Here is a 215,358-nt window from a genome sequence, read left to right on the forward strand (position 1 = left end):
CGCGCCAGAGACACTCCGGGCAGTGATAGACGTGCCCGAGCGCGTCCACCGCGTCGTTCGCGGCGCTCGCCGAGTGCGTGAGGTCGACGTACGTGCGGACGTAGTGACGCGTCGCGTGCGTCAAGAGGGGCGTGACGCCGACGTCGAAGCGCGCGGCGGAGCGAGCCATCGCGGAGAGGAGGACGCGGACGCCCATCTCGGCGTGGTACTCGGTGTTCCGCGGGACGGTGGCGTACTTGCGGACGCCGGAGTCGAAGTGCGCGCCGCAGAGCGGGGCGGTGTCCGTCGCCGTGACGCAGACCATGTCGCGGGCGTTGGCGAACGTCGCGTCGAGGAACGGCGCGGGCGTGCCGAACGGGTCGAGGTCGACGACGTCGTAGGCGTCCTCGGGGTCCCAGAGGACCGCGTTCGCGTCGTCGTGGCGGACGTCGCCCGCGACGCCGTTGCGCGCGAGGTTCTCGCGGGCGAGGTCGACGGCCGCGGGGTCGCGGTCGACGAGCGTCGCGTCCCAGCCGTCGGTGGCGGCGCGGACGCCCCGGACCCCCGAGGCGCACGTCGCGTCGAGATACGTCTCCGCGCGGGGTTCGCGCTCGCGGTACGCGCGCAGCGCCGCCACCGTCAGATCGCGGTTCAGTTCCTGCTCGGTGTTGAAGAACACCGCGCCCTCGACGCCCTCGCCGGACTGCTCGGGCACCTCGACCGTCACCGCGCCCTCCGTGACCTCCATGGCGTCCCGTGAGAGCGGTGCGGCCCTAAAGGACACGACACGAGGCGAGCGCCGCACCGACACCGATGCGACGACGACACCCGCGAACCGCACGCCCTTTAGTCGGCCCGGGACTATCGGCGGTCGTGACGGCCGACGCCCGCGACGACGGCGAGGACTGGCGCGACGCCCTCGGAGCCGCGGGCGAACTCACACCCGAAATCGTCGCGCGGGTCCTCGACGCGCACGGCGACCGCGGGCGGCGCGCCATCGACGCCGTCGGCGAGGGGCGCGTGAAGCAGTACGCGGACTTCACGGTCGTCGTCGGCCACGAGGACGAGTACGTCGTCGAGGACGGCGGCTGCACCTGCCGGGACAGCCAGTACAACCTCGACCCCGACGACCCCGACCAGCGCTGCTGGCACGTCCTCGCCGTCGAGATCGCCGAGCGCGTCGGCGCGGTCGACCACCACGACATGTACTACTCCGAGGTCCGGGACTTCCTCTAGAGACCTGCTTCGCGGGTGCTTTTTGCCGTCGGGCACGTACCGGTCCGCGATGACCGCTTTCGCGGACGCGACGGAGGCCGACGTGCGCGCGGCCTTCGACGAGCAGGACTACGTCGCCGGCGACGACGTCGTGACGACGGCGCTCTTGGCGCTCCGACTCGGCAAACCCCTGCTCGTCGAGGGCGCGCCGGGCGCGGGCAAGACCGAACTCGCCAAGACGCTCGCGCGCGGCTTCGACACCGACCTCGTCCGCCTCCAGTGTTACGAGGGATTGGCGGCCGAGAACGCCCTCTACGAGTGGAACTACACGAAACAGCTCCTCGCCGTCGAGGGCGATGACGCGAGCGTCGACGGCGAGCGCTCCGTCTTCGACGAGGAGTACCTCCTCGAACGCCCGCTGCTGCGCGCGCTCGCCGAGGCCGACGACGGCGAGAACCCGCCCGTGTTGCTCGTCGACGAGGTCGACCGCGCGGACGAGGCCTTCGAGGCCCTCCTCCTCGAGGTGCTCTCGGACTTCCAGGTGAGCGTCCCCGAACTCGGCACGATATCGGCCGAGCGCCCACCGATAGTCGTCCTCACGTCGAACCGGACGCGCGGGCTCTCGGACGCGCTCAAGCGCCGCTGTCTCTACCTCCACGTCGAACCGCCCACCTTCGAGCGCGAGCTCGAAATCGTCGAACGCAAATCCGCCCTCGACGCCGACGTCGCCGCGGAGGTCTGTGGCGTCGTGCAGGCGCTGCGCGAGCGCGCGCTCCGCAAACAGCCCGGCGTCGCGGAGACCCTCGACTGGGCGGACGCGCTCGCCGCGCTCGACGTCGAGGGCCTCGACGCGGCGACGGTCGAGCGGACCATCGGCTGTCTCCTGAAGGACGCGACGGACGTCGCCGAAATCGACGCCGAGGCCATCGAGGCGGCGCTCGACGAGGCGCGCGCCGGCACGCGGGCGGCGTGATGGACGACTACCTCCGGGCGGAGCTCGTCCGCTTCGCCGCCGCGCTCCGCGAGGGCGGCGTCGCGGTCCCGGGGGACGGCGCGCTCGCGGCCGCCGACGCCCTCGACGCGCTCGACGACCGGAGCCGGGAGTCGGTCCGCGCGGCGCTGCGCGCGACGCTCTGCACCCGCCCCGCCGACGAGGGCACCTTCGCGTCGCGCTTCGAGACGTTCTGGACGCGCGTCCGGGGCGGCGAGGCGTCCTACGGCGGCGACGACGGCGTCGCCACGCTCGACACGAGCGCCGAGGGGGTGGCGGACGCCCCCGGCCAGATGGTCGTCGACGAGAGCGCCGCGATGCCGGGTGGCGCGGGCGGCGAACGCAGCGGCGGCGTCGGCCCGAGCCAGAGCGAGCGCGCCGGCAGCCAGTACAGCGCCGACGGCGCGAGCGAGCAGGTGTCGCTCGACGGCATCCACGGCAACGACGACATCGACGACGCCGTCGCGGCGTTCACCGAGGCGGTCGCGTCGCTCCCCGGCCGCCGGTGGGGCCGGGGCGAGGGGACGCCCGACGTCCGGCGCGCGCTCCGCCGCGGGGCCGCGACCGGCGGCGTCCCCCTCCCCCTCCCGGAGCGCGAACGCGAGCGAACCGCCGCGCGCGGCCTCGTCTTCGTCGACGTCAGCGGCTCCGTCCTCGACCACCTCGACCGGGACGTCCTCGTCGGCTTCTGCCACGCGGTCCGCACGCGGTGGCGGCGGACGCCGATCTACTTCTTCGACACCGCGCTGCGCGACGTCAGCGGGGCGTTCGACGTCTCGACGCCCGCGGCCGCCGCCGACGTCCTCGAATCGACGCGCGTCGAGTGGGGCGGCGGCACTCGAATCGGTGACGCGCTCGCCGCGCTCCGCCGCGACCGCCCGGAGCGCGTCGGCCGCCGCGACACCGTCGTCGTCGTCAGCGACGGCATCGAGCGCGGCGGCACCGACGTCCTCCGCGAGCAGGCCGCGTGGCTCTCGCGGCGCGCCGGTCACGTCCTCTGGCTGAACCCGCTCGCCGCCGACGAGCGCTGGACGCCGAGCGCGCCCGGCATGCGCGCCGTCCTCCCCTACCTCGACGGCCTGTACGCCTTCGCCGACACCGACGACCTCGCCGCACTCGCCGACGACCTGCGGCGGAACGGCCCGACGCGCCGCGCCGCCGACGGGAAACGGAGCGTCTGAAGAACAGGGAGCCGACGAGCGGACAGCGGGAGCGTCGCGGGGGGAGGGTCGCGGTTACGACTCCGCCGCGCAGAGGTCGACGTAGTTCCGCAGAATACGGAGGCCGGTCTCGCCGGATTTCTCCGGGTGGAACTGCGTGCCGAAGACGGTGCCGTCGTCGTTCGCCACGACGGACGCGAAGTCCGCGCCGTACTCCGTCGTCGTCACGACGTGGTTCGGGTCCTCGGGTTCCGCGTAGTAGGAGTGGACGAAGTAGGCGTACTCCCCATCGACGCCCGCGACGAGCGGGTGGTCGCGCTCGACGCGCAGTTCGTTCCACCCCATGTGCGGGACCTTCAGGTCGGGGTCCTCGAAGCGGACGTTCGTCCCCGGAATCAGCCCGAGGCCCTCGACGTCGCCCTGCCCCTCGCGGTCCGCCTCCTCGCTCGTGTCGAGGAGCATCTGCATCCCCAGACAGATACCGAACAGCGGCGTGTCCGAGTCCGCGACGTCGCGCAGGGCCTCGCGGAAGGGGCCCGCGTTCTCCATCCCGTCGCCGAACGCGCCGACGCCCGGGAGGACGACGCCGTCCGCCTCGTCGAGCGCGTCGGGGTCGTCCGAGACCTCGACGGCCGCGCCCGCGCGTTCGAGACCGCGCGTCACGCTCCGGAGGTTCCCCAGGCCGTAGTCCACGACGACGACGTCCGCCGTCGTCTCGCGGGTCGCGTGCGTGCTCATACTGGAAAGTGGGGGAGGCCGGGGCAAGACAGTTTCCCCTCCATCTGTTTCCAGCGAGGGGTCGCCGTAGGCGACCCCCGCGCTGCAAAAACACGGTCCACGCGAGTGAAACGAGTGTGGGACCAGCGAGGCCCGACGGGTCTCGCAGGGGTGAAAAAGGCCGACGGCTTCGCCGTCGGTGAAACTCGTGCCAGCGGCGCGAGTACGCTGGACCGCACCGCGACCGACGCGGACGTCAGAGACAGCCGTCTACCAAACGAACCACGAAGAGGATTCCGCGAGCCGAGTGGTTCGAAGAACCCGGTAGGTCCACGGTTCCCTCGCCGGAGGCTCGCAGACGTTTGGCCGAGCGTGTGCCGGGGCGCGAAGCGCCCGCGGCAAAAGGCCGTATCAGAAGTCCCCGAGGCTCGACTGTCCGCCCTCGGCGCCGACGATGGTGGCGACCTTCTCGATGGCGGATGCGAAGGTGTCCTCCTGCGAGCGGTCGTAGAGCGTGGCGGCGGGGTGGACGCAGACGAGGACGTCGAGGCGCGCGTCGCCGACGGCGACGGTCTCGACGGTCCCGGCCTCCGTCGTGACAGCGACGGAGCGTTCGAGGAGGTGTTGGGCGGGGACCTTCCCGAGCGCGACGACGACCTCGGGGTCGACGAGTTCGAGTTCGCGTTCGAGGTAGGGCCGACAGTTGGCGAGTTCGGTCTCACTGGGATCGCGGTTCTCGGGTGGGCGACAGCGCACGCAGTTCGTGATGCGGACGTCGCGTCGGCGGAGCCCGTGGGTGTCGAGGGCGTCGTCGAGGACGTCGCCGCTGCGGCCGACGAAGGGTTCGCCCTGCTCGTCCTCGTTCGCGCCGGGGCCCTCGCCGACGAAGACGACGTCGGCGTCGTCGGGGCCGACGCCGTTGACGATGCGGCTGCGGGAGTCGACGAGGTCCGCGCACCGCTCGCAGGCCGTGACGCGGAGGCCGTCCATCCCCTCGGAATCGCTCATACTCGCGGGTCGGCGCGGAGGGCGTTAAGCCCCGGGGTTCGGCGGTGGCGGGGCGTCAGCGGTCGGTGGGGCACCGGTAGCGGTCGGCGGCGCGCGCGGCCTCGCGGGCGACGCGGAGGGGTTCGGGCCGGCCGCCCTCGGGGGTGTGCGCGCGGACGACGCGCGCAGGGTCGTCGCAGCCGACGCTCCGGACGTAGACGGTGTCGTCGTTCACGGCCACGGGGCGGCGCTCGGGGAGCGCGCGGTAGGCGGCGAGGCGTTCGTCGGCCGCGTCGCCGTCGAACTCGCGGCGGATGGCCTCGTCGAGGCCCGCGCTCGCCTCGAAGGAGACGGCGAGGACGGGGCGGTCGGTCGCGTCGTGGAGCCGCTGGAGGTCGAGGACGTTGTACCACGCGAGCGCGACGCCGGCGACGAGGACGTGGCGGACGTCGGGCCGGTCGAGGCCCCTCCAGAGCTCGACGATGGCGTCGGTGGCGTCGTTCCCACCGACGGTACAAGCGGAGAAACGGAAGTCGTCGACGACGCGGTCGGCGCGAACGACGGCACCCGCGAGCGTGCTCCGGCCGGCTTCGCCGACGTAGGATTCGGCGAGCCCGAGCGCGCGGGTGCCGCCCTTCACTTACTCGCCCTTGATGTCCTGCAGTTTATCCAGAAGCTCGTCGTTGCTGGCGTCGATTTCGTACTCGACTTGGCCCTCGTGGGCGTTCTGCTCGGTTTCGACTCCCTCGCCCTCGGCGTCGTCCGAATCGAGTTGCTGACGCTCTTGCTCTGACTCGTCGTAGCTTCCGAATCCCATACCCATCTGTTCTGGATTCAGGCACTAAAAAGAACCGGATATTTAAAACTAGGGTGTTTAGGCGTGGACGTGCGCGTCGAACACGTCACCGCGGCGGCGGAATCGTTCACCTGTAACGCCTACCTCGCGCTCGGCGACCGTGACGTCCTCGTCGACGCGGGCGCGATGGACGGCGTCGCGGACGTCGTCGCCGACCACACCGACACCCTCGACGCGGTCGTGCTCACGCACCAGCACGGCGACCACGTCGAGGCGCTCGACGAGGTAGTGACAGCGTTCGACCCGGCGGTGTACGCCTACGCCGCACATCCCCACCGGACGGACGCGCTCGACGACGGCGAGGCGGTCGAAATCGGCGACGAGACCTTCGAGGCCGTCTACACGCCGGGCCACGCGGACGACCACCTCGCGTTCGTCTCGGACGCGACGCTCTTCTCGGGCGACGTCGTCGTCCACGACGACGGCGCGTTCGACTACGGGAGTTTCGGCCGGACGGACATGGCCGGACAGAGCAGGGAGACGCTCATCGAGAGCATCGAGCGCCTGCTCGACCGCATGCCGGCGGGCGTCGAGCACATGTACGCGGGCCACGGCGGCACCTACCACGGCGACGTCCGTGACGTCGTCGAGACGGCGCTCGAACGCGCGGAGAAGCGCGAGCCGAAGTACCCCGACGAGTAACCAGACCTACCGCTTCTCGCGATTCGTGGTCCATCGCGACGCCGACGCCCCCACCAACGACGGCACCACGGTATGCGCCAACACAAAGAAATAAGATTAGACGTATCTAATCCTCGGCTACCTAATGTCGAATCGCGCGTTCTCGGTCCGCGAACTGCTGCGGTACCTCGGGCCGGGCTTTCTCATCTCCGTCGCGTACATGGACCCGGGGAACTGGGCGACGAACATCTCCGGGGGCGCGCGCTACGGCACCGCGCTCCTCTGGGTGATCGTCCTCGCCTCCCTCGTGGCGATGGGCATCCAGATCGTCGCCGCGAAACTCGGCATCGCCACCGGGAAGGGAATCGCCACCCTCTGCCGGGAGCGACTCCCCCAGCCCGTCGTCTACGTGCTCTGGGCGGCCGCCGAACTCGCCATGATCGCCACCGACATGGCCGAGATCATCGGCGCGGCCATCGGGTTCAGCCTCGTCTTCGGCCTCCCCCTCTGGGCGGGCGCGGTCCTCGCCGGAATCTCCAGTTTCGCCCTCCTGGGCGTTCGCTCGGCGCACCGCCGGGGCTTTCGCGCCATCGAGTTCGCCATCATGGCGCTCGTCGGCGTCATCGCGCTCGCGTTCGTCTTCGAGGTCGTCCTGGCGAGACCCGACCCGGCGAACGTCGCGCTCGGCCTCGCGCCCTCGATCCCGAGCGCCGACGCGCTCTACGTCGCCATCGGCATCCTCGGCGCGACCGTGATGCCCCACTCCGTCTACCTCCACCCCTACATCGTCCAGGACCGCCGCGCGGACCTCGTCGCCACGGCCGGCGACACCGAGGACGTCCACCGGCGACACTTCCGCTACGAGTCCATCGACACCGTCCTCGCGCTCTTCGGGGCGATGTTCGTCAACGCCGCGATGCTCGTCGTCGCCGCCGCCGCGCTCACCGGCACCGGAATCGAGACGCTCAACGAGGCCTACGTCACGCTCGCGGGCGTCTTCGGTCCGAACGCCAGCCTCGCCTTCGGCGTCGCGCTCATCGCCGCCGGCCTCTCCTCCTCGCTCGTCGCCACAATGGCCGGCCAGACCGTCATGGACGGCTTCCTCGACTGGAACGTCAACGTCTGGATACGGCGCTCCGTTACGCTCGTCCCGAGCCTCGCCGTCGTCGTCGCCGGCTTCGAGCCCACGAGCGTCCTCGTCGCCTCGCAGGTCGCCCTCTCCTTCGAGCTGCCGTTCGTCCTCATCCCTCTCGTCTACTTCACGCGCGAGGAGGGGCTCATGGGGTCGTTCGTCAACCGCACGAGCACCACGGGCGTCCTCGGCGTCGTGGTCGCCGTCATCGTCGCGCTCAACGGGTGGCTGCTCTACACGACGCTCCTCGGGTGACGGCGCGCGAGCGAGGGCCGCGATTCTAAAACCTTAACCGCCTCCGCGCCGATTTCGTCCGTATGGCCGAGCAAACCATCGAGGACCGCCTCCTCGGAAAGCAGATCTGCATGCGCTGTAACGCGCGCAACGCGAAGGAAGCGACGCAGTGCCGCAAGTGTGGCTACGGGAAGCTCCGCCCGAAGGCCCGCGAGCGCCGCGCGACGTAACGCCTTCTTCTTTCGTTCGCTGTTCTCGCACCCGGGAGCGACGGCGAACGCCGGTAATTCCGCTACTCGTCCGCGCCCGCGTCGAGGTACTCCTGTTGCACCGCGACCACCTCGGCCGAGTCGTCGCACGCGGCGTACCGCCGCAGGGGCTCCTCGTTCAGTTCGAGGAAGGTGTGCCCCCACCGGAACTTCGAGAGCACGTCCTCGGCGTGCTCGCGCTCCCCGAGGATGCAGAGCGCGCCCGCGAAGGCCTCCGCGGTGTTGAGCTGGAAGGGCTTGCCGTAGTTCACGGGGTTTGCGGCGACGAGGAACGGGAGCGCGCGGTGTTCGCCGGCCATCTCGAACATCGCGCGCTCGGCCGTCTCCCACGAGCAGTCGAGCGCGACGAGCGTCGAGTGGTCGGCGTCCGCGGGCGAGAGCGCGGTGTCCGCGTGGGGGTTGAGGACGAGCCCGTACGGCGTCGCCCGATTCGTCCGGTGGAGCTCGGCCATGTCGAAGCGCGCGAGCTTGCGCGCCGTGCACTTCTCGGGGTCGTCGTCGCCCTCGTAGCGGACGTGGAGGTCCACTACGCCTCGTCGCCCTCGCCGGCACCGAGCGCGCTCTCCCCGACCTTCTCGTGGCCCTCGATGACTTCCTGACCGCCCATGTAGGACTGGAGGGCTCCGGGGACGTCGACGGTGCCGTCCTCGTTCTGGTAGTATTCGAGGATGGCGACGACGACGCGCGGGACGGCGAGGCCGCTGCCGTTCAGCGTGTGAAGGTACTCCGCGGACTCGTGGGGCTCGGGCCGATAGCGGATGCCCGCACGCCGCGCCTGGAAGTCCTCGAAGTTCGAGACGGAGGAGACCTCGAGCCACCGCCCGCCTTCTGCGGGGCCCTCGTCCATGTCGTCGCCGGGCGCCCACACCTCGATGTCGTACTTCTTCGCCTGCGTGAAGCCCAGGTCGCCCGTACACATCTCGAGGATACGGTAGGGGAGCCCGAGGCGGCGGAGGACCTCCTCCGCCTCGTCGACGAGGCCCGCGAAGCGCTCGTCGCTCTCCTCGGGGCGGACGAAGTTCACCATCTCGACCTTGTTGAACTGGTGAACGCGGACGATGCCCCGGGTCTCGGTCCCGTGCTCGCCGGCCTCGCGGCGGAAGTTCGGCGAGTATGCCTGGTGTTTCAGCGGGAGGTCGTCGCCGAGCAGTATCTCGTCGCGGTACATGTTCGTGACGGGGACCTCGGCGGTCGGGAGGAGCCAGAGGTCGTCGTCGTCGTAGTCGGCCTCGTTGACGTCGCCGACGCGGTAGGCGTCCTCGACGAACTTCGGGAACTGACCGGTGCCCTCCATCGACGCCGAGTTGACCGGAATCGGCGGGAAGACGTCCGTGTACCCCTGCTCGCGGTGGACGTCGAGCATGAACTGGACGAGGGCGTGTTCGAGGCGCGCGCCCGCGCCCTTGGCGAAGTAGAAGCCCCCGCCGGAGACCTTCGCGCCGCGCTCGAAGTCGAGGATGTCGAGCTCCTCGCCGAGGTCGTAGTGTGGCACCACCTCGTCGGGCAGCTCGCGCAGGTCGTCGAAGCCCTCGCGGCGGCGCTCGACGTTCTCGGACTCGTCCGCGCCGACGGGCACGTCGTCCTGCGGGACCTGCGGGAGCGTCAGCAGGAGGCGTTCGAGCTCGGTTTCGAGTTCGTCCGCGCGCTCCTCGACGTCCGCGAGTTCGTCCTTGAGCGACTGGGAGCGCTCGATGGCCTCCTGGGCGGCCTCCTCCTTTCCCGCCTGTTTCAGCTGGCCGATCTCCGAGGAGACCTCGTTGCGCTCGTGTCTGAGGTCGTCGCCCCGTCGTTTGCGGTCGCGCCACTCCTCGTCGATCTCCAGTATCCGATCCAGGTCCGCGTCGACCCCCTTCTTCTCCAGGGCGTCGCGCACGACGTCCGGGTTCTCCCGAACGAACTGCCGGCTGAGCATACGTACGTGTTCCCGTCGGCGGGCAAAACGGTGACGGGACGCGGCCACCCCGCGCGCCGATGCGGCGGCGCTTTTTTCGCGCTCCCGACCGCAGGTGGCGGTATGCCACCGACCGACACGTCCCCCGGCGACGTCGCGCGCGTCGACGCCTGCACGGACGTCCACTACGTCGACACGGGGATGTACGACACGCCCGGCTACGGCGCGGTGTACGTCCTCGACGGCGAACGCCCCGCGGTGCTCGATACGGGTATCGGCACGCACCACGACCGCGTCCTCGACGCCCTCGACGCGGTCGGAATCGCCCGCGAGGACCTCGCCGCCATCGTCGTCTCGCACGTCCACCTCGACCACGCGGGCGGCGCGGGCTTCCTCGCCGCGGCCTGCCCGAACGCCGACGTCTACGTCCACGAGGTCGGCGCGCCCCACCTCGTCGATCCCGCGGACCTCGTCGCGGGCACGAAGCGCGCCGTCGGCGACCAGTGGCGCTACTACGTGGAGCCCGAACCCGTCCCCGAGGACCGGGTCGTCGAACTCGTCGACGGCGACGCCATCGACCTCGGCGACCGGACGCTCACCGCACACCACGCGCCCGGCCACGCGCCCCACCAGGTCGTCCTCGAGGACGACCGCGACGGCTTCGTCCACACCGCGGACGCCGCGGGCATCTGGGTGCCCGCGCTCGGCGAGGTCCACGAGACGAGCCCGCCGCCGAACTTCGACCTGGAGACCTGCCTCGACGACGTCGAGACGATCCGCGGGTGCGACCCCGACGTCCTGCTCTACCCGCACTTCGGGCCGGTCGCGGAGGACGTCGACGGGGTTCTCGACGACTACGCGGACACCCTCACGGAGTGGGTGGCGCGCGTCCGCGAGAAGCGCGCGGAACTCGACGACGACGAGGCCGTCGAGCGCTATTTCGCGGAGCGGACGGCGCTCGACGGCGTCTGGCCGGCGCACAAGGCCGCGGAGGAGGTGGCGATGAACGTCCGCGGGGTTCTAGTCGCACTCGATAGAGGACTGGCATAAACACCGCCGGACGGTCGTGGAATTCCGCGCCGCGACCACCCCCATTTATTGCATATCCCCCAAAAGTACCAACTGGTACCGTGTCCGGATCGTCACTCATCTCACTCGTCGCGCTCATCCTCGTGCTGGGCGTCCTCGCTCAGCTCGTCGCCGCGCGACTCCGCGTTCCGAGCGTGTTGTTCCTCATCCTCGCGGGCGTCTTCGTCGGGCCGGTGTTCGGTCTCATCGGCCGCGATACGTTCGGGGGCGCGCTCTCCGGAATCGTCGGGGTGAGCGTCGCCATCATCGTCTTCGAGGGCGCGTTCCACCTCAAACTAGAGAAGTTACGCGAAGCGCCCCGTGAGACGCTGCGGCTCGTGACGCTCGGGGCGGCGGTGGCGTTGCTCGGGACGGCGATCCTCGTCCGAGTGCTCCTCGGCCAGCCGTGGGACGTCGCGTTCCTCATCGGGGCGCTCCTCGTCGCCACGGGGCCGACCGTCATCACGCCGATCCTCGAAGTCGTGCCGGTGCGCGACCGGGTCGGCGCGTCGCTCGAAACCGAGGGCGTCGTGAACGACGTCACGGCGGCCGTCATCGCCGTCGTCGCCTTCGAGGTCGTCACCGCCGAAGCCGCGACGACGAGCGAAGTCATCACCGCGTTCTCCGCGCGCATCGGCGTCGGCGTCGTCGCCGGCCTCGTCGTCGCGACCATCGCGTGGGTTGTCCTCCGACAGATCGACCTCTCGCCCGGCAACGCCGTGCAGAATGCCCGGCTCGTCACGCTCGCCAGCGCGCTCGCCGCCTACGGGCTCGCGGAGCTCAGCGGCCTCGGCGAGGCCGGCCTCCCGGCGGTGGCGACCGCGGGCATCATCCTCGGGAACGCCGACCTCCCCTACGAGGAGGAGATAGAGACGTTCAAGGGCGACATCACGCTCGTCGTCCTCTCCTTCGTCTTCATCGCCCTCGCCTCGCTGCTCTCGCTGAGCGACCTCCTGCGGTTCGGAATCGCGGGCGTCGCGGTCGCCGCCGGGGCGGCCCTCGTCGTCCGGCCGCTCGGCGTCTTCGTCTCCACGTTCGGTGATCGCTTCACGATGGCCGAGCGGACGTTCATCAGTTTCGTCGGCCCGCGCGGGATCATCCCCGCGTCCGTGGCGACGCTCTTCGCGGTCCAGTTGCGCTCCGCCGGGATGGAGGGCGCAGCGAACGCGCTCGTCAGCGTCGTCTTCCTCACCATCCTCCTCACGGTCGTGTTCGAGGGCGGCCTCGCGAGGCACATCGCGGAATACCTCGACGTCATACCCATGCGTGTCATCATCGTCGGCGGCGGCACCGTCGGTCGCGCGCTCGCAGAGCGCCTCGAAGACCGCGGTGAGAACGTCGTCATCGTCGAAATGGACGAATCGACCATCGAACTCACGCGCGAACGCGGCTTCACGGTCCACGCCGGCGACGGCACGGACATGGACGTGTTGCGCGCCGCGGGCATCGAGAACGCGAAGATCGTCGTCACCGCGACCGGCGACGACGACGCGAACCTCCTCGTCAGCCAGCTCGTCGACTCGAAGTTCGACCCCGAGACCATCATCGCGCGGGTCAACAACCCCGACAACGTCGACGCGTTCAGCGAGCTCGGCGTCCGCGCCGTCTCCTCCTCGCTCGCCACGGCGTGGAGCATCGACAACCTCATCGAGCGCCCCGCGCTCTCCAACTGGATGACCGAGATCGGCCGCTCGGGCGACGTCCAGGAGATCGAGGTCACGGCGGACGACCTCGTCGGGCGCACCATCGGCGAACTCGACGAGCACCTCCCGAACGGCTGCATCATCGCGCTCGTCGGCCGCGACGGCGAGAACTCCGTGCCGAGCGAGGACTTCACCCTGCAGGCGGGCGACCACCTCACCTTCCTCGGGCGCAAGGAGGCGGTCCGGGAGGCCATCGAGCGCTGTCACCCCTCGTCGGCCGCCGGCAAGGAGTGAGCGCGTGAGCCGCCCGAACCGGACACGCGGAGGCGTCGCGCTCGCGGCCACGGTCGCGGCCGCCGCCCGTCGTCGCCGTTCGCGGGTGGCGTGAGCGACGCGACGCTCCGCCTCGCTCGTCCCGACGACGCGGCCGCGGTCCGCCGTATCTACGCGCCGTACGTCGAGGGAACGTCGATAACCTTCGAGACGTCGCCGCCGAGCGTCGCGGCCTGCCGCGAGCGCATCGCGGACACCCTCCCCGACTACCCGTGGCTCGTCTGCGAGCGCGACGGCGAGGTCGTCGGCTACGCGAGCGCCGGCCCGGTCCGCGCGTACGACGCCTTCGAGTGGGCCGTCGAGAGCTCCGTCTACGTCGCCGAGTCCGCGCAGGGCGAGGGAATCGGGCGCGCGCTCTACGAGGCGTTGCTCGCGCTCCTCGACGAGCAGGGGTACGCCGTCGTCTACGGCGTCGTGACGCTCCCGAACGAGGCGAGCGTCGCGCTCCACGAGTCCCTCGGCTTCGAGCGCGAGGCGACGTTCGCGGGGATGGGGTACAAGCACGGCGCGTGGCACGACGTCGGGTGGTGGTCGCGCGCCCTCGGCGAACGCCCCGCGGACCCCGACCCGCCGCGGGCGCTCACGGCCGTCCGGAGCCGCGCGGCGTGGAACGATGCCCTCGGGTCGCTCGCCCCGGACGACGCGTGAGACCGTGCCGGCGGCCCGGCGCGTCTCCTAAAGCGTTTTAGGAGCCACCACCCACGTATCGCTATGGACCAGCGTCTCCGCCGGTTCAGCCGCCCGCTCCCCGTCCTCCTCGTCGTCAGCGCGCTCGCGCTCCTCGCCCGCGTCGTCGCGCTCGGCGCGCGCGTCGCCCACCAGGACGAGGGGCGCGTGGCCGACTGGGTCCTCCACTACATGACGGTCGGGCAGTGGCAGTACCGCCCGATAATCCACGGCCCCTTCCTCCCGCACGTCAACGGCGTCGTCTTCTCGTTGTTCGGCGCGAGCGACGTCACGATGCGCCTCGTCGCCGCCGTCTTCGGCGGTCTCCTCCCGCTCTGCGCCTACCTCTACCGCGACCGGTTGCGCGACGACGAGGTCGTCGCCTTCGGGCTGTTGCTCGCCGCGAGCCCCGCGCTCCTCTACTACTCGCGGTTCATGCGCAACGACCTGCTCGTCGCCGCCTGCATGATGGCCGCGCTCGGCTTCTGGTCGCGGGCGCACGCGACCCGCCGAGTGCGCTACGTCCTCGCGGGGACGCTCCCGTTCGCCCTCGCGTTCACGATGAAGGAGAACGCCCTCCTCTACCCGGTCGCGTGGCTCGGCGCTGGCGTCCTCGTCCTCGACAGACACCTGCTCGCCGCCGCGCTGAGCGAACGCGGCCTCGTCGAATCCGTCGTCGGGACCGGCCGCGAGTGGGTGCGCGCGGCGCGCGGCGAAGGTCGCACCGTCGCCGCGTTCTGCCTCTCGGTGCCCGCGGCGCTCCTCGTCTTCTTCGCCGTCGTCGTCGCGTTCTACGCGCCGATACCCGACGTGTACGGGATGTTCGACGGTGTCGGGGCGTTCGTGCACGTCGTCGAGACCGCGACGCTCGACACGTGGCACGCGTTCGTCGACACGTGGGCGCACGAGGGGATGAGCAGTCACTCCACCGTCGACTTCCTCGGTCGCCTCCTGAAGATCGTCGGCCTCACCGCGACCGTCACCTGCGCGTTCGCGCTCGTCGGCTTCGCGCGCGAGCGCTACGGGCGCGGCCGGACGCGGAACCTCGTCGAGTTCTGCTTCTACTGGGGGGCGGCGAGCATCTTCGGCTACGCGGTCGTGACGGACATCCTCGCGGGTTGGCTCGCCACGCACGTCGTCGCGCCGCTCGCGCTCCCCGCCGCGGTCGGCCTCGCGTGGGTGTACCGCGTCGCCAAGCGCGGCTACGCCGCCGGGGAGCCGATAACGTTCCGCCTCGCCGCCGCGGTCCTGCTCGTGAGCGCGGCGACCCTCGGCGGCACCGCGGCGTACACGAGCTACGCCGCACCCCAAGAGAGCGAGACGAACCCGCTCGTCCAGTACGCCCAGCCCGCGGGCGACATGAAACCGACGCTCGCCGAAATCGAGACGGTCGCCGCGACGCACGAGGGCATCGACGTGATGTTCTACGGCGAGGAGTTCTACAACCCGAACGACCTCGACGAACCGCCGTCGCTGGACATCGAGAGCGGCGGCTATCCGGGTTGGTTCGAGCGCCTCCCGCTCCCGTGGTACTTCGACCGGTACGACGCGCGCGTCGGGAGCACGACCGAGCGAAGCGTCCTCGGCGAGCGCCAGCCGCCGGTCGTAATCGCCCTCGAATCCCAGGCGGACGACGTCCGGAGCGCGCTCGACGCCGACGCCTACACCGAACGCACCCACCAGGGCTACCAGTCCGACCGGCCGCTCGTCTTCTTCGTGCGCGACGACGCGGCGGACGACGAGCGCGACGCGTCGTGAGCGGCACGGCATGAACGGTGAAGGCACGGCGAGAGGCGACCGGCACGGCGAGAGCCGCGGCGGTCGGTCGTCCGACGGTCTTATGCGGCGGGGGCGTCAATTCCGGGGGTAATGACCGACCGGGCGCTCGACGTCGTGGAATTCCTCCTGACCGCACGCGTCTACGAGCGCGACACCGACCTCGACGAGAACGACCTCCCGCCGGCCGTCCGGAGCGCGCTCTGGGACGGCGACGGCGTCCCCCGACCCCCGCAAGCGACCGCCGAGGCCGTCGCGGAGGCGACCGACGTCGCCGACCCGTGGGACGAGGTGGCGAGCCTGATGTTCACGGAACAGGACTCCTTCTCGGGGCGCATCCGCCTCGTGGACGACGACATGGCGAAGGAGTGGTACGCGAACCGCGCGGAGGCCCCGCGCATCCAGGCGAACCCCGCGCTCGCCGCGACCTACGAGGACGACTTCGACGACGTCGACTACGCGGCCGCCCGCGAGGCCAACCGGCCCGTGCAGGCCGACCCGCAGTGGATCGACGGCCTCCTCGAGGACATGTTCGACGAGGACGACGAGGAGATGCTCGACCTCGTGGAGGTCCAGGCCCCCGCGGAGATCGAGACGACGCTCGACGACCTCGTGTTGACGGACGAACAGCAGACCGAGACGCAGAAGGTCTCGAAGGCCATCGAACACCGCGACTACCTCGCGCAGGTGGGCCTCGTCGAGGTGGGCAAACTCCTCTTCGTCGGCCCGCCGGGCACCGGGAAGACCTCGACGGCGCGGGGGCTCGCCCACCGCCTCGACCTGCCGTTCGTCGAGGTGAAGCTGTCGATGATAACGAGTCAGTACCTCGGGGAAACCGCGAAGAACGTCGAGAAGGTCTTCGAGGTCGCAAAGCGCCTCGCGCCCTGCGTGCTCTTCATCGACGAGTTCGATTTCGTGGCGAAGACCCGGACGAGTGACGAGCACGCGGCTATCAAGCGCGCCGTCAACACCCTGCTGAAGGCCATCGACGAGATGAGCCTCGTGAAGGACGACGTGCTGCTCGTGGGGGCGACGAACCACCCGGACGAGCTCGACGCCGCGGTGTGGCGGCGCTTCGACGAAATCCTGAGCTTCCCGAAGCCCACGAAGCCGATGCGCGCCGACATCCTGCGAATCGTCACGCGCGGCATCGAGGTGGAGGACTTCGACCCCGAGGCGCTCGCCGCGAACACCGAGGGGCTGACCGGGAGCGACCTGCGGCTCGTCCTCCGCGAGGCCGTCCTGGACGCGCTCGTCGAGGACCGCACCACGCTCTCGCAGGCCGACCTCCTCGACGCCGTCGAGTCCTTCGAGGAGCGCGACCACCTCCGGAACCTCGACAGCCTGGAGGAGGCGGTGGAGACGGACGACGAGGGGGCGCACGACCACGGGCACGACCACGACCACGAGCACGCGCCCGCCGACGCGGACGACTAGGGATGCGCGTGACGCTGCTCGGGACGGGCGACACCGCGGGGACGCCGCGACCCGGCTGCGACTGCGACACCTGCCTCGCGGCGCGCGAGCGCGGCGTCGAGCGCACCCGCTCGTCCGTCCACGTCGTCAACGAGTCGACGGGCGACGTCCTCCTCCTCGACGCGAGCCCGGACTTCCGCCAGCAGTTCCTCCGCGAGGGGGTGTCGCTTCCCGACGCCGCCGTCATCACGCACATCCACTTCGATCACTTGGACGGCTTGGGCAACGTCTATCGCCTCCTCGACCACCTCCCGGTGTACGCCGCGGACGAGACGGACCCGAAGACGGGCGAGAGCGTCGCCGAGACGGTGCGACGCAAGTACGACTACCTCGACACCGTGAGCGTCCAACCGCGGACGCCCCACGAGTCCTTCCGGGTCTGTGGCTTCGACGTCACGCTCGTCCCCGTCGACCATCCCCCGTTGCTCACGTACGGCCTCGTCGTCGAGGAACCCGAGACGGGCGCGACACTCGCGCTCTCCGGGGACACGAGCTACCGGGTACCCGAGAGCTCCCGGGACGCCCTGCGCGACGCCGACCTCCTGCTCGCGGACGGCATCGTCCCCGCGAGCCTCTGCGACTACCACCCGCTCGGCGGCCGCGACGAGGACGCCGACGGCGTCCCGCGGACGTTCGGCACGAAGCACATGACGAAGGAGGGCGCGGTGGCGCTCGCGGACGACCTGAACGCCGAGGAGTTGCGCGTCGTCCACGTCGCGCACCGCTACCCGCCCGAGGAGGCCTTCGCGGAGCCGCTGGCGGTGGACGGCGAGACGTTCTCACTCTGAGCGGGCGTGCGCGACGCCGGCCGCGAAGCCGAGCCACGCGAGCGCGAGGCCGAGGAGCGCCGGCGCGTACGCGAACCCGCCGTCGGAACCGACCGCGAGGGCGAACGCGCCGAGCGTCGAGACGGCCGTGAACGCCGCGGCGACGGCGCTCCCGCGCTCGCGGAGGACCGGTGCGGGGTTCGCGGCGACGAGCGTCGCCGCCGCGGTCGCCGTGACGAGGAGGCCGCCGAGGAGCAGCGGGTCGCGGGTGTCCGTCGCCCCGAGACCGGTCACGAGGAGGCCGACGACGACGCCGACGAGCGCGTGGCGAACGCGGCGGGCGGGAGAAGGCATAGAGGAGCGTGGAGCCGCACGGTGTTAGTCGTTCGCCGCGCTCACTCTGACGTCCACCGACCGAGGCCGGCCTGCGTGCGCGCGCTCGCCGCGTCGGGGTCCCACGCCTGTCGGGCGGCGCGTTCGCCTTCCGGGTCGACGGCGGGCGGGTCGGCCGGGTCGTGGCCGGGACAGTCGGGGCCGCACTCGGCGGCGGGGTCGACGAGGCGGCCCTCGTAGGCGCAGAAGGGGAGCGTCGTCGCGCCGGCCTCGCGGCCGCGCTCGGCGTTCGCGCACGCCGGGAGGTCGTAGGTCCGCCACCCCTTCCCGTAGGCGCGCTCGGCGACGCGGCGGCGCTGCGTCGCCTTCGCCGCGGGCGAGACCGACGCTATCTCGCGCCGGCCGGGGTGGGCGTCGCCGGGTTCGAGCCCCCAGCCGTCGGCGTCGAGGCGCGTCGGTTCGCGCACCACCGTAATCGGCTCCGCGGCGTCGACGTCGACGCGCCAGACGCCGACCGCGGGCGGGAGGCGGTTGAGGTGCGCGCGCGTCACGTACGACTCGGTGGCGAGTATCGAGAAATCGAGGACGCCGAGCGAGACGTCGTGGCGGAGTTGCGCGGCGAGGTTCCCGGGTTCCCCGAGGTCGGGTTTGTTCTCGATGCCGACGAGGTCGCCGACCCAGTCGGGATAGCGCGCGGTCCGGCGGACGACCGCGTGGCCGTCGCGCCGGTCGAGTTCGAAGAAGCCCGCGTCGCGGCCGCGCTCCGCGATGTCGCGGGCCCGGGCGGGCGGCGCGTCGACGGCGTCGGTGACGCGTCGCCACCGGCCGACGCCGACGTCGGCCTTGATGGCGGCGGCGGGTATCGCGTCCGGGGTGAGCCGCGTTCGAGCGTCGAACTCGGGGCCGCGGGTGAGACAGACGACGTCGACGATGCGTCCGGCGGCGGCGCGGACGCTCGTCCCGAGTTGGCGCGCCACCACGGGGTACTCCCGTTCGAGGCGGGCGCAGAGCCGGAGTTCGAACGCGAACTCGCGCATGAAGGGCGGGACGGGCGGCGCGCGGTTAAGCGCCGCGCCGACGCGGCGTGTCGTGGGGGTCGGTCCGACGCCGCGGCGCGGGTCGGCGGGGGTCGCGGTGAATGGGTGTGGGCGCGTCTCGCGAGTCGAGACGCCAGCGTCCTCAGGCGGCGAGCGCGACGTCGAGGGTGAGCATCACCATCAGGCCGGCCATCGTGCCGAGGGTGGCGGTGCGCTCGTAGCCCCGAGCGTGGCTCTCCGGGATTATCTCGTCGGAGATGACGTAGAGCATCGCGCCGGCGGCGAACCCCATCGCGTAGGGGAGAATCGGGGTGGCGACGAGGACGGCCCACGCGCCGAAGACGGCGACGGGCACCTCGACGAGGCCGGCGCGCAGGCCCGTCACCATCGCGTAGAAGCGCGTGCCGAGGCCGGCGTTCCGCGCGGCGATGGCGACCGCGAGCCCCTCCGGGATGTTCTGGATGCCGATGGCGAGCATCAGCGGGAGCGCCTCGCCGAGGTCGCCGGTGCCGAAGCCGACGCCGACCGCGAGGCCCTCGGGCATGTTGTGGAGCGTGATGGCGACGATGAAGAGGAGGACGGAGGCGAGGCGGCCGTCGACGTCGGGGCCGCGGTCGTCGCCCGACGCCGCGGGAGCCGTCTGGTCGTCCGCGTCGGCGTCGCCGGCGTCGCCGTCGCTCGCGGCGTCCGTCCCGCGCTTCGCGGCGTCCGGTCGCTTGCGGCCCGTGACGAGCACGTGGACGTGGGGCACCCAGCGGTCCGCGCGGTCGAGGGCGAGGACGCCGAGCGCGAGGCCGACGAGGACGGGGAGGAGACCGCCGGCGTCGATTCCCGGGAGGATGAGGCTCGTGAAGCTCGCGGCGAGCATCACGCCCGCGGCGAAGCCGAGCGCGCCGTCGAGCGCGCGCTCCGAGGGATCGCGCCAGACGACGATACCGAGCGCTCCCACGAGGTTGAGCGCGGCGATGACGACGCCGCCGACGAACGCCTGCACGATGGGGTCGGTGCCGGTGAAACCGACGAACGCGTCCGCGAGCGCGCTCATCCGGCCCGTTCGGCGGCGGCGGTCGGTCGGCGCGCGGTCGTGGATGGGGGTCGCTGCATGGCGGCCGTAGGCGGAGAGAGGAGTTAGTTCCCCGTGCCGGCGAACGGCGCGGTCGTGTGAGGGAGCGACACGGCCTGAGAACCGCCGCGACGCCGCCGAATCGGGGGCTTTATCATTTCCGCAGGGCGAAGTGCCCGCAAGATTACTGCATGGCAGGAACTCATCGCCAACCGGAGGTGAACATCGGTCTCGTCGGGCACGTCGACCACGGCAAGACGACGCTCGTCCGTGCGCTGTCCGGCGAATGGACCGATCAGCACTCCGAGGAGATGAAACGCGGCATCTCCATCCGGCTGGGCTACGCGGACGCGACGTTCCGGCGCTGCCCGGAGGAGGAGCCCCCCGAGTGTTACACGGTCGAGGAGCGCTGTTCCGAGCACGACGTCGACACCGACGTCCTACGGACGGTGTCGTTCGTCGACGCGCCCGGGCACGAGACGCTGATGGCGACGATGCTCTCCGGGGCGTCCCTCATGGACGGCGCGGTACTCGTCGTCGGCGCGAACGAGGAGGTGCCCCAGCCCCAGACCGAGGAGCACCTGATGGCGCTCGACATCATCGGCATCGAGAACGTCGTCATCGCGCAGAACAAGGTCGACCTCGTCGACGGCGAGCAGGCCCGCGAGAACTACGAGCAGATACAGGAGTTCGTCGAGGGCACCGTCGCCGAGGACGCCCCCGTCGTTCCCGTGTCCGCCGAACAGGAGATCAACCTCGACGTCCTCATCGAGACCATCGAGGAGGAGATTCCGACGCCCGAGCGCGACCCCGACGCCGACCCCCGGATGTACGTCGCGCGCTCCTTCGACATCAACCGCCCCGGCACCACGTGGGAGGGGCTCACCGGCGGCGTTCTCGGGGGGAGCCTCGTCGCGGGCGAACTCGACGTCGACGACGACCTCGAACTCCGGCCGGGCCGCGAGGTCGAGGAGGGCGGCCAATCCGAGTGGCAGTCCATCACGACGACCGTCCGCTCGCTCCAGGCTGGCGGCGAGGACGTCGACACCGTCACGCCCGGCGGCTTGCTGGGCGTGGGGACCGGCCTCGACCCGAGCATGACGAAGGGCGACGCGCTCGCCGGGCAGGTCGCCGGCCACCCCGAGGCGCTCCCGCCGACGTGGGAGTCCTTCGAGATGGAGGTCGACCTCCTCGAACGGCTCGTCGGCGCGGAGGAGGGCGAGACCATCGACGACATCAACACCGGCGAACCGCTGATGCTCACCGTCGGCACCGCCACCACCGTCGGCGCGGTCACGTCCGCGCGCGAGGGCGAGTGCGAGGTGAACCTCAAGCGCCCGGTCTGCGCCGAGGAGGGCGACGTCATCGCCATCAACCGCCGCGTCGGCGCGCGCTGGCGCCTCATCGGCATCGGCCGCCTACAGGGGTAACAGATGACGGAACGGGTCGCACTCGACGCGAACGCGCTGATGATGCCGGTCGAGGTCGGCGTTCGCGTCTTCGAGGAACTGGATCGGGTCTGCGGCGACTACGACCCGGTCGTCCCGGACGTCGTCGCCGACGAACTCGCGTCGCTCGCCGACGGTAACGGCGAGGAGGCGACGGCGGCGGCGGTCGGCACGGACCTCGCGGCCCGCTGTAGCGACCAGGAGACGGACGGACAGTACGCGGACGACGAGATCGTCGCGCTCGCAGACGCGGGCGCGGTCGACGTCGTCTGCACGAACGACGGCCCCCTCCGCGAGCGCGTGCTCGCGGCCGGTACCCCGGTGGTCCACCTCCGGGGCCGGAACCGACTCACACGCACGCACCCATAGATGTACAAGCGCGCACGCCTGAAGGACACGGTAGAAGTACCCCCGGAGCACCTGGCGGACGTCTCGCCGGACCTGGTGAAACGCTTACTCCAGGACAAACTCGAGGGGCGCATGGACGAGGACCTCGGTAGCGTCGTCACGGTGACGGAGGTCCACGAGATCGGCGACGGTGCGGTCCTCCCGAACCGCCCCGGCGTCTACTACGAGGCGGAGTTCGACGCCGTCACGTTCGACCCCGAGATGCAGGAGGTCATCGACGGCGAGGTCGTCGAGGTCGTGAACTTCGGGGCGTTCGTCGGCATCGGTCCCGTCGACGGCCTGCTCCACGTCAGTCAGATTTCCGACGAGTACCTCGCGTACGACGAGCAGAACCAGCAGCTCGCGAGCCGCGAGTCCGGCGACGTGCTCAGCGTCGACGACGCGGTCCGCGCGCGGATCGTCACGAAGAGCATCGACGAGCGCAACCCGCGCGAGTCGAAGATCGGCCTCACCGCCAAACAGCCCGGCCTCGGCAAACACGAGTGGCTCCGCAAGGCCGACGAGAACCCGGAGGCCGAGTAGGATGGCGTCGAACCGCCTCGCCTGCCACGACTGCCACCGGATCGTCGAGCCCGACGAGGACGTCTGTCCCTACTGCGGGTCGAACGACCTCACGGAGGACTGGGCGGGCTACGTCGTCATCACGCACCCCGGCTCCTCCGAGATCGCGGAGAAGATGGAGGTCACGGAAGCGGGCGAGTACGCGCTGAAAGTCAGGTAGATGGGGACCGTCGCGTCGCTGCCGAAGAGCGCGCGCGCGTCCTTCAAGGAGCCCCTCGGGCCCGTCTTCACGGACGCCCACGAGCTGCTCGCGGACGCGGGCGACCCCATCATCGCCGTCGGCGACGTCGTAAACTCCCACCTCGGACGCGCGGGCGTCACGCCGCACGTCGCGGTCGTCGACGGGAAGACCGAGCGCGAGCGCGTCGCCGACGCGGTGCTCGACGACATCCCCGAGACGCCGCGAAGCGTCGCGGTCGCCTCGGAGCCGGGGACGCTCTCCGCGGAGCTCATCGAGGCGCTGCGCGACGCCATCGCCGCCGCGGAGCCGACGCGGATCGACGTGACGGGCGAGGAGGACCTCGCGACCGTACCGGCGGTCCTGCTCGCGCCCGCGGACGCCTCGATAGTGTATGGCCAACCCGGCGAGGGGATGGTGCGCGCGAACGTCACTACGGGCCTCCGCGAGCGCGTGCGGGAGCTCGCCGAGGAGTTGGAGACGGAAGCGGCGTTCTGGGACCTCGTCGAGCGTCAGTAGTCGGCGAGCCACGCGCCGACGACGAACGCGGCCGCGAGAAACCCGAGGAGGAGCCCCAGCGCCGCGAAGACGCCCGTCGACGCCGAGTTGAGGAACCACCCGAACAGCAACAGCGCGAGCCCGGCGCGCTGCGCCGACGCCGTGCTCATCGGACCACCGGGGTGGGCATACGCGCCGGGAGGGGCGTGACGAGCAAAAACGTTCGGCCGACCCGACGGACCACGGTCGCCCGTGTTCGCGCGACGAGCGGTCCGTCAGGACCCGAACGGTCGCCGGTTCGCTCGCCGTCAGGCGAGGCGCAAACGACCCCGTAGGGGTCGTGCAGCGCTTTTGGCCGAGCTTTTGCCAGCGCAGAGCGCGCCTCCGGCGCGCTCAAGCGCGGCAAAAGGTCGTTCGTAATGCTTTTACTCGGTTCGGCGCCTTAGTGAATGACAACTGACCATGGAAATCGAAATCCTGAGCGAGGAGGGCAATCCGCTCCTCCACAGAGACGAGGTCCAGTTCGAGATTACGCACGACGAGGCGACGCCGTCGCGGCTCTCCGTCCGCGACTCGCTGGCGGCGACGCTGGACAAGGACAGCGACGAGGTCGTCGTCCGCAGCCTCGACACGAAGTTCGGGATGCGCAAGACCGTGGGCTACGCGAAGGTCTACGAGTCCCCCGACGCCGCCATCGACGTCGAGCAGGGCCACATGCTCGAGCGCAACAAGATCGAGGCCGAGGCCGAGGAAGCGGAGGCTGAGGAGTAATGCCCCGCTCCGACTACTACAACGACGACGGCACGACGTCGAAGGAGCAGTGTCCGCGCTGCGGCGACACCTTCCTCGCGGAGCACTCGGACCGCGAGCACTGCGGGAAGTGCGGCTACACCGAGTGGAAGTAACGCGCTAACGTTTTTTCATGCGCGTCGTCGGGATCGAAGGGACGGCGTGGTGTGCGAGCGCCGCGGTGTTCGACACGGAGCGTGATCGCGTCCGAATCGAGTCCGACGCGTACGAACCGGAGAGCGGCGGCATTCACCCGCGCGAGGCCGCAGAGCACATGCGGGAGGCGATTCCGTCGGTCATCGAGGCGACGCTGGCGAACGCCGACGGTCCCATCGACGCGGTGGCGTTCGCGCGCGGACCGGGCATCGGGCCGTGTCTCCGCATCGTCGGGTCGGCGGCGCGCGCGCTCGCCCAGGGCCTCGACGTCCCGCTCGTCGGCGTGAACCACATGGTGGCGCACCTGGAGATCGGTCGTCATCGCTCGGGGTTCGACTCGCCGGTGTGTCTGAACGCCTCGGGGGCGAACGCGCACGTCCTCGGCTACCACAACGGCCGCTATCGCGTGCTCGGCGAGACGATGGACACGGGCGTCGGGAACGCCCTCGATAAGTTCACGCGCCACGTCGGCTGGTCGCATCCGGGCGGCCCGAAGGTCGAGGAGCACGCGAAGCGCGGCGAGTACGTCCCGCTCCCGTACGTCGTGAAGGGGATGGACTTCTCGTTCTCGGGAATCATGAGCGCCGCGAAGGACGCCTACGACGACGGGACGCCGGTCGAGGACGTCTGTCGGGGGTTGGAGGAGACGGTGTTCGGGATGCTGACGGAGGTCGCCGAACGCGCCCTCTCGTTGACGGGGCGCGACGAGCTCGTCCTGGGCGGCGGCGTCGGGCAGAACGCCCGCCTCCGCGGGATGCTGGAGGCGATGTGCGAGCAGCGCGGCGCGGAGTTCTACGCGCCCGAGGGTCGATTCCTCCGGGACAACGCGGGGATGGTCGCGGTGCTCGGCGCGAAGATGTACGCGGCGGGCGACACGCTCGCCGTCGCGGACTCCGCGGTGGACCCGGACTACCGGCCGGACGAGGTGCCGGTGACGTGGCGCGGCGACGCGGAGGACGTGTTGCTCGGCGGCACTGGTACCGACGCGGGCGGCGACCTCCGCGGCGCGGAGGCCATCGTCGACGTGCGCGGGGACGAAGTGTCGAAGACCCGCCGGCCGAAGGGGTATCGCCACGACGCGCTGGACGCGCGCCTCCGACGGGAGCGGACGACGAGCGAGGCGCGCCTGCTCTCGGAGGCGCGCCGGGTCGGCGTCCCGACGCCCGTGCTCTCGGACGTCGACGTCCCGGAGAGCACGCTGACGATGGCGCGCGTCGGCGACACCGACCTGCGCGACGCGCTGAGCGAGGAGCGCGTCGCGGCGGTCGCCGAGCACCTCGCGGCGATACACGAGGCGGGGTTCGTCCACGGCGACCCGACGACGCGGAACGCACGCGTCGCGCACGACGTGGCGCGGGACGAGCGGGCGGGAGCGGACGCGACACGCGCTTCGGCGTACGACTCGCCAGGGGGCGAGTGGGGCAAGCGCGTCCACCTCATCGACTTCGGACTCGGCTACTACACGGACGACGTCGAGGATTACGCGATGGACCTCCGGGTCTTCGAGGGGTCTATCAGGGGGACGGCGGACGACCCCGACCCGCTGGTCGCGGCGGCGGAGGCGGCGTACCGCGAGGCGGGCGATTCCGACGTCGTCGCGCGCCTGCGCGAGGTCGAGGAGCGCGGGCGCTACCGATAGCGAAAAGCTTCTTGCCGCGGCCGGTCGTAGCCCGAGACATGCCCGAGAAGCCCACGTCCGGCGAGCTGTTCGGCGTCCCGTACAACTTCGAGCGCCCGTCGCTCTCGAACATGCTGAAGGCCTACTGGCAGCCCGGCGAGGGGATGCTCGTCGAGAAGCCGTTCGGCGTCGGCTACACGCTGAACCTCGCGAACTGGCGGTCGTGGATCGTCCTCGCCGTCGCGGGCGTCCTCCTCTGGCAGCAACAGCAGGGCGAGGGCGAGGACGGCGCGGTCGACGAGGCCGTCGAAGTCGTCGTCGACGAGTAACGGTACCGGCCACCGCGTCGAATCCCCGATTCCTTTTGGCGGTGCGGTGCTCGCTACGCGTATGAGTCTCCTGTTCGTGACGACGAACGCGGGGAAGGTGCGCGAGGCGCGTGACTACCTCGACGCCGACGTGACACAGTTCGACTACGACTACGCGGAGGTCCAGAGCGACGACCTCGGGGAAATCGCGGCGCGCGGCGCGCGCGAGGCCTACGAGGCCGCGGGCGGTGACGACCCGGTTATCGTCGACGACTCGGGGCTGTTCGTCGGCGGCCTCGATGGGTTCCCGGGGCCGTACTCCTCGTACGTGGAGGACACGCTCGGCATCGAGCGCGTCTGGGAGCTCGCCGCGGACCTCGACGACCGGGCGGCGGCGTTCCGCTCCGTCGTCGCGTACGCGGACGGCGAGACGGTCGAGACCTTCACGGGAGAGGTGCCGGGGCGAATCGTCGCGCCGCGCGGGACCGGCGGCTTCGGCTTCGACCCGATCTTCGAACACGACGGCGAGACGTTCGCGGAGATGGACACCGAGGCGAAGAACGTCGTCTCGCACCGCGGGCGCGCGCTTGCGTCGCTCGCGGAGTGGCTCGCGGAGCGCTGAGAGGGCGCTCAGGCGCGCGGGTCGCGGTCCGGGCCGGGGTAGTCGCCGCCGACGACCACGGGGTAGAGCCGCTCGGGGTCGAAGAGACGCGCGAAACCGTCCGGCGGCGAGAAGCTCACGGTGACGTACTTCTTCACGGTCGCGTTCGTCTGTGCGCTCCGCAGCGACTCGTCGAAGGTGAGGACGCGCGCGGCGTCGCCGTGCGCGGCCGAGGCGAGCGCGGGATGGTCGCCATCGGGGTGCTCGACGAGCGTCGCCCGCGCTGCGACCTTCTCGCGCCAGTCGGCGGCGAGGGCGTCGTCGGCGAGGTCGGCGAGCACTGCTTCCGCGTCGTCGAGCAGCGCCTCGCTCGCCACGAGCGTCATCCACGAGTGCGCGCGCACGACGTCGAGGGCGTCGCGGGCGGCCCCGCCGACGAGGAGGTCCGCGGCGAGGACGTCGGCGTCGGCGACGACCCGCGAGACGTCCGGTTCGTCCGGGTCGTGACTACGCATCGTCCCCCCGACGCTCGGTGAGGGCCTCGCGGACGTCGTCGAGGGCGACGTCGTACTCCGCACCACGCTCGAAGAGGGCGTCCCAGCGTTCCATACGCGACGGCGAGGGCCGGCGCGCGGATAAAGTCACGCGTCGGCGTCGCGTCCCCCGTCCGGGATGGCGTGCCAGCGCTCGGACGGGACGGCGACGGTCGTCTCTTCCGGGGGGTCGTTCGGCGCGTACGCGACGAGTTCGGCGTCGCCGACGGCGAGCGTGACGCGGTGGGCGGCGTCCTCGCGGACGGCGCGAGTGACACGCGCGGGGACCCCGTCGGGCGCGTCGACGCCGATGCGGACGTGTTCGGGGCGGACGGCGAGCGTGCCGGCGGGCGCGTCGAGTCCCGCGGGGAGGGCGGCGCTCTCGACGACGGTCGCGCCGGTGAAGGCGGCGACGAAGCGGGTCGCGGGGCGCTCGAAGACGTCCGCAACGGGGCCGACCTGTGCGACGCGGCCGTCGCGGAGGACGGCGACGCGGTCGGCGACGGCGCGCGCGGTCGTCCGGTCGTGGGTGACGTACACCGCCGTCTCGTCGGCGAGGACGTCGACGAGGTCGTCGCGGAGGCGCTCGCGCGTGGGCGCGTCGAGCGCGGAGAGCGGTTCGTCGAGGAGAAAGACGTCGGGGCGGACGCAGAGCGCGCGCGCGAGCGCGACGCGCTGTTTCTCGCCGCCGGAGAGCGTCCCGGGGAAGCGTTCGGCGAGGTCGGCGACGCCGAGGCGGGCGAGGAGGGCGTCGGGGTCGCGGGCGTCCTCGTGGTACTTCGCGCCGAAGGCGACGTTCTCGCGGACGCTGCGGTGCTCGAAGAGCGCGTACTGCTGGAAGACGAAACCGAAGCCGCGTTCCTCGGGCGGGACGCCGTCGAGCGAGCGGCCGTCGAGTTCGAGACGGCCCGCGTGGTCGTGGAAGCCCGCGAGGAGTTCGAGGAGGAGCGTCTTGCCGCTCCCCGAGGGGCCGAGGAGACAAAGCGTCTCGCCGTCGCGGACGGCGAGGTCGGCGGCGACGTCGAAGGTCGTGGCGTCGTCGCGGAAGGCGGCGCGGACGTCGAAGCGAAGCACTAGCGCCACCCCCCTGTCTCGCGGGTGAGCGCGCGGACGACGAGGAAGACGACGACGCAGACGGCGAGGAGGCAGACGGCGACGGCGACGGCGGCATCGAAGTTCACGTCGAGTTCACGGACGACGAAGACGGAGCCGAACATCGCCTGCACGCGCTCGCCGGCGGGCGGGTAGAAGACGGTGACGTTGTAGGCGACGACGGCGACGGCACCGTACTCGGAGACGGCGCGCGCCCACGAGAGGACGGCCCCGGAGAGGACGCCGCGAACGGCGAGCGGCGCGGTGACGCGGCGGAAGGTCTCGAAGCGCGACGCGCCGAGCGAGCGCGCGGCACGTTCGGCGTCGCGGTCGACCGTCTCGAACCCCTCGCGCGCGCCGTTGACGGCGTAGGGCGCGCTGACGAACGTGAGCGCGAGTACGAGGCCGGGGACGGCACCGAGGACGGGGAGCGACGGGAGCGCACCGCCCTCACCGAACGCGAGGAGGACGGCGAGGCCGGCGACGCTGTGCGGGACGACGAGCGGGAGGTCGACGAGCGCCTCGACGACCGGGCGGCCCGCGAAGTCGCGGCGCAACAGGAGCGCGAGCGGGACGCCGAGGAGACAGGCGAGCAGCGTGGCGAGCAGCGGGCCGTAGACGGAGAGGTAGAGCGTCCGCCGGACGTCGGGGCGCGCGAGCGCGGCGAGCACGCTCTCGGGCGACGCGACAGTGACGAGCGTAACGAGCGGGTAGACGAGTGCGACGAGGAGCGCGCCGCCGAGGCAGGCGGCGACGACGCCGAACGCGCCGCGGTCGGCGAGCGCGCCGAGACAGGCGGCGCTGACGACGGCGAAGACGACGTACAGGGTGGGACGACCGAGGGCGTCGGCGACGAGGAACGCCGCGACCTGTACGGCGGCGACGGCGAGCACGAGCACGCGGCGACCGACGGACGACGCGGCCGGACGGACGGCGACCACGGGTCAGAGCGAGAGCGGGCCGAGCGAGTCGCGCGCCTCGGCCGCGGCCATCACGGCGTCGGGGACGGCGTCGGCGTGGCGCGCCGGGACGACCGCGGGGTCAAGCGTCTCGAAGCCATCCACGGCGAGCGTCGCCGCGCCCTCACCGAGGGTGTAGGCGACCCACGACGCGCCCGCGTCGGGGTGCTCGGCGGTGGTCGGCACCGTGACGCCGTAGGCGATGGGCGCGCCGACGTAGGTCGTCCCGCCGGCCTCGACCGTGGCCTGTGCGTAGTGGTCGGCGTCCGCCTCGGTGGCCCCGGAGAGGTCGACGGCGGTCTGGAGGTCCACCGTCTCGACGTCGTGGGTCGCCCCGAAGGAGCGATACGACCACGCGTAGTCGAGTTTCCCCGTCCGGAGCTGGCCGATCAGGTCGACTTCGTCGCTCGCGGGGACCGTCGCGTTCGCCCGGAGCGCCGCCGCCGTGGCGTCGTCGTAGAGCCGTTCGCCCTCGTAGGGAATCGCGCCGAGCTGCATCGACATCAGCGCGCGATAGCCGTTCGGGTCGACCGCGGGGTCGGAGTGACCGACCGCCACATCGTCGCGCGCGAGGACGTCCCACCACGTCTCGGGGCCGAACTCGTCGCTGTACGTCGAGTCCTCGGTGTACGCGACCGTCATCGCGTTCGTGGCGAACACCGCGTACCAGTCGCCGTAGTCGGGGAGGAGGTCGTCGCGGAGCAGCCGGAAGTCCGCGACCGCGAGGACGTCCGCGGCGCGGTGGGGCGGCTGCGTCACCTTCTTCGTCGAGCGCACGGAGCCCGCGGACTCCTGGGCGACCGTGACGTCGCGCTCCGCGGTGTACCCCGCCTCGACGTCGGCGTACGCCGCGGTGAGGCTCCCGGCGTGGAAGACCGTGAGTGCGTCGGCACTCGTCGTCGACGCGCCTGACGCACCCGATTCGTCCGACGCGGACGTGCCGGTGGCCCCCGCGCCCTCCACCCCCCTGTCGTCGGTCCCGCCGACGCACCCGGCGAGACCGCCGAGGCCCGCCGCGCCGAGCGCGCCGAGGACGTCGCGACGCGACCGTTGTTTCGTCATAGATACAACGCCCGCGGCCGGCGACATAACGGTTTTGCTCGGGGCTCGGGTAGAGTGGGTATGGACGCCGACGCCGGCTTCGACGCCAGCCTCCGCGCCGACGATGTCCCGTTCGACGCGCGCGACGCCGCCCTCCTCCGCGCCATCGACGACGCCGGCTCGCTGAACGCCGCGAGCGACCGCCTCGGGCGCTCCTACTCCCGCGCCCACGAACGACTCGACGCGCTGGAGGACGCCTTCGGGCCGCTCGTCGAGCGCACGCGCGGCGGCCCCAGCGGCGGCGGCACGACGCTCACCGACGGCGGCCACGCGCTCGTCGCCCGCTTCGAGCGCCTGCGCGACGGCTACGCTGCCATCGCCGAGACGAGCGCCGCCGTCCTCGTCGGCACCGTGGCGGAGCGGACGGGCGAGCTCGGCGTCGTCGACACCGACGCGGGCGCGATACGCGCGCTCGTCCCCCCGGACGCCGAGCGCGTCGACGTGAGCGTCCGCGCCGACGCCGTCACCCTCCACGACCCCGCCGAGACGCCGGCCGCCGACGCCACGAGCGCGCGCAACCGCTTCGCGGGCGTCGTCACCGCCGTCGAACGCGGTGACGCCGTCGCCCGCATCGCCGTCGACGTCGGCGCGGAGACGCCGCTCGACGCGTTGCTCACGACGGACAGCGTCGAGCGACTCGGCGTCGCGGAGGGAAAGCGAGTCGTCGCGTCGTTCAAGGCCACCGCGACGCGCGCGACGCCGCGGGAGACGTGAGTCAGGCGAGAGAAACTGAAGAAGCCTAGGCCGGGATTTGAACAGCGTCAGACGGTCGCTCCCTTCGGTCGCGCTGCGACTGACTGGCTCAACTCCCGGCTACGGCTACTGCTCGTCACGTGGTTCCTCGAAGGAAGCCTAGGCCGGGATTTGAACCCGGGGTCTCGTCCTTACCAAGGACGCGCTTTACCGCTAAGCTACCCAGGCAGGCACTCTTCCGTAGCCCGGTTTCGACTTTAGGGGTTTCGATTCGCGGTGGCGACGAGGGCCCTAGTGGTCGGTCGCGGAGGGGCGGACGGCGTCGTCGCCGTCGGGGGCGGACGGGCCGGCGACGCGCGCCATCACGTCCGCGGGGCGTTCCGGGAGGACCTCCGCGGGGGAGCCGAGCGGGCGTTCGCCCCACGAGTCCGCGAGGCCGACGGCGTACTGGCGGAGGCCGCGGGGGACGTCCGTGCCGACCGCGCTCGCGCCCGCGACGGCAGCGAGGTCGAAGACGGAGGCCTCGAGGGAGCGCGTCGTCGACTCGCGGCCGGCTTGGGCGTCCGTGCGCTCACGGCCGAACTCCCGGACGGTCCGGACGGCGGCGTCGGCGGCCTCGGTGCGCGCGAGCAGGCGAAAGCCCTTGGCGACGAGCACGTCGGCGGCGAGCACGTCGAGGTCGGCGGGCGTGTCCGCGTCGGCGTCGGCGCTCGTCCACGGCACCGTCTCCACGAGGTCGCGGGTGAGCACGAGACCCTCGTAGACGAGCTGGACGCCGGCGGCGCGCTCCGCGAGCCCGTCGTCGGCGCGGCCGGGCGTCGCGTCCGCCGCGAGAAAGACGAGCGCGCCCGGGACGACCGAACACTGAGCGAGGCGGTCGTCCATCGCGCGCCGGAGGTCGGACGGTTCGACGTCCCGAACCGCGTCGCGTGCGGCGGCCCGGGCCTGCTCGGCCTCTTCCATCGGTTCGACGTAGCCCGGCGAACGGCAAAGGCCTTTGGAAAGCACGGACACCCGTCGCACGTCGCGTTTCGGCCGCTCAGAAGAGCGCGTCGGGCGCGGGCGGAACGTGGCGCTTGTGTTCGCTCGCCGCGTGGAGCTCCCGGACGTGCTCGACGTTCTCCGTCGTCGTTTCGGCTATCTCCGCCGTGGCCGCGGGCGGAACGCCGCCGTCTATCGTCAACGCGATGACGGCGTCGAGCGTGTCGTAGTCCATCCCGATCTCCGCCTCGTCAGTCTGACCCGCCCAGAGGCCCGCCGTCGGCGTCTTCTCCACGAGGTCCGTCGCCGCGCCGAGGTCCGCGGCGAGCTGTCGGACCTGCTGTTTGTACAGCGTGCCGAGCGGGTGGCAGTCGACCGCACCGTCGCCGTACTTCGTGAAGTAGCCGATTGCGGCCTCCGTGCGGTTCCCCGTCCCGAGGACGAGCGCGCCCTCGTGGTTGGCGACGAGGTAGAGCAACACCGCCCGCGAGCGCGCGCGGGCGTTCCCGACCGCGACCTTGTCGCCCTCCGCCTCCGGGACGGCGTCGAGGAACTCGTTCACGATGGGGTTTATCTCGAGGACGTCGTACTCGATGCCGAGTTCCTCGGCGACGCGCTCGGCGTCGCTCATGTTGTCCGCGTCGCTCACCTCGCCCGGCATCACGAGGCCGTGGACGTTCGCCGCACCGAGGGCCTCCACCGCGAGGTAGGCCGTCGTCGTCGAGTCGACGCCACCCGAGAGCCCGACGACGGCGCGCTCCGCGCCCGCGTCCGCCAGTCGCCCCTCGATGAACGTCTCGATGTGCGCGCGCTGTGCGTCGAGTTCCTTCTCCGAGAACCGCAGGTCGAGCGGCTCGATGTCGGCCATACGCGGGGCTACACCCGGCGACGACTAAAACCCACTCGCCGGCGCGAAACGCTGGACGCACGTCCAGTGGCGAAACGCTACGTTCAAGTGGGAGAGCGGACTACGACGTGACGCACGAGCACCGGTGGTCTAGTGGTAGGACATGAGCTTCCCAAGCTCATAGCCCGGGTTCAATTCCCGGCCGGTGCATTTCCATCTTTTTCCGAGTCGGGTGCGCGGGGGCGCACCCGTCCCCGCAAAAGCATGGTCCACGCGAGCGAAGCGAGTGTGGGGCCAGCGAGGCCCCACGGGTCTCGCAGGGGTGAAAAACCCCCGAGCGACGAAGTCGCTCGGTGAAACTCGCGCTTCGCGCGAGTACAGTATAGCGACCGCGCGCCTCATAGTCGCGTGACACGCGTCGTCAACGGCGAACACCGGCCACCGTACGGTTCGTGTTCGCAGTTACGGTCAGTTCCTCCGGGCGGAGCGAGCAGCGAACTCGACGAGCGGAGAAACAGACAGTCCGCCTCAGACGGCGGTCTGGAGGATGCCGCTGGTGCGGACGAAGAAGTAGACGAGGAAGGCGAGGGCGAGGAGCCACTGACCGATGCGGACCTCGTCGTAGTCGCCGACGGCTGTCTTGACGACGGGGTAGGCGATGATGCCGGCGGCGATGCCGTAAGCGATGGAGTACGTGAAGGGCATCACGAGAATCGTGAGGCCGGCGGGTATCGCGTGCGTGAGGTCGTCCCAGTCGATGGCGGTGACGTTCGAGAGCATCAGGATGGCGACGACGACGAGCGCGATGTGGCTCGCGTACTGGGGAATCGCGGCGGCGAGCGGGACGACGGCGAGCGAGAGGAGGAAGAGGACGGCGACGACGAGCGCGACCATGCCCGTCCGCCCGCCCTCCTCGACGCCGGTCGCGGACTCGACGTAGGTGGTGACGGTGGAGGTGCCGAGCATCCCGCCGACGGTGGTGCCGACCGCGTCCGCCATCAGCGGCCGGTCGGCGTCCGGGAGGTCGCCGTCGTCGTCGAGGAAGCCGCCGGCCTGCCCGACGCCGACGAGCGTCCCCGCGGTGTCGAAGAAGTCGACGAAGAAGAACGTAAAGACGATGAGCGCGAAGCTGAAGGCCTCGACGTCCGCGAAGCCGCGGAGGAACGCGCCGACGAGCGGGCCGATGTCGTACTGGGCCTGCGGGAGTTCGCTCGCGGCGATGCCGCCGCGCTGGACGAACTCGCCGATGAGGACGCCGGGGCTGACGACGCCGGCGAGCGTGAGGACGGCCCCCGCGGCGGAGGTGGCGAGGATGCCGACGATGATGCTGCCCGTGACGCCGCGGGCGTAGAGCGCGAGCGTGAAGAAGAGCCCGACGAGCGCGAGGACGGCGACGGGATTCTGCGCGAGGTTCCCGAGCGTGAGGAGCGTCGCGGGGTCGTCGGCGACGACGCCCATCGCCTGCAAGCCGATGATGGCGAGGAAGAGCCCGATACCGGTGCCGACGGCGAACTTCACGGGCTCGGGGAAGAGGTTGATGACGTACTCGCGCGCGCCGACGGCGGTGAGGAGGATGAAGACGACGCCCTCGACGACGACGGCGGCGAGCGCCGTCTCCCACGGCACGCCGAGCGTGCCGACGACGGTGAACGCGAAGAAGGCGTTGAGCCCGAGGCCGGGCGCGAGGCCGAACGGCCGGTTCGCGTAGAACGCCATGACGAGCATCGCTATCGCCGACGCGAGGAGCGTGACGACGGCGAGCATCTGGACGGTCTGGTCGTGGCTGTAGCCGGCGAGCGCGACGCCGGGTTTGACGACCTCGCCGTCGGCCGTGACCTGCGTCATAATGGACGGGTTGACGACGACGATGTACGACATCGCCAGGAAGGTCGTGATGCCGGCGACCACCTCCGTGCGCAGGTCGGTGTTGTGCTCCTCGAAACCGAAGTACGCCGCGAGTGTATCGGTGAACCCCATGCGGTACGTCCGTGGATACCCCGTCGTGCGGACTTAACTGTTACCACCTGGGTTGCACGACACTGTGGGTATCGGGAACTTCGGTCGTCGCGTTCGACACGAACGTGCCGAAAAATAAGGCAGGCAGCGGGCGGGCGAGCGGAGCGTTCAGTCGAGCTCGGCGAGCGCGCCCGTCGGCGCGTCGGTGCGGGTCCGAGCGCGTTCGATGCCCTCGTCGCCGGCCGCGATGAGCGCGAAGACGCCCGCGACGTCGGCCTCGGCGGCCGCGACGATGTCGAGGAGGAGTTCTTGGGTCTCACCCGAGCGGATGAGGTCGTCGACGACGAGCACCGACTCGCCGGCGTCGACGGCGGACGCCGGGAGGTAGTAGGTGAGTTCGATGCCGGACTGGAGACGCTGGCGGGCCTCGATGAACTCATCGACCGCGGTCTCCTTCGACTTCTTCGCGTACGCACAGCGCGCGTCGTAGTAGGACGCGAGCGCGGCGGCGAGCGTGATGCCGTCCGTCGCGGCGGTGAGGACGACGTCCGGGCGCTCGAAGTCGAACGACTCGGCGGCGACGGGCGCAACGAGGTCGAGGAACGCCTGATCGAAGACGACGTCGGAGTTGTCGACGTACCCCTCGTCGTCGAGGCGGACGCGCTCCGCGAGTTCGTCGCGGAGGACGCGCTCGCCGACCTCGGAGACGACGGCGCGCGCGCGGTCGGCGCTCGGGAGGACGTGCCCGTTCACGTAGCGGTTCAGGTCGCCCGCCGGGAGGCCGGTCTCCTCGGCGAGTTCGTCGTACGTGCGCGTCTCCTTCAGCGTGCGCAGGACGGAGACGGCCTGCAACTGGAGGGCGGCCTTCTCTGCGCGGTTCATACGTCTATTCACGATTGCGGAGGTATGAATATCTCGAATCACACGCGGCACAAAAGTGCCAGTGTTGCGCAAACGTGTATGGAACGCACGCGGACGTCGGCGAGGTGGAAGGTGGCGACGCGGTCCCGTTCCTGCGTCTTATCGCTCGTCGGCGAGCAGGTCGCTCGCGGTGACGAGCGCCTCCATCTCGACGCCGTGGTCGGCGAGCAGTTCCTCGCCGCCCTCCTCGCGGTCCACGACGAGGAGCGCGCGGTTCACTTCCGCGCCGGCGTCGCGCAGCGCCTCGACGGCGTCGACGGCCGACTGGCCGGTGGTGGCGATGTCCTCGACGACGACGACCTCCTCGCCCTCCGCGAGGCGACCCTCGATTCGGTTCGCGGTGCCGTACTCCTTGGCCTTCTTGCGCGCGATGACGTAGGGGACGTCCGCGGTGACGGCCGTCGCGGCGGCCAGCGGGACGCCGCCGAGGGCGACGCCACCGAGTTTCGCGTCCGCGTCCACGCGCTCCGCGAACGCCTCCGCGATGAGGCGCAGACAGCGCGGGTCGGTCTCGAAGAGGTACTTATCGACGTAGTACTCGGAGGTACCGCCGTGCGACAGTTCGAACTCGCCGTACTGGACCGCGTCGGCGTCCTGTAGGGCCGCGATGAGCGCGTCGTCCGTCATTAGTCGAAGAGGGGGTGGCGAGGCCGATAAACGACGCGATTGTTCACGGGTGCGCCGACGCCCGCACGCGACGCCCGCAGGCGGCGTCACGGGTCGGCCCTCACCAGGGTTCGTCCTTCAGGCCGAGGAGGTACGCGACGCCGTTCGTGAGCACGTGGAGGACGGGCGTGAGCACGAGCACGACGACGACGACGGTGAGCGTGAAGGTGTCGCGGAACCACCCGGGGGCGGCGACGGCCGTGAGCGCGAGGGCGACGACGACGAAGTCGAGTTGGTCGAGGAGGGGGAAGGCCGCGCCGCGCTCGCGCCCCGAGCGGCGCTTGAGGAAGGACGCGAGGATGTCGCCGAGCATCGCGCCGAGGGAGAGGGAGAGGGCGACGACCGGCGGGAATCCCGGGAGGGTGACGCCGACGACGTCGGCGACGGCCGGCGCGACGGCGTCGAGGGCGAGCGCGAGCGCCGCGCCCGCGAACGTCCCGAAGAGGGTGCCGCGCCAGGTCTTCCCGTCGCCGAGGAGTCGATTTCCGTCGCGCCACGTCCGCCCGCCGTCGATGGGACGGCCGCCGCCGGCGAGGACGGCCGCGTTGTTCGGGACGTACGCGGGCAGCATCGTCCAGAACGCGACGACGACGGCCTCGACTGCGTGCATGGCTCCTCGGTGCGTCGCCGGATGCTTAACGGCTTAGGTCTCGGGGTCGCGGGCGGGGTGTGGCGTGGCGAGCGCGGACGCCGGCCGTCGCCGACGCTAGACGTTTATCCCGGTCCTCGCGTATTCGTTCGACAATGAGTTCGTGGAAGCGGGACGCGGCGAGTGGGCTCGTCGTCATCATCCCCGTCCTCGTCACGCTCTACATCATCTACTGGGTGTTCGGGTCGCTGGCGAGCGTCGCGCTCGTGGCGACGCAGATTCGGAACCCGTACCTCGCGGTGCTGTTGACGCTCGTCGTCTTCGTCCTCGTGGTGTTCGCCGTCGGCTACCTGATGCGGACGGCGCTCGGGCGGTTCCTCGAGGACCGCCTCGACGACGTGATGAACCGCCTCCCGGGGTTGCGCATCGTCTACAACGCCTCGAAGATGGCCGTCGAGACGGCGTTGAACGGCACCGAGGAGTTCCAGAAGCCCGTGAAGGTCGAGCCCTGGGACGGGATGCGGATGACCGCCTTCCGCACCGGCCAGCGCGCCCCCGACGGCCGCGAGATCGTCTTCATCCCGACGTCGCCGAACATCACCTCGGGCTACGTCGTCGAGGTCGCACCCGAGGACATCATCGAGACCGGCGAGACGGCGGAGGACGCGCTCACGCGCGTCCTCTCCGCGGGGTTCGGCAACAGCACTACCGGGGCGAGCGACGTCGGGAAGTACCTCGACGAGACGGAGGCGAGCGAGGAGTCCGAGAACGGCGAGGAGCGCCGAGACGGGACGGCGGACGACACGTCCAGCGGACGCGACGGCGGCGCGAGCTGACGGACCAAGCGGACGGTTGGGACTGGCGATGCGGGCGCGGAGCTGTGCGAGACGGGAGCGGGGCTGTGCGAGACGGGCGCGGAGCTGTACGATGCGGGCGCAGAGCTGTACGATGCGGGCGCAGAGCCGTGCGGGGCCCGGTGCCCCTGCCGCGAGCGGGTCGCGCTGCGCGAACCCGAGCGGGCCGAAAGACGGCAAAGCCGTCTTTCGTCGTGCCGAGAGGCCACCGGCCGCTCGTAGCACGGGAAAAGGTCGTTGGGTAGGCTTATCGGTGCGGCACGGGAAGGATGGGTCGATGGACGCCTGGCTGTGGGTCCTCGCCGCCGTATTGGTCGTGTGGATGGGAGTGGCGACGCTGGATCGGAACGGCCGTCTCCCGGGGTACGTCGGGACGATGGGCCCGATGGTGACCGTGCACACGAAACGGGGGCGGGCGCTCATCGACCGGATCGCGGCCCCGAAGCGCGCGTGGCGCGCGTGGGGCAACCTCGGGCTCGGCGCGGCGCTGACCGTCGGCGTGGCGATGTTCGCGTTCCTCGTCGTGAGCGCGCTGAACATCGTGCAGAACCCGCCGGCGGCGACGTCGCCGGTCGCCCAACCCCGGAACGTCCTCGTCATCCCGGGCGTGAACGACTTCCTGCCGCTCGACGTCGCCCCGGAAATCGTCCTCGGGCTCCTGATCGGGATGGTCGTCCACGAAGGCGGCCACGGCATCCTCTGTCGAGTCGAGGACATCGACATCGCCTCGATGGGCGTCGTGCTCCTCGCGGTCGTGCCGATGGGTGCGTTCGTCGAGCCGGACGAGGAGAGCCAGAGCGAGGCCGGCCGCGGCTCGAAGGCGCGGATGTTCGCGGCGGGCGTGACGAACAACTTCTTCCTGACGGCGCTCGTCTTCCTCCTCCTGTTCGGGCCGGTCGCGGGCAGTATCTCCGTGGCGTCCGGTGCGGCGGTCGGGAGCGCGTTCGTTGCGTCGCCGGCCGCGCAGGCCGGAATCGGACAGGGCGACCGAATCGTCGCCGTGGGGAACGAATCGGTCGCCAACAACTCCGAGTTCGACGCGGTGCTGGACGGCTCCACGACGCGTCGGGTGTCGGTCGGGCTCGCCTCGGGCGAGACGACGACGGTGGAGCGCTCGCTACTCGTGCGGGCGGCACCGACGGCCGGGCCGTTCGCGTCGGTCGGACGGAACACGACCGTGACCGCGGTGAACGGCACGCCGGTCTACACGCGCGCGGGATTCGCGGATGCAGTCGCGGACCGACAGGTCGCGACGCTGACGGTACGGAACGGGACGTCGGGCGAGACGACGGCGGTGACGGGTCCGATGGGCGCGCTCGCCGTCGTGCAGGCTGACGGCCCGACCGCGGCGTCGACCGACCTCCCGACCGGCGAGCCCGTGGTGATCACGCACCTCGACGGGCAGCGCATCACGGCCTACGAGGACGTGAGCGCGGCGCTCTCCGGGACGGAGGCCGGCGACACCGTGGCGCTGACGGCGTACGTGAACGGCTCGGCGGTGGAGCGGACGGTGACGCTCGGGACGAACCCGAACGCCGACGTCGGTTACCTCGGTGTCCTCGGGACGTACGGGACGACGGGACTGTCCTTCACCGACTTCGGCGTCCACCTCTACGACGCCGCGTCCTACCTCGACTACGTGAGCGGCGACGTCGGCGGCGACGGACTCGCCGGGTTCGTCCGCGCCGTCGCGGCGACGCTCGTCCTCCCGTTCATCAGCCTCGTCGACCCGTCGCTCACCTTCAACTTCGCGGGCTTCTACGGCTGGAACCTCAACTTCTTCGCCGTCGAGGGCGCGCTCGCCGGGCTCGGTGGGGCGACCTTCCTGCTGGCGAACGTCCTCTTCTGGACCGGGTGGATAAACCTCAACCTCGCCTTCTTCAACTGCATCCCCGCGTTCCCGCTCGACGGCGGCCACCTGCTGCGCACGAGCGCGGAGGCCGTAATCGCGCGTCTGCCAATCGAGGAGAAGCGCCGCGCGGTGCGGACGGTGACGACGGGCGTCGGGCTCACCATGGGTGCCAGCCTCCTGTTGCTCGTCTTCGGCCCGCGACTCCTCGGCTGAGCGCGCCGGACTGGAAAGACCCTTGGGCCCGCTGGCCCAACGGACGCGTATGGTAGACGCGCCCGAGACGGCGGAGGGATGGTTCTCCCTCCACGACTTCCGGACGATAGATTGGGACGCGTGGCGGGACGCCCCCGAGCGCGAACGCGAGCGCGCCCTCGACGAGGCGGCGGCGTTCCTCGCGGACCGCGAGGCGCTCGTCGACGCCGAGGAGGGCGACTCGGCGGTCTTCAGCATGCTCGGCCACGAGGCCGACCTGCTGTTCGTCCACTTCCGGCCCGAGCTCGACGACCTCGACGCCATCGAGCGCTCCTTCGAATCGACGGCGTTCGCCGAGTACACGGAGCGCACGTACTCCTACGTCTCCGTCACGGAGGTCTCGGGGTACGTCAGCGACGAGTACTTCGAGGACCCGGAGAGCGTCGATCCGGGCATCCGGCGCTACATCGAAGGGAAACTCACCCCGGACATGCCCGACGACGCCTACGTCTGCTTCTACCCGATGAGCAAGCGCCGCGGGCCCGAGCACAACTGGTACGACCTCTCCTACGAGGAGCGCGCCGACCTCATGGAGGGCCACGGCGACATCGGCCGCGAGTACGCGGGGAAGGTCCGGCAGGTCATCGCCTCCTCGGTCGGCCTCGACGACTGGGAGTGGGGCGTGACGCTGTTCAGCAACGACCCCGTGGAGCTGAAGGACATCGTCTACGAGATGCGCTTCGACGAGTCCACGTCGAAGTACGGCGAGTTCGGCTCCTTCTACATCGGCCGGCGCTTCCCGCCAAGCGACCTCGACGCAGTGCTCGCCGGCGACCCCGTCCCGACGAGCGAGCACGGCGGGGGCGACGGCCACCACGGTGACCACGCTCACGGCGACGGACACGCGCACGACCACGGCGGGGCAAGCGACGACGGCGATGAGGGCCACCACGGCGACGACGCGGACGAGGACGAGGCGGACATCCGCGACGCGCTCGCCGACCTCGACGTCTACGCCGGCCAACCCCACGGCGAGGACGTCTACGCGGTCGTCGTCTACTCCGAGGCGGACGTCGAGACCCTCACCGAGGAGGTCGACGGGCTCGCCGAGAGCTTCGACCACTACGACACGCACGTCCGCACGAGCGTCTACGAGGGCGACGGCGAGCACGCCGTCGTGAGCCTCTGGGACACTCAGTCCGCCGCCGACACCGCCGCGGGCTTCCTCACCGACCTCCCCGAGGTCACCCGGAAGGCCGGCGAGCGCGAGGAGGGCTGGGGGACGATGGGGATGTTCTACACCGTCAAACCCGAGTACCGCGACGACTTCGTCGAGACCTTCGCCGAGGTCGGCGACCTCCTCGCGGAGATGGACGGGCACGTCGAGACCGACCTCCTCGCCAACGTCGACGACGAGAACGACATGTTCATCGCCAGCCAGTGGGAGTCCAAGGAGGACGCCATGGCGTTCTTCCGCAGCGACGCCTTCGGCGACACCGTCAGCTGGGGCCGCGACGTCCTCGCGGACAAGCCGCGCCACGTCTTCCTCGCCTGAGGGGCGCGTCACACCGGCGAGCGTCCCCGGACCCCCTCCCTTCGCGTGGAAACCGCCCGACTGCACCGCCTTCTCCCGACCAGGATTCACTTTCACTCCGCACCCCCTGCACGGAGGGCGACGCGCTCGCCGCGACGCCACCGCTTTTGAAGCTCCTCGTCCTCGATACGGGTGTATGCTCGAACTCTACCAGTCCGAAGGCTGCCCGCACTGTGCGAAGGTCCGCCAGAAGCTCAGCGACCTCGGCATCTCCTACGTCATCCACAACCCCCGCCTCCCCGGCGGCGAGGGCGGCGACGTCACGAACGAAGTCACGCACGACGAGCTCGTCGCCGGCGGCGAGGACCAGGTGCCGTACCTCGTCGACACCGACCGCGAGGTCACGATGTACGAGAGCGACGACATCGTGGAGTACCTCGACGAACACTACGCCTAACGCGGTTTTTCCCTCCAGGTTTTCGCGGGCGGCGGTTGCCCGCGAAAAGGTTGGCGACCCGACATCGTGGAGTACCTCGACGAACACTACGCCTAACGCGGTTTCTTCCATCTCTCGCGGCCACGCTCGCTAGCGACGCTCAGATAAGTTGTTCGAGCTGTCGCGTACGCCGGTCGATGTCGAGGTGGGGCTCCACGCTCTCGTCCGCGTCGAGACGTTCGAGCGCGCGGAGCACGTCCGCCCCGCGCGTCTCCGCGTACTCGGCGACCGCGTCGAGTTCCGCCCGATAGAGCACGAGGGAGTCGAGTAACGCGAGCAGGCAGGCGAACGCGACGGCCGCCTCGTCGTTCGCCGGGAACGCGTCGCTGACCGGCTCGAAATCCGGCGTCTCGGTCGGCGGGTCGTCCACGGGCGTCACGGCGAGACAACGCGTGCAGAGCGCCGCGCCCGGCCGGTCGTCCGGTAAGTGAGCGCGGAGGTCGTCCGGAATCGAGAACGCGACCGTCGCGGCGTCACAGCGCGGGCAGTGCATACCGACAGTCGCCGCGCGGCGGTGAAAAGGAATTCGGGGAGGTCAGTCGGCGGTGCCGGCGTCCGCGGCGGCCTCGGACTCGGACTCGGACTCGGCCTTGGCGCGCTCTTCTTCCTCCTTCTTGTCCTTGACCTTCTTCATCCGGAAGATTTCCTCGCGTTCCTGCTCTTCGAGCTTCTGCTCGATGTAGTCCTGGGACTCGTAGAGGTCCGGGAGGACGGTGAACTCGAGGGCGTTGACGCGGCGTTTCGTGCTCTCGATCTCGTCGAGGAGCTTCTTCATCGCCGTCTCGACCTCCGCGGCGAGGACGATGGTCTCGAGGAGGTCCTCGTAGGCCTCCGCGGCCTCGTCGATTCGGGAGCTGGTGCCGATGACGCCGTAGCCGCGCTGATCGAGGCTCTTCGAGACGCGCGAGGCCTCGATCTGCGGGACGACGACGCCCATGATGTTGTTGGAGCGCACCGTGATTTCGGGGTGCTCCTTCAGCGCCGCCGCCGCACCGCGGACCGCGACGTCGCCCTCCATGGCGCGCGCCATGTTGATCGTCTGCTGGGCGTCCTCGTAGTTCTGCTCAACGTCCTCGCGGACGTCCTGAGCCTGATCGAGGATGTCCATGAACTCCATGATGAGGCCGTCACGCTTCTGTTCGAGCGTGTCGTGGCCCCGCTCGGAGAGGTCGATGCGGTCCTCGATCTCCATCAGGTTCTTGCGCGTCGGTTTGACGTCCTCGGCCATGGGGTGTTAGGCCTCCGCTTCCTCGGCGTCGTCCGCCGTCTCGGACTCCCCGCCCGCGTAGTGCTCCTCGATGAACTCCTCGTCGATACGCGAGAGTTCGTTCTTCGGGAGGATGGAGAGGATGTCCCACGCGATGTCGAGGGTGTCCTCGATGTCGCGGTTCGTGTGGAAGCCCTGGTCGACGAACTGCTCCTCGAAGGCCTCGGCGAAGTCGAGGACCTTGTTGTCGCGCTCGTCGAGCGCCTCGCGGCCGACGATGTTCACGAGGTCGCGCAGGTCCTTCCCCTCCGCGTAGGAGGCGAAGAGCTGGTCGGAGACCCCGCTGTGGTCGGCGCGCGTGACGCCCTCGCCGATACCGTCGTCCATCAGACGCGAGAGCGACGGGAGCACGTCGATGGGCGGTTCGACGCCCTGGCTGTTCAGTTCGCGGCCGAGCATGATCTGTCCCTCCGTGATGTATCCCGTGAGGTCGGGAATCGGGTGGGTGTCGTCGTCGCCCGGCATCGTGAGGATCGGAATCTGCGTGACGGAGCCGTCCTCGCCTTGCAGGCGCCCGGCGCGCTCGTAGAGCTGGGCGAGGTCCGTGTACATGTAACCCGGGTAGCCGCGGCGACCCGGCACCTCCTCGCGGGCGGCACCGATCTCGCGCAGCGCCTCACAGTAGTTCGTCATGTCCGTGAGGACGGTGAGGACGTGGTACCCCTCCTCGAAGGCGAGGTACTCGGCCGTCGTCAGCGCCATCCGCGGCGTGACCGTCCGCTCGACGGCGGGGTCGTCCGCGAGGTTGAGGAAGACGACGGAGCGCTCGAGCGCGCCGGTGCGCTCGAAGTCGTCCATAAACTCGTTGGCCTCCTCCTGCGTGATACCCATGCCGGCGAAGACGACGGCGAACTCCGTCTCTTCGCCCTCGTCTGCGACGTCCTCGGGGACGCTCGCCTGGCGGGCGATCTGGAGTGCGAGCTCGCTGTGCGGGAGCCCGGACGCGCTGAAGATCGGGAGTTTCTGGCCGCGAACGAGCGTGTTCATCCCGTCGATGGCGGAGATGCCGGTCTGGATGAACTCCTCGGGGTACTCGCGGGCGGTCGGGTTGATCGCGGCACCGACGATGCTCCGACGCTCGTCGGGGACGATGTCCGGACCGCCGTCGATGGGGTTCCCGGAGCCGTCGAGGACGCGACCGAGCAGGTCCTCCGTGACCGGGAGCTTGAGCGTCTCGCCCAGGAAGCGAACCGACGCGTCCTGACCGACACCCTCCGTTCCCTCGAAGACCTGGATGGCGACGTAGTCCTCGGCGGTTTCGAGGACCTGGCCGCGCTTGACTTCGCCGCTCGGCGTCTCGATCTCGACGATCTCGTCGTAGCCGATGGGTTCGTCGGTCTCGACGTACACCAGCGGGCCACTTACCTCGGTGATTGTCTGGTACTCTTTCATTAGTAGAGGGCCTGCAGCTGTTCCGTGATCTCTTCTTCGAGCTCCTCGACGTACTCCTCGTACTCCTCCTGCGTCGCGATCCGGTTGAGCCGGGGCGCGGCGTCGATGGAGGTGATCTCCTCAATGGGCGCGCCAGCCTCGAGGGCGGCGAACGCCTCGTCGTTGTACGTGTGGATCGCGGTGAGAATCTCGTAGGTCTTCTCCGGCGGGGAGAAGGTGTCGACGTCGTGGAAGGCGTCCTGCTGGAGGAAGGCCTCGCGGAGGTAGCGCGCGACGTCGAGCGTCAGGCGCTGGTCGTCGGGGAGCGCGTCGCGCCCGACGAGCTGGACGATCTCCTGGAGTTCGTCCTCCTCGTCGAGGACGTCGACGGCCCACTGACGCTCCTCCGGCCAGTCGGCCGCGACGTTGTCTTCGAACCACGGGTCGAGCTGGTCCTTGTAGAGCGAGTACGACTCCGTCCAGTTGATGGAGGGGAAGTGTCGGGACTCGGCGAGGTCCGCGTCGAGCGCCCAGAACGTCTTCACGATACGGAGCGTGTTCTGCGTGACCGGCTCGGAGAAGTCACCACCGGGCGGGCTGACCGCGCCCACGACGGAGACGGACCCCTCGTCGCCACGGAGCGTTTCGAAGCGCCCGGCGCGCTCGTAGAACTGCGCGAGGCGCGCGGCGAGATAGGCGGGGTAGCCGCCCTCGCCGGGCATCTCCTCCAGCCGGGAGGAAATCTCGCGCATCGCCTCCGCCCACCGCGAGGTGGAGTCGGCCATCAGCGCGACGTCGTACCCCATGTCGCGGTAGAACTCCGCGATGGTGATGCCCGTGTAGATACAGGACTCGCGGGCCGCGACCGGCATGTTCGAGGTGTTCGCGATGAGCGTCGTCCGCGCCATCAGCGGATTGCCGGACTTCGGGTCCGTGAGGTCGGGGAAGTCCTCGATGACCTCCGTCATCTCGTTCCCGCGCTCGCCACAGCCGATGTAGACGACGATGTCCGCGTCACTCCACTTCGCGAGCTGCTGCTGGGTGACGGTCTTCCCGGAGCCGAAGGGACCCGGGATGGCGGCCGTCCCGCCCTTCGCGATGGGGAAGAGGCCGTCCTGCACGCGCTGGCCCGTGATGAGGGGCTCGGTCGGCGTGAACTTCTCCTCGGAGGGTCGGGCCTGCCGGACCGGCCACTCCTGGTGCATCGTCACTTCCTCGCCGTTGTCGAGGACGACGATGGGTTCGGTGACGGTGTGCTCGCCCTCGTTGACCTCAACGACCTCGCCGCCCTCGAAGTCCGGGGGCACGAGGACCTTGTGCTCGATGCTGACCGTCTCGGGGACGGTCCCGACGACGTCGCCGGGTTCGACGGTGTCGCCGACGGAGACCGTCGGGGAGAAGTCCCAGGACGCCTCCAGATCGATCCCCGGGGAGTCGACCCCGCGGTCGAGGAACGCGCCCATCTCGTCCTCGAGGACGTCGAGCGGGCGCTGCACGCCGTCGTAGATGGTGTCGAGGACCCCGGGGCCGAGGTCGACCGTCAGGGGTTCGCCCGTGTTCTCGACCGGTTGGCCCGGCGATATCCCGGAGGTCTCCTCGTACACCTGAATCGTCGTCGTCTCGCCCTCTATCTCGATGACCTCGCCCATCAGCCCTTCGTCGCCGACGTAGACGACGTCGTTCATCTGGGCGTCGAGGCCCGTGGCGGTCACGACCGGACCGCTCACGCTCGCGATTTCGCCGGTGTCTGTTACGGTGTCTGTCTGGCTCATTCGTTCGCACCTTCGTCTTGGTCCATCAGGTCGATCCCGATGGCCCGCTTTATCTGTTCGCGCATTCCACTGCTCCCACCGCCGCCACCGCCGATGGTGACGACCGTTGGTTCGACGCTCGTCTCGACCGTCTCGCGGACCTGCCGCGAGAGGTAATCGAGGTCGTCCGCGTGCATCACGACGATCCCGACATCGTCCATCGAGAGGACGTCGCTGACCGCGGCGTCGAGTTCCGCGTCTTTCTCCTCCTCGGGAACGTTCCGGAACTCGCGGACGCCCGCGAGGCGAAAGCCCGTCGTGAACTCGGCGGTGCCGACGACGGCGATCTCCTGGCTCATAGCATCACCAGTTCCTGTTCGATCTCCTCGCCGCTCAGGCCGACCTCACGACCGCGCGCGATGGCGCGGATGTTGTCGACCTCGCGCTCCTTCGCGAGGATGTACGCGAGGACGGGGCAGACCGAGAGCGGGAAGACGTGTGAGAGGTGGTCGGCGTACCCCAAGAGCGCGGCGTCGAGCGCGTGCTCGAAGCCGATGAGGGAGTCCGCCGACTCCAGTCGTTCGAGCGCCGGACCGAGCTGGTCGCCGTAGCGGCTCTCGCGGAGCCGGGCGACGAGTTCGTCGCGGTTCTCCACGAGCGACGCGAGTTCGGACGCCTCGAAGAGTCGCCCCCCCTCGATGTAGTACTCCGAGGGGTCGATGGTCCCGCCGCTACGCGCGAGGCGGAACGCGTTGCGGATGTTGCGGAAGTCGACTTCCGCTTGCAGGAACTTCACGAACTCCCGCGTCCCGCTCTCCGTCGCCGCGTTCAGCCCGCGGAGGAGCGTGTCGTAGAACGTCCGGTCGACGGCGTTCTCCAAGGGGACGAGCGCGCCCGTCTCCTCGTAGTCGTCGAGCGCGTCGGCGAGCGGGTCGCCGAAGACGGTCTCGGCGAGCGCGTCCACGACGGACTCGACGCTCTCGCACTCCTCCAGCGTCCCGAGGAGCGCGTCGTCGAACTCCCCGGCGCGGATGAAGTCGTCGTCGATGACGCCGGCGTCCGTCTCGGAGTAGACGCCGCGGAGCGCCGTCTTCACGTTCCACGCGTCGAACTTCCGGAGGTAGCGCGAGATGAGGTCGTACAGCGTCCCCTGTGACCACTCCAGGAGGTCGTCGAAGTGTCGCGCGAGGTTCCGGTTGAGCGCGTGCTCGACGAGGTCGACCCCGGAGTGTCTGGAGCCGAGCGCGTCGATCTCCGGGCTGTACTCGGACTCACCGAGGAACCGGGCGATCTCGCTCGGCCCCATCCGGGTGAGCGTGTCGTACTCGTCGGCGTCGAGCAGGAGCGCCCACCGCGAACGCACGCGTGCGTTCACGTACGAGTAGTTCGACGCGTCGCGGCTGATGACGTTCATCGGTCGTCGAACAACCGATCCGATATCTGCTTCAGTTCGTTCTCCCAGACGTCCTCAAGGACGCTGTCGAACGTGTTCTTCACGCGTACGCGTGACGTCTCGCTCTCGACGACGACGCCACCGAGGCAGTCGTACTCGCCCGCCGTCGTGACGTTCGGGCGCTCGGCGACGAGGTCGTCGACGAGCGCTTCGTCGCCGGGCGCGTAGTGGACGGCGAGCTGCTCGTCCTCGTCGAACTCCGCGAGGGAGTCGGCGAGGAGCGAGTCGGTCAGCGAGCGGCGCTTCTCTGCGTCGAGGTCGGTGAGACGCGACTCGACACGGTCACGGACGTCGTCGAGCGCCTCTCGACGGGCGCTCATCCGTTCGTGCTTGGCTTCGAGCTTCGCGCTGGAGAGTTCCTGCTCGCGCAGTTGGTCGATCTCCTGCTCGACCTCGGCTTCGGCGTCGGCGACGATCTCGTCGGCCTCCGCTTCGGCGTCGGCGACGATCTCTTCGGCTCGCTCCTCCGCCTGCTGACGGATGGCCTCGGCCCGTTCCTCGGCCTCCGTTCGGATTTCCTCCGCGACCGTTTCGAGGCTCATCGTGGCTTAGACGATGAAGATGACGACGATTGCGAGGATGACGAGCGTCTCCGGCAGGACCGTGAACAGCAGGCCGATACCGAAGAAGTCGCTGTCTTCCGCGATTGCGCCGACGGCGGCGGCACCGATGCCGCCCTCCGCGATCCCCGCACCGAGTGCGGCGATACCGACGCCGAGTGCGGCACCTGCGGCGGGCGGGAAGGCGACGGTGGAGCCGGCTTCCGCGCTCTGCTGTGCGATCAGTCCGAGCATGTTGATGGCTGCGACGAGGGTTTCGTACATTATTGGTTAATCCTGCGTGGTGTAGGTTCGCTGGTGGCCGAACGGTTCGTATTTCTCCCCACCGCCTTCATAAAACTTCCCAAAGAACTCGACGTATTCCAGACGAACGGCCTGTAGACCGGCGCTGGTGACACCGAGGGCAAGCACTAAGGCGTGACCGAGGACGAAGATGACGACGCCGCCGACGACCGCCGCGATGGGGCCGTGGACGAGACCGCCGAACATCAGCGTCGCTTCGGGGTGGGTGGACTGGACGTGGCTCCAACCGTGGTTGAGCATGAAGTGGAACTCGCCGTGGGTCTGGTACGCGCCGAAGAAGAGCAGGTTGACGACGAACGCCATTCCGCCCTTGGCGAGCATGACCGCGGCGAGACGCGTGTAGGACAGCACGTGCGTGAGGGAGTTCAGCGCGCCCTCGACGGCCCCGATGGCGCCCTCCGCGTAGATGAGGAGGGCGTAGCCGACGAGGCCGACGGCGAGGGCCGCCCAACCGACCATCGGCGAGAAGCCGGTGAAGCCGAGGGGCTGCCCGGAGAGCGAGGTGAACAGCAGTTCGGGCTTCGCGCTCTCCATGGCGCGGCTGAATATCCACACCCACAGCCCGACCATGAGGATGGCCCACGACGCGCCCTCGGTGAGCGCCTCCCACGCGCCGTGGCGGAGGCGCTTGTACGTGTCGATGGCGTACCCGAGGGTGAGGTGGAGCAGCGCGGCGAGCACGGAGACGACGAGCCAGAGGCGGGCCCACTCGCCCTCGGCGGGCATCAGGCCCTTGTGGAGCGGCGGGTGACCGGCCCAGACGTACTCGCTGATGAGGTGGAAGCCGAACACTTCCCCGTAGAGTATCCCGAAGACGACCGTCGCCAGCCCCGAGATGACGGCGACGCCGCCGAGGGCGGCGAGCGCGTCACTGTCGAGGCGCGTGTACATCAGCCAACCGACGGCCGTGTAGAGAATCCCGTAGCCGACGTCGCCGATCATGAAGCCGTAGAAGACCGGGAACGTCAGGAACAGGATGAGGGTCGGGTCGAGGTCGAAGTAGTTCGGGCGGTTGATGACCCGGACGAGCATCTCGAAGGGTTCCGCGACCTTCGGGTTGTCCTGAACGACCGGCGGGCGGTCCGTCCGGCCGCCGTCGGCGACGGCCTCCTGCTCGCCGTGGCCGACCTCGTGTTCCGGGGGTTCGTACGCGGCGCGTTCGAGTTCCTCGACCTCGATGCGCTCGCCGAGCGCGTCCTTCAGTGCGGAGGCGTAGGACTCGTAGTCCCGGGTGGGTATCCACCCCTCCGCGAAGAAGGCGTGTTCGGTCGTGGCGAAGCTGAGCGGCGCTTCGGCCTTCTGGACCTCGATGCTGAGCTTCTCCTCGGCCGCGAGGAGGAAGCCGGCGTGTTCGAGGCGAAGGCTCCGCAGGTCGCTCTCGACGCTCTCCAAGTCGGATTTGAGTTGCTGCTTGCGGTGTTCGAGTCGTTCGAGGTAGTCGGCGGGCGACCCCTCTTCCTCGGGGACCTCGTAGCGTTCGACGTCGAGGCCGACGAGGGCCTCCGAGAGGGCGTCCTCGGGTGCGTTCGACTCGGGGTAGGCGACGGCCGCGAAGACGTCGCCCTCGGTGTAGAGCTCGTAGGACCGGATGGAGCCGGCGTCGGCGAGCGCGTGACCGACCGCGTCGGTGTCACCCTCCCCGACGACGACGTCGAGGGTGTCGTACCCCCAGAGGAGGTCGAGGTCGATACCGAGCGACACGAACGGCTCGGCGGCGGCGATCCGCTCGTCGATGGCCTCCAGGTCGTTCTCGACGGCTGCACGCTCGTCGTCGAGTTCGTTGACCCGCTGGCGGACGCTCTCGAACTCCCCTTCGAGCGCCTCGTCGGTGACGATGCGCGCGGGGCCGGCGTCCTCCTCGGTGACGTCGAGGATGTTGATAAGCGACCGGACGGTGACGAGTTTCTCCGAGGCGGCGTCGGCACCCTCGAGGGGCGAACCGGCGTCGAACCCCTCGATGGAGCCGTCGTAGTCGGAGAGGTGGAGGACCCGCTGGTCGTGCGTCACGTCGATGACGTCCTCGACGACGTTCTTGGTGCCCGTGACGGACACCTTGCTCATCCGTTCAGGTCTGAGCATCTACCGCCTCCTCGAACTGGCCGAGGGCGTAGTCGACGGCGTCGGATTCGTTCTCCGCCGCCGCCTCGCGGAGCCGGTCGCGCTCCGCGTGGCCCTCCTCGATGATTCGCTCGCGCTCGGCCTCGATCTGCTCGCGGGCCTCGGCGAGGCGCTCCTCCTTCAGCTCTGTTGCGTGTTCTTCGGCCTCTTGACGTATCTCGTCGGCCCGTTGCCGGGCCTCGGCGAGGCGCTCCTCGCGGGCTTGCTCGGCGTCGGCGACGATGTCGTCGGCGTCTTGCTCGGCCGTCTGAATGCGTTCTAAAACCTCTGGCCTCGGCATGGGCTAACGGGTGGGAATTGAACGAACGCGTATAAGGTAGTTGCGAAAGGAACGGGCGTCCGAAAGACGGGAACTTATGTTCCGCGCGGCACTACGAGTCGGGGATGGGAGTCCTCGAAGACAAAGGGCGGGCCCGGCTCTTCTACCGGTACCTCTCGACGGTGTACGACCGCATCAACCCGTTCATCTGGAACGAGGAGATGCGTACGGAGGCCCTCGAGATGCTCGCGCTCGACGCCGACGACCGCGTGCTCGACGTCGGCTGTGGCACCGGCTTCGGAACCGAGGGGCTCCTCCAGCACACGGAGCACGTCTACGGACTCGACCAGAGCGAGGGGCAACTGGAGAAGGCGTGGGCGAAGTTCGGCAAGACCGACCGCGTCGACTTCACGTTCGGCGACGCCGAGCGCCTCCCGTTCGCCGACGACAGCTTCGATGCGGTCTGGTCGTCGGGCTCCATCGAGTACTGGCCGAACCCCGTGGCGGCGCTCCGGGAGTTCCGCCGCGTCGTGAAACCCGGCGGGAAGGTGCTCGTCGTCGGCCCGAACTACCCGCGCTCGACCGTCTTCCAGAAGCTCGCGGACGCGATCATGCTCTTCTACGACGAGGCCGAAGCCGACCGGATGTTCCGCGACGCCGGCTTCGAGGCCATCGAGCATCGGACGATGGGGCCGTCCTACAAGCCCGACGTCGCGATTACGACGCTCGCTCGCGTCCCGGACGACGGCTGAGCCGGCGCGACGCGCGTCCGGACGGTGGCGAGCGGTCGGCCCGCGCGGGCGAGGCGTACCGTGAGTCGGTCGCCCGCGCGCACCCGTGGTACGTTCGTTCGGGCGACGCGGAACGTCGCGCGTTCGCCGGCGCGCCACGTCGGGTCGCTCGCGGCGTTGAACGGACCGGCCGGTGCGCCGTCGAACCCGCGTCGACCGACGAACGGTGGGGCCGGTTGGTGACGGAGCGGCCGGCCGTCGACGGTCACGGTGACGGCGAGGTCCGTCACGTCGAGCGGCGGACCGCTCCGGTACGTGAGCGCGACCGTCCCGTCCGCGGACGCGGCGAGGTCGAAGACGGCGGGCGTCGGTGCCGCGAGACCGCCGCCGGTGTCGGCGAGCGACGCCGCGACGACGCCCCCGGTGGCGACGCAGCACGCGAGGAGGAGGAGCGTTCCGACGACGGGCGCGAGCCCGCGGGCCTGAGCTGACACGGCGTACGGTCGCGGCGCGCTCCGACAAGAACCCGCGTGAGGACGCCGGGGAGGCGCGCGCCGGTGCGGGCGCGTGTACGGCGACCTGAGGGTATGGAAAGCGTTTTGCCACCGCGGACTCCACCCGAAACTGACCATGCGGCACGCCGCCCTCCTCGTGCTCGCCGTCGCCCTCCTCGCCACCGTCGTCCCCGCGGGGACCGCCGTCGCGCAGAGCGACAGCGCCCCGAGCGACGGGGCCGTCGTCCTCGGCGCACACGTCCAATCGGACGGTGACGCCCGCTGGCAGGTCTCGGTCCGCTACGTCCTCAACGACTCCGCGGAACGGGACGGCTTCGAACGGGTCGCGAGCGACTTCGCGGCAGGCGACGTCGGCCCGTCGGTCACGCCGTTCCGCGCGGCGGCCGACGACGCGTCCGCCCGGACGAACCGAACGATGGAGATCGTCGACGTGACGCGAGACCACGGCGTCACCGAGCGCGACGACGGAACGACGGTCGGGACGCTGACGCTCGCGTTCACGTGGACGAACTTTGCGAACGTCACCGAGGACCACGTCGAGGTCGACGACGTCTTCGCCTCGGGGTGGCTCGGTGACCTCGACGCCGGCCAGACGCTCCGCGTCTACCCGCCGGACGACTACCGGGCGGAGAGCTGGCAGCCGTCCGCACAGCGCGCCGACGGGGCGCTCACCTGGCGCGGGCCCCAGACGTTCGGGGACGGCGGCCCGCAGATGGTGTTCGTCCGGGACGCCGGGCTCCCGTGGTACGTCGTCGGGGGGCTCGTCGCGCTCGCGCTCGCCGCCGGCGTCGCCGGTGCGTACGTCTGGCGGGGCTTCGGCGGCCGCGGGAGTCTCGACGTCCGGAACGGGAGAGCGACGACGGCGGACGAGTCGGCGAAGACCGAGTCACCGTCCAAACCGGGGGCCACTGGCGACGCCGGAGCCGACACGACAGCGGAGACAGGTGCGACCGACGACACCGCATCCACCCCATCCGAAGCAGCAGATGCAGAGGAGCCCGAGGAGCTGTTGAGCGACGAGGAGCGCGTCGAGCGACTCCTGCGGGAGAACGGCGGCCGGATGAAGCAGGGGGACATCGTCAGCGAGACGAAGTGGTCTGACGCGAAGGTCTCACAGCTGCTCTCCGCGATGGCCGAGGAGGGCCGCGTGGAGAAACTCCGCATCGGCCGCGAGAACCTGATTTCGCTCCCGGACACGGAGGAGCCGTGACGTCACCGGGGCTCGGGCGTCCGATCCTCCGATAGCGTTTTGCGTTCGCCGGGGCTAGCCTTCCGCATGGCAGAGTGTCCACTCGCGGACGAATGTCCGAACTTCCAAGAGCGCATCTCGGGCATGGGATGCCAGCACCTCGGCGACCGCGGCGGCATGGATTGGTGTCAACACTACAATCAGCCCATCGAGGACCTGAAGACCGCGCCCGTCGTCCCGGGCGAGGAGGTCGTCCTCGAGGTCGACGACATGCACGAGTCCGGTGCGGGCGTCGGCCGCCACGAGGGAACCGGCTTCATCGTGATGGTCGACGGCGTCCTACCGCCGGCGCGCGTGAAAGCCGAAATCACGACCGTGAAGTCGAACTACGCGCGCGCCGACCTCGTCGAGCGGCTCCCGGACGACGACGCCGACGACACAGACGACGCCGACGACGGGGCAACCGAGGTGGACGAGGCGACCGACGAAGCGGAAGAAGAGGACACCAGCCCCGCCCGCGAACGGCTGGGAAGCCGCGAGAACTTCTGGGGTCAGTAACGCCGACGCGAGTGGGCACGCGCCCGACGGTTTTTCTGCGTCCGTCGACCGAGTAGCCGCCGCGCCGTCGACCGTCGAGTATCCCTAGAAAATTGCCTTGATTTTATTCCATAACCTATGAGATAAATTCTCCGTTGGGGCGACCCTCGAATCGTGTATGTCTGAGAAGGACATCACGACGTACCTGGCGGACAACCCGCGAAAGATCGGCGCGCTGTTCACCCTCGTGCTCCTGCTCTCGCAGGCCGGCAACTCGGCGGCGATGTGGGGGACGGACGTCTTCGGCCCGTAGAGAGCGAGGCGGTATTCGAGATCATCGACATCAACGGGAGTAGCGACCGACGACCACACGACCCGAGTCCATTTTCACCGATCACGACGCGGGTCGGGCGTTAGCGAAGCTCCGAGACGCTCAGTTCGTCACTCCATCGGAGAGTGTCGTCTACGAGGATCGGCGAGCGACCGGAGGAGAGGACGTCGTCGAACCGGTCGTGCGAGACCTCGAAGAAGTGATCGGAAGGGCTCGACAGGTAGCGCTCGGAGGAGTCGGAGAGAAACGACGTGGTGAAGATGCCCGGTCCGACGTTGCGCGTGATGTAGTTGCGAATCGAGACGGTGATCGTGTCCGAGTCGACGTCGTCGGTATCGACGACAGCCACCTTCGGGGACCCGAACGGGTACTGACAGAGCGTGACGCCGCCGCCACCGACGATGGTGTAGTGCGAGTCGGCAGCGACGCCCTGCGTCGCGACGTTGAGCGCGCCGTGGAGGTCGAAACCGGCGTCGAGGAGGCGGGCGACGGAACGGCCGACGGTCGTCGCCACGTGGTTGTAGACGTCCGCGAGGGTGACGACGCCGCCGAGGGCGCCGGCCTCGACGAGCGCCATCCCCTGCGCGTACGAGCGACAGCCGTTGAGGATGAACGCGTCCGCGCCGACGGTGTCGAGCCCGCGGGCGTCGAGGACGCCGTCGCGGCAGCGGATGCCGTCCTCCGTGATGTGCCCGATGAAGTGGAGGAAATCGGTATCCGACTCGAGGACGGCGCGCGTCTCGTCGACCGAGAGGTCGAAGCGCGTCCCGATGTCGAAGTCGATCATGTCCCGGAAACCGTAGAGGTCGGCGGCCTCCTCGCGCATCTCCGGGTCGTTACAGACGACGGTGACGTCGATGACGGCGTCCTCCTCGACGCGCCGGTCGAGTTGACGACGGTACGACTCGACGGTGGGCTTCGAGGCCCCGCGCGGGTAGTCGTCGCCGACCCACGCGTGGCCGACGGTCTCGACGTCGACCGGCGAGACGACGCGTGCACCCGCGTCGTCGGTATCGGTGTCGGTCGCGTGAGCGTCGTCGGCCCGCGTGGAGCGGACGAACGCGTCGACGTCCGCCGCGCGGAAGAACTCGGAGACCGCCGCCGGGTCGGGTTCCGCGGCCGTGGCGTCGGCGTCCGGGGTCGGCGAGCGGACGAACGGGAGGTCGTTGACGAGGTAGGGGAGGAGTTCGGCGCGCGCTATCGACGGCTCGACGTCGACCGTGAGGTGCCAAGCGAAGACGTCCTCGGTGACGTCGAGGGGAACGTCGAGGTACGCGGCGGTACGGCCCGCGAGCGGGCGCTCGTAGAGCGCGGCGAGGTCGAGCTCGACCCGGTCGAGGACGGTGTCGCGTTCCGCGAGGTCGATGGGGTAGATACCCTCGGTTCGGACGACGCAGTCGAGCACGAAGCAGTGGCGCAGGAGGGCGTTCGCGGAGCGCGCGACGTCGGCGTACGGGAAGTCGAACGCCCGATCACCCGCGACGAGCCGCGGCGTCGGACCCGGAGCGACCGTCGCGCCGAGGTAGTAGGCGAGCGACGAGACGGCGTAGACGGCGTCGTAGCGCGGCGGGACCTCGATTCGGACGCCGGTGTCGGGCGGTTCGAGGTCGTCGGGGGCCGCGAAGCGCTCGCCGCGCTCGATGGTGGGCGGATGTCCCCGCATCGTCGGGAACGAGCGTTCGGGGCTCGTCGTCTTCAGCGCGGAACCGAAGGTGGAGACGGCGCGCATCAGGGAGCGGGGCGTGTCCTCTATCGTCACCGTACCGGCGGGGTGCTCGTGGAGCGACCGGACGCCGATGCGGACGCGCGTGGGCGCGCCGAAGTCGACGACCGTCTCGTCACCGCGGGCGTCGACGGTGACCGGGGCGTCGACGACGCGGACGTAGAGCTTGAGGCGAACGGCGGAGACGTCGAGCTCGTACGTCCCGGCGTCCGCCTCGGCGCGCCCACCGGGCGTCACGTCGAAGGCGACCTCGTCGCCGCGGTACGCGAAAATCTCGGGGAGGGTCGGGAAGACGAGTTCGCTCGTGGTGACGTCGACGGCGCGGGTCAGCGGGACGCGGAACGGTTCGGTCGAGGCGGGTTCGACGTCGGCGGCGTCGAGACCGACCTCGTAGGTCACGGACTCGATCCGGTCGTCGATGCGGAGTCCGCCCTCGACCGCCTCGAAGCCGACGTTCACGCTCCCCCCCGCGTCCGTCGACCGGGGCGAATCGGCGCGGTCGTCGTCGGGCGCGCGGGCGACCGGGCCCCTGACGTAACGCTCACGGGACGCGTAACGCCCCCCACGGGGTCAAGCGTTTCGGAGGAAACGACCGGCGATGCCCGTGAGAACCGCTTTTGTGTCGGGACGTCAATCGGACGGGCATGGCACTCGATCACGACGGCGAGACGGCGCTCGTGACCGCGAGCACGAGCGGCCTCGGGAAGGCCTCGGCGACCGCGCTGGCGGCGGACGGCGCGAACGTCGTCCTCTGCGGGCGCGACGAGGAGCGACTCGACGCGGCGCTCGCGGACGTCCGCGAGGAGGCGGCCGCGGGCGTCGAGGGCGTCAACGCCGACATCACGGACCCCGGCGACGTCGAGGCGCTCGTCGACGCGACCGTCGAGGCCTTCGGCGGCCTCGACCACCTCGTCTGTTCGGCCGGCGGGCCCCCCTCCGGTCCGTTCCTCGACACCGACGACGCCGACTGGTACGACGCCTACGACCTGCTCGTGATGAGCGTCGTCCGCGCGGTGAACGCCGCCCACCCACACCTCGCCGCGAGCGACGCCGGCACCGTGACGGCGATCACCTCCACGACGGTCGAGCGACCCATCGAGGGGCTCGTCCTCTCGAACGCCGTGCGCCGCGGGGTCGTCGGGCTGGTCGAGACGCTCGCGGTCGAGCTCGCGCCGGACGTGCGCGCGAACGCCGTCCTCCCGGGGACGTTCGAGACGCCGCGTATCGGGTCGCTCGTCGAGCAGGGCGTCGAGCGCGGCGACTACGCGGACTACGAGGCGGGAATCGAGGAGTGGGGGTCGGGAATTCCCGAGGGACGCGTCGGCGACCCGCGCGAGCTCGGCGAGGTCATCGCGTTCCTCACGAGCGAGCGCGCGAGCTACGTCAACGGCGTCTCGCTACCCGTGGACGGCGGCGTGCTGCTGGAGTGAGCTACCACGTCTCTACCTGCCCGTCGCGGAGGTCTTCGAGACAGCCCTCGCAGGCGGGGTGGTCGGCGTCGAAGCACGCGGGGCGGCCCTCGTCGTCGAGCGCGACGGCGCGCTTCTCGGCGTGGCGCCGACAGACGATACGGACGCGTCCGTCGTCGTCGCGGGGCGGGTCGCGTCGCCCGTCGCGGTAGGCGGCGACGGTCTCCGCGTACCGTCGGCCGGCGCTCCGCGCGAGTCGGTCGACGAATCCCCCGTCGTCCTCGCTCATGGACCGTCGTAGCGCGCGGAGGAGTATAGACCTGTGGCCGGCGTGCGCATGCCGGTGTGTGCGGGACGGCGAGCGCGTCGCGGCGGCGTGCGAGCGCCGGCGAACGACCGACCGCCCGAACGGGTGAACCTCCGACCGGACGTCCACTTTCACCGCGGTACGCGAGGGTTTATACGGCGGTAGGGCGTATCTCGGGGCGTCTCCCACCGAAACACACGCGGAGACGGAAACCCGACCATGAGCGACATACAGCAGACCGCACAGCAGCTACACGACCAGTTCTCGGAGCACCTCGACGTCGACGTCGAGGAGATCGAGGAGCGCCTCGAACGCTACGTTGACGAGTACAAAATCCCGCTCGACGAGGCGCGCCGCTCCGTCGAGAGCCACTACCTCGACGAGGCCGGTATCGAGCGCGACGAGCTCGGCCGCGGGGGCAACCCCACCGTGCAGGCCGCGGACGTCGACACCGCCGACGAGTGGGTCGACATCACGGCCAAAGTCGTCGACCTCTGGGAGCCCCGGAGCGACAGCGTCGCACAGGTCGGCCTGCTCGGCGACGAGTCCGGGACCATCAAGTTCACGAAGTGGGCCGCCTCCGACCTCGACGAACTCGACGAGGGGCAGGTCTACCACCTCGGAAACGTCGTCACGGACGAGTACCAGGGCCGCTACTCGGTGAAGCTCAACCGCACGACCACCATCACCGAGGTCGACGAGGACATCGAGGTCGGCGACGACGAGACGACCGTCGAGGGCGCGCTCGTGGACATCCAGTCCGGGAGCGGCCTCATCAAGCGCTGCCCCCACGAGGACTGCACGCGCGTCCTCCAGAACGGCCGCTGTTCGGAGCACGGCGAGGTCGAGGGCGAGTTCGACCTCCGCATCAAGGGCGTCCTCGACGACGGGACGGACGTCCACGAGATAATCCTGAACGAGGAGGCGACCACGGACCTCACGGGCGTCACCCTCGCGGAGGCGAAACAGCAGGCGATGGACGCCCTCGACACGACCGTCGTCGCCGACGAGATGCGCGAGACGCTGCTCGGGAAGTACTACCGCGTGAGCGGGCCGACGCTCGGGCGCTACGTCCTCGCCAACGACATCGAGGAGCTGAACGACCCGGTCGACGGTGAATCGGTGCTGATCAAAGCGAGGTCGATGTAAGATGTCCGAATCCGCACCCACGCGCGAGGTCGCCCGCCGCGTCTTCGCCGACGAGTTCAACGACGCCACGTTCACGTTCAAGGAATCCGACGACGAGCGCGCGCCGCTCTACAGCCTCCTCCCCACGGGGGCGAAGGCGAACCGCGTCTTCCTCGTCGGCACCCTCACCGAGACGGAGGACGTCGGCGAGGACTCCGAGTACTGGCGCGGCCGCGTCGTCGACCCCACCGGGACGTTCTTCGTCTACGCCGGCCAGTACCAGCCGGACGCCGCGAACGCCCTGCGCGAGCTCGACACGCCCGCGTACGTCGCCATCGTCGGGAAACCCCGCACCTACGAGACGGAGGACGGCACCGTCAACGTCTCCGTGCGCCCCGAGTCGATCACCGAGGTCGACACCGCGACCCGCGACCGCTGGGTCGTCGAGACGGCCGAGCGCACCTTGGAGCGCATCGAGGCCTTCGACGAGGAGGGAAACGAGTACGCCCGGCGCGCCGAGGAGGAGTACGACCTCCCGCTCCGGCGCTACAAGCGGGCCGCCATCGACGCCCTCGAATCGCTCGACGAGACCGAGGACGGCGACGGCGAGGACGAGGACACGCGCGACGCCGAGACCGCCGAATCCGTCTGAGCGGTCGTCTGACGAAGAACTAAGGCCCTCTACGGGCTTTCGTCTGTATGGGCAACAAGAACAAGACCGTCTCGTTCCGCGTGAACGAGGACACCTTCGACGCGCTCCGCGACATCGCCGAGGAGCGCGACCTCTCGTTGTCCGCGGTCTTCCGCGACTACGTCGACGCGCTCGTCGCAAACGACGGCCGCGTCGACGTCGTCCCCACCGACGACGTCGGCACGGAGGTCGACGAGGAGTTCCCGCCGAAAGTCGAGGTGCCGAAGAGCTTCGTCCGCGAACACGAGCGCCTCGAACTCGAAGCCGAACACCTCCGCGAGCAACTCGACGAGCACAAGGCGTACATCAACGCCCTGCGCGACGAGCTGGAGGAGGCCGAGGACGTCGACGACGTCGTCCACCTCGACGACCTGGAGAGCGGGAGCGAAGAGGAGTCGTTCCACCTCGGGTAGCGCCGCTCACGTCGTCGAGTCCGCGGAACGAGCAACAGAGAGGCGACGGGAGAACGACCGTCCCACGTACCGACCGGCCCCGTCACGTTCCACGAGGGTGTTTCCGGCGTCTCACACGATGAATTCGGGGACGTTCGCACGGCGAACGCCCGACTGCGTCTGCCGACGGCAGTGGTGGGAATCTGCAAGGGGCACGCCGTCGCAGAGCGACGGCGTGGGGCTTCTAGGCCAGCGGCGTCCGCTCGACGACTTGGCCGTCGTACGTCGGGTACTGCTCGACGATTTCGCCCCCGTCGAGGTCGCCGTCCTCGATCATCTCCTCTAAGAGCCACCACGCGACCTCGACGTGCTCGCTCTTTGCGGTGTAGAACTCCTCGGGGACGCCGAGGGCCGCGAAGCGCTCGGGGGGCTCGTAGGTCTTCCCGTAGACGAGCGTCCCGTCGTCGGTCACCTCGTCGAAGTCGCGCCGGACGTTCTCGGCCATCCGCTTGAGGCGACTGCGGTGCTGGGCGGCGTCCTTGAAGACGCTCGTGCAGAAGTAGACCTTCTCGTGGCTCGCCATCTCCTCGAGGATGGCGTCCTTCGAGCCCTCGACGGCGCTCATGTGGCCGTCCTGCAGTTCGTAGCCGGCCTCCTGCATCCGCTCGTAGTTGCCGTCGCTCATCTCGAACTCGTTGACGTTGCAGAAGTCCGCGGCCCCCTCATCGAGGAAGTCGAGGAACTCCTGCTCGGCGCGGATACCCGGAATCTCGAAGGCGGGCGTCAGCCCCTCCTCGCGGGCGACGTAGAGGATGTCCTCCCACTCGGTGCCGTGGAGGTCGCCCCACTGCTCGTAGGGCGGGTGGAAGCGAATCTCGTCGAGGCCGGCCTCGCTGAGGCGGCGCATGTTCTCGCGACCGCCCGTGATACCCGTGTAGAGGTGCGTGTGGTGGTCCTCGCCGAACTCGTCTTTGAGGAGGCGGAGGTAGCGACAGGTGCGTTCGAGGGCCTCCTGGGGTTCGCCGCCGGTGATGGAGGTCCCGAGGGCGTCCATCTTCTTCGCCTCGGCGACGACGTCCTCGTCGCTTTCGACGGGCCGCTCGTTCGCGTAGACCTGCGTGACGTTCTTCCGATTCTCGCCCAGCGGGCAGTAGAAACAGTCGCGCTGGTCGCAATACCCGTAGACGAAGAGGACCATCTTGCCCCCCTGCGCGCACTGCTCACAGCCCTTCGAAATCATTGCGTACCACCCGTATACCGCGTGCGGACTCAAAAACCGCACGGGTCGTCTCGCGGGGTGTGCGTCCGTCGCACGGCGGCGTCTCCCGAACCTCCTTAACCGTCGACGGCGTACGGCCGCGTGAATGCTGTTGGTCCTCTGCGTCGACCTGGACGACGACCTCGGTCGGAAGACGGAGACGTCGACGCCGGTCGTCGGCCGCGACGCCGTCGAGGACGCCGCGGTCGCGCTCGCCACCGTCGACCCCGAGGACAGCGACGTGAACGTCCTCTTCGAGGGCGTCCACCTCTACGACGACCTCGTGGGCGAGGAGCGCGTCGAGGTCGCGGCCGTCACGGGCGTCGAGGGGAGCGACGTGCAGGCGAACCGCGCGGTCGGGACGGAGGTCGACGAGGTGCTCGCCGGCCTCCAGACCGGCGAGGAGGTCCGCACCGTCATCGTCACCGACGGCGCACAGGACGAGTCCGTCCTCCCCGTCATCCGCTCGCGGGCGAAGATCGACGGCGTCCGCCGCGTCGTCGTCCGGCAGGCACAGGACCTCGAATCGATGTACTACACCATCAAGCAGGTCCTCAACGACCCGGAGACCCGCGGGACGATTCTCGTGCCGCTCGGCGTCCTCCTCCTCATCTACCCGCTCGCCGTCCTCGCCTCGTTCCTCGGCCTTCCGGGGGCCGTGCTCGGCCTCTCCTCGGGCGCACTCGGACTCTACGCGCTCTTCCGGGGGCTCGGCCTCGCGGACACCGTGGACGACCTCGTCGAGCGCGCCCGCGACAGCCTCTACACGGGCCGCGTCACACTCATCACGTACGTCGTCGCCGCCGCGCTCCTCGTCATCGGCGGCGTCGAGGGCGTCGACCGGCTCACCGACTACCGAGCCGCGACCGACGGCGCACTCCCCGTGACGACCGTCGTCGCCGCGCTCGTCAACGGCGCGGCGACGTGGTTCGCGGCCGCCGGTCTCACGTCGAGCGTCGGCCAGATTACGGACGAGTACCTCCACGACGGCTTCAAGTGGCAGTACCTGAACGCGCCGTTCTACGTGCTCGCCATCGCCGCGGTCCTCTACGCCCTCAGCGGCTTCTTCCTCCGGACGGTGTCGCTCCCGACGCTCGCCGCCGTCCTCACCGTCGGGACGCTCATGAGCGTCCTCAGCACGCTCGCGTTCGCCGTCATCGAGGACCGCGGAACGTGGGCGAAGTGACGGCTACGGTCGGGGCCGTCAGCGCTCGCGCTCGACGACGAACCCCGCGATCTCCTCCAGGTAGTCGCGGGCGCTCCCGTCCTCGATTGCCGCGTCGTCGAGCGCCGCGAGCGCCGCCTCGGACTCCGCGTCCGCGAGCGCGTTCACCTCCGCGACGGTGCGTTCGGTCACGCGCAACACCGACGGGCGGTCCATCTCCTCGTCCGTGCCGGCGGGCTTGCCCAGGTCACCGGTCTCCGCCGTCACGTCGAGGACGTCGTCGCGGAGTTGGAACGCGACGCCGACGCGCTCTGCGTACTCGCCGAGCGCGTCGATGGTGTCGTCGTCGGCTCCCGCCGCAATCGCGCCGAGCTCCGCGGCGGCGCGGAACAGCGCCCCCGTCTTCCGGCGCGCGAGCTCCATGTACTCGGCCTCCGTCTCGGGGCGGTCGACGAGCTCCGTCGCCTCGCCCTGTCCGAGTTCGACGAGCGAGTCCGCCGCGGTCTCCAGCGCGCCGGGGTCATCGCTGAAGAGCGCGAACGCCTCGCCGAGCAGGCCGTCGGAGGCGACGATTGCCGGCCCGTGACCGTACGCCGCCCACGCCGAGGGCTCGCCGCGGCGGAGCTCCGAGCGGTCGATGATGTCGTCCACGACGAGCGAGGCGTTGTGGACGAGTTCGACGCCGACGGCGTAGTCGAGCGCGTCCGCGGCCTCGCCGCCCGCCGCCTCGCAGCACAGCATCGCGAGCGCCGGCCGGACGCGTTTCCCGCCGGCGAGCGCCACCGCTTCGGCCTCCTCGCGGAGCTCCGGTGGCTCGACTACCTCCAGCACCTCGCGCAGGCGGTCCTCGACCGCGCGACGGTGCGCCTCGACGTCCTCCATTGACACGCCTTCGGGGCCGCAGCGCCAAAAGGGTCCGTCTTTCGCCCCGGTCGCGTGCGCGTCGCGCGCGGTCGTCGGCGACCCGCCCGTCGCACCGTACCGCGCTCAGCGACCCTCGATTTCGGCGCGCGCGTTCGCCGCGCGGCGCGCCTCCTCCGGGCGGCCGTCGACGTTGGCGAGGTCCTCCGTCGCCTCCAGCGTCCGGACGGCGTCGTCGAGGAACCCGTAGATGTCGCCCGGGTAGGCGTACACCATGTAGTCGTCCGTCATCACGTCGACCATCGCCTCCGGGTCGAGGCCCTGCGCGCGCAGGTCGAGGAGGTACGCGATGAACTTCCGCTCGGGGTGCCCGCAGTAGGGGTTGGCCTGACAGTCGCAGTCGAGGAAGTCCTTCGAGAACTCGATGACGCGGTCGGCCGTCGCCTCGTTCAGTCCGTCGAGGTTGCCGCCGCCGAAGAGCACGTCGAGGGTCGCGCCGCTGAACGCGCCCTTCGGGAAGTTCGCGTCCAGTTGGCTGACGAGCTGGCGGTGGTTCTTGACGTAGATTTTGTCCGTGACGGCCACTGGATGTGTGTAGCGACGCGGCGACGAAAAGCGTGTCGCGTCCCGTCCGCGGTTTCGTAACGCCTATTAACGGCAGGGCGCTACGGACGGATGCAGTGTCCGGGTTGGGGTAGTGGACTATCCTTCAGCCTTGTGGAGGCTGAGACGCGGGTTCAATTCTCGCACCTGGACCTTTCTGTTGTGACCGACGGTGAGTAGCTGAAAGTCCACGTCGAGAAGTGGACCACGGGAGTCGCAGCGCGAACGGCGTGAGCGACCGTCTGCCGGCGGTTCACTTCTCGCATCTGGGCCTCACTTCTTCGAGCGGCACACCCGTCGAGGGTCGCGTACGCTCAGCCACCGGCCGCGACCGTTCGTCGTCGAGGACCGGCCAGTCAGGGCGCGCGGCGGTCGTCGGCGTCGACCTTCGGGGCCGGGGTCTGCGTCCCGCGGCCGGCGCTCTGGATGATGTTGAACGCGGTCATGAGGTCGGTGCGGCTGACGAGGCCGAGCAGGCGACCGTCGTCGTCGACGACGATGAGCCGACCGATACCCTCGTCCTGGATGCGCTCCAAGGCGTCCATCGCTTCGGCGTCGGGGGTGGTCGTCCGGACGTCGCGGGTCATCACGTCGCCGACTGTGTAGGCGTCGCGTTCGACGGGCTCGACCTCGCGGGCGTCGCCGAGGGTGACGACGCCGACGACGCGGCCGTCCTGCACGACGGGGTAGCCGGTGTGGCGCTCCTCGAACATCCGCTCGGTGAGGTCGGTGACGGTGTCATCGGGGTGGACGGTCTTGACGTCCGCGGCGTCGGTCATCACGTCGGCGACGGTGACGCCCTCGAAGGCGGCGTTCATGACGGTGCGCTGGCTCTCGGAGGACGCGCCGATGTAGATGAAGAAGGCGATGGCGATGAGGAGGAGGTTGCCGAAGAGCCCGAGGATGCCGAGGATGACGGCGACGGCCTTCCCGACTTCGGCGGCGAGCTGGGTGGCGCGGGCGTAGGGCCGCGTGCGGGCGAGGAGTGCGCGCAGGACGCGCCCGCCGTCCATCGGGAAGCCGGGGAGGAGGTTGAAGACGGCGAGCACGACGTTCGCCAGCGCGAGGTAGCCGACGACGAACGTGAGCGGTGGCGTCCCGCGGACGACGAGGAGCGCGGCGTAGGAGACGGCGCCGAGGGCGACGCTGACGACGGGGCCGGCGATGGCGATGAGGAGCTCCTGTTTCCAGTCCTCGGGCTGCTCTTCGAGGTTGGCGACGCCGCCGAGCAGCCAGAGGGTGATGGACTCGATGGGATAGCCGTAGTGCATCGAGACGACGCTGTGGCCGAGCTCGTGGAGGAGGACGCAGGCGAAGAGGCCGACGGCGGCGGCGATGCCGAGGAGCCACGGGGTCGCGCCCTGCGAGAGCGTTCCGACCGGGAGGCCGAGTGCCCAGACGGAGTTGAGGGTGCTCACCCACTGCTCGGTCTGCCAGCCGATGAGGGCGGCGAACGCGGGGAGGACGAGCAGGAACGTGACGTCGAGTTTGATCGGGATGCCGAACACGCTACCGACCGTGTAACTCCGCATGGCTCGGGCTTCGGGCGTCGGCGGCATAAACGTCCGTGGCCGTCGCGGGGGCGCGGAGGGTGGGTGCGACACGGGGCGCGCCGCGGGAGCGAACCCCTCAAATAGCCCGCGTCCGTACGCTCGGGCGTGTCGAAGCAGGTCCAGCGGGTGGATACGCTCTTCCTCCACGAGGTCAACGACGACTACACGGTCGTCGCCCGCCGCGACGACGAGCGGCTGTTCCGCGCGCGCCTCCAGACGAAGGAGACGGACGCCGGCCCCCGTCCCGGGAAGTTCCGGCTGAAGACGGCGAACGGCGAGGACCCCCGGTCGCCCGACGAGTTCGTCGAGATCGCCCGCCTGGCCGACCGCATCCGCGTCTCCGAGCAGACGTCGCGCGACGGTCGCCGCGAGATTCGCGACCTCCTCGACGGCTATCAGCTCGCGGAGAAGGCGAAGGTCGTCCGCACCTGCCGGTACTGCGCGGGTAACGGCCGCTATTCGCCGATAACCGACGAGACGTCCGTCGAGGCCGACGGCGAGCGCATCTGTCAGGACTGTGCCGTCCGCGAGCTCGAACGCGAACTCGCGTTCAAGGGCGACCTCACGGGCGCGGCCGAGGACCGTCTCGAAGAGCTCCTCCTCGACGTCGGCGACCTCGACCGCATCGTCGGCCTCCTGGAGGGGCAACTCGACCCGGACCTCACGAAGTTCGACGAGGTCTCCGCGAACACGGACGACGTCGACCCCTACCCCGTGAGCGACCTCGACCTCCACCCGGGCGTGCAGGGCCTCCTCGAAGACCGCTTCGAGACCCTCCTCCCCGTCCAGAGCCTGAGCGTCGAGAACGGTCTCGTCGAGGGCGAGGACCAACTCGTCGTGTCCGCGACGGCGACCGGGAAGACCCTCATCGGGGAGATGGCGGGCTTGCACCGCGCGCTCAGCGGCAACGGGAAGCTCCTCTTCCTCGTTCCCCTGGTGGCGCTCGCCAACCAGAAACACGAGGACTTCGAAGACGAGTACGGCGACCTCGTCGACGTCTCCATCCGCGTCGGGTCCTCGCGCATCCGCGACGATGGGCAGGCGTTCGACCCGAACGCGGACGTCATCGTCGGCACCTACGAGGGCATCGACCACGCCCTCCGCACCGGCCGCGATTTGGGGGACGTCGGGACCGTCGTCATCGACGAGGTCCACACCCTCCAGGAGGAGGGACGCGGACACCGCCTCGACGGCCTCATCACCCGCCTCAAACACTACTGCGAGCAACGCGAGAACGCGCGGGAGTCCTACACGGGCGCGCAGTGGATATACCTCTCCGCGACCGTCGGTAACCCCGGCGGGCTCGCGAAGAAACTCCGCGCGAACCTCGTCGAGTTCGAGGAACGCCCCGTCCCCATCGAGCGCCACCTCACCTTCGCGGACGGCCAGGAGAAACCCCGTATCACGAACAAACTCGTCCGCCGGGAGTACGACAAGGAGTCCTCCAAGGGGTATCGCGGCCAGACCATCGTCTTCACGAACTCGCGGCGGCGGTGTCACGAGGTCGCGCGCAAACTCGACTACCCCGCGGCCGCCTACCACGCCGGCCTCGACTACGGCAAGCGCAAACAGGTCGAGCGCCAGTTCGGCGACCAGGACCTCGCCGCCGTCGTCACGACCGCCGCGCTCGCCGCCGGCGTCGACTTCCCCGCGAGCCAGGTCGTCTTCGACACGCTCGCGATGGGCATCGAGTGGCTGACGGTGCAGGAGTTCGAGCAGATGCTCGGGCGCGCCGGCCGGCCCGACTACCACGACCGCGGGAAGGTCTACATGCTCGTCGAACCCGACGCCGTCTACCACAACTCGATGGACATGAGCGAGGACGAAGTCGCGTTCAAGCTCCTCAAGGGCGAGATGGAGGACGTCGTCACCGCGTACGACCAGAACGCCGCCATCGAGGAGGTGTTGGCGAACGTCGTCGTCGGCGGGCACTCGGCGAAGCGGCTCAGCGAGCGGATGGTCGGCGACGTCCCCACCAAGCACGCCGTCGGCAAGCTCCTCGAATACGGCTTCATCGACGGCCTCGACCCCACGCCGCTCGGCCGGACCGTCACGACGCACTTCCTCGACCCCGACGAGGCGTTCAAGATGCTCGACGGCGTCCGCAAGGGGATGGACCCCTACCGGATCGCCGCCGAGATCGAGTTGCTGGGCGAGGAGGAGTAGGGGCGCGCCACGGGCGCGATGGAGACGGCGCGCACAACGTAACGCTTACGCCGCGAGGCCGAATACGTGGAAGCGCGGGACCGTGGGTTAGCTTGGCGATACTCACAGCCTTGGGTGCTGTAGACCCCGGTTCGAATCCGGGCGGTCCCACTCTCTCACTTCTCGCAGACGACGTCACGGAGTTCCGCCAGAAGGTCCGGGCGATGTTCGGCGAGGAGTTCGACATCTTCCGCAAGTTCGTTTTGAATCCGGCGTCGAACGCGGGAGACGGCGACGTATCGCTTCTGGTCCTCAACGTCCGCGTCGCCGCTGAGACGTTCGCGCTCCGTATCGGTGATGAGTGCCCGTGATTTCGCCATAGACGAGCGAGAACGTTCATCGCAAAGAACGGCATTGGTTTCGAATATTCGAAAGTATAATAGTAGGATAAGACTATGGAACACCATGGAACCCCACCGAAAGGGCGATCTCACGGAAGCCATCGTCATCGCGGAGTTGAAGCGTCGCGGGATTCCGGTCTCCGTCCCGTTCGGTGACAACGAGCGCTACGACCTCCTCGCCGAGGACGATGACGGCGAAGTGTGGCAGATTCAGGTGAAGACCGGGCACTTCGACGGCGAATGCGTCGTCTTCAGGGGGTACTCGACCCACACGAACGCGTCGGGTAACACTCGGAAGTCGTACGACGGCGACGTCGACTACTTTCTCGTCCACTGCGACGAGGTGGACGGGCTCTACCTCGTCCCGGAGTCGGCGGTCGGGAGCAACATGAGCCTGCGCGTCGCGGAGGCGAAACAGGACCACCGGACGATCAACTGGGCGACCGATTACGACTTCGACGAGCGCTGGCCGCCGAGCGGCGAGACGGGTGACTGGCGCGACGCCGTCGTCGCCGACCTCCGGGCGCGCGACATCGACGTCCTCGACGCCCGAAAGAGCGACGCGCCGTACGAACTCGTGTTGCGGACCGAGGACGACGCCCTCCATCGGACGAGCCTCCGACCGGGGAGCGTGAGCGGGGGGCGCGTTCGCTTCGACACGGGACGGACGCGGGCCCCCGGTCCGGGCGCCGTCGACCTCGTGCTCGTTCGGTGCCGGGATACCGACGAGACGTACCTGATCGAGCGCGCCGCGTACGACGAGTCGATCAGCCTCCGCGTGGCCCCGCCACGGAACGACGACGCGCGGACGCATCGCGCCGCCGACTACACCGTAGAGCGCCGTTGGCCGCCGGCGTGACGGCGTCGTCGGTCGGACCCGTACCGACGCGCGTTCAGTTTCACTGTCCTTTGCGAACCTTCTTAGGTCGTCACGCGCTACCTACGTGAGCGAATGGCTCAGGCTACGGACCAGGAACTCGTCGACCGCTTCGAGGCGTTCTTCCGCCGGTACTACTCGGACGAGGTCGGCGACCTCGCACGGAACTACCCGCGCGATCAGAAGAGCCTGCGCGTCGACTGGGGCGACCTCTATCAGTTCGACGCGGACCTCGCGGACGACTACCTCCGCTACCCCGACCGGTACCAGGAGGCCGCCGAGGAGGCGCTCCGGCGCTACGACCTCCCCATCGACGTCTCGCTCGGACAGGCGCACGTCCGCGTGCGCGGGTTGGCGGAGGCGACGGAGATCAGGGCGCTTCGCTCCGAGCACCTCAACACCTTCGTCGCCGTGCAGGGCATCGTCCGCAAGGCCACGGAAGTCCGCCCGAAGATAGAGCAGGCGGTGTTCGTCTGCCAGCGCTGTAACTACGAGACGCAGATACCTCAATCCGACTCGGGCTTCCAGGAGCCCTACCAGTGCGAGTCCTGCGAGCGCCAGGGCCCGTTCAAACTCGACCCGGAGAAGTCGGAGTTCATCGACGCGCAGAAACTCCGCATCCAGGAGAACCCGGAGGGACTCGCGGGCGGCGAGACGCCGGAGAACATCGACGTCCACGTCGAGGACGACCTCACGGGGCGCGTGACGCCGGGTGACCACGTCACCGCGACGGGGTCGCTGCGTCTCGACCAGAGCGAGGGGTCGAACGAGAGCCCGATCTTCGACGTCTACATGGAGGGCAACCACGTCGAAATCGAGGACGAGCAGTTCGAGGACATGGAGATCACGAGCGAGGACAAGGAGGCCATCGTCGAGATTTCCCAGCGGCCGGACATCTACGAGGACATGGTCGACTCCGTCGCGCCCTCCATCTACGGCCATCGACAGGCGAAACTGGCGATGCTCCTCCAGCTCTTCAGCGGCGTCACCAAACACCTCCCGGACGGCTCGCGGATTCGCGGCGACCTCCACATGCTCCTCATCGGGGACCCCGGGACGGGGAAATGCCTCGACGGGGACACCCGTGTCACGCTCGCCGACGGGACGGAGCGACCGATTCGGGAACTCGTCGAGGAGAACCTCGACGACCCGACCCCGGTCGACGACGGCGTGTGGGACGCCGTGGATATCCCGATCCCGTCGATGGAGGCCGACGGGTCGCTCACCGATCGACGGGCGACGAAGGTATGGAAGCGTGAGGCTCCCGAGGAGATGTATCGCGTCCGCACGGCCAGCGGGCGCGAGCTCGACGTGACGCCGACGCACCCGTTGTTCGTGCAGTCGGACGGGCGCATCGAGGCGCGGCGAGCCGACGGCCTTACCGAAGGTGAGTTCGTCGCGGCACCGCGGACGCTCGACACAGACGGTGACGACACACTCGACGTCGAGTATCGGGAGTCGAGAGCGTCGAACGGAGTCCATCTCGACCTCCCGAACGAGTGGACGACGTCGCTCGCGCGACTCGTCGCCTACGTCATCGCGGAGGGGCACGTCGTCTTCCGTGACGATCACACGGCAGACGTCCGTGTGATGAACAACGACGCCGAGATCGTGGACGATGTCACGAGCGCGCTCGATGCGCTCGGCCTCAACTACAGCATCGATGGGCCACGAGAGGAGAAATCCGCACGGACTATACGCTGTCACTCGGGTGAGTTTGCGAGCTTCCTCAGCAACCTCGAGCCCGCCACCCTCGAACGCTCGGCCGAGCAACGCGTCCCGAACGCGATCAAGGGGGCGACACTGGAGACGAAGCGCGCGTTCCTCCGCGCGTACGTCGACGCGGAGGGCCACGTCTCGACGACAGAGCGGGAGATCACGGTCGCCTCGATGAGCCGTGACCTCCTCGAAGGCGTCCGAACGCTCCTACTCGCGTTCGACATCACCTGCAGCGTCGGGGAGCGACACAACGGGAGCTATCGGCTGCGGATCGGCGGGGACAGCTTCCGTCGATACGTCGACGCCATCGGATTCGTCACCGACCGGAAGACAACGGCCTCGCACGCGTTCGACGATCAGCAGCCGAACACGAACGTCGACGTCGTTCCCGGGGTAGGAGACGAACTCCGGCAAGTCCGAGAGACGCTCCGACTCTCGCAGTCCGAGTGTGGACTGACGCGTTCGACGTACCAGCACTATGAACGCGGCGACCGGAACCCGAGCAGGGAGAGTCTCCGATCGGTCGTCGACGCGTTCGAAGCGCGTCTCGCGTGGCTCCGCGAAACGAAGCGGCGGCTCGAAACCGGAGAGTGGGGCGACATCGCAGCGATCCGGCGGGAGTTGAACGTCTCGCAGGCAACGCTCGCGGACGGAATGGACGTCGAACAGACCACCGTGAGCTACTACGAGCGAAACGATGTCGTTCCGGACGGCGGGAAGATATCGGCAGCGCAGAGCGGACTCGTCGAACACGTCGAAGACGCGCTCAAGGCAGCAGAAGACGTCCAGTGTCTCCGGTCGCTCGCCGAGAACGACGTTTCGTGGGACCGGATTGACTCCATCGAGCGCGTCGACCCCGCGGAGGAATGGGTCTACGACCTCGAAGTAGAGGGTACGCATACGTACCTCTCGAACGGCGTCGTCTCGCACAACTCCCAGCTCCTGTCGTACGTCCAGAACATCGCGCCGCGCTCCGTCTACACCTCGGGGAAGGGGTCGTCCTCAGCGGGGCTCACCGCGGCGGCCGTGCGCGACGACTTCGGCGACGGCCAGCAGTGGACGCTGGAGGCTGGCGCGCTCGTCCTCGCCGACCAGGGGATCGCGGCGGTCGACGAACTGGACAAGATGGCTCCCGACGACCGCTCGGCCATGCACGAAGCACTAGAGCAGCAGTCGTACCACGGCGACACGGAGGTGTTCCTCGCCGACGGGCGGCGCGTCGAAATCGGCGCGTTCGTCGACGAGCTGATGGCGACGAACGCCGACGAGGTCGTGGACGGAGTGAATTGCGAGATCCTCCCTGTGGACGACGTCCGCGTGCACTCGACGAACCTGGAGACGAACACGACGGAGAAGGTCGACGTCGACCGCGTGAGTCGTCACGAGGCCCCCGACGAGTTCGTCCGGGTGTCGTTCTCGAACGGCCGTGAGGTGACCGTCACGCCCGAGCACCCGCTGTTCGTCGGGATAGACGGTGAGACGGTCGAGGCACGCGACGTCGAGACCGGCGCGTTCGTCCCCGCACCGCGGAAGACGCCGAACTCGGCGGCAGCGGTCGAACTCGACGACGAGCCACGCGTCGACGAGCGGGAGAAGGCTGTCCGGTTGCCGGAGACGATGAGCGGCGACCTCGCGGAGTTCCTGGGGATGCTCGTCGCGGAAGGCCACTCGTACGCCGGGTCGTCCCACGAGATCGGGTTCTCGAACCAGGACGACCGGCTCCTCGAACGCGCGGCCACGCTCGCCGAGCGGGTCTTCGGGATCGAGAGCACCGACGTGACGAACGAGGCGGGGACGGTCACGAAACGATGGGTGTCGACGCGCCTCTACCGGTGGTTCGAGCGGAACGTCCCCGAGGTCATGCACACCGCGCGGGAGAAGCGGGTCCCCGCGACGGTACTCGGCGCCTCCGAGGAGGAGATACGTCGCTTCCTCGTCGGCGCGTTCGCCGGCGATGGCGGCGTCGAGAGCGAAGCGATGGCGTTCTCGACGGCGTCAGACGGGCTCGCGGAGGACTACGCGGACGCGCTCGGCAAGATCGGCGTCGCCTCGCGGATACACCACGATAGCGCCGAGGACTCGTGGAAGGTGTACGTAATGGGCGACTCGACGGAACGGTTCGTCGACGAGGTGGTCGAGCCGTCGGACGAACGTCACGCGGCGGCCCGCGAGTTCGCCGACCGGAGCGCCGCGACGCCGCGCCATCACGACGTGCTGCCGACGGAGGCGGCCGCGGAGATACGCGACCTCAAGCGGCTCCTCGGCGTCCGTCTGACCGGGAAGTTCAAACCGAACCTCGACGAGGGGTTCGGCGTCCGCGTCGAGACTGTCGACGCCGAGCTGTCCGACCTCCGGGAGCGCGTCGACGCGATCCGGTCGTCGCTGTCAGACGCGACCGAGCTGGCCGACGTCCGCGCAGCTATCGGCTGGTCCGGTCGGCAGCTGGCCGAGCGGCTCGACAGTGAGACGACGAGCGCCATTCACTACGCGGAGGACGGCGGCTACGATGTGGAGCGTCGTACGAACCTGGCGGAGCGTGCGCGAACCACCATCGAGGACGCACTCGACGAGGCCGAGCACCGTATCGAGGCACTCGACTCCGCGTGCGACCTCCGGTATTACCGGGTGACGGACGTCGAAACCGTCCCGAACGAGGACCAAGAGTGGGTGTACGACGTCACGGTCGAGCCGACGAACACGTTCGTGAGCAAGGGCGTCGTCCTCCACAACTCGATCTCGGTGTCGAAGGCAGGTATCAACGCCACGCTGAAATCTCGGTGTTCGCTCTTGGGCGCGGCGAACCCGAAGTACGGGCGCTTCGATCAGTACGAGCCCATCGGCGAGCAGATCGACTTAGAGCCCGCGCTCATCTCGCGTTTCGACCTCATCTTCACGGTGACGGACCAGCCGGACCCGGAGGAGGACGCGCGGCTCGCCGAACACATCCTCCAGACGAACTACGCGGGCGAGCTCCACACGCAGCGCGAACACCTCGCGTCGGCGAACTACACGGAGGACGAGGTGGCGGCGCAGACGGACGAAGTCGCCCCGGAGATCGACGCCGGGCTCCTGCGGAAGTACATCGCGTACGCCCGGCGGAACGTCTATCCGGCGATGAGCGACGAGGCGCGCGCGGCCATCGAGGAGTTCTACGTCGACCTGCGCGCGGAGGGCGCGGACGAGGACGCGCCGGTGCCGGTGACGGCCCGGAAGCTCGAAGCGCTCGTCCGGCTCGCGGAGGCGTCGGCGCGCGTGCGGCTCTCCGATACGGTCGAAAAGAAGGACGCGGAGCGCGTCATCGCCATCGTGCGCTCGTGTCTGGAGGCCATCGGCGTCGACCCCGAGACGGGCGAGTTCGACGCGGACGTCGTGGAGACGGGGACGTCGAAGAGCCAGCGCGACCGCATCAAGAACCTCCGGGCGCTCATCGAGGACATCGAGGAGGACTTCGAGGAGGGCGCGCCGACGGAGGAGGTGATGGCGCGCGCCGAGGAGGTCGGGATGGACCGCTCGAAGGCCGAACACGAGATAGAGAAGCTCAAAAAACAGGGCGAGGTCTACGAGCCCTCGACCGGTCACCTGCGGACGACCTGATGGACCGCATCAGCGCGCTCCGGAACGTCGAGGAGGCCCTCGGGGAGTTGGAGCGCGGCGAGACGGACTTGGCGAGCGCGGAGGCGCGGGTGTGTTCGATACTGCGGACGTACGCGACGGAGTACGACGGCGAGCTCGCGGCGTGGCGGGCGTCGGGCGACCCGGCCGCGGAGGGGGTCGTCGTGCTCGCGGCGAGCGAGCGCGAGGCGCGCGAGCGGGTCGCAACGCTCGTCGGCGTTCCGGAGGCACGAGTCACGGTGTCGCGGCGCGAGTAGTGTCCGACCGGCGACGCTTTATCCGTTGGTCGCCCTTCTACCGGGGTGTTACTGATAGTCGCGTACTCGCGGGCCGCACGACAGGCCCTCCGAAACAGTTGTTCGACGCACGCGGAGACGGTGGTCCGGCGGTTCGGGCGCGCCGTCCTCCTGCGTGAGACGGAGTACGGCGCGTTCGTCGCGTGTCGCCTCCGGGAGCGCTTCGGGACGGCTGTGGAAGTGGCGCGCACGGAGCCGCTGAACGAGTACCGCGACGTCCCCGAGCACGTCCGTGACGCCGCGGCGGCGTACGAGGCGCGCGAGTCGCCGAGCACGTCGTACGCGAAGTTCGCGGCGGGGAGCGAGTTCCCCGACCCGGAGGCGATGCGCGAGACGCCGCTCGCGGACTGATGTGGGCGCACGTCGGCGGCGAGACGCGACGCACGAACGCACTCGACCTCCGGGAGACGGACGTGTCGGCGGCGAGCGCGTTGCGAGCGGTCCGCGACCCGGGGGGATGGCTCGGCTGTCCGGAACCGACGGCGGTGTACGACGTTGTCGGCGTGCTGGACGGACCGCGGGAGGTGGGACCGGCGGCGCTGGCCGCGGCGGCGCGGTCGCGCGGATACGACGCGCCGGCGGCGGCGAGACTGGCGACGGTGCGGGCGGCGTTGGCCGAGCCGCTCCCCGCAGTCCGGGGTCTCCGGGCGGCGCGAAAGCGACTCGCGGTGGCGAGTGCGGACATCGACGTCCGCCGGGAGCGCGTCGAGCGCCTCGGGGGGAAGGTCGCGGCGCTGAGGGCAGCCGGGGAGATGGACGACGGCGTGCGGGACGCACACGCCCGGGCCATCGCGGCGCTGACGGACGCGGAGACGGAGCGGTTCGCGGCCGCCGAAACGTACGAGCGACGTCGGGAGGAGGCACGCGCCGTCCGCGACGAGCGCGAGCGCCGACTCCGACTCGCGGACGAGGAGCGACGACTGGAGCGGGAGGCGGCGGCGGCGCTGGCAGCGGCTATCCGGCCGTCGTACGAGCGGGCGCAACGCGCCGTCCCGGAGGGGCCGTGGCGGGACGTCCTCGCGCTCGCACGGGTCGCGCGGGTGCGGGCGCCGCTCGTGGTCGCGGGCGGGCCGTTCGAGCGCGCGGCGCGGGCGGCGGCGTGTCTCGACGCGCCCGTGGTGCTCGTCACCGGCGGCATGCCGGCGCGCGTTTAAGCCCGAGCGGGGGACCACGGTACCCCGTGTCCATCAGTATCGAGAGCACCGCGACGGATTACGGCGGCGTGACGCTCGTCACGGCGCTCGTGCGGAACGACGACGAGGCGGACCGGCGGGTCCGCGTCACGAACGAACTGAACGGCGTCGTCCGCCCGCCGACGCGGGACGGGGTCGCAGTCGAGGGGTGGGACGCCGAGGGGTTCGAAGGCGTCGTTCGGGGGCGGGGCACGCTCGCGCTCGGCTACGCGTGTGGAGGCGCACCCGCGGACGACCCGTGTCGTGTCGCGTGGACGGAGCGGACGGAGTCGGACCGGCGGGGGTCGGCGACGGTCGCCGACGCGCTGCGCGACCTCGACGATCCGCGCCCGCCCGCGGCGAGCGGGCCGAGCGAAGTGCCGGAGGAGTCCGTCCCGCCGGCGGTGGCGGCGTGGCTCGACGGCGTGGCGGACCGGGTGAGCGAAGGGACGGCGAGCGAGGCGGACCGGCGCGCCCTGGAGTCGCTCGACGAACACCTGCGGACGCTCGCGGGGGGCGCGTGATACTCGCCGTCGTCGGCGGGAAAGGCGGCGTCGGGACGTCGACGGTCGCGCTCGAACTCGGCCTGCGGTTGGACGCGGTCGTGGTCGATGCGGACCTCTCGATGGCGGACCTCCCGACGGCGCGCGGGCCGGACCTCCACGACGTGCTCGCGGGACGCGCGTCGCCCGTGGAGGCCGTCCGCGAGGGCGGTGCGGTGTCTATTCTCCCCTGTGGGCGCACGCTCGCCGGGGCGCGGGCGTGCGACGTCGGCCGCCTCGGCGCAGTCCTGGAGTCGGTGGCGCGGCGATACGGCGTCGTCGTCGTGGACTGCGCGGCCGGGATGCGCGCGGACGTGGGCGTGCCGCTCGCGGTCGCGGACGCCTGCGTCGTCGTCACCGCGCCGGAGCGACCGGCGTTCGCGGACGCGATTCGGGTGCGCGAGCTCGCGCGGTCGTTCGACGCGGGGCTCGCGGCGGTCGCGTACAACCGCGCGGACGCCGTTCCGGGGGCCGTGGAGCGGACGCTCGGCGCGCCGGGCGTGGCGATTCCCGAGGACGAGACGGTGCGGCGGGCGCGCCGGAGCGGCTATCCGACGAGCGCGCTGTTCCCGGACGCGCCGGCGAGCGCGGGGTTCGGGGCGCTCGCGGACGCGGTGCGGGCGTGCGGGCTCTGAAGCGGGCGGAAGAAGAGCGGGGTTTTCGCGGGCTCAGTCGAGGGCGTAGTAGGCGTTGCGGAGCGTGGCGGGCGTGACGCCGGCGGCGTCGGCGGCGCGCTGCTGGGTGAGCGGATAGTCCGCCTCACGGGCGGCGGCGTAGAGGCAGGCGGCGGCGACGCCGCTGGGTTTGCGGCCGCCGGTGGAGCCGGTCTCGGCGGCGTCGGCGGCGAGTTCGGTCGCGCGGCGTTCGACGGCGCGGGGGACGTCGAGGTCGGTGGCGAAGCGCGGGATGTACTCGCGGGCGTCGATGGGGCCCGTGGGGAGGCCGAGGTCGCGGTTCATCGCGGCGTAGGCGGCGCGGAGTTCGTTCTCGTCGGCGCGGGCGACGGCGACGATTTCGGTGACGGTGCGCGCGACGCCGTTCGTCCGGCAGACGGCGTAGACGGCGGCCGCGGCGAAGCCCTCGAGCGAGCGCCCGCGGAGGAGGCCTTCGGTCTGGGCGCTGTCGAAGAGCGCACAGGCCTGATCGCGGACGCTGTAGGTGAGCGAGAGCGAGCTCACGAGCCGGCGGATCTCGGTGAAGGCGTAGATCTGGTTGCGTTCGGCCTTCGAGGCGACGTTCGCGCGGCTGTGTTGACGGCGGAGGCGCGCGAACTGGCGGCGCTTGCGGCCGGTGAGCCGCGAGGAGTAGCCGATCTCCGTGCTGAGACCGCGGTCGTGGCGCGAGCGGGTGAGCGGCGCGCCGACGCGCTCGCGGTTCCGGTCGTCGTCCGCGAACGAGCGCCACTCGGGGCCCCGGTCGAGGCGGTCGGTGTCGACGACGAGGCCGCAGTCGGTGCAGACCGTCTCCTGGCTGTCGCGTTCGAGGTTACCGGTGCATTCGGGGCAGGTCGTCGCCGTCGACTGGCTCATACTCACGACTTGGTGCCGAACGAGTACTTAAGTGATCGACGAACCGGGCCGATGGGGCGTTCGAGCGGCGGGCGAACGTGCCGGTCACCGGGACGTTCGGGACCGTTCGGGTTCCGGTACGCTATCCGACACGAACGGCACGTTCATGTACGGGAGCCAACGGATAGGTGAGTGATGGGGCTCTCCGACATCGCGGCGGGGCTGACGGTCACGACGTCACAGCGCGAGCGCGGGGTGGCGACCGTCGACGCGACGGCGGCGCCGCTGGCGGAGCGGCTGGCGCCGTACGCGGACGACCTGCCGTGTCGCGTGGCGGTCGCGGCGGCGCTCCTCGACGCCTACGGCGCGGGGACGAGCGTCGGGGCGGCCTCGGCCGCCGCGGGCGTCGCGCCGACGACCGGCGCGAAGGTCCTGCACGTCCTCGGCGTCGGCGGCGTGAACCCGCTCTCGCCGCTCGCGCGCGAGATCGTCGGGGACTGGCTCGCGGGCGAGCTCTCGCGGCGCGAGGCGGTGACGCTCTCCGGCGCGAGCGACGCGGAGTTCGCCCTCGGCGCGTACTGCGCGACGCACCCGCCGGTCGAGGGGGCCGCGGCGGTCGTCGCGGCGGCGCGCGAGCCGGATTCGCGGGCGCTCGACCGGCGGGAGCGGGAGGCGCTCGCGGGCGCGGTCGGGACGCCGGACGACCTCCGGTAGTTCCGCTCAGTCGAGTCGCCGCCGGAGGCCCGCGAGGAATCCCGGGGCGTCCTCGGGGACGAGGTCGTCGATGGCGAAGGTCCGTTCGACGAGCGACGCGACCGCGCGCGTGTAGTCGTCCGGGTCGGCGGGCGTGACGGCGGGCGCGTCGCTCTCGGGGTCGAGGTCGGCTTCGGGGACGGCGACGTCCGCGTCGGCGAGCGCGTCGGCCTCGCTGGGGTTGGCGACGACGACCGCGTCCGTGTCGACGCCGACGTCGGCGAGGCGACCGCGCTCGCGTGCGAGGGCGTCCCGGCCGCGTTCGTCGGGGTTCGTGACGAGCGCGAGGCGGTCGGCGCTCGTGACGGCCGCGACGGCGGGATTGGTGGCGACGGGCGGCGTGTCGACGAGGACGGCGTCGTAGGCGTCGGCAGCCTCGTCGATCCGCTCGGAGAGACGCTCCGCGGCCTCGGCACCGCTCGCGTCGGCGACGCGGCCGAACGGCGCGTGCGCGGGGGCGAGCGCGAGCGTCCCGTCGCCGGGCGCGTCGAGGGGGTAGGCGGCGTCGTCCACGGCGATGTCGGGGTCGGCGGCGAGCGCGGTCGCGTCCGGGTCGAGGCGGGCGTCGACGTACGTCGAGAGCCCCTGCGTCGCGTAGTTGGCGTCGAGGACGAGCGCGTCGTGGCCGGCCGCGGCGACGAGCGCGGCGGCCTCGACGGAGAGGCGGGTCGCGCCGACGCCGCCGGCCGCTCCGACGACGGCGAGGGTGCGCGGTGCTGACGTTGACATACGTCCACGGGCGGGCGGCGCGAACAAAAGCGCGGTGGCGCGTTACTCGGCGATGCCGTAGACGTCGCGCGACCAGTCGCGCGTCGGCGTGTCGTAGACCGGGTGGTTCCGGTCGCGCTCGTCGAGGCGCTTGCGGTCGGCCTCCTCGAGCTCCCAGTCGAAGAGCTCGCGGTTCGCGCGGACGTGCTCGGGCGAGGAGGACTTCGGGAGGACGACGACGTCGTTCTCCACGGCCCACTTGAGGACGACCTGGGCGGGCGACTTGTCGTACGTCTCGGCGAGTTCCTGAACGACCTCGTCCTCGAAGACCTCGGCGCGCGCGAGCGGCGCGGCGGCCTCGACGACGGTGTCCGTCTCGCGGCAGTAGTCGAGGAGGTCGTCCCGCTGGAACCACGGGTGGTACTCGACCTGGTTGACGGCGATGGGGACGTCGCTGACGTGTTGCGCACAGGAGAGCTGATAGGCGCTGAAGTTCGAGACGCCGACGTTGCGCACGAGGCCGCGTTCTTTCAGGGACGCCATCGCGTCCATCGTCTCGCGGATGGAGACGGCGGGGTTCGGCCAGTGGACGAGGTAGAGGTCGAGGTAGTCGGTGCCGAGTCTGTCGAGGGAGGCCTCACAGGACTCGACGAGCGCGTCGTAGGTGAGGTGTTTCGGGAGGACCTTCGAGGTGAGCCAGAACTCCTCGCGGTCGTAGTCGGCGAGGACGTCGCCGATTTCGGCCTCGTTGTGGTAGCCCTCCGCGGTGTCGACGTGGCCGTAGCCGGCGTCGAGGCCCGCGCGAACGGCATCGCGGACCGTCTCGCCGCCGATGTCCCAGGTGCCGACGCCGACGGTCGGGAGTTCGTCGCCGCTTTCGAGCGTCACGGTTGGTTCGTCCATACGGGGTGGGGCGTCCGGGGCGGTGTTAGGCGTTGCGCCCGCGGCGACGGGACGGGCGCTGGCGACGGCTCAGTCCGTGATTCGTGCGGCGATGTCGTCGAGTTCCTCGTCGTCGAGGTGGGGGCGTTCGCCCGCGACGGCGTGGATGGGGCCGCCGCCGTCGCCCTCGAAGCGCGGGACGAGGTGCGCGTGGACGTGGGGGACCTCTTGGCCGGCGGCCTCGCCGTCGTTGATGCCGACGGTGAGAGCGTCGGCCTCGACGGCCGCCTCCACGTCCGGCACGAGGTCGTGGACGAGGTCGAAGACGGCGCGCGACTCCGCGGCGTCGAGGTCGGCGAGGCGCTGGCGGTGGCTCGTCGGCACGACGAGCGTGTGGCCGGGCGCGAGCGGGTTCGCGTCGAGGAACGCGATTGCGTCGTCGGTCTCGGCGACGATGCGGCCGGGGATGTCACCCGCGACTATCGAGCAGAAGATGCAGTCGTCACTCACGTGCGGGTGGTGCGCGCGCGGCGGCCTTAGTTATTCGGTGAGGGGGAGGACGATGCCGAAGAGGAACGGGCAGAGCACGATTCCGAGCGCACCGAGCGCCTCGGCGTCGACGGCGACGGTCATCGCCCATCCGGGGAGCGACCCGAGGAGCGCCGGCCCGGCGTCGGCGAGGAGGAACCCACCGAGGACGAGGGCGAGTGAGCAGAGCGTCGCGCGTTTCGTCAGCGTCGGATAGTCGACGTCACCGTAGCGACCCATACGCCCCGAAGTCGGTCGGTGGCCGAAAACGTTTCGCCGCGCGCCACCGGTGGAGGCGCGCCCGCGGGCGCGGGACCGATTCTCCTTTCACCCAGGAGGGAGACGGATGGAGCATGGACCGATTCGCCGAGCCCCCGGAGCAGTACGACCCCGAGGCGGTTCGGGACCGGGTGTTCGACTACTGGGACGAGGTGGACGCCTACGAGAAGACGAAGGCCCACCGCGAGGACGGCGAGGACTTCTTCTTCGTCGACGGCCCGCCCTACACGAGCGGTGCGGCCCACATGGGGACGACGTGGAACAAGTCCCTGAAGGACGCCTACATCCGCTACTACCGGATGCAGGGGTACGACGTCACGGACCGGCCGGGCTACGACATGCACGGCCTCCCCATCGAGACGAAGGTCGAGGAGCGCCTCGACTTCGACTCGAAACAGGACATCGAGGAGTACGGCGTCGAGGCCTTCATCGATGAGTGCAAGCAGTTCGCAAACGAACAGCTGGAGGGCCTCCAGTCGGACTTCCAGTCCTTCGGCGTCTGGATGGACTGGGAGAACCCCTACAAGACCGTCGACCCGACGTACATGGAGGCGGCGTGGTGGGCATTCAACCGCGCCTCGGAGCGCGGCCTCGTCGAGCAGGGCAAGCGCTCGATAAGCCAGTGTCCGCGCTGTGAGACCGCCATCGCCAACAACGAGGTCGAGTACGAGGACGTCGAGGACCCGACCGTCCACGTGAAGTTCCCGCTGCGCGAGGGCGAGCGAAGCGAGTCCTCGGAGGGAGCGAGCGGTGAAACCGCGAGCCGCGAGGGGAGCCTCGTCATCTACACGACGACGCCGTGGACGATCCCGGCGAACGAGTTCGTCGCGGTCGGCGAGGACATCGAGTACGCGAAGGTCGAGGCGACGACGGACGGCGAGAGCGAAATCCTCTACGTCGCCGAGGCCTGCGTCGAGGACGTCCTGAAGGCGGGGCGCTACGACGACTACGAGGTCGTCGAGTCCTTCCCCGGCTCGCACATGCTCGGCTGGGAGTACGACCACCCGCTCGCCGAGGAGGTGCCGGACCGCCCGGACGAGCGCGGCGTCGGCGAGGTCTACCACGCGGACTACGTCGAGGCCGAGGATACGGGACTCGTCCACTCCGCGCCCGGCCACGGTGACGTGGACTTCGAGCGCGGCGAGGAGCTCGGCCTCCCCGTCTTCTGCCCCGTCGGCGGCGACGGCGTCTACACCGAGGAGGCGGGCAAGTACGCCGGCGAGTTCGTGAAGGACGCCGACGAGGCGATCACGCAGGACCTCGCGCGCAAGGGGCACCTGCTCGCCTCCGGCACCGTCACGCACTCCTACGGCCACTGTTGGCGCTGCGACACGCCGATCCTCCAGATCGCCACCGACCAGTGGTTCATCACCATCACGGACGTCAAAGACGAGCTCATCGAGAACATGGAGGACTCGGAGTGGCACCCGCAGTGGGCACGCGACAACCGCTTCCGCGACTTCATCGAGTCCGCGCCCGACTGGAACGTCTCCCGCCAGCGCTACTGGGGCATCCCGGTCCCCATCTGGGTCGAGGAGGGGACGAAGGGCGAACACCCCGACGAGCGCATCGTCGTCGGGACGCGCGAGGAGCTGGTCGAGCGCGCCGACCAGGACCTCGACGCCGACATGGACATCCACAAGCCCGCCGTCGACGACGTCACCATCACGGAGGACGGCGTGACCTACGAGCGCGTCCCGGACGTCTTCGACGTCTGGCTTGACTCCTCGGTGGCGACGTGGGGCACCGTGAACTACCCCGAGGAGGAGGGCGACTTCGAGGAGCTGTGGCCGGCGGACCTCATCATGGAGGCCCACGACCAGACCCGCGGGTGGTTCTGGAGCCAACTGGGCATGGGCACCGCGGCGATGGGCGAGGTGCCCTACGACGAGGTGTTGATGCACGGCTTCGCCAACGACGAGGACGGTCGGAAGATGTCGAAGTCGGTCGGGAACGTCGTCCAGCCCCACGAGGCCATCGAGAAGCACGGCGCAGACGCGATGCGGATGTTCCTCCTCGGCCAGGACCCGCAGGGCGAGGACATGCGCTTCTCGTGGGACGAGATGCAGAACATGCAGCGCGACCTCAACGTCCTCTGGAACGTCTTTCGCTTCCCGCTGCCGTACATGCGCGCGGACGACTTCGACCCCGACGCGCAGACGGTCGACGAACTCGACCTCGCGGTCGAGGACGACTGGCTCCTCTCGAAGCTCCAGAACCTCAAGCACGACACCGAGGAGTACTGGGAGAACCGCGAACAGCACCGCGCGCTCCAGGCGCTCCGCGAGTTCGTCGTCGAGGACCTCTCGCGCTACTACATCCAGCTCATCCGCGAGCGCGTCTGGACCGAGCAGGTGAGTGAGAACAAGACCGCGGCCTACGCGACGCTCCACAAGGTCCTCCGCGAGGTCGTCGCGCTCCTCGCGCCCTACGCGCCGTTCGTCAGCGAGGAGGTCTACGGCTACCTCACGGGCGATTCGGGGCACCCGACCGTCCACATGTGCGACTGGCCCGAGGTGGAAGAGCGCTTCCGCCAGCCCGCCCTGGAGGACGCCATCGACACCGCCCGGAGCATCGAGGAGGCGGGGAACCACGCGCGCCAGCAGGCCGGCCGCAAACTCCGCTGGCCGGTCGCGCGCGTCGTCGTCTCCCCCGACGACGACCGAACCGAAGAGCAGATCGACGACTATCGCGGCCTCCTCGCCGACCGCCTGAACGCCCGGCGCATCGAGGTCTTAGAGCCCGGCGAGACGTTCGGCGACGTCGAGTACTCCGCCGAGGCGGACATGAGCGTCCTCGGGCCCGCCTTCGGCGCTGACGCCGGCGACGTGATGGAGGCGCTGAACGCCGCGCGGGTCGACGACGACGACCTCGACGTGCTCGAAGACGCCGTCCGCGACGCCCTCGACCGCGACGTCCAGCTCACCCCCGAGATGGTCTCGTTCCGCGAGGAGACGCCGGACGACGTCGCCGCGGCCGCCTTCGAGGGCGGCACCGTCTACGTCGACACCGAACTCGACGACGACCTCGAAGCCGAGGGGTACGCCCGCGAGGTCGTCCGTCGCGCACAGGAGCTTCGCAAGGACCTCGACCTCGACATGGAGGCCGAAGTCCGCCTCGACGTGCTCGTCTTCGACGACCGCGTCGCCGAACTCGTCAGCGAGCGCGAGGACCTCATCGCCGAGGAGGTCCGCGCCCGCGAGTTCGAGGAGGTCGACCCCGACGACGCCAACACGGCCGTCGAGGAGTACGACGACGTCGAAGGCGTGCGGATGCGTATCGGCGTGCAGAAGGTCTAACGGGCGTCTTCGTCCGACTCCGCTCTCACACTCGCGTTCGTCTCACGAATCACGAATCCGCGTAGCGCGCGGACTGGTCGGTGAGGCCGCCGAGGAGCATGAGGAGGCCGGCGACGAGGCCGAAGTAGGCGAGCGACGTGAGCGTCGGCGCGGTACCGAGGAGCGTCGCGCCCGTCACCATGAGGGCGGTGCCGGCAACGAGGAGTTTGAACTCGAAGACGGTCGCGTCGTCCATACCGACGCGTCCGCGGGCCGAGGCCAAAAGTCTGCGGCGCTACTCCCGTCCGAGCGCGCGCGCCACCGCCGGCGCGGCGGAGGATTCGCTGACGGCGCGCTCGATGGTGTCGGTGGCGACGACGTCGTCGACGCCGGCCGTCGCGAGTTTCGTGCGGGCGTTCGCGGCGAGCAGCGGGTGAACGCACGCGACGAAGACGCGATTCGGGTCCTCCAGGAGGCCGATGGCCTCGCTCATCGTCGAGCCGGTGGCGACGATGTCGTCCACGACGACGACGTCTCGACCCGAAACGTCGGTCTCGCTCGGCGTAATCTCGACGTCTGTCCCGGAGTGACGGACCTTCTCGAAGAAGTCGGCGTCGCCCGGCCCGTAGGCGTCCTTCACGGACTCGGCGAGTCGGAGCGCGGAGGCGTCGGGCGCGAGGAAGACCGGGTCCCGGAGGTCCTCGGGGAGGGGGTCGGCGAGGTGGGGCGTCGCGTCGACGTTCGTCGCCGGCACGTCGAAGAACTCGCAGACGGCGGGTTCGTGGACGTTGACGGTGTAGACGGCGTCGGTGCCCGTCGAAATCGCGCCCGCCATCGCGCGGGCGGAGACGGGTTCGCCGGGCTCGAAGGCCTCGTCCTGTCGGGCGTAGCCCATGTAGGGGAGGACGGTGACGACGCGCCCGGCGCCGGCCTCGCGGACGGCGTCCTGCAACTGGAGGAGTTCGACGAACGAGCCGTCGTCGACGGTGGAGGCGACGACGACGGCGCGCCCCTCGACGGGCGGGACGCGGACGATGCGCTCGCCGTCCGGGAACGACTCGTACTCGACTTCGGCGAGCTCCTCGCCGAGTTCGGCGGCGAGCGCCGACGCGAGGCCCTGCGAGGCGGAGCCACTGACGATCATGGCTGATACGTGGGGGAGCGCTCGGGTTAGGCGTTTCCGTCCGGGGTCAGCGCTCGTCCGTGACGACGCCGATTGCGGCCACGCCGGGGAGCCCGATGGTCCGGGTGCGCCAGCCGTGGCCGGCGTCGACGGCGACGGTGCCGGACGAATCGACGGCGTAGAGCGCGCCCGCGCCGTAGGCGACGTCCGCGAGGTCGGTGAGCGGGCAGTCGCGTTCGCGCCAGCCGTCGCCGTCGTGTTCGTACAGCGTGTCCTCGACGACTGCGGCGGCGTGGTCGGCGCGGGCGGCGACGGCCGTGGCGCGACCGTCCCGCTCGGCGAGCCACCCGTTCCCGAGGCGATAGACGCCGTCGGCCGTGGCGGCCCACGGACCGGTGCTCGCGGGTCGGCCCTCCCCGTTCGCCGTCCCGCGGGCCCGCCGTCGCGTCGACCCCGCGGCGACGTCGCGTGTGTCGTCCAATCCGGCGTGCGCCACGTCGGCGTCGGTGACCCGGTAGACGCCATCGACGGTGGCGAGGAGCGCCCCGTCGGCGCGGCGGGCCTCGGGCGCGGTCCCGCGCTCGGCCCACGCGTCGTTCTCGCGGGCGGCGACGCGGCCCTTCGGCCCGGCAGCGAGGAGCGCCCCGTCGGCGTAGCTCACGGCGACGGCGTCACCGAAGCCGGTCTCGCTGAACGCGGGGTCGCCTGTGACGGCGTCCCGGCCGGCGTCGGTCGTTCGGACGTCCTCGCGGTCGGCGACGGCCGCGGTAGTGCCGGAGACCGCGACGTCGCGCACCTCGGTGGTCGTGCAGAGGGCGAACTCGCCGATCTGGTCGCCGGAGACGGCGACGGCGGCGAGGCCGCGGTCCGTGCCGACGAGCAGGGTCTCGGTGCCCGTCTGCTCGGCGTAGACGCGCTTCTCGTCGAGGCTGATGTCGTGGTCGCTCATGGGTGGAACAGCGGGTTCGGGGGCGGAAAGCGTTGTGTACGAGAAGCGCGGTTCCGAGCGCCAGCGAGGAACCGCGATAACGCGAACGGCGCAGCCGTGAGCGACCCGTGAGCCGCGCGTTGTGCGGCGACGCCCGAGCGTCAGCGAGGAACCGCGACAACGCGAACGGCGCAGCCGTGAGCGACCCGTGAGCCGCGCGCTGTGCGGCGACGCCCGAGCGTCAGCGAGGAACCGCGCGGACCGCGCCGTACTTCCCGTCGCCGCCCCGAGTGGTGGGTATGCGACGACGCCGGTATCTCGCGGCGGCGGCGACCGGCCTCGCGGGCGCGCTCGCGGGCTGTAACGGCCTCGGCCTCGGAATCCTCGGGCCGTCCGGCGAGTGGAAACTCCGCGCGATGCCGGCGGACCCGGAGGCGAGCGACCACACGTGTACGCTGGAGGAGTCGTTCGTCGACGCGCACCCGAACCTCGAGACGGTGCTCTCGCGGGCGGCGGACGGCGAGCGCGGGTCGTGGTCCGAGCCGGTCTATCTCGACGCGGAGACGGGGAACGAACTCGGCGCGGACATGGCGGACTACTGCGAGGGGGGCTTCCGCGGCGTCTACTTCCACGACGGCGACGCGTTCTTCGTGAGCCTCATCGACCGCAACCCGGGCAACGGGAAGGGTCACGACCACTAGGGAAACGGCTTTGGGACGGCCGCCGTCAGGGTGAGACATGCAGGTGTTCGGGTCGAGCGGGACGCGCGGCGTCGCCAACGAGGAGCTGACGCCGGCGTTCGCGCTCCGCGTTGCGAAGGCGGCGGGGTCCGTCCGCGAGGCGTCGCGGTTCGCCGTGGGACGCGACACCCGGGAGACGGGACGGATGCTGGAGAACGCGGTGGCGTCGGGGCTCGCGGCGGTCGGCGCGGACGTCGACCGCCTCGGGGTCGTCCCGACGCCCGGGTTGCAGGCGTACGCCGCCGACGAGGGCGTCCCGGCGATCATGGTGACGGCGTCGCACAACCCGCCGGCGTACAACGGGCTGAAGCTCGTCGGCGCGGACGGCGTCGAGCTCGCCGTCGAGGCTCTCGAACGGGTCGAGGAGGCGCTGTTGAGTGAGGCGTTCGAGACCGTCGCGTGGGACGAGACCGGACGGGACCGGGATGTCGAGGGTACGAACCGGCGGTACGTCGAGCGGGTGTGCGGGGCGGTCGACGCGGAGCGGGTCGCGGAGGCGGACCTGACGGTCGCGCTCGACCCCGGCCACGGCGCGGGCGCGCTGACGAGCCCCGACGTCTACCGCGAGCTCGGCTGTCGCGTCGTCACGGTGAACGGCCAGCCGGACGGCCACTTCCCGGGGCGCGACCCCGAGCCGGTGCCGGCGAACCTCGACGACCTCGGGCGGCTGGTGCGCGCGAGCGGCGCGGACGTCGGCATCGCGCACGACGGCGACGCGGACCGTGCGGTCTTCTACGACGAGGACGGCGAGCCGATTGACGCGAGCGCGTCGTTCGCGGCGCTCGCCGCCGCCGAACTGGACGCGGGGGACACCGCCGTCTCCGCGGTGAACGTCAGCCAGCGCCTCGTCGACGTCTGCGAGGCCGCGGGCGCGGAGCTCGAACTGACGCCCATCGGGTCGACGCGCATCATGACGCGAATCGCCCAGCTGGAAGCGGAGGGCGCACACGTGCCCATCGCGGGCGAGGGGAACGGCGGCGTTATCTTCCCGGACTACCGGGTCAGCCGCGACGGGGCGTACATCGGCGCGCGCTTCCTCGAACTGCTCGCGGCCGACGAGGGGAGGGCGAGCGACGTCGTCGCGCCCTACGACGACTACGCGAACGTCCGCGTGAACGTCGAGTACGAGGGCGAGGCGGAGCGCGAGGCGCTGCTCGCGGCCGCGGAGGCGTACGCGGACGACGCCGCGGCGGCCGACGACGCGGGGCTCACGACCATCGACGGCTATCGCCTCGACTACGGCGACGCGTGGGTGCTCGCGCGCCCGTCGGGGACGGAGCCGGTCGTGCGCGTCTACGCGGAGGCGCGCGCCGAGACGCGAGCGCGCGGGCTCGCCGAGGACGTCGCGGCGGCGCTGCGGGCGGCGCTGGACTGACCGCTACCCGTCGGCGAGGGCGTCGGTGAGTCGTTCGCGGGCGTCGCGGGCGTCCGCGAGGGCGTCGGCGACCGTGCCGTCCGCGACGCGTTCGCGTTCGGCGTCGTCGAGTTCGGCGCGGGCGAGCGCGGCCTCGCGGAGGCGCTCGTAGCGGTCGGTGCGGGCGAGCGCGGTCACGTCGCGGAGGCGCTCGACGGCGCCGGTGGCGTCGAGCCGGGAGAGCGCGGAGACGTACTCGTCCGCCCGGTAGCGCAGGACGTCCGCGGGGTCGGGCGGCCAGCCGAGGGTCAGGAAGTCGCCGTCGAGGCGCTGGAGGAAGGAGCGGTTCGCGCCGACGACTCGCTTGAGCGCCGCGGGGTCCTCGACGTAGTGGTCGAGTTTCGAGAGGGACTCCTCGCCGTAGTCGAGGAGCGTCGGGACGGGTTCGTCGCCGGCGTCGTGCGCGCGGACGTAGTCGAGCAACTCGGGGGGAACGGTCGGCGCGTCGACGAGCGGGAAGGCGGCGAGGGCGTCGAGCCACCCGAGGACCTCTCGCGTGGGGCGCTCCGCGAGGGCGTCCTCGACGGCGGTCCGCGCCGCGGTGTCGTAGGCCTCGACGGGTTCGCGGAGGTCGTCGACGGGCGCGTCGAGGTCGGCGTCGGCGAGTCGGGCGACGCGTTCGAGGCGGTCGATTTCGTCGTCGAGGGCATCGAGGCGGTCCTCCGCGTCGTAGCGGAGGGAGCGATACGCGTCGCGGGCGTCGTCGCGCTCGTCGAGGCGGTCGGTGAGGTCGGCGACGGGGTCGAGGGTGTCGCGGGCGCGCTCGAAGTCGGACTCGGTGACGCGGCGCTTGTCGAGGGCGTCGTCGTAGTCGTCGAAGGCGTCGGCGCGCGGGAGGTCGTCGTCCACGTCCGCGACGAGTTCCGCGACCTTCCCCTCGAACTCGATGTACGACTGGAAGTCGCCGGAGCCGGTCGCCGAGTCCTCGTAGCGCCGGAGGAGCGCGAGGGCGTCCTCGCGGTGCTCGCGGAGGCGTCGGAGGGTGTCCGCGCCGTACTCGTCGACGGCGGCCTCGGCGTCGGCGCGGCGTTCGCGGGCGTCGCGGAGTCGCGCGAGGAGCCCCGAGACGTCGGCGGGGTCGTTCGCCGTGGCGTCGGCCATCGTCACTCGTAGACGTCGTCCGGGTCGAAGACGCGCTCGCCGACCGTCTCGCCCTCGACGGTGCGGTAGAAACAGGAGCGGTGGCCGGTGTGGCACGCGCCGCCGGTCTGCTCGACGACGTAGAGGAGCGCGTCGCCGTCGCAGTCGACGCGGACCTCCTCGACCGCCTGGGTGTGCCCGCTCGTCGCGCCCTTCTCCCAGCGCTCCTCGCGCGAGCGCGAGTAGTAGTGGGCGCGCCCGGTCTCGACGGTGCGTTCGAGGGCGTCGCGGTCCGCGTACGCCAGCATCAGCACCTCGCCGGTGTCGGCGTCCTGCGCGACGGCGGGCACGAGGCCGTCGTCGCCGAAGTCGAGGTCCACGCCGAACGCCCGTTCGCTTTCGTTTTCGTTTTCGCTCTCGCTCTCGCTCTCGCTCATACGGAGAGCATACCGGCGGGCGTGGATAGGTCTTCTGTCGCCGCCGTCCGGGAGTCCGTCGTTCCTGTCGTCCGGCCTACGAGACGCGCTCGCGGGCCTCCTCGAGCGTGAAGTTGCCCTCGTAGAGCGCGGTGCCGACGACGACGGCGGCCGCGCCCGCGTCGCGGAGCGCCACGATGTCGTCGAGGGTGGCGACGCCGCCGGAGGCGACGACGGGGATGTCGACGGCGTCGACGACGCGCGAGACGACGTCCGTGCGGACACCGGCCTGCTGGCCCTCGACGTCGACGTCCGTGAAGAGGAGGCCGGACGCGCCGACGCCCTCGAACTCCGCGGCGGCCTCCGCGGGGTCGAGGCCGGTGCCCTCCGTCCACCCGGAGACGACGACTTCGCCGCCCTTCGCGTCGAGGCTGACGAGCGTGCTGTCGTCGTAGACGTCCGTTATCTCCGAGACCAACTCGGGGTTCTCGACGGCGGCCGTCCCGAGGATGACGCGGTCAACGCCGATTTCGAGGAGGTCGCGCGCGTCGGTGAACGACCGGATGCCGCCGCCGACCTGGACGGCCGCGTCGTCGCCGACGGCCTCGACGACGGCCCCGATGGCGTCCTCGTTCTCGCGTGCGCCCTCGAAGGCACCGTCGAGGTCGACGAGGTGAATCGTCTCCGCGCCGGCGTCCAGCCAGTCCTCCGCGGCCGCGACCGGGTCGCCGTAGCGCTTGCCCGTCCCCCGTTCGCCCTGCACCAACTGGACGACTTCGCCGTCCTGCACGTCGACCGCGGGGACGACCTCGAACGTCTCGAACATACCCGAGGTGGGAGGTCGAGGGGCAAAAGCGTCCGCGTTCGGGGACGTGAAGCAACGACCGCCCCGCCGCGCTCGCCGCCCGCGACCATCGGGTTCAAACCGGGCGCGGGCGTAGCCCGACGCGATGGCTGCGCTCCTCCTCGCCGTCGGCGTGCTCGTCGCGGCGTTCGTCGGCTACAACATCGGCGGCTCCTCGACGGGCGTCGCCTTCGGGCCGGCGGTCGGCTCGCGGGTCGTGTCGAAGTTCGGCGCGGCCGCGCTCATGGCCGTCTTCGCGCTCCTCGGCGGCTGGACGATCGGCCGGAACGTCATCGACACGATGGGCGGGGAGATCGTGCCGAGTTCGGAGTTCACCCTCCCGGCGTCGGTCGCCGTGCTCTTCTTCGTCGGCGTCGCGCTCCTCGTCTCGAATCGCTACGGCGTCCCCGCCTCGACCTCGATGACCGCGGTCGGCTCCATCGCGGGCCTCGGCGCGGCGACCGGCACCCTCCGGATGGCGACGATGGGGCGCATCGTCTCCGCGTGGGTCGTCGCGCCCGTCCTCGCCTTCTGGGTCTGCGCGGTCGTCGGCCGCTACGCCTACCCCTATCTGGACGCGTTCTTCCGCCTCGACGTCCCCGAGGACGGCCTGCTCGTCTGGCGCGATACGGGTCGCGTGAGCTACCCCGTCGGGACGAACGACGACGCGACCCCGCGGCAGTTCCTCGCGGCGTTCCTCGTCGTCGCCATCGGCTGTTACATGGCGTTCTCGGCGGGCGCGTCGAACGCCGCGAACGCCGTCGCGCCGCTCGTCGGCGGCGGCTTCCTCTCCGCGAGCGTCGGCGTCCTCCTCGCGGGTGCGGCGATTGCCCTCGGGGCGTTCACGATTGCCCGCCGGACGCTCGACACCGTCGGCAACGACCTCACCGACCTCCCGTTGCTCGCCGCGCTCATCGTCGAGGTCGTCTCCGCGTCGCTCATCACCGTCCTCTCCGTCCTCGGTATCCCGGCGAGCCTCGCCGTCTCCGCGACGATGTGCATCGTCGGCCTCGGGTGGGGGCGCGCGACGCGGACGGTCCGCGCGAACGACGCCCTCAGCGGCGAGGGGCGTGCGCCGATGGCGATGGGGTCGCTCGCCGCCGAGCGGGCGGACGACCCGCGCGACGTCCCGCGAATCGGCGAGGAGGACCCCGAAGAGCTCGCCGCCGCGGACCTCTTCGACCCAGCCGCGGTCGGGCGGGTCGTCATCCTCTGGGTGCTCACCCCCTCCGTCGCCGCCGCCGCGTCGTTCGCGCTGTTCACCCTCGCCGGTATCCTCGGGTGACGCGTGGGGTGAACGCGGGCGTCGGACGGCGGCGCGGCGATCCGAGAAACCGGCGGTGACGACGGGAAAACAGCAAGGCCTTTCATTACGGGCGAAAAATCCCACGGTGATGCCAACCGTCGAATACCTCAACTACGAAGTCGTCAACGACCAGGGCTGGGATATTGACGACGACGACCTCTTCGAGAAGGCCGCGGACGCCGGGCTCGACGAGGAGGACTTCGGTGAGCTTGACGTCCCCGAGGGGAGCTACATCCTCGAGACCGCCGAAGCGCAGGGCTACGACTGGCCGTTCTCCTGCCGCGCCGGTGCCTGTGCGAACTGCGCGTCCATCGTCAAGGAGGGCGAGATCGACATGGACATGCAGCAGATCCTCAGCGACGAGGAGGTCGAGGAGAAGAACGTGCGCCTGACCTGCATCGGGTCGCCGGCCACGGACGAGGTCAAGATCGTCTACAACGCGAAGCACCTCGACTACCTCCAGAACCGCGTCATCTAACGCGGTCCGAGGGTCGAACGACGACGCTTTCTTTCGGAACGCCCCACTGCGTAGCCGCGCGTCGGCATCGACGGTCGGCGGCGGTCCGTCCGCCGCCGAAACTCCTTTGCCCCTCTCGCGCGCCCGTCCGGTCGTGTACGCGACCGTCCCCGACCTGCTTCGTCTACTCGCCGTCCCCACGTTCGCCTACGGTGCGTACCGGGACATCGAGACGCGTCGCGTCCCCGACCTGCTCTGGCCGCCGCTGCTCGTCCTCGGCGTCGTCTGTCTCGCCGTCGAGGGGTGGAACGCCGTCCACGCGCCCGACGCGTTCGCGTTCCGCGCGTTCGCGCTCCGGACCGTCGTCAGCCTCCTGGTCGTCGGCGGCCTCGGCGCGTTCTTCTACGTCGTCCCCGTCGGCTTCGGCGGCGCGGACGCGAAGGCGCTCGTCACCATCAGCGTCCTCCTCCCCACGTATCCGACGTACTACTTCGACGGCTTCGTCCTCCCGCTCGTCCCGACGACGATCCGCGTCTTCGCCCTCACCGTCCTCACGAACGCCCTCGTCCTCGGGATGGCGTACCCGCTCTACTTGCTCGCCGCGAACGCCGCGCGCGGCGAGGTGGCGTCCGTGATGGCCGTCGGGAAACGCATCCCCGTCGAGCGCCTCCCCGTCGAGCACGGCAGCCTCCTGGAGGACCGCGCGGGGACGCACTTCACGGGCGGCCTCGACCTCGACGCCCTCCGGATGTACTGTCGGTGGCGCGGCGTCACGCTCGCCGACCTCCGCCGGGACGGGGCGCTACGGGACCCCGCGACGCTCCCGGCGGAGCCGAACGACCCGACGGACGGGGTGGTACTCGACGGCGACGAGGCGAGCGCGCGCGCCGACGGCGGGGCGGCGACGGTCGACGAGCGCGACGGATCGGAGGGGAGAGGCGACGGCGCGCCCGGAGGAGGCGACACGAGCGCGACCGAGGGCGACGACTACGACGACCCGTGGGGCGCGGCGGCGTTCCTCGACGACATCGAGGGGTCGGCGTACGGGACGTCGCCCGCGTCGCTCCGCGAGGGCCTCGACGTCGTGACCGAGCGCGACGCCGTCTGGATCACGCCCGGGACGCCGTTCTTCGTCACCCTCGTGTTCGGCCTCGTCGTCGCGTTCGCCTACGGCGACCTCCTCTTCGCCGCCCTCGGCGCGCTCGGGCTCGTGTAGCGTGAGCGCAACGGCCTTGGGCGGCGCGCGAGAAGCGGACGTATGAGCACGCGTACGGGTGCGGCGTCCCGCTCGACCGCCGAGACCGACATCGACGTCACCGTCGACCTCGACGGCGACGGCGAGAGCACGGTCGAGACCGGCATCGGCTTCTTCGACCACATGCTCGAATCGTTCGCCAAACACGGCCTCTTCGACCTCACGGTGAACTGCGACGGCGACCTCCACATCGACGACCACCACACCGTCGAGGACGTCGCCATCGTCCTCGGGGAGGCGGTGAGCGAGGCTCTCGGCGAGAAGCGCGGCATCGTCCGCTACGCCGACCGGAAGGTCCCCCTCGACGAGGCCGTCGGGAGCGTCGTCCTCGACGTCTCCGGGCGGCCCTACTACGAGTTCGAGGGCGCGTTCAGCCAGGAGCGCATCGGCGACTTCACGAGTGTCATGGCCGCGCACTTCTTCCAGTCGTTCGCCGAGCACGCCGGCCTCACCCTCCACTGCGCGATAACGGGCGAGAACGCCCACCACGAGGTCGAGGCGCTGTTCAAGGCGAACGCCCGCGCGCTCGACGACGCGACCCGGCTCGACGAGCGCCGCAGCGACACGCCGAGCACGAAGGGCGAGCTGTAACGCTCAGGGCGTCCGGACGCCCTCGGCGGTCTCTTCGAGGTGGCCGTTCTCGACGGCGGCGTCCACGGCCGCGTCCACCTCGCGTCGGGAGAGGTCGTACGCGCCGTCCGCGAGGTCCGCGAGGTCCGCGCGCGTCATCGCGCCCGGACGGTTGCGCAGGAGGCGGACGAGCTGGGCGTAGCCGCGCGGCCGGTCGGGAGTGGCGTCGGCGTCGTTCGCGTCGGCGTCTTCGTTTCCCGTATCGGCGTCGGTCTCATCATCGCCGTCTCCCACGTCTGCGTCGTCGTCTCCCACGTCCGCGTCGCCCGCGTCCGTATCGTCGCCCTCACTGCCCTCGACGTCGAGCGCGTCGGGGTCGGCGACCGCGTCAGCATCGCCCGCGTCCGCGTCGTCGGCACCGTCGCGTCCGTCCGCCGCGTCGTCGCTCTCGTCGTCCATCTCGACGTCCGGAACCGCGGGTTCGACGGTGACGGCCGGCGAGGGGTCGTGCTCCGCGCCGTCGTGGCCGTCGAGGGCGTCGAGGAGCGGGTCGACGACGCCCGCGAGGGTGTCCCGGCAGGCCGTACAGAGGACGAGGCGGCGCGCGCCGTGCGTCGCGGTCTCGGGGACGACCTCGTAGACGCCGTCCGCGGGCTCCTCGCAGAAGTCGCAGCGGTCGAGTTCGCGCATACGGGACGCGTCGGGTGCGAGGGACTTAGGTGGTCCGTGCGACGCGACGCGGTAGCCGCGAGGGCGGCCGGCACGGTGACGTTTTTGCGCGCGGCGCTCCGAGGGGCGCGTATGGCCGAGGTTCCCGAGACGATGGACGCACAGGTGATCCGCGAGCACGGCGACCCAGACGTCTTCGAGCACGCCGAACTCGACGTCCCCGAGGTCGACGCGAACGAGGTGCTCGTCGAGGTCGCGGCGACGAGCGTCAATCCCGTAGACACGAAGATTCGCAGCGGCTTCGCCAGCGACCTCTGCCCGGACTTCCCCGCGGTCCTGCACGGCGACCTCGCCGGGGAGGTCGTGCAGGTCGGCGACGGTGTCGAGGACTTCGAGGTCGGCGACGAGGTGTACGGCTGTCCGGGCGGGCTCGCGGGCACGACGGGCGCGCTCGCCGAGTACGCGGCCGCGGACGCCGCGACGCTCGCGCACAAGCCCGACTCGCTCTCGATGCGCGAAGCCGCCGCGCTCCCGCTCGTGACGATCACGGCGTGGGACGGCCTCGTGACGCGCGCGGACGTCTCGCCCGGCGAGTCCGTCCTCGTCCACGGCGGCACCGGCGGCGTCGGCCACGTCGGCGTCCAACTGGCGAGCCTGGAGGGCGGCGTCGTGCACGCGACGGCCTCCACCGAGGAGAAGCGCGACCTCGCGCGCGACCTCGGCGCGGACCACGCCTTCGACTACCACCGCGACGTCGACGACTACGTCGCGGAGTACACGGACGGCGAGGGCTTCGACGTCGTCTTCGACACCGTCGGCGCGGGCGCGGACAACATCGGGACGGACTTCGCCGCCGCGGGCGTGAAGGGCCGCGTCGTCACCACCGTCTCGCGCGGCGAGGCCGACCTGAACCCCGTCCACTCGAAGGGGCTCAGCTTCGACACCGTGTTCATGCTCCTCCCGCTCATTCACGACGACCACGCCGGCCGCCTCCGCCACGGCGAGATACTGGCGCGCGTCGCCACGCTCGTCGACGAGGGCGACGTCACCCCGCACCTCGACGACACCGACTACGGCTTCGAGGAGGCCGCGGAGGCCCACCGCCGCCTCGAAGCCGGCGAACACGTCGGCAAGGTCACCGTCCGGGTCAAGGACTAAGCGCCTCGCGTCGCTCTCTTTCGCCATGCCCGAGTTCGACCCCGACCGCACGGCGCTCGTCGTCGTCGACATGCAAAAGGGCTTCTGTCACCCGGACGGCAGCCTCTACGCGCCCGCGAGCGGCGACGCCGTCGCACCCTGCGTCTCGCTCGCGGAACGCGCCCGCGACGCCGGCGCGAGCGTGCTCTACACCCGCGACGTCCACCCCGAGGGCCAGTTCGAGGGGAACCACGCCTACGACGAGTTCGAGCGCTGGGGCGAGCACGTCGTCGAGGGGTCGTGGGACGCCGAGCTGGTCGAGGAGCTCCCGGCGGCCGACCACGTCGTCGAGAAGCACACCTACGACGCCTTCCACGAGACCGAACTGGAGGGCTACCTCGACGCGCACGGCATCGACGACCTCGTCTTCTGCGGGACGCTCGCCAACGTCTGCGTCCTCCACACGGCCGCGAGCGCCGGCCTGCGTGACTACCGGACCGTGATCGTCGAGGACGCGCTCGGCTACATCGAAGCGGACCACGAGGAGTACGCGACGGCGCACGCCGCGTGGCTGTTCGGCGAGACGGCGGCGCGCGACGACGTGGCGTTCGCAGCCGAGAGCTAGACGTCCTGCTCGGGCGGCGTCGTGACGTTCGCGCGCCCGACGACGTAGAGCGCGGCGACGAGCGCGAGCAGGAGGAGGGCGTAGCCCGCGGCGGCGACCGTCGCCTCCGTCGGCGAGCCGTAGTCGCCGGAGTGGAAGCTGATGACCTTCCGCGCGACGGCGATGAGCCCCGCGGCGATGACGATGCGGATGACGCTCTGTTCTTGGGCGTACGCGACGATGGTCTGGAAGATTTCGACGATGATGAAGAGGAGGAGGATGTCGTCGATGAGCCCGATTATCGCCGCGGTGTCCGTAATCGCGCCGGTGCGGACGAGCGTGACTATCTGGAGGAGGAAGTCGAAGACGCCGACCGCGAAGAGCCCGACGAGCACGAAAGCGGCCGCGACTTCCAGGTAGCGCATCAGTCGCTCGGAGACGTCGACGAAGTCGTCCACGGTCGGTGCGTTCGACGCGTCCATCACCCGTACCGTGGGCCCCGGGACGGATAAAGCGTCGCGCCAGAGAGCGGGGATGGGCGAGGGGGTGGGGCGCGGACCGGAGCACGCCGCGCGCGAGCGTCGCGCGGCGGGCGTCGGAACGCGGGGCACGCGGAGCGCGGGCGTGCCGTCAGCTTTAGGCGCGCGAGCGCCGACGCCCCGGTATGCGCGTGATACGCGACGCGACGCTCGCGGACGGCCGGGTCCGCGACGTCCGCCTCGACGGCGAGCAGATCGACGCGGTCGGCGTGGACCTCGACGGCACGGTGAACATCGAGGCCGACGAGCGCCTCCTCCTCCCCGGGGCCATCGACGCCCACGTCCACTTCCGCCAGCCCGGCGCGGGCCACAAGGAGACGTGGGCGACGGGAAGCCGCTCGGCCGCGGCGGGCGGCGTCACGACCGTCGTCGACCAGCCGAACACCGACCCGCCGACCGTCACGGGCGCGGCCTACGACGAGAAGGAGTCGTTCGCGGCCGACTCGCTCGTCGACTACGGGCTCAACGGCGGCGTCACCGAGGCCTGGGACCCCGACGCGCTCTTCGGGCGGCCGCTGTTCGCGCTCGGCGAGGTCTTCCTCGCCGACTCGACGGGCGAGATGGGTATCGACGCGGAGCTGTTCGCGGACGCCGTCGAGCGCGCCGCCGCGGCGGGCGTCCCCGTCACCGTCCACGCGGAGGACGCGACGCTGTTCGACGAGGAGGCGACGGCGCGCGAGGACGCGGACGCGTGGAGCGCCTACCGGCGCGCGGAGGCCGAAATCGTCGCCGCCGAACGCACCGCCGAGGTCGCCGCGGACGCGGACGCGCAGGTCCACCTCGCGCACACCTCGACGCCCGAGGCCGTCGACGTCACCGCCGACGCCGGCCTCACCTGCGAGGCGACGCCCCACCACCTCCTCCTCTCGCGCGACGACTACGACGACCTCGGGACGTTCGGGCGGATGAACCCGCCGCTGCGGAGCGAGAACCGCCGCGCGGAGCTGTTCGAGCGCCTCGTCGACGGGACGCTCGACGTCGTCGCCACCGACCACGCGCCCCATACCCGCGCGGAGAAGGACACGGACGTCTGGCACGCGCCCTCGGGCGTCCCGGGCGTCGAGACGATGGTGCCGCTCCTCCTCGCCGCGACGCGCCACACGGAGCTCACGACCGAGCGCGTGCGCGACGTCACCGCGCGCAACCCCGCGGAGCTGTTCGGCGTCGCCGGAAAGGGCCGAGTCGCGCCGGGGTGCGACGCCGACCTCGCGCTCTACGACACGACCGACGTGACCGAAATCGACGGCGACGACCTCCACTCGAAGTGCGGGTGGACGCCGTTCGCGGGCTTCGAGGGCGTCTTCCCCGTCTGGACGATGCGCCGCGGCGAGCGTGTGTGGGACGCCCCCGAGGCGGCGTTCGGGGACCGGAACGGGACGAACGTCCGCGAGCGCGCACCGTAACGGACGGTCGGCAGAGCGGCGAACCGGCGTTCTGGAGCCCGAACGTTCAACCGCGGGACGCCCGACGGGGCGGACATGGCCGACTCGACGCTTGGTACCGTCCGCGAGGCGACGCTGGAGACGGTCGCGGTCGTCCGCGAGCGCAACCTCACGTTCGTCGCGGGTGCCATCGCGTACGCGGCGTTCGTCTCGCTCGTGCCGCTGCTCGTGCTCGTCTTCGCGCTCGCGGCGGCGCTGCGCGGCCCGGCGACCGCCGACGCCGTCGTCGCCGCGCTCCAGGGGTTCCTCTCACCGAACGCCGCCGACCTCCTCCGAGGTGCGCTCACGAACCGCACGGGCGCGTTCGGCACGTCGCTGCTCGGCGTCGTCCTCCTCGCGTGGAGCGCGCTGAAGGTCTTTCGCGGGCTGAACACGGCGTTCGCGGTCGTCTACGGCGAGGAGGACGCGGGTCTCGTCGGCGCGGTCCGGGACGGCCTCGTCGCGCTCGGCTGTCTCGCCGTCGCCGCGGTGGGGCTCGTCGGCGTCGGCACGGCGCTCGCGCTCGTCGTCGACCGACTCGTCCTCGACCTGCTCGCCCCCGTCCTCCTGCTCGTCGGGCTGACCGTGGCGTTCTGCCCGCTCTACTACGTCCTCCCGGACACGCCGGTGACGCTCCGCGAGGCCCTTCCGGGGGCGTTCGTCGCCGCGACCGGGTGGCTCGCCTTCGGGGCGCTCTTTCGCGTCTACGTCGCCTACGCCGGCGACAGCCAGGCCTACGGTGTCCTCGGCGGCGTCATGCTGCTCCTCACGTGGCTCTACGTCGCCGCGCTCGTCCTGCTCGTCGGCGCGGTCGTGAACGCCGTCCTCGGCGGGCGATTGGTGGAGGGTCAGGACGCCGTCGGCGACGACGACGACGATTGACGCTCAGTCGTCGGCCTCGCTCATCTCGTGGCCGCAGTTCGGGCAGGTGGCCTCGGAGTGGCGGAGTTCGTCGCTGGCCTCCCGGACGTCGCGCATCACCTCGGAGATGCGGTCCTCGGCGTCGAGTTCCTCCTCGACGGAGAGTTCGACGCCCTCGACTTCGAGGAGGAACTTCGCCACCTCCGTCGACTCGTACATCAGGTCGTCGAGTTCGTCCGCGGTGAAGAAGTCGCTCATCGCGCCGTAGAGGAACGTGGCGCCCGCCTTCGTCACCTTCTCCTCGAACGCCGCGCGGGCCTGATTGACGGCCTGGGGCGTGTACGTGTCCGTCATGAACGGGACGAGTTCGGGGAGGTTCTCGCCGATCTTCGTCATCTCGACGCCCGTCTCCGTGCGGAAGTCCGCGCAGAGTCGCGCGATGGCCCACTCGCGGGCCGTGATGTAGGTGCGCTCGCGGAGGAAGTCGTTGACGCGCTCGTACTGTGCGCCGTCGACCTTCTTGAAGCGGTCGTACTTCCGGACGTCGTCGGGGACGCCGGGCGTCGGCTCGGCGTCGGCGTCGTCGCTATCCGTCGCGTCGCCGTTCGTCGTCGCGTCGCCGTTCGTCGTCGCGTCACCACTCGTCGCGTCACCACTCGTCGCGTCGCCGTTCGTCGTCGCGTCACCACTCGTCGCGTCGCCGTTCGTCGCGTCGTTGTCCGCCGCGTCGTCGTCCGTCGCGCCGTCCACCGCCGCGTCGGCCCCGTCGACGTCGCCCTGCTCGGTCATACCCGCCCTACCCGAGAAACGGGCAAAAGCGTGTCGCCGGCCCTCGCGGCCGCTCCGGGGTTTCGACGCGCTTTTAGGTCGCGCAGCCGGGAGTACGCGTATGGCTACGTTCAACGTCGTGGTCGCCGACCCCGCGGAAGGGGCGGCGTACCCGATCGAGGTCGAGGGACAGGACGCGAATCGCTTCATCGGTCGGAATATCGGCGACGAGGTCGACGGTGACGCCGTTGGACTGACCGGCTGCACGCTCGAGATCACCGGCGGCTCCGACGAGGCCGGTCGCCCGATGCGCGGCGACGTCTCCGGGCCGGGTCTGGAGAGCGTCCTCGTCAAGGAGGAGAGCGTCGGCTACAATCCCGAGCGCGACGGCGAGCGCCGCCGTATCAGCGTCCGCGGGAGCGAGGTCTCCGACGCCACCGTCCAGATCAACGCGAAGGTCACGGAGACCGGCGACGAGTCCGTCGCGTCCCTCCTCGGCGAGGACGAGGAGGAGGCGGACGAAGCCGACGAGTAACGCGTCGAACGCACGTCACTTTTCTTGCGCGAGCAGGTAGGGAGGGTATGACCGACAGGTACACCGAGTTCCTCGCGGGCGAACGCCACGAGGACGTCGCGCTCTACCTCACCGAGGACGTCGTGGACAACGTCGCCGCGCTCGCGGACCGGGACGACGCGGTCGCGTACGACGACGGCGTCGTGCTCGTCGTCGACGGCGAGAAGGGCCGCGGCGTCTTCCAGAAGACGACGGGGATGGCCGCGATGGAGTTCGCACAGGAGGCGATGGGCGCGGACGGCCACGTCGACCGGGACCTCGCGGGCGGCGACTGCCCGGAAGCCGGCGACGGCGAGGGCCACGACGTCTCCTTCGTCTTCGCGTTCACCGAAGAACAGAACGAGGAGGTCGGCGGGCTCTACGCCGAGGGGGCCGTCGTCCACGCCTACGCGCACTGCGAGTGCGGCGCGAGCTACTCCGAGCGGTGGCTGTGTGAGTAGCGCGGAGCCGTAGGCTCCGCGAGAAAGCGAGCGGGAGCGAACCGTGTGAGCGACACGCGAGTAGCGCGGTTCCGAGCGGCAGCGAGGAACCGCGATGGAGCGAGCGCTGAGCAACGCGAGGCGCGAGTAGCGCGGAGCCGTCGGCTCCGCGAGAAAGCGAGCGGGAGCGAACCGTGTGAGCGACACGCGAGTGGCGCGCTCTTCGAGCGATAGGGAGGAACCGCGACGAGACGAGCGCGCTACTCGTCGGCGCTCTCGGCGGGTTCGTCGGGGAGCGTGCGGAAGGCGTTGAGGATGACCTGGGTGGCGACGGCGCCGCCGGTCGTCCAGTGGTTCGCGTAGTCGAGCATGTCGTCGTAGATGTCGGGCTTGCAGCCGGCGGCCTGCGGGTGGCCGCCGCCGTTGACCTGCCGGGCGACCTCGTGGCAGCGCTCGAAGTCCTCACTGCCGCGGATGGACGCGGAACCCGCGGGCTTGACGATGACGGCGGCGTCGGCGCCCCGTTCGCGGAGTTCGTCGGCAACCTCGTTCTGCGAGCACCGGCCGTAGGTGACGCCGACCGTGACCTCCTCGTCGGCGACGGTGAGGGTGCGGAGTTCGGCGCGGGAGAGGGCCTTCTCGATGAGGTCGCGTTTCTCGACGCGCTCGGCTTCGAGGAATTCGAGGACCTCCTCGGGGAGGTCGGGGCCGTGCTCGCGGACCGTCTCGACGTACTCCTCGTCGTCGGCGCGGTGGGAGTAGTCGGAGAGGTCGTCGCTGCGGGGGTCCTCCTTCAGCCAGAGGTCGTGGTCGCGGGTGACGGCGGCGAGTTCGACGAGGTGGCGGGGGAGGTCGGCGTCGAGGGAGCGGACGGCGACGTCGGCGGTGCACTCCTCGTCGGAGTCACCGATGACGAGCTCGACGCCGGCGGCGCGGACCCGCTCGGCCGCCTCGGCGGTCCACTGGTGGTGGTCGTACCAGTGAACGGCGTCGGCGTGCGCGACGAGGCGTTCGAGTTCGTCGCGGACGTAGGCGTACTCGTCGGGGCAGAGGTCGCAGACGTAGACGGTGACGCCCGCGGGGGCGTAGTCGGCGACGCGGTCGAGGCCGTCCTCGAGGTTGTGCGGGCCGGCGGGCACGAGGGCGGCGTCGCCGTGGACCTCGCGGACGAGCGCGGCACAGGCGAGGCCGTCGGCGTCGGGGTCGGCCACGACGACGACGTCCGCGCCGTCGAGGCGGTCGCGCATCTCGCGCTCCGTCTCGGCCTCGGAGACGTCGTCGGGGACGAAGAAGCCCCGCCCCGGGAGGCGGGATTTGCGTTCGAGCGAGAGGGTATCGTCGTCGATGACCCGGTCTTTCATACCGGGGGAAGCGCGGCGAGGGAGAAGAACCCGGCGGTTACGCGGCCTCCTCGGTCTCGTCAGTTTCGAGGCGGCGAACGGTCAGGACGGGGACCGGGGAGTCCCGAACGACGCGCTCGGCGACGGAGCCGATGAGGAGGCGGTTCTCGCCGTGTCGCCCGCGCGTCCCGGTGGCGACGACGTCGGCGTCGATCTCGCGGGCGTACGAGAGAATCTCGTCGGCGGGCCGTCCCTCGCGGACCGCGGTGGTGACCGGGCCGTCGGCGCGTTCGGCGACGTCGGCGAGGGCGTCCTCGGCGCGCTCGTCGAGCGCGTCCGCCATCTCCGCGCGGAGGTCGTCGGGGGTGGTGTCGAGCGCGCCCGTGTCGACGACGGAGAGCGCGTGGACGTCGGCGTCGAAGCGGGCGGCGAGGTCGAGGGCGGCGTCGACGGCGCGCCTCACGCTCTCCGACCCGTCGGTGGCGACGACAACGGTGTCGATCATGTGCGGGACGTCGCCGCGTCCGCACTTAACTCCACTCCTCGGTGGGCTTTTGGTGGCGGCCGCCGGAGACGCCGACATGAGCCTCGAAGTCGGGACGGTCCTCGTCCCCGTGGACGGGAGCGACGCCTCCGGGACCGCCGCGGAGTACGCGGTCGCGGTCGCCGAGCGCTACGACGCCGACGTGCACGCGCTCTTCGTCCTCGGCGACGACGTCGCGCGGAGCATCGTGGACGGCGACGTGGACGAGGACGGGATCGCGGACGCCCACCAGTCGTTCCTCGCCGACGTCCGCGAGCTCGCGGACGCCGCGGACGTCACGCTCGGCACCTCCGTCATGCACGGCTTCTCGACGCGGCGCAAGACCCACCACCCGGGGAGCGTCATCCTCGACTGCGCGGACGACGTCGACGCGGACTTCCTCGTGATGCCCCGCGAGGCGCGTTCGAGCGTCGACCCCCCGGGAACGGTGCTGGAGAAGGTCGCGGAGTACGTGTTGCTCTACGCGAGTCAGCCCGTGTTGTCCGTCTGAACGCGGGCCGTCGAGAGGTCCATCTCCATCTCGATCTCGAAGCTCTCGGCGTTCATCGTCTCGAAGCCCACCTTCTCGTAGAGCGCGATGGCCGCGTGGTTCCACCGCTCGACGGTGAGCCAGACGTGACCGACGTCGTTCGCCGCGCCGTAGCCGAGGAGCGTCCGGATGAGTCGCGTCCCGACGCCACATCCCTGCGAGTCCTGGTGGACGAAGATGGCGAGTTCGTACGCGTCGTCGCCGTCCGGGACGAGCGTCGCGTGGCCGACCGCGTCGTCGCCGTGCCACGCGACGACGTTGTAGGCGTCGCCGCCGACGAGCGTGTCGAGCCACGAGCGCACGCGCGACTCGCCGGTCGGCGGGATGCCCTGCGCGCGCATGCTCGGGTCGAAGTCGTCGTACATCTCGACGAGCGACTCGAAGCCGTCGGCGTCCGTGGACGCGAGCGAGCGGACGGTGATATCGCGCCCGTCCGCGTCCTCGAAGGCGTGGGGCGGCGTCGGGAACGGACCGGGCGCGTCGGTGTCGGTCGTCATCGGACCAACGTGACGGTGACGGGCGCGTTCAGCAGGACGAACTCGGCGATGTGGCCGAGACGAATCTTCCCCATCGGGCTGCGTTCGCCGCCGCCGAGGACGACCTGCTCGAACCCCTCGCGGCCGGCGAGTTCGACGAGTTCGCTTCCCGGGTCGCCCGTGAGGTGACGGACGTCAGCGTCGAGGCCGGCGTCCTCCAACACCGACGAGGCGTGGTCGATGACCTCGTCGGCGGACCGATCACTCTCCGGGTTGTCGAGGACGGCGACGGTGAGCTCGTCGCCCGCCTCGACGGCGCGCTCGACCGTGCGTTCGAGGGCGTCGAGGGAGTCGTCGCTCCCGCCGATTCCCAACAGCACTTTCATGAACGATACGTCACCCCGGCCGCGCAAAAGCCTTTGCGGCGTGACTCACCGACGCCGCCGAGGTATTTGGTGGCAGGCCACGTAGGTCTAACCATGACGACGGTCGGCTTCGTCGGACTCGGCGCGATGGGTGCACCGATGGCGTGGAACGTCGCGGACGACTTCGACCTCGTGGTGTACAACCGCAGCGAGGACGCGACGGAACCGTTCGCGGACGCGGGCGTCCCCGTCGCGACGACACCGCGCGGCGTCGCGGCGGACGCGGACGTCACGGTCGTGATGGTGACGGACGGGGACGCGCTGCACGACGTGCTCACGGAGACGGACGGCCTGCTCGCCGGCCTCGACGAGGGGGACTACGTCGTGAACACGAGTACGGTCTCGCCCGACGCGACCGGGGCGGCCGCGTCGCTCGTCGCGGACGCCGGCGGACGCTTCGTCGACTGCCCCGTCTCCGGGACGGTCGGACCGGCCGAGCAGGGGACGCTCACGATGCTCGCCGGGGGCGCTGACGAGGACGTGGACGCCGTCGTGGACGTGCTCGACGCGATTGGCGACTCCGTCGTGCGCTGTGGTGGCGTCGGCGACGGCACGCACGCGAAGCTCTCCGTGAACCTCCTCCTCGGGGACATGATGCAGTCGTTCGCGGAGTCGCTCGCGCTCGCGGACGCGAACGGCCTCGACGTCGACGTGCTGCTGGAAGCCGTCGGCTCGGGCGGGCTCGCGGCCCCGCTCTTCGACGTCAAGGGCGAGGCCATCGCCGAGGGCGACTTCGAGGCGGCGTTCCCGATGGACCTTCAGTTCAAGGACCTGCGACTCGCCCTCGACAGCGCGCACGAGAACGAGGTGCCGCTTCCGGCGACGGCGGCGACCGCGGAGGCGGCGAATCAGGTGCGTGCGCTCGGCCACGGCGACGAGGACATCGCGGCGTTCGTGTGCGGCATCGAGGACGTCACCGGCGACGACATCCGTCGGTAGGGGCGGACGAGCGACCGCGCGGGTCGCGGCGGGGTGTCGCACGGCGCGCGCCGACGGGCGCGCGTTTCGGTCGGGCCGTCTCGAGGGACCGACCACGGGGCCGCCGCGGGCGGGGAGTCAGGACACGTCCCGGGGTGCTCCGGCATCGTACTCGAAGGCGCGGGTCGGGGACACGCTCTTTGCGACGCGGGGCGGAGCGGACCCGTGACCCGAAACCGGTCCGTCGACGCGTTCGCGGACGCGCTCGCGGCTTTCGAGGGCAGCGACGCCGAGCGGGCCGCCGTCGCGCGGGTGGCGGCGGACCTCGCGGCCAGCGGCCGGTACGAGCGCGACGCCGGCCACGAACTCACGCCGGCGATACTCGTCGAGCACCTCGGCGACGCACCCGAGGGGCGCGTGGCGTCGCGGTGGAACTGGTGGGTCGGGAGTCTCGACCTCGCCTACGGGGGGTACGCGGAGTTCGTCGTCCGCCGCTGGCGGGCGTGAGAAAACGTGGGGGAACGAGAGCGACGCAACCGTGGGCGGGTGGGCTCAGTCGTCGCCGAGCGGCGGGTTCCCGATGGGGACGACGGTGCGGTCCCACGCCCAGTTGGTGACCTCCGCGAAGGAGGTATACATGGCGAGCAGCCCGCAGACGACGCCGAGGTAGCCGCCGAGCGTCGCGGTGCCGTAGCCGAGGTCACCGAGCCCGAGCAGGAAGAACGTCACCCACAGCGTGAGGAAGACGGACCAGAGCGCCCAGTTGAGCTTGAACGTGCTCACCCACATGTAGAGCGTGAAGACGCCCCAGAGGATGAGCGCGGCGCCGACGGCGGTGGCGTTGACGGAGAGCCAGCCGTTGCCCGCGAAGAGCACGAGCATCCCGAACCACCACCAGAACGCGCCGTAGCTCGTGAAGGCCGTGTAGCCGAACGTGTTGCCCTCCTTGTATTCGAGGAGGCCGGCGAAGAGCTGACACGTGCCGCCGAAGGCGAGCGCGAGCGGGAGGACGACGGACTCACCCGCGCTGGGCAGGATACCGCCGTTGACGAGACTCAGGAGGACCGTCGTCAGCCCGAAGGAGACGAGGCCGAGCGGTGCGGGGTTCGCGGTGTCGGTGTTGGCGGGCATACTCACTCACCTCGTACTTCGGCTTCGATGTCGCGTACGACCTCGGGGTTGCGAAGCGTGGAGGTGTTCCCGAGTTCCTCGCCGTCCGAAATCTCCTCCAGGAGGCGACGCATTATCTTCCCGGAGCGGGTCTTCGGGAGTTCGGGCGTGAAGACGACCTTCGCGGGGCGTGCGATGGGACCGATTTGCTCTTCGACCGCCGCCTCGATGCGCTCGCGCATCGTGTCCTCGTCGGCCGCGTCGCCTTCGAGGATGACGTAGGCGTGGACGACCTCGCCCTTGAGGTCGTCGTCGGCACCCACGACGGCGGCCTCGGCGACGCCCTCGGCGGAGACGACCGCGGACTCGATCTCCATGGTGCCGAGGCGATGACCGGAGACGTTGACGACGTCGTCGACGCGGCCGACGACGGTGATGTAGCCCTCGTCGTCGATCTTCGCGCCGTCCTCGGGGAAGTAGACCCAGTCCGCGGGGTCGTCGCTGTCCGTGTCGGAGTACTCCGCCCAGTACTCCTCGATGAAGCGCTCGTCGTTCTTGTACAGCGTCCGCAGCATTCCGGGCCACGGCTTCTGGACCGTGAGGTAGCCCGCGCCGCCCGCGGGAACCTCCTCGCCGTCGCCGTCGACGATTTGGGCGTCGACGCCGGGGAGCGCGGGTCCGGCGCTCCCGGGCTTCATGTCCTTCACGCCGGGGAGCGTCGTGATCATGTGGCCGCCGGTCTCCGTCTGCCACCAGGTGTCCACGATGGGACACTCCTCGCCGCCGATGTGTTTGTAGTACCACTTCCACGGCTTCGGGTTGATGGGTTCGCCGACGGTGCCGAGCAGGCGCAGACTGGAGAGGTCGTGGCGTGCGGGGTACTCCGCGCCCCACTTCATGAAGGAGCGGATGGCCGTCGGCGCGGTGTAGAACTGCGTGACGTCGAGGTCGTCGATTATCTCCCAGAACCGGTCCTCCTCGGGGTAGTCGGGGGCGCCCTCGTACATCGTCGTCGTCGTCCCGAGGGCGAGCGGGCCGTAGACGATGTAGGAGTGGCCGGTTATCCACCCGATGTCCGCCGAGCAGAAGTATGTGTCCTCGGGTTTGACGTCGAGGACGGCCTGTGAGGTCCAGGCCGTCCACGCGAGGTAGCCGCCGGTGGTGTGCTTCACCCCCTTCGGCTTCCCGGTGGTGCCGGAGGTGTACATGAGGAAGAGCATGTCCTCGGCGTCGCGCTCGACCGGTTCGACCGTCGTGCCCTCGTTGGCCGCGAGCAGGTCGTCGTAGTCGTGCTCGTTCTCGCGGAGCTCGTGGCCGTGGTCGTCGCCGTTCGGGCCGAGGCGGTCGACGACGACCGTCTCGACGTCGTGCTCGACGTCCGCGACGCCCTCGCGGGACTTCGAGAGGTGGTCGAGGGCGTCGCCGCGCCGATAGTAGCCGTCGGCCGTGATGAGGTACTCGGAGTCGGCGGCGTTCATCCGCTCGGCGAGCGCGCTCGCGGAGAAGCCCGCGAAGACGACGGAGTGGGGCGCGCCGATCCGCGCGCAGGCGAGGAGCGCGATGGGGTGGGCGGGGACCATCGGCATGTGCATCGTCACGACGTCGTCCTCGCCGACGCCGAGCTCGCGCAGCGCCGCCGCGAACTCGTTCACCTCGCGGTGGAGCTCCCCGTAGGTGATGGAGCGGTCCGCCTCGTCCTCGGGTTCACCCACCCACTCGATGGCGACCTCGTCGGCGCGCTCCGGGAGGTGTCGATCAACGCACTCGTGGGAGGCGTTCAGCGACCCACCGGTGAACCACTCGTAGAACGGCGGGTTCGAGTCGTCCAGGACCTCGTCGTACCCCTCGTACCAGTCGAGGAGGTCGGCCGCCGCCTCCCAACACTCGGGCCAGTTCTCCTCGAACTCCTCGTAGATTCCCGCGTCCGTGACGTTCGCCTGCGACACGAACGACTCCGGCGGCTCGAAGACGTCCTGCTCTGCGAGCCTCGTTTCGAGGTTGTCGTCGTCTGTCATACCACTACGTGACACTCGAAGGTACTATAATAAACGTTCATTCTAATTAATTCAGCGCGGCCGACGGCGGGCGTCACGAGGGGGAGTCGAAGAGGGCGGTGAACACCTTCTGCTGGGCCTTGCGGAGGTGGTTGTGCAGCGTCGGTGCCGAGACGTCCATCGAGTCCGCGAGTTCCTCCGCGGTGCTCCCCCGCGGCCACTCGAAGTACCCCGCGAGATAGGCCGCCCGGAGGGTCGAGCGCTGTTTCTCGGTCAGGTCGCGCTCCAGCGTCCGGTGGACGTCGCCGGGGGACGCGCGCCGCGTGGCCTCGCGTTTGGCCCGGAGCGAGACACCCGGGAACGCCGACGTGACCGCCTCGACGACGGCGCGGACGTCGGTCCCGGTCGGGAAGACCGCCGCGACGCGCGCGACGCCCTCCGCGGCAGTCAGCGACGCCACCGCGCCCCCCTGCTCGACGAGCGCGCCGACCGGCGAATCGGGGCGAACGACGAGTTCGAGCTGCGCGCGGTCCCCCGCGTCGCGGATGAGACGGGCGTCCGTGACGGCCGACGCCGCGCCCGCGCGGTCGAGGAGGGCGTCGACCGCCACCTCGCCCGCCGCGACGAAACAGAGCAGGGACTGCTCCGCCACGGGGACGACGCCGTCGAGTTCCAGCCGGCAGTCGAGGTCGCCCGACGTCGCGGCGAAGAAGGAGTCACCCGTCGCCTCGAACACCAGTTCGACCCCGGCGTCCGAGCGCAACCGCTCCCTGCGGTCCGTCGCGGCGACCGCCCATCCGACGCGCCGGCCGGCATCGACGAGGGCGCGTCGCACCCCGTCCGCCCGCGTCGAGGGGTCCACGACGACGCAGAGGGAGCCGTGCACGCGGTCGCCGGCGCGTATCGGGGTGGCCGCCAGCGTCCGGTCGGCACGCCACGCCTCGGCGTCGAGCCCGCGTTCGACGAACCGGACGCCGTCCGCGGCGTCGGGCAGCGCCGTCCCCCGGAGGGCGTCCGCGACCGCCGCACGGGCGTCCGCGTCGTCCACGCCCGCGGCCGCGCGTATCTCGCCGCGCTCGTCGCAGACCGCCGTCGGCCCCACGACGGACGCGAGCGCTTCGCACGCCCGCGCCTCGACCGCCGGTCTGTCCGTGGCGTCCGTCAGCGCTCGCCCGAGCGCCGCCGCCGTCTCCGCGAACACCGAATCGTCGCCCCGCGAGTCCGGACGCGACGTCTCGGCCCGAACGTCGGTCGCTGCGTCGACACCGGCGTCGACAGTCTCGGCCGTCGTGTCGGGGTCGCTCGGCGTATCGGCGTCGCTCAGCGCCGCCGCGACCGCCTCACGCGTCGGTCGCTCGACGTACGGGTCCAGGCTCCCGAGGCTCGACCACCCGCCCGCCGCCCACACGACCCGTGGGTCGACGTCGTTCGCCACGAGCAGTCGGCGCGCGAAGTGCGCGCGGAGGTCGCGCGTGGAGGCGTCCGCGAGGGGGTCGTCGTCGCCGTCCGCGGCGCGCCGCGCGGCCTCCGCGACCAGCATCTGGAGGCGGCGCGCCGTCACGCCGAAGAGCGCGTCGTCGCCCGCGAGCCCCGCCGCGTCGGCGTACTTGCGTACGTCGTCCGCAACGTCCGGCGGGACGTAGGCGTCGCGCGCGTCGCCGTCGTCGCCGGGAACCGAGAGGAAGTGATGCCCCTCGGCCGTCCGGTCGAGGTCGCCCGGGCGGAGGCGCGCGATTTCGCCCGGGCGAAGGCCGACGCGCCCGCAGAGCGCCACGAGGAGTTCGACGCGGTACGAATCGGCCGCGCGGACGAGCCGGTCGTACTCGGCCGTCGTCAGCGCCCCGTCGACCGCCTGCGCATCCATACCATTTCGCTTTGCACAGTAGTACGAAATAAGTGTTGTGCGAGTATCGTGTTTTTCCAGGCGAGTCGGGTTCTAGTCGCCTCGAAAGACGGCGCGTCGCGAACCGTGTTTCGCGTTCCGTGCTACTCCGAAACGCCGTCCACGATGGATTCGAGTTCGCCGACTATCTCGGGGTTGCGGAGCGCGCCCGTGTCGGAGACCGCCTCGCCGTTCGCGATCTGGCGGAGGTGGCGCCGGAGCACCTTCCCCGAGCGCGTCTTCGGGAGGTCCGGGGTCAACAGGACGACGTCCGGGACGGCGAACCCGCCGATGGCGTCCGCGACGGCGTCACGGACGCGCTCGCGGAGGCGGGCCTCGGAGCCGGCGTCGCGCTGCGGGGTGACGTAGGCGTAGAGAACCGTGTCCCGCCGTGTGTCCTCCGCGCCGACGACCGCGGCCTCGGCGACGCCGTCGACGGCGACGATGGCGGCCTCGACCTCGCGCGTGCCGAGCCGCCGCCCCGCGACGTTGAGGGTGTTCCCCTCCCGGCCGAGCAGTCGAACGTAGCCGCCCGCGTCGACGGTCGCGGCGTCGCCGGTCTCGTACCGCCAGTCCGTGGGGTCCTCGCCCGTCGACTCGCCGAGGTCGAGGGCCATGCCCGGCCAGGGGCGTGTGAGGACGAGCGAGCCGGATTCGCCGGGTTCGACCGGCGAACCGTGGGGGTCGACGACGTCCGCGGCGATTCCGGGGAGGGGCGGCCCGGCGGCCCCCGGACGCATCGCGTCGACGCCGGGGAGCGTGGAGACGAGGATACCGCCGGTCTCCGTCTGCCACCACGTGTCGACGATGGGGCACTCGCCGCCGCCGACGTTCTCGTGGTACCACCGCCACGTCGTCTCGTCTATCGGCTCGCCGACGGTCCCGAGGAGACGCAGGCTCGAGAGGTCGTGGTCCGCGGGGTACTCCGCACCCCACTTCATGAACGCCCGGATGACCGTCGGCGCGGCGTAGAAGACGTCGACGGCGTTGCGTTCCACGATGCCCCAGAGGTGATCGCGCTCCGGGTAGTCCGACGTCCCCTCGTACAACACCGTCGTCGCGCCGAGCGCGAGCGGGCCGTAGACGACGTAGGAGTGGCCGGTTATCCACCCGACGTCCGCCGAACAGAGGTGAGTGTCCCCCGGCCCGAGGTCGAGGACGGCGTGGGACGTCCAGGCGACCTGCGCGAGATACCCCCCCGTGGTGTGCCGAACGGCCTTCGGTCGGCCGGTCGTCCCCGACGTGTAGATGACGAAGAGCGGGTCGCTCGCCGCACGCGGGACGGGTTCGACCGTCTCGCCGCGGTACTCGTCGAGGAGCGCCGCGTACCCGACGTAGTTGTCGCCGTAGGAACGGTCGTCGTCGAGGCGGTCCACGATGAGTCGGTCGACGGACTGCGGGACGTCGAGGCAGGCGTTGTCCGCCTTCCGCTTCAGGTCGTAGGCAGTCCCGCGCCGGTAGTAGCCGTCGCAGGTGACGAGGTACGCCGATTCGGTGTCGGCGAGGCGCATGGCGAGCGCGTCGGCGGAGTAGCCCGCGAAGACGACGGAGTGGACCGCGCCGATTCGCGCGCACGCGAGCATCGTGACCGGGAGTTCGGGGAGCATCGGCATGTACGTCGTCACGACGTCGCCCGCCTCGACCCCGCGTTCGCGGAGGGCGGCCGCCAGCGCGTTCACCTCCCGATAGAGGTCGTGGTAGGTGTACGTCCGGGTCTCGCCCAACCGACCCTCCCACTTGAGGGCGGCGTGGCTCTTGCGGCCGGCCTCGACGTGCCTGTCGACGCAGTTGTACGACGCGTTCAGCGTGCCGCCCGCGAACCAGTCGTAGCCGTCCGTCGCGTCCAGGACGGTGTCGTACGGCGACGACCAGTCGAGGAAGTCGGCCGCGCGCTCCCAACACTCCGGCCATCGCTCCGCGAACGACTCCCGGAGCGACCCGTCGGTGACGTTCGCCCCCGCGACGAACGACGCGGGCGGTTGAATCGGTGTCCCGCTCGCGGCGGACGAACGGCCGGTGGAGGACGTACCCTCGTTCATGTGGCGTGGCTCGTTCGGAGGTGAGGGTTCCGACGACTAAAGTCGGGAGGGTCACCGGCGGACCGAGCGCCCCCGGTGGGGAACCAACGGGCCCAAGCCGCGGGCCCGCGTAGGGATGCGCGATGGACGTACAGTTCCTCGGCGGGGCGGACGCCATCGGTCGCAGCGCCCTGCTGGTGAACGATTCGCTCCTCATCGACTACGGCCTCGACGGCGGGACGCCGGTCAGGACGCCGCCGGACGTCGAACCGGACGCCGTCGTCGTCTCGCACGCGCACCTCGACCACGTCGGCGCGGTGCCGAGCCTCCTGAAGGGGGGTCGTCGGCCGCCGGTCCACTGGACGCCGCCGACGCGCGAGCTCGCCGACCTCCTCGCCCGCGACACCCTCAAACTGCGGGCGGAGCGCTACGACCGGCCGTTCACCCGCGCGGAGATCGGCGCGCTCGGCGAGGTCTCGAACGTGCACGGCTACGGCGAGTCGTTCGAGGCGGCGGGACACACGGTCACGTTCTACGACGCCGGCCACATCCCCGGGAGCGCGCACGTCCTCGTCGACGAATCGGGACGGCGCTCCACGGGCGACGAGGGCGACACCCGGCTGCTCTACACCGGGGACTTCCACACCGCGGACCAGCGGCTCCTCACGGGGTCGACGGCGCGCCCGGACGCCGACGTCGTCGTCTGCGAGAGCACGTACGCGGACGTGAGCCGGGGGAAGAGAGCGGAGACGGAGCGGCGCTTCGCGCGTGCGCTGCGCGAGACGGTCCACCGCGGCGGGACCGTCGTCGTCCCCGCGTTCGCCGTCGGGCGCACGCAGGAGGCGATGCTCGTCTGCGACGCGTCCGACATCGACTGCTACGTCGACGGGATGGGCGTCGAGGTGGCGAGGCGGCTCCGGCGCGTCGACGACTACCTCCGCGATTCCGCGGCGTACCGCGCGGCGATGGGGAACGCCCGGTTCGTGACCGGCGGGCGCGGGCAGAAGAGACGCATCGCCCGACAGAACACGGTGATCGTCACGACGTCGGGGATGCTCACGGGCGGCCCGGCGATGACGTACGTCCCCGAGATACGGGGGAGCCCGACGAACCTCGTCGCGTTCGTCGGCCACCAGGTCGCGGGGACGCCGGGACGGGACCTCCTCGAACGCGGCCGGGCGACCTTCGACGGTCGCACCCTGCCGGTCGCGGCGCGGACGGAGGCGTTCGACTTCTCCGCGCACGCGGACCGCGACGGCCTCCGCTCGTTCCTCGACGACTACCGCGACGCGCGCGTCTTCGCGGTGCACGGCGACGCGACCGAGCGGTTCGCCGCCGACCTCCGCGCCGACGGCTACGACGCGACGGCCCCGACGGCCGGCGAGACGCACACCGTCTGAGGTCGTTTCACCGGGAACCGACAAGAAGAACTTCTTGCCGGTATCGGGTCCGATACCGGAATCGTCACTCTGCGAGGCCGCACGCTCCCACCGCCGTGTGCACCGAAGACGTCGATACGGCCGTTCGAGCGCGAATCCGGTCGTGTCGCCGAAAGGGGCGAAATACGCCACTACCCGGAAGCAAAGGCGGGTAGTGCGCCCGGGAGCGTGCTTATACCGGTGTAGGTCGTACGAAAGGGCACATGGCAGAGACACAGACCGACGCCGGCCGCGACGGAGACGACCATCTCGACGACGTCGAGCCGGGGGCGGGGTGCACCGAAATTTGGGAGCACCTCAGCGAACGCCGCGCCGAGGAGTAGAGCTTTATATCGGCCACGTTCTAGCAAACGTATGAGCGACGGGTCAGACATCCCGCCGACGGACCGCGAATCGCCGGTCGGGCGACCCGTCATCCGCGGCGACGAGCGCGTCGCCGGTGAGCGCGCGGAGGAAGCCGTCGAGTTCGACCCGAGCGACCCCGAGAGCGTCGCCGACGCCGCCGAGACGGTCGCGTCGTTCGCACGCGGCGACCTCGGCGACGACCGCTTCTACATGCTCCGCGGGGCGGCGGCCTGCGCCGCACTCGTCCGCGCGGAGGGTTCCTACAAGGCCGCGGCCGAGCGCGCCGGCGACGGCGTCACCGTCTCGTTCATCCGCAAGTGGGCGCGCGTCCACGACCTCCCGCGGCCCGTCCGCCGGCACGTCGCCGTCGGCCACATCGCGCCGACCGCCGCGAAGCACATCGCGCGCGTCGGCGGCGAAGCCCGCTATCAGCTCGCGTTCGCCGCCATCGACAACGACCTCACCGTCCGCGAGGTGCGCGCCATCGCCAGCGAGGTGAACGACGGACGACCCATCGAGGAGGCGCTACGCGAACGCGGCGTCACACCCGGCGAACTCACCGTCTCGCTCCCGCTCGACACCTACCGAGAGCTCAGACGTCGGGCGGCCGTCGAGGACGTAACCCCCGGGAGCGTCGTGACCGACGCCCTCGAATCGTACCTCGAATGAGCGGATGGTAAACGTTTAACGCCGCGACCCCCACGTACCCGTTGAGGGCCGATAGCTCAGTCCGGCAGAGCGTCTGGCTTTTAACCAGACGGTCGCGTGTTCAAATCGCGCTCGGCCCGCTCTCAACGCTCTCTCGATCCACGAGCGGTGCGACCGCGCCGTCGAACGCATCCGGTAGCGTTAGGGGCGACGACGCAGAAAGGGACGGCTATGGCAGGAACTCTCGCCGGCTACGACCCGTTCGATGCGCTCGGCACCGTCCTGGGCGTCTACCTCGCGCTCGCCGCGCTCGCGACCCTCGTCGGAATGCCGTGGCAGTACACCGGCGGCGCGGGCGTGATGGTCCTCCAGGTCGTCGGCTGCGTGCTCACGTTCCTCGTCGGCGCCGCGCTCCTCGGCCTCGTCTACCGCGTCGGTCGATGAGCGTCGCCATCACCGTGTACAGACGCGAGGAGTGCCACCTCTGCGACGAAGCCGAACGAACCATCGACGACGTCGTCGACGACCTCGACGTCCCGGTGAACGTGACCACACGCGACGTCGACGCCGACCCCGAGCTCGAAGCCGAGTACGGCGAACGCGTCCCGTACGTGGAAGTGGAGGGCGGCGTCACGTTCGAACACCGCGTCGAGGCGTCGCGCCTGCGGCGCGCGATTATGGACGCGGCGTAACCGACTCGACCGTCAGTCGCCGGCGTCGGCCTCGACGTCCGGCTCGACGAACACCGTCGCGACACCCAAGCAGAGGCCGAAGAGCCCGCAGACGATTCTGAGCGGGCCGTGGAGCGTCCCCGGAACGAGCGCGACGGTCACCAGCACGAGCCCGAGGAGCTTCGTCACCCTATCGAGGAAACGATAGCGCCGCGGCGAGAGCGAAGGCATCGGAAGAAGTGAAGGGAATGAACGTTGGTCAGTCGTCGGAGACGGCGGTGTTCGCCGTGTCGGAGTCGTCGTCGGTCGGGGCGGCGTCCGAATTGCGCTCACGGCGTTCGACCCCGCGCTTGAGCACGAGGTAAGTGATGACGCCCCAGACGATGGGGACGAGTATCGTGAGGTAGAGCAGGTAGCTCGTCACCTCACCGGTCGGGATGCCCGTAACCTCGGCGACCGTCCCGTTCATCGCGGCGATGGAGAGCACGATGACGAAGACTATCGAGGCGACGCCGACGGCGGTCTGGACCGGGCGCTTGATCGGGTCGGCCGTGAAGTGGGCCGCGTCCGACTCGTAGTCGAGGAACGGCCAGAGCACGAGGACGCCGCCGATGACGCCGGGGAGGAGCACGCCGCCGACGAACTCGGCGAGCGGCACGAAGTCGGGGATTATCTTCAGGAGCCCGAACACCCACATGAAGTACCAGTCAGGTGCGACCCCGGCCGGCGTGCTGAACGGGTCGTTGGGACCCCAGACGGGGAGGCGCTGGACGGGGAAGAGCCCCGCGAGCAGCGAGAGGACGGCGAACGTCGAGAGGAAGACGATGAGCATCACCGCCGCCTGGTTCGGGAGGAGCGGGACGCCGGTGACGAGGCCCTCGTTGGACGCATCGACGTCCGCCTCGGCGTCACGCCCGCTCTCCTGGTCCGTGTGCTTCTGACGGATGAGCAGGAACATGTGGACGGCGATGAGGCCGCCGATGACGAGCGGGATGAGGAAGGTGTGGTAGAAGAACATCCGCGGGAGGATGGCGCCCGCGTTGTCCGGCCACAGCCCGCCGAAGACGATCTTCGTCAGCGTCTCGCCGATGACGGGGATGGAGCCCGCGAGGTTGAACCCGATCCCGGTCGCCGTCGAACCGTACTCGTCGAAGGGGAGCGCGTACCCCATGAAGCCCTCGATGAGGCCGAGGAACAGCAGTGTCGACCCGACGACCCAGTTGAGCTCGCGCGGATTGCGGTACGCGCCGCTGAAGAAGACGCGGAACATGTGGAGGCCCATCGCGGCGATGAAGAGGTACGCCCCCCAGTGATGGACCATCCGGATGAACATCCCCATCGGGACGTCGTAGGTGATCCGCATGACGGACGCGAACGCCACCGGCACCGAGGTGCCGGCGTAGTTCGCGACGATGCCCTGGTAGGTCGTGTCGGCGGCACCCGGGCGGTAGAGCAGGCCGAGGAACGTCCCGGTGAGGACGAGGAAGACGAAGCTGAACAGCGTGACTTCGCCGAGGAGGAAGGACGCGTAGCGGTCCTCCGGGAACGCCTTCCCGAGGAACTCGTCGTCGAGGTCGAGGCGGTCGTCGAGCCAGCGGTAGACGCGACTCCCGTCGTACTGCTGGGCGTCCTCGCTCTCGTCGGATTCGGTGATCGTACTCATCGGTTACTCACCGGCCCCGATGTGGGCCTCGAACGGACCCGTGGCGATTATCAGTTGCTCTCCGTCCTCGGCGACCCCGACGGGCAGCTGGGGGAGCGGCCGGGGTGCGGGGCCGCTGACGACCTCCGCACCCGAGAGCGGGTTGAACTGGCTCTGGTGGCACGGGCAGAGGAAGTCCCGGTCGTTCGGCCCCGTCCGCTGGGAGACCGTACAGCCGGCGTGCGTGCAGACCGCGGAGTACGCCGAGTACCCCTGGGCGGTCCCGTCGAGCATCGTCGGCTCGCTGTAGTCGCCCTCGGAGAACCGGACGAGGAGCGTCGTGGCGACCGGCACTTGGAGCGCGCCGCCGCCCTCCTTCTCGGGGAAGACGGTCATGCTCTCGCCGCTCCCCTGCTCGATGGCGTCGACGGTGAGGGGGTTGCCCTCGCCGTCGACGACGCGCGTACCCTGCGTGTAGAGCGTCTGGTAGTTGTAGTCGGGGCCGCCGGAGAGCGCGGACTCGTCGAGGCCGTAGAGGCCGGTGACGGCGAAGCTCCCGATTGCGGCCGCACCGCCGAGCGCCGCGAAGAACTTGGCGGCGTTCCGCCGGGTCGACTGGAGGCGGTCCTCCTCGTAGTCGACCTCGGACTGTGCCTGGGCGTCGGTGTCGGCGTCGGTGTCGTCGTTCGTGGACATAGTCAGTGGTCGCGTTCCTCCGCGACCTCGATGGTCGGCATGAAGTGCGTGTAGTACATCAGGACGGTCTCGGAGAGGGAGAGCGCGAGAATCGCACCGTAGAACCCGAGGAACTGGTTCCGGGAGAGCCCCATGACCTCGCCGGCGAACAGCACGGCGAAGACGGCGCTCAGGAACGTGAACAGGCCCATGAGCCAGACGGCCCGGAGACTCGCGTCCGCGGGGTAGTAGGCGATTATCCGTCTGTGCGCGGTCTGGAGGAAGTTCGGCACGTAGGGGAGCGAATCACCCTGCTCGGGGAAGAGTGGCTCCGTCCGTCTCCCCACGTTGTGCGCGTATCGCACCTGCGCGTAGAGGAGTCCGACGAGCGCGAAGAGCGCGATCCAGGAGACGATGCCGGCCGCGTAGACCGAAATCTCCGTGGGCATCGTCACGAACTGTCCCGTCGGCGCGAGTGAGACGTCCTCCCCTGACTGTAGGGGAATCTCGTGGAAGCTATTCCCTCCGCTCGCAATCGCGATGCCCCACATCGGCATGAGCACGATGCCGATGAGCACCAGTATGATGGCCGTTTCGCGTCTCATTGTTTGGGTTGGAAGTCCCGGCGCGCCAGCGGCGCTCGGTACTCGTCGCTACTTGGGTGTTACCCGGTTACGTACATCCTTGTTTCGGTTGTGCACCGGAAAAGCGCGAGGGGGGATCGAAACACACTCAATCCGGGACTGAGTACGATCGTGTACGGACGGCGTTGTCATGAAACGGAGGCAGTTCATCACCAAGACAGGTGGCGCGGGGCTCGCCGCGAGCGGTATCGTCGGCTCCGTCGCCGCACAGGAGAGTGGCGGGGACGATCCCCGGACGGGGTCGGGGACGGAGAGCGACCCGTACGTCGTCGAGATGCACACGGAGGGGTCGGAGTTCCTCTTCGACCCGGTCGGGCTCTACGTCGAGCCGGGCGACTACGTCCAGTGGGTCAACGCGAGCGGGAGCCACTCGACGACGTCGTACTCCTCGTCGAACCCGCAGGCGAGTACGGACCTCATCCCCGAGGACGCCGAGCCCTGGAACAGCGGCACCTTCGAGGAACAGGGCGCGACGTTCACCTACCAGTTCCAGGTCGCGGGGACGTACGACTACTACTGCATCCCGCACAAGACGCTCGGGATGATCGGTCGCGTGGTCTGTGGCGAACCCGGCGGTCCGGCAGCGGGCGAAGAACCCCCGGACTCCGTCGGGAGCGGCGTCCTCCCGGACTCCGAGACCATCGTTGAGGAGCTCGCGCTCGAATACCCCTACATCCCGGAGACCGGCGGGGGCCCCCTCCCGAGCCTCGCGCTCGGCGGCGCGGCGCTGTTCGGCCTCGGGAACGTCTACCTGCTGAGTCAGACGGACCGCTTCTCCGGGCGGTACAGCGAAGACACGACCGACGACACCGAAATCTAGGTCAACGCCGTCGCGGCGATTCGAGTTCGATGTCCGCCGCCTCGAGTCGCTCCTCGACTTCCGCGCGCTTCTCTTGGTGCTCCGCGAGGAACTCCTCCATGAGCGTCGCCGCCTGCTCCTTGCAGTCACCACAGAGGCGCTCGCCCTCGCGGCACTCCTCGTAGACGCGCTCGGCGAACTCGTCGTCGTCGGACGCGAGGAGGTACGCGTAGAGTTCGTACACCGGGCAGTCATCGGGTTCGCCACCGAGTTCGCGCTGTTCCTCGGCGCTCGTCCGGCCGCCCGTGGTCGCCGCCTTCACCTTGTCGTACCCCTCCTCGGGGTCGTCGAGGAGGCTGATGTGGCTCGCGGGGATGCTCGAACTCATCTTCCCGCCGGTGAGCCCCGTCATGAAGCGGTGGTAGATCGAGGAGGGCGGAACGAAACCGTAGCCGCCGTGGGCGACTTCGACCTCGCGGGCGAGGTCCTCGGCGGCGTCGCGGTCCATCTCGAAGCTGTCGACGTGGCCCTCGAAGACGCGTTTCTCGCCCGCCACGGCGTCGATGAGCGCCTCGAAGGCCTCATCGGTCGCGTTCCGGTCGAGGAAACGCACGCGCGGGCGGAGGGGCTCCTTGCCGGCGGCTTCGAGTTTTTCGACGACGCGGTCGCGGGCGTCCCCGTCGGCGTCGGTGAGGTCCGCGTCGGCGAGCCAGTCGGCGGCCGCGACGCACCGCACGGGCTCGTCGGTGTCCGGGTCGCGGAGCGCGTCGTAGGCCCGCGCGAGGAGGGCGCGTTCGTCCTCGTCGTCGACCTCGAAGGACGCGAACGCCTCCGTGACGCCGAAGTACCGCGTGCGGGCGGCGAGGTCGCGCGCGAAGCGGACGTGCGGGTCCTGGTCGGGCCCGACCGGCACCACGGTGGGTTTCGGCTCGTCGAGCTGGGGCGAGAGGATGTCCGCCATCTGGGTGACGACGGACTGCATGTGAGAGACGTCGGTCTCGCCGTCGAAGCCGTAGATGCCCTCGAATTCGGAGAAGTTCGCCTCGATGCCGAGTTCGAAGGCGAGGTCCTGGACCTCGCGGTTCGTCGACTGGCGGTAGAGCGTCCCCGCTTCGGGGTCGAAGCCGAGCGCGAGGAGCGAGAGGAGATAGTCCTTCGTGTGCTCGTCTATCTCCGCCCACGAGAGGGCGCGCGCCGCGTGCGCTTCGAGGTCGGCGATGAGCGCGGTCGCGTCGCCGCCCTGCTCCTGGTGCCAGATTATCTCGTCGAAGACCATCTTGTGGCCGATGTGGGGGTCGCCGGTCGGCATGAAGCCGGAGAGCGCAGCGAACGGCTCGTCGTCGCGCATCGCCGCCAGGACGCGCCGATAGTCACGGTGGCCGAAGATTATCGCCCGCCGCATCAGGTAGTGCGGGGTCGGGACGTCGCCGAGGACGTCCTCGAAGGACTCGATGCCGAACTCCTCGAAGAGCTTGCGGTAGTCGGAGACGGTGGAGGAGCCCCACGGGTCGAGCGCGAGGTCGTCGGCACCGTCCGTCGTCTCCGTCCCGCCGTCCGTCGCGGCCGTGTCCGTGTGGTCTGCAGTCATAACTTAGGGCGTGAGTCGGCTCGCGGCGAGCCAGGTGATGTCGTCTCTGTGTGCCAGCGCAAAAACCATTCGCTTCCGCACTCCGTGGGCGAGTCTGACGTCGAGCGCGAGGTCGCGCGGGTCGAAGACGTGGCCGGGTTCGAGACAGCGGACGAGCCACTCGGAGTGGCCGAGGTCCGCGACGTCCGAGACGTCCGCGTACGTCCGGAAGTCCGCGCCGAACTTGAAGCCGGTCTTGGGGACGAGCCCGCGGTCCCGAAGCTCCCGGTAGGTTCGCAGCCGCCGGTCGAAACGCCCGCGTTCGACCGCGCGACCGCGCTCGACGAGTTCGTTCACGTCGCCGTCGCGTTCGGGGAGGACGAGGTCGCCCTCCGCGGCGAGATACGCGGCCTCGACGAGTGAGAGCTGTACCGCGCCGACGTCGGAGGCGCGACTGGAGAGCTCCTGGCCGTAGAAGGCCGAGCGGTGGAGTGCCGTCGGGGGCTCCCAGACGACGACGCGGTCGTCGAGGAGGACGCCCTCGGCTGGTTCGTCGAGTTCGTACTCGGTGTCGCCCGTGGGGGTGACGCGCTCGGTTTCGAGATAGGTGAGCTCGGACTCCTCGTCGACGACGGCGAGGACGGTGTCGCCGAGTTCGGCGGCGGGGACGTCGGTGCGTTCACCGACGACGCGGACGCGGTACGCGATTTCGTCGTCGCGCGGGCCCTTCCCGCGCGGGTAGACGACGAAGTCCGCGTCGCCCGGTTCCTCGACCCAGTCCTCGCGCGCGGGCGAGAGGTAGAACCCCCGGTCCCGGAGGTCCATATAGACGAGAAAGCGCGTGCTGAAGCCGCTGTCGCCGGCGGCGAGGAACTCCCGGAACCCCATGCCGTCGACGGCATCGAGTTCGCCGCGAAAGAGGAGGTGCGCCGCCTCGACGCGCGAGAGGGCGATTTCGTTTCCGCCGCGGGGCACCCCGTACCCGCTGGCGTCGTGGAACCGCTGGCGGGCGTCGTCGCCGACGACGACCCGGTCCCCCCGGAGTTGACCGTTCATACCGTCACCGTGTGACGCCGGCGACCAAAGGGCCTACGGTGCGCCGGTCGCGTCCCGCGACCGTTCGCACGCGTCGCGTCCGCACGCTCGTCGGTCGGCGCGTTACGGTGCGCGGGCCGGGCACGCCGTCGCCAGACAGCGGGTGCCACCCGGCGTCTCGAAGCGCGGGCCACCGCAGTCGCACTCGCCGACGACGACACCCGTCGGGACCGCGTACGCGTTCTCGCAGTCCTCGCAGCGGGCCCGGAGGGCGTTCCGGCGCTCGACGTGCAGCGCTCCCCCACAGGTGGGACAGTCCCACGCGCCGTCGAAGCGCTCGCGGACCGCGGCGTCGATGGACTCGCAGTGTCTGTCGAGACAGAGGTCGAAGATAGCGCCGCGCTCGACGCGAATCGTCGGGAGGCCGCAGTCGTCGCACGTCTCGTCGCGGACCGTCGCGTCGCGCGGGAGGGGGTAGCGCGCCCGACAGCCGACGCAGACGACCTCGCCGCGCGCCCGGACGAGCGGGCCGTCGCAGTCCGGGCAGTCGCCGACTTCTGGGCCGGCGGGCGTGACGGGCGCGAAGGTGTCGAGCGTCGTCTCGTGGCTCCGCACGTCGAGGCGTTCGGTCCCGGAGCCCGCGACGAGGCGGACGCCGTCGGCGTCGCTCGCGTAGCGCACCACGTCCGCGCGGGTCAGCCACGACGCCGGCTGGTAGCCCGACTCGTCGTGGACGAGCACGGTGTTGTCGGGTTTGACGAGCACCACCACCTCGCCGCGTTTCTCGGTGCGCTCGTCGTCCTCGTAGGAGACGGTACAGTCGCCGGCCAGCACGCGGGTCGCGTCCTGCATGGGGAGCGATGGCCCCGTCACCGTAGAAGAACCCGCAGGCGATTTCGTGAGTCCGTCAGACGATGTCGACGGTCCGTGTCTCCGAGACGGTGTCGAGGACGCTCTCGGGGAAGACGACGTCGACGGCGTAGACGAGCGCGTCGTCGTCCGCGCCGAAGACGCCGACGGGGAGGGTCGTCGCGCCGTCGAGGTACGTGGTCGTGCTCGTCATCTCGACGGTCTCGCCGTCCCCCCCATCGCGGGTCGCGGTGACGCGACAGACGACGCGTGCGGCTCCGCCGTCGTTTCGCACCGTCACCTCCCGCATGTCGTTCTCGCCGCGGGCGACCGAGTCGGGGAAGTCGCCCCAGTGAATCGAGACGTCCGGGAGCGCGCCGGCCTGCTCCATCACGGCGTCCGCGACGCCGCCCGAGAGGCCCGCGTCGACGAGGCCGTCGCGGCCCGCCGCGCGGACGTCGGCGACGCTCGTGAGCCCCTCGTCGACGAGGCGGTGGGCGCGGCCGGCCCCGACGCCGTCGAGCGCGGTGAGTTCGACGGCCTCCGCGGGGACGCCGGTGTCGATGCGGGCTTCGAGGCGGTGGGCGAGGTTCGCGCCGTCGGGTTCGTCGAAGCGTTCGAGGAACTCGGCGAGCGCCGCGAGGAGGCGCAGGGCGTTCTGTCTGATGACCCACGCGTCCGAGCGGAGTTCGGGCGGCGTCGAGCCACGCATCGCGCCGTAGAGCACGCCGAGGACCTTCCGGGGGCCCGGGTCGAGGTCGTCGCCGCGCCCGCCGAGGACGGAGGCGACGGCCTCGCGCTCGTCGCGGCGGGCGCTCACGCTCTCGAACTCCGCGGAGCGCGCGACGGCGCGGAGGATACCGGTCTCGTCGACGTCGCCCTCGGCGAGGTCGCGGAAGCCGACCGCGGTGTCCATGTCGAGGTAGTACGTCGAGGTGAGCATCCCCAACTGGGTGGCGGTCAACCCGAGGTCGTCGTGCGCGCGGACGAACCCCTCCTCGATGAGGTCGTCGAGGACGCCGCGCACGCGCTCGCGGACGGTGGCGAAGTCGTAGGCCTCGGGGGCGGACTGCGCGCGGCGGTAGTAGAACGTCGTCTCCAGCCACGACAGCACGTCGTCGAGGTCGTCGACGGTCCCGAGCGCGATCTCGGCGTTCAGGTGCTCGGGGAGGTCGGCGGCGAGCGCGGACTCGATCTCCTTGCCCTCGCGGAGGAGTTCCCGGTACTTGCCGGCCTCCGCGTTGTCGCAGACGACCCAGCCGTAGCCGACGTCGTCGTACCCCGGGCGGCCCGCGCGCCCGAGCATCTGGAGGACGTCGAGCGGGCTCATGTCGACTTCGCCCTCCAGGGGCTCGTGGTACTTCGTGTCGCGGATGACGACGCAGCGTGCGGGGAGGTTGACGCCCCACGCGAGCGTCGACGTCGAGAAGAGGAGACCGACCTTCCCCTCTCGGAACCACGCCTCCACGCGGTCCTTATCACCCTTCGAGAGGCCGGCGTGGTGGAACGCCACCCCATCCAGGACGCTCTTTCGGAGCGTGTCGTTGTCGAGTTCCTCGGCGTCGGTGTGGAAGTCGTAGTCGCCGCGCGCGCCCATCGGGACGTCGCGCTCCGCGAGTTCGTCGCGGGCCTTCTCGGCCGCGCGAACGGTGTCCTGCCTGGAGGCGACGAAGCAGAGCGCCTGGCCGTCCTCGCGGAGGTGGGGTTCGGCCCGGTCGAGGGCCTTGTAGAGGCGTCTGTACTTGTCCGCGAAGGAGTTGTCGCCGTGGACGTACGTCGTGACGTCCGCGTGGAGGTCGACCGGCCGGTACTCGTCCCCGAACTCGAAGGTGCACTCGGGGGGTGCGTCGAGCCACGCGGCGACGTCCTCGACGTTCGGCATCGTCGCGGAGAGCGCGACGATTCGGGGGTCGCAGAGCCGCCGGAAGCGCGAGACGACGACTTCGAGTACCGACCCGCGGTGGTCGCTGTCGAGGAGGTGGACCTCGTCGATGACGACGACGTCGACGTCCGTGACGAACGAATACCGGGGGGAGTCGTGTTTGCGCGTCGCCGAGTCGGCCTTCTCGGGCGTCATCACGAGGACGTCCGCGCGCCGAGCACGCCGCGGGTCGAGGTCGCGTTCGCCCGTGACGACGTACACCGAGTAGCCGAGGTCCTCGAAGCGCTCCCACTCCTCTTCCTTCTCGTTGGTGAGCGCGCGCAGCGGCGCGACGAAGAGCGCGGTGCCGCCGGCGGCGAGCGCCTTACAGATTGCCAGTTCGGCGAGCGCGGTCTTCCCCGAGCCGGTGGGGGCGGCGACGACGACGTTGCCGTCGCGCTCCGTGAGGGCGGGGACGGCCTCGCGTTGCATCCGGTTGAACTCCTCGAACGGGAAGGCGTCCGCGAACTCCGGGACCGCCTCGGCGACCTGCATTATCGGGTAGTGGAAGGACGGGCGGCGGGGAAAGCGTTTCCGTCGCGCGCGGCGCTCGTGGGAGACGGCAATCGGCACCGCGCGGCGGCGACGCCCTTTTCCCGCGTACGCGGCCTATCGTGGGGTATGCACACGGTCACACTCGGCCCCTCCGGGACGTACTCGCATCGCGCCGCGGGCGCGGTCGCCACCGACGACGAGATCGAGTTCCGCGAGTCCATCCGCGACATCGTGGACGCGGTGGCGGACGGCGACGCCGCGCGCGGCGTCGTCCCCATCGAGAACAGCATCGAGGGGAGCGTCACGGAGACCCTGGACGCGCTCGCCGAGCGCGACGTCGCGGTCGTCCGCGAGGTCATCACGCCAATCAAGCACGGCCTCCTCGCCCAATCCGAGGAGTTCGACACCGTGGCGAGCCACCCGCAGGCGCTCGCGCAGTGCCGCGAGTACCTCGACGAGCACTATCCGGATGCGTCCATCGAGGCCGTCGCCTCGACCGCGCGCGGCGTCGAGCTCGCCGGGGAGGACCCGAGCGTCGCCGGCATCGGCCATCCCGACAACGCGACGGGCGACCTGAAGGTCATCGCGGCGGACATCCAGGACCGACGCTCGAACGCGACGCGCTTCTTCGTGCTCGCGCCGCCCGCGGCGCGCTCGGACGCCGGCGGGAAGTCGAGTTTCGTCGTCTACCCGGGCGCGAACTACCCGGGGCTCCTCCTCGAACTCCTCGAACCGTTCGCGGACCGCGGCGTCAACCTCACGCGCGTCGAGTCGCGCCCGAGCGGCGAACACCTCGGCGACTACCTCTTCCACCTCGACGTCGACGGCGGTCTCTTCGAGGAGCGCACGCAGGCGGCGCTCGCGGAGGTCGAGGAAATCGCCGAGAACGGGTGGGTGCGAAAGCTCGGGAGTTACGATGTCGAGCACGTGGTGTGAGTGGGCGAAACCCACTAACACGAACGGGGAGGAACGACCCGTGCGTAGGCGAGACCGAGAGTCTCGCCGAACACGCGAGCGGGAGCGACCGACGCGAGCGACACGCGAGCGACGAGTGGGCGAAGCCCACTAACACGAACGGGGAGGAACGACCCGTGCGTAGGCGAGACCGAGTGCGAACGGCCGACCGCTTTTTGCGTGGACGGGGCGTCGGTCGGGGTATGCGACGTGATCCGTTCGACGAGCTCGGGGAGACGCTGGACGAACTGAACGCCGCGTTCGGGGGCGGCGAGCGTCGCGCGCCGCCCGCGGACGTGGCCGACACGGGCGAGGCGTACGAGGTCCGGCTGGACCTCCCGGGCTACGACCGGGAGGCAATCGACGTGGAGCTCGACGCCCGGACGCTCCGCGTGCGGGCCGAGCGGGACACGGATCGGTCGGTGACGGAGCGCTACGTCACGCGGGAGCGTCGCCACGAGGCGGTGGAGCGAGCGGTGACGCTCCCGGGCGACGTGCAGGAGGCGGGCGCGTCGGCGACGCACGAGAACGGCGTACTGACGGTTCGACTCCCGAAGGACGGCCCGAGCGAGGAGCACATCGCCGTCGAATAGGCTCGAAAAGCGGTCGCCGACGGCGACCGGACCGGAAAGCGCGTCGCTACCGCTCGACGGAGTAGCGTCGGGCGGTCGAAAATACCGACCGACCCTCTGTCGTGTCTCCAGCTCCATCTTTTTCCGGCGAGGGGTCGCTCCGCGACCCGCACGCCGCAAAAACATGGGTGAAAAAGGCCGGTCGCCGACGGCGACCGGACCGGAAAGCGCGTCGCTACCGCTCGATGGAGTAGCGTCGGGCGGTCGAAAATACCGACCGGCCCTCTGTCGTATCTACTGCTTGTGACGAGAACTACTTAAAGGCAGTTCGCCGGGGGGCGCAACGGCGAAGTGGCGACGGCGCATGGGCACGGGTATGCTCGACGAAGGCGACGACGCACCGACGGTCACGGCCGAGGACCAGGGCGGCGAGACGCTCACGCTCGACTTCGAGGCACCGACGGTACTCTACTTCTACCCGCGCGACGACACACCGGGGTGTACGATAGAGGCGAAGGGCTTCGACGCGGAGTTGGCGGCGTACGACGAGGCCGGCGTCGCGGTCTACGGCGTCTCGACGGACGACGCGGCCTCCCACCGGGAGTTCCGCGAGAAGTACGGGCTGGACGTGGACCTGCTCGCGGACCCCGAGGGCGAGGTCGCGGCGGCGTTCGACGTCGACACGTCCGGGGGCGCGGCGGAGCGCGTGACGTTCGTGCTCGCGGACGGCACCGTGCGGGCGGCGTACGGGGGCGTGTCGCCGGACGGGCACGCCGAATCCGTCCTCGACGACATCCGCGCGTCGGGGCTACTCCCCGAGGAGTGAGGTGACGGCGTCGGCGGCGTCGCGGACGGCGGACTCCCACTCCCCGTCGGGGTCCGCGCCGTGTTTCGGCGGCGAGAGCGCGAGGTCGCGGGCAGCGTAGGTGAACCCCTCGACGTGCGCGGTGGCGAGACGGCCGACGAACGCCGCGTTTTCGCGCTTCGAGGAGACGCCGCCCGTCTCCAGGTCGTAGTAGTCACTGAACAATTGGACGAGGACCACGGGGCGCTCGAAGTCCCCCTCGTCGGCGTAGCGGGCGAGTTTCACGGGGTTGTTGGCGGGGTCGGCGCGACGCATCTCGACTTCGACGAGGACCAGCGGCGCGTCGGCGGCGGCAGTCTCGGAGCGGGGAACGGCGGCGTCGCCATCGGAGTCGGGCGCGCCGGCGACGTCGACGGGCGTTCGGCGCGCGTACCACTCCGTCTCCCACGTGCGCGCGGGGAGGCGCTCGGCGAGCGCGTCCCGGAGGGCGCGTTGGACGCGCGCCGTGAAGTCGGCCACGAGCTGGCCGTCGGCGCGGGCGAGGGAAAGCGTTTCGCCCCGGCCTCCCGGGGATGGGAGGCCTTTTGGCCCGCGGCGGTGAACGACGGGGCATGACCTACGAGCCGCGCCGACTGGAGCGCAAGTGGCAGGAGCGCTGGGAGGACGGCGGGCGGTACGAAGCCGACCCGGGCGACGACGAGGACGCGACGTTCGTCACCGTCCCCTACCCCTACCCGAGCGGCGGGATGCACATCGGGCACGCCCGGACGTACACCGTCCCGGACGTCTACGCGCGCTATCGCCGCCTCCAGGGCGACGACGTCCTCTTCCCCATCGCGTGGCACGTCACGGGGACGCCGATCATCGGCGCCGTCAACCGCCTCCAGAAGGGCGAGGAGGAACAGCTCTCCGTCCTCCGGGACACCTACAACGTCCCCGAGGACGAACTGGAGGAGTTGGAGACGCCGATGGGGTTCGCGCGCTACTTCATCGAGAACCACTACAAGCGCAACATGAAGTCCCTCGGCCTCAGCATCGACTGGCGCCGGGAGTTCACGACGAACGACGAACGATATTCGAAGTTCGTCACGTGGCAGTACGAGACCCTCCGCGAGGACGACCGCCTGGAGAAGGGGTTCCACCCGGTGAAGTACTGCACCGAGGAGGAGAACCCCGTGACGACCCACGACCTCCTCGAAGGCGAGGACGCCGAGCGCCAGGAGTACACGCTCGTGAAGTTCGGGCTCGGCGACACGAAGGTCCCGATGGCGACGCTGCGCCCCGAGACGGTGCGCGGCGTGACGAACGCCTACGTGAAGCCCGACGGAAGGTACGTCGAGGCGGAGGTGGACGGCGAGACGTGGCTGATCAGCCACGAGGCCGCGCACAAGCTGACGCTCCAGCAGCGCGACGTCGAGATCGTGGAGGAGTTCAGCGGCGAGGCGCTCGTCGGCGAGCGCGTCGAGAACCCGGTGACCGGCGAGGACGTCCTCATCCTCCCCGCGGACTTCGTCGACCCGGACAACGCGACGGGCGTCGTGATGAGCGTGCCCGCGCACTCGCCCGACGACTGGATGGCCCTGCAGGCGGCCAAGGCGGACGAGGAGCGCCTGCGCGAGTACGGCATCGACCCCGCCGAGGTGGCCGAGATCGAGCCGAAGGCCATCATCGACGTCGAGGCCTACGACGACGTCTTCCCGGCGCGCGCGGCCGTCGAGGAGCACGGCATCACGAGCGCGGACGACCCCGCACTGGAGGAGGCCACCCAGGAGGTCTACAACCGCGAGTTCCACGCGGGGACGCTGAAGGACATGTACGGCGAGGACGCGGGCGCAGTCGTCGAGGACGTCCGGGACGAGCTCGCGGCGCGCTACCGGGAGTCCGGGCAGTTCGACGCGATGTACGACTTCTCGGAGCCCGTCGTCTGTCGCTGCGGCGGGACGGTCGAGGTCGCCGAACAGGAGACGTGGTTCCTCACGTACAACGACGAGGACTGGAAGGCGCTCGCCCACGAGGTCGTCTCGGAGATGGACGTCGTCCCGGAGACGTCGCGCGACCAGTTCGACCACACCATCGACTGGCTGGAGGAGTGGCCCTGCATCCGCAACTACGGCCTCGGGACGAAGCTCCCGTGGGACGACGACTTCGTCATCGAGCCCCTCTCGGACTCGACCATCTACATGGCGTACTACACCATCGCCCACCGGATCGAGGACGTCCCCCCCGAGGAGCTCACGGCGGAGTTCTTCGACGCGCTCTTCGACGGCCCCGAGGCGGTCGAGGGCGAGGCGCCCGAGCGCGCCCTCGAACTCCGCGAGGAGTGGGACTACTGGTACCCCGTCGACTACCGCGTCTCGGGGAACGACCTCATCAGTAATCACCTGACGTTCTTCCTCTTCCACCACGCCGACCTCTTCGAGCGCGCGAACTGGCCGGAGGGCGTCGCCATCATGGGGATGGGGCTCCTGGAGGGCGAGAAGATGTCGTCCTCGAAGGGCCACGTCGTCCTCCCCGCGGAGGCCATCGAGGAGTACGGCGCGGACACGGTGCGCTTCTTCCTCCTGAACTCCGCCCAACCGTGGCAGGACTACGACTGGCGCGCCGACGAGGTCGCCTCGACGCGCAAGAGCCTGAATCGCTTCTACGAGCGCGCCGAGGAGGTCGTCGACCTCGACACGCCAGCGCGCGAGGACGTCGAGCTACGGCGCATCGACCGCTGGCTCCTCTCGAAGCTCCAGCGGACGGTCGAGACGACGACCGACGCGATGGACGAGTTCGAGACGCGAAGCGCCTCCCAGGAGGCCTTCTACCGCTTCGAGGAGGACCTGCGCTGGTACCGCAAGCGCACGGACACCGAGCGCCCGGCGGCGACGTGGGTGCGCCAGGAAGTGCTTTGCACGCGCCTGCGCCTGCTCGCGCCCGTCGTGCCCTTCCTCGCCAACGAGCTCCACGAGGCCCTGGCGGGCGTGCCGGTCGAGGACGCCGCGTGGCCGGAGGTCGACCACGACCTCGTGAGCACGCGCGTCGAGGTCGAAGAGGAGCTGATCGAGTCGCTCGTCGACGACGTCCGGGACATCGTCGAGGTCACGGGCACCGACCCCGAGTCGATCACCGTCTACACGCCCGCGGACTGGAAGGGGACGGTGTTCGAGACGGTGGCGGAGACCGGCACGGACGTCGGCGCGGTGATGGGCAAAGTGATGCAGAAGGAGTCGCTGCGCGAGCGCGGCGACGCCGTCAACGACCTCGTGCAGGACCTCGTCGCGGACGTGCGGGAGTACGACGACGAGGAGCTCGCGGCGCTCGAAGCCGTCGACGAGCGCGAACTGTACGCGGACGCGGCGGGCTTCCTCGCCCGGGAGTTCGACGCGACCGTCGACGTCGTCCCGGAGGCGGACGCGACGGACGAGAAGGCCGAGCAGGCCGTACCGTTCCGCCCGGCGATTCGGCTGGAGTAAGAGAACCGGGCGGAGGCGAGGCGAACCGTGAGGCGGACGGAGGCGCGGGGCGAGGCGAGGCGAAGTAGACGGAGGCGGGGCGAGGCGAGGCGAAGTAGACGGAGGCGCGGGGCGAGGCGAGGCAGACGAAAGCGTGAGGCGAAGCCGGGGGGCTTAATCCCCCGGCCGTCGAAGCGGCCCGTATGACCACCGAATCGCCGCGGACGCTACGCGAGAAACTGAAGCGGACGCTCTCACCGCACATCGAGGAGGGCGGACTGACCGGGCGGGCCGAGATGGACTTCTTCGGCCTGCTCTACCTCCTCGTCATCCTCGCGCTCGTGATTCCGCTCGTCCCCTTCCTCCTCGTCGCGCACGTCCTGAACTCGATGGTGCGCTCGTTCTACGACCCGTTCCGACGGCCGCGCGACTAGTTAGACGCCGAGCAGGTCGAAGGACGTCCCGTTGTCCTTCTCGCGAGCGTGCTCGTAGACGACGTGCGCGGCCGCGACGTCCTGGATGGCGAGGCCGGTGGAGTCGAAGACGGTAACGTCGTCCGTCTCCGTGCGGCCCGCCTTCTGTCCCGTCACGATTTCCCCGAGTTCGCCGTAGAGGTCGTCGTCGTCGAGGACGCCCGCGCTCCACGGGACGTTTATCTCGCCGGAGTGGGTCGTCTGGGCGTAGTCGTCGATGACGAGTTTCGCGGCGAGCAGTATCTCGTCGGCGAGTTCGTGCTTCCCGGCGGCGTCCGCGCCCATCGCGTTGACGTGGGTGTGCGGGCCGAGGTCGTCCGGGCCGACGATGGGCTCTTCGACGGGCGTGACGGTCGAGAGCACGTCGCAGTGGCCGGCCTCGCTGATCGAGCCCGCGCGGACGTCGAACTCGTCGCCGAAGCGCTCGATGAAGCGAGTGATGCGCTCCTCGCGGAGGTCGCTCACGACGACGGTTTCGATGTCGCGCACCTGGCTGATAGCCTCCAGTTGGGTGTAGGACTGGACGCCAGCGCCGACGATGCCGAGCGAGTCCGCGTCGGGGACGGCGAGCGCGTCGGTGGCGACGGCGGCCGCCGCACCCGTGCGCTTCATCGTGAGCACCGTTCCGTCCATGATCGAGAGCGGGTAGGCGTTCTTCGGGTCGGAGTAGACCATCGTCCCCATCACCGTCGGGAGGTCGAACGAGTCGGGGTTGTCCGGGTGGGCGTTCACCCACTTGATGCCGGCGGCGTCCCACGAGTCGGTGCTGAGGTAGGCCGGCATCGAGCGGAAGTCGCCGTTGTACTGCGGGAGGTCGATGTAGGACTTCGCGGGCATCTGCGCGTCGCCGCGCTCGTAGGCGGCGAAGGCGTCGCGGACCGCCGGGACGAGTTCGGCCATCGCGGCGTTGGCGTCCACGTCGTCCGTATCGAGGAGGAGCGTCTCCATACGCGAAGGGGAGGACCGACGGGCACTTAGAACGCGCGACGTGCGAGAACCCGGTCCACCGCACCGACTAAGACGCTCGCCGTCCAACGGGCGCGCATGAGAGCACACAGCGTCCTCTCGACGGTGGCGACGGTGGCGCTCGTCCTCGCCCTCGGCACCATCGGCGGGTGGCTCCCGGTGCCGGATTTCCTCGTGATCTTCCTCCTCGGGATCACCGTCTGTCTCGCCGTCGTCCTCTTCTTCCTCACCGCCTACCGGATGACGCAGGGCGTCTTCGCCGACGAGAACCCGGTCTGACGCTCACGGGGCGAGGCGCGCGGCGAGTGCCTCGGCGTTCGAGACGTGGCGGAGCGTCCGACTGGTTCCGTCAGCGCACTCGACGCGGACGGTGTCCGCGCCGGGGACGAGTCGAGTTCGAGAGACCGTCGCGTCGGTGATCGTCGCGCGGGGAGTGACCCACTGCGCGGCGTCCGTGAGCCCGTTGTGCGCGACGAGCGCGTCGGCGTGGACGCGATAGACGAGCGGTGCCTCCGCGACGCGGGCCTCGATGAGGACGGCGACGAGGCTCCGGGACGCGACAATGCAGAGCGCGCCCGCGACGGCACCGAGCGCGGGACGGGAGAAGCCCGCGCCGCCGACGGTCATCCCGACGAGGCCGGCGAGAAGGACGAGAAACGCCGTCGGCCCGAGGACGGAAACGAGGGCGCCGTGGAGGACAGCCGTCGCCGTCGTCCCCCATGGGTCCGTTCGATGAGTCGCTACCGGGTCGGTGTCGGGCGTTTCGACCGGGTCCGCGTCGCCGACCGTCTCATCCGTATAGACGAGCGAGCGAACGAATCCGGGATGCCGTGCCTCCGCGAGGCCGTACGTGGCGCGCGTTGCGACGAGGCACGTCCCGAGGACGAGGTCGGGGACGCCGCTCGCCTCCGCGGCGGCGAAAACCGGCGGGACGGCGAAGGCGAGGGCGACGAGAAACACCAGATAGCGCCGCGTGAGGCCGCCGGTGGCCGCGGCCGTCTCGAACTCGTGCGTGCGGCCCCACTCGACGAGGCGAATCGCCTGCCCGACGCCGAACGTCGCCGCCGCGGCCGCGAACGCGCCGGGTGGGAACGAGGCGTACGGCGCCGGACCGAGGGCGCCGCTCACGGCGAGGCCGGCGAGCGGCCAGAGTGCACAGAACGCGAGCAGAGTCAGGAGGACGTGCGGGACGTTCCGCGGGTAGAGCGGTGGGAGGCCGGCGACCTCGATGCCGCCGCGGACGGCCGCCAGCGCGGAGAGCGGGAACGGCGCTCTGGTGTCCGACGGTCGATACGCGTCGGCGGGCGGTCGGGCGGCGAACAGCGATTGGACGGCGTCGCGAGCGACGACGAATCCGGCCTCCAGCCAGTAGCACAGGAGGAGGACGCGAACGTCCCAGTCGAGGACGAACACGCCCGCGGCCAGCAGGAGGGACGAGACCGCGACCGTGAGCCGGCCGCGCCGGGAGTCGTCGGGCATCGGTCGGGCGAACGGCATGTGGACGGAAAACGTGGCCGGGTGACCGTCGGCGGACGACGGGAATCGGGTCGCGGCCCCGAGCTCGAGACGGCATCGAAAGCCGTCGCTGGTCGGCCGAGATCGAAGAAAAACGGAGCGTCGGGAGTCGGGCGTGCGGTTCGGGTCGGGTGGTCGGGGTGGTGTGGGTGGCTGACGGCCTGTCTCACGGGACTCCGTCCCGTTCGACTGCCCGAGGTTCGTTCAGAACCTCGTTTACATCGGCGGGCGAACCGAAGGTTCGCTGCCTACGGGAGATCGGTCTTTGACCGATCTCACATCGCGCCGCCCATGCCGCCCATACCGCCCATGCCGCCCATGCCGCCGGGCGCACCGCCGGGGCCGCCCGCGCCGCCGGGCCCTTCGTCGCCGCCGTCGTCGGAGTCGACCTGCCCGCCGGCGAGGTCGCCCGCGGCGATGACGTCGTCGATGCGGAGGATCATGACGGCCGCCTCGGTGGCGCTCTCGATGGCCTGCGTCTTCACGCGGAGGGGCTCGACGACGCCCTCCTCCTCCATGTCGATGACCTCGCCCGTGTAGGCGTCGAGGCCGGCGCTCGTGTCACCGTCCGCGTGCTGCGCGCGGAGGTCCACGAGGGAGTCGATCGGGTCGAGGCCGGCGTTCTCGGCGAGGGTGCGCGGGCCGACTTCGAGGGCGTTGGCGAACGCCTCGACGGCGAGCTGCTCGCGGCCGCCGACGGAGTCCGCGTAGTCGCGGAGTTCGAGGGCGAGCTCGGTCTCCGGGGCACCGCCGCCGGGGAGGACCTGCCCGTCTTCGAGGGTGACGCGCACGACGCCGAGCGAGTCGTCGATGGCGCGCTCGACCTCGTCGACGACGTGCTCGGTGCCGCCGCGGAGGATGAGCGTGACGGACTTGGCGTCCGCGACGTCCTCGACGAAGATGCGTTCGTCGCCGCCGATGTCCTTCTGGGCGACGCTGCCGGCCTCACCGAGGTCGTCGGCCTCGATCTCCGTCGGGGAGGAGACCGGCGTCGCGCCCGTCGAGCGGGCGAGACGGCTGAGGTCGGAGTCCTTCACGCGGCGGACGGCGAGGATGCCCTCCTGCGCGAGGTAGTGCTGGGCCATGTCGTCGATGCCGCCGTCGACGAAGACGACGTTCGCGCCGGACGCGGCGATGGCGTCGACCATCTCGCGGAGCTGCTCTTCTTCCTGGTCGAGGAACTCCTGGAGCTGGTCGGGGTCGGTGACGTTGACCTCGGTGTCGATCTCGGTCTCCTGGACTTCGAGCGCGCCGTCGACGAGGGCGACCTTCGCGTCCTCGACGGCGTAGGGCATGTTCTCGTTGACGCGCTCCTTGTCGACGATGACGCCCTCGACGAGCTCCGAGTTGTCGATGGAGCCGCCGGTGACCTTCTCGACTTTGATGTTGTCGGTGTCGACGACGCCGTCGTCGGCGACGGCCTGCGCGGCGCGGACGACGAGGCCGGAGAGGGCGTCCTTCGCGTTCTCCGCGCCCTTACCGGTCATCGCCGTGGCGGCGATCTGTTCGAGGTACTCGGTGTCGTCGGCGTCGATGTCGATGGCGATCTCGGAGAGGATCGATTTTGCCTCCTCGGCGGCCTCCCGGTACCCCTGCGCGAGCGTGGTGGCGTGGATGTCCTGGTCGAGGAGCTCCTCGGCCTCGTCGAGGAGTTCGCCGGCGACGATGACGGCGGACGTCGTCCCGTCACCGACCTCGGTCTCCTGTGTCTCGGCGACCTCGACGATCATGTTGGCCGCCGGGTGCTCGATGTCCATCTCCTTGAGGATGGTGACGCCGTCGTTCGTGACGACGACGGAGCCCTGGGAGTCGACGAGCATCTTGTCCATCCCCTTCGGGCCGAGCGTCGTCCGGACGGACTCGGCGACGGCCTTGCCGGCGGAGATGTTCATCGACTGTGCGTCCTCTCCCGACGTTCGCTGCGAATCGTCGGAGAGTACGATCAGCGGCTGATTACCCATCTGCTGCGCCATAATCACTCCCTGATTGTTTGCCATTCTATATAAATCTTTGGGAGGTGTGCGTCAGCGCGGTGCAGGCGATGCGAACAACGTGTGTGAGAGAATGCCAACGATATCGTTTAAGTAGTACCGGCGGGCCGAGAGGGGCGGCGCAGAAGAGAGCCCTCAGCCCGAGAACTCGTGGTACTCCATCCCCTGGTGCTTGAGTTCCTCGACGTGTTTGCGTTCGAGGAAGGAGTAGACGGAGCCGTGGGGCGCACCGTCGAGTATCATCTCGGCGGCCGAGCGGGCGACGTCGACCTCGTTCGGACCGCCGATCATCCCGAACGTCGAGCCGTAGATGACGACGTCCGCGCCCGTGAGCTCCTCGATGAGTTCGCGCGTGCGCCCGTTCTCACCGATGAGCCGCCCCTTCTTTCGCCGGAGGTCGTTGTCGTTGCGCGCCGCGCGCTCGATGTCGATGGTCTCGAAGAGTCGCATGTCGTCGTCGAGCAGCGTGAGCGCCGCGTCGGGCTTGAAGCCGCGACCGATGGCCCGCACGATGTCGGGCGCCTTCATCCCGCGGATCGGGTCGCCGGTCTTCTCGACCGCGACCGCGCCGTCGTCGGAGTTCACGTCGAGGCTGACCTCCGCGGACCGCTCGATGCGGCGCAGGGTCTCGCCGCCCTCCCCGATGAGGACCCCGATGCGGTCCTGCGGAATCTTGACGTGTTGAGTCATATGCAGTCGGCTACGGGACGAAGCGGTTTAAGACTTACACGCCGCGTGCGGCGTCGAACGAGGAGCGGTCCGGCACTCTGTAAACTGTATACCACGATATAGAATTCCGATGGTGGCGGATAGACACCCGAAACGAACACGACGACGTCGAGCGGCGCGGGCGTCCGAGCGAGTCGGAATCCGAGCCGGCCGACGCACCCGACGCACACCGAATACACGCGTGTCGTTACGGCGGGTCGGAGTCGGGGTCGAAGATGTCCGCGGTGGCACAACCGAAGTGTTTCGCCAGCGCGAACGCGAGCTCCGAAGGAAGGGCGTACCGCTCCCGTTCGATGGCGTGTCCGTCGGGTGACGTCGACGGCTCGCCGAGGTCGGCCTGGCTCGGGCCCGCTCGCGCGCGTCGTGCAGGTCGTTTCGCACCGTCAGCCATCTCGCGTGGCGACCTCGTAGACCCGTAGAGGAGAACGCCGAGACGGTCACGTTGCACAACCGGGCGCGCCCGCGGGGTCGACGTCGCCACCGGCTTCGGGTACGCACAGCGTCGGGGGCGCTCAGCGTGACGACCGTGAGTGTCCCGACGGCCAGTCCGCGCGCCGCGGTCGTACAACTCGTCGTCGCGTTCGTCGTGGAGTCGCGCGTCGCTCAGTTTCGGGGCGAGGAGCGACCGCGGCGCCGACCCACCCGAGCAGATAGACGAGGTGCCGACGTGGTAGTGACCGGTGGCGGGCCCGACGACGAGTGCGGGACCGGTGAAGGACTCGCTTCGATTTTTTATATCGTCGTATGTGGTTTATCGTATCGGCGATGGGGTCGCATACCACGGGGTCGAAGCCGTCGATATGGCGTTCCGTAGCCGCAGTATCGAGGATTCGCGGGAAAGGAGGCGTTACTCGCCGGCGTCGCCGCTCGGGTCGGCGTCGACGGCCGTGACGTGGTCGTAGAGGTCGTCGGGGTCGGCGTCGATGCCCTGCCGCGAGAAGAACGCGGCGACGTTCTCGCAGTCGCGGTGGAGGAACTCCGCGGCGTTGCCGTGGTGGACGGTGACGGCCTGTCCGACGTCGATGATCGTGAGTTCGCCGTCGTGGACGACGATGTTGTACTCGGAGAGGTCGCCGTGGACGAGGCCGGCGCTGAAGAGGCGCTGCATGTACTCGCGGACGACGTCGTAGGCGGTCTCGGGGTTCTCCAGGGTGACGTCGTGGAGCGTCGGCGCGGGGTCGGTTGCCTCGCCGATGAGTTCCATCACCAGGACGTTTCGCTGGACGGCGATGGGTTGGGGGACGCGGACGCCGGCGTCGTGGGCGCGAGCGAGGTTGGCGAACTCCTTGCGCGTCCACGCGAGCACGACGGCCTTCTTGTCGCCGCGGATGCCCTCGAAGCGCGGGTCGCCTTCGAGGTAGTCGCGCATGTGCTGGAAGTTCGAGGCGTTGATCCGGTAGACCTTGACGGCGACGTCGTCGCCCTCGGGTGCGGCGGCCTCGTAGACGTTCGCCTCCTTGCCGGTGGAGATGGGGCCGCCGAAGGCCGCGAGGTGGCCGTCCTGCACGAGCTTGTAGAGCGCGGCGAACGTCGCGTCGTCGAACGCGCCCTCCTGGACCTTGAACTGGTCGGCGTCCTTCAGCCGCGTGAGGAACGACTCGAACTCGCGGTCCTGGCGGCGCGTGATACGGTCGACCTCGTCGTCCGAGACGTCGAGGTCCTCCCACTCGTCGCCCGGCGCGCCCTCCGTCTCCTCGACGAACTCGCCGGCCACGCTAGACGTGCCCCTCCTCTCGGAGTTGCTCGGCCGCGCGGTTGTCGTAGCGCCACTCGACGTCGGCCTTCTCGTCCTGCCAGTCCCAGGGGTCGACGAGGACGATGTCGCCCTCGCGTATCCAGACGCGTTTTTGCATCCGGCCGGGGATGCGCGCCGTCCGCTCGGTGCCGTCGGCGCACCGGACCGCGATCCGGTTCGCGCCGAGCATCTCCGTCACCTCGGCGAACACCTCGTCCCCCTCGGGCATCCGGAGGTCGATTCGCTCGGATTCCTCGCTCATTGGGCCCGTGTAGCCCCGGCAGACGGTTAAACCCAACTCACGCGACCGGACGTTCATCCGTGAGAAGGAGACCAGAGTCGGGGGTGCGATACCGGATGACCGCGGCGGCCCCGCGACGTGCGGCCCGACCCGCCGCGGAGCGGTCGGGCCGTCGTTCGCCACACAGCCGCTGAAGGACCTCAGGCGCGCAGTTCGCGGAGGCGCTCGCGCCCCGGCGCGATGAGTTCGTCGAGCGACGCGGCGAGGGCGCTCTTCGCGTCCGCCGGGTGGAGTTCGCCCGATTCGAGGTCGGCCTCCAGGTCGTCGTAGCGCTCGTAGACGAGGTCGCCGCCGTACTGCTCGGGGCGCTCGACGACGACCTCCTCGAAGCGCGGGAAGACGTGGTACCGGAAGATTTCGAGGACGGGGTTCACGAGGTCGCCCTCGGGGTCCGCGGTCGGCGGGCAAAAGGCCGCGTTGACCTTCTCCTCTAAGTCCTCCGTCGAGTCCTCCATCGAGATGGTGGTGCCGGTCGAGGAGGACATCTTGCCCTCGCCGGTCTCCAGGTCGCCGACGATGGGCGTGTGGAGGCAGGTCGGGGCGTCGTAGCCGAGTTCGGGGAGTTCCTCGCGGGCGAGCATGTGGACCTTGCGCTGGTCCATCCCGCCGACGGCGAGGTCGACGTCGAGGTACTCGATGTCGAGCGCCTGCATCAGCGGGTAGACGACGTGGCTCACCTTCGCGGTGTCGTCGCCCTGCAGTTCCGCCATCGCGCGCTGGGCGCGCTTCAGCGTCGTCCCCACCTGCAGCGAGTGGAGGTCGAGTTCGTACGCCTCGTCGAGCTGGTAGGACGACCCGAGGACGAACTCGGTGTTCGACTCATCAAGGCCGTAGGCGAGGAACTGCTCTTTCATCTGCTCGGCGGTGTCGCGTATCTCCTCGAAGGTGCCCTTGTCGTTGAGATAGGCGTGGACGTCGGCGAGGAGGACGACGACCTCGAAGCCCGCCTCCTGGAGGTCGATGAGTTTGTTCGCGGTGAGGAGGTGGCCGATGTGGAGCACGCCGGAGGGCTCGTAGCCGACGTACGCCCGCTTCCCGTCGGGGTCCTCGGCCAGCGCCGCCACCTCCTCCTCGGTCACGACTTCCGCCGCGTTCCGAGAGATGCGCTCGTAGGCGTCCATGGGGCGACAAAACGGGACGAGGGGGTTAGCGGTTGCGGTGTCGTGCTCGTTCGCGCTTCGCCGCGTCCGCCGTGCCGGCCGCGTCCGACGCGGCGGCGCAACGCTCTTGGCCGCCGTGGCGGTGGACCAAGACGTGTCCCTCCGCTCCCGACTCCGCGCGCTGACGGACGACCGCTGTCGCGTCGCGCTCCTCCTCGGCCTCGCGTCCGTCCCCGTCACGGTCGCGCTCAACTGGCGCTACGCGCCCGAACCGGCGTCGGCGACGCCGGTCGCCCTCGCGTGTCTCCTCGCGGGCGCGCTGGCGGTCCGCGGGGCGACGAGCGGCCGCCGCGCCGGCGAGGTCGCGGCGGTCGCGGGGAGCCCGCCCGTCCTCGCGCTGAACGCGTGGCGGGCGGCGACCGAGTGGGCGGGCTACGGGCCGCTCGCGACGCGAGTCGGGACGCCGTTCGCGGCGGTCGTGGCGTTCGGCGCGGCGCTGTTCACGGTCGCGGTGCTCCTCGTCGTGCTGGTCGTCGTCGGCCGCGCGTGCGGGCGGGTCGGCGCGTGGTGCGGCGAGCGCGTCGTCGGCGTCTAGGCTACTCCCGCTCGGCGCGGTGTTCGCTGATTATCGAGTCGACCATGCTTTCAGTTTCCTCCTGGGCGCGTTCCTCGGCGCGCTCGGCGTAGTCGGCCTCGACGGCCGCGACGGCGTCCTCGCGGGCGATGGCGAGCTCGTCGATCTCGCGGATGGAGACGTCGCTCGCGTCGCCGAACGCGACGTCGGCCTCGTAGAGGACGTCCTCCGCGACGTCGCTCGTCTTCCCCTCCAGGAGGACGACGCGGGGGTCGCGCTCGACGAGCGCCTCGGCGGTGCGTCGGCCCGCGCCGCTGGCGTCGCGGAAGTAGACGACGTCGCCGCGCGCGATGCCGTAGTCGTCGTCCGCGGTCTCGATGGCGTCGAGCGTGAACTGCGCGACGGGTTTCACGGCGGTGAGCGACCCGGAGCCGTTGACGTCCGCGAAGTTCGAGTGATCGAGCTTCCAGAGTTCCTTCAGGCGTTCGAGCTTCTTCGCGAGCTCGTCGGCGCGCTCGCGCTCCTCGTCGAGTTCCTCCTCCAGGCGGTCGTTCTCCCACTCCAGGCGCGTGACCTCGCGGCGCTCGCGGGCTTCCTTTCGCTCCTCGCGGCGGGCCTCGTCGAGTTCGGCCTCCAGTTCCGCGATGCGCTCGTCCTTCGCGTCGAGGTCGGCCTCGAGGTCCGTGACGTGGTCGTCGAGGCGGGTGACGCGCTCGCGGAGGCGCTTGATGGTGCGCTCTTCCTCCGTGAGTTCGCGGGCCTCGTGCTCGTGGTCGTCGCCGTCGTCGCCGTCGTCCTCGGTGAGGTCGGCGACGGCGGCCTCGACGGTGGACTCGTCGGCGAGCACGCGTTTGACGACCTCGCCGCGATCGACTCTGGGAGGTATCTTGCGGGTGATGCGTCTGATCTGGTCGGCGTGGTCGTCGTGGGCGTAGAGCGCGGCGGCCATCGCGTCGCGCTCGTGGTCGTTGTCGTACCCCTCCTCGCGGGTCCGGTGTTGTTTCTCGTCGACGGGGAGGTCGCTCTCGGGGTGCCAGCCCGCGGCGTCGAAGCTCCGGCGAATCTGGTCGACGGTCGCGGGCATCGGCGTGACGTCCGCGGCGACGAGCACGGGCCGGCCGCGCTCGATTATCCACTCGATGACGTCCGCGGTGTCGGCGGTGCGCGTGGAGAGGACGTCGAGGAGGTGGCCGTCGAGGTCGACGAGCGCGACGGCGGTCGTGGTACCGGGGTCGACACCGACGAAGACGCGGTCGCGGCGCTTGGCGAGCGGGCGGAACTCGATGCCGTCGCGCCGGACGCGCTCGATCTCGACGCGGACGTCGCCCGAGCGCTTGTTCGAGACCGGGATGTCCCGTGGGCGGCCCTCGACGGTGAAAACGGCGTTCGAGAAGCCGCCGTACTTCTTCGTGACGTCGCGCTCGTAGGTGAGGCCGGCGTCGTCGAGTTTCGAGGCGACGTCCCGGGCCTCGCGTTTGACGTTGCCGTGGATGCGTCGCGTGTAGCGGTCCTGGCTCCACCCGCCCTTCCCGGTGGAGCGTCCGCGCGAGACCTTGACGGTGGTCTCGTCGGTGAACGCGGAGACCTCGTGTCCGACGTTGCGGGCGGCGAGGCGGGCGGCGGCCTCGGCCTCCTCGATGGCGGGCTTCCCGTAGGGGACGCCGTGGCGTTTCGCCACGCGTGAGAGGGGTTCGGGCCGCTCGTTCCCCGTCACTTGCACGAGCTTCGTGGCGTCGGGGAGCCCGCCGAGGAAGCGGACGAGGGCGTCCTTGTCCGCGGCGAGCTCGTACATGTTGTCCGTCGCGACGATGTCGGGCTCCTCCGCGTCGACGAGGCGGAGGAGCTTGCGGCGCGTCACGACGTCGCGCTCTATCGACTCGCCGTCGTAGGTGACGAGGGCGTAGGAGGGCGCGTCGCCGCGGACGTCGCCGCTCTGGACGTCGACGCCGTAGACGAGCGTGTCGAGCGCGCGCGTGCGAGTGCTCATTCGACGGGGACGGGTAGGCGCTCGCGGCGTATAAGTTCCGCTCCGGGCTCAGTCGAGGGCGGCGAGGACGTCCGCGACGCGCTCGGCCTCGTCGGCGCGCTGACAGGCCGCGCGGAGCGTTTCGGCGTCACCGTCGCGGAGGCGGCCGGCCTTCGCTTCGAGGGTGTCCCAGTCCATCGGCTGGGTGGGGTGGCCGGGGTACGCGCCGACCTCGGCGTGGTGGACGCTCCCGTCGTCGCGCTCGACGTCGACGACGGCGGGGAGGAGGCCGGCCTCGAACTGCGCCGTGAGGCCGGGGGCTTCCTCGACGGCGACGGTCGCGGCGAGGCGGCGCACGGCCTCGTCGCCAAGGGTGTCGGCGAGGTCGGTCGGGCCGCCGACGAGCGCCGCGGCGACGGAGTAGGAAAGCGAGCGCGCGGCCACGCCGACCGTGTCGGGCGTCGGGTCGTCCGCGGGCGCGGGGAGCGTGAGCGGGTCGAAGGTGCGGACGACGACGCGCTCGACGGTCGCGGGGTCGAGGGCGACGCGCGCGCCGAGGTCGGCGGCGGCCGCGACCGCGGCCTGCACGGCGAACGGCCCGAGCACGCGTCGCGCAGCGGCGTCGTGGACCCGCTCGCAGGCCGGGTCGAGGGCGAAACCCCCCTCCTCGGCGTGCGCCTCGATGGAGTTCGTGTCCTCGCCGAACTCGCAGGCCGCGCCCTCGGCGTCCGCGCCCGTGTCGTCGTCGGTCTCGTCGTCCGCGTCCGCCCCGCTGTCGTCCGCGTCAACCGCGTCGTCGAGGAGCGTCGCCAACACCGGGTGGTCGACGAAGGGGTCTGCGGGGCCGGCGACGCCCGCGGCGGCGAGCGACGCGGCGGTGACGCCCGCGCGGGCGGCGAGCGGGCCGGCGAAGTCGTCGGCGCCGATCTCGTCGGTGTTACCGTCGAAGGACGCCCCGTTGGCGACGGCGAGCGCGATGGCGTCCCGGGTCGCGTCGGCGTCGAGCGAGCGGGCGCGGGCGGCCCCGGCGGCCGCGGCGACGAGCACGTGGACCGCAGGGCTCCACCCGTGTTCGCGGACGGGGGCGTGCCACGCGAGTTCGCCGTGGACCTCGTAGGTCGCGGCGAGCGCGGCGACGAGCGTCTCGCCGTCCGCATTGGCGGCCTCGGCGGCGGCGACGACGGCGGGGACGGCGTCGCTCGGGTGGCTCGGGCCGTCGGGCGCGAGGAAGGCGTCGGCGGCCGCGGAGCCCCGGACGCGGGCGGCGTTGTGGAGCGTCGCCGCCGCCGGGCCGGCGCGCACGCCCGTTCCCCAGCAGGTGCAGGCGTCGCCGCCCTCGGCCGCGGTGACGTCGGCGGCCGCGGCGGCCGCGTCGGAGTCGACGCCCGCGACGGCGAGCGCGTCGAAGAGGCGGCGTTTCGTCGCGTCGGCGACGGCCGCGGAGAGGTCGTCGTACGTCACGTCGGCGACGAAGGCGGCGATGTCGGCGGCGGTCGTCATACGCGGGTGTGCGGCCGGCGACGGGAAAACCCGTCCGAATCGCCGCTAGTACGCGAAGACGTCCCAGAGCCACTCGCCGGGCGAGCGCGCGCCGAGGGTATCGGGCCGGGGAGCCTCGACGCCCGGCCCGCTCGCGGCGTCGTACGTCCGGTTCCGAACGAGGTCGTGGTCGCCGAGCGTCGCGTTCAGGCGCGCCGACCCGCCGAGGACGACGCCGCGCTCGGTGTCGAGTCGCATCCGCACGCGCCCCGAGCGGACGGAGGCATCGTCCGCCTCGACGTCCAGCAGGGCGTCGAACACCGCCGCGTCGTCGGTGAGCGCGACCGTGCGCACTCCGTCAGTCCGGTTCACGGTCGTCCACGCGCCCGTGTGCGGCTCGGGGAGGCCGGACGCGAAGCCGTCGGTGACCGCGTACTCGTCGCGGAGGTACCAGTAGCCCGGGAGGGCGCGGGCGCGTTTCCAGTCGCCGGCGTGTCGCTCGCCGAGCGCGAACAGGCCGGGGGAGAAGCCGGCGAGGCCGTAGACGACGCCGCTGTCCGCGTAGCCGACGGTGGGGTCGCCGTCGCCGGTGTCGACGACGGTGCGGATGCGCCGGTCGGTGCGTTCGACGGTCGTGGTCGAGACGAGGGCGCGCCCCTCGTGGGCGTCGCGGACGGTGACGCGGTGGTCGCGCGCGGCCGTCCGGTCGAGCGCGGCGGCGTAGGCGTCGGTCGCGTCGGCGGGGAGCGCCGCGGTCCCGGTCCCCGCGTCGGGCGTGGGGCGCGTCTCCGTCACGCGGACCGCGCTCGCGCCGGCGACGAGGGTGGTGAGCAAAAGCGCGGCGACGGCGACGCGCTTCGGGGAGAGGGACGGGGGACGCGGCCCGCCGCGGCGGGCGAGGGCGACGTGTATCGGATAGGCGAGCGTGCCGAGGAGGACGAGCGCGCCGACCGTCGAGGCGAACGCGACGCCGAGCGAGAGCAGCGCCGCGGTCCGCGTCGGGTAGTAGTCGGCGGCGAGGGCGACGCAGGCGGCGAAGAGGCCGAGCGCGACGAGCGCGCAGACGAGGTGGAGGCCGAGGACGGCCGCGGTCCGGCGACGGTCGCGGAGCGCGCGGAGGGGAGCGCGGACGTCGACACCGACGCCGTCGCCGCTCGCGGCGCGCGCGACGGCGGGCGCGAGGAGACCCCACGCGAGGAACGCGCCGACGGCGACGCCGACGAGCGGCGTGACGTGGACGGCGACGGTGGAGACGGTCCCGCCGGTCGCGTAGACGGCCCAGCGGACCGGGGTGTCGAGGAGGAGGAACGCGGCCGCGCCACACGCGAGCGCGACGAGGTGGCCGCCGACGGCGAGCGCGAGGAGTGTGGGGCCGCGCTCGCGGAGTCGCGCACGGAGGGCGAGCGCGGGCGTCGCGGCCGGGTCGGCGACGGCGGCGTCGACGGCGGGCGCGGTCGCGCCGAGGAGCGGGAGGGCGACGACCGGCGGGCAGACGACGGCGAGGAGCGGGTGGACGGTTGCGAGTGCGAGTCGGAGGACGACTTCGCAGAGGAGCGCGCCCCCGGCGAAACCGAAGGTGCGCGGGCGGTTCAGCGCGACGCGGAGGCCGTCGCGGAGGGCACCGTGGAGGGCGTCACGGGGAGCGGACATCGCTCGCACGTCCACGCGGGGCGCCCTTGACGGTTCCGCCGGGAGCGGTCCCGCGTCCCGGAGGCGGCCACGCGACTACTGGTAGGGGACGTCGACGGTGAGGCCGTCGTGGGCGAGGATGGTCTCGCCGTGGTGTTCGTCGGCGGCGTCGGCTTTGAGCGCGCCGACCGCGCCGCCGTAGCGCGAGGAGATGTGGGTGAGCGCGAGGCGGTCAGCGCCGGCCTCGCGGGCGATGCGGCCGGCCTCGCCGCCCGTCGAGTGGGCGGTCTGGCGGGCGCGCTCGGCGTCCTGGTCGCTGAACGTCGCGTCGTGGACGAGGAGGTCGGCGTCCTCGGCGGCGGCGACCGTCGCGTCTATCGGGCGCGTGTCGCCCGTGTAGACGAGTTTGCGGCCCGGTCGGGGGTCGCCGACGACCTGTTCGGGTTCGACGACGGTGCCGTCGTCGAGTTCGACGGGGTTGCCGGCGTGGAGTTCGGAGAACTTCGGGCCGACGGGGACGCCGAGTTCCTCCGCGTGCTCGCGGTCGAAGCGGCCCTTCCGGTCGTCCTCGACGAGCGCGTAGCCCACGGAGTTCGTCCGGTGTTCGGTGTGGAAGGCCTCGACCCCGTACGCGTCGCGTTCGAGGACGGTCTCGCCGGGGGCGACCTCGTGGACGTCGAGGCGAAACGAGGGGGTCGCGCCGATGGCGGTGACGAGGCTGCGCACCTCGTCGCCCGTCCCGCGCGGCGTGTAGACGTCGAGGGGGCTGTCGCGGTCGTTGAAGTCGAGCGTCTGGACGAGGCCGGGGAGCCCGAGGACGTGGTCGCCGTGGACGTGCGAGAGGAAGACGGCGTCGACGTCGAAGCCGGTGCCGTAGCGCATCATCTGGCGCTGGGTGCCCTCGCCGGCGTCGAAGAGGAATGCGTCGCCCTCCCGGCGGACGTGGAGCGCGCTCGTGTTGCGCTCGACGGTCGGGACGGCCCCGCTGGTGCCGAGGAAGGTGGCGGAGAGAGTCATGGGGGTTCTGGGGTCGGGCGGCGTAAACCGCCTTCGGAACGTCAGGGGGCGCTCTCGGCGCGCGAAAACGGGCGTGTCGTTTATCCGTGGGACGCTCCCAGCGGTGGGACGGATGAACCGACAGGGACTGCTCGCGGTCTGTCTGGTCGCGCTCGTCGCCCTCGCCGGCTGTGCCGGCGGGATGGGCGGCGGCACCACGACGGACACGAGCGCGACGAGTACGACGGCCGACGGGACGACGACCGACGACGGCGGGAGCGGTGACGGGGGCGACGCCGGCACCGTCGCCACGTACGTCAGCGACCGGCCGGCGGCAATCGACGACTTCGCGCACCTGAACGCGACGGTGACGCGCGTCGGCCTCCACCGCGTCAGCGCCGACGCGAACGCCACCAGCAGGGCGAACGCCAGCGGCTGGCAGACCGTCGCGGTGAACGAGACGGTCGACCTCACCGCGCTCCGCGGGGAGAACGCGACGCACGTCGTGGACCAGCGGGTGCCGAGCGGGACGTACGACAACGTCTTCGTCTACGTCTCGAACGTCGAGGGGACGCTCACCGACGGGTCGAGCGCCGCGGTGAAACTCCCGTCCGGGAAGCTCCACCTCGCCACGACGTTCACCGTGGAGGCGAACGAGACGGTGGACTTCGTCTACGACCTCGCCGTCCACGAGACGGGCAACGGCCGCTACATCCTCCGTCCGAACGCGGGCGAGTCCGGGCCGGACCAGCCCATCCGCGTCGTCGGTGACGGCGGGGCGAGCGCGAGCGCCTCCGCGAGCGGGAGCGTCGACCTCGGCGTGACGGAGAACGACAGCGCGAACGCGAACGCGAGCGGGAGCGTCGACCTCACCGTGCGCGAGACCGTGAGCGCCGAGAGCGACGACGGGTCGAACGCGACGTCGGAGGACGAGACGACGACGAGCGAGACGGCCACGACGAGCGAGACGACGTCCACGACGAGCGGGACGGTGACGGCGAACGCGAGCGCCGAGGCGACGGCGAACGCGTCGGGCTGACGCGCGCCGACGGGCGCGCGGCGACAGACGGGCGCCGGCGCGCGGCGCAACCGCCCCTTTCTTTGCCGGGCGAGCGGTAGGGTGACGCGATGGACGCGCCGCTCTGGACGGACACGCACGCGCCCGGAATCGACGACCTCCCGCAGTCGTCGGTCCGCGACCGGCTCCGCAACGCCCTCGACGAGCCGCAGAACCTCGTCGTCCACGGGCCGGTCGGCGCGGGGAAGACCGCGGCGGTGCGCGCGCTCGCCCGCGAGGCGCACGCGGACGCCGAGAACGACCTCGTGGAGGTGAACGTCGCGGACTTCTTCGGGATGACGAAGAAGGAGGTGAGCGAGGACCCGCGCTTCTCGCGGTTCATCTCCGCGAAGCGCCGCCGGAACTCCTCGAAGGCGGACCTCATCAACCACGTCCTGAAGGAGTCGGCGAGCTACGCGCCCGTCTCGGGCGACTACACGACGGTCGTCCTCGACAACGCGGAGGCGATCCGCGAGGACTTCCAGCAGGCCCTGCGGCGCGTGATGGAGCAGTACCACGCGACGACGCAGTTCGTCATCACGACGCGCCAGCCCACGAAGCTCATCCCGCCGATCCGCTCGCGGTGTTTCCCCGTCTCCGTGCGCGCGCCGACGGACGCGGAGACCGTCGCGGTGCTGGAGTCGATCCTCGCCGAGGAGGGCGTCGACTCCGACGCGGACGGCCTGGAGTTCGTCGCGGGCTACGCGGACGGCAACCTCCGGAAGGCCATCCTCGCCGCGCAGACGACCGCGGAGGAGGCGGGCGAGGTGACGATGGACGCGGCCTACGGGGCCCTCCAGGACGTCGGGCTCGACGACGACGTCAGGGGGATGCTCGACGACGCCGCGAGCGGCGACTTCACGGACGCGCGCTCGACGCTCGACGACCTGCTCGTCGATGAGGGGTACGAGGGCCCGGAGCTCCTCCGGGAGCTGCTGCGCGTCGGGCGCTCGAAGTACAGCGGCGACGAGCTCGCGGAACTGCACGCGCTCGCCGGCGAGGTCGAGTTCGAGCTGAACGAGGGGACGAACGACCGCGTCCACCTCTCGCGGCTCCTCGCGGAGCTGGGACGCGACGCGTGACGCGACGCGAGCGAGCCGAACGGCGCGGAAGTCGAGGACGCGAGCGCGGCCGACGGCACGACGGGAAACGATGACCGGCGACACGAGCGAGGAGACGGGCGCGGACGCGACCCCGACTGGCGTCCGCGGCGCGCTCCGCCGCGTCGGCGCGCGCGTCGAGGCCGCCACGGTCGGCTGTATCGCCGCGCTCCCGTTCGCCGTCGCGTTGCTCCCCCTCGTCCCCGGCTGGGTCGCCGTCGCGCTCGTGCTCGGCGCGGGGGCCGCGGCCGTCGCGCTCGTCGAGACCGACCGGCTCCCCGTCACCTACGGGGCGTTCTTCCGGTGGGCGCTCGCCACGGGCGTGCTCGGCTACGCCGGCTGGCAGCTCGCCGAACTCGACGTGCCGCCGGCGGACGCGGGCGTCGCGTTCGCCTACGCCGTCGGGGGTGCGCTCGTCGCCGTCGCCGTCGCCAACTACCGGCGGGTCTGGGGCGCGCTCGTCCTCGATTAGGCGAGGACGAGCACCGTCCGCGTGAGCGAGCGGTGGACGCGGCGCTCGAAGCGCGCCGCGACCGTCCAGCCGGCCGCGCGGGCCTCCGCGCGCCAGTCGCGGTCGGCGACGAGGACGCACCGACCCGTGGCGACGCGGCGCACCTCCGCGAGCGCGCCCGCGACGAGGTCCGCGAGGTCGTGCGTCTCGATTTTCGACTGGCGACCGTAGGGTGCGTCGAAGACCGCGCAGTCGACCGCGTCGTCGCGCAGGGCGAGGCGGGTGGCGTCGCCCCGCAGGACGTCGTGGGCGTCGAGGTAGTGCGCGAGGTTCTCGTCGGTGCCCCGGACCATCTTCGCCTGGGCGTCGTTGCCGACGACGTCCGCGCCGACGAGGCCGGCCTCGATGAGCACCCCGCCCGTCCCGCACATCGGGTCGAGGAGCGTGCGCTCGCCGTTCGCCCCCGCGAGGTTCACGCAGGCCCGCGCGAGGAGGGGGTCCATGCTCCCGGGCTGGAAGAAGGGCCGGTCCGTGGGCTTGCGCGTCCCGTAGTCGCGCACGGAGGAAACGGCGTGCCAGCCGAGACAGCAGACGCCGTCGCTGAAGCACGCCCGGAGCTCGTGGTCGGGGTCGTCGAGGTCGACCGAGAAGCCGCGCTCGACGAGCGCGCTCCCGAGGGCGCGCTCGGCGCGCTGGGTGTCGACGCCCGTCGTGTTGCGGACGTCGCGGGCGCGGACGGCGACGCTCCCGACGCGGTCGGTCTCGGTCACGTCGAGGGCGGCGACGGCGGCGTCGACCGTCGCGTCCGTCCGCGCGAGGAGCGCGTCCGCGTGCCGGGTGTAGGCGAGCGTCCGTACGCCCGCCGCGTCGACGTCGACGGCGACGGCGAGGCCGGGCGCGACTCGCTCGACGTCCGTGGCGGCCCCGGCAGCCGCCTCCGCGGCGGCGAAGGCGTCGTCCTCCCCCGCGAGTTCGAGGCAGTACACGCGCCCACTCCGTCGGCCACGAACCTCGTTCTGTCGGACGGCGCGGCGATATAAGGCAGGCGGTGTCGGTATCGCCAACCTTTATAAAGGTTAAATACGACTTAAAGACGAAGGATGACCGACCCGAAGGAAACCATCAACATTGAAAACGTGGTCGCGTCGACGGGCATCGGACAGGAGCTCGACCTCCAGTCCGTGGCGATGGACCTCGAAGGGGCGGACTACGATCCCGAGCAGTTCCCCGGCCTCGTCTATCGCACGCAGAACCCCAAGAGCGCCGCGCTCATCTTCCGCTCCGGCAAGATCGTCTGTACCGGCGCGAAGAGCACCGAGGACGTCCACGAGTCCCTCCGCATCGTCTTCGATAAGCTCCGCGAGCTCGACATCAAAGTCGAGGACGAACCCGAAATCGTCGTCCAGAACATCGTCACGAGCGCCGACTTGGGTCACCAGCTCAACCTCAACGCCATCGCCATCGGCCTCGGCCTCGAGAACATCGAGTACGAGCCCGAGCAGTTCCCCGGTCTCGTCTATCGGCTCGACGGCCCCGAGGTCGTCGCGCTCCTCTTCGGCTCCGGCAAGCTCGTCATCACCGGCGGGAAGGAGCCCGAGGACGCCGAGAAGGCCGTCGACAAGATCGTCTCCCGGCTCGAAGAGCTCGGCCTGCTCGAGTAAAACGACCGTTTGCTGTGGGCCGGCGAAGCCGGCCCGAGCAAAAGCTCGGCCAAAAGCCGTCGTCGGGGGCGTCGCCCCCTCGCCGGCCTCGCCCTCCGGGCGAGTGAACCGCGAACCTACCGGGTTCTCCGAACCGCTCGGTTTGCGGACGCTCGTTCGCGTGGTTTTCGCTCCCGACTAGTCGGTTGCAAGGCCAGACATTCGGCAGCGACGTTTTGAGGGAGAAACGAGTACTGGCGAACATGCCGCCCTCCTACCGCCAGCAGGTGTTCCGGTCGAGCGCCCTGATGGTCGTCGTCGCCCTCGGCCTCGCGGGGCTGAGCGTCGTCGTCGCGCCGAGCGCGCCACTCGCCGCCGCGTTCGGCGTCGCCTGCCTCGTCGTGTTCGCGGGCGTCGTCACCGACCGGCTCGACGACCGCTTCGGCCTCGTCTGGCTCGGCTTCGGCCTCGCCGCCGCCGTCGTCTATTTGAGCGGCGACGCCGCGGGCCTGCGCGCGCACGCCGTCGCGCTCGTCGGCGCGGCGCTCGCCGGGGCGCTCCTCTGGTTCGTCCCCGCGAAGGCCGCCGAACTCGGCGAGCGCGTCCGGAAGCAGTTCCGGGACTGACGTCGACAAGGCGGGGCCGACGGACACGGCGTCCGCGCGACGAGTGGATCGGAGTCCAGGGGAGCGAAGCGCCGACCGCGGGGGAGACGATGTAGTCGCCCGCAGACACCAAGAGGCGTGCAGGCTTTTGTCAGCGTCAGCGGAACTGGCGCGCGACAAACTGTCGCCTCACTCGACCAACCGCTCGATCTCGGTGACGAGGACGTCGCGTGCCCCGACCTCCTTGAGGTCGGCGACGGTGGCGAAGACGTCCCGTTCGTCGACGACGGCATGGACGGCGACGCTGTCCTCGCCCTCGACGTCCATGACGGTCGGGCCGCCCATCCCCGGGAGGACGTCCTCGACGGCGTCGAGGTCGGCGGTGTCGACGTTCAACATCACGTAGCGCTTGCCGGCGGCGTCGAGGACGGAGCGGAGCGCGGTGACGACGCGCTCGACGTCCGGGTCGTCGGCGACGTCGTCGCGGGCGAAGAGTCGGACGGAGGAGTCGAGGACGTCGTCGACGACCGCGAGGTGGTTCACGCGGAGGGTGGTGCCCGTCGAGGTGATGTCGACGATGGCGTCCGCCATCTCGACGTGCGGGGTGAGTTCGGTCGCGCCCGTCACCTCGACGACGTCGACGTCGATGCCCGCCTCCTCGAAGTAGTCGCGCGTGACGTTCGGGAATTCGGTGGCGACGGTGCGGCCGTCGAGGTCGGCGGGGACGGTGAGGCCGCCGTCCTCGGGGGCGGCGAGGACGAGCCGGCAGGAACCGTATTCGAGGTCGAGGAGGTCGCTGACGCCGTCGACGCGGGACTCGCGGTGCTGGTCGTAGCCCGTGATGCCGAGGTCCGCGGCGCCGTCGGCGACGTACTCGGGGATGTCGGCGGCGCGGGCGAACAGCACGCTCACGTCGGGGTCGACGGTGTCGGCGTAGAGCTGGCGGTCGGCCCCGGCCTCGACGGCGAGGCCGGCGCGGTCGAGGAGGTCGAGCGTCGGGTCGTGCAGGCGGCCCTTGTTCGGAACGGCGATCTTCATGCGAACACGTGGCAGGGAGAGACCTAAGGGTTAGCGGTGGGGGCGGCGGGAGTGCACGAGGGCGCGACGGGCGGGGGCGCGAAACCGACGGATTGACGCGACGCCGCCCGAAGTGACGGGTATGACCACGCTCCGTATCGCGGGCGGTCGCGTCCTTCACCCGGATTTCTCGGTGACGACGGACGACGTGCTCGTGGACGACACGTCGGGCGAAATCGTCGCGGTGGGCGACGTCGGGTCGGGCGACGAGACGCTGGACGCCGAGGGCTGTCTGGTGATGCCCGGGCTCGTGAACGCGCACTGCCACGCGGCGATGACGCTCCTCCGCGGGTACGCGGACGACAAACCCTTGGAGAGCTGGCTCCGCGAGGACGTCTGGCCGGTCGAGGCCGAGCTGACCGACGCCGACATCCGCGCGGGGACGGAGCTCGCGCTCGTCGAACTGCTGAAGTCGGGGACGACCGCGTTCGCGGATATGTACTTCTCGATGGGCGAGGTGGCCGAGGCGGTGGCCGAGGCGGGCCTGCGCGCGCGACTCGGCCACGGCGTCGTCGGCGTCGGGAAAGACGAGGACGCGGCGCGTGCCGACCACGAGGAGAGCCTCTCGTTCGCCCGCGAGTACGACGGCTACGCGGACGGGCGCGTGCGGACGATGTACACCCCCCACAGCCTCACGACGGTCGACGAGGACCGCCTCCGGGAGTACGTCCCGGAGGCCCGCGAAGCCGGCGTGCCGCTGCACTACCACGCGAACGAGACCGCGGACGAAGTCGAGCCCATCGTCGCGGAGCGCGACGAGCGCCCGCTCGAATACGCGGACGGCCTCGGGATGCTGGGCGAGTCGGACTTCCTCGCACACGGCGTGCACAGCGACGCGACGGAGGTCGACCTGCTCGCGGAGCGCGGGACGGCGGTGGTGCACTGCCCGGCGTCGAACATGAAGCTCGCGTCGGGCGCGGCGCCGGTCCCGGCCTACCGCGAGGCGGGCGTGACGGTGGCGCTCGGGACGGACGGCGCGGCCTCGAACAACGACCTCGACCTCTTCGACGAGATGCGCGACGCAGCGATGCTCGGCAAGCACGCGGCGAACGACGCGAGCGCGGTGCCCGCGGAAGCGGTCGTGGAGATGGCGACGGCGGGCGGCGCGGACGCGCTCGGGTTCGACGCAGGCCGGATCGCGGCCGGCCGGAAGGCTGACCTCGCGGTCGTGGACTTCGAGGCCGCGCACCTGACGCCGACGCACGACGCGGTGTCGAACCTCGCGTACGCGACGCGCGGGAGCGACGTCCGGCACACGGTCTGCGACGGCGAGGTGCTCGTGCGCGACGGCGAGGTGCGGACGCTCGACGAGGACGCGGTGCGCGAGCGCGCCGCCGAGCACGCGCGTGACCTCGTCGCGCGGGCGGAGTAAACGTCGCACAAGCGAAGTAGACGTCGCACGAGCGGAGTAGACGCGGACGGAGGGGACGGGGTGGGAGCGCGCGAGGCGCGTCCCGTCCCGCCGCCGTCGCCGGTGCTCCGCGCGTGACTGGTTAGGGAACGGCCAGGGGTCTTCTTCCGCCGGCGGACGGAGGTCACGACGCCTGCGGGAGAGGGGGTGTCTCCGCGCGGGCGGACGAGCCATCGGAGCCATCGACGGGGCCGCCGCACCGCCGGGATGGGCGGGTGCGGCGGCGACACGCGGTATCCGAAGCGTTTTCCACCCGTCCCATCGACGCACACGTATGGACACGGCCGCACCTATCAGCGACCGCCTCGACGACGTCGACGAGCACGTCGAGGAGGGTCGCCGCAAGATGGACTGGGCGCTCGAACACATGCCCATTCTCACGGCGCTCCGCGAGCAGTTCGAGGCGGGCGAACCCCTCGCCGACCACCGCGTCGGGATGGCGCTCCACGTCGAGGCGAAGACCGCGGTCCTCGTCGAGACGCTCGCCGACGCGGGCGCCGAGGTCGCCGTCACGGGCTGCAACCCCCTCTCGACGCACGACGACGTGAGCGCGGCGCTCGACGCGCACGAGAACATCACGTCGTACGCGAAGCGCGGCGTCGACGACGAGGCGTACTACGAGGCGATGGACGCCGTCATCGCCCACGAACCGACGATCACCGTGGACGACGGCGGCGACCTCGTCTTCCGCATCCACCAGGAGTACCCCGAGCTCATCGAGGACATCGTCGGCGGCACGGAGGAGACGACGACCGGCGTCCACCGCCTCCGCGCGATGGACCAGGAGGGCGCGCTTGAGTACCCGATGTTCAACGTGAACGACACCCCGATGAAGCACCTCTTCGACAACGTGCACGGCACCGGGGAGTCCGCGCTCGCGAACATCGCCATGACGACGAACCTCTCGTGGGCCGGCAAGACGGTCGTCGTCTCCGGCTACGGCTACTGCGGGCGCGGCGTCGCCAAGAAGGCCGCCGGGCAGAACGCGAACGTCGTCGTCACCGAGGTCGACTCGCGGCGCGCCTTAGAGGCCCACATGGAGGGCTACGAGGTCATGCCGATGGACGAGGCCGCGAAGGTCGGCGACGTCTTCGTGACGACGACGGGCAACCGCGACGTCATCACGGAGAAGCACTTCGAGGTCATGCAGGACGGCGTCGTGCTGGCGAACGCCGGGCACTTCGACGTCGAGATCAACCTCGATCAGCTCTCCGAGCTCGCCGTGAACGAGCGCGAAGCGCGCGAGGGCGTCCGCGAATACGAACTCCACGACGGCAGTCGGGTGAACGTCCTCGCGGAGGGCCGCCTCGTCAACCTCGCCTCTCCCGTGGCGCTCGGCCACCCCGTCGAGGTCATGGACCAGTCCTTCGGCGTGCAGGCGGTCTGCGTCCGCGAGCTCGCCGAGCGCGGTGACGAGTACGACGCCGGCCTCCACGGCGTGCCGGACGAACTCGACCGCGAGGTCGCGGAGACGAAACTGGACGCGGAAGGCATCGAGCACGACGTGCTCTCGACGCAACAAGAGGAGTACATGGGGTCCTGGCGCCACGGGACGTAGGCGGACGCGAAGCGTCCGCCGAACACGCGAGCGGGGAAGAACGACCCGCGAGCGACGTAGGCGAACTCGCAGAGTTCGCCGAACACGCGAGCGCTGAAAGCGCGAGCGAGCGCGAGCCCGAGCGCCAGCGAGGGGTCGCGGGAGATGCGAACGGCGCCAGCCGTGAGACGGAGGTGGCAACCGAGCGTCAGCGAGGGCGCCACCAGTAGGCGAGCGGGAAGGGACGCGCCCCGCGAGCAACGGTGACAGCCGAGCGCCGCGGCTACGGGAGGTAGAAGTCGGATTTCTCGCGCGTGTCGGGCGATTCGTCGGTGAGCATCGAGACCTTCGAGGGCGCGCCGTTCTGGACGATGTGGACGTCGTAGGCGTCCTCGGCGGCGACGGAGGCCCCGACGCTCCCGAGCGTGGAGGAGAGGCCGCCGGCGTTCTCGCTACCGATGAAGACGATGGAGGCGTCCTCTTCGCGGGCGAGGTCGCGGAGTTCGCCGGCGATGGTGCCGGAGGGGGCAAAGCGCCCGACCGTGACGTGCTCGAAGTCGGCGGCGGGGGCTATCGAGGCGACCTGTTCGTGGAGTCTGGCGACGACGCGGGAGAGTTCGAAGGACTCGTCGTGGTGGAGCCAGCCGCGCTCCCGGGCGTACTCTCGGTTTCCGGCCGGGACGACGGACGCGGCGACGACGCGCTCCTCGAAGACGTCGGCGAACTCGACGGCGCGGACGAGCGCGGTGCGCGAGAGCTCCGACCCGTCGAACGGAACGAAGAACGTCACGGGTACACTTGGGTAGCCACCCGGAAATACTCGTCTCCGGTTTCGAGACCGCGGGAACGAACGACGGACGGAAGGCGTCGGTCAGTCGGGCGAGAGCGCGACGAAGGCGGCGCTGCCGCAGACGCACGTCCCGCTCGTCCCGATAGGTCGGAGGTCGCCGTCGTTGTCAACCTGTACGGGGTAGACGCGTCCGCACTCCTCGCATTCGCCGACGTGCTCCGGTTCGCCGCCAGTATCCGGGTCGGTCGCCATCTCACCGTGTGGTTAGGGGCGTGAAACGAGTTAGCCGTTGTGATACACCAGCTGGGTTATTCGTGTGATCACTCGCCGCCGCGGACGACGTGGCCGTACTTGAGGAGGGCGACGAAGACGGTGCCGCCGAGGACGTTCCCGGCGGTGGCGACGACGAGGAAGCGCGCGAAGGCGGTGAGTGGGTAGGCGTCGGCGACGAGGACGCCGCCGAGGACCTCGGCGGTCCCGGCGATGGAGTGCGGGAGGTGCGCGAGGCCGATGGCAGCGGTGACGAGCCAGACGACGGCGAAGCGCGCCATCGTGCTGTCCGCGCCCGCGACGAGCCACGAGAGCAGGCCCATGAGCCAGCCGGCGAGGATGGCGCCCGCGAACACCTCGAACGGGCCGTGCGCGAGGAGCGGCGCGGCGAGCTCGACGAACGCGGAGCGCTCGACGATGCCGTAGGCGGGGGCGAGCCACACCATCGCGGTCGCGAAGACGCTCGCGCCGACGACGTTCCCGGCGTAGACGAGCCCCCAGAGCCGCGCGAGCGCGCCGAGCGACGCGCGCCGGTCGAGGACGGGGAGGACGGCGAGCGTCGTGTGCTCCGTGAAGAGCTCGGAGCGCCCGAGGACGACGAAGACGAACCCGATGGCGTAGGCGTTGGCTATCAGGAACGTCCGGACGGCGTGGTCGTAGAGGCCGGCGGTCAGCGTGAGGACGACGCCCATGAACAGCGGGCCGAAGCCGATGTCGAGGCCGGCGGAGAGTCCGGAGAGCAGGAGGCCGTCCGCGGGGCGCTCCAGTTCGTTCAGCCCGGAGCGAATCTGGCGCGCGAGGATGTCCGTGCTGGACGCGCCCGCCGGCGCGGAGTCCTCGCTCGCCGGGACCTCCGGCTCGTCGTCGTGACTGTCGCTCACGCCGCGTGCGTTCGGCGGCCGGCGGATTAACTCCCCCACTTCCGGTCGCATCGCCCGGTTTATCCCCGCCGGGCGGGGAGTAGCGGTATGGTGCGAAACGAGAAGGGCGACCGCCGCGAGCGCGAACTCGTCAACCGCCTCGACGAGGCCGGCTTCGCGGTGATGCGCGCGCCCGCCTCGGGGGCCGCGACGACGCGCGAACTCCCGGACGTCCTCGCGGGCGACGGCGACGTCTTCTACGCCGTCGAGGCGAAGTCCTCCGCCGGCGACCCCATCTACCTCACCGGCGAGGAGGTCGAGGCCCTCGTCTACTTCTCGCAGAGCTTCGGCGCGCGGCCGAAGATCGGCGTCCGCTTCGACCGCGAGGACTGGTACTTCTTCCACCCGAGCGACCTCCACGTCACGGACGGCGGGAACTACCGCGTGAAAAAGGAGACGGCGCTCGCGGACGGCGAGACGATTCCCGACCTGAAGGCCGTGGGCGAGGCCGACGACAGCGATAGCGACGTCGAGGGCGTCCTCCAGGCCGTCGCGCAGGGCGTGCTGAGCGTCGAGGAAGCGACCGAGATGCTCTCGTAATCGGCCGAATCGGTGTCGCTACCCGAGGCGTTCGAGGCGTCCGCGCGGGAAGGCGTACGTTCGGACGCCGCGCTCGCGGAGGCGTTCGGGCTCCGGGGTCGGCGTCGAGTTCCGACGCGGATAGAGCGCCTCGACGACGGCATCGGCGGGGTCGTAGCCGTCGTTCGTCGGGTGGGTGGCGACGGTGTGGTCGCCGACGGCGACGTCGCGCGCCCGCGCCGACAGCGTCTCCACGACGACGAGGACGTCGCCGCGCTCGCGGTCGCGGACGACGGCCCCCGGGTCGGGCGTGCAGTCGTCGCAGTAGACCGGGTCGGGAGCGTCCGCGTCGGCGAAGGTCGGCGCGCCGCAGTCGGCGCACGCGGCGTCGCGCTCGCCGGGCGCGGGGACGCGGCCCGCGGTGACGTCGATGGCGACGCGACGGAGGTGTTTGCAGCGCCGCCCCCGATAGGCGTGGTCGGGACAGGTGCACGTCCCGGCGTCGAGGGCGACCGTGTAGGCCGCGCCGCCGCGGACGACGACGTCGTAGCGGCCGTCGCCGAGCGCGACGACCGCCATCGGTTCGCTGCGCGCGCGGGCCACCCGACTGTCCGTCGGACCACCCGGCGCGAGGGGCGCGAGCCGCGAATGCGTGGTGCTGGTGGGTTTCGTAGACACCATACGAGTAGGAGGGGACGAAGCGCTAAAAGGCCATCACCGGCCCGTGTGACGACGGAGACCGGCAGTTCGTCCGAGGGCGGACCGCCACGCTTTTGCGCGCACTCCGGGAACACGGTGTATGTACATGCAACGCGACACCGCTGTCGAGGCGGGAATCACGCTCTTCGCCGTCGCGGTCTTCGTCGCCGTCGTCGTCCTCGGCGGCGAGGTGAGCACCGCGGGTCTCACCGAGAGCGGGGCGTACGCCGTCGTCGCCGCCATCGTCGCCTTCATCCTCGTGATGGCCGGCGCGGGCTACTACCTCTCGACGAAACAGGACTGAACGGCCGCGTCACGCGGACCATCGACATCGGCGGACTCGCGCCGTCCGCTAGCCGCGAGCCCTCGTTTTACTCGGCCTCGCGCTCTTCTCGCCAGTCCTCCAACTCCTCCTCGTCGGCGTCGTCGATCTTCGCCTCGTAGTAGCCGAGCGGGTGGCTGATGTGCTCACAGAGCGCGTCCGGGTTCACGCAGTCCCCGTAGGCCTGCATCGTCGCACACGACGGCGCGGTGTACTCCGTCGGGCTCGACTCGCCCTTGATGTGGTCGGTCTGATAGCGCGTCATCTCCTCGCCGAACCCCGGGTTCACCTCGTAGAGCTCGACGATCTCGTCCGTCGAGAGCCCGATGTTCCCGAGGAAGGCCGTGAGGGCGAACCGGGAGTGGTGGGCGAGGTGGTCGCCGCGCTGGACGGCGTCGAGCAAGTGCTGCATGCAGGGCGGGAAGAGGTCGGGGACGACGGTGTCGATCTCCCGGGTGAGGTCGAGGTCCGCGAGCGTCTCGCGGATCGACGCGACCGGCTCGTCGAGCGCGTCGCCAATCGCGTCCGGGACGCTCAGGGGGAGGCCGTCCTTCACGCGCTCCTCGACGGCTTCGCGGAGGAGGTCGTCGAGTTCGGGTTCGCTCACGGGCACGTCGCCGGCGTCGAGCGCGCGGTTGACGAGCCGCCACTCGTCGCCCCGCAGCGACGACGCGTAGCGGAGGTAGGCGGCGACGCCGACGTGAAACCCGCCGTCGCGCTGGGGCGTGACGGCGTCGCCGAGGTCGAACTCGCGGAGGAGCGCGGCGCGCGTGATGGCAGCGCGCCCGTCCTGGCGCCCGAAGTCCTCGCGGAAGCGCTCGGCCGCGCGCGACGCTTCGGCCTCCGCGTAGTAGCGTGTGCAGACGTTCTCGTCGACGAGCGAGACGACGACGCGCGCGACCGGATACGAGAGGAGTTCGACGCGGTCGGACGCGACCGACTCGCCGACGTCGCGGTCGGCGATGGCGCTCGTGACGCGCTCGGTCGCGCGCTCGACGACGGCGTCCTCCTCGCGGACGACCTCGACGAGGTCCACGCCCGCCTCCTGGACGGCGCGACGGGCGTCACCGAGGAAGGGATACCGGGCGTGGCGGTGTTCCATACGAAACGTGGGTGGGGGCGGACGCCGATAAAGCGCCCGGTCCGGCGGGACCGCAAGAGGGTTGGCGCGGCAAGCCACACCACTCGCTATGCGTCTCGCGCCCGGCGCGCGGCGGTACGCGGTCCCGCCGCTCGCCCTCGCCGTCCCCCTGTTGTTCGTCTTCGCGCCCGCCGGCCTCGCCTGCGCTGCGCTGGGCTGTTTCGCCCTCTGGTTCCACCGCGACCCCGAGCGCGAGGTCCCCGAGTCGGGCGTCCTCGCGCCCGCCGACGGCCGCGTGAGCGTCCTCCGCACCGAGGACGGCCGCGTCCGCGTCGGCGTCTTCATGAACGTCACCGACGTCCACGTGAACCGCGCGCCGCTCGCCGGCGTCGTCGCGTCCGTCGACCACCGCCCCGGCGCGCACCGACCCGCGTTCTCGAAGGAGTCGGAACGGAACGAGCGCGTCCGCATCACCACCGACAGCTACGAACTCGACCTCATCGCGGGCGCGTTCGCGCGCCGCATCCACCCGTCCGTCGAACCCGGCGACACCGTCGCGCGCGGCGAGCGCGTCGGCCACATCTCCTTCGGCTCGCGCGTCGACATCCTCCTCCCCCCCGAGTACGACGCGGCGGACGTGCGCGTCGACGTCGGCGAGCGCGTGACGGCCGGCGAGACCGTCCTCGCCTAGCGGTACTCCTCGAGTAGCGTCCCGAGTTCCGCCGCGTACTCGTCGTAGTCGTAGCCGAGCCGCGAGAGCCACATGTGCTGGTAGGCGGGATGGAGCACCGGGAGCACCGTCGCCCCGAGCGAGGGACAGGAGACGGGCTCCAGCACCGAATCGAGGAAGGAGTCGAGGTCGCGGCCCGCGGCGTCGAAGAGCACCCGCGTCGCGTGCTTCCCCGTCGTGACGACCACCGACGGATCGACGGCGTCGAGTTCGGCTTCGAGGTGCGCGAAGCAGTGTGAGAGCTCCGACTCCCGCGGTTCGCGGTTCGACCCCTCGCCGTCGGGCGGGAAGCACTTCACCGCGTTCGTGTAGAAGACGTCCGTGTGGCCGCTGTCCGCGAAGAGCTCGCGGACGATTCTGCCGGAGTGGCGCGCCGTGTACGCCATTCCCGTCCAGTTGCCGCCCCGCCAGCGGTCCTCCTCCGGGTTGCCGGCACCGGGCGCTTCGCCGACCGCGACGACGTCGGCGTCGCGGGGGCCGTTCCCCCACGCGATACACTCGCGCGCCTCGACGAGGTCGGGACAGCGCGCACACCCCGGCTCGATGGGGTACGCGGTGTCCGGGTCCGGGAAGTCGGGGTCGCTCATACGCGCTGGGAGGGGCCGCGCGCGAAAGAGCCGTCCGGTCCTACTCGTCCGGCATCGGGAGACCGCCCGCGAAGAGCGACGCGAGCGCGAAGACGAGCGCGAGGACGCCACAGGCGCTCAGCGCGAGGCGCGCGAGGTAGCGGAGGTCGGGCGCGAACGCCGCCGCGTCGCCGCTCAGGGAAGCGTGCCCGAGGACGTTCGCCTCCGGGACCGCCGCGACGTAGAGCGGATTGGCGAGGCAGGCCGCGGCGAGGACGAGGAGGCCGGCCGCGAGCCAGTGCGCACGGTGCATACGCGTGGATGGGGGCGCGGGTACGAGGGACTGTCGGTGCTCAGGTGAGCGTTCGCGTCGCGTGTTCCTCGTACGCCGTGCGTTTCAGCCGGTCGTACTCGTCCTTCGAGTCGAGTCCCCACTTGTACGCGAACCCAGGCGGCGCCTCGCCCAACCACTCGACGAGGCGTTCGGTGTCGTCGCAGGAGAAACGAATCTGATACCGTTGGAACGTCGGCGAGAACCCGGCGTCGACGAAGAGAGATTCGAGGAACGCCGCGCGCTCGGTCTCGTTAGCCGCCTTGATACCGAGTCTCGGCCGACCCCAATCACCGAAGTCGAGAAATCCATCACAGAGGTACCAGAACTTCGCGACGGTCGGCGTGAGTTCGAGGTCGTCGGGGAAGCGTTTCTCGCCGCCCGGATACCACGTCTCGCGGAGTTCCGTGAAGAAGGGATGCGTCCGCGTCCAGATCGTGTACATGTCGTGGTAGTTCTCGGGTTCGGCGTTCGGGCTGAACCCCGACGCTGCGTTGTTCGCCGCGAGCTCGGTCGCGGTCTTCTTCAGCGTGACACCGCCGGTCGTGAGGACGCCGAGTTCGTCGTCGAGCCACTCGAGGAACGTCCGGTTCGTCATCGGGACGTGAAGGATGTTGTTCGCGTGCGGCGTCGTCGGAATCGACGCGTCGCCCATCAGTAGGCCGATGACCGTCTCTCTCGTGCGGCGGTCGATCTCCGGGTACGGGCACGCACCGTGGTACCAGTGCATCCCGAGCCGCTCGAACTCCTCACCGCAGGACGGACACGTCATCGAGCGACCTCCACGGTCGCGCGATAGAGCGATGGGGGCGGTCGTGCCGAACGGGCGGGTCGAGTCGTTGCGATACCGCTTTCCGACGGCGGAATAGTCGTTGGCATGGGTTTGCTGCTCTGCGAACCCGGGTCGCGTGTCTCCAGCACGCGGCCGTTCTCGCGACGGCGTCCCGAGCTCGTGACAGTTTTCGTCAGCCGCCTATATAAAAGCGTAGGTTCTACGGCGTAGGTATTTTGTTCAAGGTCGGACGGCACAGACTAAGGAGTGGCCACCGTATCGTGGATAAATGCTCGACCCGTCAGACCTCGCTCCCGCCGACGAGGCGCTCTTGAGCTTGCTGCGAGAGGGACGAATCACCGCACCGTACGCGGCCGCCGAGACGGGGTACAACCTCCAGTACGTCCGCGACCGGCTGACGAGACTCGTCGAACACGGGAACGTCGAGAAGGTACACGAGGGCCTGTACGAACTCGTCGAAGACCCGCGAGAGTAACCGAACGGAGAGTTGAAGAACCCTAAACAGGCGTTACAGGCCCTAATTCGACTGAATACGTGGAGCTAGCATGAATGTGACGGAGCCGAGGCCTTCGGCGAAGTCGAAGTGCATCTTGACGGGGAACTCCTCGCCGAGTTCGAGGGTGACCTCGGCGTCCTTGGGGAACGCCTTGTTCATGTCCTTGAGGTAGTCGAGGCTGAACAGCGAGCGGGCGTCGCCGGCCTCGAGGTCGATGAGGTCCTCGCGTTCGAGTTCGAGGTGGACGTCGTCGGTGTCGCCCTCGGCGTCGACGTAGAAGCGTTCGTTCTCAGCGTCGACGCCGAGCGCGATGTGGTCGGAGACCATGTCGGCGGCCCGGACGGCGCGGTCGATGTCCGCGCCCTCGACGACGACCTGCGCGGGGAGGTCGAGGTCGGGGAGGTCGGGCTCCTGGCGGATACTGTCGGGGTCGATGAGCGCGAGGGTGTATTCGAGGCCCTCGATCTGGATGTGGAGCTTCCGGGTCTCCTCGTCCAGTTCGAGCTGGACGAGCTGGCCGGCGTCGGCCATCCCGGCGATGTCCTCGAGCCGGGAGAGGTCGACGCCGATGAGTCCGCCGTCGGCCTCGTAGGACTCGAAGGCGTCCGCGGAGAGGGTCAGGTCCACCATCCCGACGTTCGCGGGGTCGACGGCGCGAATCTCGATGCCGTCGTCGTTGAGGTGGATCTTGCACTCGTCCACCAGCACGCTCACGGAGTCGAGCGTGTCCCGGAGCGTGTCGGCGCTCACGATCGCCTTGAACATCTTGACCGTCGGTAGGACTGGCCCGTACAATAAACCCCCGGATGCGCGCGCACGCGTGAGAGAGGGCGACGCGGTCGGTGCCTCAGTACTGCGCGACGAGTCGCTCGCCGGCGTCGAGCCCGCAGCGGAGCGCGGCGTGGAGGCGGGGCGCGCCGGCGACCCAGTCGCCGACGACGTGGAGGTCGTGTTCGCGCGCGGCGGCGACGGGCGCGTCGGCGACGCCGTCGCGCGGGAGGGCGTAGCGCCACCCCTGGGTGTCCGTCCAGTCGGGGTCGGCGAGCCGGTCGTCGTCGAGGACGGCCGCGGCGGCGTCGGCGAGCGCGGCGGCGTTCTCGCTCGGCGGGTCGTCGAAGTGCGCCTCGCTCCAGTCGGCGTTCGCCTGCACGACGAGGACGCTCTCGCCGTCGGGGACGTGGCCGGGTTTGCACTCCTCGCGGGCGATCCAGCCGACGTCGTGGTCCTTCTCGGGATTCACGAGCGCGTAGTACGGCGTCTCCACCTCGAAGGGGTAGTGGAGGACGGCGGTGTAGATGGGGTCGAAGGGGACGGCGGCGGCCGCGGCGTGCAGCGTCTCGCGGGTCTCGGCCGCCCAGTCGGCCTCGCGGAGGAGCGCGGCGGTCTGGGGCGCCGGGGGGGTGCAGACGAGGGCGTCGAAGGGGCCCCAGCGCCCATCGTCGGTGTCGACGACGGTCCACGTCTCGTCCTCGGCGTTCCGTGCGAGCGTCTCGACGCGCGTGTGACGGTGGACGGTCGCGTCCGTGCCGGCGAGGAGGCGCTTTGCGATCTGCGTCAGCCCCTCGGCGTAACACCACTTGCGCCGGTCGTCGTCGCGGCCGGGCGAGACCGTGCCGTCGGCGTCGAAGGTGTAGACCGGTTCCGTGACGTCCGCGAGACCCGCCGTTCCGAGGACGTCGCGGACGAGGTCGTTCACGCGCTCGTCGTCGTCGCGGAGGTAGTTCGCCCCGTAGTCGTAGGTGACGTCGCCGCGACGACGGGTGGCGGCGCGGCCGCAGACGCCGCCGGACTTCTCAAGCAGCGTCACGTCCGCGTCCGTCCCCGCATCGACGACGTGCGCGAGGGCCGCGGCGGCCGGGCCGGCACCGACGACACCGATGTGCGTCATACGCGGACCACGGGCGGCGGGGTGTTAAGCGACCGGGCGGGGGGAGGGTCGGGGACCGTCCGACGTACCTTTCCCGTTCGGCCCCGTTTCCGGGGGTATGAACGCGGACGCGTCGCCCAGCGGGGCGCGAAGCGAGGGACGTGGTGAGCACGATGGCCGGTAAGGACGACTACTACAACCGGGCGAAACAGCAGGGGTATCGGGCACGCTCGGCGTACAAGCTGAAACAGCTCGACCGGGAGTTCGACCTGATCGAGCGCGGCGACACGGTGGTCGACCTCGGCGCGGCGCCGGGCGGGTGGCTCCAGGTCGCCGCGGAGGAAGCCGGCGGGGGCGGGCGCGTGATCGGCGTCGACCTCCAGCGCATCGACGACGTGGAGCGCGGCGACGCGCCCGTCGAGACGATTCGCGGCGACATGACGGAGGACGACACGAAGGCGGCGATCCGCGAGGCCGCCGGCGGCCGCGTGGACGTCGTCGTCTCCGACATGGCCCCGAACATGACCGGGGAGTACAACCTCGACCACGCTCGGTCGGTCCACCTCGCGCGCCAGGCGTTGGAGACCGCGGAGGACCTCCTCGGCGAGGGCGGGAGCTTCGCCGTGAAGGTCTTCCAGGGGCAGGACCTCGCCGACTTCGAGGCGGACGTCGAGCGCGAGTTCGCCTTCACGCGGACGACGAGCCCGGACGCCTCCCGGGAGTCCTCCTCCGAGGTGTACGTCGTCGGCAAGAACAAGCTCACCGGGCCGGTGCGCGTCGGCGACGAACTCACCGTCGAGGTGACGGACGTCGGCGAGGAGGGCGACGGCATCGCCAAGGTCGAGGGCTTCACGCTGTTCGTCGACGGCGCCGAGGCGGGCGACGAACTCCGCGTCGAGGTGACGGACGTGAAACCGCGCTTCGGGTTCGCGGAGCCGATCGAGGAGTAGGCGTTTCGCGCCGGGGCGACTCGGAGCCCCGTCGAAGCGAAGCGACTATTCGGTCGGTGCGACACGGCCACCGGAGCCGCGCTCGCCGAGGAGGGCGACGGCTGCGTAGACGAACGGCGTGTCGAGCAGCGCGATCAGGAGCTTGAGGACGTACTGGCCGACCATGAGGGACGCGAGGACGGCCGCGGGGAGCGGTCGACCGCCGAGGAGGGTCGGGGCGAGCCAGAAGCCGACGCCGACGAAGATGACGGTGTCGATGGCCTGACTGGAGGCAGTGGAGCCGATGTTGCGCAGCCAGAGGTACGCGCCGTCGGTGCGCCGCCGGAGGGCGTGGAAGACGAAGACGTCCCAGTTCTGACTGACGAGGTAGGCGCAGAGCGACCCGGCGACGATGCTCGTCGAGGAGCCGAGGACGGCGGCGAACGTCCCGGGGTCGATGGAGGAGGCCGCGGCGGGCGCGAGAATCGTCGACCAGACGAGGGCGAGCAACACGAGGTTCATGGCGAACCCGGTGTTGACGACGACGGTGGCGGCCCGGCGACCGTAGAGTTCGCTGTAGCAGTCGCTGGCGAAGTAGGTGAGCGCGTAGGCGAGCGCCGCGCCCGGCATCACGAGCGTGCTCCCCGTGACGGGGAGGGAGACGGGGATGTCGAAGGCGAGAATCTTCGCGGCGGTGAGTTGGGCGGTGACGAGCGCCGTGACGAAGAGGGCGACGAGGACGACCCGGCCGGTGGCGAGCGGCGTCTCGGTCGCGCCCTCAGACATCCTCGGCGTCCTCGGCGTTCTCTGTGTCGTCCGCACCGAGGCGGCCGTGGCGGGCGTCGATGTCGTCGAGGACGTCGAGCGTCTTGCGCAGGGAGGCCCGGACGGCGTCGGATCGGTTCACGAACTTCCCGTCGTCGCCGACGTGGTCGTCGAGGTCGTCGAGGAGCTCCTGTGGGACGTCGACGGAGATTTTGGGCATAGTCGAGTATTCGCAGCCGAATAGTTAAGCGGCGCGTTCGTTACGCCGGGCGTTCGTCGGGCGCGGGGTCGTCGGGGCTCGCGCCACCGCCGCCGCGCCGGCCGCCGAGCGTGACGACCCAGAGGCCGGCGAGGCCGAGGAAGAAGGCGATGGCGATGGGCGCGCCGACGACGACCATCGTGTAGAGGCTGTCCGGCGTGACGAGCGCGGCGAAGCCGAACGCCGCGATGACGAAGACCCGCCAGCGCCGGCGCATGCTCGGGTAGCCGACGACGCCCGACCAGTGCGCGAGCCACATCGTCACCGGGACCGTCGCGAGCAGGCCGATACCCGCCGTCGTCATGAAGACGAGCCAGAGGAAGTCGCTGATCCGATAGCTGATGATGACCTGCGCCTGCAAGGCGTCCCAGACGAGGTAGGAGATGATCGACGGCGCGACGAAGATGTAGCCGAGGACGCTCCCCGCGACGATGGTGACGGTGATGGCGCCCGCCCAGACGGTGACGACGCCGCGACGCGCCGCGATGAAGCCGCGTTCGCGCAGCGCCGGCCAGACGAAGAAGAGGACGAGCGGGACCGAGGCGACGGCGGCGACGACCGTCGAGAGCTTCACCGAGAAGATGAGCGCCTCGACGGGGTGGAGCGCGACCGGCCAGCCGAGCGCCTCGGGGTTCCCCTGGAGCGCCTCGGCGGGGATGCGCCCGATGAAGTCGTCCCGAACGAATCCCAGGCCGCCCTGATAGAGGAAGCCGAAGACGACCGCGAGGACGAGCATGAACCAGCCGACGAGCCAGAAGAGCCGCGAGCGCAGGCTCCCGACGATGAACTGGAGGTCGTGGTAGTAGCCGCCGATGTCGTCCTCCGTCGTCTCCTCGTCCGTGAAGGCGTCGAGCATCCCCGCGCTCGTCCGCGAGAAGACGTTCCCGGACGCCTCACCCTCGCCCTCGGCTTCGTCGGGTTCGCCCTCGCCCTCGGCGGTCGTCGCACCGTCGCCCTCCCCCTCGCTCTCGGCCGCTTCGGCCTTCGCGCGGGCCTCGGCCGCGTCGAAGCGGTCGAGAATCGCGCCGGCCTTCTCGGGGTCGTCGGCCTCCATCGCCGCGTTGGCGAGGCTGAGGGCTTCCGCTTCGTCCATCGCGTCGAAGCGCTCGTCGGGGGCGGCGCGGACGCCCGCGGCGTCGAGCACGTCGAGGTTCATGTTCTCGGGCTTCGGGGCGCGCCCGCCGTAGACCGCGGACTCGGCGCGGGCGGCCGCGGCGATGGCGTCGTAGACCGCGTAGGCGAGCGCGACGACGAGCACGAAGAACGCGACGGCGACGCCGACGACGGCGAGCGAGGCGTCCGCACCGAGGCCGACGAGGTCGGCGGCGCTCGGGACGCCGCTCGCGGCGAAGGTGTCGAACGCGCCGCCGACGAGCGGGAGGTCGGCCGCGGCGACGGCCGCGAGCGCGCCGTTGACAGCGCTCACGCCGCCGTAGCCGAAGAAGCCGTAGCCGAGGAGGAAGCCGACGACCGCGCTCCCCGCGAGGACGTTCCAGCGCGAGCGGAGCTGTGCGCGGAGGTCGATGCGCTCGCTCCCGCGGCGGGCGAGCGTCACGACCTTGGCGAGATAGAGGCTGATCGCGTAGAGGAAGAGCAGCGGCACCGCCCACATGATCTGCGTGAAGGGGTCGGGCGGGGAGAACAGCCCGCCGAAGATGAAGATGGCGACGACGGCGTGCTTCCAGTAGTCGCGGAACGTCTCGTAGGGGACGACGTCGAGGTAGGAGAGCGCCGTCATCACGAGCGGGAGCTGTGCGGCGACGCCGAAGGAGATGGCGAGCACGAGGATGAACTGCGTCCACGCGACGATGGAGTACATCGGCTTGATGTTCGCGCTCATCGCGTTCCCCGCGAGGAACTCGAACATCAGCGGGAAGAACAGCTCGTAGGCGTAGGCGACGCCGACGAACGCGAGGAAGAGCGCGACGAGCGCGCCGCCCGCGAGATGCCAGAGCGAGAGCGAGACGTCCGGGACGATGTCACGCTCCGCGAGCGGTGCCTTGGCGAAGTACAGCAGGATCGGGAGCGCGAGCAGGACGCCGACGACCATCCCGATTTTCACCTGGAGGAGGATGACGTCGAAGGGCGTCTGGAAGATGACCTCGACGCTCGAATCGAGGCCGAGCTTCGTGATGAGGTCGCGCTTGAGCGCCGGCCAGATGTACGTCCGCATCGCCATGATGCCGCCAAAGAGCCCGACGACGAACGCGATGAAGACGACCTGGAGGCGCTTGCGGGCGGCCCCGACGAAGACGCCGATGGTCTCGCGGCCCTTGTCGACAGCGCGGGCCGTGTCCTCGCTGATGACCCCCGAGTCGCTCATTTGTGTCCGGTAGCCGGTTTCCCGTTATCAATCTTCCCGTCGGTACCCAAAAGAAAGCCTATAACGCCCGCGTCGCCAACCGTAGGCAGAGAATGGGAGACGCACCGGACGGGCCGTCCGACGACGGGCCCGACGGGGACGACGCCGACGGCGAGGACGTCACCCACGCCGAACCGGTGGACACCGGCCGGATCGAGCCGGACGTCACCGACGTGAGCGAGGGCGACGCGACGGCCCCCGACGGTGCGACGACCGACGACGACAGCGAGACGGACGCCGACGCATCGGACGGGGACGACGCGTCGGCGGAGGGCGCGGCGGACACCGCGGACGAGTCGGCGGACGACGCCGATGACGAGTCGGCGGACGACGCCGATGACGAGTCGGCGGACACCGCGGACGACGGTCGATCGGACGGTGCCGACGACGCGGCGGACGAGGAGTACGCGGACCCGCCGGACGACGTCCCCGACACCGGCGACCCGTCCGTGCCCGACGAGGGGCCGACCGTCGCCGAGAGTGGCGTCGACCTCGAAGAACACACCGGCGAACACCGCGACGCGACGGAGGCGACGCCCGCGCCCGCGGACACCGAGGTAGACGCGAATGCGGACGTGGACGACGAGGGCGTCTTCGGTGAGGGGCCGGAGAGCGACGAGGAGCAGCCGGTTGCCGTCCACGTCGAGGAGATGGTTCGTCGCCTCGGCATCGTCGTCCTCGTCGCCGGCGTCGTGAGCGCGCTCCTCTTCCCCTTCGGCGACACCCTCATCACGTTCATCTGGGACGGCGTCCTCCCGGCGAGTTCGACCGCCCAACCGCACGTCTACGCGCCGCTCGAACTCATCGTCACGCAGTTCAAGGTCGCCTCCATCGCCGGCGTCGTCGTCGCGCTCCCCGTCATCGTCTACGAGACGTACGCCTTCATGCGCCCCGGGCTCTACCCGCACGAGCGACGCTACTACCTCGCCGCGATTCCGACCAGCCTCGTCCTCGCCGTCGTCGGCGTCGTCTTCGCCTACTTCGTCGTCGTCCCGAGCGTGATGTCCTACTTCCTCTACTACTCGACGAGCGTCGCCAACGCCGCGCTCGCGCTCGGCTCGACGTTCAACCTCATCCTCGTCCTGATGGCCTACCTCGCCATCGTCTTCCAGATTCCGCTGTTCGTCATGCTCGCCATCATGATGGGGCTCACGACCCGGCGGTGGCTCGCCGACCGCCGCCTCCTCTTCTGGGGGGCGTTCGCCGGCGTCTCCTTCCTCGCCACCCCCGACCCGACCGGCGTCGCGCCCGTCGTCGTCGCCGCCACCATGATCGTCCTCTTCGAGGGGACGCTGTTGCTCCTCCGGTGGACCGGGAACTGACCCTCCATCTTTTTCCGCGAAGGGGTCGCGCGGAGCGCGACCCTCGACGCGCAAAAACATGGGTGAAAAACTCCCGAGCGACGGAGTCGCTCGGTGAAACGCGGCGCGAAGCGCCGCGTACGCTGGACTGCAGACTGCACCGCGACGTTATAGGTTCAGCTAGCGAGCCGAACGCCAGCGTTCGCGCGAACGAGCGGTCCGAAGGACCCGGTAGTGAGCGATTCCCCGCGACGCTACGCGTCGCGGCCTTTTTCACCCATGTTTTTGCCGCGAGCGGTTCGCCGCAGGCGAACCCGAGCGGGAAAAAGATGGAGGTTCAATCGTCCGCTTCTACGCCCTCGTTCGCCGGCGACACAGACCCCGTCCGATAGCCGTGCAGGTCCAGCGTCACGTGGTGCGACCATCTTTTGCCGGGGGCAAAAGCTGGACCAAAAGCCGGAGCAACCGTCGGCTCTAGTCGTCGGCGTCCGCTTCTACGCCCTCGTTCGCCGGCGACACCGACCCCGTCCGATAGCCGTGCAGGTCCAGCGTCACGTGCTCGAAGCCGACGTCCGAGAGGTGCTCGCGCGCCGCTTCGGCGAACTCGGTCGTGAGCGCGACGTCGAGTTCCTCTGGAGCGACCTCGATGCGCGCGAGGCCGTCGTGGTCGCGGACGCGGAACTGCTCGAAGCCCCACGTGCGAAGCAGCTTCTCGGCCTTCTCGACCCGCGAGAGCTTCTCCTCGGTCACTTCGAGGCCCGTCGGGATGCGCGAGGAGAGACACGCCATCGAGGGTTTCTCCGCGACGCTCAGGTCGTAGCGCTCGGCGATCTCGCGCACCTCGTCCTTCGTGATGTCCGCCGCACGGAGCGGCGAGTAGGCGTCGAGTTCGTCGACGGCGCGGAGACCGGGACGGTGACCCTCGCCGGGGTCGGAGGCGTTCGTCCCGTCACAGACGGTCCCGATGCCGAGGTCGCGCGCCGCCGAGAACATCTCGGAGAGGCGCATCGAGCGGCAGTGGTAGCAGCGCTCGCCGTCGTTCTCGACGAAGTTCGGATCGTCGAGCTCGCTGAAGGAGACGAGCTCGTGGCGGATGCCGATCTCGTCGGCGACGCGCTTGGCGTCCGCGAGTTCGGCCTCGGGGAGCGTCTCGCTCTTCGCGGTGCAGGCGACGGCGTCGTCGCCGAGCGCGTCGTGCGCGAGGGCGGCGACGACGGCGGAGTCGACCCCGCCGCTGAACGCGACGAGCACGCCGTCGCGCTCCGCGAGGGCGTCGCGGGCCGCGTCGAGTTTGGCCTCGACGGTCATGCCTCCCACCTCCGTCCGCCACCGCCTTCCGTGTACCGATAGGGGTGGCCGCGACGGGCGTTTTAAGCCCTCGGGGCGCGTTCGGACGCCCGATGCCCGACATCGAGGACGTCGCGCGCTGGCTCGGCGGGCGCGCCGTCTGGTGGTCGTTCGCGGTGCTCGCACTGCTCGTCCTGACGAACGCGCTCGTCGGCACGGGCGGGACGCTCGGGGTGCTCGGCGTCCCGGGCGCACTGCTCGTGGAGGGCGCGACGCGGGCGTTCGAGGCGCTCGGCCTCGCACGCGACGGCACGGCGTGGACGGCCGGCCTCGCGCTCGTCTGCTACGCGCCCGCGCTCGTCGTCGGTGCGGCGCTGCGGACCGTCAACGCGGCGTGGCGCTGGCGGAAGGCGCTGCTCTACCCCGAGGAGTACGCGCACTACTAGGCGAGGGCTTTTTTCCGATGCCGTCCGACTCACCGGCGATGGACTTGGAGGACGTGCCCGGCGTCGGCGCGAAGACGGCCGAGCGGCTCCGCGAACTCGACGACCCGGCGGGGGCGCTCGAACGCGAGGACGTCGCGGCCGTGGCGTCCGCGCCCGGCATCTCGACGGGCCGCGCGGCGCGTATCGTCCGCGGCGCGATCCGGGCGCGCCACGACGACCCCGGTGGCTTCCTCGCCACCGACCGCGCCCGCGAGGTGTACGACGCGGTGCTCGCGCTGTTGCAGGAGCGCGCGACGACGGCGTACGCGGAGCACCGCCTGGCGACGCTCTACCCGACGGCGTCGGCCTCCCGAATCGAGGAGGTCGCGGCGTTCGCGGAGCGAGCGCGCGAGCGGTCGCTCGACCCGGCGGTGCGGGAGGCGCTCACCGATGTCGAGCCGATCACGCGGCCGGACGGCGTCACCGTCCGGGATCGCTGTCTCGCCACCGCCGACGCCGAGACGTATCAGGCGGCGACGGCGGCGTTCCCCGAACTTCCGGTGGAGATCGTGGACGACGCGCGCGGACTCGCGGACCTCGCGCGGGGCTACTCGTCCGTGGTCGCGCTCGACGAGGCGTTCGCGGGCGTCGCCATCGACGGGGACGTGACGGTCGACCCGAACGCGTTCGACCACCCGGCGGAGCACGTCCCGGAGCGCGCGCTCGCGTTCTTCGCGACGAACCGGGCGTCGCTGCGCGCGGCCGCGACGGTTCACCGACGCGCGGGGATGGACGCACCGGTGGACCTCGACGAACTGGAGGGCGCGCTCGCCGACCTCGCGGCGGACGGAAGCGTCGCGGGCGACGACGAGCTGGAGCGCTTGAGCGTCGCCGTCGACGACCTCGACGCCGCGGTCTCGACCGCGGAGTCGGTGGCGAACGACCGCCTCCGGGAGGCAATCGAGGAGCGCGACGTCACCATCGAGGGGGCGGACCTCCTCTCGCTCGTCGAGCGCGGCGCGGGCGTGGACTCGCTGCTCTCGCGCGAACTCGCCGACGAGTACGCGGAGGCGGTGACGGCGGCGCGCGAGCACGTCGCGGACGCGCTCGCGCTCCGGGACGACGAGGCGGACCTCGCGGTGCGAATCTTCGGCGACGAGCCGACGTACCCCGTGGAACGCCGCGATGAGGCCGTCTCACGCCTCCGCGAGGAGCTCGTCGCGGAGCGGGACCGACGCGCCGCGAAGCGAAAGCGCGACCTCGCGGCGCGCCTCGCGGACCTCCGGGCGGGCGCGAGCGACCTCGTGCGGGACGCCCTCGAACTCGACGTCGAGCTCGCCGTCGCGCGCTTCTGTGCGGACTTCGACTGCGCGCCCGCGACGCGTGGCGGTGCGGGCTTCGACATCGAGAGCGGGCGCTCGCCGCTCCTCGACGTGCCGTTCGACGAGGTCGAGCCCGTCGATTACGGCGTCGATGGCGTCGCGCTCCTCTCCGGGGTGAACTCCGGGGGGAAGACGAGCACGCTCGACCTCGTCGCGGTCGTCGTCGTGCTCGCGCACATGGGGCTCCCGGTGCCCGCCGAGGCGGCCCGCGTCCCCGACGTGGAGGAACTCCACTACCACGCGAAGAGTCAGGGGACGCTCGATGCGGGTGCGTTCGAGTCGACGCTCCGGGATTTCGCGGCGCTCACGCGGGGCGCGGACGCGAAGTGCGTGCTCGTCGACGAGTTGGAGTCGATCACCGAACCGGGGGCGTCCGCGAAGATCGTCGCCGGCATCCTCGAAGCGCTCCACGGCGCGGGCGCGACCGGCGTCTTCGTCTCTCACCTCGCGGGCGAGGTCCGCGACGCCGCGGACTACGACGTCGACGTGGACGGCATCCGCGCGGTCGGCTTGGAGGACGGCGAACTCGTCGTCGAGCGCTCCCCCGAGAAGGACCTGCTCGCACGCTCGACGCCCGAGCTCATCGTGGAGAAGCTCGCCGGCGAGGCGGACGACGCGGCGTTCTACGAGGACCTCTTGGAGAAGTTCGACGCGGACGCCGCGTGACGGAGCGGCGGCGGAGAGGGTGGGAGCCGGGCGAAGGGAGAGACGGCGGAGCGGCGAAGCGCGACGGAGCGGCGCGGGTCGAGGCGTCGACCGCCCGCGAAGGCTTATGTGGCGCGCGGACCCACGTCACGGCGATGGCCGACGACTCGGACGGGATGCTGTCGTGGGACGAGTCGGTGTTCCGCGACGAGCACGTCTTCGAGATCGACTACGTGCCCGAGGCGTTCCGTCACCGCGAGTCGCAACTCCAGACCCTCCAGTACGCCCTCCGGCCCGCCGTCCGGGGGAACCGGCCGCTGAACGCCATCGTCCGCGGGCCGCCGGGGACCGGCAAGACGACGGCGATTCAGAAGCTCTTCGGCGAACTCGGCGGCCAACCCGGCGTCCGCCCCGTCCGCGTCAACTGTCAGGTGGACGGGACGCGCTACGGCGTCTTCTCGCGGGTGTTCCAGTCGATCTTCGACTACGAACCGCCCTCCTCCGGGGTGTCGTTCAAGAAGCTCTTCGGACAGGTCGCGGACCGCCTCGTCGACGAGGAGGAGGTGCTCGTCGTCGCGCTCGACGACGTCAACTACCTCTTCTACGAGAACGAGGCGAGCGACACGCTCTACTCGCTGTTGCGCGCCCACGAGACGCACCCGGGCGCGAAGGTCGGCGTCGTCCTCGTCTCCTCCGACACCGACCTCGACGTCGTCGAGGCTCTCGACGGGCGCGTCCAGTCCGTCTTCCGCCCGGAGGAGGCCTACTTCCCCGTCTACGACCGCGAGGAGGTCGCGGACATCCTCGGCGAGCGCGTCCGCGTCGGTTTCCGCGACGGCGCGCTCCCGATGAGCGTGCTCGACCGGGTGGCCGAGCAGACGGCGGAGGCGGGCGACCTCCGCGTCGGCATCGACATGCTCCGGCGCGCCGGCCTCCACGCCGAGTCGCGGGCCTCCGAGACCGTCGAAGTCGAGGACGTCGAGGCGGTGAGCGAGCGCGCGCGGAATCACCGACTCACCCGTGACATCGAGGCGCTGAGCGACGTGGAGCGCGCCCTCCTCGAAACCGTCGCGGAACACGACGGCGGGCGGGCGGGCGACGTCTACGACGCGTTCGCCGAGCGGACGGACCTCGGCTACACGCGCTACACCGAGCTCGTGAACAAGCTCGACCGCCTCGACCTCATCGACGCGCGCTACGAGAGCCTGGAGGGCCGCGGGCGCTCGCGGACGCTGACGCTCGCGCACGACGCCGAGGCGGTCGAGCGCCGGTTGTAGTGGCGTAGGCGGCTTCGGACGGTTTTTGGGGGCTCGGTCGTAGGTGGCGGGTATGAAGCGCACCGGCGGGGGCGAGACGGCGAAACGACACGCTGGCGAGCGGGCCGCGGAGGCGGTGGACGACGGTGACGTCGTCGGCCTCGGCACCGGGAGCACGGCGGCGCACGCGATCCGCGCGCTCGGGCGGCGCGTCGACGCCGGCCTCGACGTGACGGGCGTGGCGACGAGCTTCCAGTCGCGCGAACTCGCCCGCGAGGTCGGCGTCCCCGTGACGACGCTGGACGACGTCGGGGGCGTCGACGTCGCCATCGACGGCGCGGACCAGTTCGACCGCGAGACCGGCGCGCTGATAAAGGGCGGCGGGGCGGCGCACGCCCGCGAGAAGGTCGTCGACGCCTCCGCGGACCGGTTCCTCGTCGTCGCGGACCCGACGAAGGCGGCGCGGGGGCTGGACGCGTCCGTCCCGGTCGAGGTGCTCCCGTCGGCCCGCCGGCCCGTCGAGGCCGCGCTGGACGACCTCGGTGGCGAGCCGACGCTCCGCGCCGCCGCGCGCAAGGACGGTCCGGTGGTGACGGACAACGGGAACCTCGTGCTCGACTGCGCGTTCGGCGCGCTCGCCAACCCGGACGCGCTCGCGGTCGACCTCTCGGGCGTCCCGGGCGTCGTCGCGCACGGGCTGTTCGTCGGCCTCGCCGACGCGGTGCTGGTCGGGACGGAGGACGGCGTCGAGCGGTACGACTACGCGGCGAAATAAAACGGAGAAACGGGGAGGTCTCGTTTACAGGTCGCGCGGCTGAACGGTCTTGCGACCGTTCTCCTCGGCGCGGCGGGCGGCGTCGTCGAGGAGGTCCTCGACCTTCTCGTCGAGCGCATCGTAGAAGTCGGACGCGACGTTCTTCTCCTCGAGCGCTTCCTTCACGGCGGCCTTAACGATGAGGTCTGCCATACGGCGTTTGCTTTACTTGCCTCGTTAATAAGGCTTCCCATAAACTGACGTGAGAGGGCCTTCTGTCGGGGGATCGGGAAGCGAAACCCACCTGTATTTGGGGGGCGACGGGTCGTTTATGCGTGACGTGCTCGAACGGCTCGCGGCCGGCGAGCTGTCGGTCGCGGCGGCCGAGGCCGAGCTCGCGGGGTACGCGACGACGGACGCCGGGCGGTTCGACGCCGCCCGCGAGACGCGTCGCGGCGTCCCAGAGGCGGTCCTCGCGGAGGGGAAGACCCCCGCGGAGGTCGGCGCGCTCGCCGCGACGGCGGTCGAGACGGCCGGCCGCGCGCTCGTCACCCGCGCCGACGGCGAGCGGCGGGCCGCGGTCCGCGCAGCGATGGCCGAAGAACACCCCGACGCCGACGTGAGAGTCGACGAGCGTGCGCGGGTCGTCGTCGCCCACGCGCCCGCGTTCGAGCCGCCCGCGTTGGACGCCACCGTCGGCCTCGTCTCGGGCGGCACGAGCGACGCCGCGGCGCTCGGCGAGGCCGACGCCGTGGCGACCGAGATGGGAGCCCGAACCGAGCGCGTCGAGGACGTCGGCGTCGCCAGCATCGCGCGCCTCCTCGATCGCGTCGACGGCCTCCGGGCGTGTGACGTCGTCGTCGTCGCCGCCGGGCGCGAGGGGGCGCTCCCGACCGTCGTCGCCGGCCTGCTCGACGCGCCCGTGATCGGCCTCCCCGTCTCCACGGGGTACGGCCACGGCGGGCGCGGCGAGGCCGCGATGCTCGGGATGCTCCAGTCGTGTACCGTCCTCTCGGCCGTGAACGTCGACGCGGGGTTCGTCGCGGGCGCGCAGGCCGGCCTGATAGCGCGCCGGATCGCGGCCGCCCGCGAGGGGTGAGCGTGCACCACGTCTACGTCCTCGAATGCGCCGACGGGACGTTCTACACGGGATACACGACGGACATCGAGCGCCGCGTGCGCGAACACGACGCCGGCGAGGGCGCGAAGTACACGCGCGGGCGGACGCCGGTCGAGCTCAGATACACCGAGACGTACGAGTCGAAGAGCGCGGCGATGAGCCGCGAGTACGAGATCAAACAGCTCTCGCGGGCGCAAAAAGAGCGCCTGATCGAGTAGGCCGGACGGTGGGGTGGGGTCGCGGTGCGGTCTCGCGGCGTCTATTCGGGCTTCAGCCCGCCGTCCTGCACGCGCATGATCGCTTCCCCGTCCGCGAGGTTGGGGGCGTCGACGAGCCGGACGATCCGCTTGTCGCCCTTCGACTTGCGGAGGTAGATGCGGAACGTCGAGGTGTGCCCGAGGATGTTCCCGCCGATGGGTTTCGTCGGGTCGCCGAAGAACGAGTCGGGGTTCGACTGGACCTGGTTCGTGATGACGACCGCGGTGTTGTGGAGGTCGCCGATGCGCAGCAGGTCGTGGAGGTGTTTGTTGAGCTTCTGCTGGCGGTCGGCGAGTTCGCCCCGGCCGACGTACTCCGCGCGGAAGTGCGCGGTGAGGGAGTCGACGCAGAGCAGTCGGACCGGCCAGTCGGTGTCCTCGTTCTCCTGGGCGACCTCCTTGGCCTTCTCGGCGAGGAGTATCTGGTGGTTCGAGTTGAACGCCTTGGCGACGTGAATCTTGTCGAGGACGCGCTGGACGAGTTCGTCGAGGTCCGCCTCGTCGGTCGGGTCGCCCTCCTCGATTCCGTGGAGCTCCATGGTGTCCGCGAGGACCTCCTCGTCGAGGCCCCGAACCATGTCGTCGATGCGCTCGGGGCGGAAGGTGTCCTCGGAGTCGACGAAGACGGCCGAACCCTCCAGACCGCCGTGCTCCTTCGGGAGCTGGACGGTGACGGAGAGCTGGTGGGTCACCTGGGACTTGCCGGCCCCGAACTCGCCGTACACCTCGGTGATGGACTGCGTCTCGACGCCGCCCCCGAGGAGCTCGTCGACCTCCGGGACGCCCCAGGTGAGCTTGCCGATCTGCTCGCGGCGTTCGAGGACGGACGTGCCGCTCTCGAAGCCGCCGATGTCGGCCTGCTCGCGGGCGCTCTGGATGATGTCGCTGGCGCTGGATTCGCCGACGTCGCCGGTGTTGGAGAGCTCGCCGGGGCTGGCGACGGCGATGCTCTGGAAGGAGTCGTAGCCGGCGTCGCGGAGCTTCTCGGCGGTCGCGGGGCCGACGCCGGAGAGCTCCTCAAGGTCTACATCGGGCATGTACTCCTCCGTTGTGCGCCCGTGGGGATAAACCCTCGTACACAGGAGGGTGAAAGTGAAACTGCGGGGCGTGACGCGGTCGCTCGGTGGGGTGAGGCGCACGTTCAAGGCCGAAGAGTAAGTCCGCGTTCGCTCCCGTTACTCCCAGGGGTGTCCCCCGGGGGCGTCCGGCCAGAGGGGGTACCAGTAGGCGGTGTCGGGTTCGACGTCGAGTTCGCCGTCGAGGACCGACTGGAGGGTGACTTCGGTGCTCGAATCGCGCTCGTGGTCGCCGGCGGGCGCGAAGGGGTAGAAGGTGCCGCGCTTGAACGAGTAGACCCAGTAGACGGGACGGCCGCCGTCGAGCGGGTCGAACGGGAAGACCGCGGCGAGGAGCCGGTCGCCGTAGCCCCGCTCGGCGAGCGTGTCCGCGGCGACGTAGAGTTCGGTCGTGAGGTCGGTGATGTCGTCGCGTTCCACGACCGCCCACGTGTAGCCGTGGTCGTCCGTCCGAATCTCGCGGAATCCCCCGCTTTCCAGGACGTCCTCGACGTCCCGCAGGGTGCTGCGGAAGTCCGTCGAGTCCATCGCGGAGAGACAGAGCCCGGCGCGCTCGCCGGGCGCGTAGTCGAGGTCGGCCTCCATCGTCACGGACGCCGCGTTCAGCTGGAAGAAGTCCTCGGGGTCCGCGGGTCGCGTCGCGTCCGCCTCGGCGCTGAGGCCGAGGACGTCACGAACGGTGTCGAGGAGGCCCATCTACGCGCTCGACCTGGTCTCCATCTCGCGTTCGAGCGCGCGGAGGCGTTCGACGCGTTTCTCCGTCGGCGGGTGCGTGCTGAACAGCCGGGTGAGCGTCCCGCCCGAGAGCGGGATGATGAAGAACGCGTTCATCTCGGCCTGCTCGCGCATGTCCTCCGTCGGCACGCGCTCCATCCGGCCGTCGATCTTGAGGAGCGCGGAGGCGAGCGCCGCGGGGTTACCGCAGATGAGCGCGCCGCCGCGGTCCGCGGCGTACTCGCGGTAGCGGCTGAGCGCGCGGATGAGCAGGTAGGAGACGACCCAGACGACGAGCGAGACGACGATGGCGACCCAGACGGGCGCTGCGTTCCGGTCGCGGCTGTTGCCCCCGAAGAGCCACCCCCAGCGGACGATGACGAACGCGATGGTCGAGAGGAACGACGCGACCGTCATCACCGCCATGTCGCGGTGTTTCACGTGCGCGAGCTCGTGCGCGAGCACGCCCGCGAGCTCCTCGTCGTTCAGCGTGTCGAGCAGGCCGGTCGTGACGCAGACCGCGGCGTGGTTCTTCGAGCGCCCCGTGGCGAAGGCGTTCGGGACGCGCGAGTCGACGACGGCGACGGTCGGCTTCGGGAGGTCCGCGCCCTGCGCGAGTCGCCCCACCGTCCCGTGCAAGTGTGGGTACTCGTCCTCCGAGACCTCGCGCGCGCCCATGCTCCAGAGGGTGAGGCGGTCGCTGAAGAGGTACTGGACGAGCGAGAACCCCCCGATGAAGAGCGCCATCAGGAGGAGGCCGCCGCCCAGGTACGCGACGAGCGCCCCCGCGAAGACGAGGTAGAGGACGAACAGGAGGACCATCGTCAGGACCATCCGGGCCCGCAGGCCCCAGTCCGTGTTCCACTCCATGTACGCGACCTTGGCGGTGTGAGACTAAAAGCCGTCCCCACGGCGGGCCGGTGGCGGTGGGACACACCACAACGGTGCACGGGGAATCGACACACCCCCGAGTGACCGACGCACACACCCGAAGGACCGGGTTTAACCGTTCTCGCGCCCATTCACTCTGTATGAGCGAGGCCGCTTTCTGCCCGCGCTGTGGCGATTCCGTCCCGGAGGGGGCGACGGGACACACTCGCCGCGAGCGGGCGCTCTGTAACGACTGCTACTTCGAGGACTTCGAGCTCGTGGACGCGCCCGAGCGCGTGGAGGTGACGGTCTGCGCGCACTGCGGGGCCGTCGAGCGCGGGAACCGCTGGGAGGACGTCGGCGCGCGCGACTACACGGACGTCGCCATCGAGTCGGTGTCGGAGGCGCTCGGCGTCCACGTCGACGCCGAGGACGTCTCGTGGGGCGTCGACCCCGAGCAGGTGGACGAGACGACGATCCGGATGCACTGTCAGTTCTCCGGGGTCGTTCGAGGCGAACCGCTCGTTGAGGAGTTCACCGTCCCCGTGAAAATCGCCAAGCAGACCTGTCAGCGCTGCGGGCGGATCGCGGGCGACTACTACGCGAGCGTCGTGCAGGTGCGCGCCGTCGGGGACCGAACGCCGACGAGCGAGGAGACGGAGCGCGCCCGCGAGATCGCAGAGGAGATAACGGAGTCGATGGAGGCGACGGGCGACCGGAACGCGTTCGTCACCGAGGTCACGGAGAAGCCCGAGGGCCTCGACCTCAAGCTCTCCGACACGAAGATCGGGAAGAACGTCGCGCGCAAGCTCACCGAGGAGCTCGGCGGGGCGTACGACTCCTCGGAGACGCTGGTGACGGAGGACGAGGACGGCAACGAGGTGTACCGGGTGACGTTCGCCATCCGGCTCCCGGAGTTCGTCCCGGGCGACGTGATCGACCTCGCGGACGACGACGAGGGGCCGGTGCTCGTGCGCTCCGTGCAGGGGAACCTGAAGGGCGTGCGCCTGACGACGGGCGAGCCGTTCGAGGCGACCCACGAGGTCGGGGACGCCCCCGACGCCCGGAAGCTCGGAACGCGTGCGGACGGCGAGGAGACGACGCTCGTCGCCGTCGAGGACGAGAACGCCGTGCAGGTGCTCGACCCCGAGACGTACGCGTCGGTGACGGTCGCGCGCCCCGACTACCTCGACACCGACGAGACAGAGGTGCCGGTGTTGAAGTCTCGCGCGGGCATCCACGTCCTCCCGTCGTGAACGCGCTCGCCGTCGTCGTCCCGAAGGCGGAGGCCGAGGCGAAGCTCGACGGCCTCGAAGCCGAGGGCGTCTACGACGACGCCCGGAAGGTGCGCGAGCACGACGCGGAGCGCGTCGAGTTACCGGTGCTCGCCGAGCCGCGCGCGACGACGTTCGACGCGCTGGTCGAGCAGGACGACCCCGAGGTGCGGACGGCCGGCCTCGACGACCACCTCCGCGAGCGTGGGTGGGACGAGGCGGCGATCGCGGCCGCGCCGTCCTCGTGGGCGGTCGTCGGCGACGTCGTCCTGGTCGCGTTCCCGGACGGCTACGACGCCGAGGAGCGGGCGGCGGTCGGCGAGGCCCTCCTCGACCTCCACGGCGAGGCGGGGACGGTGCTCGCGCGCGAGGGCGTCCACGGCGAGGCGCGCGAACCCGCGGTGTCGGTCGTCGCGGGGAGCGGCGACACGGAGACCATCCACACCGAGCACGGCACGAAGTACGCCCTCGACCTCGCCGAGGTCATGTTCGCGCCGGGGAACCAGGCCGAGCGCGCGCGGATGGGCGAGGTCGTGCGCGAGCACGAACGCGTCCTCGACATGTTCGCGGGCGTCGGCTACTTCGCGCTCCCGATGGCGCGCGCCGGCGCGCACGTCGTCGCCGTCGAGCGGAACCCGACGGCCTTCCGCTACCTCGCGGAGAACGCCCAGTTGAACGGCGTCGCGGAGCGCGTGGAGTGCGTGCTCGGCGACTGCCGCGACTACGAGGCGACGGAGGCGTTCGACCGCGTCGTGATGGGGTACTACGACAGCCTCGGCGGCTACGGCGCGAGCGAGGGCGACGCGGCGAAGGACACGGACGGGGACGAGGGGGGCGAGCGCGAGGCGCGCGGAGACGACGCAGGCGAGCGCGAGACGCGTGGAGACGACGCAGGCGATGGCGGAGACGAGAGGGACGGAACCGGACCACGGAGCGACTACCTCGCGGCGGCGCTCGACGCCCTCGGCGGGTCGGGGACGCTCCACGTCCACACGACGTGTCCCGAGGACCGGTTCCCCGAGCGGTCGACGGAGCGCGTCCGCGCGGTCTGCGAGGCGCGCGACGTCACCGTGACGGACGTGGAAGCGCGCGTCGTGAAGTCGCACAGCGAGGGCGTCGTCCACGGCGTCCTCGACATCGTGGTCGGCGATGGGTGAGGGCGAGCGCCACGTCTGGCTCGCGCTCCTGCTCGCGCTGCTCGTCGTCGGCGCGGCGGTCGTCTGGGCGCTCGGATAGGCCCCGCCGTTTTTACGCGTCGAGGTCCGTAGCGTCGGTATGGAGCGCCAGCAAGTCATCGCGCTGTTCCTCGCCGCCCTGATGCTGTTCTCGACCGTCGCGTACGTCCTCTCCGCGGTCTGAGCGAGGTGGACTAGTCGACGTCCCAGACGTCCGCCATCGGACTCCGGCGCTCGGCGTCGCCGGCGTCGTCGCCGCTCGCGCCGCCGGCCGCGGAGTCGGGCGACGTTCGCCCCCCGCGACCGCCTCCGTTACTGCCACCCCCGGAGCGTCCGCCACGGCCACCCGACCCGCCGCCGTTTCGGGTGGACGACCCCGTCTTCGAGGGGGTCGGGGTGCCGGGGGAGACGTTCGCGGTGGCGGCGTCCGCGTCGAGGTCGGGGAGGGCGGGCGTCGTCATGCGCTCGACCTGCTCGCAAAACCACGGCGGCATGTCGTGGCGTGCGCGCTCGAAGACGTCGAGGACGGAGTCGTCGGCGACGTAGGTCGCGCCGTGGTCGTCGGGCGCGCGGACGACGCGCCCCGCGGCCTGGATGACGGTGCGGAGCGCGCTCCGGTAGTACCACGCCCACTGGCCGTCGGCGAGGCGGCGCGCGACACGCGAGTCGTTCGTGTTGAGGAAGGGCGCTTTGCACAGGAGTTGCCAGCGCGCGAGGTCCCCCTCCAGGTCGAGGGCCTCCTCCATCTTCACGGAGAGAAAGGCCTCGGGTTCGTCGGACGCTTTCCACGCCTCCAGGTCGGCGTCGCGGGTGTCGCTCCCGTGTGCGCGGACCCGGTCGGCGACGCCGAGCGCGTCGAGTTCCTCGACGAGCGCCTCCTGGATCGCGTAGGAGTGGCAGTGGACGATGCCCTTCTCGTCGGGGTGGGCGACCATGATTCGCGCGAGGGTGCGCGCGACTTTCGGGAGGGTGTCGTCGCGCTCCTCGTAGGTCATCTTCCCCCGCGTCACGTCGTAGAGCGGGCGGTTCTCGACGGGGAAGGTGTGCTCGACGTCCACGAGCGCGACGTTCGCGGGGTCGAGGCCGACGGCGCGACAGAAGGCGTCCTTGTCGAGGATGGTCGCGGAGAGGAGCGCGAAGCGGTTCGCGCGGTCCCAGACGGTGTGTTTGAGGTAGCGCGCGGGGTTCATCGGCTTCGCGGTGATGCGCTTATCACTCCCCTGGTCGACGACCCACGTCGTCGCGGATTCGGGGTCGCGGTAGTCCTCCGCGAACCACGAGGCCTCGCTGATGAGTTCCTGGAGGCGGTCGCGCTCGGCGGCCTCCTCGGCGTCGAGTTCGTCCGCGCCGAGCAGTTCGTCCTTCCGGGACTCGCAGACCGAGACGAGGCGGTCGGTGAAGCGCGCGGCCGCCTCCGCGCCGTCGACGTCGGGGACGCGGAGGTCGTCCCAGACGGGGACGGTCCGGGGGCCGAGTTCGACCGTCGCGTACATCTCCGCCCACTCGGCCAGACCGTGGGCCTCGTCGATGACGCAGACGTCGCGTTTGCGGAACACCTCGCTGCCCGCGGTGCGCATGAAGTACGCGAGCGTCATCGCGGCGTGCGAGCGCGCGGAGGCGATGGCGCGTGCGGAGAAGTACGGACAGCGGTGTTTGACCGCGCAGTCGTAGCCGCGTTCGCGGGCGCAGGGCGCGCGGTCGACGGGCGTGTGCTCCTCGTCGGGGAGGATGCAGGTGTAGTTGTTCTTCCCGCGGATTATCTTGAGGTCGTCGAGCAGGTCGTCGGCGGCGACGTCGTCGAGTTGCGAGACCTGCGGCGTCGTGTAGTACGCGCCCGTCGCCTGGTGGGGGTCGGCTTCGTCGACCGCGCGCGCACAGCCCATGATGGCGCGGGCGATGAGCGACTTCCCCGAGCCGGTCGGCGCGCGCACGAGGACGACGTCGTTGCCGGCCGCGAAGGCGTCGCGGACGTCGGCGAGCGCGTGTTCCTGCGCGCCCCGGTAGGCGGGCGCGGGGAACTCGTCGTGGATGCGCGCCGGATTCACTGCCTGTTCGTGACGCCGCCGCGCGCCTTAACCCCCGCGCTCGGCGAGGCGGGGGTGGACGCGCTCGCGGCGGACGTCACTCCTCGGTGAGCGCCTCGACGTCCGCGCGCGCCGGGTCCTCGGGGAGGGCCTCGATGCAGTCGTAGCAGAGGAAGAACTCGCTCCCGTCGTCGAGTTCGAGCGTCAACCCACCGGGACCGGCCTTCTCCAGCGAACCGAAGTCCCAGAAGTCCCCGACGCCGCCGGGCACCTCGACACGCGCCCCGCAGGCGTCGCAGCGTCGCTTGCTCATACGGCCCGTGGGGACGCCGGGCCCTTCGCCCTGTCGGGGAAGCTTTTCGGTTCCGTGGCACTACCTCGCACGGTATGGAGGTGAACTGCGAGGGGTGCGCGGGATGCTGTCTCGACTGGCGGCCGCTCGTCGACGCCCCCGCCGACCACGAGCGCCGCGGCGCGCGCCCGCCGCTGGACGACACGTACAACCTCGTCCCGCTGACCCGGTCGGACGTCCGCGCGTTCGTCGACGCGGGCTACGGGGACGCGCTGACGCCGCGGCTCTGGACGCCCGCCGCGGGCGACGATTCGGTCACCGTGGACGACACGGCGCTCGCCGCAATCGGCGACCGGCCGGTGTTCTTCGTCGGCCTGCGCAAGCTTCCGAAGCCCGTCGCGCCGTTCGACGGCGACGCGCGGTGGCTGCCCGCCTGTGCGTTCCTCGACCCCGAGAGCCTGCAGTGTCGGATTCACGACTCGGAGTGCTACCCGGAGGAGTGTGAGGACTACCCGGGGCACAACCTCGCGCTGGACGCGGAGACGGAGTGCGAGCGCGTCGAGGACGCCTTCGGCGGGGAGCGGCTCGTCGACGACGGCGCGCCCGACGACGCGGGCGTCCTGCTCGGCCCGCAGGCCCTCGGCGAGAAGGTGTTCTGCTACCCGGACGCGGGCGAGCTCGACGGCGTGGTCGAGCGGCTGCGCGCGGGCGAGCTGACGGACGCGGACCGCGCGCGCTTCGTCGGCGTCGCGGCGGCGAGCGCGCCCGGAACGGCCGCGGTGGAGCCGGCGAAGCGCGAGACCGACGAGGAGCGCGCCGCGGCGGCGGACTCGTGGGTCGGCCGGGCGGCCGCGGAGTGGGAGGCCCGTGCGGGAGCGACGGGGGCGCGCTGTGAGGGCGACGTCGGCCCGTCGCTCGCCGCGGACGTCGAGGAGGCGCGCGGCGCGCCCCCGACCCCGGGGTGGGACGACGTTTAAGCGGGTGACGCGCGAGGGGACGGTATGCGCGTACTCGTGACCGGTGCGACCGGCTTCGTCGGCGGCCACCTCGTCCCGGCGCTCGTCGAGGCGGGCCACGACGTCCGCGCCCTCGTGCGCGACCCGGCGCGGTACGACCCGCCCGCGGGCGTGGACGTCGCGGTCGGCGACCTGCTCGACCGAACGACGCTCGACGACGCCCTCGCGGAGTGCGACGCCGCCTACTACCTCGTCCACTCGATGGGGGCGGGCGACGCGTTCGCGGAGCGCGACCGGACGGCCGCGCGGAACTTCGCGGCCGCCGCCGACGCCGCCGGGGTCTCGCGCGTCGTCTACCTCGGGGGCCTCGGCGCGGACGGCGACGACCTGAGCGCGCACCTGCGCTCGCGGCGCGAGGTGGAGGGTGTCCTCCGCGACGCCGACGCCGACCTCACGGTGTTGCGCGCCGCAATCGTCGTCGGGGCGGGCTCGACGGGGTTCGACGTCGTCCGCCAGTTGGCGAAGCGCCTGCCGGTGATGGTGACGCCGAAGTGGGTGCGGACGCCCTGTCAGCCGGTCGCGGTCGCGGACGTCGTCGCGTACCTCGTCGGCGTCCTCGACGCGCCCGCGACCGCGGGCGAGACCTACGAGATCGGCGGCCCGGAGGTGCTCACGTACGAGGCGATGCTCGAACGCACCGCGGCGCTGATGGGCCGCCGCCTCCGCGTGATTCCGGTGCCGATACTCTCGCCGACGCTCTCGGCGTACTGGATCGACCTCGTGACGGACGCACCGAAGTCGGTCGTCCGGCCGCTCGTCCGCGGGCTGAAGAACCCGGTCGTCGCGGACGACACGGCCATCCGCGAACACGTCCCGGTTCTGCTGACGCCGTTCGACGAGGCGGTGCGCGACGCCCTGCTCGCGGCCGGGGAGACGCCCGCGACGCACGGTGGGCGGGCGGGAGAGGAGAGCGGGGACGAGCGCCGCGATGCGTGAGGTCGACTACGGCCGGGCGTGGACGTACGAGAGCATCGTCGGCGCGGTCCCGGGCGTCGACGTGCCGGACGGCGTCGCGCTCGCCGCCCAGTTCGCGCTCTTCGAGGGCGCGGTGCTCGCGCTCGCGGCCGCAGGCGGCCTGTGGGGGGCGGTACCGGCGGCGACGGCCGCGGTGGTCGTCGCGACGGCGGGGAGCGCGCTCATGCTCGACCTCGGCCGTCGCCTCCGACGGGCCGACCTCCCCGACGCCTACACGCACGTCGTCTTCGGGTCGAGCGTCGAGACCGTGCTGGGCGTGGTCGCGTACGTCGCTCTGCTCACGTACCTGTTCGTCGTCGACCCGCGCGACGGCACGACGCTCGTCGCGACCCTGCTCGGGACGCCGCCGTCCGCGCCCGCGGCGTTCCTCGCCCTCCTCGTCTGCTGGGACGTCTGCTACCGAATCGGCGTCGGCTGGTGGGCGGCCGTGACGGCGCTCTGGCGGGCGCTGGCCTTCGACCTCGACGAGGAGGCGCGGGGGACGGTGGCGGCCGCCGACCGGCGGACGGCGGCGTTCGGCCTCCTCCAGCTTCTCCTCGTCCCGTTCGTGGCGAGCGCGCCGCTGTTGGTGCTCGCGGTCGTCGGCCACGTGGTGGCGGTGCTCGTCGTGCTCGGACTCGCGTCGGTGATGCGGTGAGGAAGAAAAGAGGGGTCAGTTCTCTTTCATCCGCTTGAACTGGTCGAGCAACGCCTCGGCGGAGTCGCCCGCGTCGTACGTGACCGAGCCGTGGTAGTCGGTCCGGTCGTCGTCCTCGCTGAGGTCGACGTCGGCGTTCTTGCGTTCGCGGCGCTCGTGTTCGTCTTCGTCGTATGATCCGATGGACATGGTACCGATACCCATGCTTACCCTACCCACCCTAAAGAGGGTATCGGAGGGCGGCAAAAATCTCGGGGGTCGGTCTCAGAACGAGACGGGTTCGGGGCCGTCGACGCCCATCGGGGTCGGGTCGCGGTCGGAGTAGCCGACGCGGCCGACCGCGTCCTGCCCGACCGCGCCGTACACCGCGTGGACCGCGGCCGTGGCGTCGGCGAACTCGTCGTCGCCCGTTCGTTCGAGGACGTCGCCGAGGCGTTCCTCGCCCGTCGGGTGTTCGATGCGCACCTCCCCGTACGCCGCGCACAGGTCGTCGGTGGTCGCCGGATAGGTCGCGTCTTCGAGCAGGTCGGTCGCCGTTCGGAGCGTCATTACAGCTCTATCTATCGGGGACAATCATTATGAATGTGGTGGGGCAGTAGTTACCATGGACCATACACTACGGGTTTCAGGGTACGTTTCTTGCCGCGCTCGCCCGTAGGGCCGGTGTGCCCCACGCCGACCTCCACGTCCACACGACGGCCTCCGACGGGTCGATGGCGCTCGACGACGTGCCCGCCGCCGCGAAGCGTGCCGGCGTCGATGCCGTCGCCATCACCGACCACGACATCGTTCATCCCGACCTCGACGCCCCGCTCACCGAGCGCGACGGCGTCGAGATCGTCCGCGGAATCGAGCTACGCGTCGAGACGCCGACCCAGCGCGTCGACCTCCTCGGCTACGGCGTCCGCGGGAGCAAAGAGCGAGCGCGGGCGGGCTCGACCGGACACGACGCGTCCGGCGACGACCGCGGGACGACGCTCCGCGACGAACTCGACCGCCTCGGACGCGACCGGATCGAGCGCGGCCGGCGCATCGTCGAGAACGTCGAGGCGGAACTGGGAATCGACCTCGGCCTCGACGTCGGGGCGGGCTTCGGCCGACCGCACGTCGCGCGCGCCGTCGTCGCGCACCCCGACACCGCCTACGACGAGATCGGCGCGGTGTTCGCCGACCTCATCGGCGAGGACGCGCCGTGCTACGTCGCCCGCGACGTCCCCACCTTCGAGCGCGGCCGCGCCCTCCTCGCCGACGCCTGCGGGGCTGTCGGCCTCGCGCACCCGCTACGCTACCCCGACCCGGACGCCGCGCTCGCGCTGTGCGCGGACCTGGACGCCGTCGAGCGCCACTACCCCTACGACCGGCCCGTCGGCCGCGACGTCGACGACGGCGACGACGGCCACGCACGCGTCCGACACGCCGTCGAGGAACACGACCTGCTCGCGCTCGGCGGGAGCGACGCGCACGACGACACGCTCGGCGTCGCCGGCGTCGACAGCGGCGAATACCGCCGTCTCCGCCGCCGTATCCGGGGGTGAGGCGGCCACGGGCTTAAGGTGCTACGGCACCCACGTTCGGGTATGCGCTGTCACTACTGTGACCGGAGCGCCGACGTCTCCGTCGACAAGTCCGGCGTGCGCGTCGGGCTCTGCGAGGAGCACTTCCAGGAGCGCCTGGACGAACTCGCGGACTCGGAGGCGCTCTCACGGCTCCGCGAACAGCTCGACATCGACCGGGCCTGAACGCCCGTCCGTCGCACCCCGCGAACGACGAGGGCGGGGTCCGTCTCTCTTTAAGAGGTTCTCGCTACAAGCAGTAGATACGACACGGACGCCCGGCGTTCTCGGGTATCCACGACACGCCGCGGAGCGACCGCGCCGTCGCTCGGCGCTATTCGTCGCGTTCGCTCGTTCCGAGCCTTTAGGCTCGTGTGCTCGCGGGTCGTTCCTCCCCGCTCGCTCGTCCCGCGCGTTCACCTCCGTTCACGCGCGTGTACTATCCACGTCGATGGCGTCCACCGGACAGACGTCGACGCAGAGCATACAGTCGATGCACTGCGCCTCGTTCGCGGGGTCGGCCTTCTTCTCGCTCGTCGGGTGACCGGGGGTCTCCACCCACTCGAAGACGTCGACCGGGCAGTCCTCGACGCAGACGCCGTCGGCGTCGCAAATGTCGAAGTCGACGGCGACGTGCGTGCCGTGGACCCCCAGCTTCTCGGGCTCCTCGACGGGCCCCCAGACGTCGTGGCCCTGGTGTTCGTCCACGACCTCCCGGTTCTGGTCGAAGTTCGGGTCGATAGCCATACGGGACGGTGTCGCCCCGCGCGCTTAAACGGCCGGGACCGCGCGACGCGAGCGCCGGGCCGGCAGTTTTGAGGCGTCGGCGACCCACGGGCCGAACATGCACACCGTCTCGCTCGCCGACCAGCACAGTCGGATGGGCCCGGCCTCGACGATTTACGCGCTCACGGACGCCCTCGGGGCCTCCGACCTCGCGCTCAACTACTACGAACTCGCCCCCGGCGAGTCGACCGCGTACGGCTACCACAGCCACGCGAAGCAGGAGGAGGTCTTCTACGTCCAGTCGGGCGAGCTCACCTTCCGCACTGCGGACGGCGACGTCACCGTCGCGGCGGGCGAGCTCGTCCGCTTCGGACCCGGGGAGTTCCAGCGCTCGCGGAACACGGGCGACGACACCGCCGTCGTCCTCGCCATGGGCGCGCCGCAGGACGCCGGTGAGACCGTCACGCGCCGCGAGTGCGAGGAGTGCGGCGGCGAGACCACACAGAGCATCGAACTCGCCGAGGACGGCGACGCGGTCCTCGTCCGCTGCGACGAGTGCGGGGAGACCACGGGGCGGTACGAATGACTCGTGCCGATGACGAATCGGCACGGAACGAGCGAACGCGGGAGGAAAAGCGAGAGCCACGCGCCGACGGTGGCGAGACAGAGCACCCGCCGAGAATCGTCTACGACGACGACTGTGGCTTCTGCACGTGGTGCGTCGAGCGCGCGCTCGACCGCGGTGACTTCGAGCCCGTGGGGTTCTCGGAGCTCTCGCCCGACCAGCGCGCGCGCCTCCCCGAGGACTACGAGACGTCGGCCCACCTCCTCACGGACGACGCCGTCTACTCCGCGGGCGAGGCCGTCGAGCAGACCGTCGTCCGCCTCTACCCCGAGCTGGAGCCGCTCGTCGACGCGCTCCGCGCGTTCGAGCCCTACCGCGAGCTCCGCGAGGGACTCTATCGGTGGGGCGCGGACCGGCGGAGCTGGTGGGGGAAAATCGTGCGGGCCTGTCCGCCGGCGCGTCAGCCCGCGGACCGGGAGTAGCGCGTTCAGTCCGCGGCGGCGGGCGCGTCGCGCGCGGCGAGCTCGCAGAAGTTGTCGAAGAGCCGCTTGGCCTCGCAGGCCGCCCGGTACTGCTCGGCGTCGATACCGTCGAGCACCGCGGCTTTCCGGTCGTCGGCGAGGTCGTCCTTGCGCTCGGTGACGTCCCTGGCCGTTCGGGTGTCGTACTCGGGGTGGAACTGGACGCCGTAGGCGGTCCCGCGGCGGAAGGCGTGGACGCCGTACTCGTTCTCCGCGAGCAGCTCCGCGCCCGGCGGGAGACCGGTGACGGCGTCGGAGTGCGTCGTGAACACCGTGAACTCGGTGTCGATGCCCTCGAAGAGCGGGTCGCCCCCGTCGTGGGCGACGGTCCGATAGCCGATCTCGTACTCGCCCATGTCCTCGACGGTGCCGCCGAGCGCCTCGGCGACGAGCTGGTGGCCGAAACAGACGCCCAGAACGGGGAGCCCGCGCTCGTCGGCACCCGCGACCCACTCGCGGGCGGGCGCGATCCACTCCTGCTCGTCCTCCCAGTACACCGAGGAGCGCGAGCCCGTGACGATTGCGGCGTCGAAGTCGTACGAGTCCGGGAGCTCGCCGCCGGCGGCGTGGAACTCGACGAGGTCGGCATCGACCTCCCGCCGGAAGTTCCGCGCGGTGTCCGCCGGGTCGTGGGCGGCGTTGAGGAGCGCGACACGGAGCGACTGCATAGTGGTGTGAAGCGTTCCCAGACCGAAAAGGGTTGTCGCTCGGCCGGGTTTCGCCGCGACCGCGGACGGCCTCGGGTCGGCCGGAAGTACCGCCTCAGGCCTCGGCGGACTCGCGCAGGAGGTCGGGCGCGGCGTCGAGGGCGTCGTCGACCTTCTCGCTCTCCGGTCCGCCGCCCTGCGCGAAGTCCGCGGGGCCGCCGCCGCCGCCGCCCACGAGGGCCGCGAGCTCGCCGACGACCTGGCCGGCGTTCACCGGCGCGCCGTCCGGGACGCCGACGACGAACTGCGCGCCGTCCGCACCGCTTCCAACGACCGCTATCTTGCCGTCCTCGACGAGCGCGTTCGCCGTCGCTCGCAGTTCGTCCATGTCCGCATCGACACGCTGGACCACGGCCGTCCACTCGCCGACCTCGACCTCCTCGCCGCCACCACCGCCGGACGCGCGGGCCTCGGCGAGTTGCTCTTTGAGCGCCTCGATGCGCTTGCCCCGCTCCTTCCACTCCGTGAAGAAGCGCTCGGCCGTCTCGGGCACCTCGGGCGGCGCGACGTCGAAGGTCGCCGCCGTCTCGCGGAGGTAATCCTCCTGCGCCTGGTCGTGTTCGAGCGCGGCGACCCCCGCCGCGAACGTGATGCGCTCGACGCCGTCCTGGATGCGTTCCGTGTTCAGAATCCGAATCGAGCCGATGTCGCCCGTGCGCTTCACGTGCGTCCCCGCACAGGCCTGGACGTCCTCCGCGACGTGAATCAGCCGGATGTTCTCGCCCGGCGGAATCCCGCCCTGGTAGAGGTCGAAGCCGTGCTCCGATTCGGCCTCGTGGCGGTGGGGCCACTCCTGCTCGACGACCGTGTTGTCCGTCACGATCTCGTTCGCCACGCGCTCGATGGCCTTCACCTCGTCGCGCGAGATGCGGTCGTAGTGACTCACGTCGATCCGCGAGGAGTCCGTCCCCTTCTGCGCGCCCGCCTGCCGGACGTGCGAGCCGAGCACCTCGCGGGCCGCGTGCCCGACCACGTGCGTCGCCGTGTGGTGTTGCATCAGCCGCCGCCGCCGGCTCATGTCGATCTGGCCCCGGACGAACTCGCCCTTCCCCGGGTCCTCGTCCGTCCGGTGGAGGACGACGTCGTCGCGCATCTGGACGTCCCGCACCTGCACGGTCTTGTCGTCCGTCGAGAGCGTCCCGTGGTCCGCCGGCTGCCCGCCGCCCTCCGGGTAGAACATCGTCTGATCGAGGACGACGTCGTACGCCGGGCCGCCGTCCTCGCCCTCGCCGTCGCGCTCGAAGACGTCGAGCACCACGGCCTCGAACTCCGCTCTGTACTGGTCGTCGTAGTAGAGCTCCTCCGTGTCCGGGAGGTCGCCGAGCCGGTCGTCCGTCTCCTCGGTCTCCTCGAAGGCCTCGCCCGAGTCGTGCCGGGAGGCGACGAGCGAGTAGAAGTCGTCGGGCTCGTCGACGCGCGCGCCGACGTCCTCCGCGATCTCCGTCACCATGTCCGGCTGGAGGCCGTGGCTGTCGTAGAACTCCACGAGCTGGCTCGCCGGGATCGGCTCGCCGCGCTCCGCGTACTCCTCCGCGAGCTGCTCGACCTTCCGGGAGCCCCGCTCCAGGGTCTCCTCGTACTTGCGGACCTCCGAGCGGACGATGTCGCGTATCGTCTCGCGGTTCTCGTAGTCGAGGCGCTCGGCCTGCCGGTCCACGAGGTCGTCGAGGTCGACGTCCGCGTCGAGGCCGTCGATCAGGCGCGCCGTGCGGCGCAGCACCATCCGCGCGAGATAGCCCGTCCCGACGTTCGACGGGACGATGCCGTCCCCGAACATGTACGCCAGGGTCCGGACGTGGTCCGCGATGGCGTAGATATCCTCGAGGGGGCGCATCAGCTCGTGGAGGCGCTCGGTCTCGACGCCGAGTTTGTCCGCGATGTTGTCGCGCGCCGCGTCCATGTCCTCCACCTCGTCGATGTCGAGGTGGCCCGCGAGCTTCGCGGCGCGGTGGATGAGCTCCTCCTCCTCCTCGGTGTGGTGGATGCCCGCCGCGTCCTTCAGGTACGCGATGGCGTCCGGGTAGACCGCCTCGTAGACCGTCGGCGTCCCCTGGGAGACCCACGTCCACCGTTCGAGGCCGTACCCCGTGTCCACGATGTACGTGTCCATCGGCGAGTACGTGTTCCCGTCCTTCATCTCGTACTCCCCGTCGGGGTCCTGTTCCATCGACATGAAGACGAGCGTCCCGAGCTCCGCGCCCTTGTAGATGACCTCGAAGGCCGGGCCGGCGTTCCCGCCGCCCACCCACGGGTCCTCGATGTACGTTATCTCCTCGGGGTCCGCACCCATGTCGACGAAGAACTCGTCGCAGTACGCCACCGTCTCCTCCTTCCAGTAGACCTCGCCCTCGTAGGCATACTCCTCCTCGGCGTCCTCGCGGGCGTTGAACGCCGTGTGCGACATCATCTCGAACGCCATCGTGTGCCGACCCGTCTTCCCCACGTTGTCGATGTCCTGCATCCGGATGCAGGGCTGGCTAATCGCCAGGGGGTTCGCGGGCGGCGGCGTCTCGCCCGACGTGACGAGCGGCTGGAAGTCGTAGATGGACGCCTGCGTCAGGAGGACGTCGTCGCGCCAGCGGTTCGCCGCCACCGGGTACGGGTCGATCCGCTCGTGGTCGTGGTCCTCGAAGAAGGAGAGGAAGCGCTCGCGCATCTCGCCCAGGTCGTACGCCTCGTCGAAGCCCGGGTCGTCGATGAACCCGTACTCCTCACAGGGCGGCTCCCCGCACGTCTCCCGGTCCGCGTCGCGGGTCCAGAAGTGCGCCCCGCACTCCGTACACTGCCCGCGACGGAACCCCTCCTCCTCGAAATAGTCGAGGCGGTACTCCGCTTCGAGGTCGCTCATTGCGTCCTTCTGGCCGACCGAGCGGCAAAACGCTTCCGCACTAAGCCCTCCTCGCTGCGCTCGCCCGTAGCTCCTCGCTGCGCTCGCCCGTAGTATTCCACCGGGCCCGCCGGTCCCGTCCGGGCGGCGTCGCCGCCCGAGCGGGGCGTGAGGAGCGGACCGCTACCGCCGACGGCCACTCGTCGCGCATCCCTCCGAGGCCCCCGTGCTTTTGCGCCATGCGCTCCTCTCCCCGTGTATGGCTCGAATGGTGGACGGGGAGTGGCGCTACGACGTCGAGCAGATACAGAGCGACGAGTCGGGGGAGTTCGAGCGCGACACGACGTCCTTTCGCGACTGGATAGCGGGCACGCGACGCGGTCCCGACGACGTCGTCGCGGACGGGCCCGACCCGGAGGCGGGACGCTACCACCTCTACGTCTCCTACGCCTGCCCGTGGGCGCACCGGACACTCTTCACGCGCGCCGTGAAGGGGCTTGAGGACGCGATTACGGTGGACGTCGTCGACCCCGTCCGGAAGAACGAGGGGTGGGAGTTCGCCCCCGAGAAGCCGGGGTGCACCACCGAACGCCAGTACGGCTACGACTACCTCCGGGAAATCTACGCCGAGGCGGACGAGGACTACACGGGCCGCGTCACGGTGCCCGTCCTCTGGGACACGGAGGAGGAGACCATCGTGAACAACGAGTCCGAGGAGATAATGCGGATGCTCGACACCGGCTTCGATAAGTACGCACAGAACGATCTCACCCTCTACCCCGAGGGCTACCGCGAGGAGATCGACGACGTCATCGACTCGATCTACCCCGTCATCAACAACGGCGTCTACCGCGCGGGCTTCGCGGAGTCCCAGAAGGCCTACGACGACGCCGTCGCGGACCTCTTCGACGCGCTCGACGAGTGGGACGGGCGCCTCGCCGACCAGCGCTACGCCGCCGGCGACCGCCTCACGCTCGCCGACGTGGCGATGTTCACGACGCTCTATCGCTTCGACGAGGTCTACCACACGCACTTCAAGTGCAACGAGAAGCAGATCGCGGAGTACGAGCACCTCTGGGGGTACCTCCGCGAGCTCTGCCAGCTCCCCGGCGTCGAGGCGACGCTCCACATGGACCACGTGAAGAACCACTACTACCGGAGCCACCCGGACGTCAACCCCTCGAACCTCGTGCCGGTCGGCCCCGACCCGGACTTCTTCGCACCGCACGGCCGCGACGACCTGCCCGGCGGGCCGCCCGCCGACCTCGCGTAGAACCGGGCGCTCAGCGTTCTCGCCGCGCGCCGCGCGCCGCGCGCCTCACGGGTCGCTCGTAGTTCCGGGAGAACCGCGCTACTCCTCGGCCTCCAACGCCACCGACGCCAGCAACGCCTCCAACTGCACCTGTTCGTTGGCACCCTCGGCGATACGGTAGTCGGCCTCGCCGATGCGGTCCATGAGGCGGACGGCCTGCTTTTCGGCGAGGTCGAACTCCCAGACGGAACGGTGCAGTTGGTCGATGATGTCGCCGCCGGCGAGGCCGCGCTCGGTGAGGAGGTCGTCGAGGGTCGCGCGGGCGGCGACGAAGTCGCCGTCGATGGCCTCGGTGACCATCTCCTCGATCTCCTCGGGGCGGGCGGTGCTCGTGATGGCGTACACCGTCTCCTCCGTGACGGCCTCGCCGGTCGCGGCGGCGGCCTGGAGGGCGTTGATGGCGCGGCGCATGTCGCCGTCCGCGGCGTAGACGAGCGCGTCGACGCCGTCCTCGGTGTAGTCGACGCCCTCGACCTCGGCGACGTGGCGGACGCGCTCGGCGACGGCCTCGTCCTTGAGGCCCGCGAAGCGGAAGACCGCACAGCGGGACTGGATGGGGTCGATGATCTGCGAGGAGTAGTTACAGGAGAGGACGAACCGGACGTTGTTGGAGAACTGCTCCATCGTCCGGCGCAGGGCGCTCTGGGCGTCGCTGGTGAGCGCGTCGGCCTCGTCGAGGAAGATGACGCGGTAGTCGTAGCCGCCGAAGGAGGCGCGCGCGAAGTTCTTGATGCGGTCGCGCACGACGTCGATTCCGCGCTCGTCGGAGGCGTTCAGTTCGAGGAAGTTCTCCTGCCAGTCGTCGCCGTAGAGTTCGCGCGCGATGGCGGTCGCCGCGGTCGTCTTGCCCGTCCCCGCCGGGCCCGCGAAGAGGAGGTTCGGGAGGTCGTCCTCGTCGACGTAGCTCCGCAACCGCGAGACGACGTCCTCGTGGCCGACGATGTCGTCGAGCGTCTCCGGCCGGTACTTCTCGACCCAGATGTCCTGTCGTCCCGCGTCTGCCATGTCGATGCGAAGACGCCGGCGTCCCATAAGCGCCGCGAAGCGCCGAACGACGGGCGTCGGCGGCCGTCACCGGAGGACGGCGCGGGGGCGAAGCGCACGCGGTCCCGTCCGCCGCGGCGACACGCTGATACGCGCCGGCGTCCACGCACAGATATGCACGTCACCGTCGAGGTCGTCGGGGAGGACGTCCACGAGTTCGACGTCGAGGGGGCGTCCTACGCGGACCTCTTGGAGCGCGTGGACCTCAGCCCCCACGAGGTGTCGGTGATGGTCGATGGCCGCCCGGTCCCCGAGGACCAACCCGTGGAGAGCGAGCACGTGACCGTCCTCCGACTCGTCCAGGGTGGCTGAGCGCGACGTGACGGTCCGCCCGGCGCGGCCCGACGAGCGCGTCGCCGTCCGGCGCGTGCTCGACGCCGCGGTGCTCGCCGTCGACGACGAACTGCTCGCCCGGGCGCTCGACGACGAGGGAGCGCTCGTGGCCGTGAGCGAGGGGCGAGTCGTCGGCGCGCTCGTCGCCGACACCGCGGGCGCGCGGGACGGGACGGAACGCGACGGCGAGGCGGGCGAGGAGGAGGCGAGCGACGACGCGACGAACGACGACGGCGAGGAGTCCCGCGAGCGATCTGGTGCACACGTCGACGCTATCGCCGTCACGCGCCGTCGGCGGGCGCGGGGCGTCGGCACCGCACTCGTCACGGCGGCGGCCGAGCGCTGGCGGCCGCTGAGCGCCGACTTCGACGCCGACGTCCGGCCGTTCTACGAGAAACTGGGGTTCGAGATAGGGGCGCTGGACGGGGACGAAGAACGCCATCGAGGGCGGCTACACTAGGGGTTCGACGAGGTCGCGGCCGGCGTCGAGGAGTTCGCGGACGCGCTCGTCGCTGTCGGCTTCGGCGTAGACGCGCATCTTGGGTTCGGTTCCGGAGGGGCGAACGAGGAGCCACGAGTCGTCCGCGAGGCGGACCTTGAAGCCGTCCGCGTCGTTCACGCCGGCGACGTTGACGCCCGCGACCGTCTCGGGGAGCGCGTCGGCGAGCTCGCGCACGACGGCGGCCTTCCGGTCGTCCGGGCAGTCCACGGAGACCTTCGACTGGACGACGTCGCCGTGTTCGGCCGCGAGACGCGCGGCGCGCTCGTCGTAGGACTCCGCGGCGGCCGCGGCGGCGGCGACGAGCGCCATGAGAACGCCGTCCTTCTCGCGGACGTGGCCGCGGACGCTGAAGCCGCCGGACTCCTCACCGCCCATCAGGGCGTCGCGCTCTTTCATCTCCTCCGCGATCCACTTGAAGCCGACCGCGGTCTCGTAGACGTCCTCGCCGTGCGCCTCGGCGACGCGGTCGACGAGCGAGCTCGTGGAGACGGTGCGGACGGCGGGCCCCGAACGGGTTTCGAGGAGGTAGTCGTACGTCGCCGCGAAGAAGCGGTTCTCGTCGAGGAAGCCGCGCTCGGGCGTGACGACGGCGATGCGGTCGGCGTCGCCGTCGTTGGCGATGCCGAGGTCCGCGTCGTGCTCCTGGACGGCGAGCGCGAGCCCCTGGAGGTTCGCGTCGTCGGGGTCGGGGGGCGTGCCGCCGAACTCGGCGTCGCGCTCACAGCGGAGGCGCTCGACGTCCGCGCCCGCGGCCTCGAGGAGGCGGTCGGTGACGCCGCGCCCGCTCCCGTGCATCGCGTCGTAGACGACCGAGAGGCCGTCGAGGTCCGCATCGACGAGGTCCCGGCAGTGCTCGGCGTGCGGCGTCACGAGGTCGACCTCGGCGACGTCGCCGCGCTCGGCGTCCGGGTCGGCCACCGGGGGCCGGAGGTGGGCCTCGATGGCCTCCGTGACGTGCGGGAGGGCGGGCGCGCCGTCCGCGGGAATGAACTTCACGCCGTTGTACTCCGGAGGGTTGTGCGACGCGGTCACGACGAGCGCGCCCGCGAGGTCGCGTTCGACGATGGCGTGCGCGACGAGCGGCGTCGGGCAGTCGCGCTCGGGGAGTACGACGTCGTGGCCGTTGGCCGCGAGGACGTCCGCGATCTCCTCGGCGAAGTCGCGGGAGGTGGGGCGGGCGTCGTAGCCGACGGCGACCGTCTCGCCCGCGCGCTCGACGTCCGCGAGGTGGTCGGCGGTCGCCTGCGCGACCGCGCGGACCCGCGGCGTCGTGAACACGTCGAGCGTCGCGCGCCAGCCGTCCGTGCCGAACGCGATGGCGTCGTCCATGGCTCGCACTCCCACCGCCGGCGGCAAAACGACTGTGGTCGGAGAGGGGGCCTACTCGTCGTCCTCGGTGGACGTCGCTTCGAGTTCCTTCTCGCCGCGATAGATGTCCGCGCCGTCCTGGACGACCTTCTCCGCGAGCACGGCGCACTTGATGCGCATCGGCGTCACCTCGACGCCGAGGAGGTCGAGCACGTCGTCGCGGTCGAGGTCGTCGATCTCGTCGAGCGTCATCCCGGGGAGCTCCTGGGAGAGCAGGCTCGCCGAGGCCTGACTGATCGCGCAGCCGTCGCCGTGGAACGCGACGTTCTCGACCGTCTCGCCGTCGTCGGCGAGCTCGACGTCGAACTCCAGTTCGTCGCCACAGGAGGGGTTGAACCCCTCGTGGCTGAACGTCGGGTCGTCGAGTTCCCCGTGGTTCCGGGGGTTCCGGTAGTGGTCGAGAATCTGCTGTCGGTACATATCCGAACCCATGCTCATGATGCTCCCGTATACGGACGTACGGCGGAAAAACGTTCCGTCGCCGGCGCTCTCGGGCGTTCCGACGGCGCAGAACGGCGGGGGCGGGTGGACGCGGAGCGGCGGGGACGGGAGGCGAGCGCGTCACGGCCGTCGGCGTCGCGCGCCGACGACCATCGCGCTTTACCCCGCGGGGCACGCAGGAGTCGCCCATGGGCTATCGGGACCGACTCGCGCGGACGCTCCTCGACGAGTCGTGGGCGTACGGCTACACGCTCACGATCTGGGGTGCGGGTGCGTTCCTCATCGCCGAGTTCGGCGTCCCGACGCACCTCGACGTCCTCGGCTACATCACGGGCTCGCTCGTCGGTTTCGCCGCGCTCACGTGGTACGGCTTCGGCGGCCTCCTCGTGCGCGTCGAGCGCGACAGCCGCGACGTCCGCTCGGCCGTCGAGATGGTACACCTCTTCGCCACCTTCTGCAACCTGCTCGGCGCGCTCGCCACCATCAAACTCGCGGACGCGCTTCACGCGCCCGAGCCCGTCGTCTTCGGCGTCGTCGGCTTCGGGGCGACCGTCGGCTACAGCCTCCTGTTGGTGGTCGAGGAGTGCGTCGGCGAACACTGTCTCGACGGGGACCCGACGCGCTCGGGGACGAGCGGGAGCGGGGGCGCGGGCGCGGGCGCGAGCGATGGCGACAGCGATAGTGACGGCGAAAAGAGCTGACTACTCCTCCGCGGCGCGGTCCGTGAGCTTCTCGTAGGCGCTCTTCGCGCCGGCGCTCGTCTCGCCGAGGAAGGCACCCGCGAGCGCGCCGATGGCACCGCCCGTGCTCGCCGCGTTCCGACTGACCAGACCGCCGATACCGGCACCGAGCGCCGCCCCGATAGCCGCGTACTTGGCGCGGTTGACGGCGCGCGTAATCTTGTCCTTCACGTCACGACGTAATCCGCGCGGAGGCATAAAGGTCGGGGTCGCGCGGGGTCGACGGAGCGGCCCACGGCCGGCTCAGTGGAAGATATCGATGGCCCCCTCGACGCCCTCGATTAGCGTATCGACCTCCTCGCGGGTGTTGTAGAGGTAGAAGGAGGCGCGGATGCTCGCGGGGACGCCGAGGGTGTCGTGGAGCGGCTGGGTGCAGTGGTCGCCGGCGCGGACGGCGACGCCGTAGTCGTTGAGGATGCTGGAGAGGTCGTGGGCGTGGATGCCCTCGACGTTGAACGCGACGAGGCCGCCGCGTTCGTCCTTCGGCGGGCCGTAAATCTCGACGCCGTCGAGTTTCGAGAGTTCGTCGTAGGCGTACGCGGTGACGTACTCCTCGTGGGCGTTGATGCGCTCCAGACCGACGTCGTCGACGTAGTCGGCGGCCTCGGCGAACGCGATGCCCTCGGAGATGCTCGGGGTGCCCGCCTCGAACTTCCACGGGAGGTCGTTCCACGTCGCGTCGTCGTAGGTGACCTTCTTGATCATCTCGCCCCCGTAGAGGTAGGGGTCCATCGCTTCGAGGAGGTGTCGCTTGCCGTAGAGCGCGCCGATGCCCGTCGGGCCCGCCATCTTGTGCCCGCTGAAGGCGTAGAAGTCCGCGTCGATGGCCTCGACGTCGACCGGGCGGTTCGGGACGGCCTGTGCGCCGTCGACGAAGATGAGCGCGTCCTGCTCGTGGGCCATGTCGGCGAGTTCGCTCACGGGGTTGACCGTCCCGAGGACGTTCGAGGCGTGAACGACGGAGACCATCGCGGTGTCGTCGTCGATGAGGTCGCCCGCGGCGTTCATGTCGAGCGTACCGTCCTCGGTGATGGGGACGTACTCGACCGTCGCGCCCGTCTTCTTCGCTATCTGCTGCCAGGTGACGAGCGAGGCGTGGTGCTCCATCTCGGTGAGGACGACCGTGTCGCCCTCGCCGAGTTCGTTCAGCCCCCACGCGTAGGCGACGAGGTTGAACGCCTCCGTCGTGTTCTTCGTGAAGACTATCTCCTCGCGTTCGCCCGACGCGCCGACGAACTCGGCGATCCGGTCGTGGGCCTCCTCGTAGGCGATGGAGGCCTCCTGGCTCAGCTGGTGGATGCCCCGGTGAACGTTCGAGTTGTACTCGTAGTAGTACTCCGTGATGGCGTCGACGACCCGGGTCGGCGTCTGGGTCGTCGCGGCGTTGTCGAAGTAGACGAGCGGCACGCCGTCGGCGACCTCGCGCTCCAGGATCGGGAAGTCCGCGCGGAGCGCCTCGACGTCGAGCGGGCTCTGTTCCTGCGTCCCCATATTGGGTGTGCGTAGCGCGTGAGAACGTTTGGTAGCTTCGGAAGCGCGAGCGGTTGCCGTCGTCGACGACGAGGCGGACGGGGGGACGCGGTCGGTGGGGTGAGAACGCGATGTCGGTGCGTCCCGTGGTGGACGCGACGTCGACGGCGTCGCGGGAGGGTGAGGGCGGTGGGCGCGTCGGGCGGTGAGCGCGTCGCCCCGCGGGCCTACATCCGGAGGTACTGAGCGTGCGGGACGCCGCCGAGGTCGACGACGGTGGCCTCGTCGACGTAGCCGGCGTCGACCGCGGTCGTGACGGCGACGTCGCCGACGAGGTTCGCGACGCTCGCGCGCCCGAGGCTCTCCGCGAGCGCGTCCGCGTCCGTCTCGCTGTCGGCGTCGCCGTAGAAGGACGGCTCGACGGTGACGGAGACGGTGCCGTTGTCGTACGTCTCGCCGACGATGTCGGCGTCGGCGGCGGCGACGAGGAGCCCGCGGTCGGTGCGGCGCTCGGTCACGCGGACGCTCATTCGCGCTGGCGCTCCCCGTCCACGAGGCGCTCCTCCTGACGCTCGCGTATCTCCTCCGCGTGCTCGACGACGTCCGTGGCCTCCTCCTCGCGCCCGAGCTCGTCGAGAGCGCGCGCCTTCTCCTCGTAGACGTCCGCCTGCTTGAACCCGAGGCGAATCGCGTTGTCGAGGGCGTCGAGCGCCTGCTCGTGGCGGCCCTGCTCGTTCTCCATGAAGCCGAGGTTGTACCAGCCGTGCGGGAGGCGCTTGTCCTTGCGGACGGCGTCCTCCGCGTGCTGATAGGCCTCCTCGGTCTTCCCGTACTCCCAGAGGGCGTACGCGAGGTTCGTCTGCGCCTCGGCGGCGAACGGGCCGTCGTCGTCGACGTGGAGCGCCTCCTGGTGGGCGCTCGCGGCCGCGTCCCACTCCTCGAGTTCGGCGTGCGCGACGCCCTTGTTCACGCGGGCCTCCTGCTCGTCCGTCTCGTCGTCGGCGAAGCGGGCGGCGCGCTCGAAGGCGTCGACGGCCTCCTCGAAGCGGTTGATGCCCATGTAGCTCAGCCCGACGTCGATGAGCGCGTCGGCGTCGACGCGGTCCGCGGCGATGTTCGCGTCGTCGAGCAGGTCGACGAGGACGCGGTCGTCGACGGGGTCGACTTCGGTCGGGTCGACGTCGAGTTCGGGCGGGTCGAGGTCGAACCCCTCGTAGGGGTCCTCGAAGCCCTGCCCCTCGGAGAAGCGGTGGTCCGCGCCCTCGCGTGGCTCGCGGTCGGTCATGGACTCGTTTGGCGGCCCGCGGGGTTAAGGGCTACGCCGTCCGTTCTCAGAGCATGCGGCTGTTCGTCAGCGTCGACCTCCCCGAGTCGCTCGTCGAGTCAGTGCGGGCGCTCCAGGCCGAGTTCGCGGACGCGGACGGCCTCGACTTCGTCGACCCGGCGCAGGCCCACGTCACGCTGAAGTTCCTCGGGGAGGTCGAGGAGTCGGCGTACGCGGAGACGGCGGGAGCGGTCGAGCGCGCCGTCGAGCGCTCGCGGGTCGGGCCGTTCGACGCGGCGTTCGGCGGGCTCGGCGTCTTCCCGAGCCTCGACTACGTCAGCGTGCTGTGGCTCGGTATTGGTTCGGGAGCGGTCGAGCTCGCGGCGCTCCACGAGGCCGTCGAACGCGAGTGCGTGGCCGCGGGCTTCGACCCCGCGGGGAACGAGTTCACGCCGCACGTCACGCTCGCGCGGATGAAACACGGCGGCGGGAAGGAACTGGTGCAGCGTCTCGTCCGGGAGCGCGACCCCGACGTCGGGACGGCGCGCGTCACCGACGTGCGGTTGACGGAGAGTACGCTGACGCACGAGGGACCCGAGTACGAGACGCGCGAGCGCTTCGCGCTCGGGAAGTGAGGGTGCGGAGGTGGGTTACTCGTCGTCCTCGATTTCGCCGAGGTTCCCCTCGCGCCAGTGCTCGAGGGTCTCCTCCAAGGCGGCGGCGCAGGACTCGACGTCCGTCATCGTCAGGCCGTCGGTCGTGAGGAACACGCCCTCGCGGTCGGTGGTGACGCGGAGGAGGTAGCCGTTGCTGAACGCGCGGATCGTGTAGTCGTACTCGCCGAGTTCGCTCCCCTCGTAGGCGTCCTGGGTGAGCTGGAAGGACTGCCACTCCGCGCCGATGAACGCGGAGAGGTCGGCGTCGCGTTCGAGGTCCGAGCGGAGGTAGACCTGCTCGTAGTCGGTGTGCGTGAAGTACGTCACGGAGCGGAGGCTGTCGCCGAGCGCGGTGCGGGCGATGATGCGCAGGCGTTCGCGGGCCTCGTCGGAAAGCAGGTCGTGCTCCAGTTCGGCGTCTTCGTTGGCCATAGTGGGGGTGTCCGCGCACAGGCCCTTAACTGGTCGGGCGGCGGCGCGTAGCGGATCGAGAAGAACAACGTTTTAAGTTCGGCGGCGAAACGTTCGTACCACTATGGGCAAGAAGTCCAAGGCCAAGAAAAAGCGGCTGGCGAAGCTGGAGCGCCAGAACAGCCGCGTCCCGGCGTGGGTCATGATGAAGACGGACCGCGACGTGCAGCGAAACCCCAAGCGCCGCCACTGGCGGCGTAGCGACACGGACGAATAATGAGCGCCAGCGACTTCGAGGAGCGCATCGTCACCGTCCCGCTGCGCGACCTGCAGGCCGTCGCCAAGCACAAGCGAGCCGGGAAGGCCGCGACGCTCGTCCGCGAGCACCTCGCCAAGCACTTCGCCGTCGAGACCGAGGAGGTCCGCCTCGACCCCTCCATCAACGAGTCCATCTGGTCCCGCTCGAACAAGAACCCGCCGCGGAAGCTTCGCGTGCGTGCCGCCCGCTTCGAGGAGGAGGGCGAGACGGTCGTCGAGGCCGAGCACGCAGACGAGTAACTCCACCTTGCTCCGCGCTTCGTTCTCCGGGTCACCGTACGTCGGCGTGTTCGCCCGCGCGACCGACGGTTGCGTCCTCGTCCGGCCGGACCTCGACGACGACCTCGTCGAGTCGGTCGCGGACGAACTCGAAGTGCCCGCCGTCCCCACCCGGGTCGGCGGGTCGAGCACCGTCGGATCGCTCGCCACCGGCAACGCCTCGGGGGTCCTCGTCAGCGGTCGCGTCCGCGACCGGGAGCGCGAGCACATCGCCGAGGCGACCGACCTCCCCGTCGGGGCGCTCCCCGGCCGGGTCAACGCCGCCGGCAACGTCGTCCTCGCAAACGACCAGGGGGCGTACGTCCACCCGGACCTCGACCGCGAGGCCGTCCAGGTCGTGCGTGACACCCTCGACGTGCCCGTGACGCGCGGGCGCATCGCGGACGTCGAGACCGTCGGGACGGCCGCCGTGGCGACGAACGACGGCGTCCTCTGTCACCCGAAGACGACGGACGACGAACTGGACCGGCTGGAGGACGTCCTCGGCGTCCCCGCCGACATCGGCACCATCAACTACGGCGCGCCGCTCGTCGGCTCCGGCCTCGTCGCCAACTCGCACGGCTACGTGGTCGGCGAGGACACGACCGGCCCCGAACTCGGCCGGATCGAGGACGCCCTCGGCTATATCTGAGACTTCTCTCGCGCCGCCACGCCCCGCTCACCGGTCGCCGGGACGCCGGGGCGTCGGGCGCGACATCCTAAGATACTTCCCGCTCGCGGCCCCCCATCCACGCATGAGTCTCGGAGGCGGCGGTGGCGGTCGACAGCAGCTACAGGAACTCTCCCAGCAGATTCAGGCCCTCGAAGAGGAGCAGGCCGAACTCGAAGACGAAGTCGAGAGCCTGCAGGAGGAGAAGCGCGAGGCCGACGAGGCCATCGAGGCCCTGAACACCATCGAGACGGGCTCGACGGTGCAGGTGCCGGTCGGCGGCGGCGCGTACGTCCGCGCGGAAGTCGAGGACATCGACGAGGTCATCGTCGACCTCGGGGCCGACTACTCGGCCGAGCGCACCCGGGAGGGTGCCATCGAGAGCCTGGAGACGAAAAAGGAGACGCTCGACGAGCGCATCGAGGACGTCCGCGAGGAGATCGCGGAGGTCGAAGAGGAGAGCGCGCAGCTCGAACAGCAGGCCCAGCAGGCCCAACAGCAGATGATGCAACAGCAGATGCAGCAGGCCCAGGGGCAGGGCGACGACGAGTAACCCCCCATGTTCGACGGGCTGAAGGAGAAGCTCGGTCGGTTCCGCAAGGACGCCGAGGAGGTCGCGGAGGAGAACGCCGAGGCGGTCGAGGCCGACGAGGAGACGGCCGAGGCGGAGCCGAGCGAAGAAGCAGAAACGGAGACGCAGGCGGCGGACGCCGCGGCGCGAGAGGCGTCCGAGACGACGGCGACCACGTCCACATCCACGTCCGCGGCGGCGGAAGCGGACGCGAGCGCGGACACGTCGGCGGAGCCGTCTGCCGACGAGCGTGCGCCATCGAGCGACGCCGCGGACGCGGGCGGAGAAGCGGCGTCCGGAACGGAACCCGACACCGAAGCGAGCGCGGCGTCGGCGTCCGCCACCGAAGCCGCACCCGAAACGACGGCGTCGGTCGCGGCGGCCGACGAAGACGCGACCGCGGCGGTTTCTGAGGAGAGCGAGCGTGAGAGCGAGAGCGTCGCCGAAACGGAACCCAACAACGAGGCCGAGGCGGCGTCCGAAACGGAACCCGACAGCGAGGGCAAGTCCGAGAGCGAGGAGTCGTCGTCCTCCGGCTTCGGTTTCGCCAAGAAGGCCAAGTCCGCGGTTCGCGGGCGGGTCGTCATCGAGGAGGAGGACCTCGAGGACCCGCTCTGGGAGTTGGAGATGGCGCTCCTGGAGAGCGACGTCGAGATGAGCGTCGCGGAGGCCATCCTCGACCAGATTCGGACGGAGCTCGTCGGTCAGGAGCGGAAGTTCACGGAGTCGACGGGCGACCTCGTGGACGAGGCGCTGCGCGACGCGCTCCTCTCCGTCATCGGCGTCGGGCAGTTCGACTTCGACGAGCGCGTCGCCGAGGCGGACAAGCCCCTCGTCATCGTCTTCACCGGCATCAACGGCGTCGGGAAGACGACGAGCATCGCGAAGCTCTCGAACTACCTCGACGAGCGCGGGTTCTCCTCGGTCATCGCCAACGGCGACACCTACCGTGCGGGCGCGAACGAGCAGGTGCGCGAGCACGCCGAGAACCTCGACACGAAGCTCATCGCGCACGAGCAGGGCGGCGACCCCGCCGCCGTCATCTACGACGCCGTCGAGTACGCCGAGGCGAACGACGTCGACGTCGTCCTCGGCGATACCGCGGGCCGGCTCCACACCTCCGACGACCTGATGGAGCAGCTGGCGAAGATCGACCGCGTCGTCGACCCCGACATGACGCTCTTCGTCGACGAGGCCGTCGCCGGGCAGGACGCGGTCAACCGCGCGCGGGAGTTCGACGACGCCGCGGAGATCGACGGCGCGATACTGACGAAGGCGGACGCGGACTCGCAGGGCGGCGCCGCCATCTCCGTCGCGTACGTCACCGGGAAACCCATCCTCTTCCTCGGGACCGGACAGGGGTACGACGACCTCCAGCGCTTCGACCCCGAGGGGCTCGTGGACGACCTCCTCGGATTGGAGTAAACGCGGTTTTCGAGCGGTAGCGAGGAGCCGCGAAGTACCGAACGGGGAGCGATGCGACCCGTGAGAAACGCGGTTTTCGAGCGGTAGCGAGGAGCCGCGAGGTACCGAACGCCGACGGAGGAGGCGTGAGGATAAACGCGGACCCTTCGGTTTCGCGGAAGAGAACGGGACGCGTCCCGTGTGGCGCGCTTTTGCAGTATCTGTCGAAAAGGCCCTCAAGGGCGATTCGACCGTCGGCTTCGGCGCGTCGAGCCGTCAGACCGTCTCCTCGGGCGCGCTCGCGGCGAGGAGGACGAGGTCGCGCCGGCCGCGGCGGTCGTAGGCGCGGACGTCCTCGGCGGACCACGGCGGGACGGCGACGAACAGGCGCGCCGCCAGGTCGTCGGTGAGGGAGGGGTCGGGGTCGCCACGCGGGTGGGAGAGGAACCGCCCGCGGGTGCGTCCCGAGGGCGTGGCGAGGTCGACGCCGAAGACGGCGGCGATGGAGCCCCCGGCGTCCGGGAGGTAGAACTCGGCGAACACGGGCGTGTCGGCGGGGACGTCGGCGAGCCGCGTGCCCGGACCGTCGTCGGCGTTGAGGTCGCCGGCGGGTCGCGTCGTGAGCGCGACCGAGAGCCGCTCGGGCTCGGCGTCGGCCGCGAGGTCGCAGAGCGCCGCGACGAGCGGGCGCGTCGCGTACACCGGCTCGGCGTCGGCGTCCGGCACGTCAGACGTGGTCGTCGGGGGCGTTCGACTCGCGGACGCGCTCGACCTCGCGGCGGTATCGCTCGGCGGCGTCGGCGTCCTCGACGGGCGCGAGTTTCGCGGGGTCGACGTCGCGGGCGGCGGTCGGGTCGGGGGCGTTCAGCGACTGCTGTTTCTCGAAGCGCGCCTCGCCGTCGGGGGTCGCGTAGCGGACCGTGAGCATCCCCTTGTCGGTGTACTCGCGGCCGACGAACCAGACGCGGACGCTGTCGTCGTCGCTCATACGTCGCCCGTGGGGCCGCGGGCGTTTGGCTCTGTGGGTCGGCGTCGACGAGGGCGGGCGAGGAGGGGAGACGAGAGAGGAGACGAAAATCGAGTGCGGCGAGCGCGACGTTCAAACGGCCGCGTCGACTACGCGTGGATGATGGACGACGAGGCGGTGCGCGAGGCCGCACGCTCCCTGCCGGCGGAGCCCGGCGTCTACCAGTTCCAGCGCGACGACGGGACGACGCTCTACGTCGGGAAGGCCGTCGACCTCCGTGCGCGGGTGCGCTCGTACGCCGACCCTCGCTCCGCACGAATCGCGCGGATGGTCGAGCGCGCCGAGACGCTCGACTTCGCGGTGACGGACACGGAGACCCAGGCCCTCCTCCTGGAGGCGAACCTGATCAAGCGCCACCAGCCGAAGTACAACGTCCGGCTGAAGGACGACAAGTCCTACCCGCTCGTCCAACTCACCGCGCACGCCTACCCGCGGATCGAGGTGACGCGCGACCCCGACGAGGGCGCGACGGCGTACGGCCCCTACACGGACCACGGGCGCGTCGAGACGGTCGTGAAGGCGATACGGGAGACGTACGGCCTGCGGGGCTGTTCGGACCACAAGTTCGAGGGGCGCGAGCGGCCGTGTCTCGACCACGACATCGGGCTCTGTACCGCGCCCTGCACGGGCGAAATCGACCGCGAGGCGTACGCGGAGGACGTCGCGGCCGCGAAGCGCTTCTTCGAGGGCGAGACGGGCGCGCTCGCGGACCCCATCGAGCGCGAGATGGAGCGGGCGGCCCGGGAGCAGGAGTTCGAGCGCGCCGCGAACCTCCGCGACCGACTCGACGCGGTGCGGGCGTTCCACGGCGGGGGCGGGGAGGCCGTCGCGTCGCGGGGCGGCGAGCGCCACGTCGACGTCCTCGGGGTCGCCGTCGAGGGCGACACGGCGACGGTCGCGCGCCTCCACAGCGAGGGCGGCCAGCTCGTCGACCGGGACCAGCACACGCTCACCGCGCCCGAGGGCGAAGAGCGCGTCGCGGACGTCCTCGCGGCGTTCGTCCCGCAGTATTACGCCGAGCGCGCGCTCCCGGACGCGCTCTTGCTCCCCGAGGACCCCGGCGACGACGACCTGCGGGCGTGGCTCGACGCCGAGGGCGTCGCCGTCCGCGTCCCCGGGGCGGGCCGCGAGGCGAAGCTCGTCGACCTCGCGCTGAAGAACGCCCACCGGCGCGCGGGCGGCCGGGACGAGCTCTCGGCGCTGCGCGACGCGCTCGGTCTCGACCGACGGCCGGCGCGTATCGAGGGCGTCGACGTCAGCCACGCGCAGGGGAAGGCGGTCGTCGGGAGCGACGTGACGTTCGTCGAGGGGAGCGCCGAGACGGGTGACTACCGCCGGAAGAAGCTCGAAGAGGAGAACGACGACTACGCGAACATGTACCGGCTCGTCACGTGGCGCGCTCGGCGCGCCGTCGCGGGCCGCGACGACCGCCCGGACCCCGACCTCCTGCTGGTCGACGGCGGCCGTGGGCAGTTGGACGCGGCGCTCGACGCGCTCGACGACGCCGGGTGGGAGATACCTGCGGTGGCGCTCGCCAAGCGCGAGGAGGTCGTCATCACGCCCGAGGGGACGCACGACTGGGACACGGACGCCCCTCAGTTGCACGTCCTCCAACGGGTCCGCGACGAGGCCCACCGCTTCGCCGTCCAGTACCACCAGAGCCTGCGCGACAGCGTCGACACCGCACTCGACGACGTCGACGGCGTCGGTCCCGAGACGAGAACGCGCCTCCTCCGGCGTTTCGGGAGCGTCGAGGGGATTCGCGCGGCGAGCGGCGCGGAGTTGCGGGACGTCGAAGGTGTCGGACCCGCGCTCGCCGAACGCCTCGACCGCCGGCTCTGAGCGGCGCACCCGATAGCGGGGCAACGGCTAAGGCCGCGCAGGGGGATGGTTCGCGTATGTCCGGGGCCGGTGACGAGTCGATGCGGCGTTTCTTCCGCGCGCTCGGTCGCGCGAGCGCCCGCGTGCGACGGTGGCACCTCGGCGTCGGGACCCTCGCGCTGAGCGCGCTCCTCGTCGCCGCCAGCGTCGGGACGGGTGCCGTCCTCCTCGTTCTCGCTCTGAGCGCGCTCGTCGTCCTCGCCGTCGAGAGCATCGAACTCGTGCAGGCCTACGAGCGTCGGCCGTACACCGTCTTCGGGGCGTACGAGGGGATTCTCGGCCCCGGGATCAACCTCGTCGTCCCGTTCGTGACCGAGACGTACGTCTTCGACACGCGCACGCAGACCGTCGAGGTGCCGACCCAGGAGGCCATCACGCGCGACAACTCGCCGGTGCGCGCGAGCGCCGTCGTCTACCTCAGCGTCGTCGACGCCGAGAAGGCCTTCCTCGAAATCGACGGCTATCGTGACGCCGTCGCCTACCTCGCGCAGACGTCGCTGCGCGCCACCATCGGCGACATGGAGCTCGACGCGACGCTCAGCGAGCGGGCGGCGATGAACGAGCGGATTCACGAGCAACTCGACGAGACGGTCGCGGCGTGGGGCGTCGCCGTCGAGGCCGTCGAGGTGAAACGCGTCATGCCGAGCGAGGGCGTTGTGAGCGCGATGGAGCGCCAGACCGCCGCCGAACGCCACCGGCGCGCCGCGATCCTCGAAGCCCGGGGGGCGCGCGGCGCGGCGGTCGAGCGCGCCCTCGGCGAGCGGACGGCCGCGGTGTTGCGCGCGGAGGGGGCGAAGCGCGCGAGCATCCTCGAAGCCCAGGGGGACGCCGCCGCGACCGTCCTCCGTGCCCGCGCCGCCGAAGCGATGGGCGAGCGCGCGCTCATCGACCGGGGGTTCGACGCGCTCGAACGCGTCGGGGCGGGCGCGGCGACGACGTACGTCGTGCCGCAGGAACTCACGAGCCTCGTCGGGCGCTACGGCCGGCACGCGGGCGGCACGGGCGGGAAGCGTGGCGGGGGGCTCGACGCGAACCCCGTCGACCTCGTCGAGCTCGACTTGGCGGACGTAATCGAGACGCCCGCTGACGCGGAGGCGGTCGAAATAGAGGTCGAGTAAGTCCCGACTACCAGTCCGCGTCCGGTTCGGGGGCGATCCCGTCGTCCGCGTCGTCCCCCGCTAAATCGTGTTCCTCGCGGAGGGTGGCGATGCGGTCGCGGATGTCGGCCGCGAGTTCGAACTCCAGGTTCGACGCCGCCTCCTCCATGCGCGTTTCGAGTTCCGCGACGCGGTCGGCCGCGGCCTCGGCGTCCGCGGGGGTCTTCCCGCCAGTCGCCTCGCTCACGTCGGTCTTGGCACCGGGGAGGTTCGCCTCCGAAACCTCCTTCTCGATGGTCGTCGGCGTCGTGCCGTGCTCCTCGTTGAACGACTGCTGTATCTCGCGGCGGCGTTCCGTCTCGGAGATCGCCGCAGCCATCGCGTCCGTCGTCTCGTCCGCGTAGAGCACCGCCTTTCCGTTGACGTTGCGCGCCGCGCGCCCCATCGTCTGGATGAGGCTCGTCCGCGAGCGGAGGAACCCCTGCTGGTCGGCGTCGAGGACCGCCACCAGGGAGACCTCGGGGATGTCGAGGCCCTCCCGGAGGAGGTTGATACCCACCAAGACGTCGAACTCGCCGAGGCGGAGCCCCCGGACGAGTTCGTGGCGCTCCAAGGTGTCCGTCTCGTCGTGCATGTACTCGACGGCGACACCCGCCTCCTCCAGGTACTCCGTGAGGTCCTCGGCCATCCGCTTCGTCAGCGTCGTCACGAGCGTCCGCTCGTCGCGCTCGGTGCGCTCCTGGATACGCGCGAGGAGGTCGTCGATCTGGCCGTCCGCGGGCGAGACCTCCACCGCGGGGTCGACGAGGTGCGTCGGGCGGACGACCTGTTCGACGACCCGCCCCGAGTGCTCGCGCTCGTAGTCGTCCGGCGTCGCCGAGACGTAGAGCGTCCGGTCCGTCTTCTCCTCGAACTCCTCGAAGCTCAGCGGGCGGTTCGCGTACGCCGTCGGGAGCCGGAAGCCGTTGTCGACGAGGCTCTCCTTGCGCGCCTTGTCGCCGGCGAGTTGGCCCTTTATCTGCGGGACGGTGCGGTGGGACTCGTCGATGACCGTGAGGAAGTCGTCCGGGAAGTAGTCGAGGAGCGTGTAGGGGGCGTCCCCCATCTCCCGGTCGGAGAAGTAGAGCGTGTAGTTCTCGATGCCCGAACAGTAGCCGGCCTCCTGGAGCATCTCCAGGTCGAACGTCGTGCGTTCCTCGATGCGCTGGGCGGCGAGGAGGTCGCCCTCGCGCTCGAACTGCGCGACGCGCTCCTCCATGTCCGCCTCTATCTCCGCCATCGCGTCCTCCAGGCGCTGTTCGGGGATGGAGTAGTGCTCTGCCGGGTGGAAGAGCACCGCCGGTTCCTCCGAGACGACTTCGCCCTCGAGGGGGTCGAGTTTCGTCAGCCGGTCGACCTCGTCACCCCAGAACTCCACGCGGACCGCGTAGCGGCCGTACATCGGGTACACCTCGACCGTGTCGCCCCGAACGCGGAAGGTGCCCTGCGTGAAGTCCACGTCGTTGCGCTCGTAGTTCAGGTCGACGAGCCGCGCGAGCAGTTCGTCGCGGTCGAGGGTCTCGCCGCGCTCCACGGAGAGCGACATGTCGACGTAGTTCGACGGGTCGCCGAGGCCGTAGATCGCCGAGACGGAGGCGACGACGATCACGTCGTCGCGGGTGAGAAGCGAGCGCGTCGCCGAGTGGCGCAGGCGGTCGATCTCCTCGTTCACCGAGGCGTCCTTGTCGATGTACGTGTCGGTCTGCTCGACGTACGCCTCGGGCTGGTAGTAGTCGTAGTAGGAGACGAAGTACTCGACGGCGTTGTCCGGGAAGAGGTTCTTCAGCTCCTCGTAGAGCTGCGCCGCGAGCGTCTTGTTGTGCGCGATGACGAGCGTCGGCTCTTGGACCTCCTCGATGGTCCACGAGACCGTGTTCGTCTTCCCCGAGCCCGTCACGCCGAGGAGCGTCTGGGCGTCCATCCCCGACTCGAAGCCCGACGCGAGCGCCTCGATGGCGTCCGGTTGGTCCCCCGCCGGGTCGAACGGCGCGTCGACGCGGAACTCGTGTTCGGCGTCCGGGCGATCCGGTTGCAGCGGGCCGGCGTCACTCATTGGGCGTGTTTGGCGACGCGACTACGTAAGTGGCGTGCCGGGACCGCGTCGAAACGTTTAGGCGGCCGTTCGATAAGGTTCGAACATGGTCATCGACGAGCTCCGAGACGCGAGCGACACGCTCGACAGCGCCGCAGCGGACTGCGACGACGACGATCTGCGCGACCGACTGGCCACGCAGGCCGACGCCCTCGCCTCGCTCGCGGAGCGAGAGCGCGGCCCCGACCACGGACGCCTCGCGCGACACACGCACGCGCTCCAGGACATCGCGTCCGACACGGACGACGACGACATCGCCGCGGCCGTCGACGACGCCCTCGCGTCCATCCGGGCGTACCGCGAGACCGTCAGCGGCGTCTGACGCACGCGGACACGCGGGGAGGGCACAGAGGGAAGTATCGGGGGGGCAAAAGTACGCGCATGGACGACCGGGAGGGGGGAGTCTTCCACGAACCCGACGCCGCGGAGCGACTGGTGCTCCTCATGTCTCCCGGGCGGGACCGCGAATTACTCGCCGAGTGGTTCGAGAGCGCCACCGACTACGCCGTCGAACCCGTGAGCGACGCGAACGACCTCCCCCCCGAGTACGACGTCTGCCTCCTCGACGACCGGACGTTCGGCGCGTATCGGGGGGCCATCGTCGAACACGCGTGCGAGGCGGACCCCGTCTACCTCCCACACCTCCTGCTGACGACCCGCGACGACGAGGGAGTGTGGAACGCCGACGGCGTCGACGACGTCGTCTCCCTCCCCGTCGGACGCGACGAGCTCCATCGACGCGTCGAGAACCACCTCCGCACGCGCCGCGCCTCGCTCCGCCTCGCCGAACGCGAACAACGCCTCCGGCTCTTCCGCCGCGCCATCGAGGCCGCCGCCCAAGGCATCACGATTGCGGACGCGAACGCGGACGACGCACCCGTCATCTACGCGAACGACGCGTTCAGCCGTATCACGGGCTACGACACCGACGAAGTGGTCGGACGGAACTGCCGCTTCCTCCAGGGCCGGAACACCGACGAAGCGACCGTCGAGACGCTCCGCGACGCCATCGAACGCGGCGACCCCGTCTCCGTCGAGATACTCAACTACCGCAAGGACGGGACACCGTTCTGGAACCACCTCGACATCGTCCCCATCCACGACGACGCCGGCCGCATCACCCACTACCTCGGCTTCCAGCAGGACGTCACCCAGCGCAAGCGCCACGAGCTCCGCCTCTCCGTCCTCAACCGCGTCCTCCGGCACAACTTCCGGAACAAGATGACGGTGATACGCGGATACGCGGAGCGAATCGAGACCGGCGAAGCCACGCGCGAGGACGCAGAGCGCATCCGCCGCGCCGCCGACGAACTCCTCCAGATCGGCACCCAGATGTACGAGTTCGACACGCTCGTCTCCGACGAGAAGGCCGAAGGCGAATCGTTCGACCTCGTCGAAGTCGCCGAGAGCGAGGTCGAGACCCTCCGAGAGCACGCAGTACGCGCGGACGTCGTCACCGACCTCCCCGAACGCGCGCCCGTCGCCGGACACCCCTCCCTACGCGCCGCCCTCCGCGGGTTCTTCTCCCTCTTCGAGGACACCGCCGAAGTCGACCTCGACGTGACGGTCCGCGAACGCGACGGGGACGTCCGTCTCACCGTGACCGACCGCGGTACCACCCTGAGCCGACACGGCATCGAAATCGTCGCCCACGACGCCGAGACGCCGCTCGACCACCTCGACCGGCTCGAACTCTGGTTGCTCCGGTGGGCCGTCGAGCAGTCCAGCGGCGAGTTCGACGTCGAGACCGCCGACGAACACCCGTCCGTCACGCTCCACTTGAACGTCGCCGAGTGACCACGACCGAGACGGGGGAAGAGCTATTCCGACCGTCCCCGCATACAGGGACGTCCAATGACCGACGACAGTGACGACCGCACGAGCACCGGCGTGGCCGGCCTCGACGAGGTTCTCGGCGGGGGCCTCATTCCCGGACGAAGCTACATGCTCCGCGGCCGACCCGGCACGGGG

The 215,358-nt window shown here is 70.6% G+C and carries 236 protein-coding genes and 5 tRNA genes (2 of these 241 cut by a window edge); 121 read left to right on the forward strand and 120 right to left on the reverse strand.

Features of this window, described 5'->3' with window-relative positions:
* Positions 1–727: the 5' portion of a tRNA (guanine(26)-N(2))-dimethyltransferase gene (locus IEX84_RS02375; RefSeq protein WP_188869416.1), read on the reverse strand. 383 nt of this gene lie to the left of the window's left edge; only the first 727 of its 1,110 coding nucleotides appear in the window; it begins with the start codon at positions 725–727; its stop codon lies off the left edge, out of view.
* Positions 728–852: 125 nt separating this feature from the next.
* Between IEX84_RS02375 and IEX84_RS02380 the strand changes: the two genes are divergently transcribed.
* The 3 genes from IEX84_RS02380 to IEX84_RS02390 are packed head-to-tail and all read left to right on the forward strand — an operon-like array spanning position 853 to position 3,366.
* The gene (locus IEX84_RS02380) at positions 853–1,215 is read left to right on the forward strand and encodes an SWIM zinc finger family protein (protein WP_188869418.1); all 363 of its coding nucleotides are present in this window, start codon (positions 853–855) and stop codon (positions 1,213–1,215) included.
* Between the two features lie 49 nt (positions 1,216–1,264).
* Positions 1,265–2,167: an AAA family ATPase gene (locus IEX84_RS02385; RefSeq protein ID WP_188869420.1), complete on the forward strand. Its 903-nt coding sequence runs from the start codon at positions 1,265–1,267 to the stop codon at positions 2,165–2,167.
* Entirely contained in the window at positions 2,167–3,366 is a 1,200-nt protein-coding gene (locus IEX84_RS02390) for a VWA domain-containing protein (RefSeq protein ID WP_188869422.1), read from the forward strand. Before IEX84_RS02385 ends, IEX84_RS02390 begins: the two co-directional genes overlap by 1 nt.
* 54 nt (positions 3,367–3,420) lie before the next feature.
* On the opposite strand, the gene hisH is transcribed toward IEX84_RS02390, so the two are convergent.
* From hisH to IEX84_RS02410, 4 genes are all read right to left on the reverse strand, one after another.
* On the reverse strand, positions 3,421–4,083 hold the full coding sequence (gene hisH / locus IEX84_RS02395; protein WP_188869424.1) for an imidazole glycerol phosphate synthase subunit HisH: 663 nt from the start codon (positions 4,081–4,083) through the stop codon (positions 3,421–3,423).
* A gap of 390 nt (positions 4,084–4,473) precedes the next feature.
* Positions 4,474–5,070, reverse strand: a complete 597-nt coding sequence (locus tag IEX84_RS02400) for a uracil-DNA glycosylase (protein WP_188869426.1) — start codon at positions 5,068–5,070, stop codon at positions 4,474–4,476.
* Positions 5,071–5,125: 55 nt separating this feature from the next.
* Complete coding sequence (locus tag IEX84_RS02405) at positions 5,126–5,689, reverse strand: endonuclease dU (RefSeq protein WP_188869428.1); 564 nt, start codon at positions 5,687–5,689, stop codon at positions 5,126–5,128.
* Positions 5,690–5,866 (reverse strand): DUF5786 family protein, encoded by a 177-nt coding sequence (locus IEX84_RS02410; RefSeq protein WP_188869430.1) that lies wholly within the window; start codon positions 5,864–5,866, stop codon positions 5,690–5,692.
* Between the two features lie 69 nt (positions 5,867–5,935).
* Between IEX84_RS02410 and IEX84_RS02415 the strand changes: the two genes are divergently transcribed.
* The 3 genes from IEX84_RS02415 to IEX84_RS02425 all read left to right on the forward strand — a co-directional run bounded on the left by IEX84_RS02415 (position 5,936) and on the right by IEX84_RS02425 (position 8,122).
* The gene (locus tag IEX84_RS02415) at positions 5,936–6,547 is read left to right on the forward strand and encodes an MBL fold metallo-hydrolase (protein WP_188869432.1); all 612 of its coding nucleotides are present in this window, start codon (positions 5,936–5,938) and stop codon (positions 6,545–6,547) included.
* Positions 6,548–6,671: 124 nt separating this feature from the next.
* Positions 6,672–7,913, forward strand: coding sequence for an Nramp family divalent metal transporter (locus IEX84_RS02420; RefSeq protein WP_188869434.1), 1,242 nt, complete (start codon positions 6,672–6,674; stop codon positions 7,911–7,913).
* Positions 7,914–7,975: 62 nt separating this feature from the next.
* Positions 7,976–8,122, forward strand: coding sequence for a 50S ribosomal protein L40e (locus IEX84_RS02425; RefSeq protein WP_188869436.1), 147 nt, complete (start codon positions 7,976–7,978; stop codon positions 8,120–8,122).
* A gap of 62 nt (positions 8,123–8,184) precedes the next feature.
* Here the strand turns inward: IEX84_RS02425 and IEX84_RS02430 are convergent, their stop codons facing one another.
* Together IEX84_RS02430 and serS are read right to left on the reverse strand one after the other, a co-directional pair.
* On the reverse strand, positions 8,185–8,688 hold the full coding sequence (locus tag IEX84_RS02430) for a DUF367 family protein (RefSeq protein ID WP_188869438.1): 504 nt from the start codon (positions 8,686–8,688) through the stop codon (positions 8,185–8,187).
* Positions 8,688–10,073 (reverse strand): serine--tRNA ligase, encoded by a 1,386-nt coding sequence (gene serS, locus IEX84_RS02435; protein ID WP_188869440.1) that lies wholly within the window; start codon positions 10,071–10,073, stop codon positions 8,688–8,690. Before serS ends, IEX84_RS02430 begins: the two co-directional genes overlap by 1 nt.
* Before the next feature lie 102 nt (positions 10,074–10,175).
* Here serS and IEX84_RS02440 point away from each other — a divergent pair, with 102 nt between their 5' ends.
* The 6 genes from IEX84_RS02440 (at position 10,176) to IEX84_RS02465 (ending at position 17,802) form a co-directional block, all read left to right on the forward strand.
* On the forward strand, positions 10,176–11,102 hold the full coding sequence (locus IEX84_RS02440; protein WP_188869442.1) for an MBL fold metallo-hydrolase: 927 nt from the start codon (positions 10,176–10,178) through the stop codon (positions 11,100–11,102).
* Positions 11,103–11,182: 80 nt separating this feature from the next.
* Positions 11,183–13,057 carry a cation:proton antiporter domain-containing protein gene (locus IEX84_RS02445; RefSeq protein WP_188869444.1) on the forward strand — a complete coding sequence of 625 codons (1,875 nt, stop codon included), beginning with the start codon at positions 11,183–11,185 and terminating at the stop codon, positions 13,055–13,057.
* Positions 13,058–13,147: 90 nt separating this feature from the next.
* A complete protein-coding gene (locus IEX84_RS02450) occupies positions 13,148–13,744 on the forward strand; it encodes a GNAT family N-acetyltransferase (protein ID WP_188869446.1) in 597 nt (198 codons plus the stop codon).
* A gap of 63 nt (positions 13,745–13,807) precedes the next feature.
* Positions 13,808–15,520, forward strand: a complete 1,713-nt coding sequence (locus tag IEX84_RS02455) for a flippase activity-associated protein Agl23 (protein WP_188869448.1) — start codon at positions 13,808–13,810, stop codon at positions 15,518–15,520.
* A gap of 111 nt (positions 15,521–15,631) precedes the next feature.
* Complete coding sequence (locus IEX84_RS02460; RefSeq protein ID WP_188869450.1) at positions 15,632–16,975, forward strand: ATP-binding protein; 1,344 nt, start codon at positions 15,632–15,634, stop codon at positions 16,973–16,975.
* Between the two features lie 2 nt (positions 16,976–16,977).
* Complete coding sequence (locus IEX84_RS02465) at positions 16,978–17,802, forward strand: MBL fold metallo-hydrolase (protein WP_188869452.1); 825 nt, start codon at positions 16,978–16,980, stop codon at positions 17,800–17,802.
* Here the strand turns inward: IEX84_RS02465 and IEX84_RS02470 are convergent.
* The 3 genes from IEX84_RS02470 to IEX84_RS02480 form a co-directional block, all read right to left on the reverse strand.
* On the reverse strand, positions 17,794–18,135 hold the full coding sequence (locus IEX84_RS02470) for a hypothetical protein (RefSeq protein WP_188869454.1): 342 nt from the start codon (positions 18,133–18,135) through the stop codon (positions 17,794–17,796). The two genes, IEX84_RS02465 and IEX84_RS02470, sit on opposite strands and share 9 nt — an antisense overlap.
* A gap of 41 nt (positions 18,136–18,176) precedes the next feature.
* Entirely contained in the window at positions 18,177–19,151 is a 975-nt protein-coding gene (locus tag IEX84_RS02475; RefSeq protein WP_188869456.1) for a DUF5787 family protein, read from the reverse strand.
* 142 nt (positions 19,152–19,293) lie between these two features.
* Positions 19,294–20,196 (reverse strand): ZIP family metal transporter, encoded by a 903-nt coding sequence (locus IEX84_RS02480; protein WP_188869458.1) that lies wholly within the window; start codon positions 20,194–20,196, stop codon positions 19,294–19,296.
* A 209-nt stretch (positions 20,197–20,405) separates the two neighbouring features.
* Between IEX84_RS02480 and IEX84_RS02485 the strand changes: the two genes are divergently transcribed.
* From IEX84_RS02485 to IEX84_RS02505, 5 genes are read left to right on the forward strand one after another with little or no spacing between them, the layout of a single operon-like run.
* Positions 20,406–21,644 (forward strand): translation initiation factor IF-2 subunit gamma, encoded by a 1,239-nt coding sequence (locus IEX84_RS02485; RefSeq protein ID WP_188869460.1) that lies wholly within the window; start codon positions 20,406–20,408, stop codon positions 21,642–21,644.
* 3 nt (positions 21,645–21,647) lie between these two features.
* Positions 21,648–22,031, forward strand: a complete 384-nt coding sequence (locus tag IEX84_RS02490; RefSeq protein WP_188869462.1) for a twitching motility protein PilT — start codon at positions 21,648–21,650, stop codon at positions 22,029–22,031.
* A complete protein-coding gene (locus IEX84_RS02495) occupies positions 22,032–22,592 on the forward strand; it encodes a DNA-directed RNA polymerase (protein ID WP_188869464.1) in 561 nt (186 codons plus the stop codon). It abuts the gene before it with no gap.
* Position 22,593: 1 nt separating this feature from the next.
* Positions 22,594–22,791 carry a transcription elongation factor subunit Spt4 gene (gene spt4, locus IEX84_RS02500; protein ID WP_188869467.1) on the forward strand — a complete coding sequence of 66 codons (198 nt, stop codon included), beginning with the start codon at positions 22,594–22,596 and terminating at the stop codon, positions 22,789–22,791.
* Complete coding sequence (locus IEX84_RS02505) at positions 22,792–23,328, forward strand: GTP-dependent dephospho-CoA kinase family protein (RefSeq protein ID WP_188869469.1); 537 nt, start codon at positions 22,792–22,794, stop codon at positions 23,326–23,328. It abuts the gene before it with no gap.
* On the opposite strand, the gene IEX84_RS02510 is transcribed toward IEX84_RS02505, so the two are convergent.
* The gene (locus IEX84_RS02510) at positions 23,322–23,477 is read right to left on the reverse strand and encodes a hypothetical protein (protein ID WP_188869471.1); all 156 of its coding nucleotides are present in this window, start codon (positions 23,475–23,477) and stop codon (positions 23,322–23,324) included. The genes IEX84_RS02505 and IEX84_RS02510 overlap by 7 nt on opposite strands.
* A 292-nt stretch (positions 23,478–23,769) precedes the next feature.
* Here IEX84_RS02510 and IEX84_RS02515 point away from each other — a divergent pair, with 292 nt between their 5' ends.
* The 5 genes from IEX84_RS02515 (at position 23,770) to rdgB (ending at position 26,800) form a co-directional block, all read left to right on the forward strand.
* Entirely contained in the window at positions 23,770–24,078 is a 309-nt protein-coding gene (locus tag IEX84_RS02515) for a 30S ribosomal protein S24e (protein WP_188869473.1), read from the forward strand.
* Positions 24,078–24,212 carry a 30S ribosomal protein S27ae gene (locus IEX84_RS02520; protein ID WP_188869475.1) on the forward strand — a complete coding sequence of 45 codons (135 nt, stop codon included), beginning with the start codon at positions 24,078–24,080 and terminating at the stop codon, positions 24,210–24,212. The genes IEX84_RS02515 and IEX84_RS02520 overlap by 1 nt, the downstream gene beginning before the upstream one ends.
* A 17-nt stretch (positions 24,213–24,229) precedes the next feature.
* Positions 24,230–25,891 carry a bifunctional N(6)-L-threonylcarbamoyladenine synthase/serine/threonine protein kinase gene (locus IEX84_RS02525; RefSeq protein ID WP_188869477.1) on the forward strand — a complete coding sequence of 554 codons (1,662 nt, stop codon included), beginning with the start codon at positions 24,230–24,232 and terminating at the stop codon, positions 25,889–25,891.
* A gap of 38 nt (positions 25,892–25,929) precedes the next feature.
* Entirely contained in the window at positions 25,930–26,199 is a 270-nt protein-coding gene (locus tag IEX84_RS02530; protein ID WP_188869479.1) for a DUF5808 domain-containing protein, read from the forward strand.
* Between the two features lie 61 nt (positions 26,200–26,260).
* On the forward strand, positions 26,261–26,800 hold the full coding sequence (gene rdgB / locus IEX84_RS02535; RefSeq protein ID WP_188869481.1) for an RdgB/HAM1 family non-canonical purine NTP pyrophosphatase: 540 nt from the start codon (positions 26,261–26,263) through the stop codon (positions 26,798–26,800).
* An 8-nt stretch (positions 26,801–26,808) separates the two neighbouring features.
* Here the strand turns inward: rdgB and IEX84_RS02540 are convergent, their stop codons facing one another.
* The 4 genes from IEX84_RS02540 to IEX84_RS02555 form a co-directional block, all read right to left on the reverse strand.
* Positions 26,809–27,294 (reverse strand): DUF7384 family protein, encoded by a 486-nt coding sequence (locus tag IEX84_RS02540; protein WP_188869483.1) that lies wholly within the window; start codon positions 27,292–27,294, stop codon positions 26,809–26,811.
* Positions 27,295–27,420: 126 nt separating this feature from the next.
* Positions 27,421–28,386, reverse strand: coding sequence for an ABC transporter ATP-binding protein (locus IEX84_RS02545; protein WP_209590277.1), 966 nt, complete (start codon positions 28,384–28,386; stop codon positions 27,421–27,423).
* Positions 28,386–29,345 carry an ABC transporter permease gene (locus IEX84_RS02550; protein ID WP_188869487.1) on the reverse strand — a complete coding sequence of 320 codons (960 nt, stop codon included), beginning with the start codon at positions 29,343–29,345 and terminating at the stop codon, positions 28,386–28,388. Before IEX84_RS02550 ends, IEX84_RS02545 begins: the two co-directional genes overlap by 1 nt.
* Before the next feature lie 3 nt (positions 29,346–29,348).
* Positions 29,349–30,425, reverse strand: coding sequence for a substrate-binding domain-containing protein (locus IEX84_RS02555; RefSeq protein ID WP_188869489.1), 1,077 nt, complete (start codon positions 30,423–30,425; stop codon positions 29,349–29,351).
* Positions 30,426–30,485: 60 nt separating this feature from the next.
* Here IEX84_RS02555 and IEX84_RS02560 point away from each other — a divergent pair, with 60 nt between their 5' ends.
* Positions 30,486–31,178 (forward strand): TOBE domain-containing protein, encoded by a 693-nt coding sequence (locus tag IEX84_RS02560; protein WP_188869491.1) that lies wholly within the window; start codon positions 30,486–30,488, stop codon positions 31,176–31,178.
* A 135-nt stretch (positions 31,179–31,313) separates the two neighbouring features.
* On the opposite strand, the gene IEX84_RS02565 is transcribed toward IEX84_RS02560, so the two are convergent.
* The 3 genes from IEX84_RS02565 to IEX84_RS02575 form a co-directional block, all read right to left on the reverse strand.
* A tRNA-Thr gene (locus IEX84_RS02565) sits at positions 31,314–31,385 on the reverse strand.
* A 63-nt stretch (positions 31,386–31,448) separates the two neighbouring features.
* On the reverse strand, positions 31,449–32,120 hold the full coding sequence (locus IEX84_RS02570; RefSeq protein WP_188869493.1) for a DUF7114 family protein: 672 nt from the start codon (positions 32,118–32,120) through the stop codon (positions 31,449–31,451).
* A 76-nt stretch (positions 32,121–32,196) separates the two neighbouring features.
* Positions 32,197–33,006 (reverse strand): NAD+ synthase, encoded by an 810-nt coding sequence (locus tag IEX84_RS02575; protein ID WP_188869495.1) that lies wholly within the window; start codon positions 33,004–33,006, stop codon positions 32,197–32,199.
* A 118-nt stretch (positions 33,007–33,124) separates the two neighbouring features.
* Between IEX84_RS02575 and IEX84_RS02580 the strand changes: the two genes are divergently transcribed.
* Positions 33,125–33,195 (forward strand) — tRNA-Gly (locus tag IEX84_RS02580).
* 318 nt (positions 33,196–33,513) lie between these two features.
* Here the strand turns inward: IEX84_RS02580 and IEX84_RS02585 are convergent.
* The 4 genes from IEX84_RS02585 to IEX84_RS02600 all read right to left on the reverse strand — a co-directional run bounded on the left by IEX84_RS02585 (position 33,514) and on the right by IEX84_RS02600 (position 37,138).
* Positions 33,514–34,962 (reverse strand): NCS2 family permease, encoded by a 1,449-nt coding sequence (locus tag IEX84_RS02585; RefSeq protein WP_188869497.1) that lies wholly within the window; start codon positions 34,960–34,962, stop codon positions 33,514–33,516.
* Between the two features lie 147 nt (positions 34,963–35,109).
* A complete protein-coding gene (locus IEX84_RS02590; protein WP_188869499.1) occupies positions 35,110–35,823 on the reverse strand; it encodes a phosphoribosyltransferase family protein in 714 nt (237 codons plus the stop codon).
* Between the two features lie 138 nt (positions 35,824–35,961).
* On the reverse strand, positions 35,962–36,489 hold the full coding sequence (gene pyrE / locus IEX84_RS02595) for an orotate phosphoribosyltransferase (RefSeq protein ID WP_188869501.1): 528 nt from the start codon (positions 36,487–36,489) through the stop codon (positions 35,962–35,964).
* Positions 36,490–36,589: 100 nt separating this feature from the next.
* Positions 36,590–37,138 carry a CDP-2,3-bis-(O-geranylgeranyl)-sn-glycerol synthase gene (locus tag IEX84_RS02600; protein WP_188869503.1) on the reverse strand — a complete coding sequence of 183 codons (549 nt, stop codon included), beginning with the start codon at positions 37,136–37,138 and terminating at the stop codon, positions 36,590–36,592.
* 134 nt (positions 37,139–37,272) lie between these two features.
* Between IEX84_RS02600 and IEX84_RS02605 the strand changes: the two genes are divergently transcribed.
* The 4 genes from IEX84_RS02605 (at position 37,273) to IEX84_RS02620 (ending at position 42,006) form a co-directional block, all read left to right on the forward strand.
* Positions 37,273–37,953, forward strand: coding sequence for a DUF502 domain-containing protein (locus tag IEX84_RS02605; RefSeq protein ID WP_188869505.1), 681 nt, complete (start codon positions 37,273–37,275; stop codon positions 37,951–37,953).
* Between the two features lie 295 nt (positions 37,954–38,248).
* Complete coding sequence (locus tag IEX84_RS02610; protein WP_188869507.1) at positions 38,249–40,036, forward strand: site-2 protease family protein; 1,788 nt, start codon at positions 38,249–38,251, stop codon at positions 40,034–40,036.
* 49 nt (positions 40,037–40,085) lie between these two features.
* Positions 40,086–41,570 (forward strand): heme-binding protein, encoded by a 1,485-nt coding sequence (locus IEX84_RS02615; protein WP_188869509.1) that lies wholly within the window; start codon positions 40,086–40,088, stop codon positions 41,568–41,570.
* A 175-nt stretch (positions 41,571–41,745) separates the two neighbouring features.
* On the forward strand, positions 41,746–42,006 hold the full coding sequence (locus IEX84_RS02620; RefSeq protein ID WP_188869511.1) for a glutathione S-transferase N-terminal domain-containing protein: 261 nt from the start codon (positions 41,746–41,748) through the stop codon (positions 42,004–42,006).
* A 139-nt stretch (positions 42,007–42,145) separates the two neighbouring features.
* Here IEX84_RS02620 and IEX84_RS02625 read toward each other — a convergent pair whose 3' ends face one another.
* The 10 genes from IEX84_RS02625 to ahaH are packed head-to-tail and all read right to left on the reverse strand — an operon-like array spanning position 42,146 to position 51,148.
* Positions 42,146–42,538: a DUF6276 family protein gene (locus IEX84_RS02625; RefSeq protein WP_188869513.1), complete on the reverse strand. Its 393-nt coding sequence runs from the start codon at positions 42,536–42,538 to the stop codon at positions 42,146–42,148.
* A gap of 42 nt (positions 42,539–42,580) precedes the next feature.
* Positions 42,581–43,273 (reverse strand): V-type ATP synthase subunit D, encoded by a 693-nt coding sequence (locus IEX84_RS02630; protein WP_188869514.1) that lies wholly within the window; start codon positions 43,271–43,273, stop codon positions 42,581–42,583.
* A gap of 6 nt (positions 43,274–43,279) precedes the next feature.
* Positions 43,280–44,704 carry a V-type ATP synthase subunit B gene (locus IEX84_RS02635; protein WP_188869516.1) on the reverse strand — a complete coding sequence of 475 codons (1,425 nt, stop codon included), beginning with the start codon at positions 44,702–44,704 and terminating at the stop codon, positions 43,280–43,282.
* The gene (locus tag IEX84_RS02640; protein WP_188869518.1) at positions 44,704–46,455 is read right to left on the reverse strand and encodes an ATP synthase subunit A; all 1,752 of its coding nucleotides are present in this window, start codon (positions 46,453–46,455) and stop codon (positions 44,704–44,706) included. Before IEX84_RS02640 ends, IEX84_RS02635 begins: the two co-directional genes overlap by 1 nt.
* Positions 46,452–46,793 carry a V-type ATP synthase subunit F gene (locus IEX84_RS02645; protein ID WP_188869520.1) on the reverse strand — a complete coding sequence of 114 codons (342 nt, stop codon included), beginning with the start codon at positions 46,791–46,793 and terminating at the stop codon, positions 46,452–46,454. Before IEX84_RS02645 ends, IEX84_RS02640 begins: the two co-directional genes overlap by 4 nt.
* Positions 46,790–47,848, reverse strand: a complete 1,059-nt coding sequence (locus IEX84_RS02650) for a V-type ATP synthase subunit C (RefSeq protein WP_188869522.1) — start codon at positions 47,846–47,848, stop codon at positions 46,790–46,792. Before IEX84_RS02650 ends, IEX84_RS02645 begins: the two co-directional genes overlap by 4 nt.
* A complete protein-coding gene (locus IEX84_RS02655; protein ID WP_188869524.1) occupies positions 47,845–48,429 on the reverse strand; it encodes a V-type ATP synthase subunit E in 585 nt (194 codons plus the stop codon). The genes IEX84_RS02650 and IEX84_RS02655 overlap by 4 nt, the downstream gene beginning before the upstream one ends.
* A gap of 6 nt (positions 48,430–48,435) precedes the next feature.
* Positions 48,436–48,711, reverse strand: a complete 276-nt coding sequence (locus tag IEX84_RS02660) for a F0F1 ATP synthase subunit C (protein ID WP_188869526.1) — start codon at positions 48,709–48,711, stop codon at positions 48,436–48,438.
* A gap of 6 nt (positions 48,712–48,717) precedes the next feature.
* On the reverse strand, positions 48,718–50,829 hold the full coding sequence (locus IEX84_RS02665; RefSeq protein WP_188869528.1) for a V-type ATP synthase subunit I: 2,112 nt from the start codon (positions 50,827–50,829) through the stop codon (positions 48,718–48,720).
* Entirely contained in the window at positions 50,816–51,148 is a 333-nt protein-coding gene (gene ahaH / locus IEX84_RS02670; protein WP_188869530.1) for an ATP synthase archaeal subunit H, read from the reverse strand. Before ahaH ends, IEX84_RS02665 begins: the two co-directional genes overlap by 14 nt.
* A 104-nt stretch (positions 51,149–51,252) precedes the next feature.
* Here ahaH and IEX84_RS02675 point away from each other — a divergent pair, with 104 nt between their 5' ends.
* Positions 51,253–51,879 (forward strand): methyltransferase domain-containing protein, encoded by a 627-nt coding sequence (locus tag IEX84_RS02675; protein ID WP_188869532.1) that lies wholly within the window; start codon positions 51,253–51,255, stop codon positions 51,877–51,879.
* Here IEX84_RS02675 and IEX84_RS02680 read toward each other — a convergent pair.
* A complete protein-coding gene (locus tag IEX84_RS02680) occupies positions 51,825–52,352 on the reverse strand; it encodes a type IV pilin N-terminal domain-containing protein (RefSeq protein ID WP_188869534.1) in 528 nt (175 codons plus the stop codon). The genes IEX84_RS02675 and IEX84_RS02680 overlap by 55 nt on opposite strands.
* Positions 52,353–52,488: 136 nt before the next feature.
* Between IEX84_RS02680 and IEX84_RS02685 the strand changes: the two genes are divergently transcribed.
* The 3 genes from IEX84_RS02685 (at position 52,489) to IEX84_RS14675 (ending at position 54,412) form a co-directional block, all read left to right on the forward strand.
* Positions 52,489–53,583, forward strand: coding sequence for a helix-turn-helix transcriptional regulator (locus IEX84_RS02685; RefSeq protein WP_188869536.1), 1,095 nt, complete (start codon positions 52,489–52,491; stop codon positions 53,581–53,583).
* A gap of 66 nt (positions 53,584–53,649) precedes the next feature.
* On the forward strand, positions 53,650–54,120 hold the full coding sequence (locus IEX84_RS02690) for a TRAM domain-containing protein (protein ID WP_188869538.1): 471 nt from the start codon (positions 53,650–53,652) through the stop codon (positions 54,118–54,120).
* Positions 54,121–54,277: 157 nt separating this feature from the next.
* Positions 54,278–54,412, forward strand: a complete 135-nt coding sequence (locus IEX84_RS14675) for a DUF7503 family protein (RefSeq protein ID WP_268237622.1) — start codon at positions 54,278–54,280, stop codon at positions 54,410–54,412.
* A gap of 100 nt (positions 54,413–54,512) precedes the next feature.
* On the opposite strand, the gene IEX84_RS02695 is transcribed toward IEX84_RS14675, so the two are convergent.
* Positions 54,513–56,612, reverse strand: a complete 2,100-nt coding sequence (locus tag IEX84_RS02695; protein ID WP_188869540.1) for a hypothetical protein — start codon at positions 56,610–56,612, stop codon at positions 54,513–54,515.
* A gap of 185 nt (positions 56,613–56,797) precedes the next feature.
* Between IEX84_RS02695 and IEX84_RS02700 the strand changes: the two genes are divergently transcribed.
* A complete protein-coding gene (locus tag IEX84_RS02700; RefSeq protein WP_188869542.1) occupies positions 56,798–57,583 on the forward strand; it encodes an SDR family oxidoreductase in 786 nt (261 codons plus the stop codon).
* 1 nt (position 57,584) lies between these two features.
* Here the strand turns inward: IEX84_RS02700 and IEX84_RS02705 are convergent, their stop codons facing one another.
* Positions 57,585–57,851 (reverse strand): DUF7091 family protein, encoded by a 267-nt coding sequence (locus IEX84_RS02705; protein ID WP_188869544.1) that lies wholly within the window; start codon positions 57,849–57,851, stop codon positions 57,585–57,587.
* A gap of 237 nt (positions 57,852–58,088) precedes the next feature.
* On the opposite strand from IEX84_RS02705, the gene IEX84_RS02710 reads away from it, so the two are divergent.
* The 3 genes from IEX84_RS02710 to IEX84_RS02720 are packed head-to-tail and all read left to right on the forward strand — an operon-like array spanning position 58,089 to position 60,101.
* On the forward strand, positions 58,089–59,018 hold the full coding sequence (locus IEX84_RS02710) for a replication factor A (protein WP_188869546.1): 930 nt from the start codon (positions 58,089–58,091) through the stop codon (positions 59,016–59,018).
* Between the two features lies 1 nt (position 59,019).
* Entirely contained in the window at positions 59,020–59,649 is a 630-nt protein-coding gene (locus tag IEX84_RS02715) for an RPA family protein (RefSeq protein WP_188869548.1), read from the forward strand.
* Between the two features lie 47 nt (positions 59,650–59,696).
* Positions 59,697–60,101: a CopG family transcriptional regulator gene (locus IEX84_RS02720; RefSeq protein WP_188869550.1), complete on the forward strand. Its 405-nt coding sequence runs from the start codon at positions 59,697–59,699 to the stop codon at positions 60,099–60,101.
* A gap of 223 nt (positions 60,102–60,324) precedes the next feature.
* Here IEX84_RS02720 and IEX84_RS02725 read toward each other — a convergent pair whose 3' ends face one another.
* A complete protein-coding gene (locus IEX84_RS02725) occupies positions 60,325–61,320 on the reverse strand; it encodes a radical SAM protein (RefSeq protein ID WP_188869551.1) in 996 nt (331 codons plus the stop codon).
* A gap of 124 nt (positions 61,321–61,444) precedes the next feature.
* Between IEX84_RS02725 and IEX84_RS02730 the strand changes: the two genes are divergently transcribed.
* Positions 61,445–62,524, forward strand: coding sequence for a DUF373 family protein (locus IEX84_RS02730; protein WP_188869552.1), 1,080 nt, complete (start codon positions 61,445–61,447; stop codon positions 62,522–62,524).
* Positions 62,525–62,542: 18 nt separating this feature from the next.
* On the opposite strand, the gene IEX84_RS02735 is transcribed toward IEX84_RS02730, so the two are convergent.
* Together IEX84_RS02735 and IEX84_RS02740 are read right to left on the reverse strand one after the other, a co-directional pair.
* Positions 62,543–63,385 (reverse strand): polyprenyl synthetase family protein, encoded by an 843-nt coding sequence (locus IEX84_RS02735; protein ID WP_188869553.1) that lies wholly within the window; start codon positions 63,383–63,385, stop codon positions 62,543–62,545.
* Positions 63,386–63,490: 105 nt separating this feature from the next.
* Positions 63,491–63,949, reverse strand: coding sequence for a DUF5814 domain-containing protein (locus tag IEX84_RS02740; RefSeq protein WP_188869554.1), 459 nt, complete (start codon positions 63,947–63,949; stop codon positions 63,491–63,493).
* Between the two features lie 98 nt (positions 63,950–64,047).
* Here IEX84_RS02740 and IEX84_RS02745 point away from each other — a divergent pair.
* A tRNA-His gene (locus IEX84_RS02745) sits at positions 64,048–64,120 on the forward strand.
* Positions 64,121–64,323: 203 nt separating this feature from the next.
* Here IEX84_RS02745 and IEX84_RS02750 read toward each other — a convergent pair.
* Complete coding sequence (locus IEX84_RS02750; RefSeq protein ID WP_188869555.1) at positions 64,324–65,499, reverse strand: M50 family metallopeptidase; 1,176 nt, start codon at positions 65,497–65,499, stop codon at positions 64,324–64,326.
* A gap of 126 nt (positions 65,500–65,625) precedes the next feature.
* Between IEX84_RS02750 and IEX84_RS02755 the strand changes: the two genes are divergently transcribed.
* The 10 genes from IEX84_RS02755 (at position 65,626) to IEX84_RS02800 (ending at position 76,919) form a co-directional block, all read left to right on the forward strand.
* Positions 65,626–67,686 (forward strand): DEAD/DEAH box helicase, encoded by a 2,061-nt coding sequence (locus IEX84_RS02755; RefSeq protein ID WP_188869556.1) that lies wholly within the window; start codon positions 65,626–65,628, stop codon positions 67,684–67,686.
* Between the two features lie 76 nt (positions 67,687–67,762).
* A tRNA-Pro gene (locus IEX84_RS02760) sits at positions 67,763–67,836 on the forward strand.
* 53 nt (positions 67,837–67,889) lie between these two features.
* On the forward strand, positions 67,890–68,036 hold the full coding sequence (locus IEX84_RS02765) for a hypothetical protein (protein WP_188869558.1): 147 nt from the start codon (positions 67,890–67,892) through the stop codon (positions 68,034–68,036).
* Between the two features lie 94 nt (positions 68,037–68,130).
* Positions 68,131–68,925: a group I intron-associated PD-(D/E)XK endonuclease gene (locus IEX84_RS02770; protein ID WP_188869560.1), complete on the forward strand. Its 795-nt coding sequence runs from the start codon at positions 68,131–68,133 to the stop codon at positions 68,923–68,925.
* Between the two features lie 93 nt (positions 68,926–69,018).
* Entirely contained in the window at positions 69,019–74,256 is a 5,238-nt protein-coding gene (locus tag IEX84_RS02775) for an LAGLIDADG family homing endonuclease (protein WP_188869562.1), read from the forward strand.
* The gene (locus IEX84_RS02780; protein WP_188869564.1) at positions 74,256–74,531 is read left to right on the forward strand and encodes a DUF7854 family protein; all 276 of its coding nucleotides are present in this window, start codon (positions 74,256–74,258) and stop codon (positions 74,529–74,531) included. The genes IEX84_RS02775 and IEX84_RS02780 overlap by 1 nt, the downstream gene beginning before the upstream one ends.
* A gap of 45 nt (positions 74,532–74,576) precedes the next feature.
* On the forward strand, positions 74,577–74,921 hold the full coding sequence (locus IEX84_RS02785; RefSeq protein ID WP_188869567.1) for a DUF7855 family protein: 345 nt from the start codon (positions 74,577–74,579) through the stop codon (positions 74,919–74,921).
* Positions 74,921–75,724 (forward strand): DUF7856 family protein, encoded by an 804-nt coding sequence (locus tag IEX84_RS02790; protein WP_188869569.1) that lies wholly within the window; start codon positions 74,921–74,923, stop codon positions 75,722–75,724. The genes IEX84_RS02785 and IEX84_RS02790 overlap by 1 nt, the downstream gene beginning before the upstream one ends.
* 26 nt (positions 75,725–75,750) lie before the next feature.
* Positions 75,751–76,266, forward strand: a complete 516-nt coding sequence (locus IEX84_RS02795; protein ID WP_188869571.1) for a DUF7857 domain-containing protein — start codon at positions 75,751–75,753, stop codon at positions 76,264–76,266.
* On the forward strand, positions 76,263–76,919 hold the full coding sequence (locus IEX84_RS02800; protein ID WP_188869573.1) for a MinD/ParA family ATP-binding protein: 657 nt from the start codon (positions 76,263–76,265) through the stop codon (positions 76,917–76,919). Before IEX84_RS02795 ends, IEX84_RS02800 begins: the two co-directional genes overlap by 4 nt.
* A 33-nt stretch (positions 76,920–76,952) precedes the next feature.
* Here IEX84_RS02800 and IEX84_RS02805 read toward each other — a convergent pair whose 3' ends face one another.
* Positions 76,953–77,813 (reverse strand): transcription initiation factor IIB, encoded by an 861-nt coding sequence (locus IEX84_RS02805; RefSeq protein WP_188869575.1) that lies wholly within the window; start codon positions 77,811–77,813, stop codon positions 76,953–76,955.
* A gap of 174 nt (positions 77,814–77,987) precedes the next feature.
* Here IEX84_RS02805 and IEX84_RS02810 point away from each other — a divergent pair, with 174 nt between their 5' ends.
* Positions 77,988–78,506, forward strand: a complete 519-nt coding sequence (locus IEX84_RS02810) for a DUF7858 family protein (RefSeq protein WP_188869577.1) — start codon at positions 77,988–77,990, stop codon at positions 78,504–78,506.
* Between the two features lie 6 nt (positions 78,507–78,512).
* Here IEX84_RS02810 and IEX84_RS02815 read toward each other — a convergent pair whose 3' ends face one another.
* The 4 genes from IEX84_RS02815 to IEX84_RS02830 form a co-directional block, all read right to left on the reverse strand.
* Entirely contained in the window at positions 78,513–79,274 is a 762-nt protein-coding gene (locus IEX84_RS02815; protein WP_188869579.1) for a ParA family protein, read from the reverse strand.
* 42 nt (positions 79,275–79,316) lie between these two features.
* Complete coding sequence (locus tag IEX84_RS02820) at positions 79,317–80,156, reverse strand: aldo/keto reductase (RefSeq protein ID WP_188869581.1); 840 nt, start codon at positions 80,154–80,156, stop codon at positions 79,317–79,319.
* A gap of 69 nt (positions 80,157–80,225) precedes the next feature.
* Positions 80,226–80,645: an HIT family protein gene (locus tag IEX84_RS02825; RefSeq protein ID WP_188869583.1), complete on the reverse strand. Its 420-nt coding sequence runs from the start codon at positions 80,643–80,645 to the stop codon at positions 80,226–80,228.
* A 30-nt stretch (positions 80,646–80,675) separates the two neighbouring features.
* Positions 80,676–80,903 carry a DUF7860 family protein gene (locus IEX84_RS02830; protein WP_188869585.1) on the reverse strand — a complete coding sequence of 76 codons (228 nt, stop codon included), beginning with the start codon at positions 80,901–80,903 and terminating at the stop codon, positions 80,676–80,678.
* A 113-nt stretch (positions 80,904–81,016) separates the two neighbouring features.
* On the opposite strand from IEX84_RS02830, the gene ileS reads away from it, so the two are divergent.
* Entirely contained in the window at positions 81,017–84,241 is a 3,225-nt protein-coding gene (gene ileS, locus IEX84_RS02835; RefSeq protein WP_188869587.1) for an isoleucine--tRNA ligase, read from the forward strand.
* A gap of 49 nt (positions 84,242–84,290) precedes the next feature.
* Here ileS and IEX84_RS02840 read toward each other — a convergent pair whose 3' ends face one another.
* From IEX84_RS02840 to IEX84_RS02850, 3 genes are read right to left on the reverse strand one after another with little or no spacing between them, the layout of a single operon-like run.
* Entirely contained in the window at positions 84,291–84,476 is a 186-nt protein-coding gene (locus tag IEX84_RS02840; RefSeq protein WP_188869589.1) for a hypothetical protein, read from the reverse strand.
* Positions 84,477–84,515: 39 nt separating this feature from the next.
* Positions 84,516–85,364 carry a ribose-phosphate diphosphokinase gene (locus tag IEX84_RS02845; RefSeq protein WP_188869591.1) on the reverse strand — a complete coding sequence of 283 codons (849 nt, stop codon included), beginning with the start codon at positions 85,362–85,364 and terminating at the stop codon, positions 84,516–84,518.
* Positions 85,365–85,410: 46 nt separating this feature from the next.
* Positions 85,411–86,292, reverse strand: a complete 882-nt coding sequence (locus tag IEX84_RS02850) for an HVO_0234 family beta-propeller protein (RefSeq protein WP_188869593.1) — start codon at positions 86,290–86,292, stop codon at positions 85,411–85,413.
* Between the two features lie 278 nt (positions 86,293–86,570).
* Between IEX84_RS02850 and IEX84_RS02855 the strand changes: the two genes are divergently transcribed.
* A complete protein-coding gene (locus tag IEX84_RS02855; protein ID WP_188869595.1) occupies positions 86,571–86,972 on the forward strand; it encodes a hypothetical protein in 402 nt (133 codons plus the stop codon).
* 37 nt (positions 86,973–87,009) lie between these two features.
* Entirely contained in the window at positions 87,010–88,386 is a 1,377-nt protein-coding gene (gene glmM, locus IEX84_RS02860) for a phosphoglucosamine mutase (RefSeq protein ID WP_188869597.1), read from the forward strand.
* A 3-nt stretch (positions 88,387–88,389) separates the two neighbouring features.
* On the opposite strand, the gene IEX84_RS02865 is transcribed toward glmM, so the two are convergent.
* The 3 genes from IEX84_RS02865 to hisA form a co-directional block, all read right to left on the reverse strand.
* A complete protein-coding gene (locus IEX84_RS02865) occupies positions 88,390–89,526 on the reverse strand; it encodes a DUF7118 family protein (protein ID WP_188869599.1) in 1,137 nt (378 codons plus the stop codon).
* 2 nt (positions 89,527–89,528) lie between these two features.
* Complete coding sequence (gene hisI, locus IEX84_RS02870; protein ID WP_188869601.1) at positions 89,529–89,942, reverse strand: phosphoribosyl-AMP cyclohydrolase; 414 nt, start codon at positions 89,940–89,942, stop codon at positions 89,529–89,531.
* A 76-nt stretch (positions 89,943–90,018) separates the two neighbouring features.
* Positions 90,019–90,747: a 1-(5-phosphoribosyl)-5-[(5-phosphoribosylamino)methylideneamino]imidazole-4-carboxamide isomerase gene (hisA, locus tag IEX84_RS02875; RefSeq protein ID WP_188869603.1), complete on the reverse strand. Its 729-nt coding sequence runs from the start codon at positions 90,745–90,747 to the stop codon at positions 90,019–90,021.
* A 124-nt stretch (positions 90,748–90,871) separates the two neighbouring features.
* On the opposite strand from hisA, the gene IEX84_RS02880 reads away from it, so the two are divergent.
* From IEX84_RS02880 to hisB, 4 genes are all read left to right on the forward strand, one after another.
* A complete protein-coding gene (locus IEX84_RS02880) occupies positions 90,872–92,050 on the forward strand; it encodes an inorganic phosphate transporter (RefSeq protein ID WP_188869605.1) in 1,179 nt (392 codons plus the stop codon).
* Positions 92,051–92,159: 109 nt separating this feature from the next.
* Positions 92,160–92,549 carry a ferredoxin Fer gene (gene fer, locus IEX84_RS02885; RefSeq protein ID WP_188869607.1) on the forward strand — a complete coding sequence of 130 codons (390 nt, stop codon included), beginning with the start codon at positions 92,160–92,162 and terminating at the stop codon, positions 92,547–92,549.
* 133 nt (positions 92,550–92,682) lie between these two features.
* Entirely contained in the window at positions 92,683–93,744 is a 1,062-nt protein-coding gene (locus IEX84_RS02890) for an A24 family peptidase (RefSeq protein ID WP_188869610.1), read from the forward strand.
* A gap of 42 nt (positions 93,745–93,786) precedes the next feature.
* On the forward strand, positions 93,787–94,374 hold the full coding sequence (gene hisB / locus IEX84_RS02895) for an imidazoleglycerol-phosphate dehydratase HisB (protein WP_188869612.1): 588 nt from the start codon (positions 93,787–93,789) through the stop codon (positions 94,372–94,374).
* Positions 94,375–94,377: 3 nt separating this feature from the next.
* Here the strand turns inward: hisB and IEX84_RS02900 are convergent, their stop codons facing one another.
* On the reverse strand, positions 94,378–95,043 hold the full coding sequence (locus IEX84_RS02900; RefSeq protein WP_188869614.1) for a hypothetical protein: 666 nt from the start codon (positions 95,041–95,043) through the stop codon (positions 94,378–94,380).
* Positions 95,044–95,154: 111 nt separating this feature from the next.
* On the opposite strand from IEX84_RS02900, the gene IEX84_RS02905 reads away from it, so the two are divergent.
* Both IEX84_RS02905 and IEX84_RS02910 read left to right on the forward strand, forming a co-directional pair.
* Positions 95,155–96,180, forward strand: coding sequence for a zinc-binding dehydrogenase (locus IEX84_RS02905; RefSeq protein ID WP_209590278.1), 1,026 nt, complete (start codon positions 95,155–95,157; stop codon positions 96,178–96,180).
* Between the two features lie 25 nt (positions 96,181–96,205).
* Positions 96,206–96,784, forward strand: coding sequence for a cysteine hydrolase family protein (locus IEX84_RS02910; protein WP_188869616.1), 579 nt, complete (start codon positions 96,206–96,208; stop codon positions 96,782–96,784).
* Here IEX84_RS02910 and IEX84_RS02915 read toward each other — a convergent pair.
* Complete coding sequence (locus IEX84_RS02915; protein ID WP_188869618.1) at positions 96,781–97,245, reverse strand: phosphate-starvation-inducible PsiE family protein; 465 nt, start codon at positions 97,243–97,245, stop codon at positions 96,781–96,783. The genes IEX84_RS02910 and IEX84_RS02915 overlap by 4 nt on opposite strands.
* 182 nt (positions 97,246–97,427) lie before the next feature.
* On the opposite strand from IEX84_RS02915, the gene IEX84_RS02920 reads away from it, so the two are divergent.
* On the forward strand, positions 97,428–98,705 hold the full coding sequence (locus IEX84_RS02920) for a dihydroorotase (RefSeq protein WP_188869620.1): 1,278 nt from the start codon (positions 97,428–97,430) through the stop codon (positions 98,703–98,705).
* A gap of 75 nt (positions 98,706–98,780) precedes the next feature.
* On the forward strand, positions 98,781–99,605 hold the full coding sequence (locus IEX84_RS02925; RefSeq protein ID WP_188869622.1) for a YihY/virulence factor BrkB family protein: 825 nt from the start codon (positions 98,781–98,783) through the stop codon (positions 99,603–99,605).
* 3 nt (positions 99,606–99,608) lie between these two features.
* Here the strand turns inward: IEX84_RS02925 and IEX84_RS02930 are convergent, their stop codons facing one another.
* Entirely contained in the window at positions 99,609–100,373 is a 765-nt protein-coding gene (locus IEX84_RS02930; RefSeq protein WP_188869624.1) for a DUF5806 family protein, read from the reverse strand.
* Positions 100,374–100,473: 100 nt separating this feature from the next.
* Here IEX84_RS02930 and IEX84_RS02935 point away from each other — a divergent pair, with 100 nt between their 5' ends.
* Together IEX84_RS02935 and IEX84_RS02940 are read left to right on the forward strand one after the other, a co-directional pair.
* Positions 100,474–100,887 (forward strand): 30S ribosomal protein S6e, encoded by a 414-nt coding sequence (locus tag IEX84_RS02935; RefSeq protein WP_188869626.1) that lies wholly within the window; start codon positions 100,474–100,476, stop codon positions 100,885–100,887.
* A 47-nt stretch (positions 100,888–100,934) separates the two neighbouring features.
* The gene (locus IEX84_RS02940) at positions 100,935–101,366 is read left to right on the forward strand and encodes a DUF5807 family protein (protein ID WP_188869628.1); all 432 of its coding nucleotides are present in this window, start codon (positions 100,935–100,937) and stop codon (positions 101,364–101,366) included.
* A gap of 239 nt (positions 101,367–101,605) precedes the next feature.
* On the opposite strand, the gene IEX84_RS02945 is transcribed toward IEX84_RS02940, so the two are convergent.
* Positions 101,606–102,706 (reverse strand): DHH family phosphoesterase, encoded by a 1,101-nt coding sequence (locus tag IEX84_RS02945; protein WP_188869630.1) that lies wholly within the window; start codon positions 102,704–102,706, stop codon positions 101,606–101,608.
* A gap of 37 nt (positions 102,707–102,743) precedes the next feature.
* Positions 102,744–103,190: a universal stress protein gene (locus tag IEX84_RS02950; protein ID WP_188869632.1), complete on the reverse strand. Its 447-nt coding sequence runs from the start codon at positions 103,188–103,190 to the stop codon at positions 102,744–102,746.
* A 76-nt stretch (positions 103,191–103,266) separates the two neighbouring features.
* On the opposite strand from IEX84_RS02950, the gene IEX84_RS02955 reads away from it, so the two are divergent.
* On the forward strand, positions 103,267–103,719 hold the full coding sequence (locus IEX84_RS02955) for a universal stress protein (protein WP_188869634.1): 453 nt from the start codon (positions 103,267–103,269) through the stop codon (positions 103,717–103,719).
* Here IEX84_RS02955 and IEX84_RS02960 read toward each other — a convergent pair.
* Positions 103,698–104,255, reverse strand: coding sequence for a GNAT family N-acetyltransferase (locus tag IEX84_RS02960; RefSeq protein WP_188869636.1), 558 nt, complete (start codon positions 104,253–104,255; stop codon positions 103,698–103,700). The genes IEX84_RS02955 and IEX84_RS02960 overlap by 22 nt on opposite strands.
* Positions 104,252–104,620 carry a universal stress protein gene (locus tag IEX84_RS02965; protein ID WP_188869638.1) on the reverse strand — a complete coding sequence of 123 codons (369 nt, stop codon included), beginning with the start codon at positions 104,618–104,620 and terminating at the stop codon, positions 104,252–104,254. The genes IEX84_RS02960 and IEX84_RS02965 overlap by 4 nt, the downstream gene beginning before the upstream one ends.
* Before the next feature lie 93 nt (positions 104,621–104,713).
* Between IEX84_RS02965 and IEX84_RS02970 the strand changes: the two genes are divergently transcribed.
* Both IEX84_RS02970 and IEX84_RS02975 read left to right on the forward strand, forming a co-directional pair.
* Entirely contained in the window at positions 104,714–105,598 is an 885-nt protein-coding gene (locus IEX84_RS02970) for an NAD(P)-dependent oxidoreductase (RefSeq protein ID WP_188869640.1), read from the forward strand.
* A gap of 204 nt (positions 105,599–105,802) precedes the next feature.
* Complete coding sequence (locus tag IEX84_RS02975; RefSeq protein ID WP_188869642.1) at positions 105,803–106,084, forward strand: hypothetical protein; 282 nt, start codon at positions 105,803–105,805, stop codon at positions 106,082–106,084.
* A 45-nt stretch (positions 106,085–106,129) separates the two neighbouring features.
* Here the strand turns inward: IEX84_RS02975 and IEX84_RS02980 are convergent, their stop codons facing one another.
* The 4 genes from IEX84_RS02980 to IEX84_RS02995 all read right to left on the reverse strand — a co-directional run bounded on the left by IEX84_RS02980 (position 106,130) and on the right by IEX84_RS02995 (position 112,602).
* The gene (locus IEX84_RS02980) at positions 106,130–106,708 is read right to left on the reverse strand and encodes an acetate uptake transporter (protein ID WP_188869644.1); all 579 of its coding nucleotides are present in this window, start codon (positions 106,706–106,708) and stop codon (positions 106,130–106,132) included.
* 2 nt (positions 106,709–106,710) lie between these two features.
* Positions 106,711–108,702: an acetate--CoA ligase gene (acs, locus tag IEX84_RS02985; RefSeq protein WP_188869646.1), complete on the reverse strand. Its 1,992-nt coding sequence runs from the start codon at positions 108,700–108,702 to the stop codon at positions 106,711–106,713.
* Between the two features lie 73 nt (positions 108,703–108,775).
* Positions 108,776–110,545, reverse strand: a complete 1,770-nt coding sequence (locus IEX84_RS02990; RefSeq protein WP_188869648.1) for a bacterio-opsin activator domain-containing protein — start codon at positions 110,543–110,545, stop codon at positions 108,776–108,778.
* 122 nt (positions 110,546–110,667) lie between these two features.
* A complete protein-coding gene (locus IEX84_RS02995; RefSeq protein ID WP_188869650.1) occupies positions 110,668–112,602 on the reverse strand; it encodes an acetate--CoA ligase in 1,935 nt (644 codons plus the stop codon).
* A gap of 122 nt (positions 112,603–112,724) precedes the next feature.
* On the opposite strand from IEX84_RS02995, the gene IEX84_RS03000 reads away from it, so the two are divergent.
* The 5 genes from IEX84_RS03000 to IEX84_RS03020 all read left to right on the forward strand — a co-directional run bounded on the left by IEX84_RS03000 (position 112,725) and on the right by IEX84_RS03020 (position 115,705).
* A complete protein-coding gene (locus tag IEX84_RS03000; protein WP_188869653.1) occupies positions 112,725–113,981 on the forward strand; it encodes an MBL fold metallo-hydrolase in 1,257 nt (418 codons plus the stop codon).
* A gap of 393 nt (positions 113,982–114,374) precedes the next feature.
* Complete coding sequence (locus tag IEX84_RS03005) at positions 114,375–115,034, forward strand: DUF7119 family protein (RefSeq protein WP_188869655.1); 660 nt, start codon at positions 114,375–114,377, stop codon at positions 115,032–115,034.
* A 45-nt stretch (positions 115,035–115,079) separates the two neighbouring features.
* Positions 115,080–115,153 (forward strand) — tRNA-Lys (locus IEX84_RS03010).
* Between the two features lie 91 nt (positions 115,154–115,244).
* Positions 115,245–115,457 (forward strand): hypothetical protein, encoded by a 213-nt coding sequence (locus IEX84_RS03015; protein WP_188869657.1) that lies wholly within the window; start codon positions 115,245–115,247, stop codon positions 115,455–115,457.
* Positions 115,454–115,705: a glutaredoxin family protein gene (locus IEX84_RS03020; RefSeq protein ID WP_188869659.1), complete on the forward strand. Its 252-nt coding sequence runs from the start codon at positions 115,454–115,456 to the stop codon at positions 115,703–115,705. Before IEX84_RS03015 ends, IEX84_RS03020 begins: the two co-directional genes overlap by 4 nt.
* 12 nt (positions 115,706–115,717) lie before the next feature.
* Here the strand turns inward: IEX84_RS03020 and IEX84_RS03025 are convergent, their stop codons facing one another.
* The 4 genes from IEX84_RS03025 to IEX84_RS03040 are packed head-to-tail and all read right to left on the reverse strand — an operon-like array spanning position 115,718 to position 118,606.
* The gene (locus IEX84_RS03025; protein ID WP_188869661.1) at positions 115,718–115,915 is read right to left on the reverse strand and encodes a hypothetical protein; all 198 of its coding nucleotides are present in this window, start codon (positions 115,913–115,915) and stop codon (positions 115,718–115,720) included.
* A gap of 28 nt (positions 115,916–115,943) precedes the next feature.
* Positions 115,944–117,347 carry a cytochrome b gene (locus IEX84_RS03030; RefSeq protein ID WP_188869663.1) on the reverse strand — a complete coding sequence of 468 codons (1,404 nt, stop codon included), beginning with the start codon at positions 117,345–117,347 and terminating at the stop codon, positions 115,944–115,946.
* 3 nt (positions 117,348–117,350) lie between these two features.
* On the reverse strand, positions 117,351–118,022 hold the full coding sequence (locus tag IEX84_RS03035; protein ID WP_188869665.1) for a QcrA and Rieske domain-containing protein: 672 nt from the start codon (positions 118,020–118,022) through the stop codon (positions 117,351–117,353).
* Between the two features lie 2 nt (positions 118,023–118,024).
* Positions 118,025–118,606, reverse strand: a complete 582-nt coding sequence (locus IEX84_RS03040) for a hypothetical protein (RefSeq protein WP_188869667.1) — start codon at positions 118,604–118,606, stop codon at positions 118,025–118,027.
* A 169-nt stretch (positions 118,607–118,775) separates the two neighbouring features.
* Here IEX84_RS03040 and IEX84_RS03045 point away from each other — a divergent pair, with 169 nt between their 5' ends.
* Positions 118,776–119,465 (forward strand): plastocyanin/azurin family copper-binding protein, encoded by a 690-nt coding sequence (locus tag IEX84_RS03045; RefSeq protein ID WP_188869669.1) that lies wholly within the window; start codon positions 118,776–118,778, stop codon positions 119,463–119,465.
* A gap of 1 nt (position 119,466) precedes the next feature.
* Here IEX84_RS03045 and IEX84_RS03050 read toward each other — a convergent pair whose 3' ends face one another.
* The 4 genes from IEX84_RS03050 to IEX84_RS03065 all read right to left on the reverse strand — a co-directional run bounded on the left by IEX84_RS03050 (position 119,467) and on the right by IEX84_RS03065 (position 125,311).
* The gene (locus IEX84_RS03050) at positions 119,467–121,032 is read right to left on the reverse strand and encodes a tryptophan--tRNA ligase (RefSeq protein ID WP_188869671.1); all 1,566 of its coding nucleotides are present in this window, start codon (positions 121,030–121,032) and stop codon (positions 119,467–119,469) included.
* A 3-nt stretch (positions 121,033–121,035) separates the two neighbouring features.
* Positions 121,036–122,067 (reverse strand): tRNA-intron lyase, encoded by a 1,032-nt coding sequence (endA, locus tag IEX84_RS03055; RefSeq protein ID WP_188869673.1) that lies wholly within the window; start codon positions 122,065–122,067, stop codon positions 121,036–121,038.
* A 102-nt stretch (positions 122,068–122,169) separates the two neighbouring features.
* A complete protein-coding gene (locus IEX84_RS03060; RefSeq protein WP_188869675.1) occupies positions 122,170–122,898 on the reverse strand; it encodes an endonuclease NucS domain-containing protein in 729 nt (242 codons plus the stop codon).
* Positions 122,899–122,953: 55 nt separating this feature from the next.
* Positions 122,954–125,311, reverse strand: coding sequence for a DEAD/DEAH box helicase (locus IEX84_RS03065; RefSeq protein WP_188869677.1), 2,358 nt, complete (start codon positions 125,309–125,311; stop codon positions 122,954–122,956).
* Between the two features lie 126 nt (positions 125,312–125,437).
* On the opposite strand from IEX84_RS03065, the gene pheA reads away from it, so the two are divergent.
* The 3 genes from pheA (at position 125,438) to IEX84_RS03080 (ending at position 127,663) form a co-directional block, all read left to right on the forward strand.
* Positions 125,438–126,247, forward strand: coding sequence for a prephenate dehydratase (pheA, locus tag IEX84_RS03070; protein WP_188869679.1), 810 nt, complete (start codon positions 125,438–125,440; stop codon positions 126,245–126,247).
* A gap of 221 nt (positions 126,248–126,468) precedes the next feature.
* A complete protein-coding gene (locus IEX84_RS03075) occupies positions 126,469–126,858 on the forward strand; it encodes an Hsp20/alpha crystallin family protein (protein ID WP_188869681.1) in 390 nt (129 codons plus the stop codon).
* Positions 126,859–127,213: 355 nt separating this feature from the next.
* A complete protein-coding gene (locus tag IEX84_RS03080) occupies positions 127,214–127,663 on the forward strand; it encodes a peroxiredoxin (RefSeq protein WP_188869683.1) in 450 nt (149 codons plus the stop codon).
* On the opposite strand, the gene IEX84_RS03085 is transcribed toward IEX84_RS03080, so the two are convergent.
* Entirely contained in the window at positions 127,646–128,161 is a 516-nt protein-coding gene (locus IEX84_RS03085; protein WP_188869684.1) for a hypothetical protein, read from the reverse strand. The two genes, IEX84_RS03080 and IEX84_RS03085, sit on opposite strands and share 18 nt — an antisense overlap.
* Before the next feature lie 92 nt (positions 128,162–128,253).
* Between IEX84_RS03085 and leuS the strand changes: the two genes are divergently transcribed.
* Positions 128,254–131,100, forward strand: a complete 2,847-nt coding sequence (gene leuS / locus IEX84_RS03090) for a leucine--tRNA ligase (RefSeq protein ID WP_188869686.1) — start codon at positions 128,254–128,256, stop codon at positions 131,098–131,100.
* 182 nt (positions 131,101–131,282) lie between these two features.
* Entirely contained in the window at positions 131,283–131,513 is a 231-nt protein-coding gene (locus IEX84_RS03095; RefSeq protein WP_188869688.1) for a DUF7535 family protein, read from the forward strand.
* On the opposite strand, the gene IEX84_RS03100 is transcribed toward IEX84_RS03095, so the two are convergent.
* Positions 131,514–132,500, reverse strand: coding sequence for an ornithine cyclodeaminase family protein (locus IEX84_RS03100; protein ID WP_188869690.1), 987 nt, complete (start codon positions 132,498–132,500; stop codon positions 131,514–131,516).
* Between the two features lie 96 nt (positions 132,501–132,596).
* Here IEX84_RS03100 and IEX84_RS03105 point away from each other — a divergent pair, with 96 nt between their 5' ends.
* Complete coding sequence (locus IEX84_RS03105; RefSeq protein WP_188869692.1) at positions 132,597–132,797, forward strand: hypothetical protein; 201 nt, start codon at positions 132,597–132,599, stop codon at positions 132,795–132,797.
* A 3-nt stretch (positions 132,798–132,800) separates the two neighbouring features.
* On the opposite strand, the gene IEX84_RS03110 is transcribed toward IEX84_RS03105, so the two are convergent.
* The 7 genes from IEX84_RS03110 to IEX84_RS03140 all read right to left on the reverse strand — a co-directional run bounded on the left by IEX84_RS03110 (position 132,801) and on the right by IEX84_RS03140 (position 139,910).
* A complete protein-coding gene (locus IEX84_RS03110) occupies positions 132,801–133,997 on the reverse strand; it encodes a DUF6498-containing protein (protein WP_188869694.1) in 1,197 nt (398 codons plus the stop codon).
* Positions 133,998–134,308: 311 nt separating this feature from the next.
* Entirely contained in the window at positions 134,309–136,006 is a 1,698-nt protein-coding gene (gene thsA / locus IEX84_RS03115) for a thermosome subunit alpha (protein WP_407647580.1), read from the reverse strand.
* A 153-nt stretch (positions 136,007–136,159) separates the two neighbouring features.
* Complete coding sequence (locus IEX84_RS03120) at positions 136,160–136,714, reverse strand: KH domain-containing protein (protein ID WP_188869696.1); 555 nt, start codon at positions 136,712–136,714, stop codon at positions 136,160–136,162.
* Positions 136,715–136,940: 226 nt separating this feature from the next.
* On the reverse strand, positions 136,941–137,144 hold the full coding sequence (locus IEX84_RS03125; protein WP_188869698.1) for a transcriptional regulator: 204 nt from the start codon (positions 137,142–137,144) through the stop codon (positions 136,941–136,943).
* 456 nt (positions 137,145–137,600) lie between these two features.
* A complete protein-coding gene (gene rio1, locus IEX84_RS03130; protein ID WP_188869700.1) occupies positions 137,601–138,467 on the reverse strand; it encodes a serine/threonine-protein kinase Rio1 in 867 nt (288 codons plus the stop codon).
* Position 138,468: 1 nt separating this feature from the next.
* Positions 138,469–138,750, reverse strand: a complete 282-nt coding sequence (gene eif1A, locus IEX84_RS03135; RefSeq protein ID WP_188869703.1) for a translation initiation factor eIF-1A — start codon at positions 138,748–138,750, stop codon at positions 138,469–138,471.
* 179 nt (positions 138,751–138,929) lie between these two features.
* Positions 138,930–139,910 carry a tyrosine--tRNA ligase gene (locus IEX84_RS03140; protein WP_188869705.1) on the reverse strand — a complete coding sequence of 327 codons (981 nt, stop codon included), beginning with the start codon at positions 139,908–139,910 and terminating at the stop codon, positions 138,930–138,932.
* 133 nt (positions 139,911–140,043) lie between these two features.
* On the opposite strand from IEX84_RS03140, the gene IEX84_RS03145 reads away from it, so the two are divergent.
* Positions 140,044–140,484 (forward strand): DUF5518 domain-containing protein, encoded by a 441-nt coding sequence (locus tag IEX84_RS03145; protein WP_188869707.1) that lies wholly within the window; start codon positions 140,044–140,046, stop codon positions 140,482–140,484.
* A 1-nt stretch (position 140,485) separates the two neighbouring features.
* Here the strand turns inward: IEX84_RS03145 and IEX84_RS03150 are convergent, their stop codons facing one another.
* The 4 genes from IEX84_RS03150 to rnz form a co-directional block, all read right to left on the reverse strand.
* A complete protein-coding gene (locus tag IEX84_RS03150; RefSeq protein ID WP_188869709.1) occupies positions 140,486–142,450 on the reverse strand; it encodes a DUF460 domain-containing protein in 1,965 nt (654 codons plus the stop codon).
* A 48-nt stretch (positions 142,451–142,498) separates the two neighbouring features.
* On the reverse strand, positions 142,499–143,929 hold the full coding sequence (locus IEX84_RS03155; RefSeq protein ID WP_188869711.1) for an MmgE/PrpD family protein: 1,431 nt from the start codon (positions 143,927–143,929) through the stop codon (positions 142,499–142,501).
* Positions 143,930–143,974: 45 nt separating this feature from the next.
* The gene (locus IEX84_RS03160; RefSeq protein WP_188869713.1) at positions 143,975–145,558 is read right to left on the reverse strand and encodes a hypothetical protein; all 1,584 of its coding nucleotides are present in this window, start codon (positions 145,556–145,558) and stop codon (positions 143,975–143,977) included.
* A gap of 75 nt (positions 145,559–145,633) precedes the next feature.
* Positions 145,634–146,554, reverse strand: coding sequence for a ribonuclease Z (rnz, locus tag IEX84_RS03165; RefSeq protein ID WP_188869715.1), 921 nt, complete (start codon positions 146,552–146,554; stop codon positions 145,634–145,636).
* 112 nt (positions 146,555–146,666) lie between these two features.
* Here rnz and IEX84_RS03170 point away from each other — a divergent pair, with 112 nt between their 5' ends.
* The 3 genes from IEX84_RS03170 (at position 146,667) to IEX84_RS03180 (ending at position 149,162) form a co-directional block, all read left to right on the forward strand.
* The gene (locus tag IEX84_RS03170; protein ID WP_188869717.1) at positions 146,667–147,572 is read left to right on the forward strand and encodes a DUF4382 domain-containing protein; all 906 of its coding nucleotides are present in this window, start codon (positions 146,667–146,669) and stop codon (positions 147,570–147,572) included.
* 89 nt (positions 147,573–147,661) lie between these two features.
* Positions 147,662–148,672, forward strand: coding sequence for an AAA family ATPase (locus tag IEX84_RS03175; RefSeq protein ID WP_188869719.1), 1,011 nt, complete (start codon positions 147,662–147,664; stop codon positions 148,670–148,672).
* 70 nt (positions 148,673–148,742) lie between these two features.
* On the forward strand, positions 148,743–149,162 hold the full coding sequence (locus IEX84_RS03180) for a hypothetical protein (protein WP_188869720.1): 420 nt from the start codon (positions 148,743–148,745) through the stop codon (positions 149,160–149,162).
* Here IEX84_RS03180 and IEX84_RS03185 read toward each other — a convergent pair.
* Positions 149,159–150,127, reverse strand: a complete 969-nt coding sequence (locus IEX84_RS03185; protein ID WP_188869722.1) for a THUMP domain-containing protein — start codon at positions 150,125–150,127, stop codon at positions 149,159–149,161. The two genes, IEX84_RS03180 and IEX84_RS03185, sit on opposite strands and share 4 nt — an antisense overlap.
* Positions 150,128–150,241: 114 nt before the next feature.
* Here IEX84_RS03185 and IEX84_RS03190 point away from each other — a divergent pair, with 114 nt between their 5' ends.
* Both IEX84_RS03190 and IEX84_RS03195 read left to right on the forward strand, forming a co-directional pair.
* A complete protein-coding gene (locus IEX84_RS03190) occupies positions 150,242–150,802 on the forward strand; it encodes a TATA-box-binding protein (protein ID WP_021779984.1) in 561 nt (186 codons plus the stop codon).
* Between the two features lie 242 nt (positions 150,803–151,044).
* A complete protein-coding gene (locus IEX84_RS03195; protein WP_188869725.1) occupies positions 151,045–151,407 on the forward strand; it encodes a hypothetical protein in 363 nt (120 codons plus the stop codon).
* 168 nt (positions 151,408–151,575) lie between these two features.
* Here the strand turns inward: IEX84_RS03195 and hisG are convergent, their stop codons facing one another.
* Complete coding sequence (gene hisG, locus IEX84_RS03200) at positions 151,576–152,424, reverse strand: ATP phosphoribosyltransferase (RefSeq protein WP_188869727.1); 849 nt, start codon at positions 152,422–152,424, stop codon at positions 151,576–151,578.
* 121 nt (positions 152,425–152,545) lie between these two features.
* On the opposite strand from hisG, the gene IEX84_RS03205 reads away from it, so the two are divergent.
* Both IEX84_RS03205 and IEX84_RS03210 read left to right on the forward strand, forming a co-directional pair.
* Positions 152,546–153,835 (forward strand): amidohydrolase, encoded by a 1,290-nt coding sequence (locus IEX84_RS03205; RefSeq protein ID WP_188869729.1) that lies wholly within the window; start codon positions 152,546–152,548, stop codon positions 153,833–153,835.
* Between the two features lie 313 nt (positions 153,836–154,148).
* Positions 154,149–155,432 (forward strand): adenosylhomocysteinase, encoded by a 1,284-nt coding sequence (locus tag IEX84_RS03210; protein ID WP_188869731.1) that lies wholly within the window; start codon positions 154,149–154,151, stop codon positions 155,430–155,432.
* 262 nt (positions 155,433–155,694) lie between these two features.
* Here the strand turns inward: IEX84_RS03210 and IEX84_RS03215 are convergent, their stop codons facing one another.
* The 3 genes from IEX84_RS03215 to IEX84_RS03225 form a co-directional block, all read right to left on the reverse strand.
* The gene (locus IEX84_RS03215) at positions 155,695–156,201 is read right to left on the reverse strand and encodes a universal stress protein (protein WP_188869733.1); all 507 of its coding nucleotides are present in this window, start codon (positions 156,199–156,201) and stop codon (positions 155,695–155,697) included.
* Between the two features lie 81 nt (positions 156,202–156,282).
* Positions 156,283–156,453, reverse strand: a complete 171-nt coding sequence (locus IEX84_RS03220) for a hypothetical protein (protein ID WP_188869735.1) — start codon at positions 156,451–156,453, stop codon at positions 156,283–156,285.
* 68 nt (positions 156,454–156,521) lie between these two features.
* A complete protein-coding gene (locus IEX84_RS03225; RefSeq protein ID WP_229732289.1) occupies positions 156,522–157,352 on the reverse strand; it encodes a formate/nitrite transporter family protein in 831 nt (276 codons plus the stop codon).
* An 87-nt stretch (positions 157,353–157,439) separates the two neighbouring features.
* On the opposite strand from IEX84_RS03225, the gene hjc reads away from it, so the two are divergent.
* A complete protein-coding gene (gene hjc, locus IEX84_RS03230) occupies positions 157,440–157,931 on the forward strand; it encodes a Holliday junction resolvase Hjc (RefSeq protein WP_209590280.1) in 492 nt (163 codons plus the stop codon).
* 18 nt (positions 157,932–157,949) lie between these two features.
* Here hjc and IEX84_RS03235 read toward each other — a convergent pair whose 3' ends face one another.
* Complete coding sequence (locus IEX84_RS03235; RefSeq protein ID WP_229732290.1) at positions 157,950–158,513, reverse strand: SWIM zinc finger family protein; 564 nt, start codon at positions 158,511–158,513, stop codon at positions 157,950–157,952.
* Between the two features lie 196 nt (positions 158,514–158,709).
* Between IEX84_RS03235 and IEX84_RS03240 the strand changes: the two genes are divergently transcribed.
* Positions 158,710–158,913 carry a DUF7472 family protein gene (locus tag IEX84_RS03240; RefSeq protein WP_188869741.1) on the forward strand — a complete coding sequence of 68 codons (204 nt, stop codon included), beginning with the start codon at positions 158,710–158,712 and terminating at the stop codon, positions 158,911–158,913.
* Between the two features lie 67 nt (positions 158,914–158,980).
* Here the strand turns inward: IEX84_RS03240 and priL are convergent, their stop codons facing one another.
* On the reverse strand, positions 158,981–160,033 hold the full coding sequence (gene priL, locus IEX84_RS03245) for a DNA primase regulatory subunit PriL (RefSeq protein ID WP_188869743.1): 1,053 nt from the start codon (positions 160,031–160,033) through the stop codon (positions 158,981–158,983).
* Positions 160,034–160,121: 88 nt separating this feature from the next.
* Between priL and IEX84_RS03250 the strand changes: the two genes are divergently transcribed.
* Complete coding sequence (locus tag IEX84_RS03250; protein WP_188869745.1) at positions 160,122–160,703, forward strand: protein sorting system archaetidylserine decarboxylase; 582 nt, start codon at positions 160,122–160,124, stop codon at positions 160,701–160,703.
* On the opposite strand, the gene IEX84_RS03255 is transcribed toward IEX84_RS03250, so the two are convergent.
* From IEX84_RS03255 to IEX84_RS03265, 3 genes are read right to left on the reverse strand one after another with little or no spacing between them, the layout of a single operon-like run.
* Positions 160,700–161,329 carry a uracil-DNA glycosylase gene (locus tag IEX84_RS03255; RefSeq protein WP_188869747.1) on the reverse strand — a complete coding sequence of 210 codons (630 nt, stop codon included), beginning with the start codon at positions 161,327–161,329 and terminating at the stop codon, positions 160,700–160,702. The two genes, IEX84_RS03250 and IEX84_RS03255, sit on opposite strands and share 4 nt — an antisense overlap.
* Before the next feature lie 40 nt (positions 161,330–161,369).
* A complete protein-coding gene (locus tag IEX84_RS03260) occupies positions 161,370–161,621 on the reverse strand; it encodes a hypothetical protein (protein ID WP_188869749.1) in 252 nt (83 codons plus the stop codon).
* Between the two features lie 40 nt (positions 161,622–161,661).
* A complete protein-coding gene (locus IEX84_RS03265; protein WP_188869751.1) occupies positions 161,662–162,411 on the reverse strand; it encodes a hypothetical protein in 750 nt (249 codons plus the stop codon).
* A gap of 289 nt (positions 162,412–162,700) precedes the next feature.
* Here IEX84_RS03265 and IEX84_RS03270 point away from each other — a divergent pair, with 289 nt between their 5' ends.
* Complete coding sequence (locus IEX84_RS03270; protein ID WP_188869753.1) at positions 162,701–162,907, forward strand: MarR family transcriptional regulator; 207 nt, start codon at positions 162,701–162,703, stop codon at positions 162,905–162,907.
* Between the two features lie 42 nt (positions 162,908–162,949).
* On the opposite strand, the gene IEX84_RS03275 is transcribed toward IEX84_RS03270, so the two are convergent.
* Complete coding sequence (locus tag IEX84_RS03275) at positions 162,950–163,693, reverse strand: DNA polymerase sliding clamp (protein ID WP_188869755.1); 744 nt, start codon at positions 163,691–163,693, stop codon at positions 162,950–162,952.
* A gap of 82 nt (positions 163,694–163,775) precedes the next feature.
* A complete protein-coding gene (locus IEX84_RS03280; protein WP_188869757.1) occupies positions 163,776–164,816 on the reverse strand; it encodes an NAD(P)/FAD-dependent oxidoreductase in 1,041 nt (346 codons plus the stop codon).
* Between the two features lie 152 nt (positions 164,817–164,968).
* Here IEX84_RS03280 and IEX84_RS03285 point away from each other — a divergent pair, with 152 nt between their 5' ends.
* A complete protein-coding gene (locus tag IEX84_RS03285) occupies positions 164,969–165,745 on the forward strand; it encodes a 23S rRNA (uridine(2552)-2'-O)-methyltransferase (RefSeq protein WP_188869759.1) in 777 nt (258 codons plus the stop codon).
* 45 nt (positions 165,746–165,790) lie between these two features.
* Here the strand turns inward: IEX84_RS03285 and IEX84_RS03290 are convergent, their stop codons facing one another.
* From IEX84_RS03290 to IEX84_RS03300, 3 genes are read right to left on the reverse strand one after another with little or no spacing between them, the layout of a single operon-like run.
* Positions 165,791–166,510, reverse strand: a complete 720-nt coding sequence (locus tag IEX84_RS03290; protein WP_188869761.1) for a queuosine precursor transporter — start codon at positions 166,508–166,510, stop codon at positions 165,791–165,793.
* Positions 166,503–166,709, reverse strand: a complete 207-nt coding sequence (locus IEX84_RS03295) for a CopG family transcriptional regulator (protein WP_188869763.1) — start codon at positions 166,707–166,709, stop codon at positions 166,503–166,505. The genes IEX84_RS03290 and IEX84_RS03295 overlap by 8 nt, the downstream gene beginning before the upstream one ends.
* A gap of 40 nt (positions 166,710–166,749) precedes the next feature.
* Positions 166,750–169,071: a twin-arginine translocase subunit TatC gene (locus IEX84_RS03300; protein ID WP_188869765.1), complete on the reverse strand. Its 2,322-nt coding sequence runs from the start codon at positions 169,069–169,071 to the stop codon at positions 166,750–166,752.
* A gap of 92 nt (positions 169,072–169,163) precedes the next feature.
* Here IEX84_RS03300 and IEX84_RS03305 point away from each other — a divergent pair, with 92 nt between their 5' ends.
* Complete coding sequence (locus IEX84_RS03305) at positions 169,164–170,432, forward strand: twin-arginine translocase subunit TatC (protein ID WP_188869767.1); 1,269 nt, start codon at positions 169,164–169,166, stop codon at positions 170,430–170,432.
* A gap of 453 nt (positions 170,433–170,885) precedes the next feature.
* On the opposite strand, the gene larE is transcribed toward IEX84_RS03305, so the two are convergent.
* Positions 170,886–171,719: an ATP-dependent sacrificial sulfur transferase LarE gene (gene larE / locus IEX84_RS03310; protein WP_188869769.1), complete on the reverse strand. Its 834-nt coding sequence runs from the start codon at positions 171,717–171,719 to the stop codon at positions 170,886–170,888.
* Positions 171,720–171,811: 92 nt separating this feature from the next.
* On the opposite strand from larE, the gene IEX84_RS03315 reads away from it, so the two are divergent.
* The 4 genes from IEX84_RS03315 to rpiA all read left to right on the forward strand — a co-directional run bounded on the left by IEX84_RS03315 (position 171,812) and on the right by rpiA (position 176,181).
* The gene (locus IEX84_RS03315) at positions 171,812–172,144 is read left to right on the forward strand and encodes a hypothetical protein (protein WP_188869771.1); all 333 of its coding nucleotides are present in this window, start codon (positions 171,812–171,814) and stop codon (positions 172,142–172,144) included.
* 38 nt (positions 172,145–172,182) lie between these two features.
* Positions 172,183–174,171, forward strand: coding sequence for a MutS-related protein (locus IEX84_RS03320; protein ID WP_188869773.1), 1,989 nt, complete (start codon positions 172,183–172,185; stop codon positions 174,169–174,171).
* A 134-nt stretch (positions 174,172–174,305) separates the two neighbouring features.
* Complete coding sequence (locus tag IEX84_RS03325; protein WP_188869775.1) at positions 174,306–175,427, forward strand: ORC1-type DNA replication protein; 1,122 nt, start codon at positions 174,306–174,308, stop codon at positions 175,425–175,427.
* A gap of 52 nt (positions 175,428–175,479) precedes the next feature.
* Positions 175,480–176,181: a ribose-5-phosphate isomerase RpiA gene (gene rpiA / locus IEX84_RS03330; RefSeq protein ID WP_188869776.1), complete on the forward strand. Its 702-nt coding sequence runs from the start codon at positions 175,480–175,482 to the stop codon at positions 176,179–176,181.
* Positions 176,182–176,205: 24 nt separating this feature from the next.
* Here the strand turns inward: rpiA and IEX84_RS03335 are convergent, their stop codons facing one another.
* Positions 176,206–176,373, reverse strand: coding sequence for a DUF1931 family protein (locus IEX84_RS03335; protein ID WP_020222877.1), 168 nt, complete (start codon positions 176,371–176,373; stop codon positions 176,206–176,208).
* A gap of 118 nt (positions 176,374–176,491) precedes the next feature.
* Here IEX84_RS03335 and larB point away from each other — a divergent pair, with 118 nt between their 5' ends.
* The gene (gene larB, locus IEX84_RS03340; protein WP_188869778.1) at positions 176,492–177,259 is read left to right on the forward strand and encodes a nickel pincer cofactor biosynthesis protein LarB; all 768 of its coding nucleotides are present in this window, start codon (positions 176,492–176,494) and stop codon (positions 177,257–177,259) included.
* Positions 177,256–177,498 (forward strand): GIY-YIG nuclease family protein, encoded by a 243-nt coding sequence (locus IEX84_RS03345; RefSeq protein ID WP_188869780.1) that lies wholly within the window; start codon positions 177,256–177,258, stop codon positions 177,496–177,498. Before larB ends, IEX84_RS03345 begins: the two co-directional genes overlap by 4 nt.
* 41 nt (positions 177,499–177,539) lie before the next feature.
* On the opposite strand, the gene radA is transcribed toward IEX84_RS03345, so the two are convergent.
* From radA to htpX, 3 genes are all read right to left on the reverse strand, one after another.
* The gene (gene radA / locus IEX84_RS03350; protein ID WP_188869782.1) at positions 177,540–178,574 is read right to left on the reverse strand and encodes a DNA repair and recombination protein RadA; all 1,035 of its coding nucleotides are present in this window, start codon (positions 178,572–178,574) and stop codon (positions 177,540–177,542) included.
* A gap of 138 nt (positions 178,575–178,712) precedes the next feature.
* A complete protein-coding gene (gene pspAB / locus IEX84_RS03355; RefSeq protein ID WP_188869784.1) occupies positions 178,713–179,309 on the reverse strand; it encodes a PspA-associated protein PspAB in 597 nt (198 codons plus the stop codon).
* A complete protein-coding gene (gene htpX / locus IEX84_RS03360) occupies positions 179,310–180,197 on the reverse strand; it encodes a zinc metalloprotease HtpX (RefSeq protein ID WP_188869786.1) in 888 nt (295 codons plus the stop codon).
* A 161-nt stretch (positions 180,198–180,358) separates the two neighbouring features.
* Here htpX and IEX84_RS03365 point away from each other — a divergent pair, with 161 nt between their 5' ends.
* Entirely contained in the window at positions 180,359–181,453 is a 1,095-nt protein-coding gene (locus tag IEX84_RS03365; RefSeq protein ID WP_188869788.1) for a 60S ribosomal export protein NMD3, read from the forward strand.
* On the forward strand, positions 181,450–182,628 hold the full coding sequence (locus IEX84_RS03370) for a class I SAM-dependent methyltransferase (RefSeq protein WP_229732291.1): 1,179 nt from the start codon (positions 181,450–181,452) through the stop codon (positions 182,626–182,628). The genes IEX84_RS03365 and IEX84_RS03370 overlap by 4 nt, the downstream gene beginning before the upstream one ends.
* A 212-nt stretch (positions 182,629–182,840) precedes the next feature.
* Here the strand turns inward: IEX84_RS03370 and IEX84_RS03375 are convergent, their stop codons facing one another.
* Positions 182,841–184,691 (reverse strand): helicase C-terminal domain-containing protein, encoded by a 1,851-nt coding sequence (locus IEX84_RS03375; RefSeq protein WP_188869790.1) that lies wholly within the window; start codon positions 184,689–184,691, stop codon positions 182,841–182,843.
* A gap of 76 nt (positions 184,692–184,767) precedes the next feature.
* Entirely contained in the window at positions 184,768–184,983 is a 216-nt protein-coding gene (locus tag IEX84_RS03380; protein ID WP_188869792.1) for a DUF7561 family protein, read from the reverse strand.
* A 74-nt stretch (positions 184,984–185,057) separates the two neighbouring features.
* Here IEX84_RS03380 and IEX84_RS03385 point away from each other — a divergent pair, with 74 nt between their 5' ends.
* The 3 genes from IEX84_RS03385 to IEX84_RS03395 are packed head-to-tail and all read left to right on the forward strand — an operon-like array spanning position 185,058 to position 187,590.
* A complete protein-coding gene (locus tag IEX84_RS03385; protein ID WP_188869794.1) occupies positions 185,058–185,939 on the forward strand; it encodes a YkgJ family cysteine cluster protein in 882 nt (293 codons plus the stop codon).
* A gap of 24 nt (positions 185,940–185,963) precedes the next feature.
* Positions 185,964–186,914, forward strand: coding sequence for an NAD(P)H-binding protein (locus tag IEX84_RS03390; RefSeq protein WP_188869796.1), 951 nt, complete (start codon positions 185,964–185,966; stop codon positions 186,912–186,914).
* Positions 186,907–187,590 (forward strand): DUF7530 family protein, encoded by a 684-nt coding sequence (locus IEX84_RS03395; RefSeq protein WP_188869798.1) that lies wholly within the window; start codon positions 186,907–186,909, stop codon positions 187,588–187,590. The genes IEX84_RS03390 and IEX84_RS03395 overlap by 8 nt, the downstream gene beginning before the upstream one ends.
* A 15-nt stretch (positions 187,591–187,605) precedes the next feature.
* Here the strand turns inward: IEX84_RS03395 and IEX84_RS03400 are convergent, their stop codons facing one another.
* Both IEX84_RS03400 and IEX84_RS03405 read right to left on the reverse strand, forming a co-directional pair.
* Positions 187,606–187,779 carry a DUF5786 family protein gene (locus IEX84_RS03400; protein WP_188869800.1) on the reverse strand — a complete coding sequence of 58 codons (174 nt, stop codon included), beginning with the start codon at positions 187,777–187,779 and terminating at the stop codon, positions 187,606–187,608.
* 75 nt (positions 187,780–187,854) lie between these two features.
* Positions 187,855–188,139: a DUF5789 family protein gene (locus tag IEX84_RS03405; RefSeq protein ID WP_188869802.1), complete on the reverse strand. Its 285-nt coding sequence runs from the start codon at positions 188,137–188,139 to the stop codon at positions 187,855–187,857.
* 116 nt (positions 188,140–188,255) lie between these two features.
* Here IEX84_RS03405 and IEX84_RS03410 point away from each other — a divergent pair, with 116 nt between their 5' ends.
* On the forward strand, positions 188,256–189,125 hold the full coding sequence (locus IEX84_RS03410; RefSeq protein WP_188869804.1) for a PHP domain-containing protein: 870 nt from the start codon (positions 188,256–188,258) through the stop codon (positions 189,123–189,125).
* A 42-nt stretch (positions 189,126–189,167) separates the two neighbouring features.
* A complete protein-coding gene (locus IEX84_RS03415) occupies positions 189,168–189,329 on the forward strand; it encodes a DUF6757 family protein (RefSeq protein WP_176969833.1) in 162 nt (53 codons plus the stop codon).
* Positions 189,330–189,569: 240 nt separating this feature from the next.
* Here the strand turns inward: IEX84_RS03415 and IEX84_RS03420 are convergent, their stop codons facing one another.
* A complete protein-coding gene (locus IEX84_RS03420; RefSeq protein WP_188869806.1) occupies positions 189,570–189,890 on the reverse strand; it encodes a 4Fe-4S dicluster domain-containing protein in 321 nt (106 codons plus the stop codon).
* Between the two features lie 97 nt (positions 189,891–189,987).
* Here IEX84_RS03420 and IEX84_RS03425 point away from each other — a divergent pair, with 97 nt between their 5' ends.
* Together IEX84_RS03425 and IEX84_RS03430 are read left to right on the forward strand one after the other, a co-directional pair.
* The gene (locus IEX84_RS03425) at positions 189,988–190,455 is read left to right on the forward strand and encodes a cupin domain-containing protein (RefSeq protein ID WP_188869808.1); all 468 of its coding nucleotides are present in this window, start codon (positions 189,988–189,990) and stop codon (positions 190,453–190,455) included.
* Positions 190,452–190,916, forward strand: a complete 465-nt coding sequence (locus tag IEX84_RS03430) for a DCC1-like thiol-disulfide oxidoreductase family protein (protein WP_188869811.1) — start codon at positions 190,452–190,454, stop codon at positions 190,914–190,916. The genes IEX84_RS03425 and IEX84_RS03430 overlap by 4 nt, the downstream gene beginning before the upstream one ends.
* 5 nt (positions 190,917–190,921) lie before the next feature.
* Here the strand turns inward: IEX84_RS03430 and IEX84_RS03435 are convergent, their stop codons facing one another.
* On the reverse strand, positions 190,922–191,623 hold the full coding sequence (locus IEX84_RS03435) for a type 1 glutamine amidotransferase (RefSeq protein ID WP_188869812.1): 702 nt from the start codon (positions 191,621–191,623) through the stop codon (positions 190,922–190,924).
* Positions 191,624–191,717: 94 nt separating this feature from the next.
* A complete protein-coding gene (gene alaS, locus IEX84_RS03440; RefSeq protein ID WP_188869814.1) occupies positions 191,718–194,510 on the reverse strand; it encodes an alanine--tRNA ligase in 2,793 nt (930 codons plus the stop codon).
* Between the two features lie 238 nt (positions 194,511–194,748).
* Between alaS and IEX84_RS03445 the strand changes: the two genes are divergently transcribed.
* Positions 194,749–195,762: a glutathione S-transferase family protein gene (locus IEX84_RS03445; protein WP_188869816.1), complete on the forward strand. Its 1,014-nt coding sequence runs from the start codon at positions 194,749–194,751 to the stop codon at positions 195,760–195,762.
* Positions 195,763–195,840: 78 nt separating this feature from the next.
* On the opposite strand, the gene IEX84_RS03450 is transcribed toward IEX84_RS03445, so the two are convergent.
* Positions 195,841–196,806 (reverse strand): replication factor C small subunit, encoded by a 966-nt coding sequence (locus IEX84_RS03450; protein WP_188869818.1) that lies wholly within the window; start codon positions 196,804–196,806, stop codon positions 195,841–195,843.
* Between the two features lie 153 nt (positions 196,807–196,959).
* Between IEX84_RS03450 and samp2 the strand changes: the two genes are divergently transcribed.
* Together samp2 and IEX84_RS03460 are read left to right on the forward strand one after the other, a co-directional pair.
* Positions 196,960–197,157, forward strand: a complete 198-nt coding sequence (samp2, locus tag IEX84_RS03455) for a ubiquitin-like small modifier protein SAMP2 (protein WP_188869820.1) — start codon at positions 196,960–196,962, stop codon at positions 197,155–197,157.
* A complete protein-coding gene (locus tag IEX84_RS03460; RefSeq protein WP_229732292.1) occupies positions 197,150–197,638 on the forward strand; it encodes a GNAT family N-acetyltransferase in 489 nt (162 codons plus the stop codon). The genes samp2 and IEX84_RS03460 overlap by 8 nt, the downstream gene beginning before the upstream one ends.
* Here IEX84_RS03460 and IEX84_RS03465 read toward each other — a convergent pair.
* Together IEX84_RS03465 and IEX84_RS03470 are read right to left on the reverse strand one after the other, a co-directional pair.
* The gene (locus tag IEX84_RS03465) at positions 197,630–199,009 is read right to left on the reverse strand and encodes a phosphoglucomutase/phosphomannomutase family protein (RefSeq protein WP_188869822.1); all 1,380 of its coding nucleotides are present in this window, start codon (positions 199,007–199,009) and stop codon (positions 197,630–197,632) included. The two genes, IEX84_RS03460 and IEX84_RS03465, sit on opposite strands and share 9 nt — an antisense overlap.
* Positions 199,010–199,060: 51 nt before the next feature.
* On the reverse strand, positions 199,061–199,486 hold the full coding sequence (locus tag IEX84_RS03470; RefSeq protein WP_188869824.1) for an iron-sulfur cluster assembly scaffold protein: 426 nt from the start codon (positions 199,484–199,486) through the stop codon (positions 199,061–199,063).
* A gap of 191 nt (positions 199,487–199,677) precedes the next feature.
* Here IEX84_RS03470 and IEX84_RS03475 point away from each other — a divergent pair, with 191 nt between their 5' ends.
* Positions 199,678–200,190: a hypothetical protein gene (locus tag IEX84_RS03475; RefSeq protein ID WP_188869826.1), complete on the forward strand. Its 513-nt coding sequence runs from the start codon at positions 199,678–199,680 to the stop codon at positions 200,188–200,190.
* On the opposite strand, the gene IEX84_RS03480 is transcribed toward IEX84_RS03475, so the two are convergent.
* The 4 genes from IEX84_RS03480 to IEX84_RS03495 form a co-directional block, all read right to left on the reverse strand.
* A complete protein-coding gene (locus IEX84_RS03480; protein ID WP_188869828.1) occupies positions 200,191–200,400 on the reverse strand; it encodes a glycine zipper 2TM domain-containing protein in 210 nt (69 codons plus the stop codon).
* A gap of 72 nt (positions 200,401–200,472) precedes the next feature.
* Complete coding sequence (locus IEX84_RS03485) at positions 200,473–201,720, reverse strand: aminotransferase class V-fold PLP-dependent enzyme (protein ID WP_188869830.1); 1,248 nt, start codon at positions 201,718–201,720, stop codon at positions 200,473–200,475.
* 206 nt (positions 201,721–201,926) lie between these two features.
* Positions 201,927–202,229, reverse strand: coding sequence for a DUF424 domain-containing protein (locus IEX84_RS03490; protein ID WP_188869832.1), 303 nt, complete (start codon positions 202,227–202,229; stop codon positions 201,927–201,929).
* Complete coding sequence (locus IEX84_RS03495; protein ID WP_188869834.1) at positions 202,226–202,984, reverse strand: tetratricopeptide repeat protein; 759 nt, start codon at positions 202,982–202,984, stop codon at positions 202,226–202,228. Before IEX84_RS03495 ends, IEX84_RS03490 begins: the two co-directional genes overlap by 4 nt.
* A 53-nt stretch (positions 202,985–203,037) precedes the next feature.
* Between IEX84_RS03495 and thpR the strand changes: the two genes are divergently transcribed.
* Positions 203,038–203,598: an RNA 2',3'-cyclic phosphodiesterase gene (thpR, locus tag IEX84_RS03500; protein WP_188869836.1), complete on the forward strand. Its 561-nt coding sequence runs from the start codon at positions 203,038–203,040 to the stop codon at positions 203,596–203,598.
* A 15-nt stretch (positions 203,599–203,613) separates the two neighbouring features.
* Here the strand turns inward: thpR and IEX84_RS03505 are convergent, their stop codons facing one another.
* Positions 203,614–204,030: a DUF7522 family protein gene (locus tag IEX84_RS03505; RefSeq protein WP_188869912.1), complete on the reverse strand. Its 417-nt coding sequence runs from the start codon at positions 204,028–204,030 to the stop codon at positions 203,614–203,616.
* Positions 204,031–204,154: 124 nt separating this feature from the next.
* Here IEX84_RS03505 and IEX84_RS03510 point away from each other — a divergent pair, with 124 nt between their 5' ends.
* From IEX84_RS03510 to ftsY, 5 genes are all read left to right on the forward strand, one after another.
* Positions 204,155–204,307 (forward strand): 50S ribosomal protein L39e, encoded by a 153-nt coding sequence (locus tag IEX84_RS03510; protein ID WP_020221372.1) that lies wholly within the window; start codon positions 204,155–204,157, stop codon positions 204,305–204,307.
* Entirely contained in the window at positions 204,307–204,588 is a 282-nt protein-coding gene (locus IEX84_RS03515) for a 50S ribosomal protein L31e (protein ID WP_188869838.1), read from the forward strand. The genes IEX84_RS03510 and IEX84_RS03515 overlap by 1 nt, the downstream gene beginning before the upstream one ends.
* 7 nt (positions 204,589–204,595) lie before the next feature.
* Positions 204,596–205,258 carry a translation initiation factor IF-6 gene (locus IEX84_RS03520; RefSeq protein ID WP_188869840.1) on the forward strand — a complete coding sequence of 221 codons (663 nt, stop codon included), beginning with the start codon at positions 204,596–204,598 and terminating at the stop codon, positions 205,256–205,258.
* Positions 205,259–205,361: 103 nt separating this feature from the next.
* The gene (gene pfdA, locus IEX84_RS03525) at positions 205,362–205,829 is read left to right on the forward strand and encodes a prefoldin subunit alpha (protein ID WP_188869842.1); all 468 of its coding nucleotides are present in this window, start codon (positions 205,362–205,364) and stop codon (positions 205,827–205,829) included.
* A 6-nt stretch (positions 205,830–205,835) separates the two neighbouring features.
* A complete protein-coding gene (ftsY, locus tag IEX84_RS03530; RefSeq protein WP_188869844.1) occupies positions 205,836–207,272 on the forward strand; it encodes a signal recognition particle-docking protein FtsY in 1,437 nt (478 codons plus the stop codon).
* Between the two features lie 255 nt (positions 207,273–207,527).
* Here ftsY and IEX84_RS03535 read toward each other — a convergent pair whose 3' ends face one another.
* A complete protein-coding gene (locus IEX84_RS03535; protein ID WP_188869846.1) occupies positions 207,528–207,977 on the reverse strand; it encodes an MPN domain-containing protein in 450 nt (149 codons plus the stop codon).
* Between the two features lies 1 nt (position 207,978).
* Positions 207,979–208,239 (reverse strand): hypothetical protein, encoded by a 261-nt coding sequence (locus tag IEX84_RS03540; RefSeq protein WP_188869848.1) that lies wholly within the window; start codon positions 208,237–208,239, stop codon positions 207,979–207,981.
* A gap of 141 nt (positions 208,240–208,380) precedes the next feature.
* On the opposite strand from IEX84_RS03540, the gene IEX84_RS03545 reads away from it, so the two are divergent.
* The gene (locus tag IEX84_RS03545; protein WP_188869850.1) at positions 208,381–210,120 is read left to right on the forward strand and encodes an excinuclease ABC subunit C; all 1,740 of its coding nucleotides are present in this window, start codon (positions 208,381–208,383) and stop codon (positions 210,118–210,120) included.
* 56 nt (positions 210,121–210,176) lie between these two features.
* Positions 210,177–211,277, forward strand: a complete 1,101-nt coding sequence (locus IEX84_RS03550; protein WP_188869851.1) for an SPFH domain-containing protein — start codon at positions 210,177–210,179, stop codon at positions 211,275–211,277.
* Between the two features lie 7 nt (positions 211,278–211,284).
* Here the strand turns inward: IEX84_RS03550 and uvrB are convergent, their stop codons facing one another.
* The gene (gene uvrB, locus IEX84_RS03555) at positions 211,285–213,348 is read right to left on the reverse strand and encodes an excinuclease ABC subunit UvrB (protein WP_188869853.1); all 2,064 of its coding nucleotides are present in this window, start codon (positions 213,346–213,348) and stop codon (positions 211,285–211,287) included.
* 85 nt (positions 213,349–213,433) lie between these two features.
* On the opposite strand from uvrB, the gene IEX84_RS03560 reads away from it, so the two are divergent.
* The 3 genes in view from IEX84_RS03560 to IEX84_RS03570 are tightly spaced (at most 59 nt apart) and all read left to right on the forward strand, a layout consistent with a single transcriptional unit that may run on beyond the window.
* Positions 213,434–213,709 (forward strand): DUF7553 family protein, encoded by a 276-nt coding sequence (locus tag IEX84_RS03560; RefSeq protein ID WP_188869855.1) that lies wholly within the window; start codon positions 213,434–213,436, stop codon positions 213,707–213,709.
* 59 nt (positions 213,710–213,768) lie between these two features.
* A complete protein-coding gene (locus IEX84_RS03565) occupies positions 213,769–215,184 on the forward strand; it encodes a PAS domain-containing protein (RefSeq protein ID WP_188869857.1) in 1,416 nt (471 codons plus the stop codon).
* A 57-nt stretch (positions 215,185–215,241) separates the two neighbouring features.
* Positions 215,242–215,358, forward strand: partial view of an ATPase domain-containing protein gene (locus tag IEX84_RS03570; protein ID WP_188869859.1) — the start only. The gene runs 1,335 nt beyond the window's last position; the window shows 117 of its 1,452 coding nt (coding positions 1–117); its start codon is at positions 215,242–215,244; its stop codon lies off the right edge, out of view.

This window comes from Halarchaeum rubridurum (assembly GCF_014647115.1).
Classification (GTDB): Archaea; Halobacteriota; Halobacteria; order Halobacteriales; family Halobacteriaceae; genus Halarchaeum; species Halarchaeum rubridurum.

What these genes read in the sequence shown, in the direction of transcription:
- IEX84_RS03040 (WP_188869667.1), bottom strand. Translation starts at nt 118,606, where the DNA reads ATGAGACGCGAAACGGCCATCATACTGGTGCTCATCGGCATCGTGCTC.
- IEX84_RS02525 (WP_188869477.1), top strand. Translation starts at nt 24,230, where the DNA reads ATGCGCGTCGTCGGGATCGAAGGGACGGCGTGGTGTGCGAGCGCCGCG.
- IEX84_RS03490 (WP_188869832.1), bottom strand. Translation starts at nt 202,229, where the DNA reads ATGAGCGTCCGCGTGACCGAGCGCCGCACCGACCGCGGGCTCCTCGTC.
- IEX84_RS02910 (WP_188869616.1), top strand. Translation starts at nt 96,206, where the DNA reads ATGCCCGAGTTCGACCCCGACCGCACGGCGCTCGTCGTCGTCGACATG.
- IEX84_RS03425 (WP_188869808.1), top strand. Translation starts at nt 189,988, where the DNA reads ATGCACACCGTCTCGCTCGCCGACCAGCACAGTCGGATGGGCCCGGCC.
- IEX84_RS03275 (WP_188869755.1), bottom strand. Translation starts at nt 163,693, where the DNA reads ATGTTCAAGGCGATCGTGAGCGCCGACACGCTCCGGGACACGCTCGAC.
- IEX84_RS02635 (WP_188869516.1), bottom strand. Translation starts at nt 44,704, where the DNA reads ATGAAAGAGTACCAGACAATCACCGAGGTAAGTGGCCCGCTGGTGTAC.
- pheA (WP_188869679.1), top strand. Translation starts at nt 125,438, where the DNA reads ATGCACACGGTCACACTCGGCCCCTCCGGGACGTACTCGCATCGCGCC.
- IEX84_RS02685 (WP_188869536.1), top strand. Translation starts at nt 52,489, where the DNA reads ATGCGGCACGCCGCCCTCCTCGTGCTCGCCGTCGCCCTCCTCGCCACC.
- IEX84_RS03280 (WP_188869757.1), bottom strand. Translation starts at nt 164,816, where the DNA reads ATGACGCACATCGGTGTCGTCGGTGCCGGCCCGGCCGCCGCGGCCCTC.
- ftsY (WP_188869844.1), top strand. Translation starts at nt 205,836, where the DNA reads ATGTTCGACGGGCTGAAGGAGAAGCTCGGTCGGTTCCGCAAGGACGCC.
- IEX84_RS02725 (WP_188869551.1), bottom strand. Translation starts at nt 61,320, where the DNA reads ATGATTTCGAAGGGCTGTGAGCAGTGCGCGCAGGGGGGCAAGATGGTC.
- IEX84_RS03140 (WP_188869705.1), bottom strand. Translation starts at nt 139,910, where the DNA reads ATGGACGCCTACGAGCGCATCTCTCGGAACGCGGCGGAAGTCGTGACC.
- IEX84_RS03560 (WP_188869855.1), top strand. Translation starts at nt 213,434, where the DNA reads ATGGTCATCGACGAGCTCCGAGACGCGAGCGACACGCTCGACAGCGCC.
- acs (WP_188869646.1), bottom strand. Translation starts at nt 108,702, where the DNA reads ATGACAGACGACGACAACCTCGAAACGAGGCTCGCAGAGCAGGACGTC.
- IEX84_RS03020 (WP_188869659.1), top strand. Translation starts at nt 115,454, where the DNA reads ATGAGCGTCGCCATCACCGTGTACAGACGCGAGGAGTGCCACCTCTGC.
- IEX84_RS02790 (WP_188869569.1), top strand. Translation starts at nt 74,921, where the DNA reads ATGTGGGCGCACGTCGGCGGCGAGACGCGACGCACGAACGCACTCGAC.
- IEX84_RS02560 (WP_188869491.1), top strand. Translation starts at nt 30,486, where the DNA reads ATGGACGCCGACGCCGGCTTCGACGCCAGCCTCCGCGCCGACGATGTC.
- IEX84_RS02615 (WP_188869509.1), top strand. Translation starts at nt 40,086, where the DNA reads ATGGTAGACGCGCCCGAGACGGCGGAGGGATGGTTCTCCCTCCACGAC.
- IEX84_RS03255 (WP_188869747.1), bottom strand. Translation starts at nt 161,329, where the DNA reads ATGAGCGACCCCGACTTCCCGGACCCGGACACCGCGTACCCCATCGAG.
- IEX84_RS03045 (WP_188869669.1), top strand. Translation starts at nt 118,776, where the DNA reads ATGAAACGGAGGCAGTTCATCACCAAGACAGGTGGCGCGGGGCTCGCC.
- rdgB (WP_188869481.1), top strand. Translation starts at nt 26,261, where the DNA reads ATGAGTCTCCTGTTCGTGACGACGAACGCGGGGAAGGTGCGCGAGGCG.
- IEX84_RS02915 (WP_188869618.1), bottom strand. Translation starts at nt 97,245, where the DNA reads ATGGACGCGTCGAACGCACCGACCGTGGACGACTTCGTCGACGTCTCC.
- IEX84_RS02660 (WP_188869526.1), bottom strand. Translation starts at nt 48,711, where the DNA reads ATGTACGAAACCCTCGTCGCAGCCATCAACATGCTCGGACTGATCGCA.
- IEX84_RS03025 (WP_188869661.1), bottom strand. Translation starts at nt 115,915, where the DNA reads ATGCCTTCGCTCTCGCCGCGGCGCTATCGTTTCCTCGATAGGGTGACG.
- IEX84_RS03195 (WP_188869725.1), top strand. Translation starts at nt 151,045, where the DNA reads ATGCCGCCCTCCTACCGCCAGCAGGTGTTCCGGTCGAGCGCCCTGATG.
- IEX84_RS02830 (WP_188869585.1), bottom strand. Translation starts at nt 80,903, where the DNA reads ATGGGTCGCTACGGTGACGTCGACTATCCGACGCTGACGAAACGCGCG.
- IEX84_RS03290 (WP_188869761.1), bottom strand. Translation starts at nt 166,510, where the DNA reads ATGTCTGAGGGCGCGACCGAGACGCCGCTCGCCACCGGCCGGGTCGTC.
- IEX84_RS03080 (WP_188869683.1), top strand. Translation starts at nt 127,214, where the DNA reads ATGCTCGACGAAGGCGACGACGCACCGACGGTCACGGCCGAGGACCAG.
- IEX84_RS03430 (WP_188869811.1), top strand. Translation starts at nt 190,452, where the DNA reads ATGACTCGTGCCGATGACGAATCGGCACGGAACGAGCGAACGCGGGAG.
- IEX84_RS02630 (WP_188869514.1), bottom strand. Translation starts at nt 43,273, where the DNA reads ATGGCCGAGGACGTCAAACCGACGCGCAAGAACCTGATGGAGATCGAG.
- IEX84_RS02400 (WP_188869426.1), bottom strand. Translation starts at nt 5,070, where the DNA reads ATGAGCGATTCCGAGGGGATGGACGGCCTCCGCGTCACGGCCTGCGAG.
- IEX84_RS02570 (WP_188869493.1), bottom strand. Translation starts at nt 32,120, where the DNA reads ATGGAAGAGGCCGAGCAGGCCCGGGCCGCCGCACGCGACGCGGTTCGG.
- IEX84_RS03365 (WP_188869788.1), top strand. Translation starts at nt 180,359, where the DNA reads ATGAGCGAGGCCGCTTTCTGCCCGCGCTGTGGCGATTCCGTCCCGGAG.
- IEX84_RS03190 (WP_021779984.1), top strand. Translation starts at nt 150,242, where the DNA reads ATGACCGACCCGAAGGAAACCATCAACATTGAAAACGTGGTCGCGTCG.
- IEX84_RS02505 (WP_188869469.1), top strand. Translation starts at nt 22,792, where the DNA reads ATGGGGACCGTCGCGTCGCTGCCGAAGAGCGCGCGCGCGTCCTTCAAG.
- endA (WP_188869673.1), bottom strand. Translation starts at nt 122,067, where the DNA reads ATGAACGGTCAACTCCGGGGGGACCGGGTCGTCGTCGGCGACGACGCC.
- IEX84_RS02955 (WP_188869634.1), top strand. Translation starts at nt 103,267, where the DNA reads ATGAGCCTCGAAGTCGGGACGGTCCTCGTCCCCGTGGACGGGAGCGAC.
- IEX84_RS03160 (WP_188869713.1), bottom strand. Translation starts at nt 145,558, where the DNA reads ATGTCCGCTCCCCGTGACGCCCTCCACGGTGCCCTCCGCGACGGCCTC.
- IEX84_RS02930 (WP_188869624.1), bottom strand. Translation starts at nt 100,373, where the DNA reads ATGACCGAGCAGGGCGACGTCGACGGGGCCGACGCGGCGGTGGACGGC.
- IEX84_RS02575 (WP_188869495.1), bottom strand. Translation starts at nt 33,006, where the DNA reads ATGGCCGACATCGAGCCGCTCGACCTGCGGTTCTCGGAGAAGGAACTC.
- IEX84_RS02965 (WP_188869638.1), bottom strand. Translation starts at nt 104,620, where the DNA reads ATGAAAGTGCTGTTGGGAATCGGCGGGAGCGACGACTCCCTCGACGCC.
- IEX84_RS03005 (WP_188869655.1), top strand. Translation starts at nt 114,375, where the DNA reads ATGAGCGACGGGTCAGACATCCCGCCGACGGACCGCGAATCGCCGGTC.
- IEX84_RS03120 (WP_188869696.1), bottom strand. Translation starts at nt 136,714, where the DNA reads ATGACTCAACACGTCAAGATTCCGCAGGACCGCATCGGGGTCCTCATC.
- serS (WP_188869440.1), bottom strand. Translation starts at nt 10,073, where the DNA reads ATGCTCAGCCGGCAGTTCGTTCGGGAGAACCCGGACGTCGTGCGCGAC.
- IEX84_RS03495 (WP_188869834.1), bottom strand. Translation starts at nt 202,984, where the DNA reads ATGACCGACCGCGAGCCACGCGAGGGCGCGGACCACCGCTTCTCCGAG.
- ileS (WP_188869587.1), top strand. Translation starts at nt 81,017, where the DNA reads ATGGACCGATTCGCCGAGCCCCCGGAGCAGTACGACCCCGAGGCGGTT.
- IEX84_RS03015 (WP_188869657.1), top strand. Translation starts at nt 115,245, where the DNA reads ATGGCAGGAACTCTCGCCGGCTACGACCCGTTCGATGCGCTCGGCACC.
- IEX84_RS02665 (WP_188869528.1), bottom strand. Translation starts at nt 50,829, where the DNA reads ATGCTCAGACCTGAACGGATGAGCAAGGTGTCCGTCACGGGCACCAAG.
- IEX84_RS02490 (WP_188869462.1), top strand. Translation starts at nt 21,648, where the DNA reads ATGACGGAACGGGTCGCACTCGACGCGAACGCGCTGATGATGCCGGTC.
- IEX84_RS03125 (WP_188869698.1), bottom strand. Translation starts at nt 137,144, where the DNA reads ATGGCTGACGGTGCGAAACGACCTGCACGACGCGCGCGAGCGGGCCCG.
- IEX84_RS03000 (WP_188869653.1), top strand. Translation starts at nt 112,725, where the DNA reads ATGGACGTACAGTTCCTCGGCGGGGCGGACGCCATCGGTCGCAGCGCC.
- IEX84_RS03390 (WP_188869796.1), top strand. Translation starts at nt 185,964, where the DNA reads ATGCGCGTACTCGTGACCGGTGCGACCGGCTTCGTCGGCGGCCACCTC.
- IEX84_RS02935 (WP_188869626.1), top strand. Translation starts at nt 100,474, where the DNA reads ATGGCTACGTTCAACGTCGTGGTCGCCGACCCCGCGGAAGGGGCGGCG.
- IEX84_RS03515 (WP_188869838.1), top strand. Translation starts at nt 204,307, where the DNA reads ATGAGCGCCAGCGACTTCGAGGAGCGCATCGTCACCGTCCCGCTGCGC.
- IEX84_RS02460 (WP_188869450.1), top strand. Translation starts at nt 15,632, where the DNA reads ATGACCGACCGGGCGCTCGACGTCGTGGAATTCCTCCTGACCGCACGC.
- IEX84_RS03110 (WP_188869694.1), bottom strand. Translation starts at nt 133,997, where the DNA reads ATGCCCGACGACTCCCGGCGCGGCCGGCTCACGGTCGCGGTCTCGTCC.
- IEX84_RS02950 (WP_188869632.1), bottom strand. Translation starts at nt 103,190, where the DNA reads ATGATCGACACCGTTGTCGTCGCCACCGACGGGTCGGAGAGCGTGAGG.
- IEX84_RS03510 (WP_020221372.1), top strand. Translation starts at nt 204,155, where the DNA reads ATGGGCAAGAAGTCCAAGGCCAAGAAAAAGCGGCTGGCGAAGCTGGAG.
- IEX84_RS03105 (WP_188869692.1), top strand. Translation starts at nt 132,597, where the DNA reads ATGAGAGCACACAGCGTCCTCTCGACGGTGGCGACGGTGGCGCTCGTC.
- hjc (WP_209590280.1), top strand. Translation starts at nt 157,440, where the DNA reads ATGGTGCGAAACGAGAAGGGCGACCGCCGCGAGCGCGAACTCGTCAAC.
- IEX84_RS03545 (WP_188869850.1), top strand. Translation starts at nt 208,381, where the DNA reads ATGGACGACGAGGCGGTGCGCGAGGCCGCACGCTCCCTGCCGGCGGAG.
- IEX84_RS03285 (WP_188869759.1), top strand. Translation starts at nt 164,969, where the DNA reads ATGGCCGGTAAGGACGACTACTACAACCGGGCGAAACAGCAGGGGTAT.
- IEX84_RS02650 (WP_188869522.1), bottom strand. Translation starts at nt 47,848, where the DNA reads ATGAACGTCATCAGCCGCGACGCGTCGAACTACTCGTACGTGAACGCA.
- IEX84_RS02515 (WP_188869473.1), top strand. Translation starts at nt 23,770, where the DNA reads ATGGAAATCGAAATCCTGAGCGAGGAGGGCAATCCGCTCCTCCACAGA.
- IEX84_RS02980 (WP_188869644.1), bottom strand. Translation starts at nt 106,708, where the DNA reads ATGCCCGCCAACACCGACACCGCGAACCCCGCACCGCTCGGCCTCGTC.
- IEX84_RS02945 (WP_188869630.1), bottom strand. Translation starts at nt 102,706, where the DNA reads ATGAAAGACCGGGTCATCGACGACGATACCCTCTCGCTCGAACGCAAA.
- IEX84_RS02960 (WP_188869636.1), bottom strand. Translation starts at nt 104,255, where the DNA reads ATGACGACCGACACCGACGCGCCCGGTCCGTTCCCGACGCCGCCCCAC.
- IEX84_RS02775 (WP_188869562.1), top strand. Translation starts at nt 69,019, where the DNA reads ATGGCTCAGGCTACGGACCAGGAACTCGTCGACCGCTTCGAGGCGTTC.
- IEX84_RS02465 (WP_188869452.1), top strand. Translation starts at nt 16,978, where the DNA reads ATGCGCGTGACGCTGCTCGGGACGGGCGACACCGCGGGGACGCCGCGA.
- IEX84_RS02455 (WP_188869448.1), top strand. Translation starts at nt 13,808, where the DNA reads ATGGACCAGCGTCTCCGCCGGTTCAGCCGCCCGCTCCCCGTCCTCCTC.
- IEX84_RS03150 (WP_188869709.1), bottom strand. Translation starts at nt 142,450, where the DNA reads ATGAGCACTCGCACGCGCGCGCTCGACACGCTCGTCTACGGCGTCGAC.
- pfdA (WP_188869842.1), top strand. Translation starts at nt 205,362, where the DNA reads ATGAGTCTCGGAGGCGGCGGTGGCGGTCGACAGCAGCTACAGGAACTC.
- IEX84_RS02540 (WP_188869483.1), bottom strand. Translation starts at nt 27,294, where the DNA reads ATGCGTAGTCACGACCCGGACGAACCGGACGTCTCGCGGGTCGTCGCC.
- IEX84_RS03265 (WP_188869751.1), bottom strand. Translation starts at nt 162,411, where the DNA reads ATGACGTGTCCGTCCTGCGGTGAGGAGTTCGAGCGGCTCGGGATGCAC.
- IEX84_RS03170 (WP_188869717.1), top strand. Translation starts at nt 146,667, where the DNA reads ATGAACCGACAGGGACTGCTCGCGGTCTGTCTGGTCGCGCTCGTCGCC.
- IEX84_RS02655 (WP_188869524.1), bottom strand. Translation starts at nt 48,429, where the DNA reads ATGAGCCTCGAAACGGTCGCGGAGGAAATCCGAACGGAGGCCGAGGAA.
- IEX84_RS03300 (WP_188869765.1), bottom strand. Translation starts at nt 169,071, where the DNA reads ATGAGCGACTCGGGGGTCATCAGCGAGGACACGGCCCGCGCTGTCGAC.
- IEX84_RS02485 (WP_188869460.1), top strand. Translation starts at nt 20,406, where the DNA reads ATGGCAGGAACTCATCGCCAACCGGAGGTGAACATCGGTCTCGTCGGG.
- hisI (WP_188869601.1), bottom strand. Translation starts at nt 89,942, where the DNA reads ATGAGCGAGAGCGAGAGCGAGAGCGAAAACGAAAACGAAAGCGAACGG.
- hisH (WP_188869424.1), bottom strand. Translation starts at nt 4,083, where the DNA reads ATGAGCACGCACGCGACCCGCGAGACGACGGCGGACGTCGTCGTCGTG.
- IEX84_RS02735 (WP_188869553.1), bottom strand. Translation starts at nt 63,385, where the DNA reads ATGGAGGACGTCGAGGCGCACCGTCGCGCGGTCGAGGACCGCCTGCGC.
- eif1A (WP_188869703.1), bottom strand. Translation starts at nt 138,750, where the DNA reads ATGAGCGAGGAATCCGAGCGAATCGACCTCCGGATGCCCGAGGGGGAC.
- IEX84_RS02710 (WP_188869546.1), top strand. Translation starts at nt 58,089, where the DNA reads ATGAGCGACATACAGCAGACCGCACAGCAGCTACACGACCAGTTCTCG.
- IEX84_RS02440 (WP_188869442.1), top strand. Translation starts at nt 10,176, where the DNA reads ATGCCACCGACCGACACGTCCCCCGGCGACGTCGCGCGCGTCGACGCC.
- IEX84_RS02925 (WP_188869622.1), top strand. Translation starts at nt 98,781, where the DNA reads ATGGCCGACTCGACGCTTGGTACCGTCCGCGAGGCGACGCTGGAGACG.
- IEX84_RS03385 (WP_188869794.1), top strand. Translation starts at nt 185,058, where the DNA reads ATGGAGGTGAACTGCGAGGGGTGCGCGGGATGCTGTCTCGACTGGCGG.
- IEX84_RS02600 (WP_188869503.1), bottom strand. Translation starts at nt 37,138, where the DNA reads ATGCACGCAGTCGAGGCCGTCGTCGTCGCGTTCTGGACGATGCTGCCC.
- IEX84_RS03270 (WP_188869753.1), top strand. Translation starts at nt 162,701, where the DNA reads ATGCTCGACCCGTCAGACCTCGCTCCCGCCGACGAGGCGCTCTTGAGC.
- IEX84_RS03400 (WP_188869800.1), bottom strand. Translation starts at nt 187,779, where the DNA reads ATGTCCATCGGATCATACGACGAAGACGAACACGAGCGCCGCGAACGC.
- IEX84_RS03065 (WP_188869677.1), bottom strand. Translation starts at nt 125,311, where the DNA reads ATGCAGGTCGCCGAGGCGGTCCCGGAGTTCGCGGACGCCTTCCCGTTC.
- IEX84_RS03475 (WP_188869826.1), top strand. Translation starts at nt 199,678, where the DNA reads ATGGGCTATCGGGACCGACTCGCGCGGACGCTCCTCGACGAGTCGTGG.
- IEX84_RS02720 (WP_188869550.1), top strand. Translation starts at nt 59,697, where the DNA reads ATGGGCAACAAGAACAAGACCGTCTCGTTCCGCGTGAACGAGGACACC.
- IEX84_RS02765 (WP_188869558.1), top strand. Translation starts at nt 67,890, where the DNA reads ATGTTCGGCGAGGAGTTCGACATCTTCCGCAAGTTCGTTTTGAATCCG.
- IEX84_RS02480 (WP_188869458.1), bottom strand. Translation starts at nt 20,196, where the DNA reads ATGAGCGCGCTCGCGGACGCGTTCGTCGGTTTCACCGGCACCGACCCC.
- IEX84_RS02990 (WP_188869648.1), bottom strand. Translation starts at nt 110,545, where the DNA reads ATGGATGCGCAGGCGGTCGACGGGGCGCTGACGACGGCCGAGTACGAC.
- IEX84_RS02940 (WP_188869628.1), top strand. Translation starts at nt 100,935, where the DNA reads ATGACCGACAGGTACACCGAGTTCCTCGCGGGCGAACGCCACGAGGAC.
- IEX84_RS02865 (WP_188869599.1), bottom strand. Translation starts at nt 89,526, where the DNA reads ATGGCCGACGCCACGGCGAACGACCCCGCCGACGTCTCGGGGCTCCTC.
- IEX84_RS03155 (WP_188869711.1), bottom strand. Translation starts at nt 143,929, where the DNA reads ATGACGACCGCCGCCGACATCGCCGCCTTCGTCGCCGACGTGACGTAC.
- IEX84_RS02675 (WP_188869532.1), top strand. Translation starts at nt 51,253, where the DNA reads ATGGGAGTCCTCGAAGACAAAGGGCGGGCCCGGCTCTTCTACCGGTAC.
- IEX84_RS02605 (WP_188869505.1), top strand. Translation starts at nt 37,273, where the DNA reads ATGAGTTCGTGGAAGCGGGACGCGGCGAGTGGGCTCGTCGTCATCATC.
- IEX84_RS02420 (WP_188869434.1), top strand. Translation starts at nt 6,672, where the DNA reads ATGTCGAATCGCGCGTTCTCGGTCCGCGAACTGCTGCGGTACCTCGGG.
- larB (WP_188869778.1), top strand. Translation starts at nt 176,492, where the DNA reads ATGCGTGACGTGCTCGAACGGCTCGCGGCCGGCGAGCTGTCGGTCGCG.
- IEX84_RS03450 (WP_188869818.1), bottom strand. Translation starts at nt 196,806, where the DNA reads ATGGCAGACGCGGGACGACAGGACATCTGGGTCGAGAAGTACCGGCCG.
- IEX84_RS03325 (WP_188869775.1), top strand. Translation starts at nt 174,306, where the DNA reads ATGGCCGACGACTCGGACGGGATGCTGTCGTGGGACGAGTCGGTGTTC.
- IEX84_RS03435 (WP_188869812.1), bottom strand. Translation starts at nt 191,623, where the DNA reads ATGCAGTCGCTCCGTGTCGCGCTCCTCAACGCCGCCCACGACCCGGCG.
- IEX84_RS02385 (WP_188869420.1), top strand. Translation starts at nt 1,265, where the DNA reads ATGACCGCTTTCGCGGACGCGACGGAGGCCGACGTGCGCGCGGCCTTC.
- IEX84_RS02840 (WP_188869589.1), bottom strand. Translation starts at nt 84,476, where the DNA reads ATGGACGACGCGACCGTCTTCGAGTTCAAACTCCTCGTTGCCGGCACC.
- IEX84_RS02470 (WP_188869454.1), bottom strand. Translation starts at nt 18,135, where the DNA reads ATGCCTTCTCCCGCCCGCCGCGTTCGCCACGCGCTCGTCGGCGTCGTC.
- IEX84_RS03405 (WP_188869802.1), bottom strand. Translation starts at nt 188,139, where the DNA reads ATGACGCTCCGAACGGCGACCGACCTGCTCGAAGACGCGACCTATCCG.
- IEX84_RS02410 (WP_188869430.1), bottom strand. Translation starts at nt 5,866, where the DNA reads ATGGGATTCGGAAGCTACGACGAGTCAGAGCAAGAGCGTCAGCAACTC.
- IEX84_RS02850 (WP_188869593.1), bottom strand. Translation starts at nt 86,292, where the DNA reads ATGAGCGACCACGACATCAGCCTCGACGAGAAGCGCGTCTACGCCGAG.
- ahaH (WP_188869530.1), bottom strand. Translation starts at nt 51,148, where the DNA reads ATGCCGAGGCCAGAGGTTTTAGAACGCATTCAGACGGCCGAGCAAGAC.
- IEX84_RS03320 (WP_188869773.1), top strand. Translation starts at nt 172,183, where the DNA reads ATGGACTTGGAGGACGTGCCCGGCGTCGGCGCGAAGACGGCCGAGCGG.
- IEX84_RS02820 (WP_188869581.1), bottom strand. Translation starts at nt 80,156, where the DNA reads ATGGACGAACCAACCGTGACGCTCGAAAGCGGCGACGAACTCCCGACC.
- IEX84_RS03180 (WP_188869720.1), top strand. Translation starts at nt 148,743, where the DNA reads ATGACCGGCGACACGAGCGAGGAGACGGGCGCGGACGCGACCCCGACT.
- rpiA (WP_188869776.1), top strand. Translation starts at nt 175,480, where the DNA reads ATGAAGCGCACCGGCGGGGGCGAGACGGCGAAACGACACGCTGGCGAG.
- IEX84_RS02555 (WP_188869489.1), bottom strand. Translation starts at nt 30,425, where the DNA reads ATGACGAAACAACGGTCGCGTCGCGACGTCCTCGGCGCGCTCGGCGCG.
- IEX84_RS02995 (WP_188869650.1), bottom strand. Translation starts at nt 112,602, where the DNA reads ATGAACGAGGGTACGTCCTCCACCGGCCGTTCGTCCGCCGCGAGCGGG.
- IEX84_RS03205 (WP_188869729.1), top strand. Translation starts at nt 152,546, where the DNA reads ATGACCACGCTCCGTATCGCGGGCGGTCGCGTCCTTCACCCGGATTTC.
- IEX84_RS02425 (WP_188869436.1), top strand. Translation starts at nt 7,976, where the DNA reads ATGGCCGAGCAAACCATCGAGGACCGCCTCCTCGGAAAGCAGATCTGC.
- samp2 (WP_188869820.1), top strand. Translation starts at nt 196,960, where the DNA reads ATGCACGTCACCGTCGAGGTCGTCGGGGAGGACGTCCACGAGTTCGAC.
- htpX (WP_188869786.1), bottom strand. Translation starts at nt 180,197, where the DNA reads ATGGAGTGGAACACGGACTGGGGCCTGCGGGCCCGGATGGTCCTGACG.
- IEX84_RS02845 (WP_188869591.1), bottom strand. Translation starts at nt 85,364, where the DNA reads ATGATCGTCAGTGGCTCCGCCTCGCAGGGCCTCGCGTCGGCGCTCGCC.
- IEX84_RS02730 (WP_188869552.1), top strand. Translation starts at nt 61,445, where the DNA reads ATGCTGTTGGTCCTCTGCGTCGACCTGGACGACGACCTCGGTCGGAAG.
- IEX84_RS02585 (WP_188869497.1), bottom strand. Translation starts at nt 34,962, where the DNA reads ATGGGGTTCACCGATACACTCGCGGCGTACTTCGGTTTCGAGGAGCAC.
- priL (WP_188869743.1), bottom strand. Translation starts at nt 160,033, where the DNA reads ATGGAACACCGCCACGCCCGGTATCCCTTCCTCGGTGACGCCCGTCGC.
- alaS (WP_188869814.1), bottom strand. Translation starts at nt 194,510, where the DNA reads ATGAGCGACCTCGAAGCGGAGTACCGCCTCGACTATTTCGAGGAGGAG.
- IEX84_RS03395 (WP_188869798.1), top strand. Translation starts at nt 186,907, where the DNA reads ATGCGTGAGGTCGACTACGGCCGGGCGTGGACGTACGAGAGCATCGTC.
- IEX84_RS02770 (WP_188869560.1), top strand. Translation starts at nt 68,131, where the DNA reads ATGGAACCCCACCGAAAGGGCGATCTCACGGAAGCCATCGTCATCGCG.
- IEX84_RS02530 (WP_188869479.1), top strand. Translation starts at nt 25,930, where the DNA reads ATGCCCGAGAAGCCCACGTCCGGCGAGCTGTTCGGCGTCCCGTACAAC.
- IEX84_RS03035 (WP_188869665.1), bottom strand. Translation starts at nt 118,022, where the DNA reads ATGTCCACGAACGACGACACCGACGCCGACACCGACGCCCAGGCACAG.
- IEX84_RS02815 (WP_188869579.1), bottom strand. Translation starts at nt 79,274, where the DNA reads ATGTCAACGTCAGCACCGCGCACCCTCGCCGTCGTCGGAGCGGCCGGC.
- IEX84_RS03050 (WP_188869671.1), bottom strand. Translation starts at nt 121,032, where the DNA reads ATGACTGCAGACCACACGGACACGGCCGCGACGGACGGCGGGACGGAG.
- IEX84_RS03240 (WP_188869741.1), top strand. Translation starts at nt 158,710, where the DNA reads ATGTACATGCAACGCGACACCGCTGTCGAGGCGGGAATCACGCTCTTC.
- IEX84_RS02750 (WP_188869555.1), bottom strand. Translation starts at nt 65,499, where the DNA reads ATGCGGAGTTACACGGTCGGTAGCGTGTTCGGCATCCCGATCAAACTC.
- IEX84_RS14675 (WP_268237622.1), top strand. Translation starts at nt 54,278, where the DNA reads ATGTCTGAGAAGGACATCACGACGTACCTGGCGGACAACCCGCGAAAG.
- IEX84_RS03445 (WP_188869816.1), top strand. Translation starts at nt 194,749, where the DNA reads ATGGCTCGAATGGTGGACGGGGAGTGGCGCTACGACGTCGAGCAGATA.
- IEX84_RS03175 (WP_188869719.1), top strand. Translation starts at nt 147,662, where the DNA reads ATGGACGCGCCGCTCTGGACGGACACGCACGCGCCCGGAATCGACGAC.
- IEX84_RS03075 (WP_188869681.1), top strand. Translation starts at nt 126,469, where the DNA reads ATGCGACGTGATCCGTTCGACGAGCTCGGGGAGACGCTGGACGAACTG.
- radA (WP_188869782.1), bottom strand. Translation starts at nt 178,574, where the DNA reads ATGCCCGATGTAGACCTTGAGGAGCTCTCCGGCGTCGGCCCCGCGACC.
- IEX84_RS03060 (WP_188869675.1), bottom strand. Translation starts at nt 122,898, where the DNA reads ATGCAGGACGCGACCCGCGTGCTGGCCGGCGACTGTACCGTCTCCTAC.
- spt4 (WP_188869467.1), top strand. Translation starts at nt 22,594, where the DNA reads ATGGCGTCGAACCGCCTCGCCTGCCACGACTGCCACCGGATCGTCGAG.
- IEX84_RS03305 (WP_188869767.1), top strand. Translation starts at nt 169,164, where the DNA reads ATGGGAGACGCACCGGACGGGCCGTCCGACGACGGGCCCGACGGGGAC.
- IEX84_RS03095 (WP_188869688.1), top strand. Translation starts at nt 131,283, where the DNA reads ATGACCACCGAATCGCCGCGGACGCTACGCGAGAAACTGAAGCGGACG.
- IEX84_RS02700 (WP_188869542.1), top strand. Translation starts at nt 56,798, where the DNA reads ATGGCACTCGATCACGACGGCGAGACGGCGCTCGTGACCGCGAGCACG.
- IEX84_RS03540 (WP_188869848.1), bottom strand. Translation starts at nt 208,239, where the DNA reads ATGAGCGACGACGACAGCGTCCGCGTCTGGTTCGTCGGCCGCGAGTAC.
- uvrB (WP_188869853.1), bottom strand. Translation starts at nt 213,348, where the DNA reads ATGAGTGACGCCGGCCCGCTGCAACCGGATCGCCCGGACGCCGAACAC.
- IEX84_RS02905 (WP_209590278.1), top strand. Translation starts at nt 95,155, where the DNA reads ATGGCCGAGGTTCCCGAGACGATGGACGCACAGGTGATCCGCGAGCAC.
- IEX84_RS02705 (WP_188869544.1), bottom strand. Translation starts at nt 57,851, where the DNA reads ATGAGCGAGGACGACGGGGGATTCGTCGACCGACTCGCGCGGAGCGCC.
- IEX84_RS02590 (WP_188869499.1), bottom strand. Translation starts at nt 35,823, where the DNA reads ATGAACCGCGCAGAGAAGGCCGCCCTCCAGTTGCAGGCCGTCTCCGTC.
- IEX84_RS02880 (WP_188869605.1), top strand. Translation starts at nt 90,872, where the DNA reads ATGGCTGCGCTCCTCCTCGCCGTCGGCGTGCTCGTCGCGGCGTTCGTC.
- rnz (WP_188869715.1), bottom strand. Translation starts at nt 146,554, where the DNA reads ATGACTCTCTCCGCCACCTTCCTCGGCACCAGCGGGGCCGTCCCGACC.
- IEX84_RS03295 (WP_188869763.1), bottom strand. Translation starts at nt 166,709, where the DNA reads ATGCCCAAAATCTCCGTCGACGTCCCACAGGAGCTCCTCGACGACCTC.
- hisB (WP_188869612.1), top strand. Translation starts at nt 93,787, where the DNA reads ATGAGCACGCGTACGGGTGCGGCGTCCCGCTCGACCGCCGAGACCGAC.
- IEX84_RS03470 (WP_188869824.1), bottom strand. Translation starts at nt 199,486, where the DNA reads ATGAGCATGGGTTCGGATATGTACCGACAGCAGATTCTCGACCACTAC.
- pyrE (WP_188869501.1), bottom strand. Translation starts at nt 36,489, where the DNA reads ATGACGGACGACGCGCTCATCGCGGCCCTACAGGACGCCGACGCGGTC.
- IEX84_RS03550 (WP_188869851.1), top strand. Translation starts at nt 210,177, where the DNA reads ATGTCCGGGGCCGGTGACGAGTCGATGCGGCGTTTCTTCCGCGCGCTC.
- IEX84_RS03315 (WP_188869771.1), top strand. Translation starts at nt 171,812, where the DNA reads ATGCCCGACATCGAGGACGTCGCGCGCTGGCTCGGCGGGCGCGCCGTC.
- IEX84_RS02780 (WP_188869564.1), top strand. Translation starts at nt 74,256, where the DNA reads ATGGACCGCATCAGCGCGCTCCGGAACGTCGAGGAGGCCCTCGGGGAG.
- IEX84_RS02620 (WP_188869511.1), top strand. Translation starts at nt 41,746, where the DNA reads ATGCTCGAACTCTACCAGTCCGAAGGCTGCCCGCACTGTGCGAAGGTC.
- thsA (WP_407647580.1), bottom strand. Translation starts at nt 136,006, where the DNA reads ATGGCGCAGCAGATGGGTAATCAGCCGCTGATCGTACTCTCCGACGAT.
- IEX84_RS02900 (WP_188869614.1), bottom strand. Translation starts at nt 95,043, where the DNA reads ATGCGCGAACTCGACCGCTGCGACTTCTGCGAGGAGCCCGCGGACGGC.
- IEX84_RS03380 (WP_188869792.1), bottom strand. Translation starts at nt 184,983, where the DNA reads ATGAGCAAGCGACGCTGCGACGCCTGCGGGGCGCGTGTCGAGGTGCCC.
- IEX84_RS03220 (WP_188869735.1), bottom strand. Translation starts at nt 156,453, where the DNA reads ATGGCGACCGACCCGGATACTGGCGGCGAACCGGAGCACGTCGGCGAA.
- IEX84_RS02610 (WP_188869507.1), top strand. Translation starts at nt 38,249, where the DNA reads ATGGACGCCTGGCTGTGGGTCCTCGCCGCCGTATTGGTCGTGTGGATG.
- leuS (WP_188869686.1), top strand. Translation starts at nt 128,254, where the DNA reads ATGACCTACGAGCCGCGCCGACTGGAGCGCAAGTGGCAGGAGCGCTGG.
- IEX84_RS02495 (WP_188869464.1), top strand. Translation starts at nt 22,032, where the DNA reads ATGTACAAGCGCGCACGCCTGAAGGACACGGTAGAAGTACCCCCGGAG.
- fer (WP_188869607.1), top strand. Translation starts at nt 92,160, where the DNA reads ATGCCAACCGTCGAATACCTCAACTACGAAGTCGTCAACGACCAGGGC.
- IEX84_RS02715 (WP_188869548.1), top strand. Translation starts at nt 59,020, where the DNA reads ATGTCCGAATCCGCACCCACGCGCGAGGTCGCCCGCCGCGTCTTCGCC.
- IEX84_RS03260 (WP_188869749.1), bottom strand. Translation starts at nt 161,621, where the DNA reads ATGCACCGTGCGCACTGGCTCGCGGCCGGCCTCCTCGTCCTCGCCGCG.
- IEX84_RS03565 (WP_188869857.1), top strand. Translation starts at nt 213,769, where the DNA reads ATGGACGACCGGGAGGGGGGAGTCTTCCACGAACCCGACGCCGCGGAG.
- IEX84_RS02625 (WP_188869513.1), bottom strand. Translation starts at nt 42,538, where the DNA reads ATGCACTGCCCGCGCTGTGACGCCGCGACGGTCGCGTTCTCGATTCCG.
- IEX84_RS03465 (WP_188869822.1), bottom strand. Translation starts at nt 199,009, where the DNA reads ATGGACGACGCCATCGCGTTCGGCACGGACGGCTGGCGCGCGACGCTC.
- IEX84_RS03415 (WP_176969833.1), top strand. Translation starts at nt 189,168, where the DNA reads ATGCGCTGTCACTACTGTGACCGGAGCGCCGACGTCTCCGTCGACAAG.
- IEX84_RS03420 (WP_188869806.1), bottom strand. Translation starts at nt 189,890, where the DNA reads ATGGCTATCGACCCGAACTTCGACCAGAACCGGGAGGTCGTGGACGAA.
- IEX84_RS03335 (WP_020222877.1), bottom strand. Translation starts at nt 176,373, where the DNA reads ATGGCAGACCTCATCGTTAAGGCCGCCGTGAAGGAAGCGCTCGAGGAG.
- IEX84_RS03485 (WP_188869830.1), bottom strand. Translation starts at nt 201,720, where the DNA reads ATGGGGACGCAGGAACAGAGCCCGCTCGACGTCGAGGCGCTCCGCGCG.
- IEX84_RS02390 (WP_188869422.1), top strand. Translation starts at nt 2,167, where the DNA reads ATGGACGACTACCTCCGGGCGGAGCTCGTCCGCTTCGCCGCCGCGCTC.
- IEX84_RS02510 (WP_188869471.1), bottom strand. Translation starts at nt 23,477, where the DNA reads ATGAGCACGGCGTCGGCGCAGCGCGCCGGGCTCGCGCTGTTGCTGTTC.
- IEX84_RS02920 (WP_188869620.1), top strand. Translation starts at nt 97,428, where the DNA reads ATGCGCGTGATACGCGACGCGACGCTCGCGGACGGCCGGGTCCGCGAC.
- IEX84_RS03100 (WP_188869690.1), bottom strand. Translation starts at nt 132,500, where the DNA reads ATGGAGACGCTCCTCCTCGATACGGACGACGTGGACGCCAACGCCGCG.
- IEX84_RS02810 (WP_188869577.1), top strand. Translation starts at nt 77,988, where the DNA reads ATGGGGCTCTCCGACATCGCGGCGGGGCTGACGGTCACGACGTCACAG.
- larE (WP_188869769.1), bottom strand. Translation starts at nt 171,719, where the DNA reads ATGACCGTCGAGGCCAAACTCGACGCGGCCCGCGACGCCCTCGCGGAG.
- IEX84_RS03030 (WP_188869663.1), bottom strand. Translation starts at nt 117,347, where the DNA reads ATGAGTACGATCACCGAATCCGACGAGAGCGAGGACGCCCAGCAGTAC.
- glmM (WP_188869597.1), top strand. Translation starts at nt 87,010, where the DNA reads ATGCAGGTGTTCGGGTCGAGCGGGACGCGCGGCGTCGCCAACGAGGAG.
- pspAB (WP_188869784.1), bottom strand. Translation starts at nt 179,309, where the DNA reads ATGGGCCTCCTCGACACCGTTCGTGACGTCCTCGGCCTCAGCGCCGAG.
- thpR (WP_188869836.1), top strand. Translation starts at nt 203,038, where the DNA reads ATGCGGCTGTTCGTCAGCGTCGACCTCCCCGAGTCGCTCGTCGAGTCA.
- IEX84_RS03250 (WP_188869745.1), top strand. Translation starts at nt 160,122, where the DNA reads ATGCGTCTCGCGCCCGGCGCGCGGCGGTACGCGGTCCCGCCGCTCGCC.
- IEX84_RS02520 (WP_188869475.1), top strand. Translation starts at nt 24,078, where the DNA reads ATGCCCCGCTCCGACTACTACAACGACGACGGCACGACGTCGAAGGAG.
- IEX84_RS02970 (WP_188869640.1), top strand. Translation starts at nt 104,714, where the DNA reads ATGACGACGGTCGGCTTCGTCGGACTCGGCGCGATGGGTGCACCGATG.
- IEX84_RS02645 (WP_188869520.1), bottom strand. Translation starts at nt 46,793, where the DNA reads ATGAGCCAGGAGATCGCCGTCGTCGGCACCGCCGAGTTCACGACGGGC.
- IEX84_RS02475 (WP_188869456.1), bottom strand. Translation starts at nt 19,151, where the DNA reads ATGCGCGAGTTCGCGTTCGAACTCCGGCTCTGCGCCCGCCTCGAACGG.
- IEX84_RS02690 (WP_188869538.1), top strand. Translation starts at nt 53,650, where the DNA reads ATGGCAGAGTGTCCACTCGCGGACGAATGTCCGAACTTCCAAGAGCGC.
- hisG (WP_188869727.1), bottom strand. Translation starts at nt 152,424, where the DNA reads ATGAAGATCGCCGTTCCGAACAAGGGCCGCCTGCACGACCCGACGCTC.
- IEX84_RS02855 (WP_188869595.1), top strand. Translation starts at nt 86,571, where the DNA reads ATGCGACGACGCCGGTATCTCGCGGCGGCGGCGACCGGCCTCGCGGGC.
- hisA (WP_188869603.1), bottom strand. Translation starts at nt 90,747, where the DNA reads ATGTTCGAGACGTTCGAGGTCGTCCCCGCGGTCGACGTGCAGGACGGC.
- IEX84_RS02640 (WP_188869518.1), bottom strand. Translation starts at nt 46,455, where the DNA reads ATGAGCCAGACAGACACCGTAACAGACACCGGCGAAATCGCGAGCGTG.
- IEX84_RS02805 (WP_188869575.1), bottom strand. Translation starts at nt 77,813, where the DNA reads ATGAGCCAGTCGACGGCGACGACCTGCCCCGAATGCACCGGTAACCTC.
- IEX84_RS03210 (WP_188869731.1), top strand. Translation starts at nt 154,149, where the DNA reads ATGGACACGGCCGCACCTATCAGCGACCGCCTCGACGACGTCGACGAG.